Origin of the sequence: Alteromonas gracilis (genome assembly GCF_043642145.1) — a bacterium.
GTDB classification, from domain to species: Bacteria; Pseudomonadota; Gammaproteobacteria; order Enterobacterales; family Alteromonadaceae; genus Alteromonas; species Alteromonas gracilis_B.
This window is the reverse complement of record NZ_JBHZRZ010000003.1, coordinates 57,672-288,357: the sequence shown is the minus strand read 5'-3', so window position 1 is coordinate 288,357 and position 230,686 is coordinate 57,672. Positions and strand designations below refer to the sequence as shown.

The window sequence follows — 230,686 nt, the reverse complement described above, 5'->3', positions numbered from 1 at the left end:
AGGGATAGTCGCTGGAAATGTGAAAGCCGAGGGGATCGCACAAATTAAGAAGCATGGACCATTTGAGCTAACTGGTGACAGCACGTTAATGGATAAGGTCGATACCTTACTGGAATCTTTCGTGAAACAACATAGAATGAAGCTACCAGGCACTGCTTACGAGCCTTGCTACATAGTGAAAAGCCAGAAAAAAGCGATAAATAGTAATTGAATTTAAACTGACGCATTTGCTTACGTTTACTACTTATGTTTAGTAGACGTTTTGCGGTACACTATAATTGTATATTGTTTATTAAATGAATGTTGCGAGCATCGAGTTTTCTTGTTCAATGCTCGAATTGAGGCATGATGGCCTTTTGCTAGTATCAAAATGGCAATGCCCTCTGATTACGCTAGCGCGTTTTACAGACATTCGAATATAGAGAAACGAGAAGTAACGGTCATGAACACCAAGGTTATTCGTCTAATTTTAGCTGGCGTCGCACTATATGCGGTGTTTGTTTTTATGGTTATCGCTTTTTATCCTGACAAGCCCGAAAACATGGATTGGAAAGACCGTGAGGAATACAACCGCGTTCAAATCACTAAATTAAAATTAGGCAGCACAAGAGAGGAAGTTCTCGCACTTCTTGGTTCTCCAGATATCACTGAGGCCAAGCGACAAGGTGCCACCGCCATTCAGGTTATGTTTTTTAGAACACAGCACGTTCGCGCAGACGGTTTGACAACACAAGACGAGTGCACACCACTGCTCTTTGAGAATGACAAATTAATTGCGTGGGGTGAAGGGGCCTACTCCAGTTACCAGAAAAGTTAAAAGGATGGGGAGTGACCAACATCATTTCCACGCTTGAGCGACTTGTAAATCAAGGCGATGCATCGCTTTCTGTTGAGCAACGTATCAATCACTGGTTAAAAAACGCTAAACGAATACTGACGCTAGTTAATGCCAACCCCGCGATTGCTGCTTCCACGTTACATATCGACAACAGCTTACCTTCTGAAACACAGCAACTTTTGCATCTTGCGCTGTTTGGAAAGCTGTGCCGATTGAATGACCATTACTTACAGCATCTTCTTGCATCGCTACTAGCCACTTTTTGGCTGGCTGAGAGTGATGCGCCACGCGATAATACAGTTAATGTGATTCGTTTTTTACGTAAACACAATTTATCTATTTGGATAGATACAATAAAACTACAAAAGGCTTTGAGGTCTGAAAAAAAAGCTAATTACATCGCCGACATTAGGCTTAGTTTAGCTCAACGGTTATGTCTTTTTTCTAGTATCTTTGCCACAAATGTTAAAAAAGAAAATTACGGCCCTCTTTTTTCACAGATTGTGTGTCGCCTTCCCGCACATCATAGACACTATTTTTCGCCGTTGACAACACTATTTGAGCGTCCGCTGCCTGGTGCTAAAGTTTATGCCAATGGTGTACCTGGCGCTCTTGTAGATATCCAGCAAAATCATGGATTTGTATTCATGCTTAGCGACGAAGACGACGACGGTAAGTGGGTTTCGGTATCCTCCATAAGCTTTCCAAGTTCTTTGACGTTATCTTTTGATCATTACATCGCCCTATACACAGACACCGCCACTGCGAGAATAAATCGAGGAGGAACCCCGTTTCTCCCCTTCACATTTGCGATACAACATCCGCCAAAAGCATTACTGACCATAATAGATGAGTTGCAAAAACGTGATGTAGATATTAGTGAGTTGTGTGACAAAATTGAGCTGGTACCGACTTTCAATCATTTTTTGCTGCATACAGCCAGTCAAGATAACCGACTTCAACTTCCCGTAAAGAGCATTAAACAAGCCGTATTAACCTATGGGATTGAACGTGTTGGCGACATGCTCGTGCAGTTTGCACTATTAGAACGATTAACACAGAATCAGTTTCCGCTTATGGCTATGTGCAAGCAGATTACTTTGCTAGCTTGCTCTTTTGCTAGTCATTTTGCTCAGATAGTCGAGTCAAAATTCACACCTCAATCAGCGGCACTCACCATGACTTTTGTCTGCTCTCCGCTATTCACGCTTCCTGGGCTAAAGATTTCCCAAACCTTACCGGTAGATCACGCTAAAATTGTATCTATTAATAGTGCGTTTAAAGTAAAGTCCGACACGCCATGGCTTGCGATCGCTACTGAGTTAGCCGGAAGCTGGCACCAGAGTTCGACATGGCGAGCCGCTATCCATCAATGTGGTAAGCCAAGCAGCGAAGTACCAAACTCACTTCGAAAAGAACAAACAATCTTAGTATTGAGTTTTGCTCTTGCAAAAATGTGCTTGTTTAACCGTGACATGTTTTCAGCCTTGCAGAGCATCGACATAAAATCAATGCTTAACATTTTAAAGATACGTCATGATGATGTGCTCGATGCTTTGGATACAAATACGGTACTTCTTTTTTGTCCGTTGGCGCTATAAATTTAATCGTTTAGCGCTAGTAAAAAATTCATTGTTTTTTAGCGCACAACCAAATTTATCCTGACGAATGGCTATAACTTGCGCCGGCTATCGTATAAAATACGGCAACTTTTGCAGCGCTTTTCTCTTTTTCCCTACAATTTCCATTATAATAAGAAAGCATGCAGAGTTTGGCACATCTCGTACCAAACAAAACTGATTAAACCTAACGATTTTGACAACAGAATTACCAGAGGATCCCTCCACATGACTCAGCAACGTATTACAGTCATTCGCGGTGACGGCATTGGCCCGGATATTATCGATGCAACCACAAAAATTCTTGATAAGGTTGGCTGTGACTTTGCCTATGACTACGCCGACGCTGGTTTAGTCGCACTGGAAGAACATGGCGAGCTTCTACCTCAAGAAACACTAGACCTGATCGCAAAAAACAAAGTTGCGCTTAAAGGTCCTCTCACTACTCCAGTAGGTGAAGGTTTTACCTCTATCAACGTAAGCCTTCGCAAGCAGTTCAAGCTGTACGCGAACCTTCGCCCAGTTATGTCTTTCAAGGGAACGAAAGCTCGTTACGAAGATATTGATATCATTACCGTTCGTGAAAATACGCAGGGTATGTACTCGGGCCTAGGCCAAGTTGTATCAGAAGACGGTAACGAAGCTGAAGCAATGAGTAAAATTACTCGTGACGGTGCTGAAAAAATCGTAACATTCGCTTATGAATTGGCTCGTCGTGAAGGTCGTAAAAAAGTAACTGCAGTTCACAAAGCTAACATTCTTAAGTCAACGTCGGGTTTATTCCTTAAAGTTGCACGTGAAGTTGGTGAGCGCTACCCAGACATCGAATCAGCAGAGATGATTGTTGATAACTGCTGTATGCAGCTAGTTATGAACCCGCATCAGTTCGACGTTATTGTTACGACTAACCTGTTCGGTGACATCCTTTCTGACCTGTGCGCGGGTCTTGTTGGTGGTCTAGGTATGGCACCTGGCGCGAACATCGGTGAAGACTGTGCAATTTTTGAAGCCGTTCACGGCAGCGCACCAGACATCGCTGGCAAAAATCTAGCTAACCCTACTTCAGTAGTTTTGGCTGCAGCTCAAATGCTTGAATACCTAAACATGGGTGACAAGGCAGAAAAAATTCGCGCAGCATTGAAAGACGTGATTGAGTCTGGCGACCGCACTACTCGTGACCTAGGTGGTGAAGCAGGTACAACTGAGTTCACTCAGGCGCTTCTAGACCGTCTTTAAGACGTAATCACATTGAGCGTTTGAAGTATTAACTTCTGATTGAAGCGGGCTTATGGCCCGCTTTTTTTATGTCAACTTGAAAGTGAAGGCGCTCTTCACAAACTGTACTAAAACTGGACTACCCCTTTTTTCATTCGCAATTATCATTTCATATGTACCAATTAAAGTGTGCTGAGCTTTATGACTTTCACCTTACAGAAAATGAATAGCAGCCTAGGCGACTTGGTAATTAAGCCACAAGAAGCACGATAAGGTTATAAAAGTCAGTGCGCTTTGTGTACTCGTTAACAACACTCAGACCGCTAAAGCATACGGCCAAACAAGGCAAAAATCTTTAGCACAACAAGCAAGGAAAGATAATGAAGAAATTAGTTTCAGGTTTATTAGTATTATCAGCGTTAGCCGTTCAAATTCCAGCTGTTAGCGCCCAAGAAACCGCTCGAGAGACCGAGTCAGCCGGCACAAGCTTGCATGCACAGCAACTTATCGACTTAAACAATGCCACGGTGGAGCAACTTGTAGCATTGCCAGGCGTTGGACAGTCTAAAGCAAAAGCTATTGTTAAATACCGTGAAGAAGTAGGCCCTTTTCTTGAAGTTGCTCAACTCACGCAAGTAAAAGGCATCGGCGAGAAAATGCTGAGTAAAATCGAGAGCTACGTGGTAGTGAAATAACAGTTGTAGGTAAGAAGCTAGCCGATTATGTGGCGCAAGCCAAATTCGGCACTAACGTTTAACGATAGTCAATTACCCACAAAAAATGCGCCGAACGGCGCATTTTTATAAACTAAAGGGCTGAATTCCCTACTCTGCCTTGCTACTTTAATACAGAGGCCAAGTATTCTTTAAATTCATCACCTAAAGCAGGATGGCGCAATGCGTATTCCACGTTCGCCTTCATATAGCCCAATTTACTTCCACAATCGTGACTCTTGCCTTTCATATAGTAGGCATCTACTTGTTCAAGCTTCATCAACGCGTCAATCGCATCGGTAAGTTGAACCTCACCGCCAGCACCAGGAGGTGTGAATTCTAGTAGGTCCCAAATCTTTTCAGATAAAACGTATCTACCTACTACGGCCAAGTCAGACGGCGCTTCATCACGAGGCGGCTTTTCCACCATCTTATGGATTTTAGCTGACTCGCCAGGTGCAATAGCGGCCCCATCTAAATCAGCGATACCAAATTTAGAAATTTCTTCTTCTGGTACTTGCTCAACCATAACCTGACTTACACGGCTAGTGTTAAACTTAGCTACCATATCTGCAAGGTTGTCTTTCTTTGGGTTACTTGCTGCATCATCTATGATCACGTCAGGCAGCACTACAGCGAAAGGCGCATCTCCAATGAGAGGGCGCGCGCACAACACAGCATGACCCAAACCATTCGCAACACCTTGACGGATGTGCATGATGGTCACGTCTTTTGGACAAATCGATTGAACTTCCTCTAATAGCTGACGTTTTACACGCTTCTCTAGCGTTGCTTCAAGTTCAAAAGAGGTATCAAAGTGGTTTTCTATACTGTTTTTACTAGCGTGTGTTACTAATATAATTTCTTTTAATCCAGCGGCAACACACTCACTAACTACGTATTGAATCAGCGGCTTATCAACCACTGGCAACATCTCTTTAGGTATCGCTTTCGTCGCCGGAAGCATTCTTGTCCCAAGACCGGCTACAGGAATAACCGCTTTTTTAACCTGACTCATAGTTAATATCCTTTTTTAAATCCTAAATACACGCCCAAATAGACTTTCAGTAGCCTTTCACTTTTTAAGCTGAATTAAATTTTTTGTTCTTATGGCTAATGCAATCGATGTTCCAATTACCTTTTTTAGAGCGCAAGTGTATTGAAAGTGGGCAATTTGGTTCAAATCCATCGAATAGAGCACAAAATTAGGGATAAATAATATCTAATGCACCAAAATAGTGAAAGAGCTAATACTCGATACTGCTTATTACTTCACATTAAGTGTCGCTTTTTTTCACACTTTTATGGGCAACTTTATGGCGAGGACCTGTAATTTGTCTAATCCCATCCCTTAGCCCTTCACGCATAAATCTACCCCGTGCTTTTCCCTGCTCGAAATAGTACCTATTGACAAAATAACGCACTGGTATTGCACAAACATGACGAAGCTTCCAATAAAATGGTACATAGCTGCGACGGGCAAGGATAAGTACATTACGGAATTGATAGTACAGCCTGATTGGTGCGCCTTGCTTGAAAGTCAAACCGTATACCTTAACTCTATCGTCACCTTGTCGGTGTGGCATACAGGCACTTAAGGATTGATAGATTGCCATGCCCTTCGCCCGTGCTCGCCAACACCATTCGTGATCCACACCATCAATGAATAATTCGCTTTCTTTTTCGCCTATTGTCTTAAAGGCGTGTCGAGAAACAAGCATGCCCGATGCGATAATTTGTTTAACTTCCTTTAAATCTTCAGACACTTGCTTTCCTTTTTGAAGTGCACCTTGCTCGATACACTCAGAAAACTGGCAATATATAGAGGGTCCAATCGCTGCAATAGGGCGCTGCGCTTCTAGAGTTGAAAACTGCTTTATTAACTCGTGCGCTATATCCGTGGAGAACAGGCTGTCTTGATCCAAAAGAAACGAATATTCAATTCCCTTATCAAACAACGTTTTCAAACCTATGTTTTGGGCTTCAGCAATTCCTACATTTTCTGAGCAGTGAAGATAAGTAACGTTTTCTGTGGCTAAGACTTGGTGGCTTGATAGAGAATTATCGACCAGGATGATATCCCAATCTGGCCCACTAAAGTTTTTGATGAGTTCACTAACGTGTTTTAAATCTGGATTAAACAGAATTACAACAATACCGACACTCAATGTTTACCAAACCTTTCAAGTAAATGCCTATCAACTTTGTAAGCTAATTTTACCACTTTCCCTGGCATTAAACGCAAAGACAAGACACCGCATGCATAAAAAAAGTTATAAGGCGAAAATTGTTTAAGCTTCGTTATAGCATATATCCGCGCTTTGAACTCGTTAAGCGATTTACTCAAGCCTCGACGTTTGTAGAAATTATTAACTCGCCTAAATTTTAAGAGACGATCTTTTAAATTCCTGAATATGTAGCCTTTCGATGCCAACGTGATCCAGAAGAAATAGTCTTGTGTATTTAACAAATCTCCGTTGTAGCGATGCCCGTCATTAAATACATCATAGCGAATGACTACCGTTGGATGGTTAAGTGAACACCTTCGCGGCAAAATGCGTACAATTTGCCTATGCGAGGCAGGCATGACTCGAGCTCCTACCTTAAAGCCATTTTCGTTGATTTCGGTTAGCGCAGAACCCAGCACTGATATATTGCTATGTTTCTTAAGATAAGTTATCTGTCTTAAAAGCCGGTTTTCTTCTGAAATGTCATCTGCGTCCATCCTAACAAAGAAGGAAGGATTAAATTGCATGCCGAATTCAACTACAGAGTTCATACAATTCGCTAGCCCAACATTAAGGCTATTTTCAGCCAACACGATTCTGTTATCTTTATTGGCCGCTTTTATCAAAACACTCGTAATGCTCTGCGGTACAGGACCATCAGTCACAATGACAAAAAGAAAGTTCGAGTAAGACTGACTGACAATACTATCTATAGCTTCACTCAGCCATTTAGCGTTGTCAGCTTGATAAACCGCCATAGCGACAATTGATTCAACGTGCTGTTTTTGATTGTTGTTGTGAAGAATTTGGAATTGATTTATCAAGAAAATTACCAGCGCAAAAAGTAACAATGAAAATAAAGGCGCCCTTTACGGCGCCGTTATTCACAAGATATGTTACAGAGAATTTGTGTAGTCTGCCATTAATTTAAATAAACTATGCTGTGATTCGTTTAACGAAGCGTAGAACGCTCCAAATGTGCTGAATTACCAAACTGTATACCACCAGTAAGCCAATGAAGCCCCAAAACATAACAGCTTCAGCAATTTGATACACTTCACCCAAAATACCAATTAGGCAATAGCACGCACCAAGCATCAAAATGGCTAGCAGTGATTTTCGACTACTTAAACCCGCTCTCATAAAGATATTGTGAAGATGCTGACGGTCAGGTTTAAGCATCGACTGTCCCTTTCGAGCACGGCGATACATTATGGCCGCCATATCCATCAAGGGAAGTCCCACTAACCAAACCGCTGTAATAGGTCTAAACGCCGCAGTGTCGCCTTGGGTGTGGTCTACAAGCAACCAAACGATAGTAAGGCCAACAAACATACTACCTGCATCACCCATAAATATTTTGTTGCCTTTGAACCCTTTCCAACTCAGATTGAATGCTAAGAAGGGGACAATTGCAGCCACGATAATGAGGGGTTCCATAATAGAGGCGCCATTACCGGTAAAAATCAAAAAACCGGCCACGGTTAGCAAAATCACAAGGCTCATTCCGCCTGCTAGGCCATCAATTCCGTCAATCATATTGAAAGCGTTAATAACGCCTACCACACAAATAATCGTAAAGAAATAACCGCCAAGGTCGAGGAAGACTTCGCCCGTGCCAAAAATATTCCCTAATGAGGTGACATAGTTTTGCGCACTCCACGCCATGATAGCTGCCACACCAAATTGACACATCAAACGCCCTTTAGCACTGAGGTCGAATCTATCATCAAGCATGCCTAGCAATACGACAAATGCAGAAGCCGTAAAAAAGAGGGGGTTATTCTTCATCCACACATCCGTGGCGACGCTAGCTACAAGTACTGCCATAAAAATAGCGACGCCGCCTGTCAGCGGAACAATTCCTGCGTGCCTCTTCCTTGCGGAAGGCTGGTCGACTAAACCAAATTGATGGGCCAGTGGTGTCATGACCACTAAAAGAATAAGCGCAACAAAAAATGCAGTGAAAAGTGGGACAAACTGCAAATAAGCTAGCATAAAACACACAACCTCGCGTCACCGACTTTTACAATTTTCTTAATAGTCAGTGCACATATAAATTTTGATAAAGAAATAAATCTCGCTTCCATTTTTTTACAGCTTCCATTTTTTTCCAGCGCGATGAGGACATCTTGTAATGAATATGCGATTAGAAAACGCTGCTATATTATAAGACATTTGTACAAGTAACCACCCTATTCGCAGAAATAACGTCCAAAACACATTAAATTGTGCCTCTCGCCTAGAAATCTTGTTAGTGCTCTCGCAACTTTCAGCTCATCGTCAACATAACTTTATAATGAAACGCAAGTGCGCTGTATGATTGTTCCCTGAGCACCAGGAATTAAATTAAAACCATTCGTGAACTTGTACAGACCTTCGGGGTCTTGATAGTGAATCAAACATTATAGCAAGTGCGATAGCAAACATGCTTTTTTCAAAACTTATGTTATCCTAGCGCGAAATTGCTATATGGATATGAAAGCTAATGTTCAAACAATTATCAGGTCTCCTTATGCCTATCTTAGCTACGATAGGGTTAGTCGGGTGCACAAGTAGCCCTAGAGTCACACAAGCCGACATTCCTTTGGTGCATTCTTCTCTTGCTTATTCGCTTGCACCAGAAGAAGAGATTGCAATAAATATTCCAAAAGCCAATATTTATCATGATACGCAAGAGTCGTTTTTAATACGCTTTAACGGCTATCAATATGAAACGTCAAAGCATTACATCTCTGCGACAGGCAACAAGTGTATTCGGTTTTCATTACAAAAAACCGAGACAGATTCGCAAGCGCAACGCAAACTGACGACGTGTCAACGAAACGGCCAATGGCGAGTTATAACTCCATTAGTTGCGTCTGCTACGGCGCAAGGTAATTAGTTCAATGAAGTTTATGGATATACGAAAAAACCTAAAAGTTTTGGCTCTGGCAGTTTGTACCTCTTCAATATTAAGCTTATTTACAAGCTACTCTACAGCCCAGAGTGTAGAACAGTTACAACAATTAAGAGAAAGGGCCCAACAAGCGCAGAGTAGCGGTGTATCAGCCCCGTCTGTATCTCCGCTTAGCATTTCAACACAACGAACACTTCCTGGCGCTAGCAGTTCGACTAACACTACGGGGCAATTTTCTACGCAGCCGCGAAATGGTGTGAATTTGCCCGGCGAGCCTACAATCGACACTGTGTTTCCAGCGCAAGCGCCTATGGAAAACCCGCCTTTCGCTGCAAATTTGTTCATAGGCGGTTTTGAATCCGAACGCAGTACAGGCCTTAACGATAATTACCTAGTTGCACCTGGTGATAAAATTTCAATTTGGTTGTGGGGCGCAGTAAATTTTTCCGATGTAGTTACCGTTGATAACCAAGGGAACATTTTTATTCCTAACATTGGTCCTATACGTGTTGCCAATACGCCTGCTGGAAGCGTCAATCAAACGGTTACAGCCAAAATTAGGCAAGTATACACTTCAGACGTAAATGTTTACGTCAACCTTTTAACTTCAACACCTGTTTCTATTTTTGTATCTGGACCAGTATTAAGACCTGGGCAGTATGCTGGCCTCGCTTCAGACAGCGTACTTTATTATTTAAAACGCGCTGGGGGCATAGACTTCAGACGAGGCAGCTTCAGACAAATAGATGTTGTCCGCAATGGAGAAGTGGTTGCCACCGCCGATTTATATGCATTTTTTAGAAGCGGTAAGCTTCCTCAATTATCGTTTAAAGATGGCGATACCATTTTAGTGCACCCAATTGGCAACACTATTGTTGTTGAGACGGGCGCTCGCAATAGTTTCACGTTTGAGTTTCTAAACGAAGAGCTTAATGGTGGCGTTGTAAATTATTTTGCTCGTCCAGGTGAGTTCGCGTCTCATGCATCTGTTTCTGGTGTGAGAAACAATAAACAATTTGCTCGTTATTTAGACCTAGAGGAATTTGCATCTCTTCCTTTAAGCGCTGGTGATACAGTTGAATATTTGGCTGACTATGAACCACAAATTTATCGCATCAACGTTGCGGGCGCTTTTGCTGGTGCTTCACAGGTAATGGTTGACAAAGGTACTCGCCTAATTGATGTATTAGATCATATTGAAGCAGACACTGCCTTGTCTGATACACAAAATATCTACCTTTTAAGAGAGAGCGTTGCCGTTAAGCAAAAAGAAATTATAGAAGAAGGGTTACAGCGCCTAGAACGGAGTATGTACACTGCTCCAATTAGCTCAACAGGTGAAGGAACAATCCGAGCGCAAGAGGCTCAGTTAGTTGCCGACTTTATTGCGCGGGCCCGACAAGTAGAGCCTCAGGGTAGAGTTGTCGTTTCTGAAAACGGTGACATTGCAAACATACTGTTAGAGCCAAACGATACCATTGTCATACCTGAAGTGACTGACTTGGTTCATGTAGGTGGAGAGGTCTTGCTTCCTCAAGCAGTTGTGTTCAACCCAGAAGCAACAGCCGAAGATTATATCGCATGGGCCGGTGGCTTTACTGAGCGAGCCGAAGATGAGCGGATCCTTATTCTCCGTAAAAACGGTAATGTTACCTTTACAAGCTTGAACAGCTCTTTCTTATCAAACGATGAGAATAAGCTTGAACCAGGCGATCAGATTATCGTTTTAGCAGCGATAGACACTAAATTACTTCAAGCAGTGAAAGACATTACTCAAATTGTGTTTCAAATTGCTGTTGCCGCCAATGTGATAACTGACTAGGCATGGTAGCGTTCAAAGACCAGCTCTACACATGGCGAAATGTGATTTTTGCGCTTTTCCTGCGGGAGCTTCAAAGTAAGTTCAATGATAAGTTTGGGTTGGGTTGGGCCTTTCTTGAGCCACTCAGCTTTATATTGGCGCTCTCGTTCTTACGAGGGCGAATAACTGGTGGAGATGTTCACACTATCCCTATTTTCGTTTTCATGATGGTGGGTCTGATGGGGCTTCAGTCATTTACGAAAATCTTTCAGAAAGTTTCAACATCTATCAAGCGCAATTCGCCTCTTTACGCGTTCAGGCAAGTCCAACCAATGTCTGCAGTAATAACGTCAGGGTTTTTGGAGTACTCAATAAAAGTTGTTGTAGGCCTTCTTCTGGCCCTAGTTCTCTATCTAATGGATTTAACCTTTGAGATCTTCGATCCTCTTTTATTTATTTTTCTTTGTTTAATGTTGGGAATATTTTCAATTTCTTTCGGGCTAATTTTCGCTATAGCAGCAGCCTTTGTACCTGAAGTAGACAAAGTAAAGTCTTTGATGGTTCGGCCGCTTATGTTTATCTCATGCGTTTTTTTTAGTCTGCAAGATATACCTGAAGAGTATTGGCCCTATCTAACTTGGAATCCGTTGGTTCATTTCAACGAACTTGTACGCTACTCATTCTTTGAATCCTACGGTAATAAAGGGGTGTCTCTGCAGTTTTTTGTTATCGTAACCATCTCTACACTATTTCTTAGCCTTTCGATGTACCACATAACTTGGAAGAGGGTGCTGTCTAGATGATAAGAATTGAGAATTTAACCAAGAGCTACCCAAGCAAATTGGGTCCTCAATATATCTTCAAGAATTTAAATTTTGATTTCCCTACAGAAAACAACGTTGCCATTCTCGGCAAAAATGGCGCAGGTAAATCAACCCTTTTTAGGATGCTAGCCAAAAGCGAATACCCTGACAGCGGTCGTGTTTTAACAAACAAATCAATGTCTTGGCCTGTCGCCCTTCAAACGGGGGTTCATCCCCAAATGACGGGACGCGAGAATACGCGATTCGTTGGTAGAATTAATAACGTTGAATCCCTTCCTGAATATGAAGAAAAAGTGCAGAAGTTCGCTGAGTTAGGTAAGCGCTTTGATCTACCTGTTAAAAATTACTCTTCCGGGATGCGTGCAAAGCTAGTGTTTGCCTGCTGTATGAACATTAACTTTGATATTTATCTTATCGACGAAGCAACATCGGTTGGCGACCCACTTTTTAGAAAAAAAGCACGTCTTTCACTCAAGGAAAAAAGTGAACAAGCTGGAGTGATTATGGTTAGCCATGAACTCGACCAAATTCGCGAGTTCTGTACATCTGCGGTTATTATTGATGAAGGCAAGCTTACTTATTATCACGATCTCGAAGAAGGCATCGACATGTACACCCAAGACGCAGACAATAAGAAATTACTCAAATAGGTTTTATCACAGTGGAAAAATCTCTCACAAAGCTTAACGCCCTCCTCAGTAAGCATAAAATGCTTCTGCTCGCGCTCCCATGGTTCCTCTACGCCATATACCTTATACTTTGGGCTGCTCCACAATATGAAAGTCAGAGCCAACTGATTGTTAAATCGAGCGAAGGTGGCAGTAGCTTTGACCCATCATCACTGCTAATGGCAGCAGGTGTTTCTGGAGTTTCAGGCGGCACGGAAAGTCAGTTGGTAGAAGCGTACATTCAGTCTGCTGACATGATCAAGTATCTTGATGAAACTATCGAGCTACGTAAGCACTACATGTCGGACAAAGCCGACGTCTTTAGCGGTCTTTCACCTTCGCATAAACAAGAAGACTTTTATCAGTTTTATCTTGACCATGTAGAAGTAAGCGTCGATTCGACGTCTTCTGTTATAAGTTTGCGCACCCGGGCTTTTGACGCTGAATACGCGCAAGTCATCAACCAAGCTATCGTTCAAAAAGCTGAAGAATTTATCAACAACATCAATAACAACCTTGCGAAATCAAAACTTTCCTTTGCAAAAGGTGAACATGAAATTGTTGAGCAAAAGCTGCAGCAAGCTAAAACCGAGATATTAAGCTTTCAATCTGAGTATAACGTTCTTGACCCTTCTGCTGAAGGTGCAGCTTTTCAGCAAATTGCATTTTCTTTGCAAGCTACGCTTGCCCAGAAAAGAGCGGAGCTAAGCACCATGTCAACCATGATGTCGAACGTTGCACCTGAAATCATAAACATCAAACGCGAAATTACAGCGCTTCAAAAAGAAGTGGAAAAGCAAAAGGAACGTATAAGTACTGCAGAAGGAGAAAGTGAAGCTCTTTCTGTAAGCGAGCTAATGGCGCAGTACAGTAACCTTCAAGTTCAGCTACAGCTCGCTATTCAAGCGTATTCATCGTCTCTCATCACTTTAGAAAATGCGCGCGTTGAAGCGTACCAAAAACTTCAGCATTTAGTTACGGTAGAGTCGCCTACTCTGCCAGATGACAATGCGTATCCAACGGTAATCTACAACCTTGTTTTATTCGGTGTTTCGCTGCTTCTTATTTACGGCATTGTAAGAATCGTTGTTGCGACAATCCGCGAGCTTTAATCAACGCGAGTTAACATACTGAACGGATATCGGCTAAGCAGCTTAAGACTTAGCCGATTGACACCACTTTAGTGAAGTTTATCGCCCAAATCTTGTGTCTTTAAGCTAGCTCTAGTATAAGAAGCTATCCGCTACGGACTACTATCAAAGAGCCTAAACAATAAGTGCTCTACAATAACAACCATAAGCAATGTGGAATTAAAATATAATTATGAAACCATCTAACGATACTAGCTTTTTTGGTCATCCAGGGGGCCTGAGAACGCTATTCTTTACAGAAATGTGGGAGCGCATGAGTTATTACGGTATGCGCGCGCTACTTGTTCTTTTCATGACAGCAAGCTTACAAACGCAAGGATTAGGTTTTACTGTAGCAACGGCTGGTGCAATATACGGCCTATACACAGGCGCGGTATACTTCTTAGGCTTGCCGGGTGGTTGGCTCGCTGACCGCTTAATTGGCGGCAAAAAAGCCGTATGGTATGGCGGCTTAATTATTTTCGCAGGCCACGTTGTTCTTGCTATCGATTTACAGAACCTTTTCTTTGTCGGCCTTATCCTTGTTGCTTCGGGTACGGGCTTACTTAAGCCAAACATTTCAGCCATGGTTGGGCAGCAATATGGCGACGATGACGGCCGTCGAGACAGTGGATACGCATTGTATTACATGGGTATCAACATCGGCTCGCTTATCGCGTACCTAGTTACAGGTTACCTTCAAGAGAACTGGGGCTGGCACTATGCGTTTGGCGCTGCAGCCATCGGTATGGCTATCGGTCTTATCCAGTACTACTTCAGCAATCGTTCACTTTCTGCTGAATCTGTTGCACCTGCAAACCCTTACCAAGGTGCGGCTAAGCAGCGTGCGTGGACCGCGGTATTTGCCGTACTTGCGCTTGCAATTGTAGTGATTGTTCTAGCACACATGGGCACGATTGTTATTGAGCCTGTGGTATTGGCCCAACAGGTTGCAGTAGCATTTACCGTTATCTTCTTCCTTTACTTTGGCTTTATCTACTTCAAAGGCGAGTTGAGCGACAACGAGAAGAAACGCATGTGGGCACTATTTTTAGTGTGTGTTGCCTCAGCGTGTTTCTGGTCAGGCTTTGAACAAGCTGGCTCTTCACTTAACTTATTCGCACAGAACTATACCGACCGTGCTCTTGAAAGCGGCTCGCTACTTACATCTTGGTTCGGAATGGATGCAATTCCAACTGTTTGGTTCCAGCTTTCTAACTCGCTGTTCATCATTATCTTATCGCCGTTTTTCGCCGCACTTTGGATAAACCTAGCGAAGCGAATGATCGATCCGTCTTACACCATTAAATGCGCTATTGGTATTGTCATTATGGCATCAGGCTTCTTGGTCATGTTTATGGCGTCTCAATACGCCGCGCAAGGCCTTAAAGTTGCACCTATGTGGCTTGTTACCACTTACTTCTTACACACTGTCGGCGAGCTTTGCCTAAGCCCAGTAGCGCTAAGTGCAGTAAGTAAGCTGTCACCTAAGCGTTTTGCGGGGCAAATGATGGGTGTATTCGTATTGACGTACTCTATCGGTAACATCATTGCAGGTCTTCTATCAGGCAACTTCGACCCTGAAAATGTTGAACAAATGCCAGACCTTTATCTGCAAATTGCTTTATTCAGCATTGCCATTGCTATTGTAATTGGGTTGATGAGCTTTAAATCTCGCTTTTGGGAAAAAGCAGGCATAGAGCAAAAAGCGTAAATTGTGGTTAGCATGTTTTAAGTGCTAGCCGATTACCCTACAATAACCGCCGCAACGTTAAGTTCCGGCGGTTTTTTATTAAGGGTTGAGTAACCTATGAAGTTTTATTTTTCTACAAGAAACATTCCAGCCTTAAAAGGTCTACCTCTTACCGAGCGTGTTAAGTTGCTAGATCAAGCCGCGAGACGGCTTTCCGTGCCAGAGAAAACGCTATTGAATGTGCTTAAGTTACTCGTCATTGTTCCTGTCTTCGCATTAATTCTACAGACAGCGTCAAATTGGACCTCGTTACTGTGGGCTTTTGTGGTATTTTTAATTTACCCTTTGGTTATAAAACCTATTCAATATTCCATCTGCGCAAAGTATATTGCGCAACCGTCTAGCAAGGAGAACGCATGAAGACCATCTTAGTCACTGGTGGTGCTGGCTATATAGGTAGTCACACGGTTTTACAGTTACTTGAACAGAACTACAGCGTTGTAGTACTTGATAATCTCTCTAACGCAAGCGCAGAGTCACTTCGCCGAGTAGAAGAACTAACCGGTAAGTCTGTAACCTTCGTTCAAGGCGACATTCGTGACACCGCCGTATTAGATGATATTTTTAGCGAGCACAGCATATTTGCTGTAATTCATTTTGCTGGTTTAAAAGCTGTAGGAGAATCGGTTCAAAAGCCACTTTCTTATTACGAAAACAATGTCTACGGCACGCTTACACTTTGTAAGGCTATGCAAAAGCACGATGTGAAAAACATCGTATTCAGCTCGTCTGCCACAGTATACGGCGATCCGGCGTCATTACCTTTACGCGAAGATATGGCAACAGGTCAGCCTACTAATCCATATGGCATGTCAAAGCTAATGGTTGAACATATGCTCAGCGACCTCTATGTATCTGACAACAACTGGAATATTGTACTACTTCGTTATTTCAACCCCGTCGGTGCGCACCACTCTGGTCAGATTGGCGAAGATCCTAATGGTATACCAAACAACCTCATGCCTTATATTTCACAAGTTGCCACAGGTAAGCTTGAGCAACTAAGCGTATTCGGTGATGACTACGACACAGTGGATGGCACTGGTGTGCGTGATTATATTCACGTAGTTGATTTGGCAAACGGACACTTAAAAGCGCTAGACCGTTTATCGCTCAATATGGGATTGGACAAATACAACCTAGGTACTGGTCAGGGCTATTCGGTGCTGGAAATGGTCAAAGCGTTTGAAAAAGGCTCGGGTAAAACCGTTCCTTATAAGATTGCGCCGCGAAGAAGTGGCGATGTGGCCGCATGTTACGCTGACCCAACTAAAGCAGCAACAGAGCTCAACTGGCATGCTGAAAAAGGGTTAGAAGATATGTGTGCAGATACATGGAACTGGCAGTCTCAGAACCCAATGGGCTACCCTAAAGACTGAGTAATGCTAATGTCGAGCACTTTTTTACTCAGTGCTCGACTTTTGACTAATTCCTTCAACCTTTTTTCTTGGCTACCATAAATAAAAAAATTTAGGTCGCCCTGTGAAACACTTTGTTCCTTCTCTCTTTTTACTGTCAGTTTCATCTAGCCTTCAAGCGATTACTATCAGTGAAATTGCCCCTGTTCACTTTGGCTCTGTTTTTGCCCAATCTAGTTTAGCCTGCTCAATGTCCAAGTTTGGTGTCATCTCTGGGGCGTGTGATACAACTGATATTGATATTACGCTAGGAGAGGTGTTGGTGACCAACTTGCCAAGAAATAGCAGAGTACAAGTTATGATAACGGGAAGCACGAATACAGCTCTAGAATACGCACCTATCGCGGAACTCACGGGAGCGAAGGGCGGAACGGTTTTATTATACGATAATCAACCTGTTAATGTCACTGTGAAAGGGAATGGTGCGGATTTTACGATAACTGTTTTCGGTACTCTAACCTTACAAAATGATTTATCGCTGTCAGGTGCATACACCGCTGATTACACACTTGAAGTTAATCAACTTTGAGTGTGTATCAGCTGAAAAATTAATTAAAATTAGACGTTTCTATTTATTATCGATATCGTCTTTTTCTTTATCTTCTTTTTTGCCTTCTTCCGGAAGGTTGTAAGAATCAAAGTCACTACCTTCTAACATAGCCTCGAAATCGGCAAAATCATCCAGTTGCTCATCGTCAATTGCTTTGTCGCCGCTTTGTCCATCGGTAACGCGAAATTCTAAGTTCTCAAAATAGGCATTTCTAACGAATGCATAGTCGTCTATAGATTGCTCTAGTTGCGCTTCTTGATCCATCAACTGTGCGCGAGCCTCAAGTATAGATATTCCAATTCGAGCTAAATTAACGGTGCCGTCAATTAATGTCATAGGGAAAGCAAACCCGTCAACGTAGTCACCGGTAAAACTTCTAGGGTCACTTGGGCCTAAAAATGGCAGCATCAAGAATGGCCCTGTCTCTACGCCCCACACGGCAAGAGTTTCTCCAAACTGCTCTCGTTTTCTTTCGATACCAATTTTGCTCGCAACATCAAATGTACCAACTAAACCGACGGTCGTATTGATAAGGAAACGTGCAAGACTATCCAAACCATCATCCACTTTTCCTTGAAACACATTGTTCAAAAAGTTGGCCGGCTCTTGCAAATTATCAGTGATATTTACTAGACCCGTTCTCGCTACTTTAGGCATAACAGTAACGTATGTGACGGTTACTGGACGCAAAATATAAGCGTCTAGCACTTCCCAGTTGAATTCCCATATTTCTCGGTTGGTAGATTCGAAGGGGTCACGAGGGTTAGCTGTGTCGACTACGACATTATCCGATTGTGCTGCTTGCGCCTGCTCTTGAGCGTTATTACTCGCGCAGCCACCTAGAAAACCTGTGGCAATAATCAACCCAGCTATGAGTGATTTTGACAAATCCATACTTATAATTCCTTATCAATAATAACGCTGATTGGAGAGAGTTCGTTGGTTACAACAGAACTGTTCATACTGCCCTGCCACTCTCCTTCAGAAACTGCCACATTACCATCTTTTGAAAGTCTGGCGGTAATCACAACATCAGTAAGCGTAGCAAGGGTAAACTGAGGCATCATGGCATTTTGTGTAGTTAATTCTACAGAAACGGGAAAATCGCCTATCGGCAGTTTAACTACCGCCGCAGGCATTTTATTACTCGAGCTTGCGTCTTGCGCGAAAACAATTAAAAAGCCATCTTTAGGTGCATCAACTTTGGCTTCTTCTGACAACGTCACACTAACACTGAAGCCTGTTTCTGACGGCTGAGTGTCTATCACCTGGGAATCACTGCCTTCACGTGACATACTCTGCATCGCAGCGTCAGCGTTTTGCAACGCAGCCATTTCGCTCGTATTACCTTCAAGCTCATTGATTCGCATAACTAAGCGCTGTGCCATGTCACTGTCAGCAGGCAGTTTACCTTCAACCTGCTGATAGAAACGACGGGTATTTTCCAAATCACCAAGCTGCGCAGAGACCACTGCCATCATAAGCGCAAGATTATCGTTCTCAGGGTTGTCATTAAGCAAGCCCAATAGGATAGACTGCGCTCGCGCTAAGTTGTTTACATCACCCGTGGTCATCAACGCTTGAGCCAGTGTAATACGATTCGCTGTATTTGACGGCGCTAGGCTTACCGCTTTATCAATCGCTTCAATAGCTTGCACTTCTTGTCCGATGCTCAGCATTAATCTGCCAAAATACATCCACCCGGTATCATCCTCAGGCTCCTCGCGAAGCCGCTGACGAATGGCCAATGCGAGACTTGCAATATCTTGCTGAGAAAGGTTATTTGCATTACCGCTGGCTAACTGCTGACTTAACGCGGATAACGCTTCAATCGCCTGGTTAGCTTGAGCCACCCTACTCATTTGATTGACTTGGCCATATACAATTGCGCCACAAGCAATGGCCAACACGCCGCCAATTGCCAGAGGTAACTTAGCGTTTCCCGTCTTGTGAGACTTAAATGCACTTTCATCTACCAATGCAACTTTTAGCTCGTCCACCGCTTGGCGCTTGTCATGCTCGCTAATGAGCCCCTCTTGCATTTCGCGTTCTAATTCAACTAAACGTTGTTTTACAATTTGCGTATTGCTTAAACTGTCTTGTTTAGCGTGGTTTTTACTACGCAACCAAGGAAAAGCGATGATCAAGAGAACAAGGGTGATTAAGCCTGAAACAATGATATAAAACTCAGACCAACTCATTCTTTCTCTCGCTTTAACATTTCATCGGCTTTGGCTAATTTAGCGGCCATATCTTCTGGTGGTGTTACCGACTTGCGGCGAACAACCACAATTAAGGCAATGATAACAAACAACACAGGACCAGCCCAAAGCCAGAACGTCGCGGCAGTCACAGGTGGTTGATAGTGCACGAAATCGCCGTAGCGTGACTTCATAAACGCAATCACCTCATGCTCCGATTTGCCTTGCTTTAAAAGTGAGTAGACTTTACGGCGCATATCATGGGCAATCATGGCATCACTGTCAGCAATGTTCTGGTTTTGGCACATTGGGCAGCGCAATTCGGCTGTCAGCCTCAAAAAACTCTCGCGCTGGGCTGGCGTGTCGAATGTAAATTTATCCTCGGCCGCGTTTACCGAATAGGTACAGAACACAAATAATAGTGCAACAATACTGAATGCGGCCTGTTTAAAGTGTGAAAGATAAGCTGCGCCTTTGGCGCTTTGCTGAAGCAAGCTGCCAGAAGCAACTGAATGTACTAAGTTGTTCACTCGCCCTCCTTTGCATTTGCCGCTGTGCTCACCACCGCATCACCATCTACCTTTTTGCTGTCGCGAACATCGCCATTTGCCTTCGCAACAAGCTTTTTATACAGCGGGCCAACTTTTGTATTCCACACACGCTCGTTAATATCGCCAATATGGTGCATACGAATTATACCTTCAGCATCAATAACGAAATGCTCAGGCGCGCCAGTCACCCCTAAATCAAGGGATGTATCGCGATACACATCGAAAATATTGTAAGCATAAGGATTACCGTAGCGGCTAAGCATATCGGTGACTTCTTGCTGAACGCGGCTTAGCGTTTTAGTACCGAAGTCTGGATCTAAGTCTTGGTCGAAATATAATCCGACAATGTGTACACCTTGCTCATTTTTCAGTTGAGTCAGGTAGGGCATTTCAACGGCGCATGTTACACACCACACCCCCCAAACATTTAATATCGTGACTTGGCCCTTTAAATCTTCGGGCGTATAGGTAATGTCTGGCTGCATCAAATCAGGAAGAGAAAATGCAGGTAACGTTTTATCCTGTACCTGTGAGTCTAGCTCACGCGGATCTGAGAAAAGCCCCTTAAACAGGAAAACAACTAGCAAAGAGAACAACACTAATGGAATGGCAACGAGTGGTGCTTTTTTCATTGTGCGCCTCCTTTCACTGAAGTATTTGATGTTGCTGCTCCTTGAGTGTGAGGTTGCAATGCCTCGTTCTCACCTTTACCACCAAATACACGCTTTATCTTTTTCACTTTCGCCATGCGGTAACGCTTATCACTGATAGAGAGGATACCGCCAACGGCCATCACAACTGCTCCTGCCCATAACCAGATGACAAACGGCTTTATATAAATACGAATAGCCCAAGCCCCGTTATCTAAAGGCTCGCCCATGGCAATAAATAAGTCTCTGGTTAGGTTTGAGTGAATAGCGGCTTCTGTCATTGGCATGCGCTGCACAATATACAGACGCTTTTCTGGCTCTAAATGCGCGATCAGCTCATCGTTTTGATACACGTCAAACACGCCCTTATCCGCTTCAAAATTAGGCCCTTGAACCTTACGCACATCTTTGAAGTTAAACTCGTAGCCACCAAGAGAAACGGTATCGCCAATGTCCATGCGCACATCGCGCTCCATTTCATAGTTAGAAACCAGCGTAATACCAATAATGCAAATGGCGAAGCCTACATGACCTAACACCATGCCCCAGTGGCTTGGCGTAAGTTTGCGAAGTTTAGAAAGAACCGACGTGTTTTCAGCATTATTTTTAGCACTACCAGATGGCATCGCCGACAAGCGCTGCATCACCTCTTGCACTGTGGTGACCAATATCCAAAACACCAATACCATCCCCAACACACCCATATAGGTGGGCTCATCGTAAGCAAAATTCACTAGCACACCAGCGCTTAAGGCAATGCCGCCGGCAATTAAAAGCTGCTTTTGCAGTTCACTGGCTGTTTGCTGTTTCCAACGCGTTAACGGGCCAAGCCCTAGCATCAATACAAAGGGCACAATCAGTAAAGTAAACATTTGGTTGAAGAAAGGCGCGCCCACCGAAATGCTGCCTAGGCCTAACTCTTTGTGAACAAGCGGTAGCAAAGTGCCAAGTAGTACGACTAACGTTGCTGCGCAAAGAAACACATTGTTGCCCATTAACAATACTTCTCGCGAAAACGCTTGATAGCGACCAGGGCTTTTAAGTGAGGCTGCACGCATAGCGTAAAGCAATAAGCCAAAACCGCTAAGCACAATTAATATGCCTAAGATGAATAAACCACGTGTAGGATCACTAGCGAATGAGTGCACCGAAACAATTACACCAGAGCGTACTAGAAAAGTGCCTAGCAAGCTTAAACTAAATGCCGCAATAGCAAGCAGTACTGTCCACGACTTAAACGCTTTACGCTTTTCAGTGACCGCAAGCGAATGCATAAGAGCAGTGCCCACCAGCCATGGCATAAAAGACGCATTTTCAACAGGATCCCAGAACCACCAGCCGCCCCAACCAAGTTCGTAATACGCCCACCAACTGCCTAGCGCAATACCTACTGTTAAAAACGCCCACGCAGAGATGACCCAAGGGCGAGACCAGCGAGCCCAAGTTGAATCTAACTGACCCGATATTAATGCAGAAATAGCAAAGGCAAATGCTACTGAAAAGCCCACATAACCCATGTAGAGCATAGGCGGGTGAATGATCATGCCAAAGTCTTGTAGCAGCGGGTTTAAATCTCGCCCGTCTACAGGAAAAAACGGCAACATGCTGTTAAACGGGTTTGAGGTTAGCAGCATGAACAGATAAAAACCAATACCTACCATTCCCAACACTGAAAGTACTCTTGCCACCATAGCAAGAGGAATGCCCTTGCTAAAAATGGCCACTGCCACTGTCCAAACTGAAAGCATCAGCACCCACAGTAAGAACGAGCCTTCATGTCCGCCCCACACGGCGGTAATTTTGTAATAAATAGGAAGTCGACTATTTGAATGCTGTGCCACGTAAGCCACACTAAAGTCATCGGTGACAAAAGCGTAGGTTAAACACACATAGGCGATAAGGGTAAAGGTGAATAGCCCAATAGCTAGAGGTTTAGCGGTGGCCATAAGGGTTTCATGCTGACGATGTGCGCCCCATAGCGGGTAAACCGCCAATAAAATAGACAGTACTAACGCAAGGGTCAGTGCAATATTTCCAATCTCAGGCACCATACTTTACTTGCTCCCAGCACCGTTTGAAGATTCGTAGCTTGGCACATTGTCGGGTTTTATGTGCTTAATACCCTTCATTTTTTCAGCAAGCTCGGGAGGCATGTACTCTTCATCGTGTTTTGCAAGCACTTCTTGCGCTTTAATGTTACTTGCGCCAGTCAGTACGCCAGTGGCCACAATACCTTGACCTTCACGGAACAAATCAGGAAGAATGCCAGTGTAAGTCACAGTAACGGTAGGGCCGGTATCTATTAGGTCAAAACTCACTGCTAAGCTTTCACTGTCGCGCTTCACACTTCCAGGAACCACCATTCCACCTATTCGAAGACGCTGGCCTACCTGTGGCTTTTGCCCATTTTTGCCTTCTATGATCTCGCTTGGTGTATAGAAAAGGTCAATACTGTCGTTTAGTGCGTAAAGCATCAATCCAATTGCACTTACAATTAAAAAACCGATAATTCCCACTACGGCTAGTCGCTGCTTTCGTCTCGGGTTCATGCAACTCTCACTTCGAAAAAACTAATAAATGATAAAAAACGCAAGTTAATGCTAAGTACTGGCTTGCTGTTGCTGTCGCGCTTTTTTAATTCGCGCTTTGCGTTCTTTTTCCACCACAACTTGCTGTAAAAGGTTGCGGTGTTTGATAAAACTCTGAATAGCGATAATTGCCATGGCCGCAAATGTAACGCCAAACGACAGCCACACATAAAACGCATAGCCGCCCATATTGATAAAATCGGCAAAGGATTCAAACTGCATATTAGCTGCCCTCCTTCAAACTAGGGTTTGCTGAATCGCTGGGCTGTTTTGGCGTCATCCCGCTCATCTGCCCTATAGCCAGCGCTTGCACCCAAGGTCTGTGCATTTCTCGTAACACAATTTCATTACGCAAGCGCACCGTGGTTACCGCGCCGATAAAAAAGGCAAAACCTAATAAGTTAATTAACAACGGCCACAGCATTTCAGGTGCAATTGATGGGTTGTCGAATTTACTGATGGTCGCCCCTTGGTGTAACGTGTTCCACCATTCTACCGAGTAGTGAATAATAGGGACATTTACTACACCCACAAGTGCCATCACGCCAGCCGCTTTGCCCGCTTGCTGTTTGTCTTCAAATGCACCATAAAGGGCAATAACGCCCATGTACAAGAAAAGTAGAATAAGCTCTGAGGTAAGACGTGCATCCCACACCCACCATGCGCCCCACATGGGCTTGCCCCAAGCCGCTCCAGTGAACAGTGCGACAAAGGTCATCACTGCGCCAATCGGTGCCATTGCAATCATGCTCATATAAGCGGTGCGCCACTGCCACACCATGCCCACAAGAGCTGCTACTGCCATGGCAACGTAGGTGCCCATAGACAAAATGGCGCTAGGCACATGAATGTAGATAATCCGAAAAGAATCACCCTGCTGGTAATCCTGAGGTGCAAAGGCCAGGCCCCATACGGTGCCTACACTTAAACACACTAAAGCACCAACCCAAAACCAAGGCTGTAACGTTAAACAAAGCTGGTAAGCGCGCTCTGTTTTTGCATATGGGTGTAACCACTTCCACATTAGTTTTGACTCACTTTTAAAGAATACGCAATGGCAAACGGTGCCAATGCCGCAGCCAGTAAAAGCATGGCGGCAATAATAGCAAGTTGCGCATGATAAGGTAATTGCAGTGCGGCAGAATCCACAGCCGACGTGGCAAATATCAGTAACGGAATGAAGACAGGGATTAGCAGGAGTGCCAATAAAATCCCACCTTTTTGCAACCCAACGGTAAGCCCCACAGCAATAGCACCTATTAATGACAGTAAGGGGGTGCCGATTAAGAGTGTTAAAATAAGCGCTATATACATATCGACTGTCAAATTTAAAAACATCGCTAATAGCGGCGACAGTAATAGTAAAGGAACAAAACTTACTAGCCAATGGGTTGCTACTTTTACTGCACTCACTGCCGGTAATGCCATACCTGAAAGCATGTATTGCTCTAACGAGCCGTCTTGAAAATCATCGCGAAATAGCCTTTCCATTGCCATAAGCGACGACAATATCGCTGCAATCCAGATAACCCCCGGACCAATTCGCTGAAGGGTATCAGGAGAAGGGCTCACTCCCAGAGGAAACAGCGTCACCACCATAAGCAAAAACATCAAAGGCTGTACCAGCTCTGCTTTTTGCTTAAATGCAATGTGCATGTCGCGTTTAAAGATACCTTGATAAAGTGACATTAGAAACGGTACTCCAAGTCAAAGGTACGATGTGAGCCAGCGATATCAGACAAAGGTTGATGCGATGTGGTGATTATCATACCGCCATTAGCAACGTGCTCCTTCATACTCGCTTCAAGCATTTGGACACCTTTTACATCTAGTGCGGTAAAGGGCTCGTCTAATATCCAGACTTTTGCAGGTTTCAGCCACAACCTCGAAAGCGCTACACGACGCTGCTGCCCTGCCGATAAATACCTTACGGGCACATCTTCCAATCCAACTAACCCCACTTTCTCTAGCACGTCATAAAGGGTTTGAGTGGATGCCGTAACTCTATGCTGAGCTAACCAAAATGCCAAATTATCTAGGGCTGAAAGGCTGCCGTTAGTCCCGCTTTTGTGTCCAAGATAGAAAAGGTCTCGATGGAAGATAAACTTGTCATCGGCTATATCTGCGCCATTGTATAGAACAGACCCAGCATCTGGTGTACTCAACCCAGTAAGAATACGAAGTAAGCTGGTTTTACCTGCTCCATTAGGCCCGCGCAAATACAGCAACTCACCAGCATTAACTGCCAGCGAAAGCCCTTCAAAAAGGGTTCTGTCTCGTTTGCTGCACGTTAAACTACACGCCTCTAGCACAACCTAGCTACTCCGATAAAAAAGAGGATTTAAAAAATGGCGCTAGTCTACCACATGAACGCTTTTTCGCAGTCGCGAATTCCAATTAAATATGATTTACTTCAACGACAAAGACTTTTTCCTAACGCATTTCTACTACAGAGGAGGTTTCTTTGTTGCTCACCGCGACTCACTGAAATTAATACTATTTTAATTCGCTGTTGTTTAAGCACTATGGCAACACACAGAGGAAGAGTGCAACGTCAACCTAATACGTGACAGAGGAGAACTAAATCCAGCTATACTCTTATTAGTAATGAAAAGTGTATTAGTGCCGATATCTCAATTATGACAACACCATTATCATCTTTATTGGCAAATGTATCAGGCCAGTCATCAGGCTCTGCTCCGCCCTCGTCTACAGCGCAGGCAAGTAGCAACACGACAAACGCAACGCTTGGCACTAATGCACCTCAAACAATAACGAATGCAGCACTTTCAAAGGCAACGTCAATAGATAATGCCGCAAAAGTGGCTGTAAAGCGTGAGCCAGAACGAGTGTTGTCTATTAGCACTGTCGAAGGTAGTAGTTCGAAGCCATCTCAAGCACAAACTATAAGCGTAAATTTGCCAGCGGAGGTTAACAACAAGCTTGCTAAGCAACCTATTCAAAATGCACAGCTTGTACTTTTACCAGAAGCCCAGGTTTCTACATCAAAAGCGTCTGAATTAAACGCTGCGGGCACCAATGCGCAAAGCTCTTCCAACAGCCCGTCTGCGGTATTGCTATCAACACAGCTATCTCAACAAAACGTTTCATTGTCGGCACAAGATAAAGCTGACTTGTTAAAAGCGGTTGCGCAAACACTCGCCGCTAATAATGCAGCTGTCAGCCTTAAAGGTCAGCTTTCTATCTCTACAAAAAGCGAAAGTTTTGGGCAACTCATGCTCACTACATCTAAAAATGAGGTGGTGCCGCTAACCGGCATCAATACTGAGAAATTAGATAGTAGCGCGAGGTCCGCGCTTCAAAAACTGGTTGGTCAGCAAGTAATACTCAATTTAAGTCGCGCAGGCAGCGGCAGTATCACGTTGCAAATATCTCAAATCCATACAAACACAGACAATGCTGCAAGCATCAACAGTAGTGTTAAGAGTTCAGCGCAAAATACTATTTCTTTTGTTGCTCATAAAAATGTAAGTACCAACTTACAGCAAAATCTCATTGATAGCGCACTAAAACAAGGTGGCGTGGCGATAGAACACAAGCCAAGCAATCCAGCTGGTTTAAACAATTTAATAGCAAATTTTGGTGCAACCACCAACACAATGAAAGCGCTTTCTGCACTTACGTTGATAGATTCCACGCTTTCTATTCGCAGTGCTCAGCAAAATGCAATAATGCAAATTAGTGTTCCTCAAGGCACTGGTTCATCACTTTCAATACCAACTTTGACACTCGATCAAATAAGCAATCTTAATCTGTCGCAATTACCCCAAGTAACGGCAAAAGGAATTGAGACCAGCGCGGCAAGTAATATTTCAAACAAATCGCCAACAATCGCTAACCTTCAAGCAGAAAACCCCACAGCGCTTAAAGGCACAGATGTGCACAATGCAATTACAGCGCTGTCTCGCGTGTTATTAAGTCAAACAGGTAGCACAAGTCAGGCGCTAAGCCAGTTGATTGCAATTGTTGAAAACGGGAAATTACAGCCAGACGCAGCTTTGTCAAATGCTCAGGGCAATCAACACTTTGATAAGATAATGCAGCACCTTAAAGGCCTAGATGCGCTTAGTGCTAAAGCTTCTCAAATATCCCAATCTAAAGCAGACTTCATTGGGCCACCTAAACCGACCAACGAACAGGTGCTTTTAATGCAAAAACATGCTTCGTTACAGGGCAAAGAAGCAAATCAGTCTGAGGCGGCTAGCACGCAACAAGTACCGGTAAAAGATAGTGTAGTAAAACCCTCTATAGCTTCCGTTGCACAAGCCTTAAGTGCCCAAGCCAAAAGCTTCTCTGGCGGTCTCCTAAATAGCGCATTAGGCAGTATCATTCAGCAACTTTCCGCAGCTCAGAATAAAGGAGCAGATGCTCCCGTATCTACCACCTCACCTATCTCAGACACTTTATCGACAATCTCAGATAGTAAATTAGCCCAAGGGTTAGCTGGTGAAACTTTATTAGCGGGTGAAGAAGTGAAAAGCGGGTTTAAAAAGATAGGGCTTGATTTAAATGAACAAGGCTTATCACAACGATTACAGCAACTTATATCAACCCATGCGCTTGTAACCACACCAATAAATTTAACTTCACCGGTAAATTCATCGAGTTTTGTTCAAGGGCTGGTTGCATTGTTGCAACTGGCGCTTGCTGGGCGTGCAATGCAACGACAGCCTAATATAAAAACTCAGATAGATGCACCAGACTCAATTGTCTCGAAAACCCTTACCAATATGGGGGTTTCCACTCAGCCCAGCCGCGTTAGTCAAGATATCAATCAGCTAGATAGTCGCCAGCAACTTATCTCTCAGCTTAAAACGCTGTTGAGTAATCATCAGCAAAACAAAATAGCCAACGTAGACAGCCGCATACAAGGGCAAGACAGCTTTTATTATATTTTACCATCGCTTTACCAACACCAAAGCCCGCCCGAACTATTGATAAAGCGCGAACACAGTGGACCAAACAATAAGCAGTCTCATGATGGTAAACGGTCACTTTGGAACATAACGATGAAGCTAGACATTGGGGATAGAGGACAAGTATTAGCTAAATCAAAAATTGATAAAAGCACTATTACTCTCGACTTATACGCCTCAAATGATGAAGTATTACGAAGAATAGGCGATACCCTACCCTACTTACAAAAACGCCTTACATCGTTAGGGCTTGTTATCGAAAGTTCAAGCTACCAGCGCGGGCAAATACCCGATACGTTAAACATTCGCCCTCATCAAATTTTTGAAACTAGAGTATAGATGGAGGGATTATGAGTGATTCGCAAAAAGCTAAACGCGCTATTGGGTTGAAATATGAAGGTGGAAACAAAAAGAACACGCCTAAAGTCGTGGCAAAAGGTTATGGCGATTTGGCTGAAGCAATAATTGCCATGGCAGAAGAAACCGGCATTTTGATACACGAAGATCCGTACTTAAGCGAAGTGCTCGGTACACTGGATATTGGTCAGGACATACCAGAGTCCCTCTATTACGTCATTGCGGAACTGCTTGCATATTCCTATGTTTTACAAGGAAAAATCCCTCCCGGCTGGGAGGGAATTATCAAACGAATAGATTTTGAAGCGTAGATGTCGCCCCAAAAGCACTAGCGTTTGAGGCGAGTTCTATGATCACACTTCTAAAATAAAAACTACTCACTTACGCTAAAACGGTCCGTCTACGGGTGAGTTCTTCTGCCATTTAGTATGATAAATAGCATTTCCTCTCAAGTAATACACATGATCGCCATGTAAAATACTCCGGTCGTCATAACTGCTGTAGTAATTTTCCTCATCGTATTTAAAAGTCATGCTATTTTCTAAATTTATAGATCGCGTGTTATTGTCAACTTCCAGTAGCTTCAGACTATAGGTTAATGACCAGCCATCGTTACCGCCACTCCACGTTTCTAAAGGAAGTGAAAACCTATATCCGTTCGATGTTTTTAAAACTGACAGCGATCTGTAGTCGTATTCGGCGCCAGTGTAGCTATCTGGCCATACAAATTCATCTAACATAACAGGGTTTTCGGGGTCTAACACATCAAATAAACGTACTCTTATGCCATCTTCTATAGGGGTTGTTGCCGGCTGCTCATCATTGACCGGCTGCGCTGTGAAAGAAGTTCGCTGGCCAATCCCTAGCAACAGGCCATTCTCCATAGGATGCAAATAGTTCGAGAATTCAGGAATAATTAGCTCCCCTTGTATAGTCGGCGCCTCTAAATCACTTAAATCTATAACATAGAGAGGATCAAAACGCTCAAAAGTAACTACATAGGCTTTGTCATCGAAGAATCGAACGGCGTAAACATCTTCCCCAGGCTTTCCAATAGGTGAAGGGTTGTCACTATTCGGTAAAGACGCAACTTCAACTAACTCTTGCCCCTCTTGCTTTAGGACATGAAGGTGATGTTCAGGATCCTCTGACCATTGCTCTTTTGTTGTTAAAGCGATGAAATGTCCCTCTCGTTCTGCCATTTTCAATTGTGGAGTACTTCTAAACCCAAATGTGCCTGCAACCTTGCCTGTTGCTTGATATTCCAAGCCATTGGCAAAAGAAATTTTATGAAAAATGGTTTCCTCTTCCTGTTCAGCATGCAAGTAAACATTCTCGTGAGACATAAATAAGCCCTGCGCCTCAACAACTGCACAAAGCGCCGAGTAATCTAGCGGTGACGTCATATCTATCTTCAAAAAGCTTACCAGCTGAGTATGCCCATTCAAATTTTCAGAGTTCTCTGGGATCAGGCATTCATCCAACGTATAAAGCGGCAGCGATTGGTCATTTATTGTTATCTCAGGAACTAAGAATTCGTTGTCTAGCGCCTGAATATGTTTATAGAAATTCAGAAGGCTAGCAGGGCTATTATCGACTGCAGGCAGTTTGTTCATTGATGGCAAATACTGTATGGCTAAGTAAAGGTGGTTGCCAATTTTTCTAGAGCTTATTAACCTTCCGTCAATTTGAATTTGAAAATCTCTTTCGGGAAACTCAGGCCTAGCGACGTTGATAATGTCGATGAATGTTTCATCTTCATAGTCGTAGCTTGGGCTAGTTGACGCCGTAATGCCATTTGTTATGTAGCCAGGATCGAAACTGGAAATTACGCTTAAGTAATTTTCGTTAAGATATAAACCTGAAACGATTCGTTCAGATGCAAGAGGCAATTCAGCAACACGCTTTAGAGCGAAGTCATTCTGTCGTTTTAAGATTCTGAGATTTTTCACATACCCTTTTTGCTCGTCTAGTTCAGGTAAGTTCGCTACATATACATAGTCACCATCGTATTTTATGCGGTCAACCTCGTCGACTCCTTCAATTTGTGTATTAGTTAACGAAAAGTTCTTTTCTGAGGCGGGAGTAGAAAGCTCGCCTCCTATTGGCGCTGTCACCTGACGAGTACCAACAATGTACAGCCCATTTTTGACGTACTCACTTGCGGTTATATTAGGGCTCGTGCCAAGGGGAGTGTCCGAATTGGTGGTTAATGAGAGTTGAGGAGGCTGTTCAATCACTTCATCATTATCACCACTACTACACGCCGTGATAATACATGTTGAAAATATGAGTACTGCCATGCACTTTGATATTTTGTCTATCCCGTGTTTCGATTTCATGTTTCATTTCCTTTTTAATTGAAACGCCGAGATTCATAATAGTTTCGCAATACAAATCAATCAGATCCAAACTGAATATAAATGTGACAATTTGTAATCGGATACTGTTTCACTCGGTGCAGTTTGGTAGTCTTAGCACCTCAGTTTTGATAAAGGGAATTAGTGTGCTGCTGCGTTTTGTTCTTATTCTGTTGTTCACAGGCATTTATCATGCCTCTGCATGGGGCTGTGAAAACAAGCTTGTATGTATTGAAGAAGACAACTGGTCTATTGGCGTCGCCTTTGGTGTCGGCGCTCGCACAAATCCACTAGTTGATGGCGACGCTATTCCACTCATAGTTTTGCCTGACGTTGCCTGGTACGGTGAGCATGCCTATTTCGACAATGGAGAATTTGGCTATCAGTGGCAGCCCCATCAAGATGTAACGACCGAAGTGTTCTTTCGTGCCAATACAGAACGTGCTTATTTCGCTTTTTGGCAACCTAGTAATATTCTATTACCCACATCTAATGCGACTGATGGCGCAGACACGCCAAATCCTGATGACCCAGAGGGAGAACCGCCGCGCTACATCTCTGTCAACGATATCGCACAGCGCAAGTGGTCGCTAGATATAGGTGTACGCACTAATTGGTTTAATGACAAAAGTAGATGGTCGCTTACTTTCATTCATGACGCGCTTAATGTACACAATGGCTTTAGCGCTACAGGCCAATATCAGCATGATTTTGAGTGGCAAGATTGGACACTATCTACTCACCTTTCTGTCACTTACAAAAGCAACAGCTTAATAGATTACTACTATGGCATCAGCGAGCGTGATACTAGTGATGAAAACCTTTGGTATAACGCAGGTAGCGCACTCCAAGTTACCGGCGGTTTACTCTTTAACAAACCATTAAATCAGCAATGGCATTGGCTTGGCAGAATTCAATTTACCTCATTAAGCAGTGGAATGACTGATAGCCCATTGGTATCGAAACGCTATGTTACCAATATGTTTTTCGGCGTTGGCTATCGGTTTTAGGGTGGCATAATGCGAATTTTATTGTTAGTCATTTTTTCAATACTGTGGTTACCGGCTTTCGCTAAAAAGAACAATTCAATGTCTTTTTCCGCATTTCCGAACGAATGTATCGCGAGTCAAAAAGGTGATATTTGCATCTTGCCTATCACACTAACCTACCCTAAATTGAGTTCAAGTGAGCATTGTTTGCACGTTAATGAACAGGTTCTAGGGTGTTGGTTGCCCGACAAACTCCCTACTGAACTTAACGTAGAATTAGAAGCGGATTCTACGCTCACACTCATTAACGAAAACGCCAAAAAGGCTCCCTCTGTGATGCTCAAGGTAAAATACCGACAAGCCTCTTCACATCGGCGACGTGTTAAAAATCCGTGGAGTATTTTCTAATGAAAAAGTTAGTTTTGGTTGAAGATGATGAACGTTTGGCCGCGTTGGTTGTTGAGTATCTCGAACGCAATAGCTTTTGTGTTTCGCGACTAGCCTGCGGTGATAGGCTTGTTAAGTTGGTAAAATCTGTTGCACCAGACATCGTCATACTAGATGTTATGTTACCTGGTGAAGATGGCTTCGCTTTGTGCAATCAGCTTAGGCAATTCTATACCGGTCCATTGCTCTTTATGACTGCCAAAAACGAAGATTTTGACCAAGTGATAGGTCTTGAAATAGGTGCAGATGACTATGTAGTCAAACCGGTTGAGCCCCGCGTATTATTGGCGCGGATCAACGCATTACTACGACGAACAATGTCGACGCTTTCACAAGAAAACAAAAGCGATTTTTTAAGCTTTGGTTCGCTTTCTATTGATAAAGCATCACGTCGAGTAACACTTGCAGGTAACGTCATTACGCTAACCAGCCACGAATTCGACTTACTTTGCCTACTTGCTGACAATGCCTCACAGGTTGTCGACCGAACGACTCTGTATAAAGAACTTATTGGTCGCGAATACGATGGACTTGATAGATCCGCTGATGTACGCGTATCACGCCTTAGAAAAAAGCTGTCTGATGACCCTCAAAACCCTTATCGCATTAAGACAATATGGGGTAAAGGATTCTTCTTTGTTAGTGACGCTTGGGACGAAAAATGACACGTCTATTCGTTAGCTTTTATCTCTTTGTAGCCATCGCACTTGTACTTATAAGCAGTACATTAGAAATTTTGTTACCTAACGAAAGTCATGAAAAAACCAAAGAAGCGCAAATTTTAGAGTCGGTGCTACCACTTATTATTTCAGACAGAACATCGCTGATAGAAAGGCTAAACATCATTGGTGTAGACTATGAAATAAAGTCAGTAGACTCTATTGGCTGGTCTTCGGCCGAACGCCGGGCATTTTCTGAAAAACGCGCTACTACACTGTTCGATGAAAAGGCCAAATTTATCTATGCACCTATAGGTAACGAGGAGTTTATTGCAATTGCGCTGCCTTACGAAAAGGTATCGACTCCCTACCTCATCGTTTATCTCTTTGTTTTCCTTGTCTTACTTGGTTTAGCAATGGCGGTATGGCTATGGCCCTTATGGCGGGACCTCTCGCATATTACACATGAAGTCAGCCATTTAGGGCACGAAACAGAGCGCCTTTCTATTTCACTTAGAAAACGTTCTATCATGCAACCTATTGCTAACAGGCTTAACTTGCTCAGCGACCGCGTTCACAGTTTGCTTCGTGATCAAAAAGAGCTAACCGGCGCCGTAGCGCATGAGTTTAGAACTCCTATTGCAAGGTTGAAGTTTGCAATGGAAATGAACCCTAAACCAAATAGCGAAGCATTCAATGGGATCCTTGCAGATATTGACGAATTAGAAGGTCTTGTTCAAGAAATGCTCGACTATACTCAATACGATGCGATAACACCTGAACTCAGTATCTCAGATATTCCTACCAAAGAACTATGCGAAAACCTCATTGAGCGTCTCTCTTTGAAAACGAGTAAATCATTAACGGTGCTAGGAGAAAACGTTGTAATGCGAGGCGATGGTCATTTTGTCGAGCGGGCGGTGTCTAACTTACTTACTAACGCCATTCGACATGCACATAGCGCGGTATCTGTTCGAATTCAGACACATACAGATACCATTAGCATTGCAGTATGTGATGATGGAGACGGCGTCGCTGAAGACTCAGCAGAGCGCATATTTGAACCGTTTTATAGACCCGATAACAGCCGCGTTCGCAATTCTGGTGGCGCAGGGTTGGGATTAGCTATTGTGCAGCGAATCCAGTATTGGCACAGAGGCACGGCAAGCGTAATGCCTAATGAATTAGGTGGCGCCAGTTTTGTTCTTACTTATCCTAAATAGAGGTATTAAAAAACCGTTTGGAAATAGCCACAAACGGCTTTTGTTTTAAAGCACTGATATGTTAGGTGAAATATTCAAATAGTAACCATTACCTAAACAACACCTTTTCCTTATTAAACCAGTGAACGCAAAAGAAAATCAGACTAGCTGCAATGACTACTGTAGAAGTAAAAATACCGAAAAGTGCAAAATAATCCATTGTGCCTTTAAACAACTCTTTCATTGCAAGGGCCACGTTTGTTAGTGGAACCCAAACCCAACCTCCTTTAAGTTCTACACCTGGCATCATGGCAATGATTACGGGAAATATGGCTACCATAATAAGTGAGCCCATGTAACTTTGCGCCTCTTTAAATGAGCGAGCGTAGATTGAAAGCGACAACAAAATTGCTGCGAAAACTGCTACTACGGGTATCAGCATTAAGAAGATAAGTAAGAAGTCTACTAGGCCCACCATAGACATAATTTTAACCACAAATTCTATAGCCATGCCTTGCGACAGTACTAGCCCCCATATAGCCATGGAAGAAACCGTAATAAGTGCAGTGATTATACCGGCGGTAGCTATAGTGAGAAACTTTCCTAACACCAGTTTATGTCGGTCCATAGGCGATATAAGAAGGGTTTCTAATGTGCCCCGCTCTTTTTCACCGGCGCCTAAATCTGCCGCTGGTGCCATTGCCCCTTGTAAGCATAGGATAAAAATAAAGTACGGCAACATACCGCCTAAACGCTCGCCCCAAACCTCACGATCATCAGCAACGTTTTGTTTTTCAATTTTAATAGGCTTTAACAAGGCTTCTTGCTGCGCTTCATTTAAATTAAGCTGAGTGAAAGCTGTTTGTTGAAATGCATCGGTATACTCGTCAATAATTTCCGACACACGCCCCATCACTCTGTTAAGACCAGCATCATTTAAATAAAGCTGTATTTCATGTTGACCTGAGCGCAGCACATCGCTATCGAAGGTTTCAGGAATGATCAGAACAAAGTCTAACGTCTCATTCTTAATAAGCTTTGCATAGTTGGTTTCGTCACCAATAGCGACTGCCTCAAATTTATCAGACGCATCATTGAAAGACTGAACAATTTCCGGAGCATATGCTCCTCCAACTATGGCGTATTTCAATATTTCGTTTTCTGCTTTGTCTGCAGCAGAGCTCATAAAAAACAGCGCCACACCAAAAATTGCAGGGAACAATAACAAAGGCAATCCAATCATGAATATGATGGTTTTCTTATCGCGTAAAAGCTCTTTGAACTCTTTTTTAAAGATTAACCACATTGCTCATCTCCTCAGAGTCCATTGAAAGTGTTTTAAGAAAGCTCTTATGCATTTTTCCACTCGTCCCTTGTTCACCAGACAATGCACTAAATGCGGCTAGTGAGTCGTTAAACACGCTTTCACCTTGGTTTATAACGGTCACTTTGTCACACAGCGCTTCAACCTCGTCGAGGTGATGAGTAGAGAATATGACTGGTGTGCCCTTGTCTTTAAGGCGCTGAATGAATTCCATTACAGTGCTGGTTGCCATTATATCAAGGCCAGTTGTAGGCTCATCAAGCACCACGAGTTCTGGCTCGTGAATAACAGCCCGTGCAATAGACACTTTCTGCTTCATTCCAGAAGAGAAGTTCTCCGCTCTTCTATCAAGAAAGTTCTGCATATCCAGTAAATCGGCCATTTCTTCTATACGAGCGTTAATTACACTTTTTGAAATTCCGTGTAACTCACCGAAGTAGCTAATGTTTTCTCGTCCGCTCAAACGACCATAAAGTCCTGTTGAACTAGACAGAAACCCTATCTTTTTACGCGCAATATTTGGGTTAGAAAGCACATCCTCCCCCCCAATAATGACCTTGCCACTGTCAGGCTTAAGCGCTGTTGATAGCATGCGTAATGTGGTTGTTTTACCCGCACCATTTGGCCCTAGCAAGCCAAGCACCTGTCCTTTTTCACAAGTAAATGACACATCTCTCACTGATTGGAAATAACGCCCTTTTAGTCGTGGGTCCTTTTTCTCTTGTTCGCTTAGCTTTTTGGGGTTTTCGACCTCGAAGCGCTTAGCGAGGTGTGATATTTCAATCATGTCCCTCATCTCTCTTGTAATTATTTAAATCCGTTCTCTTTTTATGAGTTTCCCTTGTGCTACGCACTAGGTTCGCGTTTCAGTTTTTATAGTCTAGGCTCGCATAAGTTAATTACAGCATTCCTGTTTTTTATTTTTTGTACAAGTTTCATACTAACAATAAGTGTTAGTAAATATTTCTTTATAAACCACAAATAGGAGCCATAAAAAAACCCACCGAAAGGTGGGCTTTTAGTGTGCTATAAAGCGAACGTCTTACTCTGGAAGCACGTCATCTTCTTGCTGAGGCATCGCTTCTTCTGCTTTCATCGTTTTAGAAAGCAATAGCTCTTGGCGAATCTTGGTTTCAATCTCATTGGCAATTTCTGGGTTTTCTTTAAGGAACTTCATTACGTTCGCTTTACCCTGACCAATGCGGTCGCCCTTGTAGCTGTACCACGCACCGGCTTTATCAACTAGCTTCTGCTTAACGCCAAGGTCAATAAGCTCTGCTTCTTTACTGATACCTTCACCGTAGCGGATCATGAATTCGGCTTGCTTAAACGGAGGTGCAACTTTGTTCTTCACCACCTTCACGCGAGTTTCGTTACCTACTACTTCGTCGCCTTCTTTAACTGCACCGATACGGCGAATGTCTAGACGAACTGACGAGTAAAACTTAAGCGCGTTACCACCAGTTGTGGTTTCTGGGTTACCAAACATTACACCAATCTTCATACGAATTTGGTTAATGAAGATACACAGTGTATTTGAACGTTTGATGTTCGCTGTTAGCTTACGCAATGCTTGCGACATTAGACGAGCTTGAAGACCCACGTGTGAGTCACCCATATCACCTTCAATTTCCGCTTTAGGCGTAAGTGCGGCTACCGAGTCAACAATAACCACGTCTACCGCACCAGAGCGTACAAGCATGTCGCAAATTTCTAGCGCTTGTTCACCAGTATCAGGCTGAGATACCAATAGTTCGTCGATGTTTACACCAAGCTTTTCAGCATATACTGGGTCTAGCGCGTGCTCAGCATCTACGAATGCACAGGTTTTACCCTTGCGCTGCGCTTCAGCAATAACTTGAAGTGTTAGCGTGGTTTTACCTGATGATTCCGGCCCGTAAATTTCTACAACTCGACCACACGGCAAACCGCCTATACCTAGAGCGATATCAATGGTAAGTGAGCCAGTAGAAATCGCTTCAATGTCCATGGCTTGGTTGTCGCCTAAGCGCATGATTGCGCCTTTACCAAATTGCTTTTCAATTTGGCCAACTGCGGCGGTTAAAGCTTTTGATTTGTTATCGTCCACGTATGTATCCTCTAGGATTTGCGGTTAAATTCTGTTTTGGTAACAATTCTGTTTTTTTAAATTGAGCCAGTGTTTATCTTTGCATCAACTACACAACTTCATTAATTTTTTCGCCTTACTTTAAACGAATTAGTGTTAATGATTTTGCTATTCACAATTCAAACGTACCAAATAATGATCACATTCTATACTGTACAAGCATACAGTTTCAACCAGTGTTTTTAAATTTCACTCAACATTTTAACTAAGTGAGTAATCGCGAAGGTGATAGCGTGTTGACGCACCTCGTCTCGGTTGCCGCTGAATACTTGTTTAATTTGCGCTTCGTGTTCTCCACACAAAAAGCCAAACCAAACCGTGCCCACTGGCTTTTCTTCACTGCCGCCGCCAGGACCAGCGATACCGCTAACGGTTACCACAAGTTGCGCACCGCTATTACGGCGCACGCCACTTGCCATTTCCTTTACCGTTTGCTGCGACACCGCTCCATATTCGACAAGCGTTTGCTCAGCAACGCCCAATATGCTTTGCTTGGCGTCGTTAGAGTAAGTCACCCAAGATTGATTGAACCAATCTGAGCTGCCCGACACGCTGGTAAAAGCAAAGGCAACGCCTCCGCCAGTACACGATTCAGCGCTAGATACAGTCCAGTCTTTTTCTCTTAGTGCGTCGCCCAACACCTGAACTTGCGCAGATAATGCGCTATCAAGTATCAAAGGGGTGGCGTTTACCGTCGAATCAGTTGAAAATGTTGTGCTCATTTAGATATACCTAATTACACCTGTTGTGCTTTATCAGATCTTCGCTTGATCTTAGTGGGCGTGAGTTTATCATTTATTCCCCTCAACAGGCATTAAACCCAGCAACAAAATCAGAGGCATTTTTTGGAATCACATACTCCCATGATGCGCCAGTACCTTACAATTAAGGCGCAGCATCCGAATATTTTATTGTTTTATCGCATGGGCGACTTCTACGAGTTGTTTTATGACGATGCCAAAAAAGCCGCAGAACTGCTGGATATATCGCTAACGGCCAGGGGCAAATCTGGTGGCGAGCCTATTCCTATGGCAGGCGTTCCTTACCATGCAGTAGAAAGCTATTTATCCCGCCTAGTTAGAATGGGTGAATCGGTTGCAATTTGCGAGCAGGTAGGCGACCCAGCCACCAGCAAAGGCCCTGTTGAGCGTGCGGTACAACGTATCGTTACGCCAGGTACGGTGACTGACGAAGCGCTTTTAGAAGAACGTCGCGACAACATTCTAGCCGCCGTTTGCGGTCACAGCATGCATTATGGTTTAGCAACCCTAGATGTGACTAGCGGCCGATTTGTTGTGTTCGAGTGCGATAGCGATGAAAGCTTACTTGCAGAAATTCAGCGTATTAACCCGGCTGAGCTACTCTATCCAGAAGGGTTTGAAAGCTTACCTCTTGTTGAAAACCGAAAAGGGCTTAGACGCCGCCCCGAATGGGAATTCGATATTGATACCGCTACCGAGCAATTAAACGCCCAGTTCGAAACCAAAACATTAGATGGCTTTGGTATAAAAGGCGTAACCAAAGGCTTAGGCGCAGCGGGCTGTGTTTTACAATATGTGAAAGATACTCAGCGCACTGCCCTGCCGCACATTCGCCGTATTCAAACAGAACAGCAAGACAGCCGCGTGCAGCTTGATGCCGCTACTCGCAGAAACTTAGAGTTAACCCATAATTTATCTGGCGGTCAGGAAAATACCTTATTTAGTGTAATGGATACCACCACCACGGCCATGGGTAGCCGTATGTTGCAGCGTATCATCCATTCGCCACTTACCGATCAACACGAGCTTCACAGCCGTTTAGACGCCGTTGAGACGTTTATTAACGATGATCCAGAAGATATTCGAACTGCGCTAAAACACATTGGCGACATCGAGCGCATCATGGCCCGCTTAGCCCTTCGCTCTGCAAGGCCACGCGACTTTGCTCGCCTAAAGAACGCGTTTAATGCGCTCCCCGATTTGCAAGATGCTCTTCTTCGATTCGATACAGGGCAAATTCGAAGCATCAGCGAAACTATTGGTACTTACCCTGACCTTCAAGCCCTGTTAAATGAGGCCATTATCGATAACCCACCAGTGGTAATACGCGATGGCGGCGTAATTGCCGAAGGTTACAACGCTGAACTTGATGAGTTACGCAAACTCTCGCAAGGAGCTACCGATTACCTTGATGCGATGGAGCAGCGTGAGCGCGAGCGTACGGGAATTTCAACGCTAAAAGTGGGTTATAATAAAGTTCATGGCTTCTTTATTGAAATTAGCCGAGCGAACAGTGCTTTGGCACCTGCAGAATATATTCGCAGGCAAACCCTAAAGAACACCGAGCGCTACATTACGCCTGAACTAAAAGAGCACGAAGACAAAGTACTCAGCAGCCAAGGCGCTGCGCTTGCCCTTGAAAAGCAGCTTTACGAAGCCTTGTTTGATAACTTTGCACCACACCTAAATAATCTAATTGAAACTGCTGCTGCGCTAGCCAAGTTAGACGTGCTGTGCTGTTTTGCCGAACGTGCTATTTCTCTTGACTGGTATCGTCCTCAATTAAGCCAAGAATGCGCGCTTACGTATGAAGCGGGTCGCCACCCTGTGGTTGAAAACGTGATGAAAGACCCCTTCATTGCTAACCCGCTTCAGCTAGATACCGAGCGTCGTATGTTAATTATTACCGGCCCAAACATGGGCGGTAAGTCGACTTACATGCGCCAAACCGCACTGATTGCTTTGTTGGCCTGCATTGGCAGTTTTGTGCCTGCAGAAAATGCTCATATTGGAAAGCTAGACCGTATCTTCACGCGAATTGGTGCATCAGACGATTTAGCCTCCGGGCGCTCTACCTTTATGGTCGAGATGACGGAAACGGCGAATATTCTTAATAACGCCACCGAAAATTCATTGGTGTTAATGGATGAAATAGGCCGTGGTACCAGCACCTACGATGGTTTGTCACTGGCATGGGCATGCGCAAGTTATTTGGCAAAGCAGCTAAATGCTTACACCCTCTTTGCCACGCACTATTTCGAACTAACTGAGCTACCAGAAACCCAAACCGGCGTAGTGAATGTGCACTTAGATGCAATGGAATTCGAAGATACCATACGCTTCATGCATACCGTTTCTGAAGGCGCCGCTAGCAAGAGCTTCGGTTTACAGGTAGCGCAGCTAGCTGGCGTACCTAAGGCGGTAATAATAGCGGCACAACAAAAGCTTGCCGTTTTGGAGTCATCGCACCTTATGACAAGCGATGAAAACGAACAAGGGGATAGAGAAGCTGAAGGAAAAGGAGAAGCTAGCCAAAAGCCTTTAGCGTCTGGTGCCACCTCAGCGTCGTTAAAAACTTCGGCGAGTAAAGCGTCAAAAGCCAAAGGCCAAGCTGAAATGCTTTTCCCAGATAAACCCCACCCAGTGGTAGAAGCTCTTGAAAACTTATCACCCGATGAGCTATCGCCTCGCCAAGCGCTCGATCTTATCTATACATTAAAGCGCTTGAGCCAGTCTTAAGCACGTACAAATTGCGCATCATGTGGGCAAATTGATTGTCTGCCCACATGATTTTGCGTATACTATCGCCCCGTCCAAAGTGTAGCTGGTTTTGTTCTAAACTCAGCCTATATTTACCATACAACCCAAACGTTCTAGGTTTCGCATGACAAATTATATTTTCGTCACAGGTGGTGTAGTTTCATCGCTAGGTAAAGGTATTGCTGCAGCATCGTTGGCCGCAATTCTTGAAGCTCGCGGTCTCACCGTAACCATGTTAAAACTCGACCCGTACATCAATGTCGACCCGGGCACAATGAGCCCTATCCAGCATGGTGAAGTATTTGTTACCGATGACGGCGCTGAGACCGACCTTGACTTAGGTCACTATGAGCGTTTTATTCGCACCCGCATGACTAAGCGCAACAACTTCACTACCGGCCGTGTATATGAAGAGGTGCTTAAGCGTGAGCGTCGTGGTGATTACCTTGGTGCCACTATTCAGGTTATCCCGCATATCACCAATGAAATTAAGCGCCGCGTAATTGAAGGTGCTGAAGGTCATGATGTGGCCATTGTTGAAGTAGGCGGAACCGTAGGTGATATCGAGTCGCAACCTTTCTTAGAAGCCATTCGTCAGCTTGGTACTGAAGTAGGCCGCGAGCGTGCTATGTTTATGCATCTTACCCTTGTGCCTTATATGCCGGCATCAGGTGAAGTAAAAACCAAGCCTACTCAGCACTCGGTAAAAGAGCTTCGCTCAATTGGTATTCAGCCAGATATTCTAGTATGTCGCTCAGTGGGTGCATTACCAGCCAGCGAACGTTCTAAAATCGCGCTTTTCACTAACGTTGCCGACAAAGCGGTTATTTCACTGAAAGACGTAGACAGCATCTACCGTATTCCTGCGGCGCTTAAAGCGCAAGGCATGGATCAGCTTGTGGTCGACCGTTTTGGCCTAGAGTGCAAAGAAGCAGACTTATCTGAGTGGGAACAAGTGCTTTACGCCGAGTCAAACCCAACGGCTGAAGTGAATATTGGTATGGTAGGCAAGTATGTTGAACTGCCTGATGCCTATAAGTCGGTTAACGAAGCGCTTAAACATGCTGGTCTTAAAAACCGTTTAACTGTGAATATTCACCACGTAGATTCACAAGATGTAGAAAGCAAAGGCCCACAAATTTTAGAGCATTTAGATGCTATTCTAGTGCCTGGCGGTTTCGGCGAGCGCGGCATTGAAGGTAAAATTGCAGCTGCTCGTTATGCGCGTGAAAACAAGGTGCCTTACTTAGGTATTTGCTTGGGTATGCAGGTAGCGCTTATTGAATACGCTCGCAATGTTGCAGGTATGGAAAACGCGAACAGCACTGAGTTTGATGCTGAAACGCCTTACCCAGTTGTAGGTCTAATTACGGAATGGCTTGACGCAGCGGGCACAACAGAAACTCGTACCGAAAATTCAGATCTTGGCGGCACTATGCGCTTAGGTAGCCAGCTTTGTCACCTAATTGAAGGTACCAAGGTTCATGAGATGTACGGCAATGCCGAAATCTACGAGCGCCATCGTCACCGTTACGAAGTTAACAACAACCTGCGCGATCAAATTGAAGCTGCCGGATTGAAGGTAAGTGGTTTGTCCACTGACAAGCGACTTGTAGAAGTGGTAGAAATCCCTGATCATCCATGGTTTATCGCGGGCCAATTCCACCCTGAGTTCACATCAACTCCTCGGGATGGACACCCATTATTCACTGGTTTCGTTGCTGCGGCAGGGAAATACCAGAAAGAAAATCACTAATTTCTAATAAAAGGGGCGCTCTCTCCCGTTGCGCCCCATTCAATTGTTGAGGAAAAAACATGGCGAAAATTAGTCGCATTATCGGTCGCGAAATCTTAGATTCACGCGGAAACCCTACTGTAGAAGCAGATGTATATCTAGAATCAGGCGTAATGGGCCGTGCTGCAGCACCATCTGGTGCATCTACTGGTAGCCGCGAAGCACTAGAACTGCGCGACGGCGACAAGTCTCGTTACCTAGGTAAAGGTGTTACAAAGGCTGTAGCAGCGGTTAACGACACTATCGCGCCAGCACTTATTGGTAAAGACGCACTAGCGCAAGCTGACATCGACGGCATCATGATTGACCTTGATGGCACAGAAAACAAAGAAACCCTAGGTGCGAACGCAATCCTTGCCGTTTCTCTTGCAGTAGCAAAAGCAGCAGCGACTGAGAAAGGCGTAGCGCTTTACGAGCACATTGCAGACCTAAACGGCACGTCTGGTCAGTACTCAATGCCAGTTCCTATGATGAACATCATCAACGGTGGTGAGCACGCTGACAACAACGTAGACATCCAAGAGTTCATGGTTCAGCCTGTTGGCGCGAAGAGCTTTAAAGAAGCACTACGCATGGGCGCTGAAATCTTCCACGCACTTAAGAAAGTACTTTCTGCTAAAGGCCTTAACACAGCGGTTGGTGACGAAGGTGGTTTTGCTCCTAACCTTAGCTCAAACGCTGAAGCGCTAGCCGTTATCGTAGAAGCAGTTGAAAACGCTGGCTACAAGATGAATGAAGACATCACTCTAGCACTAGACTGTGCGGCGTCTGAATTCTACAAAGAAGGCAAATACGTACTTTCTGGCGAAGACAAGAGCTTCGATTCAGAAGCGTTTGGCGACTACCTTGCTGATCTTTCTTCACAGTACCCAATTGTGTCAATTGAGGACGGCCTAGATGAAAGCGACTGGGACGGCTGGGCAAGCCTAACTAAGAAGATTGGTGACAAAGTACAGCTTGTGGGTGACGATTTGTTTGTTACCAACACTAAAATTCTTAAGCGCGGTATCGATAACGGCATTGGTAATTCAATCCTTATCAAGTTCAACCAAATTGGTTCACTAACTGAAACCCTTAACGCTATTAAGATGGCGAAAGATGCAGGCTTTACAGCAGTTATCTCTCACCGTTCTGGTGAAACAGAAGACGCGACTATTGCCGACTTAGCGGTAGGTACAGCAGCAGGCCAAATCAAAACTGGCTCACTATGTCGTTCAGACCGTGTTGCTAAGTACAACCAGCTTCTTCGCATTGAAGAAGCACTAGGTGACGCTGCAACTTACAAAGGTCGCAGTGAAATCAAAGGTCAGTAAAAACCGCCTTCCAAAGAATCGAGAAGCCGCTTTATAAAGCGGCTTTTTTGTAGCTTCACTTTATTCGCACACCAATCGAAGTAGCAACACGCGCTGAATCTTGCTAGGGTTAGAAAACGTTAGAAAGGTATTTGATAACCCCAATGGCTGCAGGCGATAAACTTCCCTACTCTACTTCCAACTTTCAAGTTGGTTTTTTTGGTGAAGCTGGTGAACTCGGCGGCAGCCACCCTCAGTTCAACGAAATATGTACGGCCTTATACGAAAGAGAGGTTATCACTCTCGCACATAGTGAAATCAAAAACTTATCGTTGTTGAAACGTCGAATGGGCGGCCTACCCTACCACGTTAAAGCTATTGCAAGATATATGGTTAACAACGGTAACTCACTAAACCCTTCACCGTTAAAAGCAGATACACATAATGGTAGCTGGTATGCCAAGCAATCTGCGAAATGCCCTGGAATAAACCATTTAGATGATGGTGAAAAGCGAGAAACCTGGTACAAGAAAAACGCCACGTATGGGCTTGTGGTGCCTGTATTAGTTTTGAGTATTGAAGGGTCGCATATTGAGCTCGATTCTATCGATATGGTAAATCAAGACAATACGCAGCTACACCTAAATAAAAGCGGATGGTTTTCGAATTCAGGTGAGTTTATTCATTCAAACACGCAAATTGATGACGTCGATACCTCGACAGCACTCTCGGTAGACAGGAAAGTGTTGCTAAGGCCATCTAAAGCCATAATGACTGCGGCATGCTGTGGCCATTGCTGGAGTTACAAATCCAGAAGATCACCTCGAGCATTAACGCTTCGCGAAATGCGCTTATCGACACAAATTCACTGGAAAAATTTCACCTTACTTTAGCGTACAAACGCGGGTGTTAACCTCATTCATTTTTCATCCAAAACTGTGAGGCTAGATTTTCCAATTCCATTGCGATTTTATTGGTTTTAGTGGAAACCTGATTAGAAAGCTCCACGCTAATTTGATTAGCATTCAAATGTTCTTTGATTTGCACAATTCTCTCTCGAATAGTGGATGTAACGCTGGTTTGCTCACTCGTTGCAGTGGCTATTTGTCGACTTGCGTTATTCATTTCACTTATTGCATGAATGAGTTCATTCAACGTGTCGGCTGTTTCTTGTGATTTATTCATGCTTTGCTTTGCGCACTCAAAACCCTGCGTCATTTCTTCTGCTGTAAGCTTCACACTAGACTGCAACATATCAATAATTTTACGAATTTCTGTTATTGACTCTTGGGTTCTTAGAGCAAGTTGACGAACTTCATCTGCCACCACAGCAAACCCACGCCCAGACTCTCCTGCGCGTGCGGCCTCAATGGCTGCATTTAGCGCCAAAAGATTGGTTTGATCAGCAATGGTAATGATCACATCAAGCATTTTTTCAATATCGTAGGAACTGTTTGAAACACTTTTAATCGTCATTGATGCTTGTTCAATTTGCCTTGAAAGCAACTCGTTTGCTTTGACATTTTCATCAACAACTTGCTTGCCCAAGCTTGCCATAGTAAACGCATTTTCAGCCTGACCTGAACTAGCTTTTGCGTGACCGGATACATCTTCCACACTCGAAGACATTTGCTCCATTGAAACCGCAACATGAGCCGTTTGATTACTTTGTTCTCTAATCCCTTGTTCTGACTGATAAACAGCTGATGACAGTGATGACGTTGAATCAGTCAGTGTACCTGCAATATTATGGATGCGACCAATTAATGCTGCGTTTTCAGCTTTAAGGGCTTTGAAAGCGACTTCAATACTGCCAAGCTCATCATTTCTTCCACTGTATATGTACCTAGCAACGTTATCGCTTGAAATGGATTTAGCTTGTTTATTTATATCTGACAATGGGTTTAAAACGAACTTTTTTAACGTAACCCCAGCAAAGAAAGCGCTAACAATACAGGCAATAATAATGTTGGAAACAGAGGCTGATACTAATGCAACAATTATAGGAAGAATCAGCGGGACAAGGGTATGGGCGATAAGCTTTTGCTTTAGGCTAATACCTTTAAGTAAAGCACCAGACTTCTTGGCATTCAAAGCTTCGTAAAACTGCGTTGCGCGAGCAATATGATGTTTATCTGCTTTCCTTCTGACCGACTGCAACTCTTGTATCTCGCCATTCTTTTCAATGGGAGTAGCAAACGCATCCACCCAGTAATAATCGCCATTTTTACAGCGATTTTTAACTATTCCCATCCAAGATCTTCCAGATTTGAGCGTTTGCCAAAACTGCTCAAATACCGCTGATGGCATGTCAGGGTGTCGTACAATATGATGATGATGTCCAACAAGCTCCTCTCTTGAAAACCCACTTATCTTAATAAAATCATTGTTAATGTATGTGATTCGGCCCGATGGGTCTGTGGTTGAGAGAATATTAGCGTTTGCGTCTACCGGGTGTTCGTTTTGGGTAACAGGTGTGTTTAATTTCATTGGTTATCCTTGCCGACTCAATTGTTGTTATTGTTGGCTAATCTCAAATTGTTTAGAGAAGACTTCAAAGGGCTGTGGCTTACTGAAATAGAACCCTTGAACCGTGCTAGCTCCAACTTGCTCAACTAAAGCAAGGTGATGTTCATTTTCCACACCTTCGACCACCAGCGCTAAATTCATAGATTCTGTAAGGTTAACTACTGCACTCAAAATATTAAGCGTTGTGCTGTCGTCATTTTCATCGCTATGCAAACACGCTTTATCCAGTTTCAATGTATTTATAGGCAGAGTGCGCAGGTAGTAAAATGAACTGTAACCTTTGCCAAAATCATCTATCGCGATTTTTACACCTATTTCGCGAAGGTTTTCCAAAACTCGTATCGAGGTATTTACATCGGCAATTATCTCGCCTTCTGTGATTTCTAAGACTAGCTGATTGGCGGAAACTCCCACCACTTCACAAACGGTTTTAATAGCCTTAACCAAGCGATCTGTTTTAAGTTGCGACCCTGAAACATTAATGGCCAGGTCTACGTTAGGGTTTGCCTTCAATACTTGTCTGAAGTCTGTACATGCTTTGTTTAACACCCATTCTGTAAGCTCTGAATGAAGAGCATATTGATCTGCAATGGTAATGAATTCTTGGGGGCTCACGGTGCCGAATTCAGGGTGTTGCCAACGGCATAGCGCCTCTACACCAACAATACGTCGAGAATTAATATCAACCTTCGATTGATATACTAAGCTGAATTGGCCTGAACGAAGGCTGGGCACAAAATCTCTGGCAAGAAGCGCGTGTCTAGATGCGGAGTACCCCATATCTTGTATATAAGCACAATCTCGCTGCTTTGTGCTTTTTGCAAAGTACATGGCTAAATCTGATGCAACTAAAAGCTCATCAAAATTTTTACCGTCTTGTGGGTAGGCACTCACGCCAATGCTCGCTGATAATCGGTGTTTATTACCCTTGTGCTCAAGAGGTGTAAGCATGGCAGTTTTGATTTTAGTAATGTAGCTGCGCAGTTCACTTTCACTATAGTTTGGAATGAAAACAATAAACTCATCACCACCGAAGCGAGCAATCTCAAGTTTTCCACTTAAGGTACTTTTAAGTTGCTTAGCAACTAGTTTAAGAATCTCGTCGCCATAAGCGTGCCCATATTTGTCGTTAATTGGCTTGTAGTTGTCTAAATCGATGAACAGCAAATTAAATTTCAATGCTTTATTCTTTTCGATGAGACTATTAACTTTATGTCTTAAATAAGCACGATTTTGTAACCCTGTAAGCTGGTCGTAGTACGCCAGTTGTTTGAGTCTTAACTTGTAGTTGTAATCTAAAGTGATATCAGAAAATACACTGACGTATTTTACTGGGTCGCTGCTTGAAGAAATTTGACTGATATTTTGAAATGAAGCGAACAAAGAACCATCTTTTTTCCTATTCCATAACGTACCAGTCCATGCACCATCATGCATTATCGAATGCCAGAGTATCTGATAAAAATCCTGATCTTGCTTATTTGATTTAAGAATACTGGGGCGTTTTCCGATTACCTCTTCATAGGAATATCCTGTGATTCGACTAAACCCTTTATTAACCGATAGAATCTGCCCATTTGAATCAGTAACTAATATGCCTTCTGATGTATTTTCATAAACAATTTTCGCGACTGAGGGGATTTGCAAAAAAGAGGAAGGGCTTTTAATGAAGTCTACTGTCCCTTCAATTTTTATCTCTCCATGACCACCGCTAATGCGCTTCAATTCAGTTTTAATTTGCAACGTTTCATTGTTTCTAGATTGAAGCGTGGTTTCGACTATTCCATCTTTTAATTTACCAAGAAAAAGCCTACAGAATTGTCGCAAAACACCAAAACGGTTAACGGCTGGGATCGTTGATACCAACTCTGCTGACGTAGGTGAATTGTTTAATGTTAGCGCTTCTTGCAAAGAAGAGGAGATGTACCAAGAGTCATTATTTGAAGAGTAATACCAAAACGCAGCTGTCATTTTATTAGAGTCTTCCTTAGCTAAGTTAATACTAATCTACATTTTATTAGACCATAGGTCTAGACCCTTGGTTTACAGAGATTATTCATGTAAATTGTCTGTAGAACAATGGCTGCCAACCACGTGTTGTTTGCGTTTTGTATCGGGAAAGGAATAGGAATTTGGTATATATTGGAGCTAACCTGTACTTTAATCGCCTGTTTATAAGGAGGTAAATTGAAACGAGATTCCTACCACAACAAAAGAAAAGCAATTATTGATAGTAGCTTTTTACTCTTTTTTGAAAGTGGTTTCAGTAATGTAAATCTACAAATGATGCTGCAACAAGCCGATGTATCCAAAGGCACGTTCTATCATTATTTTAAGTCCAAGGATGGCGTAATTGAGAGCTGCTACGAACATGTAATGACTAGTTTTCTTAAACAAGTTGACGATGTTTTGTCTTCAGTAGATATGAGCCTTGCAGAGAAGTTGATTTTTTTCATTCGCTGGCCTTCATCTTATATTTTGTTAGATGCCGATGGCATCAAGCTTTCAGTTGCTGAGTTTATGTCTTCTTCGGGAAACCATGAATTAAAACAAACCTTTGAGTCTAGGTATGTCGATATCATCGTTGAACCTTTACAAAAGTTGTTGTTACGCGCGAATCAGATAGGTGAGAGTCAACTAACGCACCCAGAGGTGAGTGCGAAATTATTGGCGATGATTATGTTGCCGCTTGTTTATAAAATACCAAATTCATTGCAGTTAGCGCATGGTCATGAAAAAGACGATGAAGCCTTAGAAGCTGGTCTTGAGTGCATTGAGCGAACACTAAAACTAAAACAAAATTCTATGCGAGACTTGGTGGGTAACATATAAAAATGACATTAGAAAATACGCCCTCTTTAGAAGCGTCTATGCTTCACGAAGACTGCCCTGGAAACTGCAACGACTGTGCATTGTTTACGCAATGCGACATGCCTTATAAAGACAAATTCACTTCGTCATCAGAATGTTACTGGCTCATGCAAGATGAAACATTTATTCTTGCAAACGAAGCGACCAAACAAATTTATAAAGTAGATGATCCTGTCGATTTTGTAGGACTAACGCCTGCTTGCGTGTCTCCCAAAGCGCAACCGTGTGGTTTGCCATCAAGTGTGCTCGCAGCAGAAGCTATAGCGCACACTAAAAAGTTTGGAGAGAGCTGTTTTAACTGGATGGGCGCTGATATCAATGGTGACTCGTTAGTGCCTATGAAAATCCAGTTAAACCTAATTAATAGTGATACTCCCAGCTTTATTTTGGCGAAAGGACAAGTTTCGCCTTCCTTGTTTTTTCCAGACGAGCGGCACATAGCGCATGTAAGTCAGCAACTCGAAGAGCTATTTCTTACGCTTATTAATACATCGACAAAAAGCGACATGTCGCTCGAAGACCAAATTTCATTTTTCAAATCAATGCTGACACGCGTGATAAAACGGGCCAACGAAGAGGGCGTCACAGCTGTTTCAAATATTTATGCTACAGGCTGTTTAATTAGCCATACGCTTCACCAACTTCTCGAAGAAAAAGCGCCTTCTGAATGGCTAATAATAGCTTTTTTAGAGAGTTTTGAACGTACCTTAAACTTACCTGACGGCGAACTGAGTACATCTCCAGTCTTCTACAGATTGTTAAAAGCACTTGTATAATAAAGGTATTTTGCCCGCTCGCGTTGTTTTTATTTGAAGACCTTTATTCAGCCTCGCTATATGCAATCTCTATTTGTAAAGCACTTCTTCTTCAGTCATGTCGATATTTTTTGATATCGGCGTGCCTTTCCTTGCCTCTTCACGCTCTTTCACGCCTAGCAATAAATAAAGCGTAACTTTGCGCTAAAGCCACACCTAACATTCACTTTTTCTATGCCATAGTTAGTCACAATTCATGTTATTCCTGTTATTCGCTAATGCACATTAAACGACTGACTACGACGCTGTTCTGCCCGCCACCATCAGCATAAAAAACCGAAAAAACAGAATAAAAAACCAAAATAGAAAATTAAAAATCACACCAAATTTAGAACAAACATCCTAATTGGTGAGAAAAAAGCACTCCAAAGTAAAAGATAACGCTTACCATGCACCTAAACCGTAATAAAAAGCCATCAACGTAGGATGAGCATCCTAAAAAAGCCAAAAGTACAATTTATAGATGAAAAATATAGTCATTATACAAATCAATGGTTGACCTGTTGAGCACACATAGTTACATTGAACTCACAAACTTGGTCAGCAAGAAACTTAAGCAAATGCGAATTCGTTTCCTTATTCTATCTCTACTCCTTATGGCAGCCAGACTGCACGGGTAGATTGCGACCAGCAATTAAACACACAAAAACCCGTGCCAAGCACGGGTTTTTTTTTACTATTCAACTGAGAGAGCGTCATGACAAATCAAGTGAAGATCTTTGATACCACATTGCGAGACGGCGAGCAGGCCTTGCCTGCAAGCCTAAGTGCCAAAGAGAAGCTACAGATTGCACTGGCGCTTGAGCGTTTAGGCGTAGACATTATCGAAGCAGGTTTTCCCGTCTCTTCTCCCGGTGACTTCCGCTCTGTACAAATGATTGCCAAAGAGGTGAAAAACTCGGTTGTTTGCGGCTTATCGCGTGCCTTGCCTGGTGATATCGATGCTTGTGGACAAGCCTTGAGCGTCGCTGACCAATTCCGCATTCACACTTTTATAGCAACATCTGAAATTCATGTGGGTGCTAAGCTTCGCAAGTCTCAAGACGAGATAGTTGAAATGGCGGTAAAAGCAGTCAAACACGCTAGGCAATACACTGATGATGTAGAGTTTTCATGCGAAGATGCTGGCCGTACTCATATCGATTATCTGTGCCGTATGGTCGAAGCCGCAATAAACGCAGGCGCGACCACCGTCAATATTCCCGATACCGTGGGCTACACTACACCTACTGAGTTCGGCGGCATTATTCAGCAGTTGTTCAATCGCGTGCCGAATATCGACAAAGCCACGATCTCTGTGCACTGCCATAACGACCTAGGTTTAGCGGTAGCAAATTCACTAGCAGCGGTTGAACAAGGCGCAAGGCAGGTAGAATGCACCGTTAACGGTATTGGCGAACGTGCCGGTAATGCATCACTTGAAGAAATAGCCATGATCTTACAAACCCGTAAGAACATGTTGGGTTTTGAAACAAACATCAATTCTACTGAAATTTCACGAACATCAAAGCTAGTCAGCCAGCTTTGTAATATGCCGGTTCAGTCAAATAAAGCCATTGTCGGCGCAAATGCGTTTAGCCATTCATCAGGTATACACCAAGACGGGGTCTTAAAAGCGCAAAATACCTATGAAATTATGACCCCAGAAAGTGTAGGCATTAATAAAAACAACTTAAATCTAACGTCTCGCTCTGGCCGCCATGTGATTAAACACCGCTTAACTGAGTTGGGCTACAAAACCGAAGATTACGACTTAGAGGCGGTTTACGACGCCTTCTTGAAGTTGGCGGATAAGAAAGGCCAAGTGTACGACTATGACCTTGAAGCCTTACTGTTTTTTGACAAACAGAAACACGACCAAGCGCACTTTCAGTTGTTATACCTTCAAGCAAATTCAGGTCGTGAAATTATCCCCAGTGCGACAGTAAAAATGAAAGTGGGCAGTGAAGAAATCACCCAATCTAGCATTGGTAATGGCCCGGTCGACGCTGCTTACAAGGCGATTATGGCGATATTGGGTCACGAAGACTTAGAAGTTGTAGACTTTAAACTAGATTCAAAAGGTGAAGGTGCCGACGCATTAGCCCAAGTAAGCGTTATCGCTACTTACAAAGGCCGCCGTTTCCACGGTATTGGTCTAGCCACAGACATTGTAGAGGCCGGCGTTAAAGCTCTTATCTTTGTATTAAACAACACTTATCTAGCTGACAGAATTGATCAGCAAAAAAATCAACAAGAACGCGTTGCAGGAGTATAAATGAGCCAGTATTCAATTGCCGTATTAGCCGGAGACGGTATCGGCCCAGAAGTTATGCAGGAAGCCAATAAGGTTTTAGATGCTGTTGAAAAGAAATTTAACGTCTCGCTAAACCGCACTGCATACCCTGTAGGTGGCTACGCCATTGATACGGAAGGCGAAGCACTGCCCTCAAAAACCTTGTTGGGCTGTGAGCAAACCGACGCGATTTTGTTTGGCAGTATCGGCGGTCCTAAATGGGACACCTTGCCATTGGAGCAACGTCCAGAACGCGCCGCACTGCTTACCCTTCGCAGTCATTTTGATTTGTTCAGCAATTTACGCCCGGCTCGCATTTACCCGGGTCTTGAAGGTTTATCCCCTCTTCGCGAGGATATCGCTAAATCTGGCGTTGACGTTTTAGTGGTACGCGAACTTACCAGTGGCATCTACTTTGGTCAGCCGAAAGGTCGCGAAGGTGAAGGCGAAGAAGAATTTGCTTTTGACACCATGCGCTACAGCAAACGAGAAATTCGCCGCATTGCTATTGCAGCATTCGAAGCAGCGCAAAAACGTCGCGGCAAGGTGACTTCAGTAGACAAAGCCAACGTGCTGGTAACCAGTCGCTTATGGCGTGAAATTGCTGAAGAAGTAGCAAAAGACTACCCAGATGTTGACCTTGATCACATCTATATCGATAACGCAACCATGCAAATAATGAAAAACCCAGCGCAGTTCGACGTGATGCTGTGTTCTAACCTTTTTGGCGATATTGTGTCAGATGAATGCGCCATGATGACAGGCTCTATGGGCTTGTTACCCTCGGCGAGCATGAACGAAGACGGCTTTGGTCTTTACGAACCAGCAGGCGGTTCGGCCCCAGATATTGCTGGCCAAGGCATTGCTAATCCAATCGCACAAATTTTATCAGCCGCCATGATGCTGCGTTTTAGCATGAACTTAAATGATGCAGCAGACGCTATTGAAAAAGCAGTAGTGGCGACGCTAGAAGCAGGTGTACTTACAGGCGAATTATTACCTGCAGATAAGCGCAGCCAAGCGGCAAGCACGTCGCAAGTAGGCGATGAAATCGTTAAACAATTAATGGCGCAGGAGTAAAACAACCTCATGGCCAAGACCTTATATGACAAAGTGTGGCAAGCCCACATCATTAGCCAAATTGGCGAAGACAGCTTAATTTATATCGACCGTCACCTTATTCACGAAGTGACATCGCCTCAGGCATTCGCTGGCCTTAATGAAAAAGGCCGTAAAGTACGACGTCCTGATCGCACTGTCGGCACCATGGATCACAGCATCTCAACACGCTCATTAGCCATTGATGCGTGCGGTCCAGATAATGCGCTTCAGCTTCAAACACTTGCGAAAAACTGTGAAGAGCACGGTATTCAGCTTTTTCCCGTAGGTCACCAAAAGCAAGGCATTGTGCACGTAATGGGGCCAGAGTTAGGGTTAATTCAGCCAGGCATGACAGTGGTGTGTGGCGACTCACACACGGCTACCCACGGTGCATTTGGTGCGCTTGCATTCGGTATCGGCACATCGCAGGTTGAGCATGTACTGGCTACGCAAACGTTAAAACAAAGCCGCGCTAAGAGCATGCTAATTAATGTAAACGGCAAGCTTCCAGTAGGCATCACCGCAAAAGACATCATTCTTGCCATTATCGGTAAAATTGGCCACGCCGGCGCTACTGGTCATGTCATCGAATACGCAGGCGAAGCTATTCGCGGTTTAAGCATGGAAGAGCGTATGACGGTGTGCAACATGAGTATTGAAGCTGGCGCGAAAGCTGGCCTTGTTGCGCCAGACGAAAAAACTTTTGCTTACCTTGAGGGCCGTGAATACGCGCCTAAAGGACAAGACTGGGAAGACGCAGTGGCTCACTGGAAAACCCTTTACACCGAAGAAGGCGCCACCTTTGACATCGTGGTTGAACTAGAAGCTGCCGACATTGCCCCTCAAGTTACTTGGGGTACAAACCCAGGCCAAGTCATTGGTGTAAACACGCCTGTGCCAGCACCAGAAGACTTTAGCGACCCGATTGAAAAAGAGAGCGCAATAAAAGCATTGGAATACATGGGATTAAAGCCAGGTGAAAAGCTTGCCGATGTTGCGGTAAACCACGTATTTATTGGCTCATGTACCAACGGACGTATTGAAGATATGCGTGCGGCAGCACAAATTGCTAAGCGCGGTAAAGTAGCCAGTTCGGTCACTGCCATAGTAGTGCCTGGCTCAGGTAATGTTAAACGCCAAGCCGAGGCCGAAGGCTTAGATAAAATCTTCATCGATGCGGGTTTTGAGTGGCGTTTGCCAGGCTGCTCAATGTGCCTTGGTATGAACGACGATAAATTAGTAGCAGGCGACAGGTGTGCCTCTACCAGTAACCGTAACTTCGAAGGCCGTCAAGGCCGTGGGGCGCGCACTCACTTAGTAAGCCCAGCAATGGCAGCCGCCGCGGCAATTACCGGTCGCTTTGCTGACGTAAGAGATTATCAGGAGTAAGTTATGTCTGAACAAGGCTTTACACAACACACAGGCATTGCTGCGCCACTGGATCAGGCCAATGTCGATACCGATCAGATTATCCCAAAGCAATTTTTAACTGGCGTTACTCGCGTAGGCTACGGCAAACACTTGTTTCACGACTGGCGCTATTTAGATTTAGAAGAAAAAGAGCCTAACCCAGCGTTTGCGCTGAATAAGCCTGAGCACAAAGGCGCTAGCATATTGTTAGCGCGAGAAAATTTTGGCTGTGGTTCAAGCCGTGAACACGCGCCGTGGGCGCTAGCGGACTTTGGTTTTAAAACCGTAATCGCCACCAGCTTTGCCGATATTTTTTATGGCAACTGCATTAATAATCAACTAGTGCCGGTTGCGTTAACTAGCGAGCAAATGGACGCCTTGTTTGCAGCGGTAAAAGCGAATCCAGCGATAGCGATTACGGTAGACTTACCTGAGCAAACAGTAAGTTTTAACGGGACACGTTTCGGCTTCGACATAGCAGAGCATCATAAAAACAATCTTATTAAAGGCTTAGATGCTATTGGCCAAACCCTTGAACTGACTAGTGCTATTGAGGATTTCGAAAACAAACAGCCAGCGTGGGTATAACATTCAAAGGCGCCAGCCAAAGAACGTAAAGCTAGCTACCATCAAACCATCAAACCATCAGTTAGAGTGTTATCGTTAGATAGCACTCTTTTTTATATTAGCTTCTATATTGGTTTCTTGGGCTCAATGATGACTTCTTCGACGATCTTTAGCAGGTTGCAAACGCGTGCAAATAGAAAGCTAATTAGACTAAAGATGAATAAACTCCTCACTTTTTTCACTGGAATATCGTAAAATTCATTCCTATTGTAGTTAAAGTCTATGGCAGTGTTGTGCCTCACAGGAGAGATAATGTTAGAACAAGTACCTATTGATGATTTGCAACCTGGAATGTACGTCATTCAAGTACTTGAACAAACAGGTGCTCTTAAGATGCGTTCTAAAGGCATTGTAAAGACCCAAGCCATCATTGATAGCCTTAAATCAAAAGGTATTCTTAGTGTTGAAGTTGACCTTGCTAGGTCGAAGCTTCCAAAAAAGCCGAAAGTGTCTGAGCCAGAGGCTCGTTCCGAGAAGCACACTTCGAAGCCGGCGGTTAAACCTGTTGGCCGTGATTCTATTAATGAAGCCAACGACCTTTATAACAGTGCGCTTAATATTCAAAGCAGTTTCTTGAAGTCACTGAAAAATGGCGCTGTTAAAGACTTATCGCCTATGGAGTCGCTATCTCAAAGTCTGATCGAAAGCGTATTTGACAATAAAGATGCGCTGAGTTGTCTTACGATGATCAAAGATGTTGATCAGTACCTTTTAGAACACAGCATCAACTGTAGCGTGCTTAGTGGTATTTTCTGTGAGTTTCTTGGCTATGACAGAGACACAATAGAACAAGTGAGCTTAGGCACACTATTGATGGATATAGGTATGTCATCGCTACCTCTCGATATTCGCAATAACACGAGCGAGTTTTCTAACGACGACTGGGAGGTTATGAAAACCCACGTTGAACTTGGCGCCAGTCTGGTTGAGCAATGTGGTGACATATCTGATTTATCGTTAAGAATTATTGAACAGCATCACGAGCGTGTTGACGGGAGCGGCTATCCAAAAGGTCTGGTGGGCGACGAAATATCTGAATTTGCGCGAATTGCCGCAATAGTCGATGCGTACGACGCGATGACATCTAACCGCTCTCACAAAAACAGTATAACCCCTACGCAGGCGCTAAAACGCCTGACAGCAACAGAAAATTTAGATCAAGAACTCGTGAAGCAGTTCATTCAGTGTATTGGTGTGCATCCGGTCGGGTCGTTAGTTCGCCTTAAAAGCGGGAAATTAGGTATTGTTAGTAAAATAAACCCTAAAGATCCAGTGAGCCCGCATGTGATGACGTTTTATAGCGTAACGTCTCAGCATTTTAACGAAGTAAAGCGTATTGATTTGAGCCAATATGACGATGAAATTGTTTCAGGTGTTCGCCCTGAAGAGTTTAGTTTGAACTTGCCCAAGTTTTTTAAAGATGTATTTATAAATCAGATGCCAATTTAAACATCAAAAAGGCCCGTCAGGGCCTTTTTAACATAGGGTATCAACCTTTCAATAACAGCTTTACCCGAAATGCAGCGTATTTACCAGTCAGTAAGTGCTGCCATGGTAAACAGTTCCTCTTCAAAAGAAAGTACCACGCGCTGCGCTTCAATATTCACAATTTGAACTCTATCAGCAATCCAATCACCCTCGCCTATTTGACGCCCGTTCACTCTCACCCATCTATCGCTCGGACGCGATGCATACATATGAGCACTGAAGTTCATACTTGGTAAACGTGTTAACAACCGAACGGGCAGTTGATCCACACGAGGCAACTCATCTTTTACCGTTACTGTTGTTTCAGTGCTTTCATCGTTGTCTTGCGCTTTTGAATCGAGCGCTTGCACTGCTGCATTAAAGCGGGCCACAAGCTCTGGCGATACCGACACATCTAATTGTGAGGTACTTTCGTTTAGCACTTTGCCCTCATAATCTTGCGACTGCGTGCTCTGTTGTTGACTAGGCGACCGATTATCTTGATATTCGTTAATTGTATTTGAATTAGGGTTTCTCGCCACTACATCATTGTTATTGGCTTGGCCTACTGGAGGCGTTTCTGTGTACGCGGCACCACTCTGGCTGGCTCCATTACGTCCCGTTGATGTGGCAATTGGCTTCGTATTACCTGCACTATCAGAAATAACATCTTGTGCGCTACTTTGAATAGGTTGTGACGTAGCTTCACTAGGGTTTACCTTAGAAGCATCTGCATCATTTTTACTGTTAATATCCGTTTGTGTTGCAGCTAGGTCTGTGGGTTCCGGTTTCGCATCGTCAATCTCACTCACCGACGGTTTGTTAGCAGGAACGCTTTGTGATGAGGCAGGCGTTGCAGTCAACAAAGGCCACCAGCGCTCTGTAGTGACAACAGAAAAACCTATACACAAACCTCCAAGAATAACCACAGCAAAGAGTGCGACCTGTTTCGTGTAAAGCTTCCACGCCGACGGTAATCCCTCTACCGTTGGCAAAAATAAACTGCGGTTAAACTGTTCGTTAAGCGACTTATCAAAATTGGCTGTAGTATCGTGTTCGCCGCGAAGTAAAGCCTGAGTTTGCGTTCTATGATGCACCGTAGGGGCAATCTCCACCGTTTGCTCGGGGTCTATTTCAAGCTCTTGAACGCCCATTTCAGACAGGCCTTGCACCATTGCATCGCTGGTCACTAAACCTGATTTTCTAATTTTCACCGGCCCGTTCTGCTTGGTGATTTGAACAATCACCATGCCTGGCGTTAAATTTTCAATGGCAACGATACTAGACATATAAGCTCCCTAATCCGTAGCCGCATGCAATGGCCAGCAAGAACGCCATGGCTAAATACCATTTTCGCTGACTCTGTACGCGCTGACTGACAACATCCTCACCTAAAATCTGCTCGGCTGCAGCCAAGAAAATGGGCTTCTGTACTACAACATGCTGTTTGGTGAAAGATAGGGTTAAGGCGCGATCGCACAACAAATTAATTACCCTTGGAATACCACCCGTAATTTGGTGTACGGCACGAAGCGTAGACTTACTAAAAATGCTGATATCCCCGTCGGCCACACTCAAGCGGTGAGCAATATAAGCACTGACTTCAGGCGAAGTTAGCGGAAGCAAGTGGTAGCGCGCCGTAATTCGCTGCGCAAGCTGACGCAATTCGTTTCGCTTTAACAACTGCTGCAATTCAGGCTGGCCTATCAACACCACCTTGAGTAACTTTTCGCGATTGGTTTCAAGGTTGGTCAGTAGGCGAAGCTGCTCTAGCACTTCAGGCAAAAGGTGTTGCGCCTCGTCTACCATTAATACGGTATTGATGCCTCTCTGATGATTCTTCGCCAATTTCGACAAGATCAAGTCAGTAAAATATTTAAGGCTTGCCTTTTCAGGTGTGTATGCCAAGCCCAGTTCATCGCAAACCGTTGCCAATAGCTCCAGCGCTGATAAGGTAGGGTTTAAAATCATGGCTACCTGTGTGTTGTCCGGCAGCTGCTGAAGTAGTTTTCGCGAAACCGTCGTTTTCCCTGTCCCAACCTCGCCTGTGAGCATAACAAACCCACCACTTTCCCTTAACCCGAAGGTTAAATGAGCCAATGCCTCTTTGTGTCTTGGGCTCATATATAAATAATCGGGGTTAGGCGCAATCGAAAAGGGATTGTCATTTAACCCGAAGTAATTCAAATACATGGTTGCTGAAGCGCCTATATGTTTCTATTTTTAACGACGATTAAACTACCAGACGCAACCTTGAAGTGAAAGCGTATAACGATGTGGCTACGAATTTTATTTGTAACATTGCTATACTGCGCCTTTATTAAATAAACATTACTGACAAAAATAACATTGGAATAGCATGCAGGTATATCTGGTAGGTGGTGCAGTGCGCGACGCACTGTTAAACAGAAAAGTGGTGGAACGTGACTATGTTGTAGTAGGCGCAACCCCTGAAGAAATGCTCAGCCAAGGTTTTACTCAAGTCGGTAAAGACTTTCCGGTATTTTTGCACCCCAAAACACAGGAAGAATACGCGCTTGCTCGTACAGAGCGTAAATCGGGCAAGGGCTATACAGGCTTTGTGTGTGACGCTTCAGCTTCGGTTACTTTAGAAGAAGACTTACTGCGCCGAGACCTCACTGTTAACGCCATTGCGCAAGATAACCTTGGTAACCTAATCGACCCGTACCATGGCAAGCGCGATTTAGAAAATCGACTATTGCGCCATGTTTCAGAGGCGTTTAGCGAAGATCCTCTACGGGTGTTTCGCGTGGCCCGATTTGCTACCCGTTACGCCTATCTCGGCTTTAACGTGGCACCCGAAACGCTTTCCCTTATGTCTAAAATGGCCGATAGCGGCGAGTTAAGCACGCTAAGCGCTGAGCGCGTTTGGCAAGAAACCAAGCGAAGTGTGCAAGAGAAAACACCTTATGTATTTTTCGATGTACTAAAAACAGTGGGTGCACTGAACTATTGGTTTAAAGAATTGATTGCGCACTATGATGAGAGCATTGAAACCCTCAAGCGAGCCCCTTCTACATCTAGCTTGGTCACGCGCTGCACTTCATTGATGATGCCGCTATCAAGCGCATCCGCAAAAGCGTTATGCCAAAGGCTAAAAATGCCGAATCAGATCAGTGATATAGTTTCACTTGCTTGTCAATATAAAACGTTACTGTTGAGTGCATCCAATGAAACTTGTGAGGAAGCTGATCGCTTACTTGCGCTATTCAATGGTACCGACGCATGGCGCAGGCCTGATAGATTTGTCGAGCTTCTCGATGCTGTCACACCGTTTGCAAGCTATCACAACCCTTCGTGGAGAAATCGTAAAGAGGCCATTAACAAAGCTTTGGAAGTCGCCACTGGCGTAAATGTTCAAGACATTATTGCAAATGGTTTTAAAGGCCCACTAATCAAAGCTCAACTCGATGCTGAGAAAAAAAGCGCGATAGCTCAGTACTTATCTCACACTTTGTAATCGCTCACCAGTCCACTGGTTTTACCAGCCATTGTTGCCAACTCATTAGCAGATTGGGTCACGCTGGTAATGCCGTGGCTTAATTCTTGTGCTTGTTCTGCAATTCGGTTTACATTCCCACTTACGCTGTTTGAAGTGGCGTCTTGCTCTTCTGTTGCCGATGCCACTGTTTCTGTCATTGTTCGCACTTGTTCAATAATACCATTAAGCTGGGTCATCGCTTGGGCGGCTAAATCTACCATTTGAATGCCATCGTCTGCGGCAGTAGAAGCCTTCTCCATTTCATTTACTGAAAGCGCCGATGCATCGTTCATTCGTTCAACAATAGAGGATATTTTTAATGTACTTTCTTGGGAACGGTTAGCTAGCGTTCTTACTTCATCAGCCACTACGGAAAATCCTCTTCCAGCTTCGCCTGCCCGCGCAGCTTCAATGGCAGCGTTTAACGCAAGTAAGTTAGTTTGATCGGCAATAGAGGTAATATCACTTAGCAGCCCATTAATTTGGCCCACTTCTTTTTGCAACGTGGTGATTACCTGCTGAGACTCTTTTATAAGTGAAACAAGTAATTTAATTTTTTCTACCGCAAGGTCGGTACGCTCTTTACTGGCCTTAAGGCTTTGCATAGCATTTTCACTGGCATCACGGGTTTCAAGCGTATTGTGAGAAACCTCTGCAATAGACACAGATAGCTGTTCTACTGACGTAGCCACCATTTCTGTTTCTTTTAGCTGTTCAGAAACACCCTGTTTGCTTTGCACTACCGATGCACTTAACTCCTCAGAGGCTGACGCAAGCAACAAAGCATCCCCTTTAATTTGCCTAACAATGTCTTGAACGTGACCAATAAAGGAATTGAAAGGTACAATAATTCTGTTAATTTCAGGAATAGATGTATTGCGCAAACGAATGGTTAAATCACCACTTCCACTAGAAAGTTCTTCACATGCCGTTCCCAAATCTTCTAACGGGCGAATAAGATTTTTAGCCAGTAATAATGAAATTAGAACTGCAATTAAAAGAATCACCACAACTTCAATCAGAATTGAAGATATTAGTGTTGACTGCAATTCATACGCAGGTGCAAGTGCTTCAGCGACATCAATTTCTGAAAGTAACGCGTAGGTGAAACCGCCAATAGTGACCGGAATATAAGAAGAGAACACGGCAACATCACGATAATCCTTGACGGTATCGAACCCCTCCTTTCCTTGAAGCGCTTTGTTGCTAGACGATGAGTCAACGGGTTGTAAACCAACAGAGGTTTGAGCATCAGCAATCTGTAATGCAAGAGACGGTGACACATTCTTGATTGCGTTTAAATAACCGGGTTGGTCTTCTAAAAAGAATCGACTTTCGGTTACTAATAGTTTGTCCGGAGAAACTAGGTAGGTTTCCCCTGACTTGCCAAACCCACTTTTTATCCAATCCTGGTTGTGTGTCAGAATCTCACTGATTCTATCAATAGGAATTTGAAAAATAAGCACGCCGATACGTTTACCGTTAGCATTGTGAATTGGTGAAGCAAGAAATCCTGCTAATGCGTCATATGAAGGCAGGTAGGTGGAGAGCTTACTCACTACAACCGCTTCTTTATCGTTTGCCTTCATGGCTTCTGCAAACACTTTTCCAATACCCGTAGCAGAGTAAGGGCCGCGTTTAAGGTTGGTGGCAAAGTCAATTTCTTTATAAACGCTATACACAACGTTACCTTCATCGGCGTCGACAATGAATATATCGTAATAGCCAAATGCGTTTGAGTAACGACGAAGCTCCTCGTGAAATTGGCCATGGTAACGCGCATAATCTGTGGCGCTGTTTATATCAACGAGTTTGTCTTTCTCGCCAAGGCCAAATGGAGAGTTGGCAATGGCGTCAAATTGCAAGGCTTGTGCATTAGCTGATAAGGGAGAAACCAGATTTTCTGGATTACGCACAGGCATTGTGTTACGGTTTTCATAACGCTGTGCGAAATCACTCGTATAGAAGTTTAGCAGCGTGCTCTTTTCGCTATTTGATAAAGCCTCGCGCTGCGCTTGATAATTACCGAAAGCTGAAGTAAACGCCTCAGCTGCGTCAACGACTATTGATGAAGAAGAAAAGTTTCGTATTTGACTCTCATTGAAATGCATATAGTGCTCTACGGCTTCTCTAGCCTGAACACCCTGTTGACGTAGCTTATCTTTCGCTCCATTTTGTAGAGCTTGTGTTGAGCTATTTATAGATACGTAGGCCGACAAGCCCGCCAGCACCAAGACTGATATAGACACCAATGCGATGATCGCTAGTAACAACCTTGTTTTAAATGACATTGTTAATTCCGTTTTAGTTCGGCGACTCACAAACTGCGTGATGTCTTCGTTGAATATAGTAACGCTGTGGAATTCATTCAAATAATAAGCAAATTTATACCTAAGTATATATTTCCATTCTTTTGAATGAGTCGGTAAAGCTTCACTATGAATAGACTGTAACTAAAAATCAGTGATTTGCCAGTCACATGCAACGAAAGCCTTTTCATTATTTCAAGCGTGATCTTCGAATTGTTTTTGTTGTCAAATAGATCACATTTAATATAAACAAAAAATTTTTGGTACATTTATTCTTCAAGTGCACGCTTTCCTATCGTTTTTAAAAAGCCATTATTTTCTCTTTTGGATACTTCTTGTACTGCCTTACTTGTCGGGCTGTACCGAAGTAACAACATTTAGCGCGTTATCTGAACGTCGCTTAACCGATACTCCTTTGCGACAAGCCCTCCTCTCTGAAGACTCAACCTTGGCAGTTTTTATTCATCATGATTCATCTGTTTCCGTATGGGATATCGACAATAATCAGCAGCGATTTTCCTGGAAAAATGAAGGCTTATCAGAAGAAGAGCTAGGGCATTTATCCCTATCTCAAAATAACAAATGGTTAGCTGTGGCAGGTTATTGGAGCACAACGCTCATTGATCTCCATTCAGGAAACATTATTGGCCAGTGGGAGTTTAACGGCAAGATTGAAGGCGCCACAACAGCTTCCCTGCAGCTTTCAAACAACGGTGATCACGCATTAGTGGGTATGACAGACGGTACGGTTTTGCACCTCAACTTTAAGAAAAACTATGCTATCCAATATCACCACCATGAAATGAGCGTTAATCATGTGGGTTATACGAATGACGGCATGGCTTTTTCAGGCAGTATAGATAAAAGCTGGTTTCACTGGGACCTTACGGAGAACGCCGTGTTGCAGCAAAGGGAATTTCGAAGCCGCGTTACTGCCACTGCTTATGACGCTATATCGCAGCGCGTCTTCGTTTCAGATGCGTTGAAAAGTCACGAGATTATTGACCTTACAACCAATACCAGTGTGGCCGAGCTTAAATTCTTTGAAAACTTTCGTTTCTTTCGCAAGGGGCATTTTTTAGAAAATGGTAAACTACTTGTGACCTCCTCGCCCAAAGCAGCCATTACCTTATGGAATGCCGAAACAGGGGAAGAGCTTGCGTCTGGTAAAATAAAGCGCTTAACCAGCGAAGCGACCACGCATGCCATCACCACCAACAATGACGATCATTTAGTTACGCTCTCATCAGATGGTGTATTACAAGAGTGGGACTACCGAAGCTTACTTCACGCGCTGTAATTGTCTGCGTAAAAGCCTTGAACAAATATTAAACATCCATTACCGTTAAGATTACATGTGTAATCTTAACGCCAAAAATCACAACAATCACAAGGTAATGCGATGAAAAATACACGCTCAGTACACATATTCAATGGGCTCATCATTGGGGTATTCACAATCGGAGTACTTGGCATACTTAACGGCTGTGCCATGAAACCCACTGTGCACGTGTACGCCAAGTACTTAGCGCCAGAGCAGCGCACGCTGATAAAATCGGAACTGAAAAAGTCTGATGTCGCGGTTGAATTTAACGACTTTGCATTCCCCACTAGCATTACCACGAATACGTTACTCTACTCGCTACTTTTACAAGACGTCAACGCCATTGATAACACTTATAGCGCGTTAGAAAACGTGGACTTTCCCATTCACTCGATTCAAACGCTAAAGCAAGAAAATCACTGGTATACGAAAAACTCTCTGGCCGTATTTTTATTTCCCGACGGTAAAAAGCCCAACGGCAGTATGTTCAAACAAGACTTACTTCACGCGTATCAAAGTGACTCGTGTGGCGATATAAATGCGCTAACCTTAAACAGTAACGGCACTTTTTCACTATCATTGAAAAATAGTAGCCAGGAAAACAATTCAACGACTAAAACTAACGGACATTGGAAGTATCGTCAGTATCCCTATCTAGAACTACAAGAGCATGGCTCGCCATACAGCAATTTCTATTTTGAGATCTCCACTCACGAAGGCGAAGACCGCGTTAGTAAGCTGAGTTTTATTAAGCTCACGCTTTTAAACGCCAACAGTAACATCGCGCTGACGGACAATTGCGAGTTCGTCGTTGGTCAGAGAATATAAGCCAGTTTTTCTCTAAGTTTTGCCGTATCAGTGCTACAATACGCGCCATTCATTTAGAGCGTTTTTTATACTATGACTTTCGAAGAACTCGAATTAGACGAAGCACTGTGTCACGCAGTTGCCGATATAGGGTTTGAAGCCCCAACTAGCATTCAAGAATTGGTGATCCCTCACGCCTTAGACGGGCGCGACATACTTGCCTCTGCGCCAACAGGCACCGGCAAAACTGCGGCATTTTTATTGCCTGCTTGTCAGTTTTTACTCGACTACCCTCGCAGACAGCCGGGTGCTACGCGTATTTTAATTTTAACGCCTACCCGTGAACTAGCATTACAAGTTTACGAGCAAGCGGTGGCCATTACCAAGCACACACAAATTGTTTGTGGTGTGATTACTGGCGGTATTAACTATGGCACAGACAAAGAAACCTTAAGCAAAAACCTCGATATTCTTGTAGCTACACCAGGTCGCTTACTTGAACACATTGAAAAAGAAGCGGCGGATTGCCGCGATATCGAATGCTTAATTCTTGATGAAGCCGACCGCATGCTTGATATGGGCTTCTCGACTGTAGTAAACCAAATTGCTGCAGAGGCGCGCTGGCGTAAGCAAAACTTGCTGTTCTCGGCCACGCTCGAGGGTAAGGGCGTAAGAAACTTCGCTCACGACATACTTAATAACCCTGAAGTGATTGAGGCGAACCCATCACGCAAAGAAAAAAACAAAATTCACCAGTGGTATCACCTTGCCGATGATATGAACCACAAGCAAGCCTTGTTGGTTAACATTTTAAAGCAAGAAGCAACCACTTCTGCCGTTGTCTTTGTAAAAACCCGCGACCGTCTTCAAGCGCTAAAAGACTTTTTAGCATCGAAAGATATTCCAGTGTGCTGGCTACAAGGCGAAATGCCTCAAGACAAACGAAACGCAGCACTTGCCCGCTTCAAAAGTGGCGAAGTTCCTATATTGCTGGCAACAGATGTTGCTGCACGTGGCATCGACGTACCGAACGTAAGCCATGTTATTAACTTTGACATGCCGCGCAAAGCCGACGTTTATGTGCACCGCATTGGCAGAACCGGTCGTGCTGGCGCTAAAGGCACCGCGATATCCTTGGTTGAAGCACACGATTTTGAAATGATAGCGAAAACTGCGCGTTATATGGGTGAGCCACTGAAGGCCCGTGTTATTGACGAGCTTCGTCCTAAAAACAAAACGCCTAAAATTGGCCCTAAAAAGAAAAAAGTGAAGGCCAAAGACAAAACCAAGGCAAAAGCTAAGACTAAGAAGAAAAAGTAAAACACGAGCACATTGTGGGTGAGTGATGCGATGGCCGAAGGTTGGGAGTGACTTTCGCAAGCACGCGGTAAACACATCCATATGCGCTCCGCTGCCGCTTCCCTGCGGCAGAGGGTTTACTCAAACCACCCCAACCTTCGCACTGAATAACCTCGAATACCCGATTAATGTGTTCGTGCTTGTTTCAGGAGCAAAGTAAAAACGAGGAGTTTGGCACAATGAAATTTCCAGAAAAAATTGTTTTAGCTACAGGTAACCAAGGCAAAGTGCGTGAGTTTGCATCCTTATTTGCAGATTACGGCGTAGACGTTGTGGCGCAAAAAGAATTGGGTGTATCTGACGTGCCGGAAACAGGTACGACATTTGTTGAAAACGCCATTATTAAAGCGCGTCATGCTGCACAGGTAACAGGCCTTCCAGCCATTGCCGATGACTCTGGGCTAGTGGTTGATGCGCTTGGTGGTGCCCCTGGTATTTATTCAGCTCGCTATGCGGGGCCTGATGCTACAGACGATACCAACATTGATAAGCTTTTAGCCGCGCTTGACGGTGAAACTCAGCGCAAAGCACACTTTTTCTGCACGTTAGTATTTATGCGACATGCAGACGACCCTGTACCGTTGGTAAGCCAAGGTAAATGGGAAGGAGAGATTCTAACAGCCCGCTCAGGTAACGACGGTTTTGGTTACGACCCCGTGTTTCATGTGCCAACCCATAACTGTACCGCAGCAGAACTAGAAAAAGCCGAAAAGAACCGCATTAGCCATCGCGGCAACGCCCTTGCCATTTTGCTTGATAACATGAGAGCCACTTTTGCGTAATCCACCGCTTAGCCTTTACATCCATATTCCTTGGTGTGTGCAAAAGTGCCCGTACTGCGATTTTAACTCTCACGGGCTTAAGTCTGATTTGCCCGAAAAAGAATACGTAGCGCACTTGTTGGACGATTTAGCCATTGATGCTAAACGCATTGGCGACCGCCCCGTTGAAACCATCTTCATTGGTGGCGGCACGCCCAGCTTGTTTTCCAGCGAAGCTATGGCAGACATTTTACGCGGCGTGAAAGAGCGGGTTAATTTAAGCGATAATGCCGAAATAACCATGGAAGCGAACCCAGGTACGGTGGAAGCAGGTAAGTTTGCCGGCTTTTATCAAGCGGGCGTGAACCGCATTTCGGTAGGTATTCAAAGCTTCCAACCTAAGCATTTAAAGGTGCTTGGCCGTATACATAATGAAAGCCAAGCAGAAAACGCGGTTAAACAAGCGCACAGCGCTGGGCTACCCACGTTTAATTTAGATTTAATGCATGGGCTTCCCGAGCAAAGCGTCGAGAACGCCATGGCAGATTTAAAGCAAGGTATTGCGTTAGCGCCCTATCACTTGTCTTGGTATCAGCTCACTATCGAACCAAACACGCCCTTCTATTCGAAGCCCCCCGAACTACCAGACGATGATATTTTGTGGGAAATCCAAGAGAAAGGACACGCACTGTTGGAACAGGCTGGCTATCATCAGTACGAGATTTCAGGCTACGCCAAAGCAGGTCACCAATGCCGTCATAACTTAAACTATTGGCGTTTTGGCGACTACTTAGGCATTGGCTGTGGTGCTCACGGAAAAATAACCGATGCCACTAGCGGCACCATACATCGCACCGTAAAAGTAAAGCACCCTAGGGGCTACATGGAAATGAGCCGCCCTTATTTAGATACGCAAACCACTGTTGGTGCAGACGACTTACCGTTTGAGTTTTTCATGAATAGATTTCGATTGGTAGAGCCGTGCCCAATCAGCGATTTCCATGATTTTACAGGCATTGCTATGAGCGATGATGTAACTCGTGCGTTATCTGATGCCCATCAGCAAGGCTTACTTTCTATTTCAGATAGTCACTGGCAAGTAACCGCGAAGGGCCGCAGATATCTTAATTCGCTGCTTTCGTGTTTTGTTTAACGAAATGTGATTAATGTTTGCGTAAAACTAAAAAGCCTGCAGATGCAGGCTTTTTAGTACTTAAAGAATCAACTTCAACGCTTAATCAGGATCTTTTTCATAAAGCGTTATTATGTTGTAGGGCTTAAAGGCAGGAACACTTTTCCGAAGATTCTCTTCGGCTGAATCTAATCGCTTAAGCTTTTCACAAAACCATTCTGCTTTTTTACGCAAGGTTGTGGCTTTGTCTCCCACATCTAGGTGCTCACCTACATTGTTAAGCTGGCGCGTAATTTCTGCAACCTTTTCTTGGTTTACCTCACCACTACCAGTATTTATGCCACTAATTGCTGACAATATGCCGCCCACAGAGGTCGATATAGCTTCCTCTAGTTGCGCTTCAATTTCGCTATCAACGAATTCATCAACGCTTTCTAACGATCCCGGACCGATAAAGTAGTGATTACTGGCATGTCTGAACTTGTCTTTAACTCGGCTTTGAACACGCTTCATCGCTGCATTTAAGCGTTCGTAACTGTCGTGGTCGCTGCCCACTAAACCTAAATACACATGCTCGATAGTATCAATGGCAAGGTCTACCCCTTCGGTGGCCAAAACAATCATTTTTGGCACTACGTAATGTAACCCTGAAGAATACTCTTTGAGCCACAGCTTCTCTTGTTCATTAAGCGTTTGCCAACGCCCCCCAACAAACAACTGACTTTGATCATTGATTTGTACAACGGTACGCGTTTTGTCCATCACACGCAGCTGATCGCTATTAACCGCAATCCCATAAGCAAAGTCGATATTGCAGGTGTATTCCGCCTGCACTGATGTACTAAGACCAGCGAACAAACAAAATGTAAACAGGGCAGCCTTAAGGCTTAAATTCATTTTCATACTATCATTGTGGCTAGCTTACTAAGAAATAAAAAGCCATCATGAGTCTAACGTGCTAAAAATCAGGTTGAACATGTCGAGATTCTCAATCTACTCGAAACACAAGTACTTGCTGTAGCGAATACGACAAATAACTCTGCCGCCAGCGGGTCATACCTATAACGACAAAGCGCGCATTATAGAACGTGTTTTGTCGATAAAAAGACTTGATGCTTCATATTAGACGAAAGACTAATGCGATGCGGTTTCGGCGCGGTCTAGTCGCTTGTGAAAGTACGAACTAGTCGCACGTAAATAAAGCGATCCTTCTCTTTAATTGAATGACTGGCATTAAAAAACGCTACCACCCAGGCTCTATCCGGATCGTCTGCCGAAGGTGTTGAAGTCCAAAAGTCATCTGGTGGGGTTGCAGGAAAAAGCGAGCTATTAATTGCTGGGCGTACACAATCTCGCTCTGTCAACGTTGCCAGCTCTTTTACATTGGGCAAACGCCATCCTAAAAGGTCTTCATTGCTGGCTTGCTGCGCTAGTTTAAGCGCTTGCTGCCACGTATACTTTACTGCCTCACCGCTGCAGGTAGAGCCGTCCCAGGTTTGACCTTCAGAACAACGTCTCCACACTAAGTCGGTAGTTGTATCCAGTAAACTGCTTGTGGTAACCGTCTCAAAATTGTCGTTTGGCGTTGTTTCAAGGCCATCAGATAAACACTGTTGCGCGTAACTTGACAGTGAAGCGCTGGCGAGAAATGTGGTCGCCAGAAGCATTTTAATCGAAGACAGGGCAAGGCTTTTTAGCGTGCTATTTAACGTTCTGCTCATTAATTTGTTCACCACTATCTCCCTGCTCTTACTAAACGAACACGTGCTGCTGTCGATTTGTTAAGGAAATTATCAACGCCTGAGTCGAAATCTAATGCCCACGCGTTTTGCGCATCATCACTATTAACGCCGTCGGCACTCGGTACCGATGTCCAATACCACAACGGCTCTGTGGTGACAGTTCCAGTATTGGGGAAGTAATCTTCATCAATAGCCACATCGTCAGCTATTCCCAAATGCATAAGTGAAAATAACTCGTGGTGAGTGGGTAATCGCCAATCGTAGAACCCACATAAACCTTGCGCATTAACAGCTTGCACGTAAGCAGAGGTATTGCAATTAGCTAGCAGACACGTAGCGTTAACACCCGTTTCGTCACCTTCAAAGCCACCGTTCACCTCTTCGCTGAACCACGAATAGGTGTAATCGGTATCTTGAAAAGCACCATCATCGGTTTTTACTTCCCACACCAACCCTGTAACGTTGTCGCGAACGCAAGACCATGAAGCAGCATTGGCGTCTTGCTCGTCGCCATTAGCGTTTAAACGAGTAAAGTCAAAACCCGCTTTCCCACGCCCGGCTTTCTCAATTAGGCCATTTTGCTCAATGATATCAGCACCACGTTGGCCATCTTGCCCAGGAAAATCATTTTGCTGAGCTTGTGTAATCGCATTGTTCGTCGCCTGCTGTAAAAAACCAGTGTCATTGATTAATGGCGTTGGCATTGGGCGTATTCTTACATTAACCGTGTCTTCAACGCTGTTACCATTTGCGTCGGTAACAGTCAGGGTGTAGGCCACAACGGTTGAAGACGTGACCAACGGCGCAATCGCAAATGTTGACAAAGCATCGCTATCATCTACTGGACGATTAGAATTGTTACTAACTAGCGAATTACCTGAGCCAACGTTATTACTTCGCTCCCATGAGTAGCTAAGCGGTAACGCGCTAGGTATGCTAGTGCTTGCTTCACCATCAAGTATGACCACCTCGCCACTAAATACCCCCTGCGAAAATCCAGCATTCACAATGGGTAGCGTTTCACTTTCAGACTGAACGGCAATGGTCACAGTATCAATATCTGTGGCTCCTTCGCTATCGGTGACTTCAAGCTGAAAAGTAAGTTCTTGTGCTTCGTTAGCTATAGGTGTTGTGATTGTCAGTGTAGAAAGATTAGTTTCGACCCCAGTAATCACGTTTGTACCGCTGGTTTGAGACCATAAGTAATCAGCAATTTCCCCATCCGACGTGGATGAATCGGTGTCGCTGCTTCCTGAGCCGTCAAAAATAACTTCAACCCCACCAGGAAACGTATTTGCAGGCAGGCCGTCTAATTCAGGAACGTCGATACTCGCCTCGGGCGCAATGTTTATTGGCGCTACAGTGATAACGGTAAAATCGCTAGCTGTATTACCACTTTGATCGTTGACCGATACCGTTAGTGTGTATTGCGTGGGGCTGTTTACTAACGGTGCCGTAAAGCTCGCTTCAGACACGCTATTGTCTTCGTGAGTAATAGTTAAAGAGGGAGACGCGCTCCAATTGTAGTTATAAGTCCCATCGCCTCCACTTACCTGAGCACTTAACGAATAGTCTACGCCTTCAGTTACGGTTGCATTAGGGCCTGCATTTACAACAAGGTTGCTGTTTCCGGCACCGTCTGAGTTGGTTGTGTCGCTATCACTGCCTCCACCGCCACAGGCTGTTAGCACACACGCTACAAGAATAAGCGCAAGCCTACGAACCACGGAGAATGGAAAGAAGCCTAAAAATGAAGACAAACTTAATTGCATATTTACTCCCTTCGCACTCATTGCTTTATTTAAACGTGCTTTATCTACGCGCAGTGCGAGCAAAAACTTAATGTGGATAGAAGCGCGATCCCGTTTTTACTTCACGATCGCGTCAAATGTAGCGGTTAAGAGAAGGTGTTTTTAGCTTCTTGCGCTTCCGACATGGTGACTTGCAGCGCTTCTAACTGTTTCTTACCCACCGCTACATCAGTCATGTCATAAATCATCATGCTAATGAAGTCCACCTTGCCAGTCGCTGATGTCAGTGGAGATAGCGTGATATTTTGATACATGAATGATTCACTTCCTGTAATCGGCCGATAGTTAGGAAACTTAAACAAATAGGGACGCTGTTCCCACGTCATGAAAGCACGTGTTTTTAAATCAAAGACAGGCTTGGCTTTTTTTACAAACCAATCTTGTTTAATTGAAGGGAATAGTGAAAAGAGTGTTTTATCTCTTACTTCACTGGGCAGAAGACCGCTATGACTTTCCATAAAGCCATTCCATACTTGTACCGTAAAGTTGCGGTCTAAAACGACAATGCCGACATCAACGGTTTGCAGCATGTCCATCATCCAGTGAAACTCTTGCAATTCATCTAAATGTTGGCTCATTAAAAATCCTCCAACAAGTGCGCAAGCTTAGAGTTCATCATCTTCATAGATTCTTCTGTGAACAACAAAATCAGATCGCACTGAACGTTGTAACCTTCAAGACCATAGCTAAGTTCTATCGCCAAGGTGCGCTTCCACTTGATCTGATTCATGTTAATAATTTCAGTGATGGCGCGATGCTGACCAAGCACAATAGGATGCCCTTGGCTAAAATTGATGTCCATTTGATTGGCTAGGCCAGTCAAACAGGTTCCAATTAGGATACTTGCTGCATCCATTAATAGCTCTAATTGCAGTTGGTCATCTACTTCGCCTTCTACATTGAGAATTTTAGCCACATCATCAAAGCTTGAGTCGCTTAGAATACATAGTGCTTCTCCGCTTACACCTGGGCTCAAAAAGCCTTGGCACACTGCAGTTACTTGCTCGTGGCTCTCAATGTCAGACAGCATCATGTGAAGTTCAGACACTTCAATGAGGTTCACATTTGGTATAGGAAGTTCTACAAATACATTCATCGTTCGAGCAAGGTGGTCACCCGCCTGCCCCATCGCAATGTTTGTAATTTCTTGATAGCAGTCTCGAATCTCTGGATCTAGCGGCGATACTTCTTCCGGCTCTTCTTCTTCCGTGTGCAGGATATTGAATTTATCTAATACTTCGGCCAGCTTCTGAGGATCCACTGGCTTTCTGATGAAGTCTAGTGCGCCCAAAGCAGTAACGCGTTCATGCGCCTCAGGCTGAATATCACCTGACACCACGATTACCTTGGTTTTAAGCCCCTGCTTTTTAATCGCTTCTAACGTGCCATAGCCGTCGAGAACGGGCATATTTAGGTCAAGGAGTAAAAGATCACCCTTACCTTCAGCAAGCGCTGACAAGGCGTCCTGACCATTTTTGGCAAAGTGAACGGCGACCTCCCAATCTTGGGGAAGGCACTTGGCCACTTGCTTTCGCGCAACTAATGAGTCGTCACATACGAGTACAGAAAACATTAAGTTCTTTTACCACCTAGCTTTTGAAACCAGCTGCTGCTGGTGTTTTCTAGCAATTTCAATTATATCGGCACAACTACTGCGAACTGAAGTAACGATTTTCTTTAATGTCATCTGAACAATAAATCGCTATTTCTTTCTTGGGTTACACATTGCGTATAGTGTTACGAAATGCCTCACTAAGAAATAGCACTTTTGGGGAATATTGCCAGCGAGTTTTTACCGCTTAACTCAAACAATGCCTTTATACATCTATAGCAAGCTGACTAGAGTATAAGCTTAACGCCTTTTAAATGAACAAGCCAAAAATAACTGGCACTACCAATGCCGTAAAGATGCCGTTTACGCATAGCCCCAATGTTGCCATGGCCGCTACGTCGTCTCCCATGTGAATGGCTTTTGCCGTGCCCATAGCATGAGCCACAGTGCCAAGCGCAACACCTTTCGACTGTGGGTTTTCCACATTAAAAAGTGTAAACATCCCCGTAGATACTACAGCGCCGACAACGCCTGTCACTATAACAAATACTGCCGCTAAAGCCGGAATTCCGCCTATTTGTGCACTGGATTCCATTGCCAATGGTGTGGTGATAGATTTAGCTAGCATAGTTAACTGAATTGCCTTTGGAGCGTCCATTATAAAAAGCGTGAACCAAGCTAAAACAGGTGCAAGAATTCCACCAAATACAATGCTTGCAATTAATCGCCAACCGTATTGCTTAAGTTTTTGCCACTGCCGGTAAATAGGAAGTGCAAGCGCCACCGTTATTGGCCCTAAAAGCCAATGTAACAACGACGCCGCGTTTTGATAGTTAGCCACACTGAAATTCCCGAGATACAGACACAAAGAAATAAGTAGCGCAGTAATGATTATGGGATGTGCCGCTGGGTGGCCTTCACATTTTCTATTAACCCAAAGTGCTATGATATAGCTGACAACAGAAATACTAAGCCAAAACAAGCCGCTAACGCTAAAAGCGTGGTTTAACGCTTCAAACATTACTACCATCCGTTTTTACCGACTCCGCGTTATCTGTACCGCGCTTTTTATTAAGAAGCCGCTGGGTGATCCACGCCGTCATTCCTAAACTTAAAGAAGTTGTGACAACTATTGCTATAACAATAGCTAACCCATTTGCTTGAATATCGGGCCAGTAAATAGAAACGCCCAGCACCGCTGGCACAAACAGCAAAGACATATGCTTTAAAGGAAAAGTGACAAACCGCGCGGTATGCACTTCAAGCTGGGGAAAAGCCAACAATAATCCAAGTAGAAGCAACAGCCCCATTAATGGGCCAGGTATGGGAGCACCACTTAAGCTAACAATAGCGGTACCTAAATAGTACGCTGTGAAAACCAGTATAGCGCCCACTAATGCGTTTCTAGCATCTCGCACTTCATCTCCCCATAACGCTGATGTCTGAAAAACAGTGTAACGATAAGCGCCTTCAACCACCAGCAGTACCATGGTCGTAGATACAACACGTGAGCAGTGTGAAATGTGAGGTGCGAAAAAACTAAGCCGTAATAAATTCGATAACGTAAAGCTATAGCAGCCTGCTCGGTTGAAGCGTGACTGTGTCAGTCTCAACTAATATGCTGTTATTAATTCAATCTATGCTTCATTCGGCATGCCAAAATTGGTAATAGTATTTGTGAGTAATTTTAAAGGCCTCCCCTCCTTGCATAATCACCCGTTGCTGATTGAGCTTTTGTTCTAAATGAGCCACATGCTTTTTATTTACAGCTACCGAACGATTGCAGCGCTTGAAATGCTGCTCGCCAAGTCGTTTTAGCAACTCACATAACGTGGTTCGTACAACAAAGCTCTCTGATAAGGTTTGCACGCACATGTAATCACCTGCGGCCTCAATCCACTTAATGTCGGCAGGGTTTAAGCAACACCATCCGTTTTCAGACTTTATACCAACAACCTTTGGCTGTGTGCACTTTTTTAACTGCTGCCTTAACGTAGCTAAAAGTGCAGGCTCAGAAACACCAAATTGATTACATAAGCCCTTCACAATGGAATTAAATTGAGAGTCACGTTCATAGAAGTGATATTTAGTTTTAACATGCTCAATAGCGCAAAGAATCTGCGACTGTTCAAAGGGCGATTTCACGAAACCCGACGCATTATGCGTAAAGGCCCAAAGCGCTTCTTCATCTTTATTACCCACAGCCAACCAATAGCGAGAAGCTAAATCTCTGCTGGATTGTGATACAGAATAAAAACCAATTGAGTGAGGATGTTTTTCAGCAAGCGCCAAGCAATGACCAACCGACTGCGCCCCAAAAACATGACTAAATAAGCCAAGCTTTTCTAATAGGCCGCAAAGCGCGTTTTGCATTGAGGCAGATTGTAAGAAAACCAGTGCGATCATCTGCGATCCCTTGCGCGTGTATACTGTCGTAATTACTGTCGCTCTCTAGACTGTTATGAGTTTTATATCTAGAAAGTTAAAGATGAAAAAGGGGCTACAAGTTTCATAGCCCAATCGTCAGGGTGATAAAGTTTTCATTAGCGTTGTGCAGTTAAAACGCTTGGCTTGGCATTAACGCGAGCCGCAATATGCTGAGCCGTTCTAGACGCACTATGAGTCGCTGCAAAAGTCATCATATCCTGTCCATTGCAAACTAAACCTTTGTAAAGTTCTCGCGTTGTAAGGCCTGTAGCTTTTATTGCTCTGCGCAGCTTTAAACGACTATCACTTTTGACAGCCTTGCAAACCGCGATGAGTTCATTCTCAATTTCCATTGGGTACGAGTTTGCATTTGCGGCAGTAGCAGTTAAAGACAATGTAATTCCTAGTAGAGCAAATTGGGTAACACGGCGTGACATAAACATAACAAGTTCCTCTGATAATATTCGACAACGCGGTGACGACCTCTTTTTGTCTCCGCACCATTAAGTTAGTGAAACTTTGTAAAGATCACGCCATAAAAACGCCAAAACACCGCTATTTGCGATGTTGCGATAAGCGTACTAAAGCGAAGGTTTAATAATCGGTGTAAACAGTTATTAGTCGTATTCGACACACATTTTGCAACATTCTTGTAAGCCGCCATAAGTCGTTAGAGGCATGACTAATCAATTAGGTTAGTGTGTTTTTTATGATAGAGATGGCTGGAGTTTACTTTGAGTGGATCTTGGGGCTAGATAGCCTAACCCCAATTTATAGCAAAACGCACCAAGTTTGTATTCGCTAGAGGGGGCTTAAAAAAAGCTGTCTTGGTGAATTTTAATGAACATGCTCGTACCAATTTTAGAGTAATCAATTTTATACTCTTTACCATTCAGCGTTTGTACGAACAATAGCGTTTTCTCGTCGCCGAAAACATCGCTAGTAGTAACATCTACAAGTTCCATGTCCATCATTTTAGCATCGCGCTTGTTTTCAGGCACTTTGCCTTCGTACTGCTTAATACCTTTATAAGTAACAAGAACTGGTGGATGCTCATCACCATTAATGACCAATAGATCTAACTTTCTTATTTTGTGAATGATGGTGTTTCGACCACTTGTAATAAAGGGTTTTTCAGTCATTCTCATCTCCGCGACCGCTTACCTGCTTATTTATTATTAACAAAAATATAGTTTTTGGAGTTTATCACGATGTTAACAAACAGCACATAAGCATTTAGTTGATATTTATAAACAAAGTATAAACATAAATTACACTAAATGAGCAATAAATCGCTAAATTTTACCCGCATTACAGTTTTTTCGAAGTTGTCATAAGTTCAAGGGTGAAAAAGTATCACTGCAAATACTGTATTTTTCACAGAGTCTGCAAGCCTTTAGAAGTCATTTAAAGTACAACGCCCCCTTTTAACACGGGTAAGCAAAACCTGAATTATTGCCATTTAATCCATGGTCTGTGCACTAGATTCTCGATAAGCTTTTCGCAGGGAGCTGTTTCAGGAGACTCAAAGATACAGCTTGGCGCCTCATTGATATCAACTTGAGCAACAATATTAGATACTGAAATCTCTAAATCTAAGTCGGTATCTAGCTGTGTCATTGGCAAAATGAACTCGACACGATTGGTAAATGCACATGACTTTTCAGGCGGCATGTCGGCATCTTCAGAATCACACCCTACACTGCCCAACTGATAAGACCATTCACGCGCTTTTTCACCGGTTTTGGAAACGTCCAGCCTCAAAAATTTATGCCCGTTTTGTCTGCTCCAAAACATAGAACTGTCGTTCAGTGGTGAAGGCTGAGAAACTGGGTTCGCGTGATTATCATCAAATGGAAGACCCATTGTGAAACGCAGATTGGTTGCCAGCTTCAGTAGCTCCTGAGAAACATCTAACAAAATTTTGCTATTAGCTTTGTCTGGATTGGCACACTTACTGTGAAATTTTAACAACGCTACATTGGCGGTTTGCCATTGTGTTTGTTTAAATTTCACTTGCTGCCATTTCCCATCAATTCGCACTTCCGGCTTGCTTAAGTAAAAACCAAAATAATCGATATTCCAGCGCTGCTGCCCAATACTCATAATCATAGGACATGCACCGGTATCTACTCCCACTAATTTGAAGGGAATTTCTCCAGCCTCTCGCCCTTTAAAGTTAATAGTATCGCACCCCGTCAGCGAGAATAACGCTGCCAGGAGTAACGTTGGCATGATACGAAAAGGCATCTTCATTTTTTAAGTACTTCCCTTAACCTTACCAGCTCCAAAACTGGCCACTGCTTTAAAATGCACTTTTACATAATAAGAAAGTTAAATGCATCACAACTCACGCTAATAGTGCTGCTTTTCGTATTCGTGAGTCAAGGCTAGGTGAAATATGAAAGCACCTTAAAAAGCCACATAAGCTGACCAGAAGTCGATGGTTAAAGAGCATTATAATTATATAGACACTGTTGCAGGTTACGAGTTCATAGCGTGTTGATAATGAGAGAAACAAGCATTCCCAGCGTTGCACTGAACAAAAATAGAGCAAACAAATCACAAAGCCATCAGCGGGGCGTGACAAGCCAATTAAAACTGCTTATACTTGCGCTCGCTTGTGGTTGTTATGTAAAACAATTTACACCAACGAAAACCAAGCACATCTCAAAATGGCCCCATAGCTCAGTTGGTTAGAGCATCCGACTCATAATAAGTTGCGCTGGTCATATTGAAAGAGATAAAATAGATTAAATACAATAGGTTACTAAAGAGTGAAAAGCGACTCTCAAATCATGTAAGCCTGTTGTAAGTAAAATAAAAAGTTTTCGGCCCAATAGCTCAGTTGGTTAGAGCATCCGACTCATAATCGGCAGGTCCCCTGTTCAAGTCAGGGTTGGGCCACCATAAAATAAGCCCCGATGGCATTGCCTTCGGGGCTTTTTTATTGCTTAAATATGCGATGCCCTTTACATCAGTTAAAAACACGAGGCTTCAACATGGAAAAGGAAATCCTTGGTACGTTCACGATAAGCAATAATGAACAAGTAAATGGATCATTAAAAAAAGCTGGCGAATTTATCAAACTAACTTGCTGGTCAAAAAATAACTTTAGCTTTGACGGTATTACTGACGCGATCTACGGTTTAGACCAACAGCTCAATACACTATCATTACTAGACTGCTCGGGCGATGTTCGCCCTGCAGTAAGAAATAATACTAAATTTTTTACATCTGAAATATCTGCCCACCTCTTAATATCTGGTTCAAAGAAAGTTGAGCCTAACGATAAATTTGGTTTTGCTAGCATAGAAGTTAAAAACCCAAAGAGATTACTCACGAACGCAGATGACCTCATGGAGAACATTGTCAATGACTACCTACAAGAGGGAAATTCAATCCTAGACTTTGTAAATCTGAAGACTATATTTTCTGCAGATACAAATCTGGGCAAGGTCTCTTTGGTATGTAATAGTTTTATCGAGAGGACGAGCAGTGAGTTAAGTTTGAATCTTCAATCAAAGCTATTTGTCCTATTTGATTTTCAAGAATCAACAGTGATAGATGATGTTCTGCATAGGGTTAAAGAAATCTGTCAGTTCTTAAGATTTATTAGTGGCAATGAAATTTATTTTGAGAATATAGTTCTTAAGGAAAGTGAGCAATCTTATGAACATGTGAAAGTGTTGAGTAACAATTTTGTAATAAATGAGAACTATAACCCTCTAGGCCTCACCCGCCCTCTTATTGATGTAGAGCACCCTCAATTTAATGAAATAATGAAGAGTTGGTTTAAAGATCGTGAGCGTGACAAGGCTCGCTACAATTTTTACTACAACTTTTTTCAGGTCCAATATAACGAAGCTAGAATGATCTCGTCAGCGAGCGTTTTCGATATCTTGTATGGTACTCGCGGCAAGAAAACACTCGACCAAGTTGTCGAAGAAAAATTGAAAGCTGTAAAAAAACTAGTAAAAGAAAAATTCGACACATTTGAACCTATCAGAGAAGAACTTATTAGACAAATTTCAAATGTAAAACGCATTGCTCACAAGGACAGAATTGAAAAGCGAATAACTCTCATAGATTCCCAAGATGATGAGATTGCTAATGTTTGCAAGAAAATAAGAGATGTGCTGAAGTATGCACTTTCAGCTAGGAATGTTTTTGTTCATGGAACCCCGAGTGACATAATCACCACAGAAGATGCATATGAATATCAAAGTCTATTCACTAACATTTTTGAGTTTGTTTACATCACTAGTGAGCTGGTTGAAGCTGGTTGGGATATGAATAGCTTTGCTAAGAATTCTTGGCACCACCAAATAAGACAAATGCAATTTAACCTCGCCAATGAGATCGATGAGTTTCTATCTGCTATTAGTACTAAAAAAGATAGCAAACAGGCTCACCAGTCTTAACATTGGCTTTGAGGTGCGCTTGCATAGGAGCAGCTAGTAGTTCCCACTCCTCAAGTGGCTTCCTAACAGGAAAAAGAGCATAAGGCTTGTTTGAGTCCTTCTGCTGCTGATTTTCAAGTGCTGCAATTCGTTGCAGCACTTTTGTTTTAGCACTATGCCGCATTATATTTACTCGGGAAGTAAATATCAGCAAGCATACATAGCATCTCAACACGCTGGTTGTGATGTGGATGGCGAACAGCAATAAAACTTGTAATCCCAAGCTCTGGCTCCATAAAACTGGCAAGCTCATTTGCAGGTACATCACAGCGAATACAGGTGGCTGGAATGTTCTTATCGCTGTAATAGAATAACTTTTCTATGTCCTCTGCGACTACCTGTCCACTTCCCCTAAACTGAGACATACTTAATTGGAGTTTTCTGCAATGATTAATGCAGGAGACGACTATGAAAAAATCACGATATACAGAATCTCAGATTATCGCAGTATTAAAAGAAGTTGATGCAGGTATGAAGGTTGAGGAAGTCTGCCGTCAACACGGTATCAGCAGCGCGACCTATTACAATTGGAAGTCCAAGTACGGCGGCATGGAAGCGTCTGACGTCAAACGATTGAAAGAGCTCGAAGAAGAAAATGCCAAGCTCAAAAAGATGTTTGCAGATGTCAGCTTGGAAAATAATGAATCGACCAGACTTTACTAGACAGACTTTCGTTTGAATCTTTCTAGCGTTTCATAAGCCAGTGGAGGCGCATTATTCGCTTCACCATGCTTGCGTCTAGAGTTATAAAACATTTCGATATAATCGAATATGTCAGCTCTAGCATGTTCACGTGTTGTATAAATTTTTCTCTTTATTCGTTCTCGCTTAAGTAGTTAGAAGAAGCTCTCTGCGACGGCATTGTCGTGAGCTGCACATATGTACTAGCTCAGACTTTTCTGAGTGTCTTACTTGCTAACGTTATTCATCTTGAACTCTAAAATGTCGCCCGGTTGGCAAGTCAAATGACAGCATATCGCTGCTAAGGTCTCAAATCGCACGCCTTTAACTTTACCTCGTTTTAATAAAGATAAGTTTGCTTCCGTAATACCAACACTCTTGGCTAACTCCTTCGAGCTAACTTTGCGCTTAGCCATCATCACGTCTAGATTTACAATGATCTCCATAACTATACAAACTCTTTGTTTTCAAGTTCTACTTGGCGTGCAACTTTTAAAATATGAACGATGCTAATCATAAGAAGTAGGCTGAAGAATCGTCTCAAATCTAAGCTAATCGACATGGCCGTGTCTTCAAAAAAGTGAGAGTGATAATAGCCCAACGCTAGCTCAACAATTATGTTTTGTGCAAATAATGCTACTTGAATCCAAACCAACCAAATGTAGCAGCGTACACTGCGATCAGAAAAATACTCCTCTAACTCAAAGTAACTGAATAAACGATAAGACCAAAAGACAATTAGTGACCAAAGTAATAAAGCAGGCAAACTTATTAGTATAAGTAGGCTTTTGTTTACTTGTTGATGTTCCCAAAGCGCAATGAATAAAGGTGAATCCGAATTAAAGTTAAACGTCCCTTGCACAACGTAAGCAATCAAAATATAGCCTATGGCAAGCAAGCTCAGTCCAATCACAGACCATTTCAAACAACGACTTACAATACGAATTTTATTATTCATTAATATCTCCAGTTTTGCAGAAGTATAACTAAACAAAAAAAATTATTCTAAAAAAGATAGTAATTATTGTTTTACGATAATTTTTTATTGTGATAGTTTGATTCAAGTTTTTAAAGGAGTACTAAAATTGAATACTAAATTAAGCGTTTTATTTACCTTAGCTGCGGTCGGTCTAGGGATTACTGCTTGCAGTTCAAATACTGAAAAATATAACTCGGCAAGTGAACTTGCATCACAAAGCCAGTCTCAGGAAAAGATAGCTCCTTTGTTGCCTATCTCTACTTTCTTCAATGAAAGTCGCATCAGTGACGTACAGCTCTCCGCAGACTCAAATTGGCTGGCTTGGCTGCAAAGCCATAACGGTATTAACAATATCTTTGTTATGCCAGTTTCTGGCAGCATAGAAGATGCTTATCCACTTACTCAGCTAGACGAGCCTATCGATAGTTTTTCGTGGGACAGCGAGAATTTAAACCTGTTTTACAGCCAAGATGTTGGCGGCAATGAAAATCAACAGATATACCAAATTCGCACAGTGGTTGAGCACAAACTCACTGTCAAAAGCACAACTCGACTTACCCATAAAGACGATAGTAATTACATGTTCATAGGCCAAAGTGATGAACAGCCTGAGCTTTTGAGTTTTGCGGCGAATCATGATGATCCTGCACGTATCGACGTTTATCAACTGAATTTGAACACTAAAGAACTGACACCAAGCTTGGTCAACAAATTTGGTTTTCATACTTTTTTAGAGAATAAGCAAGGTGAAATTGTAGTTGGTGTTGGAGGTTTAGGAGATGGTTCTTATGCCTTGTACAGTAAAACCAACGGAAACTGGGAGGTAGTTTTAGAAACACAAATTGGCGAGAAAATAGAACTCATTGAATACCAAGAAGAAGTAGACTCAGTCTACTTATCTAGCAGCTTGGGAGAGTTAGATACTTTAAGTCTATTGTCTGTGAATCTAGGCAGCGGTGAGCAAAAATTAATGCACCAAGATCCGAACGCTCGCTCTGATGTATATGACACGAAGTTCGATGATGACGGTAAACTCTCAATGGTCAGCTACTACTATGGTTACAAAGAGAACTATTTCTTTGACAAAGAGTTAGAGCAGCATTGGCAACACATCCGCAACCAGTTCGACGCACAAGTGGAAATAGATATGCTGCAACGCGATAAGAAATCCGGTAAATGGTTGGTCTCGGTAGCCAGTGATGTCGATGTCGGTAGCATCTATTTTTACAACGAAAATACCAAGTCGCTTAAATTGATGTTGCAAAAAGACCCTGCACTTAAAGCAGAATATCTGGCTAAACGAGAGTCAATTACTTATCAAGCTCGTGACGGACTTACTATTCAAGCTTATTTAACGCTGCCTCAAGGCAAACAGAAGCATTTACCCGCGATTATATTACCTCATGGCGGTCCATGGGTGAGGGATCACTGGACCTTAAGTTCAGCTTATTTCAATCGTGTAGCTCAACTTTTAGCAAATCGCGGCTACGCCGTGTTACAACCAAATTTCAGAGCATCAACTGGGTTTGGCGAAACCTTCTATAACCTTGGTAACCAAAATTGGGGCACAGGCTATATGCAACATGACTTGACTGATGGTGCAAATTACTTGGTTGCACAAGGCATTGCTGACAAAAATCGACTAGGAATTATGGGTGGTTCTTATGGTGGCTATGCTGCGCTTGCTGGCATCACTTTTACACCTGATCTATACCAAGCTTCGATTTCTTTTGTTGGGCCGTCAAGTTTAGTAACGTTAATGAACTCATTCCCAGATTATTACAGACCTTACCTAGGCAATTGGTACACTGCGGTTGGCGACCCTTTAATTGCCGAAGATGTAGAAAAGATGCAAGCGCGTTCGCCAATCAACTTTGTTGACAACATTAAAACGCCTTTACTACTAGTACAAGGTGCCAATGACCCTAGAGTAACTCAAAAAGAGTCTGACCAAATTGCTAAAAAAATGCAGAGTAAGGGTTTAAACGTTGAGTACATTCTTGCTAAGGATGAAGGTCATGGGTTTAGCAAACGTATCAATAACCAAGCATTTTTGCTGAAAATGGAACGTTTCTTTGCTGAACATTTAGGTGGAAGAGAATATGAAAATGCCTCCGAAGAAGTTAGCCAACACCTTAAAACCTTAGTTGTTGATACAACAAGATTATAATGCGTAGCAATTATCTTGATGAAAAGCTAGGTCAAGCTAGCTTTTCATTTAGATAATCGTGTTTGGATAGTATTAACTTTCATTAAACCAACTGTGTTTGGTTGAACATAAATTGTTCTTGGGTCAATAGGTGAGTAACTCAAAATGGCACAGAAGCGACCAACAGAGCTGACTAATTTACTTAGTCGTAACTGACAGTTCAAGTCTGACCTAGTACACTTTATCGTCACTTAAGCTGCAGCAATCTGAAATCTACTTGCTAGTTCTTTCAAAGACTCAGCTAAACGCGCTTGCTCTTGTCCAACAATTTGAATTTGATTGGCGTTTTCAGCCGACTGATTTACTCCAGTACTTATGTTAACGATAGATCTATTTATTTCCTCGGTGGCAGCAGATTGCTGCGTAACTGCTGCCGCAATTAACTCTAACATTTCGTGAATTCCACCAACGTCATTAACTATCTCAGTTAATACCTGTTCAACTTCCTGTGCTTCAACAACTACTGCGTTAGCACTTTCTGAACCTTTCTTAATAGCAACAAAGGCCTCTTCGGTTGAAATGGTAAACTGACTAACAATGTTTTCTATTTCTGATGTCGAGTCTTGTGTGCGCATAGCAAGCGTTCTAACCTCATCTGCGACAACCGCAAAACCTCTGCCTTGTTCACCTGCACGAGCAGCCTCAATTGCAGCATTCAGAGCAAGTAAGTTCGTCTGCTCGGCAATTGCCTTTATTACCTCTACAACATTGGTAATCGCTGCACTGTTCTCGTGAAGTTTCGCAATAACTTCCCCAATAACGCCCACTTCATTGGACAATTGCATAATACCTTGGGTACTCGATTTAACCACTTCGCCTGCTTTTATAGCCGTTTCGTTCACTTTCTTCGCAGAGTCTGCCGCTTCGGTGGTGTTTTTAGCCACATCTTGCACCGTCATAGACATTTCTTCTGATGCTGTCGCAACTTGCTCCGACTGCTTCGTTTGTTCGCGTGTTGTCCTGCGGTTTTCTTCTAAAACTTGAGCTGTCTCTTCTGAAGAGCTGGCTAATTGCTCACTTGACGAAGAGATATTCCGCAATGCGCTAGAGAAGTGAGAAAGCATTTGATTGATGGAGTCGGCAACATTTCCCAATTCATCATATGTCACCTTATTTACAGTGATGGTTAAATCATTGTCTCTAGATATTTTCTTCATTGAATAAATAATAGCATTCACTTGCGCACTGATATGCTGGTATACCTTCACCAGAATAACTAACATAAGCGAAAACACAGCTAATATGGCAATCAGCAAACTATAAAATGCCGTTGATGCCGCATTATTTTTTGTTTTTGCTAGTGCAAGTATGTCTTCAACTAATTTGTCTTCCACTTGCTTAAGTTTATTAATGCGCCCAGTAGAAGCGCTGAACCACTCTGTAGCCGAAACCCCAAAATTGCCACTTTGAAAGTTTTTATCTGCAATTGCTCTGAAGTTATTTACTCTCTCTACCGAGCTGTCTCTCATTGCGTTTTGATAATAGTTTTTTTGCTCTTGAGATGCTGAACTTAAAAAGCTTCCCATAAATGCGTTTTGTTCCGTTACCAATGAAACAAAACGTTTAAACCCTCCTTCACTAAACTTATCTGCTGCAAACGTTGCGCTTAAAACCGCACGCTCTACACCCGCGCGTTCTTTCGATGACAAATAGTTATAAAAGCTCATCAGATAGGTCGTAATCTCTGCATCTTGAGAAGCTCGCGCCATATCCATGACAGACTCTATAAATAATGCGTTTATCTCTGAGTAATAAGCGACAGTCTCAGCGACACTGATATCTAAGCGCGAAACCCGATTCCTAATTGCGCCCAAACCACTCAATTCACTTCTAGCTTTCTTTAACGTTTCTAGTATTTCTGTGTCAGGATAATTAGATTCAAATACATCTAATTGATTTAACCACAGCGTATACTTTTCATCTGTATCTTGTCGCTGTTGGCCTAATTGCGATGCAAATTGATCCCCCATCGAATTAACGTATCCTGCGCTGGTCCCGCGCTCTTTTTGAAGCTCATGCACAAGCGCGCTGCCGCTCGCGGTGAGCTCAATTAATTGCTCTACCTCAAATGAATCATCCATGATGGATTTATATGATGCCAAGTTCATAAACCCTAGAACAATCATTAAGATTATCGGTGGAGCCAACATAAGAGAAAATTTGTATCTGATGGGTAGTTTTTGCAAGGTGGAGGCATCGTGAATAGACATTTAATTCCCTTATCAATACTTTTTAATTTTAAAACAAAAGCTTGCGACAAAAACGCAAGAGCTCTCGCTTAAAAAGCCAGCATGCGACGAACTTTAATGGTTAAAAAACACACAAAAATTATGGTCATTAGTTTAAAAATTGTAAAGTTAGGCTGTTTGAATTTAACTTTGCAATTTTAACTAGATAATGGATACAGCATTTCGCAAACCCTCGACGTTGCGCCAACAAGTTTACGAATATTTTCCTTTTTCATTTTAGTAATGGCTGTTAATTTGGAACAAACAACAAAGCGCTTTAATTAAAACTATTGGCTGCGCTTCGCCATTTTTCATTTTTAACTTAAAGAAATATTTTCTATGAACAGGCGACGTCATCAGCGCATAAAAATTTAAAAATTCTATATAAAAAACTCCGCGACGAGTGAGTATAAATAGAGCCTGTAGCTTATTTGAGATGCATGATGCCATCTGAGTACCCTAAATAATTATTTCATTACCCATTTTATTTTTTAATTTCCCACCCATATAAGAAAGGCTTCCAAATGGTTGGAAGTAGTTATTATTAAAAGGATATTTGAAACAATGAAACGTATTATTCTCGCCAGCATCTTGGGCGCACTTTCTCTTAATGCATTCGCTGCATCGCCTTCTTATGACTTCGTTAAAGCTGGTTACGTGCAAGCGGATATTGAAGACGCGGGCGACTTCGAGCCTTCAGGTTTTCAGATTCAAGGCTTTAAATCACTAAACGAAAACGTGTATTTAACGGGTCGCTACGGTCAGCTAAGTGAAGACGAAAGCGGTGTGGATATTGATTTGGATTATGTATCTGCGGGTATTGGTTACCGCTATGGTTTAACGGCCACCACAGACTTTTTTGGTGAAGTAACATACGAGTACGTAGATGCTAATCTTGATGCTGGCTCTGCCTCTGCTGAAGCCGACGACAATGGCTTTGGAGTTACCGCGGGTATTCGCTCTATGTTAACTGAACAGTTTGAGCTACGTGGTGCTATTCGCTACATCGATATTGAGGAAGATGAAACTGCCTTTGAAATTGGCGCAGATTACTTCTTTACCCCTCAATTCTCGTTCGGTGCTACCTACGTTATCGCCGATGATGTGGATTTATTAGGTGTGTCAGCCAGATACACTTTCTAAACTTGCTTAGCTATTACAACTAATAAACATAAGCCACGTCACTTAACGTGGCTTTTGTTGTTTCACTAATAGTGAATTGCGCTATCTTGTTGCAATTAAATTTATAAAGCGTAACACCAATAATTAGCGTGTTACTTAATGCTTTGTGGCGCCTCTGAGTTCTGCGCTTTATGCAACGCCGTTATCGCTCCCTCTTGTTCTACGTTTAGTGCAGTGATTGGGAACGGAATAACAATCCCCTCTTCATCAAAACGCTTCTTCAACATTTTAATAAAGGCGCTTTTTATAAAGAATCGGTTGAAGTATTCCCGCGTTCTAAGCATAACCGTTAAATTAATACTGGAATTGTCAAACGTGTGAAAGATCACAAAAGGTTGATACGTTTTAACGCCATATTCATGCTGCTCTAGAATGGTATTTGCAACGTCTAGACATACTTTTTCGACATGTTCTAAATCGGAGCTATAGTGAACACCAACGTCAACAGGCACTGACAGCTCGCGTTCTGGATAGTAATAGTTGATAAGCTTAGAGTTAGACAACTTGCTGTTAGGCATTATCACAATGTTATTCGGCAGCATTCTTACCCATGTAGAGCGCCACCCTATTTTTTCAACAAAGCCTTGTTCTCCTGAATCTAGTTCAATGAAATCGCCTATGCGAATTGGTTTATCCATAACTAGTTGAATACCCGAAAAGAAGTTTTCTAGCGTGGGCTGAAGCGCTAAAGCAACCGCTAGCGATGTGATCCCCAGCGAAGCGACAATAGGTGTAACTGAAACCCCCATTGTGCTTAAAATAATTAAAATTGCTAAAACAGCGAATACGGCTCTTACGGCTCCGCCGGCAATAGCACTGGTATTTTTTACCAAAGTCGACTGATCGCGATACCGTGTCAGCGAGTGAGTCACGAATCGTTCGAAGAAAAGAAACAGGGTAATTATCAATCCGGCTTCAATGGTAACAGCGAGCGCGTTTATAGCCCCTTCATCATCGATTTGGAACACTGAAACAATGCTTTTGACTAAAAGCAGAAAGATAACCACTATGAGCAAGTTGAAAGGCGCATTTAACGACAGCACAAGAACGCGATAAATGTCAGACATACTGCTGCTTTCCGAGCGAGCCTTTGCTTTTAAACGCACCAAAATAAGTCGTTTTACTACAAAAAGCACAATAACAGCGCCAACTAATCCAGCTATTGCAACTGCCTGCTGATCATCCATTAAGTCCATGAAGTTCAAGGTTTGCTGTGCTCCTGCTTTGATATTTACAAGAAACGGCTTTAGTTCAAAGCTTACATACGCAAAAGATACACCACTTATTTAATCAGAAAGAGAACTCAGCTTTTTTTCGTATTCCTGCATTAGCCATGTTGTTGCTTCGTTTATGTCGGTGAAAAACAAGTAATCCATGTGTTTAAGTTCAGGGATCCTTTGAAACATGATGCCTCTAATAACAGGCCCTTTGTAAACGTATGCTTTTGCTAACAACCCCATTTCTGGCAAGCGTTTTATAATGCATTTTAGTGTATCGAAGGCAGCCGGTGTGGCACCTTCCACATGAGCAATATCCGCTATCAAAGCAAAAGGTTTCTGATTCAAGCTAATCACTAGCTTGAAAAGCTTTTCTCTGTATTCTTCAGCGCTGCTTTCATTAAAAACACCGTGTAACTTACTCGTTATAATTCCGTCTTTATAACTTAACGTCGAAGTACTTTGGCTTTTCGGCATAATCTATATATTTAACTTAATCTTAAGTAAATAGTAGACGATTAAGTACCTCAATGGCGAGCATGTCTTATATTTAAGTTTTTTTACTCACTCTACTAAGGCTAGCAATGCTTCACTATTGGGGAACGTTTCAATACCCTGTTTAAGGACGAAGTTTGCCTTAGTACCCATGTTATTTTTACGTAACGCCACAACGTAATTATGAACATAAGCCTGTTGATTTTTTCCTGCCTCCAACCCTTTTTCAAACCACCTTACAGCCAAGCCACTACTGCGCTTAAGGTCTGGGTTTTCAAGATAGTAGTTAGCAATGAGAAAATAACTCAACCAATAAGACGGCCACATTTGCGTTGCGGTTTCTAGAAAAGCCAATGCTTGGTTTTTGTCGGCAACCTTTAACATGTCGTAAGCAGCGCTTACATAGGTATAAGGCGTCATTTCGGATGAAGTCACTTTTGGCGGCACGGCAGCTAAATACCAATAGTTAGCTCTGCCCCACGTTCTTTCGAACAACTCCAACGACATTTCATGATTTGGTGTTAGGCCAGTGTGAAGGGTTAATGTTCCTTTTTCGCTGTTAAAACCAATAACCACGGCATAGTGCCATTGGGGTAAAAGTTGAATAGATAAGTTTTGAAAAACAATAACCGGAACATCGTCTTTGACTAACTCTATAATTGATGACAGCGTTCCACGCTCTGTGTATGGCAAAAAACCATACTGTCGTGCAGCGCTAACCATTTCAAGTTGAAGGCTACCTTCTTTGCCAGGAATAAAGAGCTTTGGTGCAATATCTTCTGGAGAGGCGTTCACACCATAATAGCCAAACACTTCAGAGAGCGTAGTTGGCCCACAGTAAAATTGCTCCTGTGGAAAAAACGGTACTGAACTAATTGAATGAGACTCAGGTAATTGACTTAAACCTTGCTGTCGTAACTGGTCGGCTTGCGGTGTTGACTGACAACCTGAAAGCACAAGCAAAAGAGAAAAGCCTGCTAAAAGGCAGGCTTTTTTTAAGTAAAACGTCATTCTGTTAGTTACTTATTGGGCGAATGAATGGGTAAACGTCGGTGACTCCTGCCAAATCTAAAATTGCAATTACAGCAAGAACGGTAAGCACAGCGCCCACAATACCACCTGCCGGCGCCTGATTAATTTCATCGTTCAGCTGTGCTATTTCGCTATCGGTCATTGCATTTATTCTGGCGATTGCTTGTTCGCTATCAACACCTAAACTAACCAATTTACTTTGCACATCTGCGCGGTTAACCATGCTAATAAGCTGCTGTTTGTTGTATTGGGCAGCCTGAGTTTGCATTACGGTATCGGAACTAATCGCTTCTGCATGAACACTTCCAGACATTAGTACCGTTGCAGAAAAGCAACTAATCGCAATGGTTTTCATAAACTTCATGATATTTCCCTCGTTGTAATGCAAAGTTTTATTCTTTGGTCTCAAGCTTAATAAAAGCAGAAACTATACATAAAATTTTGCACTGGCCTTGCAGACACAAAATGTGTACTGCGGTTTGTTTTTACTATTCAATTTCATAAACAAGCAAACTTAAGGCCATGCGATAAGTGGCAACTTAAAACCAATAAAACCACGCAATTTCCTAATAAAAAATAGCAACTTAGCACTTAACAGCAAAACAGAAATTAGCGTTCTACATTAATTCTCATTGATTGCTAAAGCGCAGCGGTAAGTAATGTTTTCCATTTAACTGGAATTATTTACGTGGCCGACATGCTCATTTTGCGTTTAACAATTAACTGTTGCGCTTTTTGTCTTCTACACGGGTTTAAAGTGTATTCGCCTGTAAGAACAACTTTCATCGCAAGAATAGTGCGAGTTGTATGCTATAAAAAGGTGCAATTTCTACTAAAAAAAAGCTATAACAACCATTATCAAACTACATCTTTATAACAGTGACCTAATAAAATGGGCATTAAGCTTGTAGCAAAATATTGGGTATTCATTCTTATTGCAGCGGGGCTAAACGCATGCAGTACGAACAACTTCATGCGCAAACTCGAAAAGCCGCTTTTGTTAGAAAGCGCCTATGGATACGGCTATTTGCCCGAGCTCAATCATTATTCAAGTACTCAATTAGCTTCACGCTGCGCGTCATATGAACGCACAACCGCCCTTGATCTTGCTCTTACTTTGCATTGTGTTGTGGCCCTATTAGGCCGAGAAGACCTCACGGATAACCAGCGAAATTTAGGATTTAAGGAATACAACCAACTAACAGAGCAACTATTTCGACTGCGTAATGCTTCTGACAATCTGGTAAAAGTGAATTACGTTGGGCCTGAGGAGCTTACTCTGGTTTCAGAGATAGAAGCGATAGACCCTCGACTGTCTCCCAATGTATTTGGACAACTTGGCAGTGCATCGGTATCACGTACAAACAACGCCACACCGCAAGGCCAGAACATTGATGCAAACTATCCGCTTGAAGGCATATATTCACCGTATTCGCTTTTTGTCGAAGCTATCGAACTTAGCGGCCTTAGAGTGCACATCACCTTAAAGGCAACAAAGATTGTTTCACCAACGCAAATTGCCATTAAAAACAATAGCTACGCGTTAAGACATTCAATGGCTGCTGCCTACTTATTGCTATTGCAAAATGCTGACATTCACAACTTCAGCTGGCTGGGATTTACCAATGCAGAGGTAGCAGAAAATAGAATGGGCATTTTTAGTATTGGCGCACTCTCGTCTGAGAAAACGCCCATTGTAATGATTCATGGATTAAACTCAGACCCGCTCATTTGGCGCCACCTTACCATGGCCATTTTTAACAACGAGGCTCTTGCTCAACAATATCAAGTTTGGCACGTGTACTATCCATCTGGGCCGCCGCCTTTTTATAATGCCATGCGTGTTAGGCACTTATTGTCTGAATTAAAAGAGCGAGTAAAACGCCCTGATAACAACACATCCGATGCGGTTATTGTCGGTCATAGCATGGGCGGCGTTATAGCGAAGCTCGTTGCTTCTAACTCGGGAAATGCGTTGTGGAATGCTACTTTCACAGCTGAACCTGAAGCCCTGTTAAGCGATGACGATAACCTACTTCGCGACGTTTTTATCTTCCAGCCTGTCTATGAAAACAACACGGTATTTTTCTTAGACACGCCTCATAGAGGGTCAGACGTAGCAAACAGTTTTATTGGTATGCTAGGCTCATCTCTCATTACCCTCCCCTTTAACTTTAAGGCCCTTTTTAAAAACTTCATCGATAAAGTCGGGGTAAACAAGCTTACTGTAGCAATGCTTCCATTTCTTCAAAACTACGGCCCCGACAGCGTACAAGTGCTGCGCCCTAACCACCCGCTTATGTCTGCGCTAGCCGAAATTCCGGTAGCAGGGAATAGTTTTTCTATTATTGGTTCTACGAATGCACTTTCTTGTGACTCCCCCTTATCTTGCTCGACTATTTCAGACTCAGTCGTTAGCTACGACAGCGCCTTTATGCAACATGCACAAGACACCATTATTGTTAACTCGGCCCATAATTCATTCAAAAGCCCTGAAGCTATCTCGTTTATTCTTAGTAAACTTAAGCAAAAGCGTGTAAGCGCAAAAACTGTTCAAAATTCCCTCGACATGTAGCCCTCAATTCCTTATAGTGCGCGCGCTTTTATATATTAGTGAAGTGACGACCGCTTTCACTACTATCTCTTCTCATCGTTTTACCCCTGGATACCTGTTTTGATTACCACCGCAAATATCACAATGCAGTTTGGCTCTAAGCCATTATTTGAAAATATTTCCGCAAAATTCGGCAACGGCAACCGATATGGCCTAATTGGCGCAAACGGTTGTGGCAAGTCTACCTTTATGAAAATTCTAAGCGGTAAACTAACGCCGTCGTCGGGCAACGTTTCTATGGCGCCAGGCACAAAGTTAGGTATCTTGAGTCAGGATCAGTTCGCATTTGAGGAATTCAGCGTTGTCGACACCGTAATTATGGGCGACCGTGAACTATGGGAAGTGAAACAAGAGCGTGATGCCATTTACAGCAAAGCTGAGATGAGCGAAGAAGATGGCATGCGCGTAGCAGACTTAGAAACGCAGTTTGCTGAAATGGACGGTTACACCGCTGAAGCCCGCGCTGGCGATATCCTTAACTCGGCAGGCATTGACGAAAGCTACCATTTTGGTTTGATGAAAGAAGTGGCGCCAGGTAAAAAAGTACGTGTGCTTTTAGCACAGGCGTTATTTGCTGAGCCAGATATTCTGCTTTTAGACGAACCAACCAACAACTTGGACATTTACACCATCAGTTGGTTAGCTGAAGAGCTGAATAAACGTAAGTCGACCATGCTAATTATTTCGCACGACAGACACTTCCTAAACTCTGTATGTACGCACATGGCCGATATTGATTACGGTGAGCTTCGTGTGTACCCGGGTAACTACGACGATTACATTCAAGCCGCTATGCTAGTTCAAGAGCAACTTCACGCAGAAAATGCGAAGAAGTCTGCTGAGATTGAAGAGCTACAGAGCTTCGTGGCCCGTTTCTCTGCCAACGCATCGAAAGCAAAACAAGCTACATCACGCGCCCGTCGCCTCGAGAAAATTGAACTGGCTGAAGTTAAAGCGTCAAGCCGTCGAAAGCCTTATATTGTGTTTAAACAACATAAGAAACTTCACCGTCTTGCTATAACCCTTGAAGAGCTAGGGCATAGCTACCCAGACCTTCCGCTGTTTGATAACGCGAACTTGCTATTAGAAGCAGGCCAACGTTTGGCCATCATTGGTGAAAACGGTGCAGGCAAAACAACGCTGTTAAAGTGTTTGGTTAATGACATTGAGCCAACGGCTGGTAGCTACAAGTGGGCGGAAAACGCCGCAATTGGTTACATTCCCCAAGACAACGCCAAATACTTTGCTGAAGATTTCACTATGTTTGAGTGGATGAGCCAATGGCGCAGCCCTAAACATGATGATCTTCAAATTAAAGGCATGCTAGGCCGCTTATTGTTTTCGTCTGACGACTTTAATAAGCGCGTTCAAGTGTGTTCTGGTGGTGAGAAAAACCGTCTGTTGTTCGGCAAGCTTATGCTTCAAGATATTAACGTATTGGTGATGGACGAACCCACTAACCATATGGACATGGAGTCGATTGAAGCCTTGAACAACGCGCTGTATAAATTCGACGGCACGGTTATTTTTGTTAGTCACGATCGTGAATTTGTGTCGTCACTTGCTACGCAAATCATCGAAATTAAAGACAAGAAGCTGAACCATTTCGACGGAAACTACGAAGAGTTTTTGGCGCACAAAGAAAGCGCTTAAACAAAGCTCTTTAATCGGTCACGCACATCGTTTTAGATGTGTATAAGCATTCAAAGCAAAAGGGCACTGAAACGTGCCCTTTTTCGTTTTCGTTGCTGCGATGTTTTGAGAGTTTTTACGTGTTTTTGCAGTTAGCGTTAACGCATTGCATTAGCTCAATGCTTGGTTTTAATATCCAGGTGTAAACGCTAAGTTTACGCACTTGGCGTCACAGAAGTCTAAAACACTGGCGCTATTGCCTTGAAAGATAAGCAGCTAACGTCGTCGCTAGTCGCTCAAAGTAGCTCACAATCGTATTTTTAATGGGTAATAATTCCTGTTCGCTCACCTCGTCAAAATTATCCGGTGGCGTAAAATCTTCAATGCGTGCGTTTTTTAGCTCATCGTCTTGAAACTCTTTAAACACGGGAAGTGCAGAGATTTCTACAGGCTCGTTTAGGCTTTCAATATTAATATCGAAACTTGCCGATGCAATATAGTGGTCTGTGCCCATGAAGCTTCGTGTAAACAAGCCAAAGCCTTTGCTTTTATGGTCCAAACATCCGTAGGTACCACACTCTGTCATAGCGACAGTGGGGGCTTCTGTCACTACAATGATAGTGGCTATGCCATTGTCTATTAATGCCTTTCTAAGTGCTTCTTGGTTTGTATTGAAAGTCCAGTTACCGTCTTTACCTTTCACGAAGTCCAACGAATCGGGTGCTTTTACAATAGATGAAATATCTACAGCTTCGAAACGGCTATTTTGCTCTATTGTGCTTTTGAACGTGCTAAATAGTTTGTCGGAAAGCTGCCAGTTGTAGCTGTACTCTTTAGTAAAGTTATTAAACTTAGTGGTGCCGATATGCGTGTGGGTTGGGAAATTCTTAGCAGTAATAAGCACGCCCACTTTCTGTTTTAGTAGTGGGGCATCTTTAACGCTACTTTTTTCCTGCGTCTGCTCGTTTTTAGTAGCAAGAGTTTCACTGTCTGTACTGCTTTCGCTAGCTGGTAATGTGGATTCTTTACTGTCAGCACTTGAGGGAACGTTTGTTGCTGAGTCCATACTTCTTTGCGTTGCACAGCCTGATGTAAGCGTTAATAAGGCAAAAAACACACTTAACTTTGTAACAAACTTCATAACACTTCCTTATTTCAAAGCTATTTACGTTAATACTAAATTTAACCCTAAAAGACCATTCTCATATTACTGAAAACATGAGTAAGCTCGTTAGCTGAATTCAGCAGCAAGAAATCCGCGTATTTACCTTCAGCTATACTACCAATATCGCTATCTAACCCCATAAAACGCGCAGGCGTTATGCTTGCCATTCTGCTCACGCTCTCAAAAGGAATAGCACAATCGTTGTAAGTATTTAGAACTGCACTGTGCATATCTAAACACGAACCTGCCAACGTTTTTCCATCCGGTGTTGTTAGCTTATCGCCACGCCTTACTATTTCAGTATTGAAAAAAGAAAGACGCTCCATATCGCTACCCACATGCGCCATGGCATCGGTTACTAACATGGCACGCTGAGACCCTTTTATGTTTAATGCAAGTTCAGCACTTTTGGGGTGTAAGTGATGGTGATCGACAATAAAACCACAGTACACCGTTTCGTTAAGTAGCGCTGCACCCACGGCGCCAGGCTCACGAGAAGTTAACGCAGACATTGCGTTATACAAGTGTGTAAAACCTGTAGCGCCTGCATCAATTGCAGCTTGAACTTGTTCGTAACTTGCATTGGTATGTCCGATAGCCACCACAACACCCTCTGCTACCATTTCTTGAATAAACGATGTGCTTACGGTTTCTGGTGCAACAGTAAGTAAAACTTTACCTAAGTCTTTACGGCATAGCGTTGAAAGTTCAACGTCTGAAGGCGTTCTAATAAAGCCTTCATCGTGCACGCCTTTTTTAGCCTTACTAAGAAAAGGCCCTTCGAAGTGAATACCTTTAATAAGCGCTTTAATGCATTCAGGGCCCGCGGCCGCGACTTCGGCAATAGCATCTGCCGCCTGTGCCATGGTTTGGGCGTTGTCGGTGATTATAGTTGGCAACATAGAAGTAGTGCCAAATCGAAGATGAGCAAGCGCCATGGTTTCAAGCACTGCCGGTGATGGCGCGTGATTAAACAGTACGCCACCACCACCGTTAACCTGAGTATCAAAATAGCCAGGTATTAACTTGCCTTGGCTAACATTTTCTAATTCGCTAGCGGTGGCGTCGGCAATACTGCATATTTTCCCGTGTTCACACGTAATCGTTTGGTTGGTAGACCAACCTTTCGGCGTTAGAACACGTTCAACAGTAATAGAGTTTATCATTAACTATGTACTCTTTTTGCAAAGCTAATAGCGCCATGCTCTGCACTTTGATGTGGCTGTACCAAAGAAGACGAAATAGCTGGCGCAAGCAAAGGGGCGTAAACCTTAGCTAAGCCGCCTACCAAACAAACTGGCAATGAAGGCGATTGCTTTAGTAAAGCATCACCTAGTTGGTTTAGGTAGCTGACACCACGATTCACTATGGCTATGGCTGCGCCGCACTGATTTTCAAAAGCCTTTACAACCAAAGGCGCAATATCGCCAAAGTCTGATGCTTGGTAGTTTGCCGTTAAGGTAACCAGTTGGTGGGCAGTGGTAACATCTAATTGCTGACAAATAATATGCTTTAATTCACTTTCAGGTTCCACGCCATCAAAAGCGCGTAACACATGCCGAATTGCACACAATCCTAGCCAAGCTCCGCTGGCGTCATCGCCTACCTTAAAGCCATAGCCTCCTTTATCAGTAAATCCTTTATTATCGTAACAAGTGGCGGCAGAACCTGTGCCAACGATAATAAGCGCGCCCGGCTTAACGTTATGGGCTCCTAAACACGCGGCGTGCAAGTCGCTGATAACAACAGAATGAGCGAAGGGATTGTTGATTGATAAGAAAGATTGCTTCGCCTGAGCAATATTGGCGCCTGCCAATCCAGCGGCTAACAAAACGTTTTCAAGCTGTATAGGCTGTGCGGCATTTTCTATAGCGCTTAGTGTAGCATTTATCACCGAGTCCCACGCTTGCTGTGGATTTGTCATCACATTAGCAGGCCCTGCAACACCCTGCCCCAATTGATTTCCGTCAATGTCTTGCAACAACGCTCGGCAACGAGTGCCACCACCATCAATGCCCACTACATATTTATAACTCACAAAGGACCTGCTTTTTAATCGTAACAACGTGTAAAACGTATGATTTAACACTTTACCACACACCATTAGCAGAAGAACTTGCTTTGTTGTTTATTCGCTTTGCGAGTCTATAAGGTGGTAAATCGAGCTTTTATTGAAGCATTAAATGTTGCTGTAACAACGCAGCCCCAGAATAAGGAGTGCAGGTCACTAAAGGTAATGGGGAACGCGAAAGCCGTTACGTTACGTTAAGTTACATAAAAGACCTAACGCAATGATAAAAAAGCATGTGAATATGATCGAAGCTAGAACGTTGGCAGTATCTTGATTAAAAAGGAAATATGCTATGAACTTACCAAAACTGCTAGGCGCTTCATGCTTGGCTTCTGCACTTTTGTTTTCAAGCTCAGTATTCGCGCAGCAACCGTCAGGCGCACAGCAGCCACAGGGTTGGATGTGGGGCTTTGGCGTAGTGGCAGCACAAGATGTGTATATCGATTTTGACAATCGTATTGTGCCTATTCCCATTATTGGTTATGCCGGCGAAAAGTTAAGAGTATACGGGCCTTTCGTTAGCTATGAATTATTCCAAGAAAGTGGCTTTACCCTTGATGCTCAGCTAGTGCCTGTTTTCGCAGGTTACGAGGAAGATGACAGCATTGTTTTTTCCGGCATGGAAGATAGAGACTTCAGCTATGCCGCCGGCATTGGACTTAATTACAATACGGGCAGTTGGATATATTCACTTTCTACCAACGCCGACATTTTAGGTAAATTCGATGGTTTTCAAGCGTCTGCACGAATTGGTAAGCAGTTCAGAGTCGATAAATTTATGATTGAACCATCGGTCGGCGTGAATTATCAAGACAGCAACTATGTTGACTATTACTACGGCGTTCGCCCTGAAGAAACCACTGAATTTCGCAGTGCGTATGAAGGAAGCAGCGCCGTGAATACAGAAGTGCGTGTTGCGGTGTCTACTCGTCAATTTTTGGGTGGTATCACCCGATTAGAATTTGGCGCGACTTTCTTTGACGACAGCATCAGCGACAGCCCGCTTACCGATGACGACACGGCATTAAGTGCAATGTTGGTGTATACACGCCTTTTCTAGGCTGGCACTTCTCGGAAACGTTTTTAAAAAACGTAAAGAAATGCCCTTTAAAAAAGGGCATTTTTATAAAGTTAAACGCGGTTAGCGATCGAGGCCACGGCTACACTACACCGGATTTTTAAACGCCAGTGTTTCCCACAGCGGCACGGTAGACAAGCTGTGCTTGTAGCTGCCCGAAGTTTCTTTGGTGCTGTAAGACAAATAGATCAGAGTTTTAGACTCAGCGTCGTAAATTCTTCTAAGCTTCATGTTTTTAAAAAACACACTTTTCGACTTCTTGAAAATGACTTCGCCTGAATCTGACGTATCAATTTCCGCTAGCATTTCAGCCGTAATTGGGCCAGTTTGCCTACACGCAATAGAGCTGTCTGATGGGTCAGACAAGTCTAGGTTTGCTTCAATACTAGAGATATGACAGGTAACGCCTGTCACGATTGGGTCTTGTAGTGCGTCAATCTTGATGTCTTTCGTGGTAAAAAGCCCAAGGGAAACATCGCCCACTTCACTGTCGCTACACCCGGTAATACCGAATAAAGAGGCCGCGAGTAGGCCCACTGCTGTTCCTTTAGCAAAAAGCTTATTGCTGAATTGTTTATTACAACGTGCGCGTGCTTTCATGTCACCACCTGATAAAGTTAGTTACCCCATTAACGCTTCGTTTTAGCCTAACAGGTTTAGCTGGGTACTATCCATTAAATGATGCTGTGTAATCAACTGTTTTGCCAATTCAATGTCGGGGGCAAAGTAACGATCCTTATCATAAAAGGGCACCTGTTCTCTTAATAAGCTCACTAACGTTTGTAGCCTATCACTGGTCGTTAAAGGCTTTCTAAAGTCTAACCCTTGGCACGCGGCTAACCATTCTATGGCCAAAATCCCCGCTACATTATCAAAAATGTCTCGAAGCCTACGCGCCGCAAACGTGGCCATAGACACGTGATCTTCTTGGTTTGCCGATGTGGGCAAAGAATCAATAGATGCTGGGTGCGCCAAGGTTTTGTTCTCGCTGGCCAAGGCTGCACAAGTTACCTGAGCAATCATAAAACCGGAGTTTACGCCGCCATTTTCAACAAGAAAGGGTGGCAACCCACTTAAATGTGTATCAATCATCAGCGACATTCTGCGTTCAGACAGCGCTCCAATTTCAGACAGCGCTATGGCTAACATGTCGGCCGCCATTGCAACGGTTTCAGCGTGAAAGTTACCGCCAGACAAAATATCACCTGAGACACTTTCTAGGGCGAATTCGCCATCATGCGTTTGATTGCTTACTGCATCAGTATCAACAAAGACCAGTGGGTTGTCGCTTACGCCGTTTGCTTCAACCACTAAAATATCTTGGGCGAAGCGCATTTGCTGTAAGCTTGCGCCCATCACTTGCGGCTGACAACGCAAAGAGTATGGATCTTGTACTTTTTCGCAGCGCTGATGAGAATTACCAATCTCTGATGTGGCTAAAAGCGTTCTAAATGCTTCGGCAACATCGCATTGACTTTTATGGCCGCGCACTTCGTGAATACGTGCATCAAAGGGAACGCGAGAGCCTAACGCCGCCTCTACAGTTAATGCGCCAATGCCAATGGCGCTATGCAGTGCATTTTCGGTATAAAACAAGCCCTGTAGTGCAAATGCGGTTGATGCCTGCGTGCCATTTAGCAGTGCCAAGCCTTCTTTAGGCGCAAGCGCGATAGGTGATAAACCCGCTATTTCAAGGGCTTTAGTCGCGCTTATTCTATTTCCGTTATGAAAGGCCTCGCCCTCTCCTAACAATACAACACTCATATGCGCCAACGGTGCTAAATCACCACTGGCACCCACCGAACCTTTTTCTGGAATGGCGGGGTAAACGTTGGCATTGAACAGCTTAATAAGCGCATTAATTACGCTAAGTCGAATACCAGAAAAGCCCCGCGCCAGTGAGTTTATTTTTAACAGCATGAGCAAACGCACGGTGTCTTCCTGCATAAAGGCACCCGTACCTGCGGCGTGTGATAGCACAATACTGCGCTGCAATAGCTCTAGTTCATCCACGTTAATGCGGGTATTCGCCAACAAGCCAAACCCCGTGTTGATGCCATACACCGTGCGATGTTCTTTAATCACATTTAATACTACCTGCTCTGCTGCATGAATAGCAGGCAGTGCGCTGTTATCTAGCGTTAAATGCACAGGGTTTCGATGCACTTCCCTAAGTTGAGCAAGGGTTAGCGTACCGGGAACAAGGTTTAAATGTTTAACGCCGTCGCGTTCGGTAATTACAGACTGCTCCTTTGCCCCTATTCGGTTTTGAGTTGAAGCCTCGGCTTTTGAGCTTGAAGAAGACGAAGGTGGAAACGATGATGAATTAGGCATGATCATTTCCCTCCGCTAACGTTTGAGGTTGAGTTTAGATTAGTATCTTTATCTTGGTTTTCTTGGTTATCTGCCATTGGCAAGTCTAGGCCGTGCTTGGCGGCACAGTCTTTTGCAATGCTGTAGCCAGCATCTGCGTGACGCATAACCCCTGTTGCAGGGTCGTTATGCAGCACCCGAGCGATACGCGCGGCAGCTTCGTCGGTGCCGTCGCATACAATCACTACACCAGAGTGTTGGCTAAAGCCCATACCCACGCCCCCACCGTGATGAAGGCTTACCCAGGTTGCGCCACCTGCCGTGTTTAGCATTGCATTAAGCAACGGCCAATCTGATACCGCATCTGAACCATCGAGCATAGCTTCGGTTTCGCGATTAGGAGAGGCCACCGAGCCAGAATCCAAATGGTCACGCCCAATCACCACGGGCGCACTTAACTCGCCAGTTCGCACCATTTCGTTAAATGCAAGCCCTAACTTTTGCCGTTCACCTAGGCCAACCCAACAAATACGCGCAGGCAACCCTTGAAATTGAATGCGCTCTTTTGCCATATCCAGCCAATTGTGCAGATGTGGATTATCAGGAATGAGTGCTTTAACCTTTGCATCTGTTTTGTAAATGTCTTCAGGGTCGCCTGAGAGCGCAGCCCATCGAAATGGCCCTATTCCTTGGCAGAAAAGCGGACGAATATAAGCGGGTACAAACCCTGGAAAATCAAAGGCGTGGTCAACGCCCTCTTCCAAAGCCATTTGTCGAATGTTATTGCCGTAATCAAGCGTTGCTGCGCCAGCTTGCTGGAAACCTAACATGGCTTTTACTTGCAGTGCCATTGACTGTTTCGCACTTTTGATTACATAGGCTTCATCTTTTTTGCGCTGTGCCTCGGCTTGATCTAGCGTCCAGCCAACAGGTAAATAGCCGTTGAGCGGGTCGTGCGCGCTAGTTTGATCAGTCACCACATCGGGTATAATCCCTTGTTCTAGCATAGCGGGGAATACTTCAGCGGCATTACCCAGCAGCCCTATGGACACAGGCTTACCGGCTTGCTTCGACTCATTTAACATCGCCATGGCTTCATATAACGAGCGTGCTTTTTTATCTAAATACCCCGTGCGAATTCTGAAATCGATTCGGGTTTCATCTACTTCCACCGCTACCATAGAAAAGCCCGCCATGGTGGCAGCAAGGGGCTGTGCACCGCCCATGCCGCCTAAGCCGCCGGTTAAAATCCAGCGGCCGTCGGCATTTCCTGAAAAATGGGTTTTCGCAACGCTTACGAAAGTTTCATAAGTGCCTTGAACTATGCCCTGCGAGCCGATGTAAATCCATGACCCCGCCGTCATTTGCCCATACATCATTAAGCCTTCTTTATCTAAGGAGTTGAAGTGCTCCCAGTTCGCCCAATGAGGCACTAGGTTAGAGTTGGCGATAAGTACACGCGGCGCGTTTTCATGAGTGGGAAACACACCTACTGGTTTTCCAGATTGAACCAGTAAAGTTTCATCGGTGTTTAGACGCTTAAGCACTTCAACAATTTTATCGAAAGATGCCCAATCTCGCGCTGCCCTGCCAATGCCGCCGTATACCACTAAGTTTTGCGGGTGCTCCGCCACTTCTGGGTCGAGGTTGTTCATTAGCATTCGAAGCGGGGCTTCGGTTTGCCAGCTTTTTGCATTAAGCGTACTGCCTCGTGGGGCACGCACTTCTCTTGTAGGGTCGAGGCGTTTCATAAACATCTCCTAGGCTTTGTGTATTAAGACAAAATTATTGTTTTTCTTTTTATTAGCTAACTTTTTAGAATTCTAGGTGTCCGCCCAATCGGTATCGGCTGCCGGGGTGATAAAGCACGGCATGACTCACTACTGCGCTGTTTTGAGTTCTGTGATTAGTACTGCTGGGTTTGTGACTGTTCCTCTCGCCTGCTCCACCGCTGGGTACACGAGAAAACGTGCGGCGGGTAATTTTAAGGCATGGCTCTTTAGGCTTTATTAACAGGGCTTGTGCAATGTCTTTTTCCACAATCACCGCTTCAACACTGTGATCGGCCTGCGACAGCGGTGCGACCTGATTGAGATAATAATTCGCGGTTTGCGCTTTAAAGTCTTTATCAAGGTAGTCGTGGATCCAAGCTGGATTTACCCATCGGTCTTCAAACTGCACGGGCAAATTATTCTCGCAGTGCACAATAATGCTGTGAAAAACCGTTTCGCCTTCATCTACCGCTAAACGGTGAGCGATATCACTACTGGCTGGCGCGGTTTCAAGCAGTAATATTTCGTTGGTGTAGCGATGCCCACGTTGCTCAATTTCATCGCGAATGCTTTTAATCTCTAGCATGGAACTCATGGGACGACTGTCTGACACAAAGGTACCAATGCCTTGGCTACGCATCAGTATGCCTTCGTCCACCATTTCACTTAACGCGCGCCGCGCAGTCATGCGGCTAACGCCGTGCTGCTGTGCAAGCTGGTTTTCCGAAGGCACTTGGCTGCCCGGCTTCATATCACCATTTTCGATAGCATCTAAAATGGCTGATTTAATTACCCTGTAACGAGGTTGCATAACGTACAAATTCACAACTAAATTGTTAATATAATGCTAACAGCATACTTGTATATACAAGTATGCACAAGTACACTCACTCAAAAGTGACAACGTTAGATAATAATGGTCAAGGCAAATAAGGTGAGTTATGAGCTACCAGTACGATACACTTATTTACAACGTGCGCATTGCGTCGATGCAGCGCAATGGCAAGCCTTACGGCGAATTGCCGGCCACTGCAGTCGCCATAAAAAACGGAAAAATTGCGGCGTTAATCCCTTGCACCAACCCACAAGATAACGCGAACGATAGCCCGGTTGCGCCCCCTGTTCATGGCGATACAGATGCAGTGAGCCACACAGAGGTACTGGAGCAACCAAACTCAAGACGGTTTCAAAACGCCATTGCCCAAGCCGCAATCGCTATAGATGGCACAACGCTTATTCCACAAAATGCAGGCCAGCCTGTTAAGCTCCCATGGCTTCTTCCCGGTTTAATCGACTGTCATACCCACTTGGTATACGGCGGAAACCGTGCTGAAGAATTCGAACTGCGTTTGCAAGGTGCCAGTTATGTAGAGATTGCACAACGTGGCGGCGGAATTAAAGGCACCGTAGAAAAAACGCGCCAATCAGATGAAGATACGTTGCGCAATACAGCAATACAGCGGGCAGCACGGCTGTGTGAAGAAGGCGTAACCACGTTAGAAGTAAAGTCGGGCTACGGACTGGATATAGAAACCGAAGTGCGAATGCTAAAGGTGGCTAAATCGCTTGAACAACACTTGCCGATTTCTATTCAAACTACTTATTTGGGCGCTCATGCCATTCCCAATGAATTTAGCGATAACGCCGATGGCTATATCGACTTTGTTTGCAATCAAGCGTTGCCTTATGTTGCTTCTCAGCAATTAGCCGATGCAGTAGACGTGTTTTGTGAAACCATAGGCTTTTCGCCAGCGCAAACCGAGCGTGTATTCGCCTGTGCGCATCAGCACGGGTTACCGTTGAAAGCACATGTTGAGCAGCTTAGTGATAGTAAAGGAGCCGTGCTGGCCGCCAAGTACGGCGCATTGTCGGTTGACCATATTGAGTATTTGGCCGACAGTGATATTCCTTATATTGCGCAAAGCGGCACAGTAGCCGTGCTATTACCTGGCGCATTTTACTATTTAAGCGAAGTGCAAAAACCACCCATTGATGCGCTGCGTGCGCACAACGTCCCCATGGCTATCGCAACCGACTTCAACCCAGGCAGTTCACCCTTAGCATCGCTTTTAACCGCCGTGAATATGGGCTGCGTACTATTTCAATTAACGCCCGAAGAAGCGTTACGAGGCGTAACAGAACACGCGGCCACTGCGTTAGGTTTACAAGACCGTGGCATTATTGAAGCAGGAAAGCTGGCCGATCTGACTCTGTGGAATATCGACACCCCCGCTGAGCTTACCTATTGTATTAATGGTCATCGTCCCATTGCGGTATTTAAGGAAGGCAAACATGTTTAAGTGGCAAGGTAGAGTTGACAGTGAAGATGGCGTCGACGGCATGCGCTGGCACCAAAAAATTAGTCAAACCGAAGATGTTACTTCTCACGCTTTAGATGAAACCCAAAGCGCTAGCGGTAAATTCGAAAATGATGGAAATGGAAGTAAAAGCAATGGTAGTAAAAGGCTCGATACTCAAGTAGAAAGACCTGAAATACTAAATGCAGACACCATTACACTTGTGGGTTTTGAAAGTGACGTGGGCGTACAACACAACAAAGGGCGCGTTGGCGCTGCCGCAGGCCCTAACGCCATTCGCAGCGCATTGGCGAACTTACCCTGGCATTGGCCCACCACCCATCTTGCTGATTTAGGCAATGTTACTGCTAGTGAGAATTTGGGACACGCCCAAACTCAGTATGCCGACGCGCTTACCTATGCCCTTCAACAAAACAGCAGGTTTACTATTGGGCTTGGCGGCGGGCATGAGATTGCATGGGGTAGCTATCTGGGGCTTTTTAATGGAAAACTGGACAAGGCGCGGGTAGGTATTATTAACTTCGATGCACATTTTGATTTAAGAAAGCCAGCGCCTAATACTAGTTCAGGCACACCATTTCGTCAGGTTTATGAACACTGCCAGCTTCACCGTACCCCTTTTAACTATGCCTGCATTGGCGTTTCAAAAGCGGCAAACACATCTGCGCTCTTTAATTTTGCCCATGCGTCTAACACCCGTTATTTAACCGATGTTGCATTAAATGACGAATCGCTGAGTATGCAGAGAATAGATGAACTGCTCTCGCCCATGCTAAAAGAAGTTGATGAACTGTACGTTACGGTGTGTTTAGATGCTTTCCCAGCCGCTATCGCCCCCGGCGTAAGCGCCCTAAGCGCACTGGGCATATCACCGTCACTGGTCATCAACACTCTGCACTTTTTAGCTCAGCATCAACAGACTTTTGGCTATCGCTGGCGACTGTGTGATATTGCAGAAATGAACCCTAAGTTCGATATAGACGGCCGCACAGCCAAGCTTGCTGCACGACTCCTCTTTGAGACAGTAGATGCAATTAATTCTCAAGCCAACTTTTAAATAGGCGAACAAAGTTTTTGTTCAGATAATAAAAAGCGTGGCGACCTTACTGCTCTAAGGTCGCCACGCTTTATTAATTTGTACTGCCTTTCGGGCGTGTGACGTGTTTTTTTATTTAACGCTAGCGCGCTCGCAAGCCGCAGCGGTAAACAGCACGTCGGTAGAGCTATTAAGCGCCGTCTCTGCTGAATCTTGAAGTACACCAACGATAAAGCCCACTGCCACCACCTGCATAGCCACTTCATTTGGAATGTTAAACAAGCTACACGCAAGCGGGATTAATAATAACGAACCACCGGCTACGCCAGAGCTTCCACAAGCTGATACGGCCGCAATGACGCTTAGTAGCACTGCTGTTGGAAAGTCTACCGAGATACCTAACGTATTAACCGCTGCAAGGGTGAGTACTGTAATAGTAATAGCAGCCCCTGCCATGTTAATGGTTGCACCAAGAGGAATAGACACAGAATAAGTATCTTCATCTAGCTTTAAGCGTTTACACAACGCCATGTTTACGGGAATATTTGCCGCTGAACTGCGCGTGAAAAACGCCGTAATACCGCTTTCCTTTAAACATTTAAACACTAACGGATAAGGGTTCTTTTTGGTGGCCAAAAATACCAACAAAGGGTTTGTGACTAGCGCAATAAACAACATGGCGCCAATCAAAACAGTGAGTAAGTGTGAATACCCTAATAAGGCTTCAAAGCCCGTGGTCGCAATGGTATTAGCAACCAAACCAAAAATACCAAAAGGCGCCAGCTTAATCACAAAGCCTACTACCGTGGTCACGCTGTCTGCCATATTTTGAAGCAGCGCCTTGGTCGCATCGCTTGCGTGGCGAAGCCCTAAACCTAACCCCACTGACCACGTTAAAATACCTATGTAGTTTCCTGTCACTAACGCGTTTACCGGGTTATCCACCATGTTATAAAGCAACGTGGTAAGCACTTCCGACACACCTTTAGGTGCGGCCTGACTAATTTCTGAAGTAACTAAACTTAAACTGGTGGGAAACGCAAAACTTACCAGAACGGCAGTAAGCGCAGCCATAAGCGTGCCTAAAAGATAAAGCACCAATACTGGCTTAATAAAGGTTTGCTCGTTTTGCTTGTGATTGGCGATAGACGCCATTACCAACACAAAAACTAACAGCGGAGCTATGGCTTTAAGCGCTTTTACAAACAGGTTACCCAAAAGCCCTACTGACTGAGCCGAAGAGGGAGACAGGCTGGCAATTGCGATTCCGCATACAATGCCGACAATAATTTGCAATACCAAACTGCCATTCATGTAGCGCTGGAACAGACTAGGGCGTGACGTTGAATCCATAAATGTTGGTCCATTGTTATTTTGACGACGCACCATATAGGATTACGCCGTGTAAATGAACCTGTTTGACCTTAGATACTCGCAAATTACCGTGTACTGGGCGTTTACGCGAGTTTACATCTTTACCTATTTTATGATTGACTCAAAGCCTTCAGGCTTAAGCGTAAGTACTGAAGTATTGACCTGATTTAGAATTGTTTCAGATGTATTGCCAATTAACAGCCCAGGAATGCCTGTTCTGGCCACTGTACCCATCACCAAAACATCAATGCCATTTTCATTAACAAAAGCGGGAATTGCCTCAGTTGGGTCGCCCTTTACCACATTTCCTTGAATCTTAAGCCCTTGCTTTTCCCCCTTGGAAAAGCGTGCAATCAGCTCGTTTTGTTTCTCTCTATTTGCATGCTCTTCTTTTTGCAGAAGCTCGTTCATTTGCTCTTCAGAAAAACGAAAAAAAGCACTGTTTCTCAGACTGCTTTCTCCATAAACCGACCAGCACGATAATACTTCTACATCACATTCGTGGGCTTTTGCTACCAGCAACGACAGGCTCATGATCCTTTCATTTAACTGCCTTCCTTCCTCATCATCTTCCATTGATAAATCGATAGCAGCTAACACTTTTTGTGGCGACGTGATTCGAGGTTTAACTAGCCACACTGGCTGCGGGCATTTACGCATAAGATGAAAATCACTGCTGCCAAATCCAGTATCTTTACTTTGCGCTACCTTAATAAGAAGATCGTGTTCATCTAATACGACTTCTCTAATTATCTCGATGAAGTCGCGCCCGGTGGTAACAATGACTTTTACTGGCTGCTTAGTGTCAACTGATTGCGCCAATGCATTGAGTTCAGCTTCTGCCGACGACTGTCGTTTAGTTATAAGCTCTTTCTCTGATATCAACCCTTCAAGAGAAGCCAATAGTTTTTTGGGGTGAGGAATAATAGTCATTAAGGTCAAAACAGCATTACTATTGTTTGCCACCTCTACACCACGCTGAACAGCAAGGTTTGCACTATCCACATCATCGTGATTAACAACAACTAAAATTCGCTTAAATGTTTTCATTCTTCACTCCTCATATCTACTTAATAGTAGCTCGGCTCTAAGCGTTATCATCGCAACCAAGCCACTTAATACCATGAAAAATTGCAATGCTTGCTCTTTACTAAGTATAGGCAAGACTCTTTAAAACGCGTGCCGTTGTATAGCCGCGCTGAATTTAATCGCTGTTGGCCGGCGGCAATCACTACGACCGTATTACTCCCTCGCCCCCATTGCGTTTACTAAAGCTTCTTACAAGTAAAAATAAACCTAAACACCTTCCAACATGCTTTGCGTATGCGAGATCCACTGATGTACGGGAAGCTCACTATCAATATAGTAGTCAGGTTGTAAGCCTTTACCATCAATGGCCATGTGAGGAATGCGTAAACTTCTCGTCAGGCTATAGTGTAAAGTAAAGTGTTTGCTCGGCGAATCAACTTGATACATGTTGGAGATATCAAGCACGCCAGCGGTGGTTTGGCCAAACAATTTCACTTTTTTACTTTGCTTGGCGGCCAGCAGGAATTGTTCAGCCGTGCTGCCGTTGCGGTTATTAATCAATACGCCCACGCTTTTTGGGTAAGCGTGCACGGTTTCATAGTCTTTTATCGTAAGTGCGTCACCCAGTATTACGAACTGCCCTAAATGCTTTGAAAGTGTGTCATAGCCTGACTTTGCCCACGCTTTTTCTTCATCTGAGAAGTGAGGATTATCCATAAAACTTAGCATTCTCGAATTGTTTAGCGGCGTAGACAAATACTCCATTTCTATAACGCGAATGGGGTTGGTATAGATTAACGGTAGTAAAGATTCATAGCTAACATCACTGCCACCGCCGTTGCCTCTGATATCGATAATTAAGTTTTCGGTGCGTAAAATGGTATCCAGATTAGCGGCGATCAACGCATCGATTTCCTGTTTATACCCAAGTTCAAAAGAAGGAATACGCACTAAAGCAGTTGTCTCAGAGACTTTTTCGAAACTGGGCTTTTTGGCATTTAACAGGCGAACGTAGCGCTTCATTTCCGGCGAACTTTCTTGCCGTGGCGCAAGGCGAGACATCACAATAAAGTTGTCGCCCAATACCACTTCGTTTCGCCCCAAATGGGTAAGGCGGTCTACAGAATACGGGGAGTGGTCACCCATAAAAAAGGTGATGTTTGCGCTGTCTTTATCACCGTCAACATCATTGATAACAAACTTGACTTGGCCGGGTTGCCACGCTGGATTCTTGCTTTCTGTAATATAGGCGCGGTATGCATTTTCTTCTTTTTTAAGCGCCACGGTATAGCTCGAAAACTGCCAAAGACCTTCTAAGTCTTCCTCATTTTTGTTCTTCAAGTATTGTTTAAAAGCGGGTACATCGAAGGGCTGCACTGCAGAAGCATGCACAGCCTCACTTGAGCCTGTACTATTGAGAGATAAACCTATATGCCCCTTGCGAAAAAACGCTAACCAATCACGCAGCACTACATGACATTGCTCAACACCGGAAGCCGCCTGAGCAGAGGCCAAAGCGCCCCTATTATGGGCCTCATATACAGCTTGCCCTTTATTCGACACCGCATAATGAAAACCAGCGTCGTTGGTTTCAAAGGTGGCTTTCAGCCATGCAAACTCATCAGCGCAATTGAAAGTATTGGCGACACAAAAAAGCGGGGTAATTAAGGAGAAAAGGGGCAGCAGCGCACGTTTTTTCATTTTAGACGAGGTCCATTTCATTATTGATTTTTAAACTACCATAACGCCATGGAATTACTAGCGCTACTGATAAGCATACTTGTAAACAAATATATTAACGCGATGATGATTACACCACCGCATAAGGCTTCTCTAGCGCACTTAAGCCCACACCATTTCGCTTTATTACCTTAAGCTGAGTAGGAATGCGCTCTTTCATGGCTTCAATATGACTGATTACCCCTATCATTTTGCCACTGGCGTTTAAGTTATCTAGCGCATCGAGCGCCACATCAAGCGTTTGCGCATCTAACGTGCCAAACCCTTCATCCAAAAAGAGTGAATCGATACTGGTTTTGTGACTCACTAAGTCAGACAGTGCCAACGCCAGCGCCAAGCTCACCAAAAAACTTTCGCCTCCAGAGAGTGTTTTGGTGTCACGCACCACATCTCCCTGCCATGTATCTAATACGCTCAAAGCCAGCCCTTCGTTTTCTTTACGTATAAGCTGGTAACGTCCGTGCAGTTTATCTAGCTGCTGATTGGCCAGCTGAACAAGGTTATCTAGCGTTAACCCTTGGGCAAAACGCCTAAACTTATCGCCACTTGCCGACCCTATTAACGAGTGCAAGTAGGTAATATCGTCGTAAAACGTTTCAAAGGCAGCCATTTCATCAACTAACTGCTGCTGTTTTTCACGGGCCTGATTGTTGGCATTAAGCTGCTGATCAATTTGACCTAGCGCAGACAGTAGCGCGTCGCGTTGCTGTGCGTTTTCGGCCATGCGACTTTCAACCCATTGCGGCCCGTGCTCATTGAGCTCTTGCTGCCATAACTCGGCGTTCTCTTGGTTTTGAAGCGACTGTTGGGTGGTTAATGCATTGTCTAGCTGAAGGTCTGCCTGCTGCTTTTGACGGGTTAAACGCTGCTCAAGCTCTACAAGCGTTTTGCGAGTGCCTTCATCTAGCAAAGCCTTGCTGAATGCCTGCTCATCGCTGAACGGGCTAGCTGCTAGCTGCGCGTTGAAACGCTCACTTGCCTCTGACAACGCCTTCTGTTTTTCACTAATTTGCTCGTTAAGCTGGGCTATTTCTGCCTCTAAACGAGAAAGCGTGGTTTCTATGTGCTGCAAATGCGCTTTGTACTGGTTTACGCCTCGCTCGGCACTGTCTATGTTCGCCTTCGCTTTGCTGCGGGCGCTGTCAATGTCAGCCTCAGGGAAAATCTCTTCACGATGTTTTCGAAGTGTTACCAATTCCTCCTCATGCTGTGCTAGTTGTGACAGTGTTTCATTAAGCTGTTTTTGCTCACTTTCAATATCGCGATTAAGCAATAATAGCTTTTCACTCACGCCTTGAAACTCATTTTTAAGATTGCCGTGCAGCTGCTGGTTTTGCTTATAGGTTTTAAGCGCGTCAGTTTTTTCAAAAAGCCAAGTGGTTAGATGGGCAATAGAATTAGACGTAGTTGAGTATTTAGAAAAAGAAGCGCCGTGTTCCTGCATGGTTTCACAAAGCGCCGCAAATCTCTGTTCCATCGCTTTGGCTTTATTGGCTAGTTCGGTGTTTTGCGCGCCGATTTGCTTAGCCAATGTTGTACGCTGCTGGGTTAACACGGTTAGTTCGGTTTGTGCAGCATTTAGCGCGTTGTTAGCTTGGCTCGCACGCTGGGTGGCTGCCGTTAATGCTTGCTCGGCATGCTCTATATTTGCAAGCTGGGCGTTGATTTCATCGAGTCGTGTTTTAAATTGCTGCGTGAAGTCTGCCACGCTTTGTGCGATGTGAATGTCTACTTGAGTATCTACTTTAGTAAAGCTTGGTACATCAGCACTTAGCTCGCTTGCCAAGTGCTTCCAATTTTCAAGCAGCTCGTTGTGTTGTGACATTGCGTTTTGGTACTGTTTGTCTATTTGACTTAAGGTTAGCTCGGTTTGCGTAACACTGTCTTTCGCTTTTGCCCCTTTTTGCTCAATATCATCAAGCTGTTGCTTTAGGTTATCTCGCTTTTTCACGGTTTCAGGCACATCAATTGCCACCGAAGAGGTAGTATGCTCGTTAGCGCCACAAACGGGGCACGGCTCGCCCTCTTCTAGCTGCGCACGCAAATGTGCCACTTCAGCATCTAAAGCTATTAACGCTTCAACATCTTTTAGGTTGCTGCGCGTTTCTTTGTAGGCGTCTGCCAGCGCACTTCGCTCGTTTTGTTGCTGCTTAAGTGTTTTGGCTAAATCACTTTTTTGCGTATTCAACGAGGCTATGTCTTGCTCGTTTGAAAGATAACGCTGCTGAACGTGTCCTAGCTGTATTAGGTTATCCCAGTGATATAATTTAACATCGCGTTCTTTATGCAGGCTAGCTTTGCTAGTGTTGCTTAGGGTTGTTAAAAGCGCTTGCTCACACGAGGCAACCTGCACTTTTTCCGCGTCGTCTTTTTGCGTGAGTTCACTTAATACTTGGTTACTTTTAGCTATCGAATCATCGAGCGTAGCCAGCGCCTGGCCTTCGTCATCTACTTGTTGGTGTTGTGTTTTTAGCTGTTGCTGCTCGCTTTCAAGATAACGGGCCGTTTCACTCCACCCACTTATGAATTCAGCAATATCACCTAGCGAACTGTGCTCACTCAGGTAGCTTTCAAGCGCCTTAAGCTTGGCTTTATTTTCTGCAGATGCACTTTCAGTTTGCTCGCGCGTTGCCGTTAACGTATTCACCGACGCCGTTAGGCGCTCTGCGGCTTCGTTAGCTTTCTGCTGCGCCGAAACGTGCTGGGCAATCTGGTTATCAAGAGGGTTTACGTGTTCGTTAATGCGCTTTTCTAGCGCTGTGTTTTGCTGCTTAGCTTCCGCTAGCGCCTGCTCGGCCTTGTTTACATCTGCTGAGTGCTGCGCCTTTTTCCCTTGTAAGTCAGGTAACTGAGCCGCTTTGTCGTTCAGTCGCTGTTGATAGGTAGTCACATCGTGCTGCAGCGCATTGCGCTGTGCGTAAGGCATGCGAAGGGTTTCAGCGGGCTCACTTTGCTGCAAACGGTCTAAGTCGTCTTTGGCTTCTTCAATTGCGTGATTGGCCGTATGTTGCGCTTGTTTAGCTTGATGAAGCGCGGCTTCATTACTTTTCACCGCTTGCTGCCATGTGAGTTGTTGCTGTAGCTCAGAAAGCGTCTGGTTTAATACAGTCACTTTCTGTTTAGTGTTGGTTTGCTCTTGCTGTAACTCGGAAACTTGCTCTTCACTTAATAAAGTTACCCCTTCAAGCTTTAAGGCAAATTCCTTTTTCTTTTGTTTAGCATCGCTAAACTGTTGATGCACCGCTTGTGAAATTTGCCCGTAAATTTCCGTACCCGTAAGTTCTTCCAATAATTCTGCCCTGTCAGCTTCATTGGCATTTAAGAACGCAGCGAAGTCACCCTGTGACAGCATCATAGATTTAGTGAAGCGCGCAAAATTAAGCCCTGTAAGCTTTTCAATTTCTTCACTTTTAGGGCGAACTTGCGTGGCCAATACCTTACCACTTTCTACTTCGGCTAATTCAACATCGGCGCTTTGAAGGTTACCATCAACTCTGCCCCGAGCCCGTCGCATACTCCAAAATGCGCGGTAGGCCTTGCCTTTAATGTCGAACTCTACCTCTGCCAAGCACTCGGCTGTGCCTCGGGTCATTATGTCGTTATTCGAGGTGGAAATAGCCCCTAATCGCGGAGTTTGGTGATAAAGCGCTAAACATATTGCGTCAAGTAATGTAGTTTTCCCCGCGCCGGTAGGGCCGGTAATAGCAAATAAACCATTGTCGATAAAGGGCGATTGGGTGAAATCGATTTTCCACTCCCCTTTTAGCGCGTTTAAGTTTTTAAGGCGTAGCGACAATATTCTCATTTTATTCTTCGCCCTTTTCTGTTTGCTTTGGTTGGGTTTGCTTTGGTTGGGTTTGGCTTGTTTGGGTTTGACCAGCTGGCTCAACGCTGCCTTGCATTGCCGTGGTGCCGTCTTGAGAATTGCTACTTGCTGGTGAATTATTGCTAGCGCCTAAAAGGCTTGTAGAGCTTGTGTTTTCCAAGTCTTCGTCGTTGGTGTGAACAAGCTCCACAGCATCTGTAAATAGTTGCCTAATGCGGCTTATGCGAGAAAGTTTCATCTGCGGAGGCGCACCTGTGGGCGGTGAAGCTGTGTCTGTGAAAGACAAAGGCATGTCTGGGTTAGGTGAGGTTTCATCTAACGTGTCCTCAAACGATTCTAACGCCAACCGCGCTTCGAATACGTCGTTCACCGACAGTTCGCTAAGCTGAACGTTTTGTTTTTCGCTCAAACTTTTTACCGCCTTTTGGCGCACGCGCTTTAGCTGCAAAATTTCTGCGTTTTTTCCTTCTAACACGTTTTGAATACGTTGCTGTAAATCGGTCAAGTAGTCTTGCGTTTCAACTTCTATGCACAACCACACCGGGTCTTTGTTGGTTTCAATGGTCTCGCTCGTATTAATAGCGTGTTCAATGGTTTGCAAATCGCCCTTTATCACTTCCATCGCTTGAAAACGCGGTACAGGAAGCGTCGAAATATTCGGTGTGGTGCTTGTGGGCTCAAACTCTACCAGCACCACTTGTTTTTGCGTGTTGAGTTCGTCAAAACTTAAAGGTATCGGCGAACCTGAATAGCGTATATGCTCGCTTTTCGAGACTTTTTGGGGCCTGTGAATATGCCCTAATGCAATATAATCGGCAGGCGGAAAACCACTGGCATCAAAACCTTCCAAGGTACCTATGTAGATATCACGTACACTTTCCGACTGACTCACGCCCAAAGCCGTTAAATGGCCTGTGGCGATAATTGGAATGGCAGGGGGAGTCTCACTTTCACCAGGTTTTTCGTTACGCACTAAACCAGCGCGCAGTGTTAACGCCTCTTTGTACAGCTCGCCGTAGTGCTGTTTTATGGCATCACCTAGAGCCTGACGCTTATCTGTCGCGCTTTGGCCAGCCTCACTAACTATAACATCACGCGGGCGAATAAAAGGCACCGCACATAGCACAGCGCTGGGCTTACCTTGTCGGTTGTTTAGAGTGATAACTTGATCGCTAATTTCGCCATAAGTACTGGCAATAACATGGCTATTTAAATACTTTAGCAAGGCCTTACTTTCATTAAGCACCGACACAGAATCGTGGTTCCCGCCTAGCACCACCAGCGTGCATTGCATGCCCTGCAATTCGCCAATAAAGGCGTGGTATAACTCTCTGGCATAGCTTGGTGGTGTTCCCGTATCAAACACATCCCCCGCCACGATAATGGCATCTATTTGATGCATCTCTACTTGCTGAAGTAGCCATTTAAGGAATGCGGCGTGTTCGTTTTTACGGCTTTTCGTAAAAAAGCTCTGACCTAAATGCCAGTCAGACGTGTGCAATATTTTCATGTAGAAGTGAACCAGGCTTTTGCATTGGAGATAGAGATACGCATAGGTGCTATGCGGCTGTTGCCATGGCCATTTGATTTAATGTATTCATGGCCTTTCAGCAACTATAGAGATTTTGTGGTTTTATGACAATGGTTTGTGCGCACTGGCTTAGCGCAAGTGCAAAAGAGGACAGGAGCTTTGCCTAAAGACATGGCGTAGGCGCGGCTCCTGTGAGGATCCTTTAATAGCAAGATTTAACGTAACGTTGTTAATTCGATGCGAATATTCCAAAACTAAATGCAGGCACTGTTATTACCGCATTTGTTTGTTCGCCATTGGTTTGATCGCTTCCAGTGATGGCTGCCGAGCCAGCAATAGGCAGATAAGCCGCATATTGCTTTGCCACATTCACGGTTTGCGGTGCTGCTGATACGTTAAATACAACGAATAGCTCTTTCGCCTTGGCACTAGGCTGCTGGGTGCTCTGTGTAGGCATTGCCTTATCAGCCACCCTTGCAAAGGCAAACACCTGCTTTTCATCATCAAACAGACGATTTTCCTGCACGCCGTATTGCAGTAGCGGCTGTTGCTGGCGAATAGCGGCATACTGACCAATAGCCTGATACAGCGGATGCTGCATATTGAAATTGTCGTCTTGCGTGGTTTGTTCGCTCCCCAACAGGACGTTGTCGTTATAGCTTGCCACTTTTGAAGGCATCATGTCTTCTCTGGCATCTACATCGTTTCCATCGCCAGTGAAGCCCTGTTCATCACCGTAGTACACCACTGGCACACCACGAGAGAAAAACATCATGGCGTGAGCCAACATGCTGCGTTTTAGCTTTTCTTCGTTTTCAATATTCGGTAAGTGCTTGTTCAAAAAGAAGCCAGGACGCCCCATGTCGTGATTACCTAAAAAGGTAAGCAGCTGATTTACATTGCTATCTTCGTCGTAATACAGGTGATCTTGAGCAATTAACGCTTCAATATTAGAAACGGGTTTGCCTTCGAAGAACACGCCGCCAACAGCACTTTGAAACCCAAAATCAAGCACGGCAGGTAGTTTGCCAGTGGTCGTGTAAGCGCTAAGCGCTTCTGGGCTTGGGTCGTATACTTCACCAAACACGTGGAAGTTTGGTATTCCTTCATCTTTTGCATGGGCCATTATTGCTGGCGAAAATGCCTGCCAAAACGGTAGCTGAACGTGCCTAACCGTATCTATTCTGAAGCCGTCAGGTTTAAATTCGCTAATCAACTTGGTGTAAATATCTATCATCCCTTCAACCACTTTTGGGTCTTCGGTATTGATATCATCTAACCCGTTAAAGTCGCCATATAAGCTATTTTCACCTTCAAAGGTTGTGTCACCCTGATTGTGATAATAGCGAGGGTCATTCAGCCATTCAGGAAACTTTTCGCCCTGCTCCTTTTCTGGTACGAATGCACGGTAAGTACCATTATCCTTCACCTGTTCAAGATTACGGTAAGCACATCGTGTTAAGCCATCTTTAAACGAACCGTCTGCATTGTGGCACTCATCGTACTTAATCACGTCGGCTGTGTGGTTTGTGATGATGTCGAAGAACACCTTAATGTCTTTAGCGTGGGCAGCATCAATTAAACGTTTTAAGTCAGCGTTACTGCCAAAATGTGGATCAATTTCAGTAAAATCGACAATCCAATAACCATGATGAGCAAAGCCGTCTTGTTGAATGGCTTTGTTGCGTAAAATAGGTGTCATCCAAATAGCCGTTATGCCCATTGACTTCAGGTAATCTAGCTTTTGCTCAATGCCCGCCGTATCACCGCCGTGAAAGGCCCATTTCGATGTGGTATCCAGTCCACCATGAGAAATTGAGCCCTCTGGCGCACCGTTATCGTTAGAGGTGTCACCGTTGTTAAACCTGTCTGGCATAACAAAATAAAATACATCTTCTCGCACATCACGCGCTAAATAGCTTTCAAGCTTTACTTCTTTTTGACTTTTTGTGCTGGCGTCTTGTGTTACAGCTGGGCCTTTTGTTGACATTGAGCCTTGTGTTTCAACCGCCTCTTTAGTCTCGCTACATGCGCTTAACGCTAGCGCCATGGCAGCAACGGTTACCGCCATTCTAAACGTGGTTCTGATCATTGAAGGTGTTCCTTTATGTTTGCTATGCAACAACCTCACGGCGTGCAAGCATCTTTAACTATTTTTAGGGCTTGGTTATCTTTGCTGTACATCAAAGATAAACAGGCCCTAGTTAAGCATCTAAATTTAGGAAAAAAACTGGCTAGCAACCTGTTCGGCCAGCGCTTCATCAGCCTCTTCCGCCATGCCGCTAATGCCCATTGCGCCTAACACCTTACCGTTGCCATCTTTTATCGGTACCCCACCAGCCATACCGGTAATACGCGCATCCGTCCAAAAGTTAATGGTTTTGCCTGTCTCTTTGGACCATGCCGCTAGTTGGCTTGTTTTTTGTCTGTCTCGTGCTGCGGTATATGCTTTGTTCTGCGCTAATAAACAGGTTTGTGGGCTTGTTTCATCCATACGGGAAAAAGCAATGAGTTCACCCACACAGTCAACAACGGCAACAGCAATGTGCTGGTTGTTATCTTTTGCCCAATTAACGCTTGCCGAAATCATAGACTGAGCCTGAGTTAGTGAAATAGAACCTATCATGGTAACTCTACTCCTTTTGCACTTACATATAACGCGTACCAGTCTTCTCGTGAAAGAGAAATGGTGGTGGCTTCAGCACTCGCTTTAATTCGACTAGGGTTTGCCGAACCTACGATTGGCTGAATATTACTAGGGTGGCGCATAAGCCAAGCCAGTACGATAGCATCTGAAGATACGTCATATTTTTGCGCCAGCGAGGTAATCAATTTTTTCGTCGCTTCCTCTTGCGCGGTTAGCGTTACTGGTGCACCTGAATATTTTCCTTGGCTAGAAGGGCCCCACGACTGCATTTGAATGCCGTTCTGTTTTGCATATTCAAGGGTACCTGCGGTGAAGTTCACGTTTTTACCATCAGGGTTTCCTACATAAATGCCTTCATCGACAAACCCCAAATTGGTTAGGCTCATCTCTACCTGATTAGCAATTAGCGGCTGGTTAATATAGTGATTTAAATGCTGCATCTGCACGCCACTCATATTAGACACACCAAAGTGTTTAACTTTGCCACTTTCATGCAAAGCATCGAAAGCTGCGGCAACTTCTTCCTCTTCCATTAAAGGGTCAGGACGGTGCAGCAACAACAAATCGAGGTACTCAGTGTTTAAACGCGACAGCGTATTTTCTACCGATTTTACAATCCAGTCTTTCGAAAAGTCATAACGCTTAGGGCCTAAGTCGTCATCAAAACGAATGCCGCATTTTGACTGTAAAATAATGTCTGAACGCAAGTTTGGTCGTGCTTTAAGTAACTCACCAAATGCTTGCTCTGCTTTGCCCATGCGGTAAATATCAGCGTGGTCAAAAACAGTAATGCCTGCTTCAAGGGCTGCGTCAATTGCGGTAAAAGCATGCTGAATTTGCTCTTTGGTAATTGGGTTGTAGTCCCACTCGCCACCAATAGCCATGCAGCCGTACACCAACTGGCTAGCGTCTGGAAAATAGTGGTTTAAAGGTAAATTTTTCATTTTTTACTCACTCAAAAATAGGGGTGAACAATGGGATAAAGCACACCGATTAATGAGACAATTTTACGCCTGCTTTAGCCTACTTTGGGCGCACAATAGCGAAATTATTATTCCATATAGCGAACAATAGAATTTTATATATAATTGATAAGCACAGCCCCATGGTGCAGATAAACACACGCGGCTGCTATCTTGGTGAACAGGCATAAAACCAGAGCAAATAGATGATGAAACCCCATAAAAAAGTAGAGCGTTTAATGCTATTTGGCGCAGTGGCTGAGACATTAAGCTTTGGTGCGGCTGCTGAGAAAATGCAGATCTCCAGAGGTTATCTGTCAGAGCAAATTCGAGAGCTAGAGCTGGCCCTTGGGGTGAAGTTACTGCAACGCTCTACTCGCCAAGTTAGTCTGACTAATGAAGGCAAACAGGTTTATGCCGACACCAAAAAAATCAATCGCAGTGTAGTCGAACTAGAACAGAACTTGGTGCGCGAACACACCCAACTAGAGGGCGTTATTGCCGTTACTGCGCCCAATATGTTTGCTCATTTTCTGTTAAGCGAACTGTGTTTTAACTTTTCTCAGCAACATCCAGGTGTAACCTTTCGCTTAGACACCAGCTACCATAGACACGATTTGAATCGAGGCCATTTTGATTTAGCGTTTAGGTCTACCAACAACCCGCCCCAAGACATGGTAGCGAAACCTTTGTTTACCTACAGCCATGCCATCGTGGCAGCCCCGCATTATCTAGAACAATACGGCAAACCCAGTGGCGCTAGCGATTTAAATGTGCATCAGTGTTTATGCGGCCCAGATCAGGATAGCTGGGTAATAGATGGTAAGCGCACACCCATTAACGGCTGGTTAAAACTGAATGATAACTTGGCACTTATTCAACACGTTTTGGCCGGAAGAGGCATAGCAAGACTGCCTAGCTATGTGGTGAATGCGCATATTAAAACCGGTGAGCTTGCTGCGCTTTTTAATGTCGATGACCTCACGGGTGCGCAACAAGAGTCGACGTCGAAGAAGAAGCATCACCAGATGTACATTATTCATCCACAGCGTCCTCACCAATCGCTGAGAATGAAAGCGTTTTTAGATGCAGTGAAACACGCTCAAAATGATGGCTTTTTTAACCGTTCGATATAAACATTAGCTACCCAGGTGCCTTTTAAGTACAACCTTCGCCCTATCGGCCTTAAATAATACGTTCTCATAGACTACAATGCGCTGATGACTTATCCCGTTCCCGCCAATCAGGTTGAAACCCTGTACGAAATTAAAAAGAGCAAGTTCATTGCTTGCGCTGGTCATGCTAATTCACGAGAGAGTGCCATGGCGCTCTTAGATAGCGTAAAACAGCAGTACCCCGATGCTCGCCACCACTGTTGGGCCTATGTGTTTGGTAACCCTAATTCTCCAAGTAGCGCCGCTATGGCCGACGATGGCGAACCCAGCGGTACAGCCGGAAAGCCTATTTTGAATGTGTTACAACACAAAGACATTGGCGACATTATGATTATTGTCACGCGTTATTTCGGTGGCATTAAATTGGGTGCTGGTGGATTGGTAAGAGCATACTCGGCTGCAGCCCAGCAAGCTATTGACGCTCTTGAAGTAAGGCAGGAAGTAAAGCTAGAAGCGCTAAGTGTAGATATTGATTTTAAGCACGAGCAATTTGTTCGTCATTTGGTGGAACAGGCACAAGGAAAAGTGGCGCACTGTGATTACGCGAGCAGCGTTAAAATAGGTGTAGAACTCCCACTGAGTGCTCTAGAAGATTTTAAAAAGCAAATGGCACCTATTGCGTTTTCTGTATCGGCTGCTGACGAATAATTGAATTAGGGTTTATAAACTGCGCTTTCAGGCTTAACACTTGTATTTCAACGCGCATGTCGCTGCTATTTTCGCGAAGTGTTGTGCAATAACGCGGGCCCTAAACCGTGTTTAGGGCCTTAATATTACTTTGTAAAACCATGTTACCACGCCAAAAGCAGTTACCCTTTGAATGTACCGCGAATTGGATAGTTGTTTTCTGGGTTGCGAATGAACTCTAACCCTGACACCAGCTGCTCTAAATCTGGGCGAACGAATGGTGCATTGGCAATCTCTGCTATGTGAATCTCGTTATTTTCGTTGAGCACGAATAGCGCTGGCTCTGCAAAGTTGTGATCGGTTTCTTTTTCTGAGCGCGGCTCAGAAATATACAGGCCTAGCTTTTTCATATCATCTTGTGACAAACCATAGGCGATAGGAAACGTTATCGACAAGTCATCTAAGTGTTCATCAAGCTGCGCTTTACTGTCACCACTTACGGCAACCACATCAACGTTAATTTCGCGAAGACGACCTTTAAAATCTTCAAGCTTATTGAGATACTTCGTGCAGATTGGGCAGTGCTTACCGCGATACACGACCACCATCTTCCAGTCGCATCCCTCTTCCTTATCGGTAAGTGACACGGCCTCTCCACTTGATAGCGTGGCGCTAACTTCTGGGAACGTTGTTGCTGGATGCATTTTTTGCGTATACATAGAAACTCCTTAACAATGTAGTTGAATCCTTCAAAGTGCCTGCAAACAATGCGCTTGCTGCACTGCACTTAAGCTGCAAAAGGTAAAACTAGATACGTTAAACTTAACTTTCAGATCGCCTCTTTGAACATTTGTTCAATTTTTCTTTTCAACTTTTCCACCGGGTATCTGTGTTACGCGCTGGCAACATCCACAAGTAATAAAAAAAAGCAGCTCAATTGAGCTGCTTTTACTATTTAAACGTCTGTTGTAAGAAGTAATGTGAAAGTTTAATTCACATAACCTTCATTCGCTTTTACCGTTAGTGGATGGTAGCCCGGTTTTGCTTCTTCAAACGCGCGCTTAGCAAAGGCTTTGCCTTCTGGCGTTTTAGATAATTCGCGATAAAGCGGCTTAACCAGCTTATTTCGGCCAATTGATACTAGGTAGCTATACAAGCGATCGTAGGCAGGTTGATAATTGTTTTCTACCGCAATCATTAACCAGCTATGGGCAATTTCATTGTTTTTGGTAGAAGTAAGCGAAAATGCAGAGTCTAGCTCAGCTAGCTGCGTTTCACTTAATGAATTAGGCATATTGTTAAGGAAATACAACCACTCATGAACGGTCCATTGTGCCGTTTCAATTTCTGTTGCTTTCACCTCACCAGATAACCACGCACTGCGCGTTTCATCAATTTTTGTGAAGGCATCAGACTCAGGCTGTGGTGCGCCTTCTGGAATACCCGGTTCAAAAATCCATGTGTTAATGCGATTCGCGTCTAGCTTGTCTGGATATTGTTTCAACAAGGTATCATCTAAATAAGCGATAAAGGTATCGGTAGTGATGCTTTTAAACGCAAAGTCTTTAAAGTACTGCATTAAGAACGCATCGAAGTTTTCACGGCCAATCTTTTGCTCAATTTCACGTAAAAATAGCGCGCCCTTTTCATAAGGAATATTAGAGAAAACATCGTCAGGGTTGCGGCCACGAAGGTCGATAGCAAGGATCTCGTCATTCTCTTCTAGGGCTGCAACATCGTTTTCTAAATCTTGATAACCCAGCACCGCTTCTTTTTTGAAGCGATCATGACCGTAGATCATTTCCATAATGCGGTAGGTTAAATAGGTGGTGAAGCCTTCGTTTAACCACAAATCGCGCCAAGTGGCATTAGTTACCGTGTTGCCTGACCAACTATGTGCCAGTTCATGTGCAATAAGCGATACTAAGCTTTTGTCACCCGCAATAACGGTTGGAGTGATAAACGACAAGCGAGGGTTTTCCATACCACCAAACGGGAACGACGGGGGCAAAATAAGAAGGTCGTAGCGATCCCACTGATAAGGTCCATACGTCTCTTCCGTTACCTCAAGCATCGCTTCCGTGTCTTCAAACTCTTTAGCTGCACTTTCAAGAAGCGCTGGCTCAGCATACACACCAGTGCGCTCGCCCATGGCTTTGAACTCTAAATCGCCAATGGCTAATGCAATAAGATACGACGGGATAGGTTGCGGCATGGTGAACTCATATTCGCCATCTCGTTCGGTAGTAGGATCGTTTGACGCACTCATTACCGCCAATAAAGATTCCGGTGTTTTTATGGTAGCGTCATAAGTAACGCGTACTTGAGGTGAATCTTGAAGCGGAATAAAGCTACGCGCGTGAACCGCTTGCGCTTGCGTAAATAGAAACGGATGTTGTTTGCCCGCTGTTTGCGCTGGCGTTAACCACTGCACGCCAGAAGCTTCGGGTGAGGTTGAATACGCTACCGTAACTGAGTTTGCTGAACTAGGCAGTGTAATGGTAAGCGGTGTACCTAAATCAGGGTCTGTTTCACCCATTTCAAAAGCAACGCTTTCATCGTTTACAGTTACGCTTTGAATATCTAACGCACGTGTATCCAATACTAATGTGTTGTATTCAGGTTTTGCGCGCTCAACATCAAGGGTTACATCGCCTACAAGTTGTTTGGTCTCAAAGTTTGCGGTTAAGTCTAAGCTAAGGTGTGTAACCTTAATTTCATTGGGGTTTGCAAAGGAGTGATAATCTACGCCTGAAGCAATGGCAGCTTCAGCTTGCTTGTCTGCGGCCGTGCTAGAGCTAGATTGAGTGGTTTGATCTTTGTCTGTCTTTGCTGTGTCTACACTACTGTTGTCACTGCACGCAAATAACACAGGCGCGCATACGAATGTAGCCAGTAATCCGTATTTTTTCATTTAACGTCCTAATGGATAATTGATACCAACTCAGTGTATCAAGCCGTTATAGGACTGGCGACTCTATTTCGTAGAGTCGCCATTTATACACGCGTCAAAGTGAAATCTTGCCATTGCCACACATTACTTTGTACGTTCATTGCGACTACAGTACAGCGTAATCACTATACTAGAGTCGCTAAGAACGGTAATGTGCTGGCGTGTAATAATGCGTCAGCTCACATTTCAATTAGGCTAGCGTGATATCTACTTCAATGTTGCCGCGAGTCGCGTTTGAGTATGGGCATACCTGGTGCGCAGTATCCACTAAGCTTTGTGCTTGGTCTTTATTCATATCGCCTAAATCTACTGTAAGTTTTACTGCAATGGCGAAGCCTTGCTCGATAGGACCAATTGATACATCGCCCGTTACGCTAATATCGTCAGCTAGTTTAATTTTTTGTGATGCTGCTACGTGTTTAAGCGCACCAATAAAACACGCAGAGTAGCCCGCTGCAAACATCTGCTCAGGGTTGGTACCTTCACCGCCCGCGCCACCCAGTTCTTTGGGTGTAGAGAGTTTAAGGTCAAGCTTTCCATCACTTGATTTCGCTGTACCTTCACGACCACCTGTTGCAGTTGCACTGCCTGTGTAAACGACTTGTTGAAGCTTATGCATAGTTGCTCTCCTCGTAGGTTTATCCAAATAAATACTTTGCATGCAAAATAAATTAACACCAAACCAACTTGCAGATCAAGTGCTTTGTATGCAAACTATTATTGATAGTTAATGAGCCGTATCTATAAGGGTAAACCGTCATGTCTGAATTATTGAAGTTGGAAAATCAGCTTTGCCATCGTTTTTACACGCTGTCGAATGCGTTTACTCGCGCTTACCGCCCCCTGCTTAAAGCGCTAGATATCACCTACCCTCAGTATGTAACCTTAATGGCATTGTGGGAAACCGACGACATAACGATTGCTAAACTCTTAGAAAAAACGGCCATTGACGGCGGTGCTATGTCGCTGATCCTTAAAAAACTTGAGGACAAGGGTTTTCTAATTGTTGCTAAAGACAGCGCAGACAAACGTGTGAAACGGGTTCAACTGACCTCTGCGGGTAAAAAGAAAAAGGCCATAGCAGAAGCAGTGCCTACGCAAATGCTGTGTAAATTTAATGGCATGAGCGCACAAGAGAGTCAAACGTTGAAGCACCTTCTCGACAAGCTAGGCGGGTGTTTTGAAAACGCAGATTTTTAGACCAAGTCGCTTTAATACACATACCTGCTCCTTTCTTTTTACCTTTTAGCCATAACGCAGTTCTTGTCTTACAGACCTATAGCGCGTGTACGATGACCACAAAACTCATGCTTCTCACTCACTTTATCGCTTTTTTCTAACTCACCTTTTTAACTCACCTTTTTAACTCACCATTCACGCATCGAATACTGAATATATTCAAATTCCCCTCAAACTGGTTTGACCTCTGAAAATTCTGCGACAATTATGTAAATAAGTTGTTAACCATATGTAACATTAGAGAGGAAATAATGAAAAAGATATGCATGCTATTAATGCTGAGCATCAGTTTAAGTTTCAGCAATGTTTCATTGGCAAGTGGCTACACCGAAACTAAATACCCGATTGTGTTAGTGCACGGTATATTCGGGTTTGATGATGTATTAGGTATAGACTATTTTTATCGCGTACCGTACAACCTTAGCCGTAGTGGTGCAGAAGTTTATGTGGCAGCAGTATCTGCAGCAAATAGTTCAGAGCTACGTGGAGAGCAATTGCTGGCAGAAGTAGAACAGATCTTAGCAATTACTGGTGCTGAAAAAGTTAATCTATTTGGTCACAGTCAAGGTGCGCAAACGGCACGTTATGTTGCTTCAGTAAGTCCAGAACTAGTCGCATCAGTAACAAGCATTGGCGGCGTAAACTGGGGTTCAAAAGTCGCAGATGCTGTGCGTGGTACCCTGCCAGAAGGCTCGCTAACAGAGTCAGCTCTTGCGTCGATTGCCGACGGCTTTGGCAACATAGTAGAGTGGTTTTCAGGTAATAGTGGTTTACCACAAGACTCGCTTGCAGCAATGGATGTACTTACCACCGCTGGCAGCTTGGCTTTTAATGCCGATTACCCCGAAGGGATACCTAGTCAATACTGTGGTCAGGGCGACTTGGTGGCGCCAAATGGTGTTACCTATTTCTCATGGAGTGGTGGCAAAGCATTGACCAACGTGCTTGATGTATTGGACGCCCCTATTCTCGCGGTTAGTCTTGCATTTAATGAGCCTAGCGACGGTCTTGTAGCAACCTGCAGTAGCCACTTAGGCTATGTGTTAAAAGACAATTATCGCATGAATCACGTCGACGAAATTAACCACACATTCGGTATTCATCACTTGTTCGAAACCGACCCAGTGACATTGTATCGCCAGCACGCGAATAGACTGAAAAACATGGGGTTATAATCAATGAAGGGGCATTGGCTTTGTTTTATCGCTGTGTTTGCTGTTGTGCTTGGCTATGTGTTGTTGCCAAAGCGAGTCGACGAGTCTACGCAACACGTCGATATAAAAAAAACTGATGCTCCCTTAGTTGACCCATCTGTCACAAGCCCAAAATTGCCAAGTATCGACATCGACGCTAGCAGCATTGCACACGATGAAACAGACTGGCTGAATGAAGAACTAAGAACATTGTTCGATTATTTTGTGAGTTTTTACGAAGAAAGTGACACTGTCATGTGGACGCAATTTAACGAGCATTGCAAAGCCTTATCGTATTGCGATGAACTTCGTGATCTGTTTTCCCGATATATTGATTACAAAATGCAATTACATGAGTTCGACAGTTATCACGAGTCTAACCTTGATAACATTCGACGACGAATTGACCAAATTAATGCGCTGCAATTGCAGTTATTTTCTGAGGCTGAGCGACAGGCTCTTTTTGAGCCGTTACAGCAGTGGGATGAATACGCGCTGCAGAGGATGGCGATAAATCGTGACGAGACGTTAAACGAACAACAGAAAGCCGAACTATTAGAACATCACATTTCTCAATTGCCTGACGGCATGCGACAGGCGGTCACGCCAACGCAAACGCTGCGAAAAATTACTGCGCTGATGGCCGATGAATCCTCATTAAGCAGTCACCAATTTAATGAGCTTGCCGCAGAAGTCGGGCAACCCGCCGCTGAGCGATTGATTAAAGTTAAACAAGCACGCCAAGCTTGGCAACAGCGGGTTAATCAATACCGCGACGACCTTAAGGCATTGAAGCTAGAGTATGCAGATGATGCAAAACGCTTTAATCAATTGAAAAAAGAGTTAACAGAAGGCCGCTTTAATTCTAACGAACAAAAGCGACTACGAGTATTGCTTAAACACCATAATTAGGGCTGCAATCAAAAAAATAATCTCGTACCTTTATCCCTTCCCTCGCCTTATCGCGTCATTATTTTATTGCCAAACACATTGCGCTATCTGCTACTATTTAGTTACTCAGCGAACAATTGTACGCTATTATTGATGCAGCACCTTAGTAAGAACAATACCTAACACGTATCGAAGTAAGGGAGCCCTTAACTAGCAGGGCTACGCTGTGCTAATGCTTGCAAATAGTCGCAACGTGAATTTTGCAAAAACGAAATACAGGAGCTGTGATGACCCACAAACAAACACAGACAAAAAGTATTCCTGCAAAAGCTTATTCAGCTATTGAGGAATGGTTAAACAGCATAAGCCACGGCATGGGCTTTATTGCAGCCATTGTAGGTTTGGTTTTTATGCTGTATCGCGCTGACAATGCGTTAGCGCTCACCACTGCCGCGATTTACGGCTCTACACTCATTTTGATGTTTCTAAGCTCTACCCTATACCACGCTATCTCACACCAAAAAGCAAAAGGCTGGCTCAAGCTATTTGACCACAGTGCAATATATTTATTGATAGCGGGCACTTACACACCGCTTTTGCTTGTTTCAATTGGTGGCGCATTAGGTATTACCATGACTGCTATTATTTGGTGTTTAGCCATTGGTGGCGTGGCATTTAAACTGATAGCGCAGCATCGATTCCCAAAAGTATCAGTTATGACCTATTTGCTTATGGGATGGATTGCGCTTGGCCTGATTTACCCACTATATGTTGCGCTTCCTGGTGCGGGGCTTTGGCTATTGGTAGCAGGAGGGCTGTGTTTTAGCGTAGGCGTGTGCTTTTATGTGGCGAAAAAGGTAAAATATACCCACGCAATTTGGCATATGTTCGTTATTGGAGGATGTAGCTGCCATTACTTTTCAATTTATTACTTTGTCGTTTAACGAGATAAGGTCAGAAAAGCACCAATATGCAACCAGCTGAGAAAGAGCAAAATAGCACAGACGTTGCGCCAAAAATCGCGTGGTTTTCACTACGTGCTGGGCAAATATGTTTAGGAAAAAAGCCTGCAGAAAATGATTTTAGGCGTTTAAAGTCTTTGGGTGTAACTCATATTGCAACCGTACAAACCAGCGATGAGCACGCTCCAATCATTCGTGATAACTCACTGGAAGCTGGCTTAGAATGGCTGTGGGTGCCTTTTATGCACCCATCATCAGACTCTCCCACCGAAGATGTGCACCTTCATCAGTACCTGCATGAGCTGTCGCAAATGCTTAGCGAAGGCGCCAAAATTTACCTACACTGCGACGGCTCTCAACACCGATGTAGTTTGCTTTTCTATGCCCTATGCCACTACTGCCGTGTTCCATCAAATAGCGCTTACAATGCACTGCATAGCTTTGGTGCAAGTGCCGCAAACAGCCTGCTGCGCTCAGAGCTTACGTGGGCTGCAGAGCTAGGGCATATTGCACCGAAAATGTAACGCACAAAAAGCGCGCTGCCCTTTATGTCAGCAGCGCGCGCTTTGTATCTACTATTACTCTGTCATTTGTTCAGCTACTTGTTACTCTACGCTTAAAACTGATAGATATTGGCGTTTGTAAGTAACGTGTTCGCATCTATTTTTTCTTGAACGCAGCGAATAATATCTGCGCGTTTGAAGACATAAATTCTATCTTTGCGCTTACGGTTATCATCAACTTCAAAGTCTTTCAGCACCATGCTGATATGTTCACTTTCAGGCAGACCTCTTAAACCTGAGCCAAATCGACACAAGGTGTCACTCAAACCAGCTTCAAAGCCTGCAAGAAACGTGTTATACGCTTTTTGCTGTTTTGCTTTACGCTCTTCTATCTGTTTTGCTTGTTCTTGCTCTATTGCTTGAAGTTCATCTTTCAATGCCCCTTCACGCGTTTCAAACTGCTTAAGTTTTTTCTCAAATTCCTCTTTTTTCGCCAGTAGTTCCTTTTTGCGTGGCTCGTCTGCATGACGCATCTCAAACGAAATATCACGTAGTACCCGTTCTACCTCTCTTGCTTCCCAAGCAAGTTCTCGCTGCATGCTGCGCAAGTCTCGCAAGCGGCTATTTTTATCTGCAAAAGCTTGTGAAAAACGATGACTGGTTTCTTCGGCGTAGGCCTCCCACTCGTGTGCGGTTTCAAACACCATGTCATCTAATTCACTAACCGAATTCACGGGGGGCAATGGTGGAACAGGCGGAACGGGAGGCACCGAATCAACGAGTCCTTCAACCAAGGTTTCTATTTCATGTACCCAGTTTCCGCTTTGCCCTCTCACTGAAAAAGTGAATACGGCGCCTTGTCCTGCAAGGTAGCTTGCTTCAATTTGACTGACTCTGTAGGTGTTAGACGCTGCACTCTGCCTTAGTGATGTTTTTAACACGCCTGACATTATTTCCAATTCATTCGAGAGTGCGTCGTACTTTTGAGGACTTTGCGCGTTTGCAAAGCCAGAAGTAGTAGAGCAAAGTAGCAAAACCGTTAGTAATCGTTTCATAAGTTCACCTAATTACGTTAGTCGTCTAGTGATGACTGTGGATTGTTCGAGGTATAAGGGTTAGTAGATGGCACCGCAGAGCGAGCATTTGCATCAGAGCGATTGTTTGCGCTTGGTAAAGACACTGCGCTATATCCAACCTCTATTTCATCAATTTCATCTTGTAGTCGCGTAAACTGACGTGCGTAGAAGCGCTGATCGTCAATACGTTGCTCGTTAATAAACTTGATAAGCTCTGCAAAGTCTTGCTTGCGCTCTTCTCTACTCGACGCCAATAAATATTTTGTAAGCTCTGCGCTACTTTGCTGCTGCTGAGTCGAAAGCGCTTGGGCGTATTCTTTGAACAATGCTTGATTTGCCTGTTGATAGTAATCACGCTGTTCACCCAGCGCTTTAGCCACTTCTTGTGTCACCCGTTGTTCAACCACTTCATCTACCGTAACTGAATTGCTGTTTGAGAATGTCAGCGCAATACCCTTATCGCTGTACGTAAAATTAGCACCTGTTAGTACTGCAAGTAGCGCACAGGCCGACATCGCCATGGCGCATGCAGGCAAACTAAACCAGCTAGAATACGATTGCTTTTTATCGTTACTAAAAAAGGTTTGCTCTTTGTCCCACTGAGGCAGCATTGGAGCGACAAAGTTTGCACTTAAGTCGTTCAAACGCGCGCTGTTAGCTACTGCCTGTGCAAATTCAGGGTCTGATTCACACAATGCTTTAAACTGCTTTTCTTGCTCGCTAGACAGCGAGTTTGCCAAATAAGCTGAGAATAAGGCTTCTTTGTCATGTAAGGTCATTATTCCAACTCCAACTTTAATTTTGCTAAGGCTGCGTAAAGCCTCGATTTTGCCGTATTCACCGATATATCCATTTGCTGTGCAATTTCTTCGAAAGTGAACTGGCCAAAGAATTTCAATTCCACGACTGCTTTTTGCCCCAAGGGCAAAGTTTGCATAGCGTGGGTGAGCGCTTTACTTTCTCTGTCGCTGTACAGTTGCATTTCAGGGCATGGCGCATCGCAAAGCGGCGCTTGTATATCATCGATATCTGAATGCGGCTTTCGCTTGCGATACAACTCCACGCAGCGACAGTGAGCAATGCGATAAAGCCAGCTTTTAAAGCTTCCTTCTCCTTTGAAACATGCAAGGCTGCGAAAAACAGAGATAAAAATCTCCTGCATTAAATCGGCCGCATCATGGCTGTTCCCCGTCATCCGAATACCGTATTGGTACATAGCGGTTTCGTAGCGAGAAATAAGCGTAAACCACGCTTTTTTATTACCTTTCAATGCTTGTTCCACGAGTTTTTCATCTCGTTTTTTAAACACGCTGTTCCCCGTTTTTGCACTCTATTTTTTTACTTAACCATTAAGTCGACGAGCTTTGCAAAAAAGTTTGTTTAATTATCAAAAATAAATATTTGTGCATTTGAGCGATGCTGATAGAAAGTGGTGATAAAGATAAAAAAGCGGCTGAACGTATACGCTCAACCGCTTGAAAAGAGACGTATGTAGCGCACTACATGCGCTAAATTTATTTCAATGTAGGAATTGGCAGCAATGGCGAGATTATTTCGCCAATTCTACGAAACAGCTGCATGCGTGTCGTGCCTGAACGCCACACTAAGCCTATTTCGCGAAAACCTTGCTCTTCAGCAGGAAAACTCTTAAGCCCTGTGTGCTCAAGAATTGATTGATTCAAAGCGAGTTCGGGTAAAAAGGTGTACCCCATTTTACTGTTCGCAAGCTGAACCAATGTATATAAACTGCTTGCCGCAACACTGCTTATTTGGTCGCTATGCTGAAGGTTACACGCACTTACCGCATGACCTGTCATACAGTGTTCTTGCTGAAGTAAGAAGATACTCTTTTTAGGCAGCGTGGATATATCGACGGGGCTTGGAAGCTGCTCAGCCATTTCTTTATGCGCAATGAGGTGAAATGGGTCATGCCCCAATATCATTTGCTTGCATCCCGGCGTTTCCATTGGAAGCGCTAGTATCAGTAGATCTAATCTGCCGTCAGTTAACTGTTGAAGCAATTTCTCGGTCGTGTCTTCCTGCATTTCTAAATTAATATCAGGCAGAAACGCCGAAAAAGCGCCTAACATACCTTCAAATAAAAATGGTGCAATGGTTGGAATAACGCCTAGTTTTAACGTGCCTCGCTGCCAGTTCCCGGCATTTTGGGCATACTCAACTAGCTCTCCCGCGTCTTGTAGCAGTACTTTACTGCGCTCAACGATGTCTAACCCTAATGAAGTGAACACAAAAGTTTTATGTTCGCGTTCAAGCAATTGGCTTCCAAAATGCTCTTCTAAGTTTTGAATGGCCGTACTCAATGTCGATTGACTTACATTGCAACGCGAAGCAGCACGATGAAAATGTTGCTCTTGGTGCAGTGTCACCAAATAATGAAGGTGCTTAAGGTTTGGCCATTTCATGGGCATCTCACAATTTACTAAAAAGGGATTAAAAGATGATAGTTTAATCTAACATAAAGATTATAAACCGCATAGCGTCGCCCATTGAATCAGGCCCACGATTAAGGTTTTTAAAGGCTGTTACCTGTGACCCTTGAGCTACAAGAAAAAGGCACGGAGAACTAGCTAAACCACGCTGGAAAGCCTATAAAAGTAACGTTAGGATTAAAGTGCAAAGATAATTGCGGCATACATAATAGCGAGGTTTTACGTGCGCTTGTAACAACTCAGCTATATCGTGAATAACTTTAGAGGGCAATATGAAAGGACATTACAAAAACATTTTATGTGTATTGAGCGACTCTCACCGTCAGGATGACACCGTTGCCCAAGCACTACATATCGCCAAAGCACACCAAGCCTCGCTTACCATTATGCTTTCGTTAGAGGCCTTACCGCCAAATGCCAGTATGGTAATGGAGTCGTTTTCTTATGTTGATTCACAACAGACCATGGAAACACAAGCCCAACATTGGTTGGAAGAACAAGCTGAAAGCTGGGGTAAGCATTACGACGTATCTACGGCAGTCACCGTTGGTCAACCGTTAATTGACGTTGTTCGTTACGTGCAAAAGAACAACATAGACTTAGTAATCAAAAGAGCCGAAGAAAGCTTTTTGGACAAGCTATTCGGCAGCTTAGATATGCGTTTATTTCGCAAATGTCCGTGCCCTGTTTGGATAATCAATCACAAGCCTCGTAGTCAATATAAAAATGTGGTGGCGGCGCTAGATTTAAATTACCACTACCCGCAGCACGAAGTTTCAATTAGGCGCGATCTCAACCGCGATATTTTGCGACACGCCAGTCAAATTGCGCTGCTTGAATTTGCACAACTGCATATCGTTCACGTGTTTGACGCCGTGCCTGAAAATATAGCAAGAGATGGTTTTATATCGGTAGATAACGACAGAATGGAAACCGATCTAGCTAAAATTCATGCCGAGCGTGAAGCTGAGCTAGATAAACTGCTTGAAGAGTTGGGTAGTGAACTTGATGACGACGTTTTAGATTACCTAAAGCCTCAAAAGCACATCGTACATGGCTACCCAAGAAGAGAAATTGCTGCCACCACCACATCCCTTGATACCGACATTATTGTGATGGGCACAGTGGCGAGATTGGGCGTTCCTGGCTACATCATGGGAGATACCGCTGAAGAAACTATTCACCAGCTAAAATGTGCAGTAGTTGGGGTAAAGCCACGAGGTTTTGAAACACCAATTTCCGTTGACTAAACATGCCACTACGTAAATGCATGTTCCAATAGCATGAGCAACAACAGAGAAAAACATAAAGAAAAATGGCCGCACTTTTCACAAAGTGCGGCCATTTTTTTAATTCTTATCGCTAGGTTGACGTTGTGTACTACGCTACGCCAAACGATGCTTTCAGAATGTAGAAGAAAATAATCGATAGTACTGCGCCAGCAGGCAATGTAACAATCCACGACACAACGATATTTCTAACAATGCCTAAATTAAGTGCCGACACTCCGCGTGCTAAACCTACGCCCAATACCGCGCCCACTAGCGTTTGCGTGGTTGAAATTGGTAGGCCTGTACCCGATGCAATTACAACCGTACATGCAGCTGCAAGTTCTGCAGCAAAACCGCGGCTTGGCGTAAGGTGCGTAATACCTTGGCCGATGGTTTTGATAACGCGATGACCAAATAGCGCAAGACCCGCAACAATACCTAAGCCACCAAGAGGTAGGATCCACCACGCAAGTGTAGTGCTTGAATTAATCTCACCACCGCTGGTAACAACACTGACTACGGCAGCTAATGGACCAATTGCATTGGCAACATCATTTGAGCCATGAGCAAACGCCATACAACATGCTGTTACTACCATAAGAAGCGCAAACACTTTCTCTACGTTTGCTGCCTGTAAATCTGCATCTTCAGAGCCGCTGAACTTCATACGGCCGATAAACCATTTACCCAAAAAGCCTAGTGCTACAGCAATTCCAATAGCCAATAGATACCCGTTAACTGCGCTTAACTCTAAGCCAACGTGTTTAAGACCTTTCTTGATGGTAACTAGCGACATTACAAAGCCCGCTAACGCCATGTAAAAAGGCACGTAACGCTTGGCATTTTGAAACGGAGACTCAGTTTGGAAAATAAGTTTGTGCGCACTCATGAAAATAAGGTAAGCAATAACGCCAGAAATTGCAGGCGTAACCACCCAACTTCCCACGATACCACCGACTTTATCCCACGCTACCGCGTCCATACTGACGCCCGTTGCAGTGAAGCCGATGATTGCACCAATAATTGAGTGAGTTGTCGATACAGGCCACCCCAACCACGACGCTACTGCTAGCCAGATTCCGGCTGCAAGTAGTGATGAGATCATACCTAATACCAAGTATTCAGGAATGTCTATAAAATAGGTTGAGTCGATAATTCCTTTTCGAATGGTAGATGTCACTTCGCCACCAGCTAGGTAGGCGCCAGCAAACTCAAATATCATTGCAATGACAATGGCTTGTTTTATGGTTAAAGCTTTAGAACCTACTGACGTACCCATTGCGTTGGCAACGTCATTCGCTCCAATACCCCATGCCATGACGAAACCAACGCCGGCGGCAAGGATTATAAGAATTAGGCCATAACTTTCAAAAAATTCCACGGATAATCGCTCCCGATCTAAACGCGATTTAGGCTGGACGCTACTTGAGTAAGTAGCATGATCCCTTCACCCCAAGGGCGAGAGAAAGAAGTTAAAGACAAATTGTGTTTTATCATAAGGTTCGATTAAATTTTGCACGATCTGTTCTTGGCTGCGGCGCATGATAACGTAATCATCTTAGAAGCCATAGCGAAAATCACTGAAAAACGATAAAAGTATGCGGAATTATTTGAATGCGATGATAAAACCACCAAATATTTCAGTTTTATGACAAATAAATTTCTCGTTTGTTCATCTGTGACAACATTCACGCAAAAAAGCACTGACCAATTGGACAGGTTTACGTCAAATCTTCCAGCTTTTGCTGCATGTTTTCCAACGGTGTATGTCTAACATCTGTACCACGAGTAAGATAAACCACATACTCGCATACGTTTTTACATCTGTCCCCAATACGCTCTAACGAACGCAGCGCCCACAGCACGTCTAGCCAATCTTGCATGTCTTCTGTGCTCTTTTCCATTTCAGAGGTCGTATACGATAACAACCGTTTATACTCGCTATCAATGCGGTTGTCTTGGTCATACACTTCAAGCGCCGCCGCTTCATCTTGTCGGGCAAAGGCGTCAAAAGTTCCTCGCATCATGGCAGCAACTCGCTCACCAATAAGCAACATACTACTTTTGATGGTATCTGAGGTAGGTAATTTGTTGCGAGTGACAAGCTTCGCAATACGTTCTATTTCATCTCCCATTCGCTCAATGTCAGTGATGGCTTTAGAAATAGTCATGATTAAGCGCAAATCACTGGCGGTGGGATGTCGTTTTGCAATAATACGCAAGCATTCTTCGTCTATTTGAATTTCCATGGAGTTAATCTTTAAGTCGTTTAACACCACTTTCTCAGCCAAACCAGCATGGTTGTGTTTTACCGCCTTCAGGGTATCTACCAATTGCTGTTCAACTTCGCCTCCCATGGTTAATACCGAGTTTCGCAAGTTTTCCAACTCAATATTAAACGTACCTGAGATATGCGTATTTAAAGCAACTTGTCGCATGGTTAATTCTCCTCGCGCCTTAGGATTAGTGCACTGTATATATACGTGCTCCAAACGCTATTTGTTACGTTGATACGACCTAACTGCAATAAGCGCTTATCCATACCGACCTGTTATGTAGTCTTCAGTTTGCTTTTTGTCAGGCATAGTGAACAGCGTGTCACTGTCTGCGTATTCTATTAACCGACCTTGATGGAAAAACGCGGTATAATCACTAACCCGTGCCGCTTGCTGCATATTGTGGGTCACGATAATAATGGTGCATTGTTTTTTTAATACATCCATTAATTCCTCAATGAATAGCGTGGTTAGTGGGTCTAGTGCAGATGTCGGTTCATCAAGTAGTAGGATATCGGGCTTTAACGCCAGCGCTCTTGCAATAACCAAACGCTGTTGTTGGCCTCCAGATAATGCATGAGCAGATTCGAACAGTCGGTCTTTCACTTCATCCCATAGCGCTGCTTGTTTAAGTGCGCTTTCCACCGCATCATCTAAATGACGACGAATTTTTACACCTTGAAGTTTTAATCCGTAGCACACGTTTTCATAGATACTCATAGGAAATGGATTAGGGCGCTGAAACACCATCCCAACGTTGGATCTAAGCCGTGACACATTTACTTTACTACTATTGATGTTCTGCCCATCAATAATAATCTCGCCGTTGTATTTGCAGCTATCATACAAATCGTTAAGTCGATTAAAGCAGCTAATCAACGTAGATTTGCCGCAGCCACTTTGGCCAATTAACGCCGTTATCTTATTTTTGGGTATTCGCATGCTGATATCGTTAAGCACGTGCTTGCTGCCGAACCACAGATTGAGACTTTTAACCTCAACCGCAGTTTGCGCTTCACTAATATCATTCACGTTTAGCGTATTGTGTTCGAACAACTTCAACATGTTATAAAAACCTGTAATTACCCTTTGAGATAGCGCTTGCGCAAACGCGCCCTAAGCACAACAGCCAAGATATTTAAAATGAAAACCACCACTAACAATAGTAAGCAGGCAGCAAACATCATACTTGCACTTTTTCCATCGGTTTGGCTATGAAATGCGCCGTCATAAATAAGCACGCCTAAGTGCATAAACTGCCTATCAAGATGAAGGTAAGGAAACTCTCCATCTATAGGCAGCGTGGGAGCAAACTTAACCGCGCCAACCAACATAAGTGGCGCAACCTCACCGGCAGCCCTTGCAATGGCTAAAATTACACCCGTCATTATGCCAGGCGATGCAATTGGCAGCACTGTGCGTACTATTGTTTCGATTTTGGTTGCACCTAATGCGTAACTACCAGCTTTCAATCCGTCTGGTACGCGACGCAGCCCTTCTTCAGTTGCCACAATTACAACAGGCAGCGTCAAAATAGCCATGGTTAACGCCGCCCAAAATACGCCAGGGCTTCCCATAGTGGGGGCAGGAAGCGAATCGCTAAAGAATAGCTCGTCAATACTGCCGCCCAAGGTATAAACAAAAAAGCCAAGTCCAAACACGCCGTATACTATAGAAGGTACGCCAGCCATATTACTCACACTTACGCGAATAATGGTGGTCAGCGCTGTATTTGGCGCATACTCACTTAAGTAAATAGCAGCTAGTACGCCAAAAGGCGTCACGATAATGGTCATCAAAAATACCATTAGCACCGTGCCAAACAGAGCGGGAAAAACCCCACCAGACGTATTCGCTTGTTTAGGGGAGTCAGTAAGAAATACGCCAATTTCAGAAAATACTACCTGCCATTTCTCGAACGTGCTCAGTCGACTAACATAATCCACATCTTGGATGCTTGAAATTGGAATAATAAAGGGTGTGCTGTCAGCAAAGCTCACCAGCAAGGTATACTGAGCACGCGTAACTTCTAATGCTTCAACTCGCTTTTGATATTCGTTAAAGGAGGCAACAAGCTTTTCTCTAGCGGGTGCATCATTGACTACATTTCTCTTGTCAAATTGAGACAAAGCTTCGTGAATGGGGGCTAAATGGCGAGTATTTAATTCTTCAATCTGCGCGCTAATTTGTGCCACGTTTTTCATTACATCGTCAATGTTATCTAGCGATTGAGCAGGCTTAGATGGCACAACAATGTGTTCTGGAATTGCCAACACTCTTCTACCATCTAATAACTTGATTTCTGCCGCTTCTTTGGCAAGCTGCGAACTAAGTAAATGCTCTCGCGCCAACAACTTTTGGGAACCGAAAGGATTCGAGGCATCTGAGTATTTCAGTGTGATATCACCTTTTGAAGAAGCATCAAAAATATTGGCTAATACCGAAAATGTGTCGCCGTTCTCTTCTTTGCCTGTCACCTTATAAATAGGTTCAGGCCAAAAATAAGCAGTACCGCGAAAGCTAATAAGAATAAGCACGCTTACCAGAGCAATTAGAAGCAAACTGGTGAAAAACGCCGTTAAACTAATGACCAACGATTGGCGCTGCGCAGCGTTTAATCCAAATGAAGTACGATTAACCATAGTACGCCCTGCTCCTTAAACGCTGTCGCAAAAGCTCTGCTACGGTATTCACCAAAAATGTAAATAAAAATAAAATACAAGCAGTAAAAAACAGTATTTGATAATGTGCGGACGACACTTCCGCCTCTGGTAGTTCAATTGCCAAATTAGCAGTAAGTGCTCGCAAACCTTCGATAAGCCCCCAGCTTGATATTGGCGTATTTCCAGTAACCATTAGCACTATCATTGTTTCACCAAACGCCCGCCCAAAGCCCAGCATAATAGCCGCAACAATACCGGGTAAAGCTACGTGAAGTACAACATAAAGTAGGGTTTGTAATCGAGTGGCACCTAACGCATAAGAGGCGTTTTTAAGATCGTTAGGCACACCGTTAATGGCGTCTTCAGCTAATGAGTAAATACTTGGCGAAATGGCCACACCTAATGCCAGTGCAACAACAATGGTAGTTTTGCCAATTGGGCTATTTGACTCGGCGGCAAGCAAAGTAAACCCATCTATACCCAATAAAGAAAACATAAACGTTGGCGCATACTCAACACTTATAAACCCGAGAAGGAATACACCACTTACCGCAAAGATAAGCTCTGCACCATGCCTAAGCCGCTTAGGTAAATACTCGGCAATTGGGCGCTGTACTAAAGACACAACAATTAATACAAAAGGAATTACGACGAGGAAAAACGCAAAGGAAAATAAAAATTGCTCGGCTTTTGGCGATAACCATATAGCGGCAATAAAGCCGATTAATACGCTGGGAATGGCTTCTAGTAGCTCTATCGCTGGCTTTAAAACATTGCGAAGCTGGCTCTTGGCAAAAAAGGCCGTATAAATGGCTGCGCCTATCGCTACGGGAATGGCAATAAGTAACGCTAGCAGAGAAGCTTTTATGCTGCCGATCAGAAGCGGAGTAAGGCTAAATTTGGCCTCTTGAAAGTCTGAGGCACTGGTTGTTTGCCATACCGTCTCTTCACGTTCATAACCTTCGTAATGTTGAGGTTCAAACAGCGACGCCCATGTTGTGATACCGCTTAAATGTTGCCCTGCCCACACAGACAGGGTGTTGTTAGAGAAACTATATAGCTTGTTGCCATACCAAATCACGCTTTCTGCTGTGCTTTCAATTTTTTGAGAAGACACCACATCACCCGATACACGGTTAATAAGCAGTACACGTGCTTTGTCGGTCAATACAGCCACCAAATTCATACTTGCGTGCTCGGCAACGTCTTTTACTTTTTCATTAGGAAGCTGAATTTGATAGGTTTGCTCGAAGGTCAGCCCTTTTTGACTTTTACTCAAAACCCAGCGTGTCAATGCTTGGGTTTTGGTGTTCATCAAAAAGAAAGTGCGATCTTTAGCCAGTGGAAACACAATGGGCTCGTCAAGCGAAGAGTTTATATCACCAGTTATAGGAAGCAGAGTTGCCGCGTTGTCTTGCAATCTATTTAAATAAAGCCCGTCTTCAACTTGAAGTAGTGCGCTTTCACCACCGGGAAGCAAAACAAGCCTTCTTGTATCGTTAAAACGTTTATCAATTATTTGCGTAGGACGAAGTCGATTTACCCAACGAATAAATACACTGTTCCCTTGCGATATTGATATTACTGCCCACTTTGATGATAGGGCTATGTCCCAGCTTTCACGTTTATTCCAAATGTCTTTTGGGAGAGAGAACGTGATGTTGTTTGAAAGTGCGGTTTGAGGGACATTAGTCGACGTGTCCACCGCATTATTGCCACCAATATTAAACGACCTTACTGGCAATACCCTAACTTGTGCATTAGGCGATATGTCGACAATAAAATTTTCCCCCATCACGCTATGGGCAGACAAAACATGATCACACGGGCGTATATAGTCGTGATTACTGACTAACTGCTCATCTTTAAGCAACTTTAGCCCCAATCTGCAGTCAGACTTTCTAACTAGCATGGGCTGACTGTTGATCACATCTCCCGCACTGATGATTTTTTCGTTCTCAGGTATTTGAAAATTTGAGAGTAGTTTCAAGCTGGGAGTATACGCCAACGGCATTGCTTGACTTATAAGATGGGTAACTAGAACAACTAACGTAAGTAAAACAAGGCCGCCAAAGCCCGTCACCACATAACGTGACAACCTATCGCTACGCTGGCGCTTTTTATTTGTGCTGTTGCTGTCAAAAGTCATGCGGCTGATTAGTAATTTTTATTTTCGAAATTCTTCATTTTTAAGAAGAATAACCCTAAATTGCACTGATGAGCAGTGTAAGTTTTGTTATGCTAATAGCAAGTGAAAGTTTATTGCATTACCTTCGCGCAACCTACTCTGCGCCTATGGTATTACCCAACTGAAAGACGATCAAAGTTTTTCTCTACACGCCCAATAAGGAGCATCACATGCAATCATTGGTTATAAGCATCATGGGTAAAGACAAGCCTGGTTTAGTAGACACTTTAGCGAAGTGTGTCTACAAGCATGAAGGCAATTGGCAAGGCTCGAGTTTTGCGCATATGGCAGGTATGTTTACCGGCTTTGTTGAAGTGCACGTTTCAGATGAGAATCAGCAAGACTTAATTGATGCGTTAGACGCTATCAAAGACTTGTCAGTACAGTCGGTGGCGGTAGCAAACAGTGAGAAAAACAACACAACCAAGTTAACGGTCGATGTGATGGGCAATGATAAAACAGGGATTGTTCAAGAGCTAACCTCCGTTCTAAACCAATTTAATCTTAATATTCTTACTTTTTCATCTCATTGCGAAAGTGCGCCAAATTGGGGCAGCCTTATTTTCAAAGCGAAGGCAGAAATTGCAGTACCTGAAGGATTCGACGATGACGCACTGCAAGATGCACTTGAGTCTTTGGCGAATGATTTGGTGGTCGATATTACCGCTAAGCGATGAAAGTCATGGCGTTTGTTTTTGCAAACACATTGTTACCACTATCTAAAGGCTGTTTCAGCACAGCAAACCATGGAAGGCCTAGTCAGCGTCTGACGATATGTTGTCACAGTATTGTCACCGACTGATGGCAGTCTTTGACCATTTTTATAAACGTGAATTGAGAGATTATGGATAACGACGTTTTATATTATCCCAAAGAATTAAGCTGGCTTGCGTTTAACGAACGCGTCCTTCAAGAAGCCGCAGATAGAAACAACCCCGCCGTTGAGCGAATCCGATTTCTCGGTATTTATTCCAACAACCTTGATGAGTTTTATCGAGTACGCGCAGCTGATGTAAAGCGACAAATTACCATTGCGCAAAATGACGGCAATGAGGCGGAAGCAGAACGTCAAACTGTGTTAATGGCACAAATTCAAAAGAAAGTGGTACAGCTTTCTGAAAAATTTGACCAAATTCACAAAGAAGTGGTGAAAGCGCTCGCGCGCTACAACATTCATATTCTTCGTAAAAATGATTTAGATGATTATCAACGGCAGTGGGTAAGGAACTTTTTTATAAACAAGGCGCTTAGGCACATTGCCCCAATTTTAATTGATAAAAAAACAGATTTGCTTAGCCGCTTAAACGGTACGTCCGTTTATTTATATGTAGCGCTGAGAAGGAAGGACCGCAACCCGCGATTTGCCGTGATTCAAGTACCCACGTCTGAAATGTCGCGCTTCATGCTTATACCACCGCAAAAAAGCCGCAAGAAAAAGAGCATCATTATGCTGGATGATATGATTCAGCTTTGCCTTGAAGATATTTTCCGTGGTTTCGTAAAATTCGACGAAATCGAAGCCTTTTCATTCAAGATGACCCGTGACGCTGAATACTCGATTAACGAAGAAATTGACGAAAGCTTCGTTGAAAAGATGTCTGAAAGTATGAAACAACGTCTCATCGCTGAACCTGTTCGCGTTATTTACGACAACAATATGCCACAAGATATGCAGCAGGATTTACGCAAGCGATTGAAAATTACCAAGCTTGATACCATGCATGCGGCTGGGCATTACCGAAACTTCAAAGACTTTATCGGGTTCCCTAACGTGGGCCGTGAATATTTAGAACACACGCCACTTCCTGCCCTCGATAGCAATGCCTTCTCAAAGTACAACACCGTTTTCGACGCCATCACTGCGCGCGATATTTTGCTGTATTACCCGTATCATCGCTTTCTTCACTTTACCGAATTTGTGCGTCAGGCAGCGTTCGATCCAAACGTAAAAACGATACGCATCAACATTTACCGTGTAGCCAGCAACTCACGCATTATTAACTCGCTGATTGATGCCGTAGACAACGGAAAAAAGGTGACCGTTGTGGTAGAGCTTCGCGCACGTTTCGATGAAGAAGCTAATATTGAGTGGTCTAAGCGCATGACCGATGCGGGGATCCGCGTTGTACTTGGTGTACCTACACTTAAAATTCACTCTAAGCTTTGTATTGTTACCCGTGAAGAACGCGGTAGCTTGGTGAATTATGCCCACTTTGGTACAGGTAACTTTAACGAGAAAACCGCCAAGATCTATACCGATTACAGCTTGTTCACGCGTAATCAAGAACTCGCTGATGAGGGCGTTGCGGTATTTGATCTTATTCAATATCCCTACAGACGCTATAAGTTCCAGCACCTTCAGATATCTCCGCTTAACGCGCGAACCAAAGTACAGTCGCTTATTCGCCAAGAAATTCAGCACCTTAATCAGGGGCAAAAAGCGCAAATCACATTTAAAATCAACAACCTTGTTGATAAAGAGCTTATTGATGATTTGTATCGCGCTAGCCAAGCTGGTGTGAAAATTCGAGGCATTGTGCGCGGAATGTGTTCACTTAATCCCGGCATAAAAGGCATAAGTGAAAACATTGAAATCATTTCAATTGTGGACAGGTTTCTTGAGCACCCACGCGTCATGATCTTTGAAGGCGGTGGCGATAGAAAAGTGTATATATCATCGGCTGACTGGATGACCCGAAATATGGACAACCGTATTGAAGTAGGCTGTCCTGTTTACGATAAAGGTCTACAACAGCGCATTATTGATATAATGGAACTACAATTTAAAGATACCCTGAAGGCGCGAGTGATTGACAAGGATCAGAGCAACAAGTACGTTCACAGGGGAAATCGTAAAAAACTTCGCTCTCAAATAGAAATTTACGACTATTTGAAGAAGCTAGAAGACACACTGTAGGATAAATAGTTAGTACATGACTCAGCACGAATCAGTTTTTAATGGCGTAGAAACCCGTGAAGTAAGTAAAGTTGCGGCATTAGATATAGGCTCTAATAGCTTTCACTTAGTGGTAGCACGGATAGTGGCTGGGTCTGTGCAAATTCTGCATCGAGTAAAACAAAAGGTTAGACTGGCTGAAGGTCTTAACGACAAAGATATTTTATCTGATGAAGCCATGGAGCGTGGGTTAGCCATGCTCAAAGTCGTGGCAGAGAGCCTTAAAGGCTTCGAACCTGATTCGGTGAGAATTGTAGCTACTCATACGCTGCGCAAGGCGCGTAATGCGCGTGATTTTATTTGCGCAGCAAAAGACATCCTCCCTTACCCTATTGAAGTCATTTCTGGGGTGGAAGAAGCGCGACTGATATATTCTGGTGTGGCACATACCAATCATTCTGATGGCCAACAGTTAGTAATTGATATTGGCGGTGGCTCGACAGAGTTTGTTATTGGCGAAGGATTTACACCGCTACTTTGTCGTAGTCTTCAAATGGGCTGTGTTAGCTACACTAAGCGCTTTTTCCCTGAAGGCGAACTTAAAGCCAAAGCTTTTGACAAGGCCATTACTGCGGCTGAACAAGAGCTTGAGATGATAGATAATAAGTATCGAAGACTCGGCTGGGTTCAGTGCATAGGTACATCAGGTACTATTCGTTCGCTGTTTACGCTTTGTCAGCAAGACAGACCTAATGGCCATGATATTCCCGTAACGCTGAAGAGTTTGCGCAATTTAATGAAGCAATTTATCAATGCAGGGCACATCGACAAACTAAGCTATCCAGATTTGAGTGAAGATCGCCGCGTGGTTATTGCTGGTGGTCTTGCTATTTTAATTGCCGTATTTAAGGCGCTTGAAATAGAAGGTTTGGTGTATTCACCCGCTGCCCTGCGTGAGGGAGTGCTTTATCAGATGGAAGATGAACTACATCACGCAGACATTCGGGGTAGAACAGCAAGTAGCCTAGCAACGCGCTATGACGTAGACACTTCACAAGCGACAATGGTACTCAATACGACTCTTTCGCTATTCAATGACACTGAAAAAGCATGGAAACTCAAAGGGCGAGACTTTAAAAGTATGCTTGGATGGGCAGCACTTTTGCATGAAGTGGGAATGCAGATTAATTCTCGCGGCATTCAAAAGCACAGTGCTTATATTCTTGCCAATGTTGATATGCCAGGGTTTACTCAAGAACAACAACTATTGCTAGCCACATTGGTGCGATGTCACCGAAAGAAAATTCGCACTAATGAAATACCCGCGTTTAACTTGTTTGACGAGCAGTCTGTGAAGCGTTTAATTGCATTGCTGCGATTAGGTGTGCTGCTAAATATAAAACGCCAAGAAGGCTTTGTTCCCGAACTGGATATTAAGGTAGAAAAGAACGAGCTCGCTATCACGTTTCCTGATGGCTGGCTGGATGAAAAGCCCATTATCTCTGCCGACTTACTGCGAGAAAGGCACTATTGGAAAGCATTAGACTTAAAACTTGTCGTTTTTCCTGATATTGAACAGCTTCATCCGAATATGGAGTAGCGACATTTACTGAGCACAAGCAAAAACTGAACATTTTATAGGCAAATAAAAGTACTATTTGTCTATAAAACGCGTATACTGCTGACAAGATTCATTTTATTTTAAAAGCCTTAAAGCGCATTATTTTATAGGTTTTGAACAGCAGTTATGTTTCGTAGTGTCTGGTTATCTTTATTGCTGGTTGTTAGCACGTGTGCTTTCGCATCGTCCAACCATATCTATTTTTTAAGTGAAGCAACTCCCCCCTACTATTCGCTTGACGAAAGCGGCAAAGCCCAAGGTGTCAATGTCGACTTAGTAAACGCGCTCAAACCATTACTCCCATTTACCAGTTCGTTGGAACACATGCCATGGGCCCGTGCATATCAAGAAACGCACGAAAAGCCAAACCTAGTGCTTTTATCATTGCTAAAAACGCCTAAAAGGGAAGACAAATTTCAGTGGCTTTTCGCGGTTAATCACATGCAAGCTGAACTCATTCGTTTAAAACGAAAAGACGTATCACACATTTCATCAATTGAGGATGCCAAGCGCTACAGAGTAGGCTCAGTTCGCGGTTATGGCGCAGCGACGTACTTGCAGCAAAAAGGCTTTGAAGAAAATAAAAATCTGGCCTTGGTTGCCGATACATCGTTGCTGTGGAAGCTGCTTTATATGGAGCGAATTGACTTTGCAATAGCAGATTTTAATACAGGTAAATATGAAATAAGTGATGCAGGGTACAATCCCGACGACGTGACCAGTGAATATGTGATTGAAGCGTTAGGTGCAGACCTTTTCGTGGCGACCGGACTTGAGACCGAGCAAGATAAAGTCGAAGCACTTAAAAGAGCATTGTTTATATTGGAGGCGAATGGCGAGTACGCACGTATCCTTAACAAGTGGGGACTAGAGCCATCTTTGGCAAACTAGTCCCTCTCTGCGTCCCTAAGCCTACATTTGGCCTCGACTAGTGTTGTTTTTTTATTGAGCGCTGTCGTACTTTTTAAACCACGCCAAGATGTTTTCAACCTTACCAATCATTCTAGAAGGTTTGGAAGCAATGCCGTGGGGTGACCCCGGTACTTTAACCAACACACTGTCCACTTTTTGCAGTTTAAGTGCCTGGTAAAACTGTTCGGTTTCTGACATTGGCGTGCGCTTATCCTCAACACCTGTAATCAGCATGGTTGGTGTGGTAACATTACCAACAAGCGATAGAGGTGAACGCTTCCAGTAATGTTCAACGTTTTCCCAAGGTTTACCCGGGAATTGGAAAGGTATTTGATACAACCCTGAGTCGGCGGTCAGCACCTTCGACAACCAATTGATTACAGGTTTCGCTACCACTGCAGCTTTAAAGCGATCTGTAAGGCCAATAGCATAGGCAGATGCAATACCACCCGCTGAGCCGCCTGTGATAAATAAGCGATTAGGATCGGCTATTCCTTTTTCGATTAGCGCATCAACTCCAGACATGTGATCTGAAAAATCGTATTCAGAGCTGTATTTACCCTGCAGAAGTAACGCAAAGCGCTCTCCGTAACCTGTGCTGCCCCTGTGGTTGTCGTAGAACACCACATAGCCTTCTGCAGCCATGCGCTGTAGCTCTGCAGTAAATACCGGACCGTAGGCTAAGTTGGGACCGCCGTGAATTTCTAAAATAAGTGGGTAAGTTTTTGAACTGTCGTAACTAGGTGGAAGAATGTACCAGCCATGAATTTCTTCACCATCAATCGATGACTGGTAAACAATTTCTTTTACTTCACCTAACTGCTTATGACCAAGTACATCTTCATTTAACGCGGTAAGTTGACGTTCTTTGCGTGTGGTAACGAACAAGTCTGCAGGGCGGTCGGTACGGCCTTTTGTATAAGCAACGACGTTGTCAACAGCATGGTAAGTCCCAAATACGTAAGGTCGTCCTAACGTGGTTCCACCAAGTCCGTTGGCAACGGTTTTGACTTTGCCAGATAAAGATATCACATCAACTTGCGCTAACCCGCGAACTGACTGCTGAAAATAAATGTGCTTGTTGTCTTTCCAATGAAAGTTAGATACTGAATTATCAATGTCTTTGGTTAAATTGATTGCTTCAGTACCATCGCTGTTCATTACGTACAAATAGCTGTTTTTATACATCACTTTTTCGTCATCGCGACGAGCATAAGCAATGCGCTTGCCGTCTGGCGAGGCTACGGGAGACGACTCATGCCCTTTATCATCCGTAAGTTGCGAGATATTTCCCATCATATCAACAGAGTAAATATCTGCTTCTACAGGCTCATACTCCCAGTTATCACTGCGATTAGCTGAAAAGTAAATTTTACTGCCATCAGGAGAAAAGCTTAAGCGCCCATTATGATGGTAGTTGCCCGAAGTGAGTTGTCTGGCAGTTCCGCCTTCAGAAGGTACAACGAAAATATGTGTGTAAGCGGGCTCTAGCACGCCTTTCCCATCGGCTTGATAGCGCGCTTTAGTAATGTATTTAAAGTCAGGAGACCATTTCGCGCCCTCAGGCTTTTTAGGCATTTTAACGTCTAAAGGCGTCTCTTTTTCATCCACACTCATGGTGAACGCAATATATTTACCGTCGGGGGACCATGTAATGTTACTCAGTGAGGAAGTGACATTGGTAACTAATGCCGTTTGCCCTGTATCCATCCAGCGAACATAAAGCTGCGGCTTGCCTTCCTCATCAGACAAATAGGCCAAGCGACTTCCGTCGGGTGACCAGCGAACAGAATAATAGCTTTTTTTCGATGACAATAAAGGGCGATTAGACTTACCATCAACCGATGCCAGCCATACATTCGCACGGCTACTGTCAGACATAATATCGTTTGAGCTACGCACGTAAGCCACATGCTCTCCATCTGGCGAGACTTGTACTTCACTGACATATTCTAAATTAAAAATATCTTCGGATTGAAAGTAACTGTTGTTATCGCTAACAGTAGTCTGTGACTCATCATTAGCAATAACATACGGAGACAGTGCCAAGGCTCCAACCGTACACAATGTAGCCCATAATCTCTGTCGCTGATTAGCCGTTTGTTTCTGGCAATTTTTTGTTAAAAACATAGTTCACCCTTTGTTTCCCTTTATTATTTATGCTTTTTTTAGCTGTGCACTACATATTACTGAATAAGTTCTGCGCTTTACATTTATGCGTTGAGCTGCCCAGTCAAGGCGATTAGGTGCGTTTATAGAACGCCTCGTTTTAGATGGTAGTCGCCTTAATTTAGCCGAATGGTTAGTTGCGCATAGAAGCTAAAATGCTTACGTTTGGGTAAGGCTTAAGGTAGTACTTAAATGAAAAATCCTCACGGCGAGTTTGAATGTTGTGTAAGTTCCTCACTGTTTTTTCAACTCGATAGAAGATGCGTTCGCCTCGTTGATAAGCCAAGGCTACTGTTTTGACAAAAGTGAGGCAGTGCGTTTTTTTAGTCGTTTTGATTTTTCTACTTAAAACCAAAAAGAGCGCCAAGGGCGCTCTTTTACATTTAATTTCAGGCTAGGCTAATTACGCTTTTGAAGCTTGGTAAATACCTTCAATTGCGTCGTCTAGTGTTTTTTCAAACTCTTCTTGAGACTGCTGTGCAGACACACCTTCAGTTAATGCACGAGAGAAACTTGCAATCATGCCTTGGTTTTCTGCCAGTTTTGCATTTGCTTCTTCACGGCTATAACCACCAGAAAGTGCAACCACTTTGAGTACGCGAGGGTGATCAACAAGCTCTTTATAGAAGTTAGCTTCTGTGGGTAGCGTTAGCTTAAGCATTACTTCTTCGCCTTCATTTAGAAGGTTAAGCTGAGTTAAGATCTCTAGCTTAAGAAGTGCTTCGGCTTCTGCTTTTTGTGGGCTATGAATATCCACTTCAGGCTCGATAATTGGAACCAAACCAGCAGCTAAAATTTGTTTACCCACTTCAAATTGCTGCGCAACAACGTCTTTAATGCCCTGATGATTAGCTAGCTTTACAACGCTGCGCATTTTGGTACCAAATACGTCTTGCGCAACGGCTTTGGCTAGCAATGCGTCAAGGCCTGGCATTGGCTTCATTACCTGCACGCCGTTACTCTCTTCAGCCAACCCTTTATCAACCTTTAGAAAAGGAATTACACGCTTCTTCTGCCACAGGAAATGCGCAGAAGACATGCCTTCAATTTCTCTATCAAGGGTGTTTTCAAACAAGATTGCGCCAAGAACGCGCTCGCCGCTAAAAGGGGTGCTGGTGATAATGCGCGTACGCATTTCGTGAACAAGGTTAAACATCTCTTCGTCTGAGCTGTATTCAGACTCTTCGATGCCGTATAAGCGTAACGCTTTAGGGGTACTACCGCCGCTTTGATCTAACGCTGCAATAAAACCGGTTTGCGTCTTCAGTTTATCCAGCATTGCCTGCTGAGCTTGTGATGCCATTGCAACACTCCTTTTGTATATTACTGCCTTAATAGACAGGTGTAGGGATTATTGTTATACCAATTCTATTAAAGATCTGTTTGTCCCAGACACGGCATGCCAGCACCTAAAGCAAACATATCTGTAATAAAATTGGTATTTATGCCTGCGTACTTCACTGTTTCGCAGGTGTAATCGTTTCCGATTACGTGGTCACGCTCAAAAAATGCTGTTACTGAGCGTGACACATTTTGGGGCAACATAAGTACTAGGCCACGTTTTAGTGCGCTGCTTTTATATGCAGCACACGGGCTTATTTATTTTTTTCTTCTAGTACCGCTACCGCGGGTAGTGTTTTGCCTTCCAAGAATTCAAGGAACGCGCCACCACCGGTTGAAATATAAGAAACCTTATCGGCAATCCCGTATTTATCAACGGCTGCTAGTGTATCACCACCACCTGCAATTGAGAACGCGTCGCTTGCCGCTATCGCTTCAGACAGCGCCTTGGTTCCCGCGCTGAACTGTTCAAATTCAAATACGCCTACAGGGCCATTCCACACAATTGTGCCTGCGTTTTTGATAATGTCTTCAAGCGCTTTTGACGAGTCTGGACCAATATCAAAAATCATATCGTCGTCGGCAACATCGCTAACTACTTTAAGTGTCGCTTCTGTATTTTCGTCAAACGCCTTGCCCACGACAACGTCTGTTGGCACTGGAATATTTCCGCCGTTCGACTGCGCTTCATTCATAAGCTGCGTAGCTTGTTCCGTTAAATCCATCTCTACTAGCGACTTACCTACATTATGACCTTGTGCGGCAATAAAGGTATTGGCAATACCGCCACCAACAATAAGCTGGTCTACTTTTTCTGCCAATGTTTTCAATACAGTAAGCTTGGTTGATACCTTTGAACCACCCACAATGGCAACCATTGGACGTTTTGGGTTATCCAGCGCTTTGCCAAGTGCATCTAATTCTGCAGCAAGTAACGGGCCAGCACACGCTTTGGGGGCGAATTTAGCAACGCCGTGGGTAGATGCTTGTGCACGGTGAGCAGTACCGAACGCATCCATAACAAAGATGTCGCATAGTGCTGCGTATTGTTTAGATAGCGCTTCGTCGTCTTTCTTTTCGCCGTTGTTAAAGCGGACGTTTTCAAGAATGACTAGTTCACCTTCTTCTAACTCTACGCCATCAAGATAGTCTTTTACTAACTTAACGGGTACGTCTAGGGCATCATTTAAGTAATCAACAACAGGTTGAAGAGAAAATTCATCAGAAGGCTCGCCTTCTGTAGGACGACCAAGGTGAGACATCACCATAACTGCTGCACCCGCGTCTAGGGCTGCTTTAATCGTGGGAATAGATGCCTTGATACGCGCATCAGAAGTTACTTTGCCGTTTTTTACCGGCACGTTTAAGTCTTGTCTAATTAGTACGCGCTGACCTTTTAAGGCCATATCGCTCATGCTTGGAATTGCCATCGTCTTTCCTTTGTTAATTTAAATCCAGTAGAGCGTGTTTGCTTTGTAAACACGCTCAAATTAACGGTGAAAGCTGCGCGGGCTGGTGCTACCAACCCTTGGCAGCATCAATGCTTTACTTTGCGTCGAACATCACTTTTGCTGTGTCGAGCATACGGTTTGCAAAACCCCATTCGTTGTCACACCACACCAGTGTTTTTACTAGCTGTTTGTGACTGACTCTTGTTTGTGTGCCATCTACAATACACGAGTGAGGGTCGTGATTGAAATCTACCGACACCAAAGGCTCTTCAGTGTAATCCAAAATACCCTGTAAACGCCCCGCCTTTGCGTTGCGAAGGGCTTGATTTACTTCGTCAATGGTTACCTTAGATTGCAGCGTCACGCTTAAGTCCATGGCAGTTACATTAATAGTTGGCACTCGAACTGCAATGGCTTCAAACTTACCTGCAAACTTAGGCAGAATGCGCTCTATGCCGGCAGCAAGGCGCGTATCAACGGGAATAATCGACTGACTTGCAGCACGTGTTCTGCGTAAATCTTCATGGTACGCATCAATAACCTGCTGGTCATGCATAGACGCATGAATGGTTGTGATCGTACCACTTTCAACACCGAACGCGGCGTCTAGCGCTTGGATAACCGGAACAATGCAGTTTGTGGTGCAAGAGCCATTAGAGACTAATTTTTGTTCACTGGTCAACGTGTCTTCGTTAGTACCAAAAATGACCGTGTTATCTAAATCGGGGGAACCAGGTGATGAGAAAAGCACTTTGCCAGCGCCTGCATCTAAATGCGCTTGCCCCGATGCTCTGTCATCAAACTTCCCCGTACACTCAAGCACAATATCAACGCCCAAGTCTTTCCACGGTAGGTCTTTAATATCGCTTATCGCGAGCAGCGTAATGTCGTCGCCTGCGACATTAAGTGTGTTGTTTTCTAAGGCCACATCAAAACGGAACCGCCCGTGGGCGGTGTCGTATTTAAGTAAATGTGCTATGCCTTCGGGTTTAGCAATGTCGTTTATGGCCACCACGTTAAATTCGTTGTTGCGCCCGCTTTCATAAAGCGCGCGCAGCACGTTGCGACCAATACGACCAAACCCATTTATGGCAATATTTACCATAGGCTTATCTATTACCTCTTACAGAGACAGTGCAGCCTCTACTACAGCGTCAGTGGTAATGTTGAAGTGCTTAAACAGGTCGCCAGCAGGTGCAGACTCACCAAAGGTGTCCATACCTACGATAGCGCCATTAAAGCCAACGTACTTGTACCAGCTGTCTTTCGACAAGGCTTCAACCGCCACGCGCTTAACCACGCTTGAAGGCAGTACGCTTTCACGGTAGTCAGCAGACTGACGGTCAAATACGTCAGTTGATGGCATAGACACTACGCGAACAACTTTACCTTGCTCGGTAAGTTTCTCTGCAGCTTCTACGGCTAGCTGAACCTCAGAACCAGTAGCAATAAGAATAAGCTCCGGCTTACCTTCGCAATCTTTAAGTACGTAACCGCCTTTGGCAATGTTAGCCACTTGGTCAGCCGTACGCTCTTGCTGCGCTAAGCCTTGGCGTGTGAAGATCAGCGTTGTTGGGCCGTCAGTGCGCTCAATAGCAGACTTCCACGACACAGCAGACTCAACCTGATCACAAGGGCGCCAGTTATCAAGGTTAGGCGTTGCTCGTAGCGCTACCACCTGCTCTACCGGCTGGTGAGTTGGGCCGTCTTCACCTAGACCAATTGAATCGTGGGTGTAAACGAAAATTGCAGGCTGCTTCATTAGTGCGGCCATACGTACCGCATTACGTGCATATTCCATAAACATTAGGAAGGTTGCACCGTATGCCTTGAAGCCACCGTGAAGGGCAATACCATTCATCATGGCCGACATACCAAATTCACGTACACCGTAATAAATGTAGTTACCTGATGCATCGTTTGCTTCAACGCCTTTGCTACCTTCCCAGATGGTAAGGTTAGAACCCGCAAGGTCGGCAGAGCCGCCTAATAGCTCAGGAAGTAACGGACCAAACGCGTTTAATGCATTTTGCGACGCTTTACGTGACGCGATATTTTGTGGGTTAGCTTGAAGCTCAGCAATAATGGCGTCTGCTTTGTCGCTGAAATCTGCTGGCAACTCGCCATTTACACGGCGTTTGAATTCTGCTGCAAGCTCTGGGTAGGCGGCTTCGTATGCTGCGAAAGCGTCATTCCAAGCGCTTTCTGCTTTTGAGCCTTTGTCTTTACCATTCCAGCCCGCGTAAATGTCGTCTGGAATTTCAAATGCGCCATGGCTCCAGCCAAGCTTCTCACGTGTAGCAACGATTTCATCTTCACCTAGTGGTGCGCCGTGGCAAGACTCTGTACCTTCTTTATTTGGTGAACCAAAACCAATAGTGGTTTTACAGCAAATAAGCGTTGGCTGCGTTGTATTCGCCTGTGCCTTTTCAATGGCGGCTTTCACTTGCTCTGCATCGTGACCGTCAACGCCATCGATCACTTCCCAACCGTAGCTCTTGAAGCGTGCTGGTGTATCGTCGGTGAACCAACCTTCCACTTCGCCATCAATTGAAATGCCGTTGTCATCCCAAAACGCGATAAGCTTACCAAGGCCTAGTGTACCGGCTAGTGAACAGGTCTCATGTGAGATACCTTCCATCAAGCAGCCGTCACCTAGGAATGCGTAGGTGTGGTGGTCAACAATAGTGTGACCATCTTTGTTAAATTGTGCAGCTAGTACTTTTTCGGCAAGCGCCATGCCCACAGCATTACTGATACCTTGGCCTAGTGGGCCAGTGGTCGTTTCAACACCTGGCGCATAACCGTACTCTGGGTGACCTGGCGTTTTTGAATGCAATTGGCGGAAGTTCTTTAACTCTTCGATTGGCAGTTCGTAGCCTGAAAGGTGAAGAAGAGAGTACAACAGCATCGAGCCGTGACCATTTGAAAGCACAAAACGATCGCGGTTAGCCCAAGATGGGTTTGCAGGGTTGTGTGATAAGAAATCACCCCATAGTACCTGTGCGATATCAGCCATCCCCATTGGGGCACCTGGGTGACCAGATTTAGCTTGTTGAACGGCATCCATGCTTAATGCACGGATTGCATTGGCGAGTTCACGACGAGAGGGCATGTTGTCTCCTGATTTATTTTGTATCTTTTGTTTCGTATCTTAGCGGGCTAGGCAAGCTAGACGAGCGTAGAGGTAAGGCGTTCGCTCTACTTCTTTATACGAATGAATGTGGCGTTATTCTTACCTATGCCACCTTACAGTTCAATGGGTTTTGATTGCCAATAGTGAAAGTCATAGTAAAAAATGGTCTATAACATAATAAGTACGTATCTTCATTACAGCAAAACTCGTCTGTTCTAGCATTACGTTCCTGAATTACAAGCTGAATACCCCTAATAGTGATCGGGTTATGTCAACAATTCGTAACGAAGAGACTTTTAGACGTCTAGAAGTAAAGACTGGTATTTATATCTTGTTTTAGTACAATAAACGACTATTTTGATAAATTAACGCTTACGGAGCATATATGGCCACGCATTTATTCACATCCGAGTCAGTGTCTGAAGGACATCCGGACAAAATTGCTGATCAGATCTCAGATGCGGTTCTTGACGCTATTTTAGAACAAGATCCTCGCGCTCGGGTGGCCTGCGAAACGTATGTAAAAACCGGTATGGTTTTAGTAGGAGGTGAAGTCACCACCTCTGCATGGGTAGACATTGAAGAACTTACCCGCAAAACAGTAAAAGAAATTGGCTACACGCACTCAGATATGGGGTTTGACGCCGATTCGTGTGCGGTACTAAACGCTATTGGTAAACAATCTCCAGACATCAATCAAGGTGTTGACCGCGAAAGCTTGGAAGAGCAAGGTGCGGGTGACCAAGGCCTAATGTTTGGTTACGCCAGCGACGAAACTGACGTGCTTATGCCAGCACCAATTACCTACTCTCACCGTCTTGTTCAAAAGCAAGCCGAAGTACGTAAGTCGGGCAACCTAGAATGGTTGCGCCCAGATGCAAAAAGCCAAATTACTTTCAAGTATGAAAACGACAAGCCGGTAGGCATCGATGCAGTTGTATTATCAACCCAGCACTGTGATTCGGTAAGCACTGAAACAGTTCGCGAAGCGGTAATGGAAGAAATCATTAAGCCAGTACTCCCTAGCGAATGGATTGATGGCAATACACGCTTTCACATCAACCCAACGGGTCGATTTGTTATCGGTGGTCCAATGGGCGATTGTGGCTTAACAGGTCGTAAAATCATTGTCGATACTTACGGCGGTATGGCACGTCACGGCGGCGGCGCGTTCTCAGGTAAAGATCCATCAAAAGTTGACCGAAGCGCGGCATACGCGGGGCGTTATGTTGCTAAGAACATTGTTGCAGCGGGTCTTGCTAAGCGCTGTGAAATTCAAGTGTCTTACGCCATTGGTGTAGCAGAACCTACATCTATCAGCATCGATACCTTTGGTACTGGTGTAGTAGATGAAAAAACATTGGTTGCACTGGTTCGCGAACACTTTGATTTACGCCCTTACGGCCTTATTCAAATGCTTGACCTTGAGCGACCTATTTATCGTCCAACGGCTGCATACGGTCACTTTGGTCGTGATGAATTCCCATGGGAAGCAACAGACAAAGCGGAAGCGTTAAAAGCATCGGTTTAATCCGATAAGCATCAAACCCTCTGCTTGAAACGCCGCTTGGTTTGCCGACTAATTTAAAAATTAGTTGCTGCAAATCGGCGGCGTTTTTTGTTTGTATTAATGTAGAAAATAAAAAAGCAATAATAATATTTTTAAGATTTATTTTTTACAGCTATGATTAAAAAACGCACACACCACTTCTTGCACTTCTTAAGTAATTGCAGGTCGTGATAACAATAATTTGGGCACGTCAATGAATGTAGCTTCCAATACCTTCATAGCACTCACTTTTATCGCGAGTTTATTCGCTACGCCCGTTATTGCAAACGTGTTAGAACCTCACCACAGCCCCATTCAATTCAAGAGTAAAAAAGTAAAACGCTGGCAGCTAAACAGTATGTACCGCGTACAAACCATTACTGAGACCTATCAATACGACAATAGTTTTACCTACCCAGCTGGCTCACAGGGTATGTTTAGCGCTAGTAGGCAGTTTAATACAGGCGTTCCTCAAAGCGTTTATGCGACATACAGAACAAATAATACGGCGTTTCAACATTACGCTGAATGGCTTTACTTGCCGCATGATGTCGGAACTTTCACTCGTTTAGGTTGGCTACTTGGTGGACAAAAGGGACTGAATATGGCGGTTGAATTAGAACATCGACAAGTGGGAAAAGAAGAAAATATGGCGTTATCGCTGGGTGTCAATTACTTGTTCTAGTCGAATACTACACAAAGTTACACGTTCTTAAGCTGACAAGATTCATTACAAGCAAGCGTAACATGATAAATCACGATTGTGTTTCAGCAAGAGTGTGTGCATAGGTCTGTTGAATAATTAATGCATCAGCACTGGCTCTGTGGCGCTTTAGGTCAAGCTTTGTTGCAAGACGCTTTTTTACATTGTGCCATACGTTCATTTGCGCCTCGGATAAAATGTATTCAAGCGCACGACAGGTAAAAGACATTTCAACTTGCGCGGCAGCATATAGCTTTATTAACCAAGGGTTATCAACAACCCAACCATCGCTGTACACTACAGTATTACCTAAAAAGTTATTAAGCTCGATGCAAACCTTATGAGGCTCTTCTCCCCTAGCCTGCAACATTTGTTGTGTTATGCCGTGAAGTGACTCTGCTTTCTTATCCCAATGCACCCATGAATCGAAGGGTCTAAGCAGTTTACACCACTTTGCACCATCATAGCGCACGACACCAATCTCAATGGGATAACTCGCTGCGCCAAATCCACTTGCTTCTATATCTATTATTGTTGGCTGGGTAATATTTCGCACTTACACTCCAAACTGCTGTTTAATGCTGATTGCTACGTTGGCAAACTTTTTTAAGAAGATGGGTAAGCACCGCATCCACTAAATCAGTACAACTAAACAGATTTAAACGTTGTTTAGTAAATGTACAACCATTCTTAGTTAAGCGTAAGACAATGGCAGAATCGTGCCACTTTTCTCGAAATGAACCTAAACTAAACGAAGCGAGGCACATAAAACACGTTAAAAAAGCAAGAAACTTATACTAAAGAATAATACGTTGACACTTAAACACGCCTCGCATTGCTATACACTTTTAAGGTTAACTTTTAGGTAATCTATTCATGCGTGCAACATCGTTCTTTCTCTCGCTCTTCTGTATTTTTTCGTTTTTCACGGCAAGTAAAGCAAGCAGTTCAACCGAGCCGCTGATTATCGGTATTGACGCTGACCTTTCAGCAGTGGCTGTCGAAGGTGGAATTGCGATTACCAGAGGAGTAGAACTAGCGGTTGACGAAATAAATGCCAAAGGAGGCATTTTAGGCCGACAAGTTAAAATTGTTGCAAAAGATCATCGTGGAAACCCCGCAAGAGGGGTTTATAACATTGAGCAGTTTTCTCAAACGCCTAACTTACTTGCTGTGGTTGGCGGTGTTCATACACCTGTGGTACTTGCTGAAATAGATGTCATACATGAGAAGAACCTGCTTATGCTTGTACCTTGGGCAGCAGGTACCCCAATAGTTGATAATGGCTACACTCCAAACAACATATTTCGGGTATCTGTTCGCGATGCAGAAGCGGCGCCAGTTCTCATCAACCACGTCAAGCAGTTAGGCTTGGCTGATGTCGCACTTGTACTGGAAAGGACGGGATGGGGACGGTCAAACCTTGAGTCGCTTAATAAAGCCGCAAATGAACAGGGAATAAATATCACTGGAACCCATTGGATTAATTGGCAGCAGAAAGATTTCTCTGAAGATATTGCCGCAATAAAACGTGCCAAAGCCGAAGGCATTATTTTAGTAACTAATGTACCAGAGGGTGTTGTTGTTCTTGATGAAATGGCCGAACAGAACATGAACTCACTTCCTGTTATCTCACACTGGGGGGTTGCATCAGGTCAATTTGCCTCTTCCCTAGCCAATCCAATCAGCGATTTTAATGTGGCGGTGCTGCAAACCTTTCACTTTAATCAACAGAAAAATGCCAAGGCAAAAAGGTTGTTAGAGGCCTATCATAATAAGTACGGCCTTATTGATGCGTCGGCGATTGGTGGCGTTACAGGTTTAGCTCATGCTTATGATTTAATTCACTTAATAGCCGCAGCTGCCGATAAAGCTGGTAGTATAAAAGTTGATGAACTACGCAGCGCACTTCAGTCGCTTGAAAATGTGCAAGGCGCAGTTAAAAACTACACCGCTCCATTTACACAAAACCGACACGATGCACTTTGGTCAAAGGATTATTTTATGACTAGGTTTAATGAAAACGGCCACTTGGTAACAACAGGCACGCAATAATGCAGCAACAACCACCTAGGTTACGCGCTCTATTACTTTCAAGTATGCTGCCGCGACTTGTTTTATTGGTCACGGTGCTGTCTATCTTACTGTTCGCACTGTCTTTCCATTTTATCGTTAAACAAACAGATCGCCTACAGCAGCAGTCTGTGGTTGGGTTAGAGCAAGACATCAGTTACATTGTTAGCGACACCACCAGACAGCTGGCTGACCTTGCTGCGAACGATATTATTATCAACGCCCTTGTCGATTTCGAGCAACGTGACAACTACCTGCCTATGTTCTTCCGTTCTTTGAATCTAACTCAGGCAAAGAGCGTGGAATTCGCACTATTTGATTTCGCTGGCAATCGGGTTATTGATAAAAACTGGAACGAGTCTATACCTGAGTCATTAAGCAGCGCTTGGCGTCAGCAAACGTTAGGCTCATCAAATACCTTTTCATCAGTCTCACAATATGGCGTGCTTATAAGTGTTCCTGTGCTGCTAAGAGGTGTGGCCGAAGGTGCGCTTGTTATGTACGTCGACAGCTTGCAGTCTTTATTAGCGCCCTACCCGCGCTTAACCAATCAGTTGGTAACCGACTCGAGTGGGTATGTGCTATTTAGCAGCGAACCTTCGCTTATTGCGCCAAATTCAGATTTTGCCGACTTTAACGACACCGGTTATGCCATTAAACGAGCAGATTGGCAAAACCTTATCTTGTATAGTGTTAAGCCCATGATAACCGCATACAGGGAAGCGGCGTGGACAGGTATTGTGTTGCTGGCCATGATTGTTGGCTTTGTGTTTATTATTTTACATATGGTAAGCATGACAGGGTCTTTGGCGGAACGTACACTTTCGACTTTGTACAACGACATCAAAAACCGCTTAAACAGCCAAGAAGAAACACCGCTTCTTGATGAAAGTGACGTTGAGGCCCAAGAGTTGGCTGACATTCGTAAAGCATTCGACAAGCTTATTTGGGATCTAACTGAAGTCTCTTTGTCTAACGAGCAGTTTTCTAATGTCTTAGAGTCGATGGGTGACATGTTGGTGGTGGTCGATCACGACAAACAAATTTTACTGTCCAATAAACGATTTGATGATTTCTGCAACGACCAGTACGGCGAAAAGAACGGTATATTAAAATATATAATTCAGAAACTTGCGCTGGTGGACAACGACGAACTTACCCACTTTTCAGTGAAAACAGGGCAGGAACGCTTTATTCATTGGACCAAAACGTCGCTTGCCGATGCTAACGGCAATGTTCGCGGTAATATTTATGTTGGAAGCGATGAAACCGAGCAGCGCTCTCTGGAGAGTCATGTAAAAGTACTCACTCATGCCATGGACGAAGCGACAGTATCAATTATCATTTCAGACATTAAGCGTGTAGGCCAACCGGTAATTTACGTAAACAGCGCGTTTGAAGAGCTTACTGGCTATACAGCCAAAGAAATGATTGGGCACAACTGCCGCGCAATGCAGGGAGCGAAGACCAATCAGCAAACGGTCGATCAAATCAGCAAAGCAATTGCAACCCGCGAACCTATTGAAACTACACTGCTTAACTACAAGAAAGATGGAAGCGCATTCTACAACCGCTTGAACTTAACCCCCGTTAAGACGAACGGTGAAGTCACACACTATATTGGTTTTCAACAAGACGTCACTCAGCAACGTAAAACCGAGCAATACTTGCAAGAAGCACGCGAAAAAGCAGAAGAATCAGCGCGTCTTAAGTCTAGCTTCTTGGCAAGTATGAGCCATGAAATACGTACGCCTATCCACGGGATTTCTGGCGTATTACAGCTGTTAGCTGCGTCAAAACTTAACGATGACCAAAAACACTATTTGTCGCTGGCTAAATTCAGTATTCAAGGTCTTCTGCACATAGTTAATGATATTTTGGATTTTTCTAAAATTGAGGCGGGTCAGCTGCAGATTGAAGAAAACCCTTTCGATATTTTAGAATCACTTGAGCACCTTCAAAGCCAGTATGCCATTATGTGCCAAGAGAAAGGCTTAGCGTTACACTTCCACTTCGATCTTCAAGGTTTTCATATTGTTCAAGGCGACGATGTACGCTTTAGACAAATTCTTTCAAACTTGCTTGGCAATGCGGTTAAATTTACTGAAAAGGGGAGCATTGAGGTAACGACCAGCATTAAACAGAATGCTAATCACACCCTTACCTTGTTGTGCAGCGTCAAAGATACCGGTATAGGCATTGCGCAAGACAAACAAGGAACAATTTTCGATGTCTTTACTCAGGAAGACTTATCGACTACTCGAAAGTTCGGCGGCACGGGGCTTGGCCTTTCTATAAGCAAGCAGCTCTGTGAGCTAATGGGTGGCACGATACATCTTGATAGCGTTAAAGGTAGTGGAAGCACGTTCTCTTTCACCATATTGCTTGAGCAAGCCGATGAGGCACTGCTTAAGCCAGTTTACAGCGCGTCTGACCTTAACAAAGAAAAAGGTAAAAAGTTAAAAGTCCTCATTGTTGAAGACAACGATATTAACCAAGTGATTGTTAAGCAGCACTTGAATAATCATACGACACTGAGCGCAAAATCAGGAATAGAAGCGCTAGAGGCGCTCAATAAAATGAAGGTTACATTTGACGTCATTTTAATGGACTGCCAAATGCCAGAAATGGACGGGTTCGAAGCCACCAAACGAATTAGAAAAGGAGAAGCTGGCACAAGATACGTTGACGTGCCAATCATTGCACTGACAGCGAATGCAATGAAAGGTGATAAGGAACGTTGCGTTAATGCAGGTATGGATGACTACTTAAGTAAGCCGTTTGATGCCAGCGACCTCATGGAGAAAATTGAGCACTGGGCAAGTGTTGAAAGAGATAACGAATCAAATGTTTTATACTAGTTCCAATTAATCGGAGCCTTTGATTGTACGTTTTTCAAAAAATAATGAAGGGCATGAAACCATGTCTTTCACTCATTCTTTTTATCACTGCCTCGCTTTGCTTTAGCCAAGCAATTGCGAGCGAAGTTTTGCGCTATAATTTGGGGACATCTGGAAGCTCGATACCTTATGAGAATGCCGTAGATGAGAAAAGAGCAGGCATTCTAGTAGAAATCTTACCGTTAATAATGGACCGCGCGGGGATAAAAACAGAAAAAGTTATGCTTTCCACAAAAAGAGCCATGGTTGCTTTCAAGACAGGTGCTCTCGATTTTGATTTTTTTAGCCCAAGCTGGCTTTCAAGTGACGAGCCTGCGGGCGACTTTACTTTTTCAATTCCAATCTTAGACGTTACAGAATATTTTATAACCCTTCCTGAAAATCAAGGCCGCTACCCCAACGTTGAATCTATTTACGGAGAAACCGTGGGAATGATATCAGGCTATGTTTATTTCAATTCTCACCAATTCGTGCGAATGGATTTTCAAGCTGAAAGTAATCTTATTTTAGCGCTGGGCAAAAAGCGGATAGATGTGATTATTATGGAAGAAGCCTCTTCTCGTTATTGGTCAGCGGTTCACGGTATAAACATTACTTTGGGTCCTGTGCATACAGAAGGCAAACTCGCGCTGCGTGTTCATAATCGCCATAAAGATAAGTTACCGGCGATAAATAATGCCATCGCTTACCTTAAAGAAACGGGGCAAATAGACAAGATACTTGAGAAATACTCCGACTTTTCGCTTTAAAATTGGCTGTTCTCAATTAAGAGAGTACCTCCTTTCAGCATAGCAATAATTAAAGTCTTCCCATTCGCTTCAACGTTAACCACACTCACGTTCACCCCTTCAACATTGGAGACTAGTTTAGATTTTCTGCTGAGGGTTTTCTCCATCGTTGTTTTTGACGTACTACGCTGAAAACAACATGAAATTTAACTGATTGAAAAAAGAGGCAGAGACAAACCATTGCCATACCAACCCAGCCCACCGGCTCAAATACTTCGCCAATTAAAAAGACTGCAAAAAGGGTAGCAACAATGGGCTCTATAAGTGTAATAAGCGTTGCCTTGCTAGCTTCAATAGTGCGCAGCCCATAACCAAATAGTAGGTAACCTAAAAACATCGGCACTACCGCCATGTAAAGCGAAACTGAGGTATTCACTGCGTTAGCAAACAGGTTTTGCCCGGTGAACCAAAGTGAAGGGAGTAATATCAAAGCAGCACACCCAAAAAGTGCAGCCACGGTAGATTTCGAGTTTATCCCCGTATCAATTAACAGCTTCGCTGCCCATGAATATCCAGCATAGGTTAACCCTGCAACCAAGCCTAACAAGATACCTGCTACTTGACTATTGTGATGCTCTGCTAAACCCATTGTGCCATATGACTTGCTCATGGCTAATAATCCAATTCCTATTGCGCCTAAAACAAAGCTAACAACCCACATTAAGGAAACGGACTTTCTACTCAAGAAATACTCTAAGAGAGCCGCAAACAAAGGTGCACTGGCGATTGATACTACTGTTCCTGTCGCAACACCTGATAGTCGCATGGCACTATAAAATACTAGGGGATAAACGGCCACACAAGCACTGCCAAAAAGAAAGATCCATGGTCTTAAAAACATGAGGCGCGCTTCTTTAAGCAAAAGCTTTCGCGCACTGAAGCACAATAGAACGCCACCAGCCCCCATTGCAAATGCGCCAATTGCAAGCGGGCTTATTGCAGGTGCGAATTGAGCAGCTGTTCCGGTTGTTCCCCATAAAAAGCTTGCAATAACAATGGCAACAACGCCTTTCGCTGCTGAGTGTGTGTTAACTATGCCATCCAACGTGTTGGTCTCCATCTCAATGTTAAGGCTGCAAGAGTTATGGTTTTCCCTCATCCATGTGACGAGAAAATTGCTCACAACATCAACTTTTTTAGGTCTGTTTACAAAAATCATTGGCATTAATCATAATGAGATTTGAACCGTTGTATTTAGCCAGATAGGCGGTTTTTTTGACTTTTTAGACGCAAGATTAGAACAAGATAAAATAAACATTTCATCAACATAAGCAACAAAACAAAAGAAAACACCAAAAAAGCGAAAGTTTTATTTCTCAAAATGTAGAAATGGCCAACTTTTTTTGCCACATTACGCCCTTACCTAATTACAAAATAAAAACAACCCAACCTGGATGGACTTATGTTTAAATTAGAAAAGTCGACGTTTCGACGCAGCACACTTAGCGTGGCTATTATGGGGCTACTCAGCTCTGGTGTAATGGCACAGGACACACAACAAGCAGATGATGATGACTTTGAGCAGATTATAGTAACTGCTACAAAGCGTGCAGAATCAATAGAAGACATTCCTTTTTCAATTAACGCACAAACACAGCGAGATTTTGAGCGCAGCGGCGCTGGAAACCTTGAAGATGTCGCGAGAAACGTGGCGAGCGTTTCTATTCAAAATTTAGGGCCGGGACAAAGCCAAGTTTCCATGCGTGGTGTATCGGCAGGGCAAATTGTACGTGACCAGCCTGGCGTAAAGGAGCAGGTAGGTGTGTACCTTGATGAAAGCGTTATCTCGCTGTCGTTGTTCACACCCGACTTAGATTTGTTTGACTTAAACCGTATTGAAACGTTGCGCGGCCCGCAAGGTACGCTTTTCGGTTCAGGCTCTATCGGCGGCACACTTCGCTACATTACCAATCAGCCCGAGCTAGATACTTTTGAAGGAAAATTCGAAGCCAATCTAAACTCTGTTACAGACGGTGGTGTAGGTGGCCACGTTAAAGGCATGGTAAACGTGCCAATTTCTGACACCGTTGCGATGCGCGCAGTGTTCTACCGCACTGATTACGCGGGGTTCATTGATGCGCTTGGAGAAAACGGGGCGTTTAGCGAGGATGTTAACGACGGTGACAGAACAGGAGGACGCATTGCGTTTATCATAGAGCCAAACGACAAGCTAACCATTACACCACGACTGATCTTTCAAGAATTGGAAATGAATGGGTTTAACAGGCAAGAAGTTTACAACGTCTTTGCTAACCCCTACACCACAACTCGCCCGGCGATTCAGCTAGGTGAACGAGAGCAGTACTTGCTGCTTGAAGAAGGTTTTTCTGACGACACACTTATTGCAGATCTTACAGCTGAATACCGCGCCGACATTGCCGATTTTACCTTCGTTTACAGCTATACCGACCGTGACATTTTAGTAAGCCGTGATGCCAGCGCTTTGTCAGGCTCTGTAAGTATCGATTTAGGTTTTCCTGATGAAGCCGTGTTATTACCGTCAAACCTATTAGATAGAACCGAAGTTGAACAAGATACTTTCGAACTTCGTGCCGCCTCAAATGACGATGGTGCACTAGACTGGCTTGTTGGTGCATTTTATTCAGCGACTGATCGGGTCTATGACCAATCTCTGCCTACACCGGGTTACGATGCATTTACTGATGCAACATTAGGTGAAGGCACATCTGCAGCCGTTGCCAATAGTTTTGGGGCCGATTCACCTTACAACGCTTTTTTACCTTACGATTTAAAGCAACTAGCCGTGTTTGGCGAAGTTAACTACCAAGTGAATGATGATTTCAAAATGACCGTAGGGTCACGCTTTTACGACTTTGAAGAAGAGCGTCAATTTATCTCTGGCGGGCTGTTTTCCAATGGTGATAACCAGACCGACTCAACAGAATCTGACGGCTTTACCTCAAGAGTAATTGGCCAATATAGCGTGAACGAAAACGTTAACCTGAATGCGCAAGTGTCTCAGGGGTTTAGACTGGGCGGCGTAAACGACCCGCTGAACAGAAGTCTGTGTACTGACCAAGATGAGGCGATTTTTGGTTCGTTCCAAGATTATGACGATGAAAAGCTAACCAACTACGAGATTGGCGTTAAGTCGTCAGGTCGTGGCTGGACAGCCAACGTTTCGGCTTTCTACAACGACATTGAAGACCTTCAAGTAACTTTAGATGCAGGCTCTTGTTCATCACGTGTCTCGTTTAACGTGCCTGATGCACACACCCAAGGCATTGAATTTGAGCTTACTCGTCAGTTTACCGAACAGCTGTTTTTCTCATTAACCGGCAGCATTATTGAAGCCGAGTTTGATTCAACGGTTGTAGATGGTGGTGGCGCAGTGCTTGGCGGTGTTGCAGACGGAAATCGCCTAGCGTCAGTACCAGAAGAGAGCTTTGCTATTGCGTTTACTTACGATTTAGCTGAGCCGCTTTTCTCTTCAAACAACACGTATTTCCAAGGATCGTATCAGTACGTTGGCGATCGTATTACACAGCCTAGCGACCAAGTTGCCGGAGCAGGTGTATTTACCTCTGGCCTTGCCTTCGGGGGCGCAACGGGCAACGAAGCCACCGAGCTTGATTTGCTACTAGATGATTATGGCACAATGAACATGAGCTTTGGATTAACGTATGATGACTATGAAATTTTGTTGTATGCCAACAACCTGTTTGATGAAAACGCAGAACTGTCGTTTGATAGAGAACGTGGTGGCCGAGCTCGACTTGGGTTCACTGTAAACCAGCCTCGCACTATCGGCGCAACCTTCCGTTATTTCTTCCAGTAACGGACAAGAAGACATCTCTGCCTGAGGAAATATACCTTCAGGTAGAGGCTTCACTTACTTTGGGAAATGAGTGGAGTTGGCCGTAAGCCGGGTTCTGTCGTGGGCAATCATTCCTCTAGATCAGCAATCACTCACTGATTCAAGCAACCTACCCGATCCCCATGCGGGCCACACGTTGAGGGATCCTATTTGGTCTTGCTCCGGGTGGAGTTTACCTTGCCACACTCTGTTACCAGAGGTGCGGTGCGCTCTTACCGCACCCTTTCACCCTTACCGGCATGTAAACATGCTTAGGCGGTCTTCTCTCTGCTGCACTTGTCGTCGGCTCACGCCGCCCAGACGTTATCTGGCACCCTGCCCTTTGGAGCCCGGACTTTCCTCCCCTTTCTTACGAAAGCGGCGATTGCCTGGCCAACTCCGCGGCGCATTCTACATGAAGTGTTCTGTAATAGCATCCTATTCCTGTTCGCCATAAAAGCATCGCTCAACTAAATTTTTATCAAGAGCAGGCGAAAGCTCTGATACCTCAATTTCAATGAGTTCCCGTTTGCTCTAGGCTATTTTTGCTCTCTCAAGCGCACTCGATGTGCATACCGTGTTATCGAGCACTAAGCCTTATCTATGCGAGGCATAAAGAGGTGTTGAGCCGTGTAACAAAGCGGCTTCAATACTGCGAGTTATCAATCTAAAGTTAAAAACCTTATTTTTAGGTTTTGCGGTCCTTCCTATCGCTTCTTCTTGTAAGTTTGCCCACTTGGATATATGGTGATTTTTTATGCTACTTGTATATCAATTGGCAATGGAGCCATAGCATGACAATCACCGTAGGGATCACACATCATACTGAATACCACTATGATAAAAGTATCAGTATGTCTCCACATACATTCCGTCTTCGTCCTGCACCACACTGTCGCACACCAATAAAAAGCTACTCGCTGAAAGTGTATCCCGAGAATCATTTTATAAACTGGCAGCAAGACCCGTTTGGCAATTATCTTGCTCGTGTTGTATTTCCAGAAAAAACGAAGAAATTCTGGTTCACGGTAGACCTCGTCGCCGAATTAACGGTGATTAACCCCTTCGACTTCTTTTTAGAATCTTATGCGCAAACTTTCCCATTTTCTTATGAAAAACGCCTAGCTCGAGACCTAACACCTTACTTAGAAACAGAAGAAGCATCGTCTTTGTTTAAGCAGTTAATTACTAATCAGCAAACTGAAAAGCCCATTGCCACGGTCGACTTTTTAGTGAGCGTTAATCGCGCCGTGTACGAACTGATTGAATATGGTGTGCGCATGGAGCCGGGCGTGCAAAGCATTGACGAAACCTTGCGCAAAAAAGGCGGCTCTTGCCGCGACTCTGCTTGGCTATTGGTTCAGCTATTTCGGCATTTAGGGCTAGCATCGCGCTTTGTTTCCGGCTATCTGGTTCAATTGGCTAGTGATGAAAAATCTCTTGATGGCCCGAGCGGCCCAGAAAAAGACTTTACCGATTTGCATGCATGGTGCGAAGTGTATGTGCCCGGTGCAGGCTGGATTGGCCTCGACCCTACCTCTGGGCTCTTTGCTGGTGAAGGGCACATTCCATTGGCGTGCACACCTGAACCCTTGTCGGCCGCGCCGGTTACCGGTGCCATAGACCAATGTGAATCGACATTTAGCTTCTACAACAACGTGCAACGTTTACACGAACAGCCACGGGTCACCAAACCTTACAGCGACGCACAGTGGGCAGCTATTGATAAACTTGGGGGCCAGGTAGACAAGGACCTAGTGAGCGCTGGTATAACCCTAACCATGGGCGGCGAACCCACGTTTATTTCTATTGATGATATGGAAAGCGAACAATGGAATACCGATGCTGATGGGAAGGAAAAGCGAGTATTAGCCCACACGCTTTTCATGAAAATGGTGGAAAGCTTTAGTCATCAGGGCTTTCGCCACTATGGACAGGGAAAGTGGTACCCCGGAGAGCCATTACCCCGCTGGCAATATGCCTGTTATTGGCGTAAAGACGGAACACCTATCTGGCTTAATCAAGCGTTACTTGCCGATAACAATGCCACCCTTGATTTTACCGAAAATGAAGCACGCGCATTCGCAACTCAGTTAGCCACAGCGCTAGGATTAAATGAAAAGGTTGTCGTCACCGCTTATGAAGACGTGCTATATCATTTATGGCAAGAGGGTAACCTGCCACAAGACCCGTCACCCGACGCCCCAGAACTGCTTCACGCTATGACCCGCAAAGGCTTTTTGGCCAAGCTAGAAAAAGGTTTGGATAAACCCGTAGGCTTTATTATTCCCCTCGCCTACGACACCGTTTTTGACGGATGGCAAAGTAGCGTTTGGTCATTTAAACGCGGGCATTGCTTTTTATTACCCGGCGACTCTCCATTAGGCTATCGCTTGCCGTTGAACAGCTTAGGTACACCAGATACGCTAGCAGAACGGGATCCGGCAGACATGACCGGCACACTCTCATCCCCAACTTCTCACAAAGGATATATTAGTGAAAAGTCAGTATTAACTGCCCTTTGTATAGAAGTACGCGACGGAAAGCTATGCGTATTTATGCCGCCTGTAAGTCACTTTGAACATTATGCACTGCTGCTAAACGCTATTGAGTCCATCGCTGATAGGCTCAATATTCCCGTGATACTAGAAGGCTATACCCCGCCCTACGACAGTCGCGTTGAAAAGTTTGCGGTAACACCAGACCCTGGTGTTATCGAGGTTAACGTTCATCCCGCGTCCGATTGGCATACGCTAGTGAAAAACACCCATTCGCTCTACGCTATGGCGAAGTCTTGTCGACTGGGTACAGAAAAGTTCATGCTTGATGGGCGGCACGCCGGTACAGGAGGTGGAAACCATGTCACCATGGGCGGGCCGACACCATTAGACAGTCCGTTTCTAAAACGCCCCGACATTCTTCGAAGTTTTATAACTTATTGGCAGCATCACCCAGGGCTTTCGTATTTGTTTTCAAGCCTTTTCATAGGCCCAACAAGTCAGGCCCCTCGCGTTGACGAAGCTAGGGATGAAAGGCTGTACGAGTTAGAGATTGCGTTTTCACAAATTCCCGATGGCGAAGTTCCCGCTCCTTGGTTGGTTGATCGCCTTTTGCGACACCTGCTTACCGACCTCACAGGAAATACCCATCGTACAGAGTTTTGTATCGACAAGCTGTTCAACCCCGACTCACCCACTGGGCGCTTAGGTATTGTAGAGTTTCGCGGTTTTGAAATGCCTCCGCACGCGCGAATGAGCTTAATGCAAATGCTGCTTCTGCGCACACTTTTGGCGTGGTTTTGGAAACAGCCTTACAAGAAAAAACTGGTGCGATGGGGCACTGAGCTTCACGACCGCTTTATGCTTCCCCACTATGTACGGCAAGATATAGCTGAAGTGTGTAGCGATCTTAATGCCGCCAACTTTCCAATCAAACTTGACTGGTTTGACCCGTTTTTTGAATTTCGTTTCCCTCGCTGCGGTAGCCGTGAAGTAGGTCAAATTAAGCTAGCGCTATTTAGTGCTATTGAACCTTGGCATGTACTTGGTGAGGAAGCGACGGGTAGCGGAACAGCACGATATGTAGACAGCTCACTTGAACGTGTTCAGCTTACTGTTTCAAACATGCATACCGACCGATACATAGTGTCGTGCAACGGTCGCAGACTACCGTTAAAGCCCACCAATATTCGCGGAGAGCACGTAGCTGGAATACGTTTTAGAGCGTGGCACCCTGCATCAGCGCTTCACCCCACCATTGGTGTGCACGCGCCGCTCGTTTTTGACGTATACGATAGCTGGGCAGGTCGTTCTTTGGGCGGGTTTACTTACCACGTTAGTCATCCAGGTGGCCGCAGCTTCTCTACTATGCCGGTTAACGCTTTTGAAGCAGAAGGAAGGCGCATTGCACGGTTTTGGGATCACGGCCATACACCATCGGTAACACCGCCATCTATGCCTGAGTGGTCGCCTCACTTAGCTACGCAATACGTGGTTGACCATGAAGGTCACAGTGATTTTGATTTACCTTTAGAGGAAGCCGAAAATGAAGAATATCCAAACACGCTGGATTTGCGCCGACCTCCTACACTATAGTTTAAGTGACAATCGATTTTATGAGTGAAGATTTCACCATGCCAGAGTGGCTTAACAGCTATATCACTTCGAGCACTGTGCCCGATGAAAGCAAACGTCTGCTCAATACGTTATTTTCTCGTTTGTCAGGCCTTAACACTGCTGAAGTTTCGTTTAGAGCCAATGAAATTCGCCGACTTATGCGAAACAGTGGCTTTGCCGATATCGACGAGCGTCAAAACTGGCAACTAGATCCGTTACCCATGTTGGTTTCAAGCCAAGACTGGGACATTATCAGCCGCGGTATCGAACAGCGAGTATTACTACTCAATAAAGTGTTACTAGACCTAAATACAGACAGGCAAACACTCACCAGCGGCGTATTTTCTACCGACCACTTAATGCGTCACCCCTATTACCTTGCCGAGAGCCACACGCTGACATCGTTAAATAACGGGTTATTCCTAAGCGCGTTCGACATAGCTCAAGATGTAAATGGTGAGTACTTCATGTTGAACGATCACTGTCAGTTCCCTCGTGGGCTTGGGCTACTGCTTGAAAACCGAATTGTTGCAAGAAGGGTGATGAGTGAAGAGTTTGCAGAGTGTGGCGTTCAGCGAATAGCCGGATTTTTTGAGCAACTTCAGCATGCCATTGTTCAAGAAACCGCTACCATTAATGACCCCCGAATCGTCATTCTATGTAGAGGGCCTGACGATCAGTACTACTCTGAACAGGCCTACCTTGCCACTTATATGGGCTACACCTTAGTGCGAAGTGCTGACTTAACGGTGAGAAAAGGCCAAGTTTGGCTTAAGGCTCTAGACGGATTGCGCAGAGTCGACGTTATTCTGCGCTGGATTGAAGACCGATTTTTAGATTCGCTAGAGCAAGTCGACTACTCAGCGTTCGGCATTCCTGGGCTGATTCATGCGGTACGCAATCAAAATGTGGTACTGCTCACCCCCCTTGGCAACGGGGCTATTCAAATTCCTGCGATAAAAAACAATCTGCCTCTCGCTGCCGAATTTTTTAATGGCGAAGCGTTGCTGCTTCGCCAACAAGAAACATATCCGGCAGAAAATTTAATGCAAAGCAATTGGTCGGGATATGAGTTATTAAGCTATGTCGACCCAGAATTGAAATACGACGGTGAAAAAGACGCTGACGCCATCACAAATACACTTCAAACGGCAGTGTTAACCGATTTATTTTGGCGTAAAAAAGTAGACCTTTGTCATACCCCGTTTTGGCACGACGCAGGATTAGTAAGTAAGCCTGTGATTATGCGTTGCTATGCACTGTATTCACAAGGGCAGGTGTTCATTTTGCCATCGGCCATGTGCTATACGCCAAGTGCAGCACGTACCGATGGCAAAACCGAAATAAAAGATACCTGGGTAGAAACCATTGGACCGCCTCAAGAGCGTGCCCCCTCTATTCCTAAATCACTGCAATCAGACGCAGACTTAGCGCTAGTTGAAGGTCTGCTTCCTAGTAGAACAGCTGAAAATCTATTTTGGTTGGGTTGCGCTGTAGAGCGAAGCGAAAATGTGATTCGGCTGGTTAGGGTTTTCATTGACAAGTTCACCGAGCTTGCCATTTATCCAGATGAAGCCCACAAAAACGCCCTGCTTCGATTTAAAACCGGATTAGAAAAGCAGGCGTTAATCTACCCGTATCTTACAACAGATACCCCTAATTTAGGCGATAGTGACGTGGGCTTTAAAGAGCTGGTAATCTCATTATTAAAAGACAACACCTTCGCTGGCGGGCTGTATAGCAGCATCAACATGGTGGTGCAGAGTGCGCTTCAAGTAAGAGAACTTCTTTCTTACGACAGCTTACGCATTATTGAGAGTTTAGAAGAAGAACACCACGAATTCAGTACCATTACCGAGCAAACACCCACTCACAGACTGCAAAGCACACTCGATAAGTTAATTGGGTTAACTATGGCCTTTAACGGCTCAATTCAAGACAGCCTGTCTAAGAGTAATGGCGCGTTTATGATAGAAATTGGTCGGCGTTTAGAGCGAAGTAAGCAACTTGTCTCTATGGTACAAAACCTTCTGCAATTTCCACTGCCTGAAGCCGAGCAACAAAGCGTACTGGAAATTGTGCTTGTAGCTCAGGTGAGCGCCATTACTCATAGGCGCAGATACCGTGCATTTCAAAGTATAGAAACCGGACTAGAGCTGTTGCTTTTAGACGCCGAATATCCGCGGTCGTTAGCCCATCAAATTCAAAAGACAACCGAGCTATGTGAAAGTCTGCCAGTAAGTGCTAAGCCCGGTTTTTTAAGCACCACAGAGAAAATTCTATTGCAATTAAAAGCAAGCTTCGCGCTGGCTGACAGACAGACCTTAAACATCAACACTAACCAAACGCCTTCAGGTTTGGTTTCGCTATTGAAAAGCGTAACTTCACAACTGCAGAAGTTTAGTGAAATGATGCAAACCCAATATTTCAGCCACACTAAGCCTGCATCACAACTGCACTGGTCAGGTATTGGCACCGCGTCGGTGCAGATTGTCGAGAAGCCGATAGAGAATGAAGCGCCTTCCCCACAAGTCACCCCAGATAATGATGGTTCACAAAACACAGGCAATCTGAACGCTGACAGCCCAAACCAAAGTGAGGTGAAAAAATGAAGTACACCATTCGTCACGTCACTACCTACAAGTATTCCGACAAGGTAAGCCTAACGCAAAACCATGCGCGCCTAATTCCGCTGAATACCTTTAACCAAAAAAGAGTAAGCGCCAGTGTCACTATTGTGCCGGAACCAGACTATCAAGCAGAGTTTATAGATTACTTCGACAATACCGTAACGGTATTTGAAATACCCACGCTGCATGAAGAAATGCAGGTAATTGCAACCAGTGAAGTTGATATTCAAGGCGCGCCGTTGCAAGGCTTGTTTGCGCATAACACACAGTGGGAAAGCGTGAGAGATCAAATCCGCTATCCGGTAGACCAGAGCATGTTGGCCGCGCAGTTTTTCAGTATTCCAACTCGCTTAACACAGGCCAATAAAGCTATTCTAGATTATACCCTAGCGTCGTTTACACCTAACCGCTCTGTTGTGGAGTCGTGCGACGACTTAATGAACCGCATATTTAACGATTTTACCTTTGACCCGTCTTTTTCCACAATTAATACGCCAGTAAGCCATGTGTTTGAGCACAAACGTGGCGTATGTCAGGACTACGCGCACTTAACGCTTACTTGTTTACGCAGTATCGGGTTGGCGGCGCGCTATGTGAGTGGCTATATCGAGACAATTCCGCCACCGGGTCAGGAGAAACTTACTGGTGCAGACGCAACCCACGCTTGGGTGGCGCTTTTTGTACCGGGCTCAGGTTGGATTGATTACGACCCAACCAACAATTTGAAACCCTACGACCAGCACGTTACGTTAGCTGTCGGACGAGATTTTGCAGATATCACACCGCTCAAAGGTATTATGTTTGGCGGTGGAAATCAGGTTTTAGACGTTTCAGTGGATATGAATCGCGGACAATAAGGAGCGTAGTTTGAGTAGCCAAAAACAAAGTCAAACGTTATCGAAAGCTGTGAGTCTGGAACACTGCAATTTTTCCGAGTTTTATGATGAGCTGATAGATAAAAATGGGAAAGCCCGTCCTCACGGCGCACCGCTTTTGGATTACTTGTCGCAGTTAAGTGAAGAAGAACTTAAAAACGCGCAAGACGCCGCCGAGCTGGTGGTTAAAGAAATGGGTATTACCTTTACAGTTTACGGTGAAGGAAGCTCAATAGACCGAGCATGGCCCATTGATATTATTCCTCGCATTATTCCAAACGAAGAATGGCAACGGGTAGAAGACGGACTTAAGCAGCGCGTAAAAGCCCTTAATATGTTCATTGACGATTTGTATCACGAGCAAAAGATAATTAAAGACGGCGTGTTTCCCAAAGCCCTCCTCGATAAGTCAGTGAATTTTAGAAAACAATGCGTAGGTATTTCACCACCTAAAGGTATTTGGGCACACATCTGCGGCTCTGATCTCGTGCGCGATAGCGACGGTACCATTTATGTACTAGAAGACAACCTTCGCGTTCCTTCTGGCGTGTCTTACATGCTGGAAAACCGTTCGGTGCTAAAACGCGTGTTTCCTGACCTGTTCGAGAAAATGGATATTCTTCCAGTAAACGATTATCCCTCGCAGCTGTTCGATATGCTGTCTAGCTTATCGCCACGCCCTCAAGACAAACCTGAAGTAGTGGTGCTTACGCCGGGTATCTACAACTCAGCCTATTTTGAGCACTGCTACCTTGCACAGGAAATGGGATGTGAACTTGTGGAAGGTCGAGATTTAACCGTCGAAAAAGACGACTGTGTCTACATGAAAACCATCACAGGCCTTCGCAGAGTCGACGTTATCTACCGCCGTATTGACGATATGTTTTTAGACCCTGAGGCGTTTAATCCCGACTCTATGCTTGGCGTGCCTGGGCTTATGCGAGCATGGAGTAAAGGCAAGGTTACGTTAGTTAACGCGCCAGGGGCCGGTGTAGCAGACGATAAAGTGGTGTACACCTATGTGCCCGACATGATTCGCTATTACTTGGATGAAGAAATAAAGCTTCCTAACGTAGAAACCTACCGCTGTTACGAGCCCGACGACTTTAAATACGTTGAAGATAACATCGATAAGCTTGTAATAAAACCTGCCAATGAATCGGGTGGCTATGGTTTGCTCATTGGGCCGAAATCGACCAAAAAGCAGCAACAAGAAACCCTTGCTCAAATAAAAGCTGACCCGAGAAACTGGATAGCCCAGCCTACCTTGAATTTATCTACCGTTCCCACAATTGATGGCAGTACCATTGAAGGGCGACATGTGGACCTTCGTCCCTTTGTTCTCTCTTCAGGTACGCACACCTACGTAACAACGGGGGGCCTTACTAGGGTTGCCCTTGTGAAAGGTTCCCTCGTGGTTAATTCATCACAAGGCGGTGGTAGTAAAGATACTTGGATTGTGGATTAGGAGGGACTGACATGCTATCACGAGTTGCTGAAACCCTATATTGGACAGCGCGGTACGTAGAACGCGCTGAAAACCTTGCCCGCCTGATTAATGTAAACAACCTCTTGTTGATGGACTTACCCAAAGGGTTTTCACCGGGATGGGAGCCATTGCTAGATATAACGGGAAACAGAGAGCCATTTGAGGCTATTTATACCGAATACAGTGAGAAAAACGTTGTTAAGTTCCTCACTGTAGATACCCGAAACCCTTCTTCAATATTGAACTCGCTTCAATATGCTAGAGATAACGCGCGCACAATTAGAGACGTTATACCAAGGGAAGTATGGGAAACGCTAAACGCACTTCACTTATCGGTTAAAGAGAACAGCACAAGCTTTCTAAGTAAACGAGGCCGCTTTGCAAGCTTAAAGCAGGTTATCAACCAATGTTTACTTATGTTTGGAACCATGGACGCCAGTATGAGCCACGACGAAGGGTACTTCTTCTGGCGCTTCGGCGCAGCATTGGAACGCTCTGATATGACATCAAGAATAATTGACGTTCGTTCATCTACTCTTACCGAAGACATGAGCGACCTGCCATTTGAAAATATCTTGTGGATGAGCGTTCTTAGAAGCTTGAGCGGCTACCAAATGTATCGCCAAAAAATGGGGGTTCGCATACGCCCGGGCGACGTATTGCTGTTTATGCTTCAAAGTAAAGAGTTTCCGCGAAGTGTGTTGTTCTGCTTAAATAAGCTAAAGAGTTTGTTCCTGAATTTGCCCGACAACGAAGCAATGATAGAGCGAATTGATCACAGTATTAGCGATTTAGAAAAACAGCCTGTCGCTACGCTTCGAGGACGGGCATTGCACAACTATATCGACGAACTTCAAATTGATTTTGCCGATATTCATCAACAACTCGCGGAGCAATACTTCTTACATTAGTGTGCGTCTTTTCGCTTTTTACTGTACGCAAAGCTCTCAGAGATTATAGATAAGCGTAGGTATTAAAGCAGTGACATTGAATAGGAAGGCAAAATAAAGCCCGCATTAAGCGGGCTTTATTATATTCATAGCAAGCTTGTGTTGTCAGGCATTACACAACTGCTATTACATCTTCTTTTGCAAGGCGCGCTTTAGGTAAACCATGGTTCCAATCTTGCTCTGTATCTGGGTAGCCCATGGCAAGTGCCACTTCGCAAATGTGACCGTCTAGTTCGTCTTTGAACAACTCGCCAAGTAGCTCAGGGTCAACCCCTTCCATCGGCGTAGACGCAATGCCTAGTCGCGCTAGCGTGTGCAAAACATTTCCTAATGCCAAGTAAACCTGAGCTTTGGTCCATGCTGCATTGTTTCCGTTTGCATCGGTATTCGCTTCTGCAAATGCGTAAGCACCCATAAAGTTTTCACGCATATCTTCGGGTAAGCGACCAGACGACACCTCTGCATCCACCCGCTTACCAAATTTCTCTTTAGTGAAGTTAGGGTCGTAGGCAAACAAAATAGTATGCGATGCTTCTTTAGCATGATGCTGATTAAACTGATGTTTGTTGGCGAAGCTATCATGTAAGCGTTGTTTCGCGTCATCACTTTCAACGACCACAAACCTCCAGGGTTGTGAGTTAATTGAAGACGCTGATAGTCTCAACGCTTCAAGAATTGTTGTAATGTCGTCAGCTGAAATGCGCTTATTCGCATCGTACTTTTTGACCGTGTAACGCTTGTTTAAATCTTCAATAATTGGATGAGACACAACTAACTCCTCTTTACATCGCCTGCGGCCCTCACCTATGGGTAAAGGCTTACACAGAATCCGGTGAACCTGTGAAAGCGGAACGTATGGTAACTATCTCGCTTTTCAATGATAAGCCCGATAAATAACGAATCAGTTTCAAAAAAATATTGAAGACTAGTGATTTTCAGCAACGATTTTCTTTTCATCGTTTTTAGTTATGGCAATTATTGCTTTAATAGGTGGCATTCAGTTTACGTGGACACTTAGCGCCTTTACTGTGCTTCTTTACTATGGCATCACGAATATCGCGGCGCTTAACGCAGAGCAACAGCGCCGCTTCGTTTCCAAATGGGTATCGCTTATTGGCCTATTAAGCTGCTTGAGTTTAGTGGCACTGTCGGTAATTTCACAAATAGTGAGTTAGTCGCTATGCTGTGATATGACAATAATAACAACGTATTAGGCTTACCATATGATAAAGCGCTTACTTCTTCCTCTTTTCCTCGTGTCCTCGCCTATTCTTGCCGACAGCGGTTCACGGTTAATAGCTTCAGGTGGCATAACCGGGTTTGAAGGCACGGCGGGCGGTGGCATTACCCCTTGGGCATTTATTGGAGGATACACAAGCAAAGAAGAAATTGGCTATTCAGTGAATGCCCAATATCTGAGCTTGAACGACTATACGCTAACCACTGCTGGCGCAAGTGTTAGCTTATTTGATCGCGTAGAGGTTAGCGTACAACGACAGCAACTTGATATTGCATCAGGTTTAACAAGCAATGTTTTTGCACTTCTTACTGAAGGTGCAATAACTAACGCAAATAGCGCCACGATTGAACAAGACATTATCGGCGCTAAAGTTAAGGTTTTTGGTGACGGAGTGTTTGCGCAAGACTCATGGCTGCCTCAAGTTGCCATAGGTGCGCAGTATAAGAAAAATAGAGACTTCAATAGCTCGCTTTTCCTACCCGATGGAACCATTCCACTTCCTAATACCGGTGTACCCATGTTGCTAGGAGCAAAAGACGACAGTGGCACTGATGTCTATGTATCTGCCACCAAATTATGGCTAGGTGTTCCAGCAGGTTTCAATTTACTTACCAATTTGACCGCCCGATACACCAAAGCCAATGTGTTTGGCCTATTAGGTTTTGGTTCCCAAGAAGATGATAGTGCCGAACTTGAATGGGAAGGTTCTTTAGCTTTACTAATAAGCCCAACAACGGCAATTGGTACAGAGTTTAGGACTCAAACGAATCGCCTAGGTGGGCTGGCAGAAGAAGACACAGTAGTGGATGCTTTCATTGCTTACTTCCCAAACAAGTCTATTTCAATTACCGCGGCTTATGTTGATGTAGGTAACTTACCCTTGCAAGAAAGCTCCACAGGCTTTTATTTAACGGTAAACGGAAACTTTTGATAGGGGGGCAGATGATTAAACATAATCGAAAAATTGCAGCCATTGCTTTGTTAAGCCTTGTGCTTGGTGGTTGCGCGAGCACCTCTGAACAATCACTCTACAAAGAAATAGGCGGTCACAAAACACTTAACACTATTTTTGGCGTAGCCATTACGCGCATTTATACTGACCCCGAAATAGGGCATTACTTTAAAGGTGTGCCTAAAAAGCACCTAAGAGATCAACTGGTGTCTCAAACGTGTGAGCTTATTGGGGGCCCGTGTAAGTACGACGGGAAAACAATGCTAGAGTCGCATACTGGACTCGATATCAAAGAAAGAGAGTTTTATATCTTGGTAGAGTACGTGCAAGGCGCAATGCGCGATGTAGGACTTACGTATCAGCAAGAAAACCGAATTCTCAAAAAACTTGCGCCCATAAAGTACGAGACGCTTGGCTTGTAAAAAAACGGATGGCAAGGCGTGTATACAGAGTAATAAATGTAACCGTTAACGCTTTGGGTTTCTTTTACTGATATAAGAGTTTAAAAAACAAAAAACCCTCGATAAAACGAGGGCTTCTACATGAACTTAAATGGCTAAGATTTAGTTAGGCGTAATCGCGTTGTGGTAAACGTCTTGTACGTCGTCACAGTCGTTAAGCATGTCCATGAATTTTTCAAACATCGGCATGTCTTCTTCGCTAATTTCAGTTTCAGTTTGCGGCATCCAGCTCATTTCATCGGCAATGAAAGTGATGTCAGGGTAAGCTTCTGTCAGCGCTGTTTTAACTTGATAGAATTCAGTGTGTGGTGCGTAAACCGTTACTTTACCGTCTTCAACTTCAACGTCAGTTACATCAACATCAGCTTCCATTAGCACTTCTAAGATAGCGTCTTCATCGTCGCCTTCAAACTGGAATACAGCTTGGTGGTCGAACATGTGTGACACCGCACCCTGCGCACCAAGTTTTGCGTTAGTTTTAGTAAAGCAGTTACGTACTTCAGTAATGGTACGGTTCGCGTTGTCTGATAAGCAGTCAACAATTACCATACAGTTACCTGGGCCAAAGCCTTCGTAGCGCATAGGCTGGAAGTCCTCACCTGCACCACCAGCTGCTTTATCGATTGCTTTTTCAATAACGTGGCTTGGTACTTGGTCTTTCTTCGCTTTTTCCATAAGGCGGCGAAGCGATAGGTTAGTGGCTGGGTCGGTACCACCATTTTTTGCGCACACGTAAATTTCTTTACCGTACTTAGAATAGACTTTAGTTTTTTGGCCGGCAGTTTTTGCCATGGCGTTTTTACGTACTTCGAATGCTCTTCCCATCTTAAAATTCTCTTTCTCGCAATTAAAACGCTGCGTTAGGTTTTATCGGGCTACTGTTTTATAAGACTGTGCCGCCGCGCCCAAAATAGCAAGTTGCCAAACGCAGCATTGCTAAGCGCGGCACTATCAAAAAATAATGGCAGGCAAAGCGACACAAAAAATTTGTGCGAAATTCTACCTTAATTTTTATGTAATACCAATGTGAAAGCCTCTGCATACAGTGCTGCAACGTGACTAAAACGTTTTTTGGTTAGGTTCTAAAAGTTACACTGACCCCAGTTTTTTGAAAATGTACTCTGACCCCACACATTTTTGCTTACGGCAAGTGCTCGGTAGCGAGGTAGTCGTGAGACTGCATTTCCTTTAAGCGGCTTAAACAGCGCCTAAACTCAAAATTAAGTAGTCCCTCGGTATATAAGCTTTCAAGCGCAACTTCTGCCGATATGATTAGCTTTACATTTCGCTCGTAAAACTCATCCACCATGGCAATAAAACGCCGCGCTACATCGTCATTATGCTGGCCCATTTCTTTTACGTTAGCCAGTAGTACAGAGTGGTAACAACGGCTTAATTCAATGTAGTCGCTTTGACTTCGAGGGCCGCCACACAGCGCATTGAATTCAATCATCAAAACGCCATCAGCATTTCGAAGGGTTTTGATTTTGCGATTATTCACTTCAATTTCTTCACCCGTAGAGCCTTCTTCTGGGGCTAATTGAGTAAAATAGCTATGCAAATTTTCTGTTGCTGCCTCGTCTAACGGATAATGGTAAATTTCCGCCTGTTCTAACGTTCTAAGACGATAATCAATACCGCTATCAACATTTACTACACGGGTATTCTGATTAAGTAGGTCGATAGCAGGCAAGAATCGCGCACGCTGCAAGCCGTTTTTGTATAAATCGTCTGGAACAATGTTCGACGTTGCCACCAGTACAATGCCGTGACCAAACAACTCTTCCATTAATGTACCTAAAATCATGGCATCGGTAATATCAGACACGAAAAATTCGTCGAAGCATATAACGCGTGCTTCCTTTGCTAGCTTGGCGGCAACCAGCTTAAGTGGGTCTTGCGCACTTTTTAGCTGCTTTAATTCATCGTGCACACGATACATAAAGCGGTGGAAATGCACGCGCATTTTCTTCTCGAAAGGCAAGCAATCGTAGAAGGTATCAACCAAATAGGTTTTACCTCGCCCCACTCCACCATAGAAGTAAATGCCCTGTATGCCTGGCTTTGCATGACCTTTACCAAACGCTGCTTTAAGCTTTACCCGCCAGGTCGTTTTCTTTTCAGGCTGGGTAAGTTCATCAAACAAACGTTGGAGCTCTTTTACTGCGTTCTCTTGTGCTGCGTCGTAATGAAAGTCAGACGACTGAAGATCTAGCTGATATTTTTCCCATGGCGTCATCGCCGAAACCACTCCGTACAAAAGTCAATAGCGGCGCTTGCTGCACCGACCTGCTTGAATTTCTCAATTATGACCTTAATTTTAATGGAAATCACGGTAGAATCTCACATTGAAATTCGACATACACCGAATAAATGTCACGATGTATGCGCTTTTCGGGTTCGACCTTGCTATATTCAGCGTATGGTCGAAAGCAGCTTTTAGATCGTAAAAGAAATGGTCGGCTGTAAGATGTAGATTGATTCGGAGAATATAATGGAATTGTTAGTATCTCTTGCTTTGTTAGTAGTTGGGTTAATTATTGGCTTTTTCGCGGGTCGCTTTTTTCAACAAAAGCAAGGCGCAGGCAATGCTGCACAAACAGAAAAGCAAGTTAAAGAGATCCTCGCACAGCAGGCGCAACACCACATTCACCAAACTCGTCAAAGCTTAGAAAGCATTGAAAGCCAATGCGAAACGCTTAAGCAACAAATTGAAGAGTATGAAATGCTGCTTGAACAAGGCAGCGACGAAGACAGCAAGGTTCCTTTTTATGGGGAACAAGCAACCACATATTTACGTAACAACCTAAAAGGGTCTGATAAATCGAGAGTTAAGCGTGTGTCAGACACACAACCAAGAGACTTCGCTAACTCGGGTTCTGGGCTGTTCGTCGGCGGTTCTGATAAGAATACCGCAGAAAAACAGTAACATCGGGAACTTTATTACGACCTCGGACTCTTTTAGTGAAACCATGCTATGTCGCATATAACATGAAGGAGTGTAAGCGAACATGAAAATGTCTTTTCGCCATTGTATATTGGCGTCTGCCGTTGTTGTAAGTTCATTGGGCTTTACTGCTAGCACACAGGCGGCGTTACCTTTCTTTTCTGATAAGAAAGATGAAGTTCCCTCTTTAGCCCCTATGCTTGAAGAGGCTACTCCCGCGGTAGTAAGTATTGCAGTAGAGGGAACACAAACCTCCACGCAGCGTGTCCCCGAAATGTTTCGTTACTTCTTCGGTGCACCGCAAGAGCAAGTTCAAGAGCGCCCATTCCGAGGTCTTGGTTCTGGTGTCATCATTGATGCCGACAACGGCTACGTAGTCACTAACAACCATGTTGTGGATAATGCAGACGAAATCACTGTTAAGCTAACCGACGGCCGCGAGTTTAAAGCGAAAAAGCTGGGCTCTGATGAGCAAAGTGATATCGCGCTTCTTAAGATTGAGCCGGACGATTTAAAAGCGTTGCCATTGGCAGATTCTGACGCACTGCGCGTGGGTGACTTCGTCGTTGCAATTGGTAACCCCTTTGGCTTATCTCAAACGGTTACGTCAGGTATTGTAAGTGCTCTAGGCCGCTCTGGTTTGAACATTGGTGGTTACGAAGACTTCATCCAAACTGACGCTGCAATTAACCGCGGTAACTCAGGTGGCGCTTTGGTTAACCTTCACGGTGAACTGGTTGGTATCAATACCGCTATTTTCGGCCCTAATGGCGGAAACGTGGGTATTGGTTTTGCTATTCCTGCCAATATGATGAAGAGCCTAGTTGACCAAATCGCGGAATTTGGTGAAGTGCGCCGTGGTCTATTGGGGATTTTAGGTAGCGACATCGACGCAGGGCTTGCTGAAGCCATGAATGCGGAAGTGAATATTGGTGCGTTCGTCAGCGAAGTACAGCCTGACTCGGCTGCAGAGAAAGGTGGCTTGCAAGCCGGTGATATTATTACCGCGATTAACGGCCGCAAACTTCATAGCTTCCAAGAACTTCGCGCAAAAATTGCGAGTATGGGTGCAGGTGCTGAGGTAGAACTTACGGTCATGCGTAAAGGTAAGAAAATGAATGTCGACGTTGTGCTAGACGACGCTACTGATACCACCGTTACTGCCGCGCAAATTCATCCAGCCCTTGAAGGTGCAACCCTGACAAACGGTACGGACGATGCTGGTAACGCTGGGGTGATAGTGTCTGAAATAGAGCGTGGAGCGCCGGCCGCTCGCATCGGACTGCAATCTGAAGACGTGATCATTGGTGTTAACCGCGTGCGTACGTCTAGCGTAGCTGAATTCAGAAACGCTTTAGATGAAGCAAAAGGTGTTATTGCACTTAATGTAAAACGCGGTAACTCAACGCTTTACTTGGTAATTAGGCAGTAGCAATTAAAAGCTAACCTAATAAAAACGGCGCTTTCAAGCGCCGTTTTAGTTTTCAACGCTGGTCAGTTTGGTACCTTAACGGTAGTAATCAAAAATGAAGCGCACACTCTGCTCCCCCCTCAAGTAATGGTAATGTAAATACAGTTACACAAAATTTGCTTTTCATTACGGTAGTTTATTGAGTAAAGTGATATCCTTAAATACAACATGACAATTCAAAAACGTTGCACGTTAAGTTTGTGAAGTCGTGCCATGCACATGGCATAGATAGAAAAAGTGCGACAAAAATAATAAGTGTGATTTGTGACTGGCCGCTCAATAATTAACTTTTTACTAAAATCAGTACTGCTTGGCGTTGCCGTTGCTGCACTGCTTTTGGTTTTTCTCCCCGACCTTCGCCAAGGCAAAAGCCTTGCTCATTCTTTTTTTAGTGCGCCGTCAGTTAGGGCTAACCGCGAAAGCTATTTCGAAGCGCTAAGCCGCTCAGCACCCGCCGTAGTCAATATATATAGTGTGAGCATTGAAAATGGCTCTGGCCTTTTTAGAAACCAGTCCCGTGGGCGCACAAGTTTAGGGTCTGGTGTAATCATGACCGAAAACGGTTATCTACTGACATGCCATCACGTTGTCGCAGACGCTGACAGCATTTATGTGGCGGTGCAAGATGGCCGCATTCTTGAAGCACAAATAGTTGGAACCGACCCCCTCACCGACCTTGCGGTTTTGAAAGTTACCGCTGATAACCTACACATTATTCCTCAGGTTGCAGAGCCTGATACTCACGTAGGTGATGTGGTGATGGCTATCGGAAATCCGTTCGATTTAGGTCAGACCATCACGCAAGGCATTGTTAGCCGCGCAGGTCGAAACGGCCTTTCTAACTATGTCGATTTTATACAAACCGATGCGGTATTAAACCAAGGTAATTCTGGCGGAGCATTGGTTGACAGCAACGGAATTTTACTTGGAATCACAAACGCTAATTTTCAGGTATTAGACTCGAACAATCGCGCACGCAATGTTGATGGCATCAACTTCGCCGTTCCATACGAATTGGCCAAGCGAGTTATGGATGAAATAATAAGTAATGGCCGTGTTGTCCGCGGTCAACTGGGTTTTGTTGGCGGGGAGAACCGCAACCGCCCTGGTATTGATGTTTCCGCTGTGGCAAAAGGCAGCCCTGCAGAAATAGCGGGCATTCGTCCTGGCGATATCATTGTTGCCATTGATGGTGTGCGCCTAGAAAGCGCGTCTAAAACGCTAGACATGATTGCTGAAACAGAACCTGGTACCGAGCTTGAAATTGAACTAAGCCGCGATGGACGCCCGCTAACACTTAAAGTTACCGTTGCAGAGCTTCGCGCCGGCCAATAGAGATTAAATGCAGGGCACGGTAGGCCCTTCATATCCAGGCATTAAAGTGTAGATTTTAAGACACAAAAAAAGCGCCGAGTAGACATGCTATCTGGCGCTTTTTTTAGAAATATAAGCCCGTAACTTATTCTTTCACTCTTTCGATAACGGCTCCCAAGCCACCTAACTTCTCTTCAATGGCCTCGTAACCTCTATCAAGGTGATAGATACGGTTTACGTGAGTTTCGCCTTCTGCAATTAGCCCTGCAATAACCAAGCTTGCTGAGGCGCGAAGATCGGTTGCCATGACCGGAGCACCTTTTAACTTTGAGCCGCCTTTCGATACCGCAGAATTAGCTTCAAGAGCAATTTCAGCGCCCATGCGCTGTAGTTCTGGAACATGCATAAAGCGGTTTTCGAAAATAGTTTCGGTAATTACGCCTGTGCCTTCAGCAACACAATTTAACGTTACAAATTGTGCCTGCATATCGGTGGGGAATGCAGGGTGAGGCGCGGTTTTAACACGCACGGCTTGAGGCTTGCGCCCTTCCATGTCTAACTCAATCCAGTCTTCACCAGTTGTGATCTTAGCACCCGCTTGCTCTAGCTTATCTAGCACTGCATCAAGGGTATCTGGTGCCGCGTGTGTACAGCGAATTTTGCCACCAGTAACAGCGGCTGCTACAAGGAAAGTACCCGTTTCAATGCGATCCGGTAACACTGCGTAATCACAACCGTTTAGTGTTTCAACACCTTCGATAGTAATTTTGTCGCTTCCTGCTCCGCTAATTTTCGCTCCCATCTGAATAAGACAGTTTGCTAAATCAACAATTTCTGGCTCGCGGGCGGCGTTTTCTAACACTGTCGTGCCATCAGCAAGGGCAGCAGCCATTAATAGGTTTTCGGTAGCGCCAACGCTTACCATATCCATAAAGATGCGTGCGCCTATCAAGCGGCCATCCACTTCTGCGCGGATATAGCCCTCGTCTACCTCTATCTTCGCGCCCATTTTTTCAAGGCCCGTTAAATGAAGGTTAACTGGACGAGCACCAATGGCACAGCCGCCAGGTAAAGACACATTTGCTTTACCTTGTTTTGCTAAGAGCGGGCCAAGCACCAAAATAGACGCACGCATAGTACGCACTAACTCATATGACGCGGTTACGCTTTGCAGCGTGCTGGCATCAATAACAATGTCGTTAGCTGCTGGTTGTGCTACTTCAACACCCAACTCGCGCAGCAGCGCAGTGGTAGTGTTGATGTCGCGAAGTCGAGGAACATTGGTATAACGACAAGGTGAATCGGTAAGCAAGCTTGTCATTAACAACGGAAGAGCCGCATTTTTAGCGCCAGAAATACGTACTGTGCCGTTAAGCGCAGGGCTCTTTTTAATTACGAGTTTATCCACGAGCTACGCCTATTATTGAGGAATATTGAACTGGCGCTCACGCTCCCAGTCTTTTACTGAAAACGTCTTGATGGTAATGGCATGCATACTGCCGTCTGCAATCTTATCAGCCAAAGGCGCATACACAGCTTGCTGACGCTTTACTCGACTCATTTCATTAAACGCATCGCTTACGGCGATAATATTAAAATGCGAACCTTCACCTTTCACGTGGACTTCGTGAAGATCTAATGCATCTTTCAAGATTTTTTCAATTTCCGACAATTCCATAACTTACTTCTTAATTCGCTAACTGGTATTTATTTTACTGGTAAAAAGCTATCTGCGTCGCTTATTTTTGCAAGCTTGTGCAGCTTTTCAGGCATATTACGTAGGGCCATGCTAACACCATTTTGCTTTGCATCCCTAACGGCATTAATAAGCCACGCTAAACCAGCACTGTCTGCACGCTCAACATCGCTTAAGTCAACAACACACGTTTTGTTTTGAATCAACGTGCTACGTTCATTACCGCTTAAACTTTCCCAAAAATTTTTCGACAGCGTGTCACGGTCTAAATGTCCATGAATTATCACGCTGCCTTTGTCATTTACCTCGAGAAGCCTCACTCGGCCTCTCCTTCAATTTCAATTGGCTCGCCTTGTTTAAGCTCAACTGGCTTACCAATTTTTTCACGCATTAACCCAATTACTGCATCAATGCCGTCTTGACGTAGGATAGACTCAAATTCACTGCGCTTGCTGCTTAGCATACTAATGCCTTCAGCAACCATATCGTAAGCTTTCCATTCGTTGGTTTTATTGTCTTTACGAACTTTAAAGGCAATCTTTATTTCTGGGCGATTTGGATCTTGAACAACGGCGCGTACTGTCACTGATTTCTTGTCATCAAAAGATGATTCAGGCTCGAAGATGACTTCTTGGTTATCGTAATAGCCCATTGCTACCGCATAAGTCGTCACTAAATATTGACGAAACACGCTGATATATTCGCCCATTTTTTCTTGAGGTACTGATTTAAAGTGCTTTCCTAGTACCATAAATGCCGCAAACTTATAGTCGATGTGCGGAACTAATTCTTCTTCCATGATAGTGCGCAACATTTCTGGATCTGACTTAATCGCTTCCTGATTGGCTTTTATGCGTTCAAAAGTGCGATTTGCCACGTCCTGTACAAGCTCGTATGGGTTTTTCTCGTTTACTTCCTGTGCGTTAGCCAAACCCGCTAAAGACATCATAAAGATGCCAATCGCTACCATAATCTTTTTCAAAATCACTCTCCTAACTTAAATATCTATTTAGCAGACCCGATGACAATACGTTTAGTTTCATCTGGTCGCTGGAATTTGTTACCAACCGCTCAATAAAAAGCAGTCATGTGACCATATTTATTCTTCGTCACTACCGCGGTTAAACAGGAACTGCCCTATAAGATCTTCTAGAACTAGCGCCGATTTTGTATCTTGAAGGTAATCGCCATCTTGTAAATTCGCGACACCGTCGAACGAAAAACCAGGCTGAAACCCAACGTATTGTTCACCCAATAGGCCCGAGGTCAATATAGAGACCGAACTGGTTTCAGGGAATCCGTTGTATTCATTCAAAATTGACAGCTCAACCACAGGAGTAAAGTCTTCTTGGTCTAGAGTGATAGACGACACACGGCCAACCGTTACGCCACCTACTTTTACCGCCGACCTTGGTTTAAGACCACCGATATTGTCAAACTTCGCGTATAGCGTATAAGTATCACCTTCGGTTGCTACTGTTTGATTAGCCACTTTTAGTGCCAATAACAACAGCGCACCTATAGTGAGCATGACAAACACGCCAACCATTACTTCCGTTTTATACTTACTCATTCCTATCCCCTACTCGATACCAAACATAAGGGCGGTTAGCACGAAGTCCAGCCCTAATACTGCTAATGATGAATAGACCACCGTTTCGGTAGTCGCCTTGCTGATCCCTTCCGATGTTGGAATAGAATCGTAACCTTTAAATATGGCAATCCACGTCACAACCAAGGCAAACACGAGGCTTTTTATTACGCCGTTTATGACATCTTGGTTCCAATCTACTGTTGACTGCATAATTGACCAGTAGCTGCCGGCGTCAACACCCAGCCAATCTACGCCAACTAAATGGCCGCCCAGAATACCTATGGCACTGAAAATTACCGCAAGCATTGGCATGGCTAACATTCCCGCCCAAAAGCGCGGGGCAACAATGCGTCTAAGCGGGTCAACCGCCATCATTTCTAAACTACTCAATTGCTCAGTGGCTTTCATTAAGCCAATTTCAGCGGTCAGTGCTGAACCTGCACGCCCAGCAAATAGCAGCGCAGTCACTACTGGTCCAAGCTCGCGCAACAGAGACAGCGCAACCATTGGGCCTAAGCTACCTTCAGCACCGTAATCAACTAATATGGTATAGCCTTGTAACGCCATTACCATGCCGATAAATAGGCCCGACACCATTATGATAAGAAGCGACTGTACGCCAACAACGTAAAGCTGCTTAATGGTTAATGGAATATTTTTAACTCTTGGAACGGCAAATAGCGCGCCTAGCAACATTAATGCTGCCCGGCCAACCGCCGTAATTTTACCTATGGTATTAGCACCCGTTGATTGGAAGAAACTCATTTGTCTGCCCCCAAAAAGCTTGTTTTCAATTCAGGTGCGGGATAGTGAAATGGCACAGGACCGTCTGCCTTTCCTTTTAAAAATTGTTGAACCAACTCAGATTCACTGTCTTTGATTTGCTGCGCCGTTCCTTCACCAATGACGCGCTTGTCAGCCAATATATAGATATAGTCGGCAATGGTAAGCACCTCGGTAACATCATGCGTCACCACAATACTGGTTAGGCTAAGTGCATCGTTAAGCTCGCGAATTAGCTTAACTAGCACGCCCATTGAAATGGGGTCTTGTCCGGCAAAAGGTTCATCGTACATGATTAAATCTGGGTCAAGGGCTATTGCCCTTGCTAATGCAGCGCGCCTGGCCATACCGCCAGACAATTCACTGGGCATAAGCTTAGCAGCACCGCGCAATCCGACAGCCTGTAGCTTTAAAGCGACAATCGTAGCGATAACATCTTCTGGAAGCTTAGTATGCTCGCGAAGAGGGAATGCCACATTGTCGAATACACTCATGTCAGTAAAGAGTGCGCCACTTTGGAAAAGCATACTCATTCTACGGCGGGTTTTGTAAAGCGACTTTCTCGACATAGAAACAATTGAGTCGCCATCAAATTTTACATCGCCTTCATCTGGCGTTAGCTGCCCGCCAATTAGACGCAGAAGAGTGGTTTTACCTATACCACTAGGTCCCATAACCGCGGTAATTTTACCTTTGGGTACTTTAAGCGAGATACCATCGTAAATGATGCGATCTGAACGCTTAAAGGTTAGGTTATCTACTTCAACTAAATGATCCATAGTTTTTTAAATGTCGACCCCTGACGTAAGACTGTGGCTATGCATCTAGCTTTCACAATCTACATTGAATTTGTTAAGTGAATAAGAGAAACCCAAGTATTCAAATTTTATGCCCTTAAGCAAAGAATACTTGTTATGTTTACTCAACAGTGTACTTTATGAACACATAACACCAAGAAAGTTTACTCAGCAGTGTAGTTTATTAACTCAACTCGCTGAATACGTTCACTGGGCGGTGTAATTTGGTGTCATTGTACGCTTTTTCAAGACCCTCGCCAAAGTCAAAAAGTTACAATTTATGTTCGATTAAGACGAATGCTAGGTATCACACGCTCAAGTGCAAACCACCTCGTTTCAACTTCCACATTGGCTTCAAGCACGTTTATCCTATTTCGTTGTTTATTAACTGAAACTGAATACAGCAGTTCGCACACCTAGGTTTACGTACCACTCTCGATTAAGCAGAAATTTACGTCAATTGACGGCATTTGATGAAAATAAAACGTCGCGAGCATAGGCAAATGGCACTCTTTTTGCGACAATCTAGCGAAATACTTTCAAATACAGGTTGTTGTGCTTTTAAACATTGTCATTTTTCTGGTTGGGCTAATTGTACTTAGCTGGAGCGCTGATCGTTTTGTCTATGGGGCTTCTGCATTAGCGAAGAACATTGGTATATCTCCAATGATGATCGGACTAACTATTGTCGCCATGGGTTCGTCAGCACCTGAGATAGTGGTTTCTGCTATTGCCTCTGCAAATGGCAATATGAATACGGCCGTAGGTAATGCGTTGGGTTCTAACATTACCAACGTGGCGTTAGTGCTGGGTATCACCGCACTAGTAAAACCCTTGCTGGTATCCTCTACAACGCTTAGACGCGAGCTCCCTGCACTTCTTGTTATTTCCTTGATTGCGCTTGGCTTTTTGTTTGATGGCGAGCTTAGGTCCTATGAAGGCATTATATTGCTTGGCTTATTCATTTTTGTATTGGCAATGATGGCGTGGCTGTCTCTTCAGGTAGATAAAGAAGATCCTTTAGTTGCTGAAACAGCAGACGAAATTCCCAAAGGCGTTTCAAATACATCAGCACTTATCTGGATTGGCGTAGGCTTAATAGTTTTACCATTAAGCGCACACTTTTTAGTAAATTCAGCGGTAGAGATTGCCAGGTATATGGGCATATCTGATTTGGTGATTGGCCTTACGATAATTGCACTAGGCACAAGCCTTCCAGAACTTGCCGCCAGTATTGCAGGCGTTCTAAAAGGTGAAGACGATTTAGCGCTAGGTAACATTATTGGCTCTAATATATTCAATTTGCTTGCTGTACTTGGAATGCCTGGGCTTATCGCCCCGGGAACGCTCGACCCAGATGTTTATAATCGAGACATGTACGTTATGCTTGGATTGACTTTGCTGTTGTTCCTATTCAGTTTCGATTTAATTGGTAAACGCACAATATCAAGAACGAATGGATTCACACTTTTGGCTTGCTTTATCGGCTATCAATTCTGGCTATTCGGATAATCATGAATACACAAACTCAGATGAACTATATCGACTCGGCAAAACGCGTCATTGAAATTGAAACGCAAGCCATTGCTAATTTGGCTGACCGTTTAAATGATGATTTTACTGCTGCATGCAACATTCTCTTTGCCTGCGAGGGTAAGGTAGTCGTTAGCGGTATGGGAAAATCTGGGCATGTTGGTAATAAGATAGCCGCCACACTAGCAAGCACTGGCACCCCCGCTTTTTTCATGCATCCTGGCGAAGCAAATCACGGCGACCTTGGCATGTTAAGCAAGGGCGATGTGCTGCTGGCAATTTCTAACTCAGGTGAAACCAATGAGTTGGTGAATTTGTTACCTGTGGTTAAACGTTTAGGCATCAAAGTGGTTGCAATGACTAACAGCGAATCAAGCTCGCTGGGGCAACACGCTGACGTAGTACTTAATATTAGTGTAGAGAAAGAAGCCTGTTCGCTGGGTCTTGCGCCGACATCAAGCACAACCGCCACTTTGGTGATGGGCGACGCGCTTGCCGTAGCCCTGCTTGACCACAAAGGCTTCACTTCTGATGATTTTGCACTGTCTCACCCAGGCGGTAGTCTTGGCAGAAAGTTGCTGCTTAAGGTAAGCGATATAATGCAAACGGGTAGTGATATACCGCTTGTCAGTGAAGATGCTTCCGTTGCCGACGCGCTACTAGAAATATCAAAAAAAGGCTTAGGGATGACTGGTGTCACTTCGCCAGATAACACACTTGCTGGCGTATTTACTGACGGTGATTTGCGACGCATTCTAGATGCTCGTATTGATGTGCACAGCGCAACGGTCAAGGATGTTATGACTAAAGGCGGTAAAACCACTACAGAAGAACAGCTTGCCGTAGAAGCACTCAATTTAATGGAAACGCACAAGATAAGTGCCTTAATGGTTACCGATAATCATCGAAAACCTGTTGGGGCTTTTAACATGCATATGCTATTGAAGGCAGGAGTGCTATAAATGACGACCACCTTGTATACCAATATGGACTCTGCACTATTTACTAAGTTAGCCAAAGTGAAGCTATTGGTTTGTGATGTTGACGGTGTGTTTTCCGATGGCCGCATTTACTTAGGCAACGACGGGGAAGAGCTAAAAGCTTTTCATACTCGTGACGGCTACGGCGTTAAAGCACTGGTGAGTAATGGCGTTAATGTTGCAGTGATCACCGGGCGTCGTTCTGCTATTGTTGAAAACAGAATGAAAGCGCTGAATGTTGCGCATATTATTCAAGGCGAAGAGAATAAAGCAGACGCGCTTAATGAACTAATGAAAAGTCTTGGTTTAAGCACTGATGAAGTCGCGGCTGTAGGTGATGACATGCCAGACACGGGTATGTTTAAGCACGTAGCCATTAAAATTGCCGTTGCCGATGCACACCCATTTGTCGCTAATCAAGCTAATTGGGTTACTACACTCCCCGGCGGATTTGGAGCCGTACGAGAAATATCCGACACCATTTTGCAAGCCAAAGGGGTGACCAATGAAATTTTTGGAGCAAGTGTATGAGCCTGTTTGGCTTTAATCGCTTAGGGTTAAGTATTTCAGCGCTGTTTATTTTGGCCATGCTGATGTATATACCTACGTGGATGGAAGAACAGCCTGAAGCACTCGGCAGCAGCGAGAATGATGCACTTAAGCCCGCCTATAAAGCGAAAAACTTAACCACCACGCTTTACAATCAAAACGGTGAGTTAAACCACAAAGTGTTTGCAGAGTCGATGGAGCATTACGACCAACTTGGCTTTGTGCTATTCCAGCAGCCAAAGTATACGCTTTACACCGAAAACGCGTCTTCTCCATGGGTGGTAACAGCTAAAGAAGGTACGCTTTATAACAACGAGCTTATTCAATTGGAAAGCGACGTTTATATTGAGAACCAAACCAGTGATGACTTTGTCAAAAGTATATCAACGCAATACATTCAGATTAATTTAGAAACCAAACAAATGACATCCGATCAACCCGTTGAAATTCTGGGTTCGCAATATGTCATTTTAAGCAATGGGTTTAACGCGAATTTACGCACACAAGAATACGAGCTTTTGAATCATGTACAAACCACTTATTCCCCTAGCAACTAGTCTATTACTTGCCATCGCTAGCGGTGCGTTACACGCCAGTGAAGATGATTTTTCGAAGCCCATTAAAATAGGCTCGAACTCACAGTTTATCGACGGTAAAAATAAAACCGCGTTGTACAAAGATGACGTACTTATTACGCAAGGTTCGTTGGTGATTGAAGCTGACGAAGTGGAGGTTATTGCAACTGAAGGTGGTGGCCGAGAAATATTTATTGCCAGAGGGAAGCCAGCGAGCTATTCGCAGAAACTAGAAGACGGTACTCCCGTATCTGCGAAAGCTAATGAAATACGCTATGAAGTGGTAAATCGCACCATTTCTCTAGCGGGCAATGCTGAATTGAAGCAAGACACCAGTAAAGTACAAGGTGACAACATTACGTTCGATATGATCACTGAGCAACTTCTTGCCACTGGCGGCGAAGGTAAAGATGGTGAAGGTCGCGTAACCACCGTATTTACACCTGAGGTAATTCGAAAAGCATCGTCTAAGAAAGACCAAAAAGATAACGAGGGCAATGAATAGCAATGGCAACTTTGAGCGCTAAAAACCTTGCTAAAGCTTACAAGTCTCGACAAGTAGTCCGCGATGTAAGCCTTTCGGTCTCAACGGGTCAAATTGTCGGCCTTCTTGGCCCTAATGGTGCTGGTAAGACCACCACATTTTACATGATTGTGGGGTTAGTAAATTTAGACAAAGGCAAGATTGAAATCGACGATAACGAGCTTACCCACCAACCTATGCACGAGCGTGCACGCCGCGGTATTGGCTACCTTCCGCAGGAAGCGTCGATTTTTAGAAAATTAACGGTACATGAAAATATCATGGCCATTTTGCAAACCCGTAAAGATTTAAATTCACAGCAGCAAGAAGAAGAAGCCGATGCGCTACTTGATGAATTTAATATTAACCATATACGTAATAGTACGGGAATGAGTTTGTCAGGGGGCGAGCGCCGTCGCGTTGAGATAGCACGCGCGCTGGCAGCAAAACCACAATTTATTTTGCTAGATGAACCATTTGCTGGTGTTGATCCAATATCAGTTAATGATATAAAGAAGATAATACAACATCTTCGCGATAGGGGTATTGGTATCCTTATCACGGACCATAACGTACGAGAGACATTGGATGTCTGTGAAAAGGCGTACATTGTGAGTCATGGCGAGCTTATTGCGCAAGGAACGGCGGAACAGGTTTTGAGTAATCAAAAAGTAAGGGATGTATACCTAGGCGAACAATTCAGGCTATAGTTAATGTAACCGAATTGTCATTTTTCAGTTTCGCTCTGGTATATTCAATTTAGAGCATTTAAATAAGACGTAGATGAAACCATCTTTACAGCTAAAATTTAGCCAACAACTTACCATGACACCTCAGCTTCAGCAGGCCATTAAACTGCTGCAGCTTTCTACACTTGATCTTCAACAAGAGATCCAAGAAGCGCTCGACTCTAATCCACTTTTAGAAGTAGAAGAAGGAAACGATGAGCCGCAGTTAGAAAAGAACAATATCGACAATGATGACAGCAGCGCTGAAGCTACTGCTTCGGCATCGAGTGACACGCTAGAAGCAGGTGATGCATTAGAGAAAAATGATCTGCCCGACGAGCTGCCGATCGACAGTACGTGGGATGAATACTATTCTGCCTCGTCTGCGCCAGCCCCTGGCCCGTCTAATGACGACGAGCAAATATTCCAAGGTGAAACCACAGAAGATATTCAAGAACACTTGTTGTGGCAAATGCGCCTTACCCACTTCTCGGATACCGATCGCGCTATCGCGACAGCTATCATCGACTCTATTGACGAGTCCGGCTATTTAACCGTAACGCTTGACGATATTTTAGAAGCCGTTAACGACGATGATATGGAAGAACCTATCGAAATGGACGAAATAGAATGTGTATTAAAACGCATTCAAATGTTCGACCCTATTGGTTCTGGCTCGCGTTCTCCGCAAGAATGTCTGATGGTGCAGTTACGTCAATTTTCTGAAGACACACCTTGGCTTGTTGAAGCTAAACAGCTAATTGAAGAGTACTCTGACCTGCTCAGCAGTAAAGATTACCGTACGCTAATGCGTAAAAGCCGGTTGAAAGAAGATCAGCTTCGCGAGGCCATGCGTTTACTACAAACCTTGAATCCTCGCCCAGGTAGTGCTTTAGTTACTAAAGAGCCTGAGTACGTTATTCCTGATGTCTCGGTAACCAAGAAAAATGGCCGTTGGGTAGTTGAGCTAAACCCCGACAGTCTGCCAAAGTTAAGCGTTAATCAACAATACGCAGCAATGAGTCGCCGTGCAAAGAACAGTAGCGACTCACAATTCATCCGCTCACACATGCAAGAGGCCAAGTGGTTCATAAAGAGCCTAGAATCTCGCAACGAAACCTTAATGAAGGTTGCAAACTGCATTGTGCAGCAACAAATGGGCTTTTTTGAGCACGGCCCGGAGATGATGAAACCAATGGTGCTAAATGATGTCGCAGAAATGGTAGATATGCACGAATCGACTATTTCACGCGTAACAACGCAAAAATACATGCATACGCCTCGTGGAATCTTCGAATTAAAGTATTTCTTCTCAAGCCACGTTGCAACCGAGTCTGGTGGTGAGTGTTCATCTACAGCGATTCGTGCATTGATCAAAAAATTAGTGGCAGCTGAAAAGCCTAGCAAGCCGCTAAGCGATAGCAAGATTGCTTCATTGTTGGCCGAACAAGGCATTAAGGTTGCTCGGCGAACAATAGCAAAATACCGGGAATCGTTGTCGATCCCGCCGTCGAACCAACGCAAGAGCCTTATTTAAACAGGCTTAATTATATAAGGAAGACGAAATATGCAAATCAACCTTACTGGTCATCATGTCGAAATCACCGACTCTTTGCGTAATTATGTCGATACGAAGTTCAGCAAACTTGAACGTCACTTTGATCACATTTCTAATGTGCATGTCATCCTGAACGTTGAAAAATTAAATCAAAAAGCCGAAGCGACCGTTCATTTAAGTGGCGCTGAAGTATTCGCATCCTCAGAAAATACCGACATGTATGCGGCGATTGACAGCATGGTTGATAAACTCGACCGGCAGGTAATCAAGCATAAGGAAAAACTGAAAAAACATTAGTAGTTAATTGAGCATGGATATACAAGCCATCGTAAGTCTGGACCGCACCGAGTGTGCGGTTCAGTGTAATAGTAAAAAGCGAATTCTTGAGATAATTGCTGATATCGCTGCCAAAAATAATGAAAATATTGACTCGGCAACGGTACTTAATAGCTTAATGTCTCGAGAGCGAATGGGCAGTACGGGTATTGGTAACGGTATTGCATTGCCACATGGCCGTTTAGCGGGGCTTAAGAAAGTGATAGCCATTGTTGTCACCAGTACGCCTGCGATTGACTTTGACGCGATCGACGAAAAGCCCGTGGATATATTCTTCGCCCTGCTCGTTCCTGAAGAGCAGACTGAAGGTCACCTTCAAACCTTAGCCACAGTGGCAGGTAAACTAAACGACAAAGACACAATTAAAGCAATACGTCGCGCCACTACAAGCGACGATATTCTTTCTGCATTGGGTTAATCATATAGCGCCGAAAAACGGTTGAAGTGACGGCGCTACCATAGACAACACATATGCGATATAACCAGAATATGAGGGAGAAATTAGGTGAAGCTGATCATAATCAGTGGTCGTTCGGGGTCTGGTAAATCTGTCGCACTTCGCGCACTGGAAGATTTAGGCTATTACTGTGTTGATAACATTCCGGTAAACCTGCTCCCTACTCTAACTCACACTGTTGTCGATGAGTACGATCAAGTCGCGGTGAGTATTGATGTTAGAAACTTACCTAAGAATCCCGATGATCTCGTTGAGATTTTAGACTACCTTCCTTCATCATGGTCGATGACCATTGTTTACATTGACGCCAGCGATGATGTTTTGGTCAAGCGGTTCAGTGAAACCCGTCGTCTTCACCCGCTTGCAAAGCTTAACAAATCACTTTCAGAAGCAATTAAAGCCGAGTCAGCGCTGCTTGCACCTATTACTGAGCGTGCTGATTTGTACTTAGATACCGATAAACTCACCATTCACCAACTTGCTGAGCTTATTCGCGAGCGAATTCTTGGTAAGAAAAGCTCTCGCTTGGTTTTAGTGTTTGAGTCGTTCGGGTTTAAACACGGAATACCCAAAGATGCGGACTATGTTTTTGACGCACGCTTTTTGCCTAACCCGCACTGGGAACCTGATCTTAAGCACCTCACTGGGCTTGATGCGCCTGTAGAAGTATTTTTAGGCTCACAGCCTGTTGTAACCAAATTCATTTGGCAAATTCAGAACTTAATCACTACATGGCTTCCCCATTTAGAGCGGAATAATAGAAGCTATGTCACGGTGGCAATCGGCTGTACTGGCGGCCAACATCGCTCGGTTTATATCGCGCAAGCCTTGTCGAAAACATTCAGCGAAATACATCCGGATGTACAAATTCGCCATAGAGAGCTCAATCAATAATGACAATTCAAAAAACGCTGACTATCGTCAATAAATTAGGCTTACATGCCCGAGCGGCCACTCAGCTTGTAAAGCTTGCTAACCAATTTGACGCTAAGATTATATTGAAAAAAGGCGATAAAGAGGCTGACGCAAGCAGTGTATTAGGCCTGATGATGCTCGAAAGCCATCAAGGTGAGCAAGTTGATGTCATTGTTGATGGAAGCGATTCTGAGAATGCACTTACTGCAATAGAAGAACTTATCGAAGGCAGATTCAACGAAGATGAGTAATTAGACCTGCCAGCTCAATTGACGAATAAATCAACACTTAGCGCAGTTAGTTGAAAAACCTGCGTAAAACCCACGCGATTGTCATGACATATTCATTATAATTGCGATATTCTACGGCCACTTAGGCTTGATAGCCTGCTCTGTTCATTATTTAACTTGTAGGAATGACGCCTTATGGCAGAAGCGCTTGTTTCTAAATACGTACAAACTCAATTACGGGCACTCAATGCCGCGTTGACCAACGGTCAGTTTGTCTCTGTACGTAAGCTTCTGCTTGAACTACCTCCTTCTGACGTCGCCCACATTCTTGAGTCTAGCCCGAGTAGAACCCGTGACGAACTATGGGAGCTGATTGACGGTGACTTTCACGGCGACATTCTAGAAGAACTCTCTGATGATGTTCGAAACGGAATCATTACCAAGATGCTTCCTGCCAATGTGGTTGATGCACTTGAAGAGATGGATACCGATGACTTAGCAGAAACGCTAAGCAGCCTTCCTGAGCCGGTATTAGCAGACATTCTTGATTCAATGGATGCGCAAGACCGAGTACGCGCCGAGCAAGCGCTATCTTATGGTGAAGAAACCGCTGGTTTCATCATGAACACAGATACCATTACGTTGCGTCCAGACGTAACCATTGATGTGGTTCTGCGTTACATTCGCTTAAAAGGGGAATTACCCGAAAACACCGATACCTTTTATGTGGTCAATAGAACCGACAACCTTGTAGGTATTGTGCCTGTTACCCGTCTACTGACCGCAGACACCGACGACAAAGTGTCTGACGTGATGGACGAGGAATCGGAAGCGATTCCTGTGAATATGCCAGACGATGAAGTAGCCAGCCTTTTCGAGCGCTACAACTGGCTGTCTGCTCCCGTTGTAGATGAAAATCACCGCTTAGTAGGTCGAATTACAATCGATGACGTGGTTGATATTATTCGTGAAGATGCTGAGCACTCTATGATGAGTATGGCGGGCTTAGATGACGATGAAGATACCTTTGCACCCGTTATGCAAAGTACTAAACGTCGTTCAGTATGGCTAGCGGTTAACTTGGTCACCGCGCTAATGGCAGCAATGGTAAGCGATTTGTTTGAAGCCACACTTAGCCAGCTTGCCGTACTTGCCATTTTAAACACAATAGTGCCCAGTATGGGCGGCGTAGCGGGTAACCAAACCTTAACGCTGGTTATTCGCGGTATGGCACTAGGCCATGTTAACGCTAGTAACTCCCGATGGCTTATTACAAAAGAGCTATCCATTGGCTTTTTAAATGGAGCAATATGGGCCGTGCTAATCGCGTCTGTTATTGCGCTATGGAAGCAAGACTATATGCTTGGCGTCATCATCGCCTTTGCCATGTTGGTAAATATGATCGCGGCAGGCCTTGCCGGTGCAACGTTACCTATGATCATGAAGCGTCTTAAAATTGACCCTGCACTTGCTGGTAGCGTGATACTCACTACTATTACCGATGTGGTGGGCATCTTTGCCTTCTTGGGTACGGCAACCCTATTCTTAATTTAATTTTTCATCAATAAATTGTGCGATGCGTTTCACCTAAGCGCTCAGTGCTTTTTGGGTGTAACCATTAATGTTTAGCTTGTAACCTACGCCCCACACGGTTTCTACCAGTTGTCCGCCATTTTCAATGCTATTCACTTTATCGAGCTTCGTACGCAATCGGTTGATGTGGGTGTTTACCGTGTGTTCATAGCCTTCATGGTTATATCCCCACACCTCGCTGAGCAATTGATTGCGAGAAAACACCTGATTAGGATGACGGCAAAAATAATCCAGTAACGTAAACTCCCTAGCGGTTAACGATAATACTTGGCCATTTATGGTTACACTGTGATAGCGTTGATCGACTTTCAAGGGGCCAATTTCAATGCGCTCATCGCTTTCTAGCGACGTCCTTATGCCTTCTTGGCTTGGCATGCTTCGGCGCATATGAGAGCGAATTCGAGCACAAAACATACGTTCGCAAAACGGGCCTGCAAGGTAGTCATCTACGCCTACTTCGTAATAGTCTGCTTCATCAACCGCTTCATCAGCAGGCTCGCCAAGCCATGCATGCCTTTCGCTCTCCACCGCCATTACCCAGCTTTCAGGATTATCTGCCACTAAGCTCTCAATGCGACGAAGGCACATTACACTGCCGTGCGACTCTGCAATAACTAGCGAGTAATGCTGCGCCGCAAGCAGTGACGACGCAGACTGGAAGTTAGAGACCGCGTCGTGCACATAGCCGTGCTTACTCAAGCATTGCGATATGGTTTGTTGAAACTTATTTCCACTGTAGATAACAAGGATCATATCCCGCTCCTAATACGCCGATAAAAGACAAGACCGGACCTGTTACAAATTTATTCCAAGTAAATAACAAATTTTTTAGCCCAATTCACTTTTGAGTAATTTCTAACAGCTCTGTGATTGTTTGAGACGAATCTGTGTGCTTTTTGTGATACTTCTGTGATGAATTGCGCATTTTACTGCCCTAAATTTTTATGCGATCTAAGCCATAAACAAGGACAATAAGATGAAATTCACTAAACTCGCCAGCGCAACCCTACTGTCGCTCGCAACACTTTCAGTAAGCCAAGCGGTTACTTTAGACATTGAAATTACCAATTTAACGCAAGCGCAAAGTTTTACTCCCCGCTTAGTTATCGCCCACGATGAAACAGTAGATGCATTTGAAGTTGGGCAGCCTGCGTCATCAGCCTTGGCGTGGCTTGCCGAAGCGGGCGTTATTGATGACGAACAAAACGCAGATTCGAGCGGCGCCAACTTCGAAGCCGCATTAGGGCCTGTTGATACTGACAATGGCTCGAATACATGGCATAGATTTGGCGGTCTACTTGCTCCGAAAGCAACGCTTAGCTACCCATTTGATACCATGGACAAACCTTACCTTTCGCTACTTTCTATGCTTATACCGACAAACGATGCTTTTGTTGGCATGGACAGCATTGAAATTCCTACTGAGCCAGGCACCTACACATACTACCTAAATGCCTATGATGCAGGTACTGAGCTTAACGACGAATTAAACAGTGCCCGTACTGACGTGGTTGAAGCGGGGACTGGCAATGCATTAGGTGGGTATGGCGTGCCAGGTGTTGCAGGAGGTAGCGCACCGACTCGCATAGTTGATTTAGGTACAGGTGGTACAGGCGTTGGCGCACAAGTGGTTAACGGTGAAATTGAAGACGGTGAAGACGGCCCGGTTCACATTCATCGCAATGCGCTAGGTGACACTGATAACGCCGCTGGCGCGAGTGACTTAGACTCAACGGTACACCGTTGGTTAAACCCAGTTGCACGTGTAGTTATTACTGTTCCTGCATCTTAAGGAGCCAATACAATGAATAATCCAATAGTTAAACTCAGCACATTATTAATGCTCTCTGCATTACTTGCTGCCTGTGGAGATGATGGTGACACAGGCCCAGCAGGTCCACAAGGTGAAGCAGGTACTGACGGTCAAGATGGCGAAGACGGTTTAGATGGTGTAAATGGTAACTCTGCCGTTTATACCGTGCAAATCACTAACCTTACATACTCGCAACCATTTGCACCCGCTGCGGTAATTCTGCATGAAACCGGATACAACGCATTCTCTGAAGGTGCCCCAGCCAGTATGGGCATTGAAATAATGGCCGAAGGCGGCGATCCGTCTATGGTTATTACTGAGGCGATGGAATCTACTGACTTCTTAGACGCTCAAAACTCTGGCGGTATATTAGCGCCCCGTTCTATGGGCAGCGAGCAAACGCTTGTGGTACCAGAGCTTGATGCTGATAATTTGCGCCTTACAGTAACAACGATGCTGGTTAATACCAATGACGCATTTACAGGGCTTAATGCGGCAGATGTAAGCAATATGGCGGTGGGCGATTCAAAAAGCTTTATGTCCGTTACTTGGGATGCAGGCACAGAGGCTAATACAGAAACAGCAGCGACTATGCCAGGACCTGCAGCAGGTGCAGCTGGAGGCGGCGGTGAAGCTGCGGGCTATGATGTGGTAAGAGATGACCTTGCCGACGCCGTTAGGCTTCACCAAGGTGTGGTAACTAGCGCGAACGCTGACGACCCAAGCCGTGAAGGATTGACTACATCGGTGTTAACCGAAGCGCACCGTTTTGACTTCCCAACCAGTCGTGTAGTAATAACTCGAACCCGCTAGTTTACTTTGCGGTTCGTTAATTAAGTATGTACGGAAAACTCAAAAGCGCCCTGTTATTTTCATAATGGGGTGTTTTTTTATGAGGGTACGAACAGTTAATTAAATAGAAGAGAATAAACGAAGGCTTACAGATACTGGAGCTGCATGGGATAGCATCAGTAAGAAAGAATAAAAGCTGGCTTTGTGATGAAGTTAGTTATCACAAAGCCAGATTTAACTGTGTTGCTTTATAAGTTATTTAGCCAATTACTTAATAACCTACTTAATTACTTTGAGGGTAGGCTTACCCTTTTTAGGCGGAACTGGTGCGTCTTTCACATCGCTAGCGTCAGCATCGCCTAACGACGTTGGGCCGTTAGGCTGTGAAACATCTTCAGGCGTCTCGCTTCGCTCTTGCTGAGCTCGTGCCACGTCTTCTTCGGTGGCAAACACGGTACCAGCACCATTTTCTCTTGCGTAAATAGCCATTACCGCTTCACACGGCATGCTTAGTCTTCTAGGTTGACCAGAAAAACGCGCCTGAAATGACAAGCCATCTAAATCAAGAGAAAAATTAACACACGCGCTAGGTGATACGTTTAAAACGATCTGGCCGTCTTTAACGAATTCCTGAGGCACTTCAACCAACTCATTGGTTGCATCTACCACAATGTACGGTGTTAAGTCGTTATCAACAATCCACTCATAAAAAGCCCTAAGTAAATAGGGCTGGTTTGACGTCATAGATGTCATAGTGGGTTGTGGATCTCACGCTCTTGGTCAGTTAATGACGCTTTAAACGAGCTGCGAGAGAAAATGCGGTTCATGTAAGCATTAATTTCTTTGCTGCCAGCACCGTTTAACTCAATACCCAGTGCAGGTAGACGCCACAATAGTGGAGCAAGGTAGCAATCAACTAAGCTGAACTCTTCGCTCATGAAGTAAGGCATTTCACCGAACACAGGAGCAAGCGACAACAACGCTTCGCGCAATTCGTTGCGTGCAGCTTCTACATCACCTTCGCCGCGGAAAATGCGTGCAGCAAGCGAGTACCAGTCTTGCTCAATACGGTGCATCATAAGACGGCTTTGACCACGTGATACAGGATAAACCGGCATTAGCGGTGGATGAGGAAAACGCTCATCAAGGTATTCCATGATGATGTGCGACTTGTAAAGTACAAGTTCGCGATCAACTAGAGTTGGAACAGTACCGTAAGGGTTAAGCTCCAACAGATCTTCAGACAGGTTGCTAGGATCTGTGTAGCTGATTTCAACACCCACACCTTTTTCTGCCAACACAATGCGCACCTGGTGGCTATAAATATCAATTGTGTCAGAGAACAACGTCATTATAGAACGTTTATTCGCGGCTACGGCCATTCAATTTCCTCCGTCGAGAAACAAGTTTACGCTTACCAAAGGCAAGCTTATTACGTTAACTCGTGCTACCTGAACACTCTTGAAACAAGGGTTTTCAGGTAGCACGAGTAAATACCAAAAAAGGGGGCGAGAAGCCCCCTTTTCATATTATACATAAATCTGTGCGATTAGTGCACTTCTCGCCAGTATTCTTTCTTCAGTAAGTAAACAAAAACAAACAATACTGCGATGAAGATAAGTACCCACTTACCGATTTTGTGAGATTCAAGTTTTGAAGGCTCACCTGTGTACTCTAGGAAGTTCACAATATCAGCAACGGCTTGGTCGTACTCGTCAGGAGACATTGAGCCAGTACCGTCAGACTTAATACCTACATAACGCTTAATCATTTCGCCATCAACCATTTGCTCTTCGTATGTACGTGTTGGCGTACCTTGAAGTGGTTGAAGTACGTGCGGCATACCTACTTCCGGGAATACCGTGTTGTTCACACCAAACGGACGGCTTTCGTCAACATAGAAAGAACGCAAGTAGGTGTAAATCCAGTCTTCACCACGAACACGAGCAACAAGCGTTAGGTCTGGTGGCGCAGCACCAAACCATGTTGCAGCTGCCTCTTCAGGCATTGCGCGAGTGATGTAGTCAGACACTTTCTCACCCGTGAACTGCAAGTACTCTTGGCCCAATTCATCAGGAATACCCAAATCTTGGAATGAACGCTGATAGCGCTGATACTTCATTGAGTGACAGCCCAGGCAGTAGTTCATGAACAATTGTGCACCGCGCTGCAAAGACGCCTTGTCGGACAAATCGATAGGCGCTTTGTCTAGGTGCACATTTCCGCCTGCCGCAAGCGCTACGCCAGGTAGGAAGAAGGCTAAAAAGCACATCATTTTTTTCATTTAGAAATCCTCTCTGGCACAGGTTTAGTGTTTTCGTTTTTGCTGTACAAGAACAGTGCGATAAAGAAACCGAAGTACATTACCGTAGCAACTTGCGATGCAATGATTTTCCAGTTTTCTTGTGGTGTACCACCTAGGTAACCTAGGAAAACAAACACAATAGCAAACACAATTAGGTTAACTTTGTGTAGACCACAACGATAGCGCCATGATTTAACGCGACCACGGTCCACCCAAGGCAATGCAAATAGTGCCGCAATTGCACCAAACATTGCTAGTACACCGAATAGCTTGTCAGGTACCGCTTTCAAGATTGCATAGAACGGTGTGAAGTACCAAACAGGGAAAATATGCTCAGGCGTCTTCAACGGGTTAGCAATTTCAAAGTTAGGGTGTTCTAGGAACTTACCGCCCATTTCAGGAGCAAAGAACAACACATAAGTAAACAGTGCTAGGAATACACAGAACGCTACCAGGTCTTTAAGCACAATGTGCGGGAAGAACGGCAATACGTCGTCAGCAATATCGTACTTGCTTGTGTAGTATTCGTGAATTTCATATTTAGTCTTTTCAGACTCAGGAAGTGAACCTTTCTTGTGCTTAATCGCGATACCGTCTGGGTTGTTTGAACCCACTTCGTGAAGTGCAATGATGTGTAGGAACACAAGAATAACAATAACCAATGGCAACGCAATAACGTGTAGTGCGAAGAAACGGTTTAGCGTAGCGCCAGAGATAACATAGTCACCCTGTAACCAGATAACAAGGTCAGGACCAACAACAGGAATAGCGCCAAATAGCGATACGATTACCTGTGCTCCCCAGTAAGACATTTGCCCCCAAGGTAGTACGTAACCCATGAATGCTTCTGCCATAAGTGCAAGGTAGATGAACATACCAAACACCCATAGAAGCTCACGAGGCTTCTGATAAGAACCGTAAATCATGCCACGGAACATGTGTAGATATACCACAATAAAGAACGCTGACGCGCCAGTACTGTGCATGTAACGGATGATCCAACCGTAGTCGATCTCACGCATGATGTACTCAACAGAGGCGAATGCACCTTCTGAAGATGGAACGAAGTTCATGGTCAACCAAATACCAGTAACAATTTGGTTTACCAAAACAATAGTAGCTAGGAAACCGAACACGTACCAAAAGTTCATGTTCTTTGGAGCAGGATATTGAAGAGCGTGCATATTCGCAACGCGCATCATTGGGATGCGTTCTTCAATCCAACCTAGGAAAGCATTCATGTTAAGCGACCTCCGCTTCTGAGCCGATGATAACGGTTGTGTCATCAACGAACTGATAAGGCGGCACAACTAGGTTCAATGGTGCCGGTACGTTTTCAAATACGCGTCCTGCCATATCAAACTTAGAACCGTGGCATGGGCAGAAGAAACCATCTGGAACCCCTTCAACCACTTCTTCGAAAGCGCCATCTTTAAGGTGCTGTGGAGAGCAACCAAGGTGCGTACAAATACCTACAAGAATAAGGTACTCTTCTTTCATTGAACGGAAACGATTTTGAGCAAAAGTAGGTTGCTGCTCAGCTTCAGAGTTAGGATCTTTCAGCTTATCTTCGTGAGTGCCTAGTTCTTCAAGGATTTCAGGCGTACGACGTACAATCCAGACTGGCTTGCTTCGCCACATTACACGTACTAACTGTCCAGGCTCAATCCCGCTGATATCTACTTCAACGTCAGCACCAGCTGCTTTCGCTTTGGCGCTCGGATTCCAGGACGCAATAAAAGGCACAGCAGCACCAACGACACCTACACCACCAACTACCGACGTGGCAACGGTCAAGAACCGACGACGAGTGTTGTTTTCCGGTTGGTTTTCATTGTGTGCAGACTCTGTTGCATCTACAGATACATTGCTCATCCACATTTCTCCAGGTTTGGATAATTATGATGTGTAACCCAAGCTTATACTGGTTTTATCACGCTTGCGTCATGCATCATATGGCTTGTCATGACAACGACCGAACAGCAAAATTTTGCTGGTTTACGAAGTCACGAAAGTTTTCAAAATTTTCGACCGCAAATGATAAAAGAAAAGCCCTTATAAACACAAGGTTTTACTGATATTTAAGCGATAATTTAATTCAAAAGGTGTGTTTAGGTTTAGCGAGGGAAATGCCTAAAATCAAGGTTTTGAAAGATATTTGGCATTATAAGGCCAACAAATTAAACCTTTGTTATGAAATAGGAAGGCATTAAAACGTTATTGTGCGCTAAAGATCATCCCTCCAATTATAACGCAGGCAATAAAAAACCCGGCATAAGCCGGGTTTTTGCAATACAAAAAACGTAAAAATTAACGCTTTGAGAATTGTGGACGCTTACGCGCTTTGTGAAGACCCACTTTCTTACGTTCAACGCGACGAGCGTCACGAGTAACGAAGCCAGCTTTACGAAGTGCTGGACGTAGTGCTTCATCGTACTCCATAAGAGCACGAGTAAGACCGTGACGGATTGCGCCAGCTTGACCGTTAGAACCACCACCTTTAACAGTGATGTAAACGTCAAACTTTTCAGTCATTTCAACAAGTTCAAGTGGCTGACGAACAACCATGCACTCTGTTTCACGACCAAAGTACTCGTCAAGAGCGCGTTGGTTTACTTTAATGCTACCTGTGCCTGGACGTAGGAACACACGAGCAGTAGAACTTTTGCGGCGGCCTGTGCCGTAGTATTGAGTATCTGCCATGTTAATAGCTCCTTAAATGTCCAAAACTTGTGGTTGCTGTGCAGTGTGCTTGTGCTCAGCACCTGCGTAAACTTTCATTTTACGGAACATTGCGCGGCCTAGAGGACCTTTTGGCAACATGCCTTTAACTGCTTTTTCAAGAACCATTTCTGGCTTGTGAGCAATTAGTTTTTCAAAGTTTGTCTCTTTAAGACCACCTGGGTAACCAGAGTGCGCATAGTACATTTTGTCTTGCGCTTTACGGCCTGTAACCGCAACTTTTTCAGCATTGATTACTACGATGTAATCACCAGTGTCCACGTGAGGCGTGTACTCTGGCTTGTGCTTACCACGAAGGCGTAGTGCGATTTCAGAAGCCAAACGGCCTAAAGTTTTGTCTGTGGCGTCTACCACATACCAGTCACGTTGTACCGTTTCTGGCTTAGCAACAAAAGTTTTCATTTTCAAATTCACCCGAATAATATCGTCGTTACTGATTTCTGAACACCAGAAATCACCTTAAAATCAACACAATGACCCCTTCGAGCCGGCTGATTCTTCCACCTTCCCAAAGGTGGGCGTAACTGGGCAGGGCGCGAATTATACAGGAATTGCAGTAAATGCGAACCCCTAAGTAGAAAAAATATGGATAAAATTTCATCATCCGCCGATGACATATCAAGAGAATTGATGTAACGTCGAATCGTTACTTTTGGAACCATCATAAGAATAAATGAATACACCTTACTTTGTAGCTTTACTGCTAATGCTATCTTCCTTAGGCGCTTCGTGCGTGAATGCGAAGGAATTAGTATACACGCGCGCATTTGCTGATGACGACTACGGAAGTTATCACGTGGCAGTGCTAGAAGCCGCGCTTGCAGCTACAAAAGAATTTGGCGAGGTTTCTGTAAAGCCACACCCTCACCCAATGAGCCAAAGCCGCCAACTTGTCACATTATTGAAAGACGAAGCTGATGTTATGTGGGGAGTGACCGATATTGAAAGAGAGCAGCGTCTGCTTGCTATCAAATTTCCACTACTAAAAGGCTATTCAGGGTATCGTGTTCTGGTCATTAACCCTGCTAAGCAATCGCAATTTGACAAGCGGACCACTGACGGAATCAAGCAGCTCACCATGGTCCAAGGTACCGATTGGCCTGACTTAGATGTTCTAAAGTCAAACGGTTACAAGGTGAATGGTGAAGACTGGAGCTTGTGGTTTCAGTCTATGTACGCAATGGTAGACAAAGGTTTAGTTGATGCCTTTCCACGCAACATCATTGAAGTTCACCGAGGTTTAGAAAGGCACGCAGATAAAGCGGTTACACTAGAAAAAAACCACCTGCTTTTTTACCCCAACTACGAATTTTTCTTTGTTAACCCTAATAATTTTGCCCTTGCTAATCGGCTTCGTATTGGCCTAATTAGAATTCTGGAATCTGGCGAGCTCGAGGCTATTTTCAACAGTTTTGATGCTCACCGCAAAGCGCAGACTATCGCCGATGATCATAAACGGCAAATTCATATCTTAGATAACCCCACAATGAGCTATGTACTGCCCTATGCTAGGTGGGATAAACAAACAGACCTTGCTATCAATACCTTGAAGCAAATGCTGTATCAATAAAGCACCGCTTTTCTCTACATACCGACTTTTTCTTTTTGCTGGTGTGTTTTTCTATTTAATCAAACTCATTTTGTTTGGAATTTTCATGACTTTAAAAAAACGTTTCACTACCCTTGCCTTTGCAGGCATCACATCAATCTCGCTGTTTTCTCCTGTTTCAGCGTCTTCTGTTGAACTCCTCGACCTGCAACATCAATGGGCAAAAGTAAACTACCAGCTTGAAGGTGACGCGCAGCTAACTGCATTTAATCAGTTAATTAGGCAAGCGCAGGCTTTTGTTAGCCAATCAGAAAGCAGTGCCGAATCACTAACATGGTTAGCCATTTCTCAATCAAGCACAGCAAGTGCAAAAGGGGGGTTAGGAGCGCTAGATTTCGCTGAAAGCGCAAAAGAGAACCTTGAAAGCGCACTTGAAAAGAACGAAGCAGTACTTGATGGCACTGCACTAACAGTGTTAGCAGCTCTTTATCACAAAGTACCCGGCTGGCCTGTAAGCTTTGGCAGCGATAAAAAAGCACAAAAGCTATTCAAGCGCGCATTAGAAATAAACCCCAAAGGCATGGATCAAAACTTCTTTTATGCTGAGTACTTATTTGATGAAGGTGAATATAGCGAAGCACAAACGCATCTTACATTGGCTAAGAACGCCCCTGAAAAAGCCAATCGTCCTTTAGCAGACAAAAAACGCCGAGAAGAAATTGCTGCGCTTCAAGAAAAATTAAATAAGAAAGCCTAGTAAGGTCATTCCTATTTTCACACAAGGTGGGGCGGAATGCTTTTTGCGCCACTTTGTGCCTTACAAAATCATATGTTCAAAGCACGCTTATTCGTAAGTGAATCAAGGCCTGCATTCACAATGCTTGCAGGTAGGTAATGGAAATGAGATTTAAACGGCAGGTGCACTTGGGCGTGTTACGACAAAATACGCGCCAATACCCATGAATAGGCCAATGCCAATGTATGCTGGAATAGGCATTGAAGAGAATATGCATACAAAAATAAAGCTTAGAAGCATGCTGCAACAGGCAATGCATTTCACTTTTTTTGAAATTGCGCCATGCTTTCGCCACGCCACTAGGCTAGGCCCATACTTAGGGTGCTGAATTAACCAATTTTCAAGTTTTGGAGAAGATTTGGTGAAACAGAACAATGCACCTATTAAAAACACGGTAGTAGGCATAACAGGCAAAAAGGCGCCTACAATGCCTAGCAAGCAGGAAATTAACCCCAGTGATAAGTACAGTGCTTTTGTCATCTAACTACTTTCGCCTCAAATCTATCAAGCTTCTCGAAGGCTTTTTCTAAACTTGCGTTAAACATCAATGTTTTAACTAATTCGCCCTACGAAATAGTATTCGGTTTATTCACATTTAGACTTGCTATAAATCAACCCTACCCTCTAAACATACCTCAAAATGACAAAGATACCACCTCTATGGATTAACTTACTTACCTCGACAGAACAAATCTTGTATTTAGCATTATATAAAATAGCCGTCTTTTGGTCTGAATAAGACAAACTGTATAGAACTATAGATAAATAATAATAAAAACTGTTATCATTTATACTAAAGTTTCACACCTACACATTTCAGTTGTTTACACACACCTCACACTTGGACTTATTTGTAATGAAATATTTAGCCGCGCTAATTGCAGCTTCGTTGACTTCTCCTGCTCTCTCGCAAGATTTAGAAACACCAAAAGATTCAAAGCAAACTCAATCTTCACAATCTGAACAAGTAGAAAGAGTCGTTGTCACTAGCAGAGCACTTAATCTTTACCGAAATGGCAACTCTGCAACGGGTAAGCTTAGCGTAGACCCTCTTAATTCAACCCAGCAGATCACCACAATTAACGAAAGTTTGATCCGCGACCAGGGTGCACGTAACGCAAAAGATATCTATCGTAACATTGCAGGCGTAAGTCAATTCAGCTATGCCGGAGTTACCGCGCGAGGGTTTAGACAAGAAGAGATCTTCTTTGATGGCTTGCGAGGCGATCCATATGTGGGCTTCAACGTTCCGCAACTTTTCAACGTGGAACGTGTAGACTTTTTGAAGGGACCAGCAGGAATGCTCTATGGCCCAGGCGCTCCGGGTGGTTTGTTTAATTATGTTACGAAAAAACCAACGTCAGAGTTTGACGCCAATGCTCGAGTAATAACAGGCTCTCATGCACGTGTGGGAGGCTCTGCTGAAGTCAATGGGGCGCTAAGTGACAACCAAAATGCACGTGTTGGCGTTTTTTATGAAGAACAAGATACGTTTCGCGATAATAGTGATAGCCAAGTTTTTATTCTAGACACTGGCTATACATACGAAATTCAAGACCACCTGTTAACCTTGCAATACACCCACTACTCTCAAGACCTAGGTGGTAATAGGTTGCGAGGCGTTCCCGTTGGCGACAATGGTAACTTCTTAGTCGACCCAGACTGGAACCACAATGAGGCTAGCGACTTTTTGAATTTGCGTTCTGACTCATTCCAGCTTTCACTTGAAGGTCAACTTAGCGATGCTCTCACCTATACCACACGTTTACGCTATATAGACAACGAGCAAGAGCAGAACTATCACGAACCACGTGCGTTAATTGACAGTAATGGTGATGGAAATATTGATCTTGTAGGCCGAGAATTTCGTGACCAGTTACGTGAGCAGGAGCAATTGAGCTTTGGCGCAAACTTTGTCTACACGGGCGAATTGTTAGGAGCCGATCATAGAACTGCGTTTGGTCTAGAACTTTACAAGGGCAAAGAAGACGCAACGCTAGGCGGCACAGCTTTTCAACAAGATTTTGTTCTACGCTACTTAAGCGGCACGTCTTTAGACTCAGATATTGTTCCTTTAAGGCTCACAGCCCCAAATTATGGTAGTACTCAGCCAAATAACTACAACGTTCAATTCAGACCGCTAAGAACAACGGAGCAAACGCGAAATGGCGCGTATGTGCTGAATGAACTAGCGTGGGATAAATTTACGCTTGTTGCAGGGTTGCGATATGACCAATTTGAAGACGAAACGTCAAACGATAGCTTCGACGATTCAAATGTAAGTTACAGAGTTGGGGGTATTTATAAGATTACGCCCAATATTTCACTTTATGGTCAGTGGGCAGACTCTTACGAACCGCAGTCGGTAAATAGTCAACAAGAAGCTGCTGGCGGTCCTTTTGAGCCAACCACTGGCGATATTATTGAAGGTGGGCTTAACGCACAGCTGTTCGATGAAACCACCCTACTGCGATTGGCTGTATATCAGATTACAAGACAAAACCTTCTTCAAAGTACTGGAGAAGACCCTGAAGGCGACGGCATTGACAATGTTGCACCAGTAGGAGAAGTCACCAGTGATGGGTTTGAAGTTGAAGTGATCACAGACATTACGCCAGATTGGATACTAAGCGTTGCATATGGTTACAACGATGCGCGAATAACAGCAGATAACGGTGGTGGCGGAATTGGCAATAGCGTAGGTGATCGCTTTGCTAATGCTCCTCAAAACCAACTTGGCTTTTGGACTCGCTACCAAGTGCCTGAATGGGATCTTGCCTTCGCTTTTGGCGGAAACTACGTAGACTCACAGCTTAGCCTTTCAGGCCAGAACGTAAAATCATATTTCGTTGCCGATGCTTCGATAACTTGGGAAGTAGATAACTACAGCGTGCTTTTTAGAATTGATAACTTGTTCGATAAAGAATATGCCGAATCAGGCTTTATCCAGCGTACAGGGCATTTCCCAGGCAACCCTAGAAATGGTTTCGTTGAATTTACCTATAAATGGTAATTAACGTATCTTTTAGCATTTTAAATTGCCCAGCGTAGTGCTGGGCCTCTTTTTTGGCCAAACGAAAGCGTTTTATGAGTAACGATAGATCAAACCAGCGAAAATACCGAAAGAAACTCTATAACTTACATGCATGGGTAGGTTTTCAGCTCTCTGTCGTGCTATTTGTTATTTTAGCCACTGGTACTATCGCAACCATCTCTAACGAAATAGATTGGCTAGTGTTTAAGGAAATGCGTACGTTTTCCACAGGCAAGCAAGATGTGGAGAACGAAGCAGTCAAATGGACCAACATATACAACGCTGTATTAGACTACGCGCCCCAAGCAAAAATAAAGTCTATTGGCGATATGGGACACGACAACTTTACTTACCGAGTAAGAGCTGGTTTTCCAGAGGGTGGTGACCGTTTTATCCACGTTGACCAATATACTTATGAAGTTATCGGCGATATTTCTACGCTCACTATTCAGCGTTTCTTTCGTGACTTCCACCGCTACCTTTTTATGCCAAATTATTTGGGTTTGCCCACTGTCACCTTCTTCGCGTTCATACTTGCTATTTCGCTGTACACTGGGCTTAAAACTACGAGAAATTGGAAAACAGCTATTACGCGACTTAGGTTAAAAGAAGGTCCAAGGATCCTGTTAAGTGACTTACACAAAGTTTCTGGTCTATGGAGCCTTTGGTTTTTTGTTGTTATTGTACTGACAAGCTGGTGGTACTTATTCGAATTTGGTGCAGCGGTAGCAGGCAATAGGTTTGAACCCAGAGCCCCAAAAGCCAGTGTAATCGCTAATTTTGACCAGACTAATCCTGTCTCATCAACGCAGCTATACCGCGCATTTGAACAAGCACAAAGGGCAATAAACGCCTGGCAGATAACGGGAGTTCAATTTCCCTCTTCAGAGACAGCCCCTATTCGATTTACAGGTTTAGGTAAGAATCCGCTGTTAAGAGAACGCGCGCATAAAGTAGAAGTAGACATAACATCCTTAGATATTATTTGCGTTCAAGAGCCAAACACCATGGAGTGGACAAACTACCTCAATGAATACGCAGATCCACTGCACTTTGGCTACTTTGGGGGGCTCCCGACTAAACTTATTTGGTTTGTCTTTGGCATTGCACTTACTGCACTTTCGGTAACAGGTGTGCTAATGACATGGAAACGCACTAAAACTCATAGGCTTACAAAAGTTCAAAAGCGAACGCTTCCAATATTGCTGCTCGCGTTTGTATTTTTTATCTTTTGGTTACAGCGGTATTTGTAACTACTGAATCACGTCTAATCGTTTGACTTGCTGCCACAGCACTTCCATTTCATCGAGTGATAGGCCCGTTAGCTTATCGCCATTTTGCGCGGCAAGTTGCTCTACCCCTTTGAAGCGTTTAGCAAACTTATTGCTGGCATTGCGAAGGGCGGTATCTGCGTCGACATTGCAATGCCTGGCTAAGTTAACCATGGCAAATAACGCATCACCTATTTCTTCTTCAATGGCTTGCTGGTTATCGTGCTGGGGCTGGTTGCCGAGCTGAGGATTGTTGACGCCTCGACGTTCTGCGACATTGCCATTGATGTTAGCGCCTTCAGATAAAAGCGCCGCTTCTGCCTGATGTTTGATATCCAGCTCTTGCTGAATTTCCTCAACTTCTTCACGCACTTTATCAAGTACAGGTGCCGCATCAGGCCAGTCGAACCCCACTCTCGCACAGGCTTTTTGCAGCTTTTGCGCATACATAAGCGCGGGCATGCCTTTAGGCACATTGTCTAAAATACTGCTTTCAATGCCCGGCCTTTTTGCCGCGCCGTTTTCTTGCTTAAGCCGTTTTTCTTGCGCTTTTATAGCATCCCATTGCGCGTTTAACGCTTTGTCACCTAGCTGTGTTTTCTCTTCGCTTAAATTGCCTTTTTGAGTAAAAACATGTGGGTGGCGACGTACTAGCTTGTCACTGATACTTTTCGCTACGTCATCAAACGAGAACGCACTTTGCTCATTAGCAATTTGAGCGTAAAACACTACTTGAAAAAGCAAATCGCCTAGCTCATCTTTGATATCTTGCATATCACCTGAGGCAATGGCATCGGCCACCTCATAGGCTTCTTCTATGGTGTAACGGGTTAAGCTTTCCATGGTTTGCTTCACATCCCACGGACACCCAAAGTCAGGGTGGCGCAGCTGCTCCATTATTTCGAGCAAGCGTTGCATTTCACTAAACCTAGCTTTGTTTGCGTTTTGCATCAGTCACGCCTTTAAGCTGCCTAATACGAGTGAGGACTTTTGAAACCGTATCGAGGTCCTGCACCTCTATCGATATGGTAATAAGCGCCGTTTGTCTGTTTTTATCAGTTAAACTATTTACGCCTAAAAGCGGCACGTTTTCGTTAGCAAGAACGGTTGTCACGTCGCGCAAAAGCCCGGTTCTATCGTGACAGAAAATGTCGATAGCCGTTTCAAAACCCACTTTAAGTGCGTCAGACCAGTTAACTTCAATCTGCCGCTCTGGATGTTGTGACAACAAATGTTGAAGCTGGTCACAGCTTTCTTTGTGTACGCTCACTCCGCGGCCTTGCGTTATGTAGCCTAAAATGGGCTCTCCAGGTACGGGTTTACAACAGTTAGCCAACTGACTCATTAAGTGGCCAACGCCCTGAACCACCACAGCATCTTTTTTACCCGAGCCCGCTGCGGTCTTGCGAGTTTTCACTTTAGGGCTAATTTCAGGTTCTGGGGCTGGCGGTTCCTGAAGGTGATGAATAAAGTTAATCACCTGCATAACCCGAACATCACCCGCACCGACTGCCGTATACAAGTCGTCTAGCGTTTGTAAGTTAAATTTTTCAAACGCTTCATTAGGCACTTTTGCAGGTAGGTGAGCACGATGTAATTCACGCTCTAGAAGCTCTTTACCCGCAGCAAGGTTTTTATTCCTGTCCTGCTTTTTAAAATACGAGTGTATGGTGGCGCGAGCGCGTGAGGAATGCACATAACCTAACCCCGGATGCATCCAGTCTCGGCTTGGATTCGGCTCTTTGCCTGTGAGCACTTCAATTTGATCGCCGCTTTGTAGCAAGTAAGTAAATGGCACTATTCGCCCATTCACTTTGGCACCTATGCAGCGATGGCCTACGTTACTATGAATGTAATAAGCAAAATCTAGCGGGGTGGCACCTTGTGGAAGGTCAATAACATCGCCTTTAGGCGTGAACACATATACCCTATCATCAAAGACCTGACTGCGCAGTTCTTCAACTAAGTCGCCCGATTCGGCCACCTCTTCTTGCCATGCAAGTATGCGTCGTAACCAGTTAATGCGCTCGTCATACCCCGATTGCTTGCCGGCGCTACCTTCTTTGTATTTCCAATGCGCTGCAACGCCTAATTCGGCATCTTGGTGCATTTTCTGGGTACGAATTTGGATTTCAATAGGCTTGCCTTTAGGGCCAACAACAACCGTGTGAATTGACTGATAGCCGTTGGGCTTAGGTGTGGCAATATAGTCGTCAAATTCGTTGGGCAAGTGCTTGTAGCTGGCATGGACTGTGCCCAATGCGGCATAACAGTCTTGCAAACGCTCGGCAATAATTCGTACCGCACGTATGTCAAACAGCTGCTCGAACGTCAGGCGCTTCTTCTGCATTTTTTTCCAAATGCTGAAGATGTGTTTAGGTCGTCCGTAAACCTCAGCACGAATTTGCTCACTGTCTAACAAGCCCTGTAAGTCACTAACTATACTTTCAATATACTCAGCTCGCTCTCTGCGCTTGCCGTCAAGTTGCTGAGCAATTTGCTTATAGGTGATAGGGTGTAAATAACGAAAAGCGAGGTCTTCTAGCTCCCACTTAAGCTGACCTATACCTAAACGATTTGCCAGTGGTGCGTAAATACTCGCACACTCGCGAGCCACCATAACACGGGTTTCTTCGTCGGCTTTTTTAACCTGTTGAAGTGCACAAATACGCTCGGCCATTTTAATGACAACGGCGCGCACGTCTTCTACCATCGCAAGCAGCATACGGCGTATGCTATCTATGTGCTGTTCATCTGACTTTTCGGCAAAGGCAGAGCCATTCACTTTGCGAGCGTGCAACGACTTAATGGCATCCATTCGGCGAACGCCAACAATAAGGTCGCGAATTTCGCCGCCAAACTCTTCATAAATGTCGTCTTCGCTTAACGCGTGCTGTTCGCAATAGGGAAAAACAAGGGCAGCCTGAAGCGTTGCGTCATCCATATTAAGCTGACACAAAATTTCTACCATTTCCTGACCAACTAATAGTCGCTCAGGAATAGACGACACAGCAGTAAGCTTGTCTTTTGTTTCTGCATTTAGACCAAGACTGTCTAACCACGTTTCAAAGGGTGGCCGGTCGGCTTCGTGGACCTTTCTTGTTGATACCATATCCTTTACTCGTTACTGCTGTGTTCGTGTAAACAAGGCCATCATCTCCATGTGATGGGTGAAGGGAAACATTTCTGCAACGCCTGCTTTTTCCATTTCATAGCCCCCGTCAATCAACACTTTCGCATCTCTTGAAAACGTACTTGGATTGCAAGAAACATACACTATCGTTTTTGGTAGTGCTTTTACAAGCGCGTGACAAACGGTCATTGCCCCTTCCCTAGAAGGGTCTAATAGCACTTTATCAAAACCTTGCTGTAATGACGCTTCCACGTTGTTTTTATCTGCTAAATCCAAATGCAGCCACTCAACGTTTTCAATGCCCTGTTGCTGTGCATTATCTTTTGCTCGGCGCACCATTTCCGCCACACCTTCTACCGCTTGTACCTGTGCACCCGATTTCGCTATAGGCAGGGTAAAATTACCCAGCCCGCTAAACCAGTCAGCAATGCGCTCGCTGGGCTGAGGGTTAAGCCAACCTAACGCTTGGTTAATCATCTTTTCATTAACCACTTTGTTTATTTGAATAAAATCGTTGGCGCTAGGCGAAATTGAGCACCCATTTACCGTATGTATAACCATGTCATCGCCATGCCCTACGCGGCGAATCTGCCCGTGTTTGCTCTCAAGCAGTAAATCTACACGGTGCGCTTTAGCAAACGCTTCTACATCGTCTATAAGCGCTGTTTCAAGGGCCTTGGTGTGCTTCACCACAACTTGCGATACATTGTCGCCCGCGACAAGGCTGATATGCCCTATGTGCCGCGCCGAATCAAACCCTGAAAGGATGTCTCGCAAAGGGCCTATAATGGACGAGAGCGGGTCGACCAGTATAGGACAGGTCTCTACATTCACAACTTTATTACTATTAGCTTCACGAAACCCTAGCCTGATGTTATCTGGATTACGGGCGTCAATAGCCAATCGTGCTTTTCTGCGATACTGAGGACGAGGCCCTTCAAGTGGTGCTTGCCATGCATCTGGTTTCATACCCAATTGACGTTCCAGCATCACTTTTAGGGCGTTGTCTCGTTGTGCTAATGCGGCGTCTGCGTTTATATGCTGTAGCTGACATCCTCCACACGCTTCAAATACGGGGCAAAAAGGCGCTTGCCTTGCTTCACTTAATGTGTGGATTTTGGCTGCTTTGGCGCTCACAACTTTCTTCTTACTTGTTAGTACCTCTATTTCGCAGGTTTCTCCAACAAGAGCGCCTTCCACAAAAACCATTGGGTTGCCACGCACAACGCCTTGCCCCATCCAGTCTAAGTCTTCAATAGTAACGGGTTCTATGATTTGGTTTTCATTGCCTTTTGTCGACTTACTACCCTTTCCAAAGCGCAGCCCTGCAACCTGTGCATTTGCACTGGCATTGCCTTTTTTAGAGGCACCACGTTGAGTGCGAGGCGTTGAGCCTTTTTGCTTACTGCGCGATTGTTTAAAAAGGTTTGCCAAAAGAGACTCCGGATTCTTGCTTTACGAGATTTGATGTTATTCGAGCACGTTGACCTTTAATGAGCATAAAAAGCCCCACGCGCCCTTAAGATTACTAAAAGTTCGTACCTCTTACATGCGTTTCAGTTGGCGTGTATTTATTGAGTACGCTTAGTTAAATTGGGCCTTGCTGGTAATACTACCCGGGCGTCACCTACCTACGCCTTTATGCTATTACGTGAATGCTGCTTACGCGGTTAATGTTTTACACTGCTAGGCTGTTTCAAGTATAACGGTAGCAACGGCATAATGCTGTTCATCTGAAATACTCACTACGCTGCGGACAATACCTCGAGTTTGACACATAGACGCGAATTCACCAGAAAAGTGGAGCTCTGGCGCACCCAGCTCGTTATTGCGTACTTCTATATGCTGCCAGCTAATCCCGTTTCCTATGCCTGTGCCTAGGGCTTTCACCGCCGCTTCTTTGGCGGCGAAACGTTTCGCTAAAAAACGTATCGGCGTAGCGTGTTCGCTAAACTGCTGCCACTCTGTAGGCGTAAGTACTCGCTTGGCTAAGCGTGCGTTTGCCTCGCCGTCTTTTCCAAGACGAGCAATCTCTATTATGTCAGTCCCCAGCCCTGCTATCGCCACGCTACATTCACCTTTAACCTTTTACCCTATTCTTTTTTGAACGGGCTTTTTAGATACCTGCTCGTGCTTCAAGCATAAGCTTACGCATATCCGCAACCGCCGTGTGAAGACCGTCGAATGCAGCGCGAGCAATAATAGCGTGACCAATGTTAAGCTCGATAAGCTGTGGAATTGCCGCAATTGGCTTAACATTGTGATAATGCAAACCGTGCCCTGCATTTACCTTTAAGCCCAAACTGTCAGCATACTCGATACCTTCGATTAGGCGAGCTAACTCTTTTTGCTGCTCTTCTTCGCTAGTTGCTTCAGCATACTGGCCTGTGTGAATTTCAATATAAGGCGCGTTACATTCAGCCGCAGCATCAATTTGTGCCTTGTCCGCATCAATAAACAACGATACTAAAATATTTGCGTTAGCGAGTCTGTCACACGCCGCTTTGATATTGTCGAAATTTCCTGCCACATCAAGGCCACCTTCAGTGGTAAGCTCTTCGCGCTTTTCTGGCACTAAGCAGCAGAACACGGGTTTGACTTCTTCTGCAATGGAAAGCATTTCGTCGGTAACTGCCATTTCTAGGTTTAAGCGCGTGTTTATGGTTTGCGCTAAAATGCGCACGTCGCGATCTTTAATATGGCGGCGGTCTTCACGTAAATGAACCGTAATGCCATCAGCACCCGCTCGTTCAGCAATATCTGCTGCATGCACCGGATCTGGGTAATGCGTACCTCGCGCGTTGCGAAGCGTTGCGATATGGTCGATATTAACGCCTAATAAAATCGTGCTCATTTCACCACCTAGCCTAGAAGAGCAAAAAGAAGCGTGCTCTTAGTGTTTATAAAATTGATTAAAGGCGCTATCACGCCATTAAATTTAAGGCGTAAGCTCGCCTTTTAAGATTGCGCAAGTGTAGCAAATTTTTTTATATAACGTGCTGTTTAAGCGTTTGAGTTAAGAGAAAATAATTTAAGGGGCTGGCATCGATAAGGTGCTTTGAGCAAAAAAGAGACGAGCATTTTAAAGCGTCGGCATCAGGTATCACTGACGAGGTTTGGCCATAAATAGCTCTCGGCTTTTTAGTGGTTTGTCGCCAATGAGAGGTTTTAGAAGATCGCGACAAAGCACCTTCGCTACTTTTTTGCTCAGCGGGGTGAACTCGCCCTGCGATAAACTTAACAGCGCTTTGCCGGGAAAGCCCCGTATACCTCTGGTGCCTGCTAAATCATCGGGCAACCGGACAAACCCTGCATCTATCTGAAAATTATAGCTACCGCTCTCTTCAATAGGCATTTCGTATTCTACGTCTATGGTGAAATCAGGTAATAAGCCCATCTCATCAAGCAAGGCAAACTCGAACTGCCTCAGGGTTACTTCTATGTCTTTTTCGTCGCGAAGCGATAACAATGCGTTCTCATAAGCATGATGAACACCATCACTGGCAAGACCCGCCGGCATTATTCGATTTGTTAACTCGTTCACGTACATGGCACAAAATAAAGCGGTGCCTACAAGGTTGATGGAGGGTGAAACGCTTTCGACATGTCGTAAGTTTTTTAGCTCTGATTTTCCGCTTAGCTGTAAACGAAGATGCTGAAAAGGTTGGAGTAAGCTTTTCTTGTCAGATTTACTGTTCTTTACGCCCTTCGCCACCGCGCTTACACGCCCCTCTTCAAGGGTAAAAAAGTCAACAATATAGCTGGTCTCCCTGTAAGGGCGTCTATGCAGAACATAGGCATTTAACCATTCGTTATTCATTGTTGCTCACTGTGTTTTCAATTGCGATGGCCAGTATTATTAGCTGCGCTTAATTCTCACCACTTTCATGGTTTCAAACTCAATACCGGCCACGTCTTCAACGTGCCTGTAGTAAGTTACATTGACTCGCGCGCCTTTTAAGCTTTGGTACTGCTGTTTACGTCGATAAATAAATGGAACGTCAATGCCTTCTAGCATGATGGTGTGGCGAATCCAATCGCTGTCTTTCTCTTCACGTTGCACATGAGAAATAACTTTAGCGTTGTCGGTTTGGTTAAGTTGATTGTGCTTCTCAACCAACTTTTGTCTTTCGCTTTTCACCTTTTTACCTGTCGTCTTTTAATAACTTTTATGTTTACTTAACGTTTTATGAGGCTACTTTAACTCTGTTGTATTTGAATGAAGCCCACACATCACACCAATGCTTGATTCTTGCATTCGGCTTTCTTTCAAACAACATCGCTGCGCATTATATTGCTTCTAATTGCTCAACAATAAGCTGCACGGTTTCTTGCCCTCTAAACACGTTAATATCAAGGCGGTAAGCAATACGCACATGCTTAATCATGGCATTAGGCCACGCCGTTAAATCAACATTAAATGCAATGGCATCTACTTCGTTAGCGCCGTCACACTTTAGCACCATTTTAAGATGCTTTTGACCCACTAAACGCTGATCAAGAAGGCTAAACTCGCCATCAAATAACGGTGACTCAAACCCTTGTCCGAACGGGCCAGCCTGACGCAGTAAGTGAGCAAAAGGCAAGCACAGCTCATCTGAAGACAAATCACCGTCGGAAAGCAATGCGTGATTACCATCTAGCTTTTCCATGTGCGAATGCGCCACTTCAACAAAAGCTTGCTCAAAGTCTTGAAGCTTTGCTACAGGTAAACTTAGCCCTGCAGCCATAGCGTGCCCGCCAAATTTATCGATAACACCAGGGAAGCGCGTGTTTACTTCATCCAATACATCACGAATGTGTACGCCAGGTATGGAGCGCGCCGAACCTTTAATGATAGTGTCGTCCTGATGAGCAAACGCGATTACCGGCTTAAGGTATTTTTCTTTTAAACGCCCTGCCACAATACCGATAACACCTTGGTGAAAGTCTTCACGATAGACAACCAGAGCGCTTGGCATATCCCCTTCGTCTAGCGCCATTTGCTCTAAAACCATTTCAGCTTGCGCTTTCATTCCGGTTTCAATTTCACGACGCTCTTTGTTCAGCGCATCTAGTTCAGCGGCAATCATTCGCGCTTGAATTGTTTCTTCTTCTAGCAAGCATGCAATACCCTGAGACATATCGTCTAAACGACCAGCTGCATTTAATCTTGGTCCAACAACAAACCCCAAATCGGTTGATGTTAAATGGGCGCAGTCGCGATTCGCCACCTCGACCAATGCTTTAATTCCAGGTCGACACTTTCCTGCGCGAATTCGCTGAAGCCCTTGGTGCACTAAAATGCGGTTATTTTTATCAAGCACTACCACATCAGCAACCGTGCCCACTGCAACGATATCTAACAGTGACGCCAAATTAGGCGGTGCGATACCAGTGCTTTCGAAATATCCCTGTTGCTGCAGCTGTGCTTTGAGGGCAAGCATAATGTAAAAGGCCACGCCTACCCCGGCTAAGTTCTTAGACGGAAAGTCGCAACCTGGTTGGTTAGGGTTCACTATCGCATCAGCTGGTGGTAAAACATCGCCTGGTAAGTGGTGATCAGTTACAACAACCTGAATGCCTAGTGATTTGGCGTGCGATACACCATCAATACAAGATATACCGTTATCCACGGTAACGATAATTTCTGCTCCCTGCTTTGCCGCTTCATCGACAATAGGCACGCTCAACCCGTAGCCAAAGTCGAAACGGTTTGGCACTAAAAAATCAACGTTGTGATAGCCCATGGCGCGAAGTGCCAAAATGCAAACCGACGTACTAGTTGCGCCGTCAGCATCGAAGTCTCCCACAATAATAATGCGTTTATTCTGCTCTACCGCCGTTGCAAGAATGCTTGCAGCTTGGGGCATACCTTTAAGTGCATTGAAGTGCGTAAGTCCTTTTAGACCGTTTTCTAAATCATCAACATTCGCAATATTGCGACCGCGATAAATTCTATCGATAACAGGGTGTAAGTCGGAACTTAGCGAGGCGCCGGAAACTTCGCGGCGAACAATAGGCAAAATCATGAAATACCACTAACCAAAATTGTAACTGCAACTGACAATACGCAGTTAAACGAGCTTAAATGTTTTGAACTAGACGCTCAGCGACGCGCTGCATTTTTTAATACCTACCACAGCTTCGCTGTTATAAGCGCCAGTTGAAAACCATCTTGATGAATTAAGGCGAAATCATACCCTAGAAAACGAAAAAACGCACAAAGCGTGCGTTTTTTCATTAGGTACACTAAGCGCTATTCCGATGCTTCTAGCGCTTTAGCTAACAAGGCTGCCGGCTGATAGCCAGGAATAAGCGTGCCATCTGGAAGCACGACATTAGGTGTGCCATTTACCCCTAGTTTTAGACCCAGCTTGTACTGCTCGGCCACTTTATTTTTACAGCTGGCACTTGCCACTTCACTGCCAGCTTTGGCTTTAGTAAGCGCTCTTTGTGGATCTTTTGCACACCACACTGAAACCATCTCGTCGTAGTTTTCGCTGTTTAACCCAGAGCGCGGAAATGCAAGGTAGTGAACAGTAATTCCCGCATCGTTTAGCTCATCAATTTCTTTATGAAACTTTCGGCAATATCCGCAAGAAATGTCGGTAAACACACTGATTTCGTGCTTCTCGTTCTTGGCTTTGAAGGTAATAGACGATGATTCCATCTCTTTTACACCTTCTTTGCGTAAGCTTGAAAGCGCAACCTCTGTTTCATTACGCATTTCTTCATCTATGTTAAATACACGAGCTTGAAGTAGATATTGACCGTCTTCACTGACGTAAAACAAGCCACGATCTGTAGATACTTGAACTAGACCTGATACAGGAGAGTCGGCAATGGTCTCTACATCTAACCCAAGCATAGAAGTTAACTTGTCTCGGATAGCGGATTCGTCAGCAGCTTGTGCGCTAAGGCCTAACAAAGAACCTGCTGCGACAACACCTGCTAACAATATTTTCTGTACTGCTTTCACTAAAAATCTCTCCGTTGTGCCGTTGTTGGCTGCTGTGGGGGTGCTCGAAAAAGACGTTAACGCTTAAAACAACCACCAAAAGTCTATTACTTGTTATCTATCAGACCGCAAAATTTATCAAAAAATTGCATACTAAACGTAATTTTTTTGCTCGAAATTAAGAAGCCGTTGTGGTTACATCGTAACACACAGACCATCATTTAATACACGCCAATACTGAGCCTCATCGTGCAGAGCACTCAGCTTGTAGCATTCATAGCTTGCAGTAGCTTTGTAAAATGCTACGCGTGCCTTACCCCCTTGGATGGTGACTGTGAATAAGGGTCTGAAGTCGCTCGGTGGCAACGTGCGTATAAATTTGGGTGGTAGAAAGATCGCTATGGCCCAACAACATTTGTACAACACGTAAATCTGCACCATGGTTAAGCAGGTGAGTGGCGAACGCATGCCGTAACGTATGAGGGGATAAGTGCTGTTCAATCCCCGCTTTTACCGCATAGTATTTTATGCGGTGCCAAAACGTTTGGCGCGTCATTTTTTGTCCACGTCGACTTAAAAAAACCACGTCAGATGTCTTGGTGGCCAAAATCGGGCGCGCTGTTTTAATATAGGTCAGCAACCACTCAATGGCTTCTTCCCCTAACGGCACTAGTCGCTCTTTGTTTCCCTTACCTACCACTCGCACAACTCCTTGCTGAAGACTTATTTGATCCATCGTTAGGCCAATCAACTCACTCACGCGAAGGCCCGTTGCGTAAAGCACTTCGAGCATGCTTTTATCTCTGCACTCAATGGGGTCATCTGTCAGCGGTGCGTTTAGTAAATCTTCAACTTGTTGTTCGCTAAGTGATGACGGTAGCGCTTTGGGCGTCTTAGGGTTAGACAACGCCGATACGGGGCTGTCTACGCGAACTTGCTTGCTAATTAAGTAAACGTAAAAAGCGCGAATAGCGCTCAAAGCTCGTTGGGTGCTGCGTGTAGAAAGCCCTTTATCATGGCGATGAGCAAGGTAGTCCTGCAGTTGCTCGGTAGTAACCAACGCAATATCTTTTGTTCCTTGGTTATTACAAAAAATAGCAAGCTTTGTAAGGTCAGTGCGGTAGCTTTGCTGCGTGTGCTCCGATAGCCCCTTTTCAAGCCAAAGCATCTCAATAAATCCGTCTATATGCGACTGACTTGCCGCAGGCACATAAGTAAGTTCACGCTGAGTCTTCGCCATCTAGAAACCGCGCTTTTGCTTAATAAGCTCGTAAGCCGACTGAATATCTTGAGCTTTTTTCTTGGCAATCTCCATTGCCTGCTCAGGTAATCCTTTCGATACCAATTTGTCTGGGTGATGTTCAGACATGCGCTTTCTGTACGCGCGTTTAATTGCCTTTTCATCATCAGACGAGGCAACACCTAAAATACGATATGCATCATCTAAACTCTGTTGCTCGGAATAGGCAGACTGCTGCCTTGATTGGTTATGCTGATGCTGTCCTGCTCCAGAATGGGCGCGCTGGCCTGAACCAGAATGCGCCCGCTGCCTAAAGCGAATTTCAGCTTCATACATAGAGATAAGGTAATCTAGATCGCGGCGTCTAAACCCTAGCGGCTTTGCAACTTTTTCAAGTACGTTGTACTCAGCTTGCGAAAGCTGACCGTCTGCAAACGCGGCTTGGATAAGGATTTCCAGGAATACTTGAAGAATATCTCTTCTGCCATGACTCGCTTCGTAAAAACCTTTTAATGTATCGATTAACGGAAAGTCTCGTGCTTTTCCTTCTCTAAATGCGTCTTGCGCTTCTCGTCGAGCGTCACCTGTCAAACGCATTTCATCCATTAATGCCGTGGCTATTTGAATTTCTCTATCTGTCACCTTGCCATCAGACTTAGCAAGGTGGCCCAACGCGCTAAACAGACTATGAAAGAAAATAGCTTGCTGCTTAAGGTTGTCTTGGTCAGCAAAAAAGCGACCAAAACCGCCAAGTTGATTAAAGTCTTGACGGTAAGCTTTATCAAAAAAGTGCCCGACTAACAGCCCTAAGATTGCCCCAGGTATTTTTAGAAACATAAAGCCGAATAAGGCGCCGAGGATTTTTCCCCAAATTGACATCGCGTCATACTCCGTTAGTGCACTGTATTAAAGGTTGCTATCTTGGTTGGCAAAACACACTATATAAAACTGTGTTAGGTACAACATCATATCAACAAATAAGTAGGTATGTGCGTCTCAAATTCAAGAAGGGTACGGTGATATTTGTTTCGCTGTTTGATACTTTGGCTGTATAAAAGTGCATTTTTTTGTTTGAATGGTTGGTAATTGCGTCAGAAGTGCTTAGAATTGAGCGCTTAAATATTTGGTAACAGTGAACAAACTATCATACTACCTCTGTGTGTAGGCTCTTATGTGCGCAATACATAGGCTTTTACACAGCTAAATTAATAGTAGAACCACTGGTTTTTTAAACGTTATGTCGAACTAACCGAGACGCACGTCGTCTTATTTGGGTTTAAAAACAACATATTACAAAACAGGCCACCCATAAACGCATGAAAAACACCTGCGCCTTGCTTGTTTCCGCGACTCTTTTGCCTACAGTCGCGTTTGCACAGGAAACGACAACTTCAAATTCTAATTCAGTATCAAATGCGGCTCCTCTTGCATTTTGCTCGGTCGAACCTGTTACTTTTAGTAGCCAAGCCCTGATGCCGAAAGGTCAAGTTAAGGTCGAAGCGAATCGGACTGAAATTATTCAAGATACCGTTGCATTGTTTTCGGGGAATGTCGATATCACTTCAGACACAGCTGTAATTAGTGCATCCCAAGCACAAATAAACGGCAGCGGGCGCGACCTTATTGCAAAAGGTGATGTGGTTTATCAAGACGCGCAACTGAAAGTTGAAAGTGACGCAGTAACGCTTCGCTCAGAAGAAGAGCGTTTAGAAATGCAGAATACGCGCTACCAGCTTACAGGGTTTGTAGGGCAAGGGGCAGCTAAAGACATCGTTTTAGATACCGACACGGGTATTGTACTAAAAGATGTGAGTTTCACCACGTGCCCAGAGGGCGATGAAGACTGGCTAATTCGCGCCAGTGAAATAAGTTTAGAAAAGGGTACAGTGTGGGGACAGGCAAAACACACCCGCTTCTACGTTGCTGATGTTCCAGTGTTTTATTTGCCATATTTCGCATTTCCAGTTACCAACGAACGCCAGACAGGATTGCTGTTCCCTGAACTTACCAGTTCAAGAAGAACAGGGGTTGACTATACCCAACCTTTTTATTGGAATATTGCCCCTAACTACGACATGACGATATCCCCCCGATTGATGACGCTTCGTGGTGTTCAGTTAAATACAGAATTTCGATATTTAACAGAGCGCAGCCAAGGCACAGCATATGTTGAATATTTGCCTAGTGATTCCGATATCGAAGGTAACCCAGACCGATATTTTTACCGCCTAGAGCACCAAGGTCTCATTGGCGATAATTGGTTGCTAAATATTGATTTTAACGGTTTAAGTGATGACAACTATTTAAATGACCTAGGCTCTGATTACTACAGTCGTGCCGACACCCACCTTTATCGCACCGTAGGCTTAAGCTACTATTCTCAAAACTTAGCTATAAATGTACACGTTAAAGATTTCGAAGTACTTGGTGATACCGAAGATAGTTATCGCGCGGTGCCAGAGATTAAAATTAGCTACAATAAAGCGCTGAGTAAGTACCTTGAATTCAATGTCGATTCCGAAATAGCGCATTTTGACAACACCCTAGACACAGCGCCTACCGCTACACGTTTTCACGTTGCACCTACGTTATCAGTACCACTGCGCGCTGCTTGGGGTGAGCTTGTCGCAGAAACTACGTTGTTCCAAACGGTTTACCAACAAGACAATGTTGAAGGGACCAATTTAGAAGAAGACGTTGAGCGTACTCTAGGTCAGGCACGTCTTTATGGTGCTTTATACTTCGAGCGAGATACCTCTTGGTTTAGCGATGACATGTCAATGACATTAGAGCCTAAGGTGCAATACCTTTACACCTCTTTTGAAGACCAAACCGCTATTGGTTTTTACGACTCTACACCACTATTAACTGACGTAGAGGGGCTATTCAGGGGCCAGGAATTTACAGGCCTTGATAGAATAAACGACAACAACCAAATTACCCTTGGTGCGACCACGCGTATACTTGATAAAAACAATAGGGAACAATTTGTTCTTAGTGTTGGTCAGATATTCTACCTTGAAGATAATAAAGTGATTGCGGCCACAAAAAACCAAGACCGTTCAGCATTAGCGGCCGAAGTAGACTGGCGCGTTAATAAGAACTGGTTCCTTCATTCCGACGTGCAAGTGACCACTGAAACAGAAAAAGTGGACTTAAGCAGTGTGGGTATTGAATACCGAAAAGACGCGTCGCGCTTTATACAATTAAGCCATCGTTATGTTCGCGACCTCAGTGGCGAAACGATAAACCAAATTGGTGTTTCAGCAAGCTGGCCTATTTCAGAAAACTGGCAATGGGTTGGCCGTTCATACCGAGATTTAGAACGTAGCAGAAGCGTTGAAACCTACGCAGGCATTCAATACGAATCGTGCTGTTGGGCGGTAAGACTCGTTGCGCAAAGAACGCTAAACAACCGCTTTAACGAGCGTGGTGAGCAAACAACAGACGACTTCGATTCGGGTGTATCGCTTCAGTTTATCTTTAAAGGAATTGGTTCGTCAGGAACCCAAAGAAGCATGCTGCAAGACGGTATGTTTGGCTATCGCCAGCCTTATAGTTTAAATTAACCCGCAATTGAGCGCTTAAAGTCGCTTAAATGCAATTAACCAATAATAAAAGAGTGTGTATGAAGTTCATTATCCGTGCATTGATGTTAGGTGCCCTACTCTCGTTTAACAGCGTTGCGCAAGAAGTCTCGCTTGACCGTGTTGCTGTAATTGTTGACCAAGGCGTAGTGCTTGAGAGCGAAATCGAGGCCCTTGTACAAGATGTAAAACGCAACGCAGCAGCTAATAATCAGCAGTTACCTTCAGATCGTGCGCTTCGAACACAAGCTATTGAGCGCTTAATCACTAAAAGCCTTCAATTGCAGATGGCTGAGCGTATGGGTATTCGTATTAGCGATCCACAGCTAGAACAAACCATTAGCAACATTGCAGCTAACCAAAACGCCACCCTAGAGCAACTTCGTATGCAATTGGCGGCAGAAGGCATCTCGTACGACGACTACCGCGAAGACATTCGTGAGGAAATTATTATGGGCGAAGTGCGCCGTGCCAACGTGCGCCGCCGTGTTTACATCACTCCTCAAGAAATAGACACGCTAATCGATTTAATGGAACAACAGGGGGCTGAACAAGCAGAGTACCGCCTTGGACATATCCTAATTGGCTTCCCGTCTGAACCAACTGACGAAGATATTCAAGCTGCACGTGAGCGCGCTGACAAAGTAATCTCACTGTTAGATTCAGGTTCTGATTTTGCCAAAATTGCCATTGCGTCATCATCTGGTAATGAAGCACTAGAAGGCGGTGACATGGGTTGGCTAAACATTAACGCCATGCCTACGCTATTTGCTGAAGCGATTCAAAACAAAGACAAAGACGCGCTTGTTGGCCCAATTCGAAGCGGTGCTGGTTTTCACATTCTTAAAGTGCTTGATACTCGCGGTATTGAAAAAGTAACTGTGGAAGAAGTTAACTCTCGTCACATCCTTATTAAACCATCTATTATCTTAAGCGAAGACAAAGCGAAAGAAATGCTTTTGCGCTTTAGAGAAGACGTTAAAAACGGCGACGCTGAGTTTGCAGATCTTGCCAAAGAGCATTCAGAAGACCCAGGCTCTGCACTTCGCGGTGGTGAACTAGGCTGGACTGACCCTAACAACTATGTACCTGAGTTCAAAGAAGCACTAGCACAACTTGAGCCAGGCGAGTATAGCGAACCGGTTCGTTCAGTTCACGGTTGGCATTTAATTCAGCTTATCGATCGTCGTATCGACGACGCCACCGACAAGCGTAAAGAAGAGAAAGCATCGCAGCTTATTTTCAATCGTAAATTTGCAGAAGAGACAGAGAACTGGATCCGCGAAATGCGTGATGCC

At 44.3% G+C, this 230,686-nt stretch carries 201 protein-coding genes, 1 tRNA gene, 1 other RNA gene and 2 pseudogenes (2 of these 205 only partly in view); 96 read left to right on the top strand and 109 right to left on the bottom strand.

The window, feature by feature from the left end; genetic code table 11:
• The 5 genes from ppnN to ACHUFN_RS08190 all read left to right on the top strand — a co-directional run.
• Window positions 1-211, top strand: partial view of a nucleotide 5'-monophosphate nucleosidase PpnN gene (gene ppnN, locus ACHUFN_RS08210; RefSeq protein ID WP_394221856.1) — the 3' end only. Its footprint begins 1,172 nt before the window's first position; 211 of the gene's 1,383 nt are visible here — the last part of the coding sequence; its start codon lies off the left edge, out of view; it ends in the stop codon at window positions 209-211.
• 231 nt (window positions 212-442) lie between these two features.
• Window positions 443-817: a DUF3192 domain-containing protein gene (locus ACHUFN_RS08205; RefSeq protein WP_269918820.1), complete on the top strand. Its 375-nt coding sequence runs from the start codon at window positions 443-445 to the stop codon at window positions 815-817.
• Between the two features lie 11 nt (window positions 818-828).
• A complete protein-coding gene (locus ACHUFN_RS08200) occupies window positions 829-2,439 on the top strand; it encodes a histidine kinase (RefSeq protein ID WP_394221855.1) in 1,611 nt (536 codons plus the stop codon).
• A 246-nt stretch (window positions 2,440-2,685) separates the two neighbouring features.
• Window positions 2,686-3,693, top strand: a complete 1,008-nt coding sequence (locus ACHUFN_RS08195) for an isocitrate dehydrogenase (RefSeq protein WP_012517475.1) — start codon at window positions 2,686-2,688, stop codon at window positions 3,691-3,693.
• Window positions 3,694-4,052: 359 nt separating this feature from the next.
• Entirely contained in the window at window positions 4,053-4,367 is a 315-nt protein-coding gene (locus ACHUFN_RS08190) for a ComEA family DNA-binding protein (protein WP_394221854.1), read from the top strand.
• Between the two features lie 142 nt (window positions 4,368-4,509).
• Here ACHUFN_RS08190 and galU read toward each other — a convergent pair whose 3' ends face one another.
• From galU to wecA, 4 genes are all read right to left on the bottom strand, one after another.
• Complete coding sequence (gene galU / locus ACHUFN_RS08185) at window positions 4,510-5,403, bottom strand: UTP--glucose-1-phosphate uridylyltransferase GalU (RefSeq protein ID WP_394221853.1); 894 nt, start codon at window positions 5,401-5,403, stop codon at window positions 4,510-4,512.
• Window positions 5,404-5,662: 259 nt separating this feature from the next.
• Entirely contained in the window at window positions 5,663-6,553 is an 891-nt protein-coding gene (locus ACHUFN_RS08180; protein WP_394221852.1) for a glycosyltransferase family 2 protein, read from the bottom strand.
• The gene (locus tag ACHUFN_RS08175) at window positions 6,550-7,437 is read right to left on the bottom strand and encodes a glycosyltransferase (protein ID WP_394221850.1); all 888 of its coding nucleotides are present in this window, start codon (window positions 7,435-7,437) and stop codon (window positions 6,550-6,552) included. The genes ACHUFN_RS08180 and ACHUFN_RS08175 overlap by 4 nt, the downstream gene beginning before the upstream one ends.
• Before the next feature lie 112 nt (window positions 7,438-7,549).
• Window positions 7,550-8,611: a UDP-N-acetylglucosamine--undecaprenyl-phosphate N-acetylglucosaminephosphotransferase gene (gene wecA, locus ACHUFN_RS08170; protein ID WP_394221849.1), complete on the bottom strand. Its 1,062-nt coding sequence runs from the start codon at window positions 8,609-8,611 to the stop codon at window positions 7,550-7,552.
• Between the two features lie 490 nt (window positions 8,612-9,101).
• Here wecA and ACHUFN_RS08165 point away from each other — a divergent pair, with 490 nt between their 5' ends.
• The 9 genes from ACHUFN_RS08165 (at window position 9,102) to ACHUFN_RS08125 (ending at window position 17,635) form a co-directional block, all read left to right on the top strand.
• Complete coding sequence (locus ACHUFN_RS08165) at window positions 9,102-9,497, top strand: hypothetical protein (protein ID WP_394221848.1); 396 nt, start codon at window positions 9,102-9,104, stop codon at window positions 9,495-9,497.
• A 4-nt stretch (window positions 9,498-9,501) separates the two neighbouring features.
• Entirely contained in the window at window positions 9,502-11,334 is a 1,833-nt protein-coding gene (locus ACHUFN_RS08160; protein WP_394221847.1) for a polysaccharide biosynthesis/export family protein, read from the top strand.
• Window positions 11,335-11,336: 2 nt separating this feature from the next.
• The gene (locus ACHUFN_RS08155; protein WP_394221846.1) at window positions 11,337-12,116 is read left to right on the top strand and encodes an ABC transporter permease; all 780 of its coding nucleotides are present in this window, start codon (window positions 11,337-11,339) and stop codon (window positions 12,114-12,116) included.
• A complete protein-coding gene (locus ACHUFN_RS08150; protein WP_394221845.1) occupies window positions 12,113-12,787 on the top strand; it encodes an ABC transporter ATP-binding protein in 675 nt (224 codons plus the stop codon). Before ACHUFN_RS08155 ends, ACHUFN_RS08150 begins: the two co-directional genes overlap by 4 nt.
• Before the next feature lie 11 nt (window positions 12,788-12,798).
• Window positions 12,799-13,917 carry a KpsE/RkpR family capsule polysaccharide export protein gene (locus ACHUFN_RS08145; protein ID WP_394221844.1) on the top strand — a complete coding sequence of 373 codons (1,119 nt, stop codon included), beginning with the start codon at window positions 12,799-12,801 and terminating at the stop codon, window positions 13,915-13,917.
• A 211-nt stretch (window positions 13,918-14,128) separates the two neighbouring features.
• Window positions 14,129-15,649 (top strand): peptide MFS transporter, encoded by a 1,521-nt coding sequence (locus ACHUFN_RS08140; protein WP_394221843.1) that lies wholly within the window; start codon window positions 14,129-14,131, stop codon window positions 15,647-15,649.
• Window positions 15,650-15,745: 96 nt separating this feature from the next.
• Window positions 15,746-16,048, top strand: coding sequence for a DUF6170 family protein (locus ACHUFN_RS08135; RefSeq protein WP_394221842.1), 303 nt, complete (start codon window positions 15,746-15,748; stop codon window positions 16,046-16,048).
• The gene (gene galE / locus ACHUFN_RS08130; protein ID WP_394221841.1) at window positions 16,045-17,067 is read left to right on the top strand and encodes a UDP-glucose 4-epimerase GalE; all 1,023 of its coding nucleotides are present in this window, start codon (window positions 16,045-16,047) and stop codon (window positions 17,065-17,067) included. The genes ACHUFN_RS08135 and galE overlap by 4 nt, the downstream gene beginning before the upstream one ends.
• Window positions 17,068-17,170: 103 nt before the next feature.
• Window positions 17,171-17,635 carry a hypothetical protein gene (locus tag ACHUFN_RS08125; protein WP_394221840.1) on the top strand — a complete coding sequence of 155 codons (465 nt, stop codon included), beginning with the start codon at window positions 17,171-17,173 and terminating at the stop codon, window positions 17,633-17,635.
• 39 nt (window positions 17,636-17,674) lie between these two features.
• Here the strand turns inward: ACHUFN_RS08125 and ACHUFN_RS08120 are convergent, their stop codons facing one another.
• From ACHUFN_RS08120 to ccmA, 10 genes are read right to left on the bottom strand one after another with little or no spacing between them, the layout of a single operon-like run.
• A complete protein-coding gene (locus ACHUFN_RS08120) occupies window positions 17,675-18,550 on the bottom strand; it encodes an MlaA family lipoprotein (RefSeq protein ID WP_394221839.1) in 876 nt (291 codons plus the stop codon).
• Window positions 18,551-18,552: 2 nt separating this feature from the next.
• Window positions 18,553-19,857 (bottom strand): c-type cytochrome biogenesis protein CcmI, encoded by a 1,305-nt coding sequence (gene ccmI, locus ACHUFN_RS08115; RefSeq protein WP_394221838.1) that lies wholly within the window; start codon window positions 19,855-19,857, stop codon window positions 18,553-18,555.
• Window positions 19,854-20,351, bottom strand: coding sequence for a cytochrome c-type biogenesis protein (locus ACHUFN_RS08110; RefSeq protein ID WP_394222099.1), 498 nt, complete (start codon window positions 20,349-20,351; stop codon window positions 19,854-19,856). The genes ccmI and ACHUFN_RS08110 overlap by 4 nt, the downstream gene beginning before the upstream one ends.
• A 32-nt stretch (window positions 20,352-20,383) precedes the next feature.
• Window positions 20,384-21,040, bottom strand: a complete 657-nt coding sequence (locus ACHUFN_RS08105; protein WP_394221837.1) for a redoxin family protein — start codon at window positions 21,038-21,040, stop codon at window positions 20,384-20,386.
• On the bottom strand, window positions 21,037-23,109 hold the full coding sequence (locus ACHUFN_RS08100) for a heme lyase CcmF/NrfE family subunit (RefSeq protein ID WP_394221836.1): 2,073 nt from the start codon (window positions 23,107-23,109) through the stop codon (window positions 21,037-21,039). The genes ACHUFN_RS08105 and ACHUFN_RS08100 overlap by 4 nt, the downstream gene beginning before the upstream one ends.
• 3 nt (window positions 23,110-23,112) lie before the next feature.
• The gene (ccmE, locus tag ACHUFN_RS08095; protein ID WP_394221835.1) at window positions 23,113-23,607 is read right to left on the bottom strand and encodes a cytochrome c maturation protein CcmE; all 495 of its coding nucleotides are present in this window, start codon (window positions 23,605-23,607) and stop codon (window positions 23,113-23,115) included.
• Between the two features lie 51 nt (window positions 23,608-23,658).
• A complete protein-coding gene (gene ccmD, locus ACHUFN_RS08090; protein WP_394221834.1) occupies window positions 23,659-23,868 on the bottom strand; it encodes a heme exporter protein CcmD in 210 nt (69 codons plus the stop codon).
• A gap of 1 nt (window position 23,869) precedes the next feature.
• Complete coding sequence (locus ACHUFN_RS08085; RefSeq protein ID WP_394221832.1) at window positions 23,870-24,670, bottom strand: heme ABC transporter permease; 801 nt, start codon at window positions 24,668-24,670, stop codon at window positions 23,870-23,872.
• Entirely contained in the window at window positions 24,670-25,335 is a 666-nt protein-coding gene (gene ccmB, locus ACHUFN_RS08080) for a heme exporter protein CcmB (RefSeq protein WP_394221831.1), read from the bottom strand. Before ccmB ends, ACHUFN_RS08085 begins: the two co-directional genes overlap by 1 nt.
• Complete coding sequence (gene ccmA / locus ACHUFN_RS08075) at window positions 25,335-25,958, bottom strand: cytochrome c biogenesis heme-transporting ATPase CcmA (RefSeq protein ID WP_394221830.1); 624 nt, start codon at window positions 25,956-25,958, stop codon at window positions 25,335-25,337. The genes ccmB and ccmA overlap by 1 nt, the downstream gene beginning before the upstream one ends.
• 327 nt (window positions 25,959-26,285) lie before the next feature.
• Here ccmA and ACHUFN_RS08070 point away from each other — a divergent pair, with 327 nt between their 5' ends.
• Entirely contained in the window at window positions 26,286-28,922 is a 2,637-nt protein-coding gene (locus ACHUFN_RS08070; protein ID WP_394221829.1) for a flagellar hook-length control protein FliK, read from the top strand.
• An 11-nt stretch (window positions 28,923-28,933) separates the two neighbouring features.
• Window positions 28,934-29,251, top strand: a complete 318-nt coding sequence (locus ACHUFN_RS08065) for an EscU/YscU/HrcU family type III secretion system export apparatus switch protein (protein WP_394221828.1) — start codon at window positions 28,934-28,936, stop codon at window positions 29,249-29,251.
• Between the two features lie 75 nt (window positions 29,252-29,326).
• Here ACHUFN_RS08065 and ACHUFN_RS08060 read toward each other — a convergent pair whose 3' ends face one another.
• On the bottom strand, window positions 29,327-31,282 hold the full coding sequence (locus ACHUFN_RS08060) for a beta-propeller domain-containing protein (protein ID WP_394221827.1): 1,956 nt from the start codon (window positions 31,280-31,282) through the stop codon (window positions 29,327-29,329).
• A 164-nt stretch (window positions 31,283-31,446) separates the two neighbouring features.
• On the opposite strand from ACHUFN_RS08060, the gene ACHUFN_RS08055 reads away from it, so the two are divergent.
• From ACHUFN_RS08055 to ACHUFN_RS08040, 4 genes are all read left to right on the top strand, one after another.
• Window positions 31,447-32,310: a MipA/OmpV family protein gene (locus tag ACHUFN_RS08055; RefSeq protein WP_394221826.1), complete on the top strand. Its 864-nt coding sequence runs from the start codon at window positions 31,447-31,449 to the stop codon at window positions 32,308-32,310.
• Between the two features lie 78 nt (window positions 32,311-32,388).
• Window positions 32,389-32,697, top strand: a complete 309-nt coding sequence (locus tag ACHUFN_RS08050; RefSeq protein ID WP_394221825.1) for a DUF3019 domain-containing protein — start codon at window positions 32,389-32,391, stop codon at window positions 32,695-32,697.
• Window positions 32,697-33,401, top strand: a complete 705-nt coding sequence (locus tag ACHUFN_RS08045; protein ID WP_394221824.1) for a response regulator — start codon at window positions 32,697-32,699, stop codon at window positions 33,399-33,401. Before ACHUFN_RS08050 ends, ACHUFN_RS08045 begins: the two co-directional genes overlap by 1 nt.
• Window positions 33,398-34,618 (top strand): ATP-binding protein, encoded by a 1,221-nt coding sequence (locus tag ACHUFN_RS08040; protein ID WP_394221823.1) that lies wholly within the window; start codon window positions 33,398-33,400, stop codon window positions 34,616-34,618. Before ACHUFN_RS08045 ends, ACHUFN_RS08040 begins: the two co-directional genes overlap by 4 nt.
• A gap of 88 nt (window positions 34,619-34,706) precedes the next feature.
• Here ACHUFN_RS08040 and ACHUFN_RS08035 read toward each other — a convergent pair whose 3' ends face one another.
• The 4 genes from ACHUFN_RS08035 to ACHUFN_RS08020 form a co-directional block, all read right to left on the bottom strand.
• Window positions 34,707-35,903 (bottom strand): ABC transporter permease subunit, encoded by a 1,197-nt coding sequence (locus tag ACHUFN_RS08035; RefSeq protein WP_394221822.1) that lies wholly within the window; start codon window positions 35,901-35,903, stop codon window positions 34,707-34,709.
• Entirely contained in the window at window positions 35,887-36,708 is an 822-nt protein-coding gene (locus ACHUFN_RS08030; protein WP_394221820.1) for an ABC transporter ATP-binding protein, read from the bottom strand. Before ACHUFN_RS08030 ends, ACHUFN_RS08035 begins: the two co-directional genes overlap by 17 nt.
• Window positions 36,709-36,963: 255 nt before the next feature.
• Entirely contained in the window at window positions 36,964-38,010 is a 1,047-nt protein-coding gene (gene recA, locus ACHUFN_RS08025; protein WP_394221819.1) for a recombinase RecA, read from the bottom strand.
• 221 nt (window positions 38,011-38,231) lie between these two features.
• Window positions 38,232-38,771, bottom strand: coding sequence for a CinA family protein (locus ACHUFN_RS08020; protein WP_394221818.1), 540 nt, complete (start codon window positions 38,769-38,771; stop codon window positions 38,232-38,234).
• A 141-nt stretch (window positions 38,772-38,912) separates the two neighbouring features.
• On the opposite strand from ACHUFN_RS08020, the gene mutS reads away from it, so the two are divergent.
• The 4 genes from mutS to ACHUFN_RS08000 all read left to right on the top strand — a co-directional run bounded on the left by mutS (window position 38,913) and on the right by ACHUFN_RS08000 (window position 45,550).
• Window positions 38,913-41,549: a DNA mismatch repair protein MutS gene (mutS, locus tag ACHUFN_RS08015; protein ID WP_394222098.1), complete on the top strand. Its 2,637-nt coding sequence runs from the start codon at window positions 38,913-38,915 to the stop codon at window positions 41,547-41,549.
• Window positions 41,550-41,694: 145 nt separating this feature from the next.
• The gene (locus ACHUFN_RS08010) at window positions 41,695-43,326 is read left to right on the top strand and encodes a CTP synthase (RefSeq protein ID WP_394221817.1); all 1,632 of its coding nucleotides are present in this window, start codon (window positions 41,695-41,697) and stop codon (window positions 43,324-43,326) included.
• 59 nt (window positions 43,327-43,385) lie between these two features.
• Window positions 43,386-44,678: a phosphopyruvate hydratase gene (gene eno / locus ACHUFN_RS08005; protein ID WP_394221816.1), complete on the top strand. Its 1,293-nt coding sequence runs from the start codon at window positions 43,386-43,388 to the stop codon at window positions 44,676-44,678.
• Window positions 44,679-44,821: 143 nt separating this feature from the next.
• Complete coding sequence (locus ACHUFN_RS08000; protein WP_394221814.1) at window positions 44,822-45,550, top strand: hypothetical protein; 729 nt, start codon at window positions 44,822-44,824, stop codon at window positions 45,548-45,550.
• A 22-nt stretch (window positions 45,551-45,572) separates the two neighbouring features.
• Here ACHUFN_RS08000 and ACHUFN_RS07995 read toward each other — a convergent pair whose 3' ends face one another.
• Window positions 45,573-47,147, bottom strand: a complete 1,575-nt coding sequence (locus ACHUFN_RS07995) for a methyl-accepting chemotaxis protein (RefSeq protein ID WP_394221813.1) — start codon at window positions 47,145-47,147, stop codon at window positions 45,573-45,575.
• Between the two features lie 27 nt (window positions 47,148-47,174).
• Entirely contained in the window at window positions 47,175-49,157 is a 1,983-nt protein-coding gene (locus tag ACHUFN_RS07990) for a sensor domain-containing protein (protein WP_394221812.1), read from the bottom strand.
• A gap of 216 nt (window positions 49,158-49,373) precedes the next feature.
• Between ACHUFN_RS07990 and ACHUFN_RS07985 the strand changes: the two genes are divergently transcribed.
• From ACHUFN_RS07985 to ACHUFN_RS07955, 7 genes are all read left to right on the top strand, one after another.
• Entirely contained in the window at window positions 49,374-50,018 is a 645-nt protein-coding gene (locus ACHUFN_RS07985) for a TetR/AcrR family transcriptional regulator (RefSeq protein ID WP_394221810.1), read from the top strand.
• Between the two features lie 2 nt (window positions 50,019-50,020).
• Window positions 50,021-50,833 carry a hypothetical protein gene (locus tag ACHUFN_RS07980; RefSeq protein WP_394221809.1) on the top strand — a complete coding sequence of 271 codons (813 nt, stop codon included), beginning with the start codon at window positions 50,021-50,023 and terminating at the stop codon, window positions 50,831-50,833.
• A gap of 736 nt (window positions 50,834-51,569) precedes the next feature.
• Window positions 51,570-53,129: a 2-isopropylmalate synthase gene (gene leuA / locus ACHUFN_RS07975; protein ID WP_394221808.1), complete on the top strand. Its 1,560-nt coding sequence runs from the start codon at window positions 51,570-51,572 to the stop codon at window positions 53,127-53,129.
• Window positions 53,130-54,227: a 3-isopropylmalate dehydrogenase gene (gene leuB / locus ACHUFN_RS07970; protein ID WP_394221807.1), complete on the top strand. Its 1,098-nt coding sequence runs from the start codon at window positions 53,130-53,132 to the stop codon at window positions 54,225-54,227.
• A gap of 9 nt (window positions 54,228-54,236) precedes the next feature.
• Window positions 54,237-55,637 carry a 3-isopropylmalate dehydratase large subunit gene (gene leuC / locus ACHUFN_RS07965; protein ID WP_394221806.1) on the top strand — a complete coding sequence of 467 codons (1,401 nt, stop codon included), beginning with the start codon at window positions 54,237-54,239 and terminating at the stop codon, window positions 55,635-55,637.
• Between the two features lie 3 nt (window positions 55,638-55,640).
• Entirely contained in the window at window positions 55,641-56,246 is a 606-nt protein-coding gene (leuD, locus tag ACHUFN_RS07960) for a 3-isopropylmalate dehydratase small subunit (protein ID WP_394221805.1), read from the top strand.
• A gap of 291 nt (window positions 56,247-56,537) precedes the next feature.
• Window positions 56,538-57,734 (top strand): HD-GYP domain-containing protein, encoded by a 1,197-nt coding sequence (locus tag ACHUFN_RS07955; RefSeq protein ID WP_394221803.1) that lies wholly within the window; start codon window positions 56,538-56,540, stop codon window positions 57,732-57,734.
• Window positions 57,735-57,814: 80 nt separating this feature from the next.
• Here the strand turns inward: ACHUFN_RS07955 and ACHUFN_RS07950 are convergent, their stop codons facing one another.
• Window positions 57,815-59,041, bottom strand: coding sequence for a general secretion pathway protein GspB (locus ACHUFN_RS07950; RefSeq protein ID WP_394221802.1), 1,227 nt, complete (start codon window positions 59,039-59,041; stop codon window positions 57,815-57,817).
• Window positions 59,034-59,945: an ExeA family protein gene (locus tag ACHUFN_RS07945; RefSeq protein WP_394221801.1), complete on the bottom strand. Its 912-nt coding sequence runs from the start codon at window positions 59,943-59,945 to the stop codon at window positions 59,034-59,036. Before ACHUFN_RS07945 ends, ACHUFN_RS07950 begins: the two co-directional genes overlap by 8 nt.
• Window positions 59,946-60,111: 166 nt before the next feature.
• Between ACHUFN_RS07945 and ACHUFN_RS07940 the strand changes: the two genes are divergently transcribed.
• Window positions 60,112-61,233, top strand: coding sequence for a CCA tRNA nucleotidyltransferase (locus tag ACHUFN_RS07940; protein ID WP_394221800.1), 1,122 nt, complete (start codon window positions 60,112-60,114; stop codon window positions 61,231-61,233).
• On the opposite strand, the gene ACHUFN_RS07935 is transcribed toward ACHUFN_RS07940, so the two are convergent.
• Window positions 61,221-63,545, bottom strand: a complete 2,325-nt coding sequence (locus ACHUFN_RS07935; protein ID WP_394221799.1) for a methyl-accepting chemotaxis protein — start codon at window positions 63,543-63,545, stop codon at window positions 61,221-61,223. The genes ACHUFN_RS07940 and ACHUFN_RS07935 overlap by 13 nt on opposite strands.
• Before the next feature lie 367 nt (window positions 63,546-63,912).
• Between ACHUFN_RS07935 and ACHUFN_RS07930 the strand changes: the two genes are divergently transcribed.
• The 5 genes from ACHUFN_RS07930 (at window position 63,913) to hemW (ending at window position 68,967) form a co-directional block, all read left to right on the top strand.
• Window positions 63,913-64,863 carry a WD40 repeat domain-containing protein gene (locus ACHUFN_RS07930; protein WP_394221798.1) on the top strand — a complete coding sequence of 317 codons (951 nt, stop codon included), beginning with the start codon at window positions 63,913-63,915 and terminating at the stop codon, window positions 64,861-64,863.
• Window positions 64,864-64,965: 102 nt separating this feature from the next.
• The gene (locus ACHUFN_RS07925; RefSeq protein ID WP_394221796.1) at window positions 64,966-65,715 is read left to right on the top strand and encodes a hypothetical protein; all 750 of its coding nucleotides are present in this window, start codon (window positions 64,966-64,968) and stop codon (window positions 65,713-65,715) included.
• Window positions 65,716-65,787: 72 nt separating this feature from the next.
• A complete protein-coding gene (gene srmB / locus ACHUFN_RS07920) occupies window positions 65,788-67,014 on the top strand; it encodes an ATP-dependent RNA helicase SrmB (RefSeq protein ID WP_394221795.1) in 1,227 nt (408 codons plus the stop codon).
• Window positions 67,015-67,232: 218 nt separating this feature from the next.
• Window positions 67,233-67,835: an XTP/dITP diphosphatase gene (locus ACHUFN_RS07915; RefSeq protein WP_394221793.1), complete on the top strand. Its 603-nt coding sequence runs from the start codon at window positions 67,233-67,235 to the stop codon at window positions 67,833-67,835.
• On the top strand, window positions 67,828-68,967 hold the full coding sequence (gene hemW, locus ACHUFN_RS07910; protein WP_394221791.1) for a radical SAM family heme chaperone HemW: 1,140 nt from the start codon (window positions 67,828-67,830) through the stop codon (window positions 68,965-68,967). Before ACHUFN_RS07915 ends, hemW begins: the two co-directional genes overlap by 8 nt.
• Before the next feature lie 81 nt (window positions 68,968-69,048).
• Here the strand turns inward: hemW and ACHUFN_RS07905 are convergent, their stop codons facing one another.
• From ACHUFN_RS07905 to ACHUFN_RS07855, 11 genes are all read right to left on the bottom strand, one after another.
• Window positions 69,049-69,843, bottom strand: coding sequence for a DUF2884 family protein (locus ACHUFN_RS07905; RefSeq protein ID WP_394222097.1), 795 nt, complete (start codon window positions 69,841-69,843; stop codon window positions 69,049-69,051).
• Between the two features lie 263 nt (window positions 69,844-70,106).
• Window positions 70,107-70,613, bottom strand: coding sequence for an Lcl C-terminal domain-containing protein (locus tag ACHUFN_RS07900; RefSeq protein WP_394222096.1), 507 nt, complete (start codon window positions 70,611-70,613; stop codon window positions 70,107-70,109).
• A gap of 68 nt (window positions 70,614-70,681) precedes the next feature.
• Window positions 70,682-72,460, bottom strand: a complete 1,779-nt coding sequence (locus ACHUFN_RS07895) for an Lcl C-terminal domain-containing protein (RefSeq protein WP_394221790.1) — start codon at window positions 72,458-72,460, stop codon at window positions 70,682-70,684.
• Between the two features lie 125 nt (window positions 72,461-72,585).
• Window positions 72,586-73,077, bottom strand: a complete 492-nt coding sequence (locus ACHUFN_RS07890; RefSeq protein ID WP_394221788.1) for a PAS domain-containing protein — start codon at window positions 73,075-73,077, stop codon at window positions 72,586-72,588.
• The gene (locus ACHUFN_RS07885; protein WP_394221787.1) at window positions 73,077-74,072 is read right to left on the bottom strand and encodes a response regulator; all 996 of its coding nucleotides are present in this window, start codon (window positions 74,070-74,072) and stop codon (window positions 73,077-73,079) included. The genes ACHUFN_RS07890 and ACHUFN_RS07885 overlap by 1 nt, the downstream gene beginning before the upstream one ends.
• A gap of 289 nt (window positions 74,073-74,361) precedes the next feature.
• Entirely contained in the window at window positions 74,362-75,072 is a 711-nt protein-coding gene (locus ACHUFN_RS07880; RefSeq protein WP_394221785.1) for an LrgB family protein, read from the bottom strand.
• Window positions 75,065-75,664, bottom strand: a complete 600-nt coding sequence (locus ACHUFN_RS07875; RefSeq protein ID WP_394221784.1) for a CidA/LrgA family protein — start codon at window positions 75,662-75,664, stop codon at window positions 75,065-75,067. Before ACHUFN_RS07875 ends, ACHUFN_RS07880 begins: the two co-directional genes overlap by 8 nt.
• Window positions 75,665-75,695: 31 nt before the next feature.
• Window positions 75,696-76,457 carry a LytR/AlgR family response regulator transcription factor gene (locus ACHUFN_RS07870; protein ID WP_394221783.1) on the bottom strand — a complete coding sequence of 254 codons (762 nt, stop codon included), beginning with the start codon at window positions 76,455-76,457 and terminating at the stop codon, window positions 75,696-75,698.
• Window positions 76,458-76,594: 137 nt separating this feature from the next.
• Window positions 76,595-76,921: a DUF3718 domain-containing protein gene (locus ACHUFN_RS07865; RefSeq protein ID WP_394221782.1), complete on the bottom strand. Its 327-nt coding sequence runs from the start codon at window positions 76,919-76,921 to the stop codon at window positions 76,595-76,597.
• Between the two features lie 369 nt (window positions 76,922-77,290).
• Window positions 77,291-77,620, bottom strand: a complete 330-nt coding sequence (locus ACHUFN_RS07860; RefSeq protein WP_334019253.1) for a hypothetical protein — start codon at window positions 77,618-77,620, stop codon at window positions 77,291-77,293.
• Window positions 77,621-77,930: 310 nt separating this feature from the next.
• Window positions 77,931-78,734, bottom strand: coding sequence for an MbnP family copper-binding protein (locus tag ACHUFN_RS07855; protein WP_394221781.1), 804 nt, complete (start codon window positions 78,732-78,734; stop codon window positions 77,931-77,933).
• A 577-nt stretch (window positions 78,735-79,311) separates the two neighbouring features.
• Between ACHUFN_RS07855 and ACHUFN_RS07850 the strand changes: the two genes are divergently transcribed.
• Both ACHUFN_RS07850 and ACHUFN_RS07845 read left to right on the top strand, forming a co-directional pair.
• A tRNA-Ile gene (locus tag ACHUFN_RS07850) sits at window positions 79,312-79,388 on the top strand.
• Window positions 79,389-79,480: 92 nt separating this feature from the next.
• Complete coding sequence (locus ACHUFN_RS07845; RefSeq protein WP_394221780.1) at window positions 79,481-80,902, top strand: ApeA N-terminal domain 1-containing protein; 1,422 nt, start codon at window positions 79,481-79,483, stop codon at window positions 80,900-80,902.
• Window positions 80,903-81,054: 152 nt separating this feature from the next.
• Here the strand turns inward: ACHUFN_RS07845 and ACHUFN_RS07840 are convergent, their stop codons facing one another.
• On the bottom strand, window positions 81,055-81,306 hold the full coding sequence (locus ACHUFN_RS07840) for a hypothetical protein (RefSeq protein WP_394221779.1): 252 nt from the start codon (window positions 81,304-81,306) through the stop codon (window positions 81,055-81,057).
• Window positions 81,307-81,349: 43 nt separating this feature from the next.
• Between ACHUFN_RS07840 and ACHUFN_RS07835 the strand changes: the two are divergent.
• Window positions 81,350-81,580, top strand: a pseudogene (locus tag ACHUFN_RS07835) (transposase); the annotation flags it as partial.
• 20 nt (window positions 81,581-81,600) lie between these two features.
• On the opposite strand, the pseudogene ACHUFN_RS07830 reads toward ACHUFN_RS07835, so the two are convergent.
• From ACHUFN_RS07830 to ACHUFN_RS07820, 3 genes and pseudogenes are all read right to left on the bottom strand, one after another.
• Window positions 81,601-81,810 (bottom strand): annotated as a pseudogene (locus tag ACHUFN_RS07830) (IS3 family transposase); the annotation flags it as partial.
• Between the two features lie 39 nt (window positions 81,811-81,849).
• A complete protein-coding gene (locus ACHUFN_RS07825; protein ID WP_394221778.1) occupies window positions 81,850-82,068 on the bottom strand; it encodes a helix-turn-helix domain-containing protein in 219 nt (72 codons plus the stop codon).
• A gap of 2 nt (window positions 82,069-82,070) precedes the next feature.
• Window positions 82,071-82,580 (bottom strand): hypothetical protein, encoded by a 510-nt coding sequence (locus ACHUFN_RS07820; RefSeq protein ID WP_394221777.1) that lies wholly within the window; start codon window positions 82,578-82,580, stop codon window positions 82,071-82,073.
• 127 nt (window positions 82,581-82,707) lie between these two features.
• Between ACHUFN_RS07820 and ACHUFN_RS07815 the strand changes: the two genes are divergently transcribed.
• Window positions 82,708-84,771 (top strand): S9 family peptidase, encoded by a 2,064-nt coding sequence (locus tag ACHUFN_RS07815; RefSeq protein WP_394221776.1) that lies wholly within the window; start codon window positions 82,708-82,710, stop codon window positions 84,769-84,771.
• A gap of 230 nt (window positions 84,772-85,001) precedes the next feature.
• Here the strand turns inward: ACHUFN_RS07815 and ACHUFN_RS07810 are convergent, their stop codons facing one another.
• Window positions 85,002-87,020 (bottom strand): methyl-accepting chemotaxis protein, encoded by a 2,019-nt coding sequence (locus ACHUFN_RS07810; RefSeq protein ID WP_394221774.1) that lies wholly within the window; start codon window positions 87,018-87,020, stop codon window positions 85,002-85,004.
• Between the two features lie 582 nt (window positions 87,021-87,602).
• On the opposite strand from ACHUFN_RS07810, the gene ACHUFN_RS07805 reads away from it, so the two are divergent.
• On the top strand, window positions 87,603-88,181 hold the full coding sequence (locus ACHUFN_RS07805; protein WP_394221773.1) for a porin family protein: 579 nt from the start codon (window positions 87,603-87,605) through the stop codon (window positions 88,179-88,181).
• Window positions 88,182-88,312: 131 nt separating this feature from the next.
• Here ACHUFN_RS07805 and ACHUFN_RS07800 read toward each other — a convergent pair whose 3' ends face one another.
• The 4 genes from ACHUFN_RS07800 to ACHUFN_RS07785 form a co-directional block, all read right to left on the bottom strand.
• The gene (locus ACHUFN_RS07800; protein WP_394222094.1) at window positions 88,313-89,416 is read right to left on the bottom strand and encodes a mechanosensitive ion channel family protein; all 1,104 of its coding nucleotides are present in this window, start codon (window positions 89,414-89,416) and stop codon (window positions 88,313-88,315) included.
• Between the two features lie 90 nt (window positions 89,417-89,506).
• Window positions 89,507-89,914 carry a hypothetical protein gene (locus ACHUFN_RS07795; protein WP_394221772.1) on the bottom strand — a complete coding sequence of 136 codons (408 nt, stop codon included), beginning with the start codon at window positions 89,912-89,914 and terminating at the stop codon, window positions 89,507-89,509.
• 87 nt (window positions 89,915-90,001) lie between these two features.
• Entirely contained in the window at window positions 90,002-90,943 is a 942-nt protein-coding gene (locus ACHUFN_RS07790) for a PA2778 family cysteine peptidase (RefSeq protein ID WP_394221771.1), read from the bottom strand.
• Between the two features lie 4 nt (window positions 90,944-90,947).
• Complete coding sequence (locus ACHUFN_RS07785) at window positions 90,948-91,328, bottom strand: PA2779 family protein (RefSeq protein ID WP_394221769.1); 381 nt, start codon at window positions 91,326-91,328, stop codon at window positions 90,948-90,950.
• A gap of 528 nt (window positions 91,329-91,856) precedes the next feature.
• Here ACHUFN_RS07785 and ACHUFN_RS07780 point away from each other — a divergent pair.
• Together ACHUFN_RS07780 and ACHUFN_RS07775 are read left to right on the top strand one after the other, a co-directional pair.
• Window positions 91,857-93,539: a lipase family alpha/beta hydrolase gene (locus ACHUFN_RS07780; protein WP_394221767.1), complete on the top strand. Its 1,683-nt coding sequence runs from the start codon at window positions 91,857-91,859 to the stop codon at window positions 93,537-93,539.
• Window positions 93,540-93,638: 99 nt separating this feature from the next.
• On the top strand, window positions 93,639-95,231 hold the full coding sequence (locus ACHUFN_RS07775) for an ABC-F family ATPase (protein ID WP_394221766.1): 1,593 nt from the start codon (window positions 93,639-93,641) through the stop codon (window positions 95,229-95,231).
• Between the two features lie 232 nt (window positions 95,232-95,463).
• Here the strand turns inward: ACHUFN_RS07775 and ACHUFN_RS07770 are convergent, their stop codons facing one another.
• From ACHUFN_RS07770 to ACHUFN_RS07760, 3 genes are read right to left on the bottom strand one after another with little or no spacing between them, the layout of a single operon-like run.
• Window positions 95,464-96,351, bottom strand: coding sequence for a hypothetical protein (locus tag ACHUFN_RS07770; protein WP_394221764.1), 888 nt, complete (start codon window positions 96,349-96,351; stop codon window positions 95,464-95,466).
• A 47-nt stretch (window positions 96,352-96,398) separates the two neighbouring features.
• The gene (gene nagA / locus ACHUFN_RS07765) at window positions 96,399-97,541 is read right to left on the bottom strand and encodes an N-acetylglucosamine-6-phosphate deacetylase (protein WP_394221763.1); all 1,143 of its coding nucleotides are present in this window, start codon (window positions 97,539-97,541) and stop codon (window positions 96,399-96,401) included.
• On the bottom strand, window positions 97,541-98,413 hold the full coding sequence (locus ACHUFN_RS07760) for a glucosamine kinase nucleotide-binding domain-containing protein (RefSeq protein ID WP_394221762.1): 873 nt from the start codon (window positions 98,411-98,413) through the stop codon (window positions 97,541-97,543). The genes nagA and ACHUFN_RS07760 overlap by 1 nt, the downstream gene beginning before the upstream one ends.
• Before the next feature lie 325 nt (window positions 98,414-98,738).
• On the opposite strand from ACHUFN_RS07760, the gene ACHUFN_RS07755 reads away from it, so the two are divergent.
• Window positions 98,739-99,506 carry a MipA/OmpV family protein gene (locus tag ACHUFN_RS07755; RefSeq protein WP_394221761.1) on the top strand — a complete coding sequence of 256 codons (768 nt, stop codon included), beginning with the start codon at window positions 98,739-98,741 and terminating at the stop codon, window positions 99,504-99,506.
• A 105-nt stretch (window positions 99,507-99,611) separates the two neighbouring features.
• On the opposite strand, the gene ACHUFN_RS07750 is transcribed toward ACHUFN_RS07755, so the two are convergent.
• The 4 genes from ACHUFN_RS07750 to ACHUFN_RS07735 form a co-directional block, all read right to left on the bottom strand.
• Window positions 99,612-100,124, bottom strand: coding sequence for a CreA family protein (locus ACHUFN_RS07750; protein WP_394221760.1), 513 nt, complete (start codon window positions 100,122-100,124; stop codon window positions 99,612-99,614).
• Window positions 100,125-100,166: 42 nt separating this feature from the next.
• Window positions 100,167-101,858 carry a histidine ammonia-lyase gene (gene hutH / locus ACHUFN_RS07745; RefSeq protein ID WP_394221759.1) on the bottom strand — a complete coding sequence of 564 codons (1,692 nt, stop codon included), beginning with the start codon at window positions 101,856-101,858 and terminating at the stop codon, window positions 100,167-100,169.
• 2 nt (window positions 101,859-101,860) lie between these two features.
• Entirely contained in the window at window positions 101,861-103,588 is a 1,728-nt protein-coding gene (gene hutU / locus ACHUFN_RS07740; protein ID WP_394221758.1) for a urocanate hydratase, read from the bottom strand.
• 64 nt (window positions 103,589-103,652) lie between these two features.
• A complete protein-coding gene (locus ACHUFN_RS07735; RefSeq protein ID WP_394221757.1) occupies window positions 103,653-104,420 on the bottom strand; it encodes a UTRA domain-containing protein in 768 nt (255 codons plus the stop codon).
• A gap of 130 nt (window positions 104,421-104,550) precedes the next feature.
• Between ACHUFN_RS07735 and hutI the strand changes: the two genes are divergently transcribed.
• The gene (gene hutI / locus ACHUFN_RS07730) at window positions 104,551-105,909 is read left to right on the top strand and encodes an imidazolonepropionase (RefSeq protein WP_394221755.1); all 1,359 of its coding nucleotides are present in this window, start codon (window positions 104,551-104,553) and stop codon (window positions 105,907-105,909) included.
• On the top strand, window positions 105,902-106,984 hold the full coding sequence (gene hutG, locus ACHUFN_RS07725; RefSeq protein ID WP_394221754.1) for a formimidoylglutamase: 1,083 nt from the start codon (window positions 105,902-105,904) through the stop codon (window positions 106,982-106,984). The genes hutI and hutG overlap by 8 nt, the downstream gene beginning before the upstream one ends.
• 111 nt (window positions 106,985-107,095) lie before the next feature.
• Here the strand turns inward: hutG and sstT are convergent, their stop codons facing one another.
• From sstT to ACHUFN_RS07685, 8 genes are all read right to left on the bottom strand, one after another.
• Entirely contained in the window at window positions 107,096-108,316 is a 1,221-nt protein-coding gene (gene sstT / locus ACHUFN_RS07720) for a serine/threonine transporter SstT (protein WP_394221753.1), read from the bottom strand.
• Between the two features lie 126 nt (window positions 108,317-108,442).
• Window positions 108,443-109,387 (bottom strand): universal stress protein, encoded by a 945-nt coding sequence (locus ACHUFN_RS07715; RefSeq protein ID WP_394221752.1) that lies wholly within the window; start codon window positions 109,385-109,387, stop codon window positions 108,443-108,445.
• 246 nt (window positions 109,388-109,633) lie between these two features.
• Window positions 109,634-111,067, bottom strand: a complete 1,434-nt coding sequence (locus ACHUFN_RS07710; RefSeq protein ID WP_394221751.1) for a S41 family peptidase — start codon at window positions 111,065-111,067, stop codon at window positions 109,634-109,636.
• Between the two features lie 109 nt (window positions 111,068-111,176).
• Complete coding sequence (locus ACHUFN_RS07705; protein ID WP_394221750.1) at window positions 111,177-114,911, bottom strand: AAA family ATPase; 3,735 nt, start codon at window positions 114,909-114,911, stop codon at window positions 111,177-111,179.
• Window position 114,912: 1 nt separating this feature from the next.
• Window positions 114,913-116,442, bottom strand: coding sequence for an exonuclease subunit SbcD (sbcD, locus tag ACHUFN_RS07700; RefSeq protein WP_394221749.1), 1,530 nt, complete (start codon window positions 116,440-116,442; stop codon window positions 114,913-114,915).
• A gap of 250 nt (window positions 116,443-116,692) precedes the next feature.
• Complete coding sequence (locus tag ACHUFN_RS07695) at window positions 116,693-118,555, bottom strand: alpha-amylase family glycosyl hydrolase (RefSeq protein ID WP_394221748.1); 1,863 nt, start codon at window positions 118,553-118,555, stop codon at window positions 116,693-116,695.
• A 126-nt stretch (window positions 118,556-118,681) separates the two neighbouring features.
• Window positions 118,682-119,089 carry a GlcG/HbpS family heme-binding protein gene (locus ACHUFN_RS07690; protein WP_394221747.1) on the bottom strand — a complete coding sequence of 136 codons (408 nt, stop codon included), beginning with the start codon at window positions 119,087-119,089 and terminating at the stop codon, window positions 118,682-118,684.
• Window positions 119,086-120,054: an aldo/keto reductase gene (locus ACHUFN_RS07685; RefSeq protein ID WP_394221746.1), complete on the bottom strand. Its 969-nt coding sequence runs from the start codon at window positions 120,052-120,054 to the stop codon at window positions 119,086-119,088. Before ACHUFN_RS07685 ends, ACHUFN_RS07690 begins: the two co-directional genes overlap by 4 nt.
• Window positions 120,055-120,278: 224 nt before the next feature.
• Here ACHUFN_RS07685 and ACHUFN_RS07680 point away from each other — a divergent pair, with 224 nt between their 5' ends.
• A complete protein-coding gene (locus tag ACHUFN_RS07680) occupies window positions 120,279-121,208 on the top strand; it encodes a LysR family transcriptional regulator (RefSeq protein ID WP_394221745.1) in 930 nt (309 codons plus the stop codon).
• 84 nt (window positions 121,209-121,292) lie between these two features.
• Window positions 121,293-121,895 carry a YigZ family protein gene (locus ACHUFN_RS07675; protein WP_394221744.1) on the top strand — a complete coding sequence of 201 codons (603 nt, stop codon included), beginning with the start codon at window positions 121,293-121,295 and terminating at the stop codon, window positions 121,893-121,895.
• 161 nt (window positions 121,896-122,056) lie between these two features.
• Here ACHUFN_RS07675 and ACHUFN_RS07670 read toward each other — a convergent pair whose 3' ends face one another.
• The 3 genes from ACHUFN_RS07670 to ACHUFN_RS07660 all read right to left on the bottom strand — a co-directional run bounded on the left by ACHUFN_RS07670 (window position 122,057) and on the right by ACHUFN_RS07660 (window position 125,446).
• The gene (locus ACHUFN_RS07670; RefSeq protein WP_394221743.1) at window positions 122,057-122,593 is read right to left on the bottom strand and encodes a redoxin domain-containing protein; all 537 of its coding nucleotides are present in this window, start codon (window positions 122,591-122,593) and stop codon (window positions 122,057-122,059) included.
• A 269-nt stretch (window positions 122,594-122,862) separates the two neighbouring features.
• Window positions 122,863-124,788: a M1 family metallopeptidase gene (locus ACHUFN_RS07665; RefSeq protein WP_394221742.1), complete on the bottom strand. Its 1,926-nt coding sequence runs from the start codon at window positions 124,786-124,788 to the stop codon at window positions 122,863-122,865.
• Window positions 124,789-125,017: 229 nt separating this feature from the next.
• Complete coding sequence (locus ACHUFN_RS07660) at window positions 125,018-125,446, bottom strand: organic hydroperoxide resistance protein (protein ID WP_394221741.1); 429 nt, start codon at window positions 125,444-125,446, stop codon at window positions 125,018-125,020.
• A gap of 140 nt (window positions 125,447-125,586) precedes the next feature.
• Between ACHUFN_RS07660 and ACHUFN_RS07655 the strand changes: the two genes are divergently transcribed.
• The 5 genes from ACHUFN_RS07655 (at window position 125,587) to ACHUFN_RS07635 (ending at window position 129,636) form a co-directional block, all read left to right on the top strand.
• Window positions 125,587-126,027 carry a MarR family winged helix-turn-helix transcriptional regulator gene (locus tag ACHUFN_RS07655; protein WP_394221740.1) on the top strand — a complete coding sequence of 147 codons (441 nt, stop codon included), beginning with the start codon at window positions 125,587-125,589 and terminating at the stop codon, window positions 126,025-126,027.
• A 290-nt stretch (window positions 126,028-126,317) separates the two neighbouring features.
• The gene (locus ACHUFN_RS07650; protein WP_394221739.1) at window positions 126,318-127,241 is read left to right on the top strand and encodes a lipase family alpha/beta hydrolase; all 924 of its coding nucleotides are present in this window, start codon (window positions 126,318-126,320) and stop codon (window positions 127,239-127,241) included.
• A 3-nt stretch (window positions 127,242-127,244) separates the two neighbouring features.
• Entirely contained in the window at window positions 127,245-128,171 is a 927-nt protein-coding gene (locus ACHUFN_RS07645) for a lipase secretion chaperone (RefSeq protein ID WP_394221738.1), read from the top strand.
• A 266-nt stretch (window positions 128,172-128,437) separates the two neighbouring features.
• On the top strand, window positions 128,438-129,094 hold the full coding sequence (gene trhA, locus ACHUFN_RS07640; RefSeq protein WP_394221737.1) for a PAQR family membrane homeostasis protein TrhA: 657 nt from the start codon (window positions 128,438-128,440) through the stop codon (window positions 129,092-129,094).
• Window positions 129,095-129,120: 26 nt separating this feature from the next.
• A complete protein-coding gene (locus ACHUFN_RS07635) occupies window positions 129,121-129,636 on the top strand; it encodes a hypothetical protein (RefSeq protein WP_394221736.1) in 516 nt (171 codons plus the stop codon).
• A gap of 92 nt (window positions 129,637-129,728) precedes the next feature.
• On the opposite strand, the gene ACHUFN_RS07630 is transcribed toward ACHUFN_RS07635, so the two are convergent.
• From ACHUFN_RS07630 to ACHUFN_RS07615, 4 genes are all read right to left on the bottom strand, one after another.
• The gene (locus ACHUFN_RS07630; protein ID WP_394221735.1) at window positions 129,729-130,670 is read right to left on the bottom strand and encodes a hypothetical protein; all 942 of its coding nucleotides are present in this window, start codon (window positions 130,668-130,670) and stop codon (window positions 129,729-129,731) included.
• A gap of 17 nt (window positions 130,671-130,687) precedes the next feature.
• Window positions 130,688-131,470 carry an anti-sigma factor gene (locus tag ACHUFN_RS07625; protein WP_394221734.1) on the bottom strand — a complete coding sequence of 261 codons (783 nt, stop codon included), beginning with the start codon at window positions 131,468-131,470 and terminating at the stop codon, window positions 130,688-130,690.
• Window positions 131,470-132,000, bottom strand: coding sequence for an RNA polymerase sigma factor (locus ACHUFN_RS07620; RefSeq protein WP_394221733.1), 531 nt, complete (start codon window positions 131,998-132,000; stop codon window positions 131,470-131,472). The genes ACHUFN_RS07625 and ACHUFN_RS07620 overlap by 1 nt, the downstream gene beginning before the upstream one ends.
• A 205-nt stretch (window positions 132,001-132,205) precedes the next feature.
• Window positions 132,206-133,114: a hydrogen peroxide-inducible genes activator gene (locus ACHUFN_RS07615; protein WP_394221732.1), complete on the bottom strand. Its 909-nt coding sequence runs from the start codon at window positions 133,112-133,114 to the stop codon at window positions 132,206-132,208.
• Between the two features lie 299 nt (window positions 133,115-133,413).
• Between ACHUFN_RS07615 and ACHUFN_RS07610 the strand changes: the two genes are divergently transcribed.
• Window positions 133,414-134,391 carry a universal stress protein gene (locus ACHUFN_RS07610; protein WP_394221731.1) on the top strand — a complete coding sequence of 326 codons (978 nt, stop codon included), beginning with the start codon at window positions 133,414-133,416 and terminating at the stop codon, window positions 134,389-134,391.
• 130 nt (window positions 134,392-134,521) lie between these two features.
• On the opposite strand, the gene ACHUFN_RS07605 is transcribed toward ACHUFN_RS07610, so the two are convergent.
• The 5 genes from ACHUFN_RS07605 to ACHUFN_RS07585 all read right to left on the bottom strand — a co-directional run bounded on the left by ACHUFN_RS07605 (window position 134,522) and on the right by ACHUFN_RS07585 (window position 141,500).
• Entirely contained in the window at window positions 134,522-135,793 is a 1,272-nt protein-coding gene (locus ACHUFN_RS07605; RefSeq protein WP_394221730.1) for an inorganic phosphate transporter, read from the bottom strand.
• A 340-nt stretch (window positions 135,794-136,133) separates the two neighbouring features.
• The gene (phoU, locus tag ACHUFN_RS07600) at window positions 136,134-136,850 is read right to left on the bottom strand and encodes a phosphate signaling complex protein PhoU (RefSeq protein ID WP_394221728.1); all 717 of its coding nucleotides are present in this window, start codon (window positions 136,848-136,850) and stop codon (window positions 136,134-136,136) included.
• A gap of 96 nt (window positions 136,851-136,946) precedes the next feature.
• Window positions 136,947-137,753, bottom strand: coding sequence for a phosphate ABC transporter ATP-binding protein PstB (gene pstB / locus ACHUFN_RS07595; RefSeq protein ID WP_394221727.1), 807 nt, complete (start codon window positions 137,751-137,753; stop codon window positions 136,947-136,949).
• A gap of 17 nt (window positions 137,754-137,770) precedes the next feature.
• On the bottom strand, window positions 137,771-139,330 hold the full coding sequence (gene pstA, locus ACHUFN_RS07590) for a phosphate ABC transporter permease PstA (RefSeq protein ID WP_394221726.1): 1,560 nt from the start codon (window positions 139,328-139,330) through the stop codon (window positions 137,771-137,773).
• Window positions 139,323-141,500, bottom strand: a complete 2,178-nt coding sequence (locus ACHUFN_RS07585) for an ABC transporter permease subunit (RefSeq protein WP_394221725.1) — start codon at window positions 141,498-141,500, stop codon at window positions 139,323-139,325. Before ACHUFN_RS07585 ends, pstA begins: the two co-directional genes overlap by 8 nt.
• 209 nt (window positions 141,501-141,709) lie before the next feature.
• On the opposite strand from ACHUFN_RS07585, the gene ACHUFN_RS07580 reads away from it, so the two are divergent.
• The 4 genes from ACHUFN_RS07580 (at window position 141,710) to ACHUFN_RS07565 (ending at window position 146,947) form a co-directional block, all read left to right on the top strand.
• On the top strand, window positions 141,710-142,216 hold the full coding sequence (locus tag ACHUFN_RS07580; protein ID WP_394221724.1) for a glycine cleavage system transcriptional repressor: 507 nt from the start codon (window positions 141,710-141,712) through the stop codon (window positions 142,214-142,216).
• A 167-nt stretch (window positions 142,217-142,383) separates the two neighbouring features.
• A complete protein-coding gene (gene ppk1 / locus ACHUFN_RS07575; RefSeq protein WP_394221723.1) occupies window positions 142,384-144,456 on the top strand; it encodes a polyphosphate kinase 1 in 2,073 nt (690 codons plus the stop codon).
• Between the two features lie 16 nt (window positions 144,457-144,472).
• Window positions 144,473-146,035 carry an exopolyphosphatase gene (gene ppx, locus ACHUFN_RS07570; protein WP_394221722.1) on the top strand — a complete coding sequence of 521 codons (1,563 nt, stop codon included), beginning with the start codon at window positions 144,473-144,475 and terminating at the stop codon, window positions 146,033-146,035.
• Window positions 146,036-146,182: 147 nt separating this feature from the next.
• Entirely contained in the window at window positions 146,183-146,947 is a 765-nt protein-coding gene (locus ACHUFN_RS07565) for a substrate-binding periplasmic protein (protein WP_394221721.1), read from the top strand.
• Between the two features lie 51 nt (window positions 146,948-146,998).
• Here ACHUFN_RS07565 and ACHUFN_RS07560 read toward each other — a convergent pair whose 3' ends face one another.
• The 5 genes from ACHUFN_RS07560 to tkt form a co-directional block, all read right to left on the bottom strand.
• Complete coding sequence (locus ACHUFN_RS07560; protein WP_394221720.1) at window positions 146,999-149,098, bottom strand: S9 family peptidase; 2,100 nt, start codon at window positions 149,096-149,098, stop codon at window positions 146,999-147,001.
• 442 nt (window positions 149,099-149,540) lie between these two features.
• Complete coding sequence (locus tag ACHUFN_RS07555; RefSeq protein ID WP_394221719.1) at window positions 149,541-150,440, bottom strand: fructose bisphosphate aldolase; 900 nt, start codon at window positions 150,438-150,440, stop codon at window positions 149,541-149,543.
• Between the two features lie 292 nt (window positions 150,441-150,732).
• Window positions 150,733-151,908: a phosphoglycerate kinase gene (locus ACHUFN_RS07550; protein ID WP_394221718.1), complete on the bottom strand. Its 1,176-nt coding sequence runs from the start codon at window positions 151,906-151,908 to the stop codon at window positions 150,733-150,735.
• Window positions 151,909-152,023: 115 nt separating this feature from the next.
• Complete coding sequence (gene epd, locus ACHUFN_RS07545; protein WP_394221717.1) at window positions 152,024-153,034, bottom strand: erythrose-4-phosphate dehydrogenase; 1,011 nt, start codon at window positions 153,032-153,034, stop codon at window positions 152,024-152,026.
• Between the two features lie 18 nt (window positions 153,035-153,052).
• Window positions 153,053-155,044: a transketolase gene (gene tkt / locus ACHUFN_RS07540; protein ID WP_394221716.1), complete on the bottom strand. Its 1,992-nt coding sequence runs from the start codon at window positions 155,042-155,044 to the stop codon at window positions 153,053-153,055.
• 406 nt (window positions 155,045-155,450) lie between these two features.
• On the opposite strand from tkt, the gene metK reads away from it, so the two are divergent.
• Both metK and ACHUFN_RS07530 read left to right on the top strand, forming a co-directional pair.
• On the top strand, window positions 155,451-156,596 hold the full coding sequence (metK, locus tag ACHUFN_RS07535) for a methionine adenosyltransferase (RefSeq protein ID WP_394221715.1): 1,146 nt from the start codon (window positions 155,451-155,453) through the stop codon (window positions 156,594-156,596).
• A 232-nt stretch (window positions 156,597-156,828) separates the two neighbouring features.
• Complete coding sequence (locus tag ACHUFN_RS07530; protein WP_394221713.1) at window positions 156,829-157,299, top strand: hypothetical protein; 471 nt, start codon at window positions 156,829-156,831, stop codon at window positions 157,297-157,299.
• A gap of 70 nt (window positions 157,300-157,369) precedes the next feature.
• Here the strand turns inward: ACHUFN_RS07530 and ACHUFN_RS07525 are convergent, their stop codons facing one another.
• On the bottom strand, window positions 157,370-157,873 hold the full coding sequence (locus ACHUFN_RS07525; protein ID WP_394221712.1) for a 3'-5' exonuclease: 504 nt from the start codon (window positions 157,871-157,873) through the stop codon (window positions 157,370-157,372).
• Between the two features lie 320 nt (window positions 157,874-158,193).
• Between ACHUFN_RS07525 and ACHUFN_RS07520 the strand changes: the two genes are divergently transcribed.
• Genes ACHUFN_RS07520 through ACHUFN_RS07510 form a run of 3 tightly spaced genes read left to right on the top strand, consistent with a single transcriptional unit; the run spans window position 158,194 to window position 163,039 of the window.
• Entirely contained in the window at window positions 158,194-159,372 is a 1,179-nt protein-coding gene (locus tag ACHUFN_RS07520; protein WP_394221711.1) for an ABC transporter substrate-binding protein, read from the top strand.
• Complete coding sequence (locus ACHUFN_RS07515; protein ID WP_394221710.1) at window positions 159,372-162,251, top strand: ATP-binding protein; 2,880 nt, start codon at window positions 159,372-159,374, stop codon at window positions 162,249-162,251. The genes ACHUFN_RS07520 and ACHUFN_RS07515 overlap by 1 nt, the downstream gene beginning before the upstream one ends.
• Before the next feature lie 53 nt (window positions 162,252-162,304).
• Window positions 162,305-163,039: a substrate-binding periplasmic protein gene (locus tag ACHUFN_RS07510; RefSeq protein ID WP_394221709.1), complete on the top strand. Its 735-nt coding sequence runs from the start codon at window positions 162,305-162,307 to the stop codon at window positions 163,037-163,039.
• 112 nt (window positions 163,040-163,151) lie between these two features.
• Here ACHUFN_RS07510 and ACHUFN_RS07505 read toward each other — a convergent pair whose 3' ends face one another.
• Window positions 163,152-164,138 (bottom strand): DMT family transporter, encoded by a 987-nt coding sequence (locus tag ACHUFN_RS07505; RefSeq protein WP_394222093.1) that lies wholly within the window; start codon window positions 164,136-164,138, stop codon window positions 163,152-163,154.
• Between the two features lie 342 nt (window positions 164,139-164,480).
• Here ACHUFN_RS07505 and ACHUFN_RS07500 point away from each other — a divergent pair, with 342 nt between their 5' ends.
• Window positions 164,481-166,877, top strand: a complete 2,397-nt coding sequence (locus ACHUFN_RS07500; RefSeq protein ID WP_394221708.1) for a TonB-dependent receptor — start codon at window positions 164,481-164,483, stop codon at window positions 166,875-166,877.
• 68 nt (window positions 166,878-166,945) lie between these two features.
• Here the strand turns inward: ACHUFN_RS07500 and rnpB are convergent.
• An RNA gene (rnpB, locus tag ACHUFN_RS07495) (RNase P RNA component class A) lies at window positions 166,946-167,296 on the bottom strand.
• A gap of 393 nt (window positions 167,297-167,689) precedes the next feature.
• Here rnpB and ACHUFN_RS07490 point away from each other — a divergent pair.
• The 5 genes from ACHUFN_RS07490 to ACHUFN_RS07470 are packed head-to-tail and all read left to right on the top strand — an operon-like array spanning window position 167,690 to window position 176,915.
• Window positions 167,690-170,989 (top strand): transglutaminase family protein, encoded by a 3,300-nt coding sequence (locus ACHUFN_RS07490; protein ID WP_394221707.1) that lies wholly within the window; start codon window positions 167,690-167,692, stop codon window positions 170,987-170,989.
• A gap of 20 nt (window positions 170,990-171,009) precedes the next feature.
• The gene (locus ACHUFN_RS07485) at window positions 171,010-173,622 is read left to right on the top strand and encodes a circularly permuted type 2 ATP-grasp protein (protein ID WP_394221706.1); all 2,613 of its coding nucleotides are present in this window, start codon (window positions 171,010-171,012) and stop codon (window positions 173,620-173,622) included.
• Window positions 173,619-174,497 (top strand): transglutaminase family protein, encoded by an 879-nt coding sequence (locus ACHUFN_RS07480; RefSeq protein WP_394221705.1) that lies wholly within the window; start codon window positions 173,619-173,621, stop codon window positions 174,495-174,497. The genes ACHUFN_RS07485 and ACHUFN_RS07480 overlap by 4 nt, the downstream gene beginning before the upstream one ends.
• 10 nt (window positions 174,498-174,507) lie before the next feature.
• A complete protein-coding gene (locus ACHUFN_RS07475) occupies window positions 174,508-175,983 on the top strand; it encodes a circularly permuted type 2 ATP-grasp protein (protein ID WP_394221704.1) in 1,476 nt (491 codons plus the stop codon).
• Window positions 175,984-175,994: 11 nt separating this feature from the next.
• A complete protein-coding gene (locus ACHUFN_RS07470) occupies window positions 175,995-176,915 on the top strand; it encodes an alpha-E domain-containing protein (RefSeq protein ID WP_394221703.1) in 921 nt (306 codons plus the stop codon).
• Between the two features lie 151 nt (window positions 176,916-177,066).
• On the opposite strand, the gene ACHUFN_RS07465 is transcribed toward ACHUFN_RS07470, so the two are convergent.
• A complete protein-coding gene (locus tag ACHUFN_RS07465; RefSeq protein WP_394221702.1) occupies window positions 177,067-177,723 on the bottom strand; it encodes an NAD(P)H-dependent oxidoreductase in 657 nt (218 codons plus the stop codon).
• A 199-nt stretch (window positions 177,724-177,922) separates the two neighbouring features.
• On the opposite strand from ACHUFN_RS07465, the gene ACHUFN_RS07460 reads away from it, so the two are divergent.
• Genes ACHUFN_RS07460 through ACHUFN_RS07450 form a run of 3 tightly spaced genes read left to right on the top strand, consistent with a single transcriptional unit; the run spans window position 177,923 to window position 179,568 of the window.
• A complete protein-coding gene (locus tag ACHUFN_RS07460; RefSeq protein ID WP_394221700.1) occupies window positions 177,923-178,129 on the top strand; it encodes a hypothetical protein in 207 nt (68 codons plus the stop codon).
• A gap of 48 nt (window positions 178,130-178,177) precedes the next feature.
• Window positions 178,178-179,125, top strand: coding sequence for a DUF3034 family protein (locus ACHUFN_RS07455; protein ID WP_394221699.1), 948 nt, complete (start codon window positions 178,178-178,180; stop codon window positions 179,123-179,125).
• Between the two features lie 11 nt (window positions 179,126-179,136).
• On the top strand, window positions 179,137-179,568 hold the full coding sequence (locus tag ACHUFN_RS07450; protein WP_394221698.1) for a globin domain-containing protein: 432 nt from the start codon (window positions 179,137-179,139) through the stop codon (window positions 179,566-179,568).
• Window positions 179,569-179,709: 141 nt separating this feature from the next.
• On the opposite strand, the gene ACHUFN_RS07445 is transcribed toward ACHUFN_RS07450, so the two are convergent.
• The gene (locus ACHUFN_RS07445) at window positions 179,710-180,432 is read right to left on the bottom strand and encodes a YebC/PmpR family DNA-binding transcriptional regulator (protein ID WP_394221697.1); all 723 of its coding nucleotides are present in this window, start codon (window positions 180,430-180,432) and stop codon (window positions 179,710-179,712) included.
• A 316-nt stretch (window positions 180,433-180,748) separates the two neighbouring features.
• Window positions 180,749-181,846 carry a cell division protein ZapE gene (zapE, locus tag ACHUFN_RS07440; protein WP_394221696.1) on the bottom strand — a complete coding sequence of 366 codons (1,098 nt, stop codon included), beginning with the start codon at window positions 181,844-181,846 and terminating at the stop codon, window positions 180,749-180,751.
• A 255-nt stretch (window positions 181,847-182,101) separates the two neighbouring features.
• Between zapE and ACHUFN_RS07435 the strand changes: the two genes are divergently transcribed.
• The 3 genes from ACHUFN_RS07435 to ACHUFN_RS07425 all read left to right on the top strand — a co-directional run bounded on the left by ACHUFN_RS07435 (window position 182,102) and on the right by ACHUFN_RS07425 (window position 185,360).
• Window positions 182,102-182,536, top strand: coding sequence for a ZapG family protein (locus ACHUFN_RS07435; protein ID WP_394221695.1), 435 nt, complete (start codon window positions 182,102-182,104; stop codon window positions 182,534-182,536).
• 88 nt (window positions 182,537-182,624) lie between these two features.
• Entirely contained in the window at window positions 182,625-183,986 is a 1,362-nt protein-coding gene (locus tag ACHUFN_RS07430; RefSeq protein ID WP_394222092.1) for a DegQ family serine endoprotease, read from the top strand.
• A gap of 303 nt (window positions 183,987-184,289) precedes the next feature.
• Window positions 184,290-185,360: a trypsin-like peptidase domain-containing protein gene (locus tag ACHUFN_RS07425; RefSeq protein WP_394221694.1), complete on the top strand. Its 1,071-nt coding sequence runs from the start codon at window positions 184,290-184,292 to the stop codon at window positions 185,358-185,360.
• A 124-nt stretch (window positions 185,361-185,484) separates the two neighbouring features.
• Here ACHUFN_RS07425 and murA read toward each other — a convergent pair whose 3' ends face one another.
• The 7 genes from murA to mlaF form a co-directional block, all read right to left on the bottom strand.
• Entirely contained in the window at window positions 185,485-186,747 is a 1,263-nt protein-coding gene (murA, locus tag ACHUFN_RS07420) for a UDP-N-acetylglucosamine 1-carboxyvinyltransferase (RefSeq protein ID WP_394221693.1), read from the bottom strand.
• Window positions 186,748-186,759: 12 nt separating this feature from the next.
• Window positions 186,760-187,017: a BolA family protein gene (locus tag ACHUFN_RS07415; RefSeq protein ID WP_012517351.1), complete on the bottom strand. Its 258-nt coding sequence runs from the start codon at window positions 187,015-187,017 to the stop codon at window positions 186,760-186,762.
• Between the two features lie 29 nt (window positions 187,018-187,046).
• Window positions 187,047-187,355 carry an STAS domain-containing protein gene (locus ACHUFN_RS07410; RefSeq protein ID WP_394221692.1) on the bottom strand — a complete coding sequence of 103 codons (309 nt, stop codon included), beginning with the start codon at window positions 187,353-187,355 and terminating at the stop codon, window positions 187,047-187,049.
• A complete protein-coding gene (locus tag ACHUFN_RS07405) occupies window positions 187,352-188,017 on the bottom strand; it encodes an MlaC/ttg2D family ABC transporter substrate-binding protein (RefSeq protein ID WP_394221691.1) in 666 nt (221 codons plus the stop codon). The genes ACHUFN_RS07410 and ACHUFN_RS07405 overlap by 4 nt, the downstream gene beginning before the upstream one ends.
• Before the next feature lie 117 nt (window positions 188,018-188,134).
• Window positions 188,135-188,608: an outer membrane lipid asymmetry maintenance protein MlaD gene (gene mlaD, locus ACHUFN_RS07400; RefSeq protein WP_394221690.1), complete on the bottom strand. Its 474-nt coding sequence runs from the start codon at window positions 188,606-188,608 to the stop codon at window positions 188,135-188,137.
• Between the two features lie 9 nt (window positions 188,609-188,617).
• Window positions 188,618-189,394 carry a lipid asymmetry maintenance ABC transporter permease subunit MlaE gene (gene mlaE, locus ACHUFN_RS07395; protein ID WP_394221689.1) on the bottom strand — a complete coding sequence of 259 codons (777 nt, stop codon included), beginning with the start codon at window positions 189,392-189,394 and terminating at the stop codon, window positions 188,618-188,620.
• A complete protein-coding gene (gene mlaF / locus ACHUFN_RS07390; protein ID WP_394221688.1) occupies window positions 189,391-190,191 on the bottom strand; it encodes a phospholipid ABC transporter ATP-binding protein MlaF in 801 nt (266 codons plus the stop codon). The genes mlaE and mlaF overlap by 4 nt, the downstream gene beginning before the upstream one ends.
• Window positions 190,192-190,764: 573 nt before the next feature.
• Between mlaF and ACHUFN_RS07385 the strand changes: the two genes are divergently transcribed.
• From ACHUFN_RS07385 to mgtE, 12 genes are all read left to right on the top strand, one after another.
• Complete coding sequence (locus ACHUFN_RS07385; protein ID WP_394221687.1) at window positions 190,765-191,721, top strand: calcium/sodium antiporter; 957 nt, start codon at window positions 190,765-190,767, stop codon at window positions 191,719-191,721.
• Between the two features lie 2 nt (window positions 191,722-191,723).
• Complete coding sequence (locus ACHUFN_RS07380) at window positions 191,724-192,704, top strand: KpsF/GutQ family sugar-phosphate isomerase (RefSeq protein ID WP_394221686.1); 981 nt, start codon at window positions 191,724-191,726, stop codon at window positions 192,702-192,704.
• Window positions 192,705-193,253 (top strand): 3-deoxy-manno-octulosonate-8-phosphatase KdsC, encoded by a 549-nt coding sequence (gene kdsC, locus ACHUFN_RS07375; RefSeq protein WP_394221685.1) that lies wholly within the window; start codon window positions 192,705-192,707, stop codon window positions 193,251-193,253.
• Window positions 193,250-193,828: an LPS export ABC transporter periplasmic protein LptC gene (gene lptC / locus ACHUFN_RS07370; RefSeq protein ID WP_394221684.1), complete on the top strand. Its 579-nt coding sequence runs from the start codon at window positions 193,250-193,252 to the stop codon at window positions 193,826-193,828. Before kdsC ends, lptC begins: the two co-directional genes overlap by 4 nt.
• Window positions 193,797-194,351, top strand: a complete 555-nt coding sequence (gene lptA / locus ACHUFN_RS07365; RefSeq protein ID WP_394221682.1) for a lipopolysaccharide transport periplasmic protein LptA — start codon at window positions 193,797-193,799, stop codon at window positions 194,349-194,351. The genes lptC and lptA overlap by 32 nt, the downstream gene beginning before the upstream one ends.
• Before the next feature lie 2 nt (window positions 194,352-194,353).
• The gene (gene lptB / locus ACHUFN_RS07360) at window positions 194,354-195,079 is read left to right on the top strand and encodes an LPS export ABC transporter ATP-binding protein (RefSeq protein WP_014948343.1); all 726 of its coding nucleotides are present in this window, start codon (window positions 194,354-194,356) and stop codon (window positions 195,077-195,079) included.
• 73 nt (window positions 195,080-195,152) lie between these two features.
• Complete coding sequence (locus ACHUFN_RS07355; protein WP_394221681.1) at window positions 195,153-196,634, top strand: RNA polymerase factor sigma-54; 1,482 nt, start codon at window positions 195,153-195,155, stop codon at window positions 196,632-196,634.
• Window positions 196,635-196,664: 30 nt separating this feature from the next.
• Window positions 196,665-196,952 carry a ribosome hibernation promoting factor gene (gene hpf, locus ACHUFN_RS07350; RefSeq protein ID WP_012517338.1) on the top strand — a complete coding sequence of 96 codons (288 nt, stop codon included), beginning with the start codon at window positions 196,665-196,667 and terminating at the stop codon, window positions 196,950-196,952.
• A gap of 13 nt (window positions 196,953-196,965) precedes the next feature.
• The gene (ptsN, locus tag ACHUFN_RS07345; protein ID WP_394221680.1) at window positions 196,966-197,409 is read left to right on the top strand and encodes a PTS IIA-like nitrogen regulatory protein PtsN; all 444 of its coding nucleotides are present in this window, start codon (window positions 196,966-196,968) and stop codon (window positions 197,407-197,409) included.
• An 87-nt stretch (window positions 197,410-197,496) separates the two neighbouring features.
• Entirely contained in the window at window positions 197,497-198,342 is an 846-nt protein-coding gene (rapZ, locus tag ACHUFN_RS07340; RefSeq protein WP_394221679.1) for an RNase adapter RapZ, read from the top strand.
• Window positions 198,342-198,614 carry an HPr family phosphocarrier protein gene (locus tag ACHUFN_RS07335; RefSeq protein WP_394221678.1) on the top strand — a complete coding sequence of 91 codons (273 nt, stop codon included), beginning with the start codon at window positions 198,342-198,344 and terminating at the stop codon, window positions 198,612-198,614. The genes rapZ and ACHUFN_RS07335 overlap by 1 nt, the downstream gene beginning before the upstream one ends.
• Before the next feature lie 174 nt (window positions 198,615-198,788).
• Complete coding sequence (mgtE, locus tag ACHUFN_RS07330; protein ID WP_394221677.1) at window positions 198,789-200,147, top strand: magnesium transporter; 1,359 nt, start codon at window positions 198,789-198,791, stop codon at window positions 200,145-200,147.
• Window positions 200,148-200,180: 33 nt separating this feature from the next.
• On the opposite strand, the gene ACHUFN_RS07325 is transcribed toward mgtE, so the two are convergent.
• Complete coding sequence (locus tag ACHUFN_RS07325) at window positions 200,181-200,939, bottom strand: response regulator transcription factor (protein WP_394221676.1); 759 nt, start codon at window positions 200,937-200,939, stop codon at window positions 200,181-200,183.
• Between the two features lie 223 nt (window positions 200,940-201,162).
• On the opposite strand from ACHUFN_RS07325, the gene ACHUFN_RS07320 reads away from it, so the two are divergent.
• Entirely contained in the window at window positions 201,163-201,978 is an 816-nt protein-coding gene (locus ACHUFN_RS07320; RefSeq protein WP_394221675.1) for a spondin domain-containing protein, read from the top strand.
• Window positions 201,979-201,990: 12 nt separating this feature from the next.
• A complete protein-coding gene (locus ACHUFN_RS07315) occupies window positions 201,991-202,812 on the top strand; it encodes a spondin domain-containing protein (protein ID WP_394221673.1) in 822 nt (273 codons plus the stop codon).
• A 258-nt stretch (window positions 202,813-203,070) separates the two neighbouring features.
• Here ACHUFN_RS07315 and ACHUFN_RS07310 read toward each other — a convergent pair whose 3' ends face one another.
• The 7 genes from ACHUFN_RS07310 to rplM all read right to left on the bottom strand — a co-directional run bounded on the left by ACHUFN_RS07310 (window position 203,071) and on the right by rplM (window position 208,240).
• Window positions 203,071-203,544 (bottom strand): ClpXP protease specificity-enhancing factor, encoded by a 474-nt coding sequence (locus ACHUFN_RS07310; protein WP_394221672.1) that lies wholly within the window; start codon window positions 203,542-203,544, stop codon window positions 203,071-203,073.
• Complete coding sequence (gene sspA, locus ACHUFN_RS07305; RefSeq protein WP_012517332.1) at window positions 203,541-204,173, bottom strand: stringent starvation protein SspA; 633 nt, start codon at window positions 204,171-204,173, stop codon at window positions 203,541-203,543. The genes ACHUFN_RS07310 and sspA overlap by 4 nt, the downstream gene beginning before the upstream one ends.
• A gap of 167 nt (window positions 204,174-204,340) precedes the next feature.
• Window positions 204,341-205,075, bottom strand: a complete 735-nt coding sequence (locus ACHUFN_RS07300) for a cytochrome c1 (protein WP_394221671.1) — start codon at window positions 205,073-205,075, stop codon at window positions 204,341-204,343.
• Window positions 205,072-206,337, bottom strand: coding sequence for a cytochrome b (locus ACHUFN_RS07295; protein WP_394221670.1), 1,266 nt, complete (start codon window positions 206,335-206,337; stop codon window positions 205,072-205,074). Before ACHUFN_RS07295 ends, ACHUFN_RS07300 begins: the two co-directional genes overlap by 4 nt.
• 1 nt (window position 206,338) lies before the next feature.
• A complete protein-coding gene (gene petA / locus ACHUFN_RS07290; RefSeq protein WP_394221669.1) occupies window positions 206,339-206,971 on the bottom strand; it encodes a ubiquinol-cytochrome c reductase iron-sulfur subunit in 633 nt (210 codons plus the stop codon).
• A 435-nt stretch (window positions 206,972-207,406) separates the two neighbouring features.
• The gene (gene rpsI, locus ACHUFN_RS07285) at window positions 207,407-207,799 is read right to left on the bottom strand and encodes a 30S ribosomal protein S9 (protein ID WP_014948330.1); all 393 of its coding nucleotides are present in this window, start codon (window positions 207,797-207,799) and stop codon (window positions 207,407-207,409) included.
• A gap of 12 nt (window positions 207,800-207,811) precedes the next feature.
• Window positions 207,812-208,240 carry a 50S ribosomal protein L13 gene (gene rplM, locus ACHUFN_RS07280; RefSeq protein WP_394221668.1) on the bottom strand — a complete coding sequence of 143 codons (429 nt, stop codon included), beginning with the start codon at window positions 208,238-208,240 and terminating at the stop codon, window positions 207,812-207,814.
• A 331-nt stretch (window positions 208,241-208,571) separates the two neighbouring features.
• Between rplM and ACHUFN_RS07275 the strand changes: the two genes are divergently transcribed.
• Entirely contained in the window at window positions 208,572-209,408 is an 837-nt protein-coding gene (locus ACHUFN_RS07275; RefSeq protein ID WP_394221666.1) for a hypothetical protein, read from the top strand.
• Window positions 209,409-209,493: 85 nt separating this feature from the next.
• The gene (locus ACHUFN_RS07270; protein WP_394221664.1) at window positions 209,494-210,144 is read left to right on the top strand and encodes a hypothetical protein; all 651 of its coding nucleotides are present in this window, start codon (window positions 209,494-209,496) and stop codon (window positions 210,142-210,144) included.
• Between the two features lie 150 nt (window positions 210,145-210,294).
• On the opposite strand, the gene ACHUFN_RS07265 is transcribed toward ACHUFN_RS07270, so the two are convergent.
• Entirely contained in the window at window positions 210,295-210,663 is a 369-nt protein-coding gene (locus ACHUFN_RS07265; protein ID WP_394221663.1) for a YbaN family protein, read from the bottom strand.
• 376 nt (window positions 210,664-211,039) lie between these two features.
• Here ACHUFN_RS07265 and ACHUFN_RS07260 point away from each other — a divergent pair, with 376 nt between their 5' ends.
• The gene (locus ACHUFN_RS07260; RefSeq protein WP_394221662.1) at window positions 211,040-213,196 is read left to right on the top strand and encodes a TonB-dependent siderophore receptor; all 2,157 of its coding nucleotides are present in this window, start codon (window positions 211,040-211,042) and stop codon (window positions 213,194-213,196) included.
• Window positions 213,197-213,270: 74 nt separating this feature from the next.
• The gene (locus ACHUFN_RS07255) at window positions 213,271-214,470 is read left to right on the top strand and encodes a PepSY-associated TM helix domain-containing protein (RefSeq protein ID WP_394221661.1); all 1,200 of its coding nucleotides are present in this window, start codon (window positions 213,271-213,273) and stop codon (window positions 214,468-214,470) included.
• Here the strand turns inward: ACHUFN_RS07255 and mazG are convergent, their stop codons facing one another.
• From mazG to djlA, 11 genes are all read right to left on the bottom strand, one after another.
• Window positions 214,471-215,439, bottom strand: a complete 969-nt coding sequence (gene mazG, locus ACHUFN_RS07250) for a nucleoside triphosphate pyrophosphohydrolase (RefSeq protein ID WP_394221660.1) — start codon at window positions 215,437-215,439, stop codon at window positions 214,471-214,473.
• The gene (relA, locus tag ACHUFN_RS07245; protein WP_394221659.1) at window positions 215,417-217,600 is read right to left on the bottom strand and encodes a GTP diphosphokinase; all 2,184 of its coding nucleotides are present in this window, start codon (window positions 217,598-217,600) and stop codon (window positions 215,417-215,419) included. Before relA ends, mazG begins: the two co-directional genes overlap by 23 nt.
• Window positions 217,601-217,612: 12 nt before the next feature.
• Window positions 217,613-219,055 (bottom strand): 23S rRNA (uracil(1939)-C(5))-methyltransferase RlmD, encoded by a 1,443-nt coding sequence (gene rlmD, locus ACHUFN_RS07240; RefSeq protein WP_394221658.1) that lies wholly within the window; start codon window positions 219,053-219,055, stop codon window positions 217,613-217,615.
• 252 nt (window positions 219,056-219,307) lie between these two features.
• Window positions 219,308-219,688: a holo-ACP synthase gene (gene acpS, locus ACHUFN_RS07235; RefSeq protein WP_394221657.1), complete on the bottom strand. Its 381-nt coding sequence runs from the start codon at window positions 219,686-219,688 to the stop codon at window positions 219,308-219,310.
• A gap of 49 nt (window positions 219,689-219,737) precedes the next feature.
• Entirely contained in the window at window positions 219,738-220,475 is a 738-nt protein-coding gene (gene pdxJ / locus ACHUFN_RS07230) for a pyridoxine 5'-phosphate synthase (protein ID WP_394221656.1), read from the bottom strand.
• 249 nt (window positions 220,476-220,724) lie between these two features.
• Window positions 220,725-221,441, bottom strand: a complete 717-nt coding sequence (gene recO / locus ACHUFN_RS07225) for a DNA repair protein RecO (protein WP_394221655.1) — start codon at window positions 221,439-221,441, stop codon at window positions 220,725-220,727.
• A gap of 39 nt (window positions 221,442-221,480) precedes the next feature.
• Window positions 221,481-221,762, bottom strand: coding sequence for a hypothetical protein (locus tag ACHUFN_RS07220; RefSeq protein WP_394221654.1), 282 nt, complete (start codon window positions 221,760-221,762; stop codon window positions 221,481-221,483).
• A gap of 148 nt (window positions 221,763-221,910) precedes the next feature.
• Complete coding sequence (recJ, locus tag ACHUFN_RS07215; protein ID WP_394221653.1) at window positions 221,911-223,632, bottom strand: single-stranded-DNA-specific exonuclease RecJ; 1,722 nt, start codon at window positions 223,630-223,632, stop codon at window positions 221,911-221,913.
• Between the two features lie 227 nt (window positions 223,633-223,859).
• Window positions 223,860-224,582: a bifunctional protein-disulfide isomerase/oxidoreductase DsbC gene (gene dsbC, locus ACHUFN_RS07210; protein WP_394221652.1), complete on the bottom strand. Its 723-nt coding sequence runs from the start codon at window positions 224,580-224,582 to the stop codon at window positions 223,860-223,862.
• A gap of 292 nt (window positions 224,583-224,874) precedes the next feature.
• A complete protein-coding gene (gene xerD, locus ACHUFN_RS07205; RefSeq protein ID WP_394221651.1) occupies window positions 224,875-225,801 on the bottom strand; it encodes a site-specific tyrosine recombinase XerD in 927 nt (308 codons plus the stop codon).
• The gene (gene djlA, locus ACHUFN_RS07200; RefSeq protein ID WP_394221650.1) at window positions 225,802-226,680 is read right to left on the bottom strand and encodes a co-chaperone DjlA; all 879 of its coding nucleotides are present in this window, start codon (window positions 226,678-226,680) and stop codon (window positions 225,802-225,804) included. It lies immediately after the preceding gene.
• Between the two features lie 437 nt (window positions 226,681-227,117).
• On the opposite strand from djlA, the gene ACHUFN_RS07195 reads away from it, so the two are divergent.
• Both ACHUFN_RS07195 and surA read left to right on the top strand, forming a co-directional pair.
• A complete protein-coding gene (locus ACHUFN_RS07195) occupies window positions 227,118-229,370 on the top strand; it encodes an LPS-assembly protein LptD (protein WP_394221649.1) in 2,253 nt (750 codons plus the stop codon).
• 29 nt (window positions 229,371-229,399) lie between these two features.
• Window positions 229,400-230,686, top strand: partial view of a peptidylprolyl isomerase SurA gene (gene surA / locus ACHUFN_RS07190; RefSeq protein ID WP_394221648.1) — the 5' portion only. It continues 27 nt past the right edge of the window; the window shows 1,287 of its 1,314 coding nt (coding positions 1-1,287); its start codon is at window positions 229,400-229,402; its stop codon lies off the right edge, out of view.

What these genes read in the sequence shown, in the direction of transcription:
- ACHUFN_RS07355 (WP_394221681.1), top strand. Translation starts at nt 195,153, where the DNA reads ATGAAACCATCTTTACAGCTAAAATTTAGCCAACAACTTACCATGACA.
- mlaD (WP_394221690.1), bottom strand. Translation starts at nt 188,608, where the DNA reads ATGAGTAAGTATAAAACGGAAGTAATGGTTGGCGTGTTTGTCATGCTC.
- ACHUFN_RS07380 (WP_394221686.1), top strand. Translation starts at nt 191,724, where the DNA reads ATGAATACACAAACTCAGATGAACTATATCGACTCGGCAAAACGCGTC.
- ACHUFN_RS08140 (WP_394221843.1), top strand. Translation starts at nt 14,129, where the DNA reads ATGAAACCATCTAACGATACTAGCTTTTTTGGTCATCCAGGGGGCCTG.
- recJ (WP_394221653.1), bottom strand. Translation starts at nt 223,632, where the DNA reads ATGATTTTGCCTATTGTTCGCCGCGAAGTTTCCGGCGCCTCGCTAAGT.
- ACHUFN_RS07335 (WP_394221678.1), top strand. Translation starts at nt 198,342, where the DNA reads ATGACAATTCAAAAAACGCTGACTATCGTCAATAAATTAGGCTTACAT.
- ACHUFN_RS08120 (WP_394221839.1), bottom strand. Translation starts at nt 18,550, where the DNA reads ATGGATTTGTCAAAATCACTCATAGCTGGGTTGATTATTGCCACAGGT.
- ACHUFN_RS07820 (WP_394221777.1), bottom strand. Translation starts at nt 82,580, where the DNA reads ATGAATAATAAAATTCGTATTGTAAGTCGTTGTTTGAAATGGTCTGTG.
- srmB (WP_394221795.1), top strand. Translation starts at nt 65,788, where the DNA reads ATGACTTTCGAAGAACTCGAATTAGACGAAGCACTGTGTCACGCAGTT.
- ACHUFN_RS08060 (WP_394221827.1), bottom strand. Translation starts at nt 31,282, where the DNA reads ATGAAATCGAAACACGGGATAGACAAAATATCAAAGTGCATGGCAGTA.
- phoU (WP_394221728.1), bottom strand. Translation starts at nt 136,850, where the DNA reads ATGCGACAAGTTGCTTTAAATACGCATATCTCAGGTACGTTTAATATT.
- lptA (WP_394221682.1), top strand. Translation starts at nt 193,797, where the DNA reads ATGTACAAACCACTTATTCCCCTAGCAACTAGTCTATTACTTGCCATC.
- ACHUFN_RS07260 (WP_394221662.1), top strand. Translation starts at nt 211,040, where the DNA reads ATGAAATATTTAGCCGCGCTAATTGCAGCTTCGTTGACTTCTCCTGCT.
- ccmE (WP_394221835.1), bottom strand. Translation starts at nt 23,607, where the DNA reads ATGAACCCGAGACGAAAGCAGCGACTAGCCGTAGTGGGAATTATCGGT.
- ACHUFN_RS07585 (WP_394221725.1), bottom strand. Translation starts at nt 141,500, where the DNA reads ATGACTTTTGACAGCAACAGCACAAATAAAAAGCGCCAGCGTAGCGAT.
- ACHUFN_RS07780 (WP_394221767.1), top strand. Translation starts at nt 91,857, where the DNA reads ATGGGCATTAAGCTTGTAGCAAAATATTGGGTATTCATTCTTATTGCA.
- ACHUFN_RS07790 (WP_394221771.1), bottom strand. Translation starts at nt 90,943, where the DNA reads ATGACGTTTTACTTAAAAAAAGCCTGCCTTTTAGCAGGCTTTTCTCTT.
- ACHUFN_RS08105 (WP_394221837.1), bottom strand. Translation starts at nt 21,040, where the DNA reads ATGAAAAAAGCACCACTCGTTGCCATTCCATTAGTGTTGTTCTCTTTG.
- ACHUFN_RS07500 (WP_394221708.1), top strand. Translation starts at nt 164,481, where the DNA reads ATGTTTAAATTAGAAAAGTCGACGTTTCGACGCAGCACACTTAGCGTG.
- pdxJ (WP_394221656.1), bottom strand. Translation starts at nt 220,475, where the DNA reads ATGAGCACGATTTTATTAGGCGTTAATATCGACCATATCGCAACGCTT.
- ACHUFN_RS07685 (WP_394221746.1), bottom strand. Translation starts at nt 120,054, where the DNA reads ATGAAAAATTTACCTTTAAACCACTATTTTCCAGACGCTAGCCAGTTG.
- ACHUFN_RS07750 (WP_394221760.1), bottom strand. Translation starts at nt 100,124, where the DNA reads ATGAAAGCACGCGCACGTTGTAATAAACAATTCAGCAATAAGCTTTTT.
- ACHUFN_RS07800 (WP_394222094.1), bottom strand. Translation starts at nt 89,416, where the DNA reads ATGGACTTAATGGATGATCAGCAGGCAGTTGCAATAGCTGGATTAGTT.
- ACHUFN_RS07580 (WP_394221724.1), top strand. Translation starts at nt 141,710, where the DNA reads ATGCAATCATTGGTTATAAGCATCATGGGTAAAGACAAGCCTGGTTTA.
- ACHUFN_RS07555 (WP_394221719.1), bottom strand. Translation starts at nt 150,440, where the DNA reads ATGGCATCACAAGCTCAGCAGGCAATGCTGGATAAACTGAAGACGCAA.
- galE (WP_394221841.1), top strand. Translation starts at nt 16,045, where the DNA reads ATGAAGACCATCTTAGTCACTGGTGGTGCTGGCTATATAGGTAGTCAC.
- ACHUFN_RS08035 (WP_394221822.1), bottom strand. Translation starts at nt 35,903, where the DNA reads ATGTGGTTAATCTTTAAAAAAGAGTTCAAAGAGCTTTTACGCGATAAG.
- ACHUFN_RS07690 (WP_394221747.1), bottom strand. Translation starts at nt 119,089, where the DNA reads ATGATAGGTTCTATTTCACTAACTCAGGCTCAGTCTATGATTTCGGCA.
- sbcD (WP_394221749.1), bottom strand. Translation starts at nt 116,442, where the DNA reads ATGAAAATATTGCACACGTCTGACTGGCATTTAGGTCAGAGCTTTTTT.
- ACHUFN_RS07660 (WP_394221741.1), bottom strand. Translation starts at nt 125,446, where the DNA reads ATGCATAAGCTTCAACAAGTCGTTTACACAGGCAGTGCAACTGCAACA.
- leuC (WP_394221806.1), top strand. Translation starts at nt 54,237, where the DNA reads ATGGCCAAGACCTTATATGACAAAGTGTGGCAAGCCCACATCATTAGC.
- ACHUFN_RS08165 (WP_394221848.1), top strand. Translation starts at nt 9,102, where the DNA reads ATGTTCAAACAATTATCAGGTCTCCTTATGCCTATCTTAGCTACGATA.
- ACHUFN_RS08190 (WP_394221854.1), top strand. Translation starts at nt 4,053, where the DNA reads ATGAAGAAATTAGTTTCAGGTTTATTAGTATTATCAGCGTTAGCCGTT.
- ACHUFN_RS07265 (WP_394221663.1), bottom strand. Translation starts at nt 210,663, where the DNA reads ATGACAAAAGCACTGTACTTATCACTGGGGTTAATTTCCTGCTTGCTA.
- ACHUFN_RS07450 (WP_394221698.1), top strand. Translation starts at nt 179,137, where the DNA reads ATGATTAAACATAATCGAAAAATTGCAGCCATTGCTTTGTTAAGCCTT.
- eno (WP_394221816.1), top strand. Translation starts at nt 43,386, where the DNA reads ATGGCGAAAATTAGTCGCATTATCGGTCGCGAAATCTTAGATTCACGC.
- leuD (WP_394221805.1), top strand. Translation starts at nt 55,641, where the DNA reads ATGTCTGAACAAGGCTTTACACAACACACAGGCATTGCTGCGCCACTG.
- hutH (WP_394221759.1), bottom strand. Translation starts at nt 101,858, where the DNA reads ATGCCTAATTCATCATCGTTTCCACCTTCGTCTTCTTCAAGCTCAAAA.
- ACHUFN_RS07675 (WP_394221744.1), top strand. Translation starts at nt 121,293, where the DNA reads ATGACTTATCCCGTTCCCGCCAATCAGGTTGAAACCCTGTACGAAATT.
- zapE (WP_394221696.1), bottom strand. Translation starts at nt 181,846, where the DNA reads ATGACGCCATGGGAAAAATATCAGCTAGATCTTCAGTCGTCTGACTTT.
- ccmI (WP_394221838.1), bottom strand. Translation starts at nt 19,857, where the DNA reads ATGAGTTGGTCTGAGTTTTATATCATTGTTTCAGGCTTAATCACCCTT.
- ACHUFN_RS08155 (WP_394221846.1), top strand. Translation starts at nt 11,337, where the DNA reads ATGGTAGCGTTCAAAGACCAGCTCTACACATGGCGAAATGTGATTTTT.
- mutS (WP_394222098.1), top strand. Translation starts at nt 38,913, where the DNA reads ATGATGCGCCAGTACCTTACAATTAAGGCGCAGCATCCGAATATTTTA.
- ACHUFN_RS08100 (WP_394221836.1), bottom strand. Translation starts at nt 23,109, where the DNA reads ATGGTGCCTGAGATTGGAAATATTGCACTGACCCTTGCGTTAGTACTG.
- ACHUFN_RS08085 (WP_394221832.1), bottom strand. Translation starts at nt 24,670, where the DNA reads ATGTGGAAGTGGTTACACCCATATGCAAAAACAGAGCGCGCTTACCAG.
- ACHUFN_RS07880 (WP_394221785.1), bottom strand. Translation starts at nt 75,072, where the DNA reads ATGTTTGAAGCGTTAAACCACGCTTTTAGCGTTAGCGGCTTGTTTTGG.
- ACHUFN_RS07195 (WP_394221649.1), top strand. Translation starts at nt 227,118, where the DNA reads ATGAAAAACACCTGCGCCTTGCTTGTTTCCGCGACTCTTTTGCCTACA.
- ACHUFN_RS07455 (WP_394221699.1), top strand. Translation starts at nt 178,178, where the DNA reads ATGATAAAGCGCTTACTTCTTCCTCTTTTCCTCGTGTCCTCGCCTATT.
- ACHUFN_RS07300 (WP_394221671.1), bottom strand. Translation starts at nt 205,075, where the DNA reads ATGAAAAAAATGATGTGCTTTTTAGCCTTCTTCCTACCTGGCGTAGCG.
- ACHUFN_RS07805 (WP_394221773.1), top strand. Translation starts at nt 87,603, where the DNA reads ATGAAACGTATTATTCTCGCCAGCATCTTGGGCGCACTTTCTCTTAAT.
- leuA (WP_394221808.1), top strand. Translation starts at nt 51,570, where the DNA reads ATGACAAATCAAGTGAAGATCTTTGATACCACATTGCGAGACGGCGAG.
- ACHUFN_RS07980 (WP_394221809.1), top strand. Translation starts at nt 50,021, where the DNA reads ATGACATTAGAAAATACGCCCTCTTTAGAAGCGTCTATGCTTCACGAA.
- ACHUFN_RS08040 (WP_394221823.1), top strand. Translation starts at nt 33,398, where the DNA reads ATGACACGTCTATTCGTTAGCTTTTATCTCTTTGTAGCCATCGCACTT.
- ACHUFN_RS07550 (WP_394221718.1), bottom strand. Translation starts at nt 151,908, where the DNA reads ATGGCAATTCCAAGCATGAGCGATATGGCCTTAAAAGGTCAGCGCGTA.
- ACHUFN_RS07885 (WP_394221787.1), bottom strand. Translation starts at nt 74,072, where the DNA reads ATGTTTTCTGTACTCGTATGTGACGACTCATTAGTTGCGCGAAAGCAA.
- ACHUFN_RS07490 (WP_394221707.1), top strand. Translation starts at nt 167,690, where the DNA reads ATGACAATCACCGTAGGGATCACACATCATACTGAATACCACTATGAT.
- pstA (WP_394221726.1), bottom strand. Translation starts at nt 139,330, where the DNA reads ATGGTTAATCGTACTTCATTTGGATTAAACGCTGCGCAGCGCCAATCG.
- ACHUFN_RS07810 (WP_394221774.1), bottom strand. Translation starts at nt 87,020, where the DNA reads ATGTCTATTCACGATGCCTCCACCTTGCAAAAACTACCCATCAGATAC.
- ACHUFN_RS08045 (WP_394221824.1), top strand. Translation starts at nt 32,697, where the DNA reads ATGAAAAAGTTAGTTTTGGTTGAAGATGATGAACGTTTGGCCGCGTTG.
- ACHUFN_RS07915 (WP_394221793.1), top strand. Translation starts at nt 67,233, where the DNA reads ATGAAATTTCCAGAAAAAATTGTTTTAGCTACAGGTAACCAAGGCAAA.
- ACHUFN_RS07515 (WP_394221710.1), top strand. Translation starts at nt 159,372, where the DNA reads ATGCAGCAACAACCACCTAGGTTACGCGCTCTATTACTTTCAAGTATG.
- ACHUFN_RS07445 (WP_394221697.1), bottom strand. Translation starts at nt 180,432, where the DNA reads ATGGGAAGAGCATTCGAAGTACGTAAAAACGCCATGGCAAAAACTGCC.
- galU (WP_394221853.1), bottom strand. Translation starts at nt 5,403, where the DNA reads ATGAGTCAGGTTAAAAAAGCGGTTATTCCTGTAGCCGGTCTTGGGACA.
- lptB (WP_014948343.1), top strand. Translation starts at nt 194,354, where the DNA reads ATGGCAACTTTGAGCGCTAAAAACCTTGCTAAAGCTTACAAGTCTCGA.
- ACHUFN_RS07485 (WP_394221706.1), top strand. Translation starts at nt 171,010, where the DNA reads ATGAGTGAAGATTTCACCATGCCAGAGTGGCTTAACAGCTATATCACT.
- ACHUFN_RS08020 (WP_394221818.1), bottom strand. Translation starts at nt 38,771, where the DNA reads ATGAGCACAACATTTTCAACTGATTCGACGGTAAACGCCACCCCTTTG.
- ACHUFN_RS08010 (WP_394221817.1), top strand. Translation starts at nt 41,695, where the DNA reads ATGACAAATTATATTTTCGTCACAGGTGGTGTAGTTTCATCGCTAGGT.
- ACHUFN_RS07825 (WP_394221778.1), bottom strand. Translation starts at nt 82,068, where the DNA reads ATGGAGATCATTGTAAATCTAGACGTGATGATGGCTAAGCGCAAAGTT.
- ACHUFN_RS07840 (WP_394221779.1), bottom strand. Translation starts at nt 81,306, where the DNA reads ATGTCTCAGTTTAGGGGAAGTGGACAGGTAGTCGCAGAGGACATAGAA.
- ACHUFN_RS08160 (WP_394221847.1), top strand. Translation starts at nt 9,502, where the DNA reads ATGAAGTTTATGGATATACGAAAAAACCTAAAAGTTTTGGCTCTGGCA.
- mlaF (WP_394221688.1), bottom strand. Translation starts at nt 190,191, where the DNA reads ATGGATCATTTAGTTGAAGTAGATAACCTAACCTTTAAGCGTTCAGAT.
- ACHUFN_RS07630 (WP_394221735.1), bottom strand. Translation starts at nt 130,670, where the DNA reads ATGAAACGATTACTAACGGTTTTGCTACTTTGCTCTACTACTTCTGGC.
- ACHUFN_RS07855 (WP_394221781.1), bottom strand. Translation starts at nt 78,734, where the DNA reads ATGAAGATGCCTTTTCGTATCATGCCAACGTTACTCCTGGCAGCGTTA.
- ACHUFN_RS07715 (WP_394221752.1), bottom strand. Translation starts at nt 109,387, where the DNA reads ATGAAAACATTTAAGCGAATTTTAGTTGTTGTTAATCACGATGATGTG.
- metK (WP_394221715.1), top strand. Translation starts at nt 155,451, where the DNA reads ATGGCCACGCATTTATTCACATCCGAGTCAGTGTCTGAAGGACATCCG.
- ACHUFN_RS07705 (WP_394221750.1), bottom strand. Translation starts at nt 114,911, where the DNA reads ATGAGAATATTGTCGCTACGCCTTAAAAACTTAAACGCGCTAAAAGGG.
- mlaE (WP_394221689.1), bottom strand. Translation starts at nt 189,394, where the DNA reads ATGAGTTTCTTCCAATCAACGGGTGCTAATACCATAGGTAAAATTACG.
- ACHUFN_RS07665 (WP_394221742.1), bottom strand. Translation starts at nt 124,788, where the DNA reads ATGAAAAAATACGGATTACTGGCTACATTCGTATGCGCGCCTGTGTTA.
- ACHUFN_RS07430 (WP_394222092.1), top strand. Translation starts at nt 182,625, where the DNA reads ATGTCTTTTCGCCATTGTATATTGGCGTCTGCCGTTGTTGTAAGTTCA.
- ACHUFN_RS07435 (WP_394221695.1), top strand. Translation starts at nt 182,102, where the DNA reads ATGGAATTGTTAGTATCTCTTGCTTTGTTAGTAGTTGGGTTAATTATT.
- ACHUFN_RS08030 (WP_394221820.1), bottom strand. Translation starts at nt 36,708, where the DNA reads ATGATTGAAATATCACACCTCGCTAAGCGCTTCGAGGTCGAAAACCCC.
- ACHUFN_RS07795 (WP_394221772.1), bottom strand. Translation starts at nt 89,914, where the DNA reads ATGCCGAAAAGCCAAAGTACTTCGACGTTAAGTTATAAAGACGGAATT.
- ACHUFN_RS07655 (WP_394221740.1), top strand. Translation starts at nt 125,587, where the DNA reads ATGTCTGAATTATTGAAGTTGGAAAATCAGCTTTGCCATCGTTTTTAC.
- trhA (WP_394221737.1), top strand. Translation starts at nt 128,438, where the DNA reads ATGACCCACAAACAAACACAGACAAAAAGTATTCCTGCAAAAGCTTAT.
- sstT (WP_394221753.1), bottom strand. Translation starts at nt 108,316, where the DNA reads ATGGATTCAACGTCACGCCCTAGTCTGTTCCAGCGCTACATGAATGGC.
- ACHUFN_RS07510 (WP_394221709.1), top strand. Translation starts at nt 162,305, where the DNA reads ATGAAACCATGTCTTTCACTCATTCTTTTTATCACTGCCTCGCTTTGC.
- ACHUFN_RS08070 (WP_394221829.1), top strand. Translation starts at nt 26,286, where the DNA reads ATGACAACACCATTATCATCTTTATTGGCAAATGTATCAGGCCAGTCA.
- ACHUFN_RS07955 (WP_394221803.1), top strand. Translation starts at nt 56,538, where the DNA reads ATGTTAGAACAAGTACCTATTGATGATTTGCAACCTGGAATGTACGTC.
- ppk1 (WP_394221723.1), top strand. Translation starts at nt 142,384, where the DNA reads ATGGATAACGACGTTTTATATTATCCCAAAGAATTAAGCTGGCTTGCG.
- hutG (WP_394221754.1), top strand. Translation starts at nt 105,902, where the DNA reads ATGTTTAAGTGGCAAGGTAGAGTTGACAGTGAAGATGGCGTCGACGGC.
- ACHUFN_RS07565 (WP_394221721.1), top strand. Translation starts at nt 146,183, where the DNA reads ATGTTTCGTAGTGTCTGGTTATCTTTATTGCTGGTTGTTAGCACGTGT.
- nagA (WP_394221763.1), bottom strand. Translation starts at nt 97,541, where the DNA reads ATGATAAACTCTATTACTGTTGAACGTGTTCTAACGCCGAAAGGTTGG.
- ACHUFN_RS07845 (WP_394221780.1), top strand. Translation starts at nt 79,481, where the DNA reads ATGGAAAAGGAAATCCTTGGTACGTTCACGATAAGCAATAATGAACAA.
- ACHUFN_RS08000 (WP_394221814.1), top strand. Translation starts at nt 44,822, where the DNA reads ATGGCTGCAGGCGATAAACTTCCCTACTCTACTTCCAACTTTCAAGTT.
- ACHUFN_RS07680 (WP_394221745.1), top strand. Translation starts at nt 120,279, where the DNA reads ATGATGAAACCCCATAAAAAAGTAGAGCGTTTAATGCTATTTGGCGCA.
- relA (WP_394221659.1), bottom strand. Translation starts at nt 217,600, where the DNA reads ATGGTATCAACAAGAAAGGTCCACGAAGCCGACCGGCCACCCTTTGAA.
- ccmD (WP_394221834.1), bottom strand. Translation starts at nt 23,868, where the DNA reads ATGCAGTTTGAATCCTTTGCCGATTTTATCAATATGGGCGGCTATGCG.
- sspA (WP_012517332.1), bottom strand. Translation starts at nt 204,173, where the DNA reads ATGGCCGTAGCCGCGAATAAACGTTCTATAATGACGTTGTTCTCTGAC.
- ACHUFN_RS07320 (WP_394221675.1), top strand. Translation starts at nt 201,163, where the DNA reads ATGAAATTCACTAAACTCGCCAGCGCAACCCTACTGTCGCTCGCAACA.
- ACHUFN_RS07860 (WP_334019253.1), bottom strand. Translation starts at nt 77,620, where the DNA reads ATGACTGAAAAACCCTTTATTACAAGTGGTCGAAACACCATCATTCAC.
- rplM (WP_394221668.1), bottom strand. Translation starts at nt 208,240, where the DNA reads ATGAAAACTTTTGTTGCTAAGCCAGAAACGGTACAACGTGACTGGTAT.
- epd (WP_394221717.1), bottom strand. Translation starts at nt 153,034, where the DNA reads ATGGTAAATATTGCCATAAATGGGTTTGGTCGTATTGGTCGCAACGTG.
- mgtE (WP_394221677.1), top strand. Translation starts at nt 198,789, where the DNA reads ATGGCAGAAGCGCTTGTTTCTAAATACGTACAAACTCAATTACGGGCA.
- ACHUFN_RS08065 (WP_394221828.1), top strand. Translation starts at nt 28,934, where the DNA reads ATGAGTGATTCGCAAAAAGCTAAACGCGCTATTGGGTTGAAATATGAA.
- ACHUFN_RS07650 (WP_394221739.1), top strand. Translation starts at nt 126,318, where the DNA reads ATGAAAAAGATATGCATGCTATTAATGCTGAGCATCAGTTTAAGTTTC.
- ACHUFN_RS07325 (WP_394221676.1), bottom strand. Translation starts at nt 200,939, where the DNA reads ATGATCCTTGTTATCTACAGTGGAAATAAGTTTCAACAAACCATATCG.
- ACHUFN_RS08050 (WP_394221825.1), top strand. Translation starts at nt 32,389, where the DNA reads ATGTCTTTTTCCGCATTTCCGAACGAATGTATCGCGAGTCAAAAAGGT.
- ACHUFN_RS07735 (WP_394221757.1), bottom strand. Translation starts at nt 104,420, where the DNA reads ATGCAACCTCGTTACAGGGTAATTAAATCAGCCATTTTAGATGCTATC.
- ACHUFN_RS08205 (WP_269918820.1), top strand. Translation starts at nt 443, where the DNA reads ATGAACACCAAGGTTATTCGTCTAATTTTAGCTGGCGTCGCACTATAT.
- tkt (WP_394221716.1), bottom strand. Translation starts at nt 155,044, where the DNA reads ATGCCCTCTCGTCGTGAACTCGCCAATGCAATCCGTGCATTAAGCATG.
- ACHUFN_RS07315 (WP_394221673.1), top strand. Translation starts at nt 201,991, where the DNA reads ATGAATAATCCAATAGTTAAACTCAGCACATTATTAATGCTCTCTGCA.
- leuB (WP_394221807.1), top strand. Translation starts at nt 53,130, where the DNA reads ATGAGCCAGTATTCAATTGCCGTATTAGCCGGAGACGGTATCGGCCCA.
- ACHUFN_RS07530 (WP_394221713.1), top strand. Translation starts at nt 156,829, where the DNA reads ATGAATGTAGCTTCCAATACCTTCATAGCACTCACTTTTATCGCGAGT.
- ACHUFN_RS07615 (WP_394221732.1), bottom strand. Translation starts at nt 133,114, where the DNA reads ATGAAATGGCCAAACCTTAAGCACCTTCATTATTTGGTGACACTGCAC.
- ppx (WP_394221722.1), top strand. Translation starts at nt 144,473, where the DNA reads ATGACTCAGCACGAATCAGTTTTTAATGGCGTAGAAACCCGTGAAGTA.
- ACHUFN_RS07295 (WP_394221670.1), bottom strand. Translation starts at nt 206,337, where the DNA reads ATGAATGCTTTCCTAGGTTGGATTGAAGAACGCATCCCAATGATGCGC.
- hpf (WP_012517338.1), top strand. Translation starts at nt 196,665, where the DNA reads ATGCAAATCAACCTTACTGGTCATCATGTCGAAATCACCGACTCTTTG.
- ccmB (WP_394221831.1), bottom strand. Translation starts at nt 25,335, where the DNA reads ATGTCACTTTATCAAGGTATCTTTAAACGCGACATGCACATTGCATTT.
- ACHUFN_RS07470 (WP_394221703.1), top strand. Translation starts at nt 175,995, where the DNA reads ATGCTATCACGAGTTGCTGAAACCCTATATTGGACAGCGCGGTACGTA.
- ACHUFN_RS07310 (WP_394221672.1), bottom strand. Translation starts at nt 203,544, where the DNA reads ATGACATCTATGACGTCAAACCAGCCCTATTTACTTAGGGCTTTTTAT.
- ACHUFN_RS08195 (WP_012517475.1), top strand. Translation starts at nt 2,686, where the DNA reads ATGACTCAGCAACGTATTACAGTCATTCGCGGTGACGGCATTGGCCCG.
- ACHUFN_RS07905 (WP_394222097.1), bottom strand. Translation starts at nt 69,843, where the DNA reads ATGAATTTAAGCCTTAAGGCTGCCCTGTTTACATTTTGTTTGTTCGCT.
- ACHUFN_RS07770 (WP_394221764.1), bottom strand. Translation starts at nt 96,351, where the DNA reads ATGAAGTTTGTTACAAAGTTAAGTGTGTTTTTTGCCTTATTAACGCTT.
- ACHUFN_RS07950 (WP_394221802.1), bottom strand. Translation starts at nt 59,041, where the DNA reads ATGTCTAGTATCGTTGCCATTGAAAATTTAACGCCAGGCATGGTGATT.
- ACHUFN_RS07270 (WP_394221664.1), top strand. Translation starts at nt 209,494, where the DNA reads ATGACTTTAAAAAAACGTTTCACTACCCTTGCCTTTGCAGGCATCACA.
- ACHUFN_RS07990 (WP_394221812.1), bottom strand. Translation starts at nt 49,157, where the DNA reads ATGACAGCTGCGTTTTGGTATTACTCTTCAAATAATGACTCTTGGTAC.
- hutI (WP_394221755.1), top strand. Translation starts at nt 104,551, where the DNA reads ATGAGCTACCAGTACGATACACTTATTTACAACGTGCGCATTGCGTCG.
- recO (WP_394221655.1), bottom strand. Translation starts at nt 221,441, where the DNA reads ATGAATAACGAATGGTTAAATGCCTATGTTCTGCATAGACGCCCTTAC.
- ACHUFN_RS07870 (WP_394221783.1), bottom strand. Translation starts at nt 76,457, where the DNA reads ATGATCGCACTGGTTTTCTTACAATCTGCCTCAATGCAAAACGCGCTT.
- ACHUFN_RS07670 (WP_394221743.1), bottom strand. Translation starts at nt 122,593, where the DNA reads ATGTATACGCAAAAAATGCATCCAGCAACAACGTTCCCAGAAGTTAGC.
- petA (WP_394221669.1), bottom strand. Translation starts at nt 206,971, where the DNA reads ATGAGCAATGTATCTGTAGATGCAACAGAGTCTGCACACAATGAAAAC.
- mazG (WP_394221660.1), bottom strand. Translation starts at nt 215,439, where the DNA reads ATGCAAAACGCAAACAAAGCTAGGTTTAGTGAAATGCAACGCTTGCTC.
- ptsN (WP_394221680.1), top strand. Translation starts at nt 196,966, where the DNA reads ATGGATATACAAGCCATCGTAAGTCTGGACCGCACCGAGTGTGCGGTT.
- ACHUFN_RS07415 (WP_012517351.1), bottom strand. Translation starts at nt 187,017, where the DNA reads ATGGAATTGTCGGAAATTGAAAAAATCTTGAAAGATGCATTAGATCTT.
- ACHUFN_RS07635 (WP_394221736.1), top strand. Translation starts at nt 129,121, where the DNA reads ATGCAACCAGCTGAGAAAGAGCAAAATAGCACAGACGTTGCGCCAAAA.
- ACHUFN_RS08150 (WP_394221845.1), top strand. Translation starts at nt 12,113, where the DNA reads ATGATAAGAATTGAGAATTTAACCAAGAGCTACCCAAGCAAATTGGGT.
- ACHUFN_RS07940 (WP_394221800.1), top strand. Translation starts at nt 60,112, where the DNA reads ATGCAGGTATATCTGGTAGGTGGTGCAGTGCGCGACGCACTGTTAAAC.
- pstB (WP_394221727.1), bottom strand. Translation starts at nt 137,753, where the DNA reads ATGTTGAAGTTGTTCGAACACAATACGCTAAACGTGAATGATATTAGT.
- ACHUFN_RS07625 (WP_394221734.1), bottom strand. Translation starts at nt 131,470, where the DNA reads ATGACCTTACATGACAAAGAAGCCTTATTCTCAGCTTATTTGGCAAAC.
- ACHUFN_RS07890 (WP_394221788.1), bottom strand. Translation starts at nt 73,077, where the DNA reads ATGAGCCAACATTTAGATGAATTGCAAGAGTTTCACTGGATGATGGAC.
- ACHUFN_RS07925 (WP_394221796.1), top strand. Translation starts at nt 64,966, where the DNA reads ATGAAAAATACACGCTCAGTACACATATTCAATGGGCTCATCATTGGG.
- ACHUFN_RS07610 (WP_394221731.1), top strand. Translation starts at nt 133,414, where the DNA reads ATGAAAGGACATTACAAAAACATTTTATGTGTATTGAGCGACTCTCAC.
- wecA (WP_394221849.1), bottom strand. Translation starts at nt 8,611, where the DNA reads ATGCTAGCTTATTTGCAGTTTGTCCCACTTTTCACTGCATTTTTTGTT.
- ACHUFN_RS07645 (WP_394221738.1), top strand. Translation starts at nt 127,245, where the DNA reads ATGAAGGGGCATTGGCTTTGTTTTATCGCTGTGTTTGCTGTTGTGCTT.
- lptC (WP_394221684.1), top strand. Translation starts at nt 193,250, where the DNA reads ATGAGCCTGTTTGGCTTTAATCGCTTAGGGTTAAGTATTTCAGCGCTG.
- ACHUFN_RS07560 (WP_394221720.1), bottom strand. Translation starts at nt 149,098, where the DNA reads ATGTTTTTAACAAAAAATTGCCAGAAACAAACGGCTAATCAGCGACAG.
- ACHUFN_RS07785 (WP_394221769.1), bottom strand. Translation starts at nt 91,328, where the DNA reads ATGAAGTTTATGAAAACCATTGCGATTAGTTGCTTTTCTGCAACGGTA.
- rpsI (WP_014948330.1), bottom strand. Translation starts at nt 207,799, where the DNA reads ATGGCAGATACTCAATACTACGGCACAGGCCGCCGCAAAAGTTCTACT.
- ACHUFN_RS07755 (WP_394221761.1), top strand. Translation starts at nt 98,739, where the DNA reads ATGAACTTACCAAAACTGCTAGGCGCTTCATGCTTGGCTTCTGCACTT.
- ACHUFN_RS07505 (WP_394222093.1), bottom strand. Translation starts at nt 164,138, where the DNA reads ATGGAGACCAACACGTTGGATGGCATAGTTAACACACACTCAGCAGCG.
- djlA (WP_394221650.1), bottom strand. Translation starts at nt 226,680, where the DNA reads ATGTCAATTTGGGGAAAAATCCTCGGCGCCTTATTCGGCTTTATGTTT.
- ACHUFN_RS07935 (WP_394221799.1), bottom strand. Translation starts at nt 63,545, where the DNA reads ATGTCATTTAAAACAAGGTTGTTACTAGCGATCATCGCATTGGTGTCT.
- ACHUFN_RS07995 (WP_394221813.1), bottom strand. Translation starts at nt 47,147, where the DNA reads ATGAAATTAAACACACCTGTTACCCAAAACGAACACCCGGTAGACGCA.
- kdsC (WP_394221685.1), top strand. Translation starts at nt 192,705, where the DNA reads ATGACGACCACCTTGTATACCAATATGGACTCTGCACTATTTACTAAG.
- hutU (WP_394221758.1), bottom strand. Translation starts at nt 103,588, where the DNA reads ATGAAACGCCTCGACCCTACAAGAGAAGTGCGTGCCCCACGAGGCAGT.
- ACHUFN_RS07480 (WP_394221705.1), top strand. Translation starts at nt 173,619, where the DNA reads ATGAAGTACACCATTCGTCACGTCACTACCTACAAGTATTCCGACAAG.
- ACHUFN_RS07865 (WP_394221782.1), bottom strand. Translation starts at nt 76,921, where the DNA reads ATGTTTATGTCACGCCGTGTTACCCAATTTGCTCTACTAGGAATTACA.
- ACHUFN_RS07695 (WP_394221748.1), bottom strand. Translation starts at nt 118,555, where the DNA reads ATGATCAGAACCACGTTTAGAATGGCGGTAACCGTTGCTGCCATGGCG.
- ACHUFN_RS07895 (WP_394221790.1), bottom strand. Translation starts at nt 72,460, where the DNA reads ATGCAATTAAGTTTGTCTTCATTTTTAGGCTTCTTTCCATTCTCCGTG.
- ACHUFN_RS07945 (WP_394221801.1), bottom strand. Translation starts at nt 59,945, where the DNA reads ATGTATTTGAATTACTTCGGGTTAAATGACAATCCCTTTTCGATTGCG.
- xerD (WP_394221651.1), bottom strand. Translation starts at nt 225,801, where the DNA reads ATGGCGAAGACTCAGCGTGAACTTACTTATGTGCCTGCGGCAAGTCAG.
- ACHUFN_RS07710 (WP_394221751.1), bottom strand. Translation starts at nt 111,067, where the DNA reads ATGAAAAAACGTGCGCTGCTGCCCCTTTTCTCCTTAATTACCCCGCTT.
- ACHUFN_RS07900 (WP_394222096.1), bottom strand. Translation starts at nt 70,613, where the DNA reads ATGCTTCTGGCGACCACATTTCTCGCCAGCGCTTCACTGTCAAGTTAC.
- ACHUFN_RS07460 (WP_394221700.1), top strand. Translation starts at nt 177,923, where the DNA reads ATGGCAATTATTGCTTTAATAGGTGGCATTCAGTTTACGTGGACACTT.
- ACHUFN_RS08135 (WP_394221842.1), top strand. Translation starts at nt 15,746, where the DNA reads ATGAAGTTTTATTTTTCTACAAGAAACATTCCAGCCTTAAAAGGTCTA.
- ACHUFN_RS07255 (WP_394221661.1), top strand. Translation starts at nt 213,271, where the DNA reads ATGAGTAACGATAGATCAAACCAGCGAAAATACCGAAAGAAACTCTAT.
- ACHUFN_RS07520 (WP_394221711.1), top strand. Translation starts at nt 158,194, where the DNA reads ATGCGTGCAACATCGTTCTTTCTCTCGCTCTTCTGTATTTTTTCGTTT.